Below are 218712 nucleotides of genomic sequence, written 5' to 3' on the forward strand. Positions count from 1 at the left end.
TTTAATGTATCTGTATAGTCTGATTCAACATCAGTAAAAGATACATTAGCAATTTTTTTATTTTTAACCGTTTGTTGTACTGTTTTACTATTGATAGCATTGGAGCCATTTCCAGTTAAATAGTTATAGCCTGATTGAGCTTCTACTGATTTCATTAAGTCTCTCGCAGTTACATTGTCTGTAACTTGGTTGATAAGGTTTAAGCTTTTTATATTCAAATTCCTTAAAAACATTACATTTTCTAAGTTTTTATTAATATTTGTTTTTCTATCATCTGAGAATTTCGATACTTGTAAACTTGCCGTAGAATAATCACTCCCTTTTAAAATTGGCTTAATAGCACTAAAAACTTCGCTAATATTATTCTTCCTGATGTGGTTATTTAATTCGACATTTCCTAAATATGTCATTCTTATATCACCTTGACCTTTATCCATAGCTTTAACGGGTTCAATTTTTTGTGATGTCATGACAAATACTAAAAGTACAATAGCTATAATTAAAATAATGCTAGTGTAAATTGTATTTCTTTTCTTATGCCGTTTAGTCCACTTGAGTATGCGTTCTTCTATTGAAAATCTTTTAGAATTCTTCATATATATGCTCCTTACTAGTTGATAAAGCTATAAAAGAATAAAATGACATAAGTGATACATGTTAAAAGCATACAAGTTGATAAAGTAATAATGACACCTTGCTTTTGAATCGTGTTTGCTATAATTCCTGGTATAACCACACCTATGCCCGACATTTCGACCATTTCAAATGGTGTCACTGGATATATTAAGTCAAAAATAAATTTCAAAACCATTCCGGTCAAGATCATGGCTGCAAACTTCCTTCGGCCATATAATATAACAATCCGACTTATACCATGATTTACGATAAAGTATGTAATACAGCTAATGATGAGTACAGATAATAGCATAATCGGTTGATCAAAAATTAAAGCTAAATATCCAGGTACTACTAATCCAGCTGGACTAATACCAAATTTTTCAGCGAAGATTAAACTTAATACAATGCCAACAAATAATGAAAAATATAATTCTGAACCTATCATATTATTTGATCCCTTCTATATACTGCGCTATTTGTTTACCTGGTCCATGGATATTACCCACACAAAATATCAATGAGTTTTGAGACTCTTGGTATAACGCTTGCTCTATTTCTTTTATATCTCTACCTTCAAAATTCAAATACTTTTTATCAGGTTGTCCTTTCATTACTTCAGTAACCATTTGCGTACTCTTACCAGTACAAATCAATGTGTCAAAATCAACTTCAGTAATAAAATCCTCAGCAAACTGCCTTGTTCTATCGACTCTATCAGAACGGCAATTTAAGATAATAACAATTCTCTTATATGGGTAGTTATAGCTTTCTACCTTATTTAAAATTGCCTTAGTTGATTTCGGTTCATTAGCAGCAAATGCATTGACATAAACATTGGTTGACTGATTAGCATCAAAGTATTTAACTTCAACGGCTCCAACATCTGGCGGTGCATTCAGCATACCTTTTAATGCGATTTCTCTATCAATACCAAGTGCTTCTGCAACACCCATTGCAATGGCTACATTATCAGGGAACACAATATAACCAAATTTCCTTAAATACGATTCTGGCACTTCTTCCTTATCTACAACGATAAGCTTAGTCTTACGCCTTTTGGCCACTTTAGCAAAAAAGTCTGTATAATCATCTTTCATAACAACAAGATGTCCTCTATAAGGAATAGTTGCTGTAAAAGCCTCCGCCACTTCATTTAACGTTGGTCCAAGAACATCCATATGATCCTCCATTACATTGACGATGACTCCTATATTAGCTTTAACAAGATCTTTCTGGAACGTAATTTGATAATCGGGATTCACAGCCATACATTCATTAACTAAAGCGTTGGCTTTTTGTTTAACAACTTTCCTGATAATATCGCGTTGTTCTCCAATATTAGCTCCTTGTGGTTTTCTATAAACTGGATATTCTCTAGGTGTAAACCAATACATCATACGCGCATCTGTACCTGTTGTTTTGCCAATAACGCGATAGTTATCCTCACGTAAAGTACTGTAAATCAATCTAGTTATAGTAGATTTACCTCTAATACCATTTATATTGATACGTATAGGAATCTTTTCTAATCTGTTAGAATGCCTTTTCTTTTCAACAATACCTAACCAAAGAATAACCCCGATACAAATTATGATTAGTAGCAAATTTTATCCCTCTTTTCAACAACCTATTTAATTTTATGTATTCAAAATAGCGTAGAATTTCAATATTATTAAATGACATGTCTAATCTACTGCTATCTTTTGATAATGACATGCTATCATGCAGTTATTGATTTAGTTTAAATAGTTTGAATTATCTATTAATAATTTGTAAATCTGAGTTTACAATTCATCTGCAAAAAAATTAAATACACTTATAAACCCTTATACAAAAGCTTTTGTTGATTTTTGCATATGTTTTATTTTTACATGAATAATTTTAATGTTTTTTATTCCTCTAAGAATTTATAACGAAAATAAATAAATATATTATTTACCTCAATTTTACATAGCCTTAAAATTTACATGTTATCTTATATGTGTAAGGGACAACTGATACAAATTTTAGGAGGTAGTTTATGAGTAAATCAGTCAAATTGGTGGTTTCAATATATCTTGCTATTGTAGCGATTATTTGTTGCGCTTATCTGGTTATGCTTTTAGTAGGAAGTTTTCAAGGTAATGATATGAGAGGCGCTGTATTAGATTCTGATAACACTAAAAATATTGAAAACGTAGACTATATCAACAACAGTTCCCAATCTTCTGAGTTAAAAACTACTGAATCTAGTGATATACCTCAAGGTTCACAATCTAGTAACGATTACAAATTAAATAAAATATCTTCATTGAAAGATGATCAGCATCATACATGGACTTTAGAACAAAGTTGATAAGCTCTATCATTTTATTAATATATGTTACAAAGTATTGTCCCCCAAAATTTTCTTTATGTTAAATTCAACCCTTTTAGTTACAATTATTCAATTTTATTAGCTATACTTAAATTGTCTGAATTTTATATTTATTGAAAAGGGGTTTTTAATTATGAGTAAATTTACAGATAGTGAAAAGGTTCAAATTTTAGAGGATTTAGTGACAATCAAATCCGTAAATGACCATGAAATCCAAGTTTGTAAATACTTAAAAGACTTATTATCACAACACGGTATCGAATCAAAAATAATTAAAATCAATGATACGAGAGCCAACTTAGTTGCAGAGATTGGAACCGAAGGGCCTGTTTTAGGTATTTCTGGTCATATGGATGTCGTATCTGAAGGCGATATTAATAAATGGACATTTGATCCATTTAAATTGACTGAAGTAGATGGCAAACTATATGGTCGTGGAGCAGCCGATATGAAATCTGGATTAGCTGCTTTAGTATTAAGCATGATTGATATCCATGACCAAAACTTATTAAAATATGGTCGTATCAGACTATTAGCCACTGCAGGAGAAGAAATTGTCGGTGAAGGGGCTAAAACTTTCCAACAAGAAGGTTACATGAAAGATGTAGAGGCACTAGTTATTGCAGAGCCTTCACAAGATAGAATCATCTATGCACATAAAGGTTCTATGGACATTCGCGTTATTTCAAGAGGAAAAGCTGCCCATAGCTCTATGCCACAATTAGGATTTAATGCAATCTCACCTTTAGTTAAATTTGTATATAAAGCGGATGAAGGATTCGCTAAATTTGATAAAAATAATGATTTATTAGGAAATCCAATTATGAACGCTACAATCTTCAATGGTGGCAATCAAGTAAACTCTATACCAGAACATGCTGAATCTGAGTTTAACATTCGCACTATTCCTGAACATGACAATGACCAATTCATAACTTATTTCAACGAAATTTTAAAACAAGTTGAAACCGATAATACAGATATAGAAATTGATACGTATATGTCTAGACCTCCAGTTTATACAACCGGTAAAAATAGCCTAGCAACGCTAGCTCACGATTTAGGGTTAAAATATTTAAATACAGATTTACCTTACGAAGCATCGCCAGGAGTTACAGATGCTTCCGATTTATTAGTTGATAAAGATGAAGATTTTTCATTTATCATGTATGGCCCTGGCTTAGTAAGTCAGGCCCATCAAGTAGACGAATATGTTGAGAAAGAGAGTTACTTCAAATTCATTGATTTATACACAGAATTTTTCCCTACTTACTTAAAAAATCTAAAATAAAAATTAATACACTATTAAATTGATGTTAACAACTATATGATTTATTCTAATAAATAATTAAAAAGAAGTGAGTTAACTGGTCTAAATTAAACATTAGACTGCTAACTCACTTCTTTATTATATTTTAGAAATTTAAGTTTTATCATTCCGTTATTGAACTACTTTACTTCATACTAAGACTAATATTTTTTAATGATCTGCTTTATCTTTGTTATTACTTGGGCTCTTTCAGGAATTGGAAATACGGGATAAATATGAAACAAGTTATACTCTGGTAAAAAATCATGACTTATATTCTTTTTATTCAACATATTCGAAAGTTTAAGTGCATCTGGATATAATGTTTCCTTTGTACCAATGATTAACGTAATATGCCCAAGCTCTTCTAAATCTCCAAACATCGGGGAAACACGCCAATCTGTTAATGGTAAATCTCCAGACCATAGTTCTAAAAAAAACTTACTTCCTTCTCTAGCTAACATCGGATCAATTTCTTCATAAACTGCTGACTCTGGATTAGATAATGTTGCATCTAGTACAGGAGAAATCAAAATAATATTACTTGGCTGAGGTAGTGATTGCATTTTAATATACTGAGCAAATGATAACGCGATTTGCCCACCAGCTGAATCTCCCATCACTATAATTTGATGTGGATCTTCTACCTCCCTTACAATACTTTCATATATTTCTTTTAATAATGAAAATGTCTCTTTATAAGTCGCATGTGGCACTTTTGGATAAATAGGTAAGACGATTTTCGCATTCAATTCACTTGCAAGTGTATCGATATAATCAAAGTGAATTTTCATTGGATTTTGGAACCAAGCACCACCGTGTATATATAATACGACTTGTTGTTGTCTATCAGATTGATTATTGATCGTATAAACAGTAGACTGTTGTACTGTTGTCGCTTGCGCCCTATGTTTAAAACGATATTCTGTACCATCGTATAGACCCTTTGTTTTTTCTTTCACAGCATCTAAACTTTTTTGCGCATTTTCAACATTTACAAATGAACTTTTCGTATTAGTGAATTTTAACATTAATTCATATAAAAAGCTTTTATAACTTCGTTTTTCTCTTACTTTTACGTATAGATATGAAGCGGCAATTGTCACACTTGATAATGTAGCTATTTTTTTTATCATAATTTTTCCTCCTTGCCTAGTACACTAATATTGCTATTACATATAGTTTATAACACACTCAACAATAATTTTAACAAAAGGAACTATCTCATTAACTAACTGTGACATTTTTGAAATTCATGAAGCCCCTACCATATATTTTCAGACTCAGTATTATAGAATTCATTCAACATCATAGACATATACAATTCATCAAAAAAATGACCATCCATATAAACAGACTTATGTTTAATCCCTTCAATCTTAAAGCCTATCTTTTCATAAAAATTTACAGCGGGTTTATTAGTAGTAATCACTGTTAATTCCAACCTTCTGAGGCCTTTGCGTTCAGCCCATTTAAAAGTTTCATCAAACATTTGCGTCGCTAAACCTTGTTGTTGCAAATCATTGATTAACCCAGTAACAATGTAACCAATATGCCTCACCTTTGTTAATGTACTAATATGTACTGATAAATAACCTAAGATTTGGTTATTTTCCGACTTGACACCAATATAAAAATTGCGCTTTATGTCATCTATAAAACGTTCTTTATCGAAATTTCTTTCATCTGGTAAATAGAGCATATATTGGGACTCTTCATCAATTTTTCTCATACAATCATAAAGCGCTTCCGCTTCATTTGGGCAAATTCTTTCAATTCGCATAAAAATCCCCCTTAGCACTATGAATTTTACTTGTCATACATTATTTAATATAATTATGACAGTTTTTATCAAATTTTCCACTTTTTTATGATGAGCAATTTAATTTCTGGAAAAGCATAAAAAAACTGAGACATAATTAATGTCCCAGCTCTTTCATAATATTTGCTTAATAGATTTCAAAAATATAATAAACCCTATAGAAATTCATATTATATTACAAGAATTTCATTATTTTATTAATATGAGTGACTATGGAAAAGTACTTATCAAATTTTAGTTATCTAAACTTTGATACATTAAGTTCAATTGATGTTCAAATTGTTGCATATCAATGAAACGACCCTGGCGATGCATTTCTTTTCCATCTAGATATATCAAATCTACTGGTACAGTAAAGATAGATAATTCACCTGCTATCTCTTCTAACTCGCTTTGATTAACAATACCTAACGGTACGTTAGGAAAGTCCTTTACTATGTCAGCTATCTGTGGCAATACTGCATGACACACACTACAATTGTCCCTCATAATGTGTATTACAGCCAATGGATGTCGAGCTATAAAGTCATGAAATGAATCTATCGTTGTCAATGTTTGTTGCACGATTGAACACCACCTTTATTTTAATAAATTGAATATCATTATGCCTTGTTTATCTATAATGTAGCAAACTTTTTGCTTACTTATAATACCATACATGAACTCATTCAAATTCCTAACTAAACTAACTATTATTCTCACAGTATACTTTGAAAAACTTCTGGTAATTTTGTCACCTTTTGCTTTTGTAGGTCAAAAAACGTACCATTTTGATGACCTAAACAATGTACTTTGTCCTCAGACACAATCTCAAACTCAAATTCCCAACGCAATTTGCTCGCTTTTACAATGTAGCAACGGCCTATAGGTTTATCATGTATAGTTATAGGAGTTTTATATTCTGCCTCTGTTTTCATTAATATTGGTGAAATATGTTGATTCATCATATCAGAATAAGGCATATATTGGTTTATAAAATCCGTACGCAAATCTTCAAACCACCTGATATATACTATGTTACTTACGATACCCATGGCATCTATATCGTAACCATTCACTTCTATCGCTTTTTCTGACACTAATTTTCTAATGGTCATGACTCATTACGCTCCTTATATAATTACGTAGAATGCTACAACTCAATATTATAAATATAGTAATACACAAATTCACCAATATAAACTTCATCTGTAATACATTACTTTAACGCAAACATAATAATAGTTTTTAGTTTATTACTATTTATCCTGTATAATTTCAGGAAGCAATTCTTGAATACGCGTTCTTGTTGCCTTTGTGTAACCTTGTAATCCACCTGTATGAATAAATAAAATATTATTTTGATTATCGTAGCTACCAGCTTTAATTTCTTCTACTAAACCTCTAAAGGCTTTTCCTGTGTAGGTTGGGTCTAAAATAATCCCTTCTTGTTGGGCAATATCAATATAAAATTGCAATTCTTCATCTGTAGCTTGTCCATAACCTAGACCAATATAATCATCATTGATAGATATCGTGTCAAATGACGCTATACTATCATCTAAATGAGTTAATATATCGATTATTTTGGTTTTAAATTCATGCGCACTTTGAGTGACTGCGAACCCTGTGATATTTTTATTTAAGCCATGGCTTATATTACCGTACCAAAGACCAGCATAAGTTCCTCCAGAACCGACGGCTAAATTAATTGAATCGAATTGGACGTCCATCTCTGTTTCTTGTTCAACAATCTCATTAAAAGCGTTGATATAACCGTGAGAGCCTATCCAATCAGAAGCGCCTGCTGGTATAGCAAATGTCCGTTCTCCTTGTTTTTCTAATTCGTTTTGTAATGCTTCCATTGCTTCTTCTCTTGAAGCTGATGGCTCAATGATATGAATATGTGCCCCCAACATCGCATCTAAAAATAGATTTCCTTCAAACTCTGCCAAGTTACCTCGAAGTATTAAATGACATGTTATGTTGAATTGTGCACATAATGCAGCGGTCGCTCTTGCGTGATTTGATGTTATTGCTCCTGTTGTGATTACTGTATCATAACCATTGTCTAAGACGTATTGTAAAGTATATTCTAATTTACGCACCTTGTTACCAGAAATCTCCGTTCCAGTATAGTCATCTCTTTTAATATAAATATTTTTACCTAAAGTCTCACTTAACTGTTCTAATTTATGAATAGGTGTTTTCAAATTAGCTACATTTAATTTGTTTTGTAACATTTTTCTTTCCTCCATTTAGTCATATTTGCTTATGGCTCTGGTATAAAAACAGTTGCTTCACTATTGTCCGGGTAATAAAAACCATTCGGTACTGTTTGTAACTCAATTAAACTCCCCCATGGTGTTTTAATATATACTGTTTGATTACCTGCCGTATCTTCATATCTTGTATTACCATGTGGCTCAGATACTGGTATACCTCCAGCTTGTTTAACTTGAGCTAGTGTGTTATCAAAGTCATCCACATAAAATGAAATATGTGTAAATCCTATATCCTGTAAAGATATCGGATTATTTTGTGTAGCATGTTTAAATTCAAACATCTCTATATTAGGGCCATTATTAAATACCATCATTCTTTTTTTTATAATTACTGCCCCTTCTTCAATATTTAACACATGTTCAACATGTGGCCCTCCTCGCGGCTGGTCTGCTTTAGTCTGGCTATCATACGCAATTTTACCGTTTAAAGCTTCTTTAAAAAACTGAGTAGCACTTTCAATGTCAGGAACTGTTAATCCTATATGGTTTATGCCTCTAGTAAGTTCCATATACTCCCTCCTAATAACAAATTATCTTTGTCGCTGCTCAAATTGCTTTTTAAGTAGGACATATCTATTCATGTCTCTATAATTTTCACCATCAAAGATGTCTTCTACATCTGTAGCTAGAAAAGTAAATCCTGTTTTTTCAGCTACTTTGTTACTGGCTATATTTCTAACATCAGCTTTAATTATAAGTTTGTTAAGAGATAACGTTTCAAACGCAAAGTGACATAAATGATTAACACAATTTGTTACTATGTTTTTACCCGTATATCCTTCAGCTATCCAATAACCTACTTCAGCTTTATTATTATTATCTATTTTATGTAAATCAACAGTACCTATAAGTGTTGTTTCATAGTAAATTAAAAACAATCTCGCTTTATTGTCCGCATGTTGCTGAATCATCATTTTTAAATATGCACGTTCATCTTCAATCGTCACATCGTCTGTTATAAAATCTAAAAATGGTGACAAGTGTTTAAAGTTATTTTTAATTGTTCTATATAGTGATTCCGCCATATTTAATTCTGGTGGGACTAATGATACTTTCGACATTACACTCATTGTTGGTTTATATTTCATTTTTATCACCCGTTACTTTCTCTTTTCTTAACTCTAATAATATTTACAATTTCAGAATATTTCAACATTTTTATTTTCGTGTGAATTCCTGACATGATAAAAAAGCTCGAGACATATCTTATTATGCCTCGAACTCTTTTAGTTTTAATTTTATAATTTATTATTTTTGACTAATTTTCATAATTACTTCATCAATAGATACATTTTTTGCATCGATTGTTTCAATTGTACGATCTTCTAAATTTGTTATGATTAAAGGTGTTACGATACTTGGTGCGTTAGACTTAATATAGTCTAAATCAACCTTCATAAGTGGTTGGCCTTTCTTAATCGTATCTCCAGTATTCACGAGACTTTCAAAACCTTCACCATTTAACTTAACTGTATCGATGCCGATATGAATCAATAATTCTATACCGTGTTCAGATTCTAAGCCAATAGCATGTTTTGTCGGAAAGATTGTTTTAATGGTTCCATCAAATGGCGCTACAATTTCTCCATCTTCTGGAATAAAGCCTACACCATCACCCATCATTTTTTGAGCAAATACTTGATCAGGCACTTCTGATAAAGGAATAAGTTGTCCTTTACCCGGAGCATAGACCTCTGTATCTGAGACTTTATTTAATTGAACAGTATTTTCCTCATCTTCTTCAGTAATTGTAGTCTCACTAGGTTTTGTGATTTCACCTTTCATAATTAAGGACATATCATGTTTGATTTGATCAGATTTAGGTCCAAAAATTGCTTGCATATTATTACCTACTTCAAGTACACCTGAAGCACCTAATGCTTTTAATTCCGCAGTATCCACTTTACTTTTATCTGCTACTTCAACACGCAATCTCGTAATACATGCATCTAGGTGTTTGATATTTTCTTCTCCACCCATTGCATTTAAAACATTAAACGGTAATTCGCTTGCAGATGAATTCGTAACTTGCGCTTGTTTATCTTCGCGACCTGGTGTTTTGTATTTAAATTTAAGGATAAAGAATCGGAATACAAAGTAGTAAATCACTGCGTAGACCAGTCCTACAGGAATGACTAACCACCATTGTGTTTTATTAGGTAAGACGCCTAACAAGACATAATCGATAAATCCACCTGAGAATGTATAACCTAAATGTACATCTAGTAAATATAAAGTTAAGAAAGATAGACCATCAAGAATTGCATGAATTAAAAATAGTAATGGCGCTACAAATAAGAATGAAAATTCTAAAGGTTCTGTAATACCTGTTAAGAAAGAAGTTAAAGCTGCTGACCCCATTAGGCCAGCTACTACTTTTTTATTTTCAGGTTTTGCTGTGTGATAGATTGCTAAAGCTGCTGCTGGAAGACCAAACATCATAACTGGAAATTCCCCTTGCATAAATTTACCAGCTGTTAAATTACTACCTTCTTTAATTTGTTCAATAAATATACGTTGGTCACCGTGAATTATTTCGCCAGCTGCATTTTTCCAGGCGCCAAATTCAAACCAAAACGGTGCATGGAAAATATGATGCAAACCAAATGGAATCAACAAACGTTTAATAAATCCAAATAAGAAAACTGCGACCCCTGTATTTGAATCTAATAAACCTTCACTAAATGCGTTTAAGCCAGATTGAATACTTGGCCATATTAATGCCATTGGGAACGCTAATACAAATGAAGTTGTTGCCATCATAATCGGTACAAAACGTTTACCGGCAAAGAAACCTAAATAGGACGGTAGCGAAATATTATAGAACTTGTTATAACACCACGCTGCTAACGCCCCAATAATAATACCGCCAAACACACCCGTTTGTAATGTAGGTATGCCTAAGACACTTGCATAACCACTTGCTGCGTCGTTAACGTTGTCTGGCGTCACATGTAAAAACGCCCCCATCGTTTTGTTCATAATAACATAGCCGACAAATGCTGCAATTGCTGCAACACCATCTCCACCAGCTAAACCTATCGCAACACCCAAAGCAAATATCATTGGTAAATTATCAAATATACTGCTTCCAGCGCCTGCCATCATTTCGGCTACACTTTGAACACCAGCATTTTGAATAAATGGTAGATAGTGTTGTAGTTCCTCCCCTTGTATAGCTGTGCCTATTGCCAATAATAGCCCGGCAGCAGGTAAAATAGCGACTGGTAACATTAAAGCTTTACCTATACGCTGAAGCTGTCCAAATAGCTTTTTAAACATCTAAAAACATCCCTTCCAAAATATAATTTGATCGCTATTAGTGCGCAAAAAAAGGCATGAGCAAACAGACTATTCCCTATAGTCTTTCTGTTTGCTCATGCCTGCTTAACCAGTAACACGCAAAATAACGATATGTTTTTTTACATTATATAACGCTTTTATAAAATATACAATATAAATTTTAAATTTTAATTTGTATAAGCTTATACAATTGCGCTAAATAACTCGTGCTAATAGCCAACTATAAGTGCAATGGACATACCAATACAACAGATAATAATCCAAGCTAAAATAATCTTCCAAGCAAACTTCAACCATTGCGTATAGGTTATTTTACCTACCGCTAAGGCTCCCATCAAAATAGCTGACGTTGGAAATAATACATTACTAATTGCGTCACCGTATTGGAATGCTAACACTGTAATTTGTCTATTAATATCTAACAAATCAGAAATAGGTACCATTAAAGGCATTGTAGTCAAGGCTTGACCAGATCCTGATGGTATAAAGAAATTGAGCATAAACTGTAATATAAACATAGCAATAATGACTAAAGAAGATGGTACCCCCGCAAGTAACGTTGTCATCCCATGCACAATACTATCAATAACTTGACCATTTTCTAGAATAACAATAATACCTTTTGCAAATCCAACTATCATAGCACCAAACAGTATATCTTTCATCCCATCAATCATTGCATCAAATGTACCATTTAACCCAAGGCCACCAATGAAACCAGCTAGTAAACCAGCTAGTATAAAGTTAGCGCTCATTTCATTAAATGACCAACCATACGTAAATATTCCGTATACATTTAATATGATTACTATGACTATTAACCCTAAACCAACGGCTTGTCGTTTTGTAAAGCGCGCTGCTTCGATTACACTATTTTTGTGACTTTCAACTTGTTCTAATTCGTATACTAAAGATTTAGACATATCACGTTTTACAGAACGTGCATATAACATAACTGAAGTAATTGCAGCAATTAGAATAAATATATAAATAATGGTACGTAGGCCCCACCCCGAAAACATCGGTAATTCTGCCACTGTTTGTGCTACTCCTACAGTAAAAGGGTTTAACATTCCACCTATAAAACCACTTGCCGCTCCCAAAATAACCATTGCTGCACCGGTCAACGCGTCATAACCTAGTGTGCGTGCGATAATAATACCAATAGGAACAAAGATAATCGTTTCTTCTGCTAACCCTATTGAGAAGCCTAATATCGAAAAAATAGTCATAGTTAAAGGAATCATCAGTACTTTGTATGAACCTAGTGTTTGCATTGCTTTATTTACACCATTTTCAAATGCACCAGTTTTATGTACAATACCAAACGCCCCACCTACTAGAAAAATATAAAATACAATTTCTCCACCACTAAGAAGCCCTTCGGGTATAGCTCTAAAAATATCAAAGAATGATACGCCTTGTTGCTGAACTTGTTCATATGAACCTGATATAACTAAAGTTTGTCCATCTTTTTTCTCTCTTGCATACTCACCAGCAGGAATTAAATACGTCAATACGCTAGAAAAGATAATAATAAAGAGTAACAGTGCATACGTATGCGGTGTTTTTAATTGATTACCTTTAAATATTTTTTTAATCATTTTTACATCCTCTCCAATTTAACTACACTATGCTATAAAATAATCACTGCACTATAACTCCAAAGCGTTATTGATATATAATGCATGCTTTTCTACTTTTGTCTGAAAATTTAGTTAACTCTATTATTCCATAGTCTGGATTTTTATCAATATCTTAATATATAAAAAAAGAGCGAGACACAAACCAAAAGTTACTTTGGTTTCGTGTTCTCGCCCTATAAAATCACTTATATCGTTTATCTTTGTTGACTATCTTTCAATAAATTATCTCATCAACTTTTATTATTAAGAAATATTTTAAAGATCTATCTATAGCGACTAACGCCTTATTGTTATTTTAGAAGAAACGTTTTACTGCTGTTGACATTGGTGGCAATTCATCCAAGTCTAATTTTTTATCTTCAGTAATAGATCTAAACGCCCATTTACCATAGTTAATTGCCTCTTCATTTACAATTTTCCCTGGTAAAGGTGCTGCATTTTCATCTACATAAACATTAACAATCGTTGGTTTATTTTCAGTCATAGCAGCTTCAACGACTTCATCAATTCTGTTTGGATCTTTAAGTGTATAACCAACTCCGCCACAACTTTCAGCAAATTTTTCTAAGTCAATATCAGTGAAGTTAATAGCATATTCTAACTCACCAGCAGCTTGTTGTTCATATTTAATAAATGAAAGTTGTTCATTATTTAATACAAATAATGTCATTGGCAAATCATACTGCACTGCAGTTGCAAAATCTTGCATGACCATATCAAACGCACCATCGCCGATAATACCAACTACTTGGCGATTTGGATACTCACGTTTGGCAGCTATTGCAGTAGGTAACGCACAACCCATAGTACCTAACCAGCTAGAAATAATAAATTTATTATTTACTGTTAAGTTTAAATAACGCGTAGACCAAACTGTTGCTGTACCGACATCTATAGAGAAGATGGCATCGTCTGTTCTAACTTTATTTATAGAATGCATTAAACGTTCCGGTCTAATAGGTTTACTGTTATTAGCCATATCTTCAGCCATCCAAGCATCCCATGTGGCTTTTCTTTCTAATGTTTTATTTAAGAAGTCGCGATCCGTAACGTGCTTAGCCATATCAGTTAATTGTAGCAATGCTAGTTTGCTATCGCCAAGAATGCCCACATTAACATCAAAACGGTGTCCAATGTTTTCTGGATTTGTATCAATTTGTATTGCTTTGATATTTTTCTTTGGTAAATAATCTACATAAGGATAATTAGTACCAACCATAATTAATAAATCCGCATCTTGCATCGTTTGGTATGCTGTTTTAGTACCTATTTTACCAAGGTTCCCTATGTTATAAGGGTGTGCATCAGGCAGAACTGTTTTTGCTGGTAATGTTACAATCGTTGGTATCTTAAATGCTTCTATAAATTCACGGACTTCATCTTTTGCATGCTGTGCACCAGTACCAAGTAATACTACTGGTTTTTTACTTTTATTAATGAGTTTAGCCGCTTTCTTTATAGTATTTGGTTTTGGTGCTACACGAGCTGGTGGCGCAGTATCTACTTTTTGGTTAGTAGTGTCTTTAACTTTGCGCGTCAATAAGTTGTTAGGCAAGATTAAAACAGATACACCTTTTTTCTCGTAAGCTGTACGTATTGCTTCGTTTACAATTCCAAAGATATCTTTATCATTTTCAGTTACTTGATGTTTATATACTGCTACATCATCGACCATTTTATTAACATCTGTTTCTTGGAAAGCTTTTGTTCCTAAAGCAGTACTGTCTGTTTGACCTGCTAAAATCAATTGTGGCACATTATCCATTTTCGCATCGTACATACCATTTAATAAATGGATAACTCCAGGGCCGCCGATACTTAATGCGACACCGATTTTACCAGTTAATTTTGTATAACCCGCAGCAGCTAAACTTGCAACTTCTTCATGACGAACATGGACAAATTCAATATTATCTCTTTCCGTTCTTAAGCTATCAACCACTGCATCAATAGAATCACCAGGAATACCATATAAGTGATCAATATCCCATGCTTGTAATGCTTTCACTAATGCTTCATTCGCTTTAATTTTTGCCATTATCAAAATAGCTCCTTTCAATATTCAAGTTGATTTCCAATATTTTTAATTAACTTCGCAATCTATTATCACTAAATAGTATTCATTTAGTATAAGAAAAGGATCAGAATAGGTAAGATGATTGAACTTAGAACTGCTGTTAGTATCATTCCAATAGAACTAAATGCACCAGATTCTAAATCTATTTCTAATGCTTGTGCAGTACCAAAAGCATGTGAAGCATTTCCGTAAGTCAAACCTTTCGCAATTGAGGTTTTAAATTTACCTAACCTTAATAAATAAGAACCTAAAATACTACCAATCAAACCAGTAGTTACAATAAACATAACTGTAATAGTATCGATACCACCAAGTTGATGTGACACTTCTATGCCTACCGCAGCAGTCATTGACCTTGGTAACATTGTCACGATTACTTCTTTTGAATATCCTAAGATTTTTAATACACTATATACGAATATGAAATTTAACATCACTGCTGTCAGCACACTACTAAAAATAATACTCGCATTTTGTAGTATTTTATGGCGATTTTGATAAAGTGGAAATGCTAAACAAACAACAGTGCAATTCAATAAATAATGAATCCATTTTCCACCAGTCATATAATCTTGATAATCTTCATTAAATAATAGAAGTACAATAATAATTCCTATAGACGATATTAATGCTGGGTTTAAAAATGGCGTTTTATATTTCACCTGTAATTTTTTAGCACCTATAAACATAGCTAGTGTTAAAACAATCATTAAAAAGCCTTTTAAAAATATCATCTAATTTTGTCCATTCCCGTATCGCGCAGTTTTAACCATTTTCTCAGCTATAAAACCAGAAATTAATGCGACACAACATGTTCCTAATATAATCATTGAAAAGAATAGTATAAAATTCAAGTTAATATCAGACACGACATCCATAACACCAACTACTGATGGTACAAAGAAAAACACCATCGTTGTAAGGAAAAAGTTAGAGCCTTCACTGACCCATTTTGACGGAATTATTTTAAACTGTAATAAAAGGAAAAATACAAGTAATCCTACAATGCTACCTGCAATTGGTATATGCAATACGCTCTGAATTACATTGCCTATATAAGTGATTCCCATAATTAATAATACTTGCAGTAAAACTTTTGATACCTTCTTTGATATTTGCAATATTCATCATCCTTTATTGCATTATTATTTTAAACTTTATTGATTACATCTCTTAGTATAAGACTCCTAATCATATAATAAAAATATTGATTTTTAATATCACTCATTACTTTTATGAATGGAAGCGATTTATTTAATTATATTTAGCTATAAGTATTCCATATTAATTAATATTAATTGGAATCATGGTTATGAGAAATTAAATTTCTATTTGATAGATTATATATTTATTTAGATAAAAAAAGAGAGACAACGAAAACACAATGTACAAAATTGTTTTCGTCGCCCCACCTGCTATGAACAATGTCTTTTTAAATGAAACTTTCTTAAAAGTAGTGTGGTACTTTACAAATTATTTTTTTATAAACGTTCTTTCATAAATTCAATCCATTTTCTTGTTGCGTGACTAAGATATTTATCTCGCTTCCAAATAACTCCCAATTCCCAACGCATACCAGGATCATCAATTGTAATATTTTTAAAGCTACCGTCTAATAAATTCACAATATTTTCTGGTAATATGCTTACGCCTAAGTGTGCACTTAATAAATTCTCTATAAAATTCCATTGCGAAATTTTAGATATTGTTTTTGGTACATAACCAGCGTTTTTTGCCGCTTCAATAATTTTATCATTTAGATAAAAGTCTTCATTAAATAAGATAAAATCTTCATCCTTTAACATAGCCATATTAATCTGTTCTCTATTCGCTAGTCTATGTTCTTTATTTACTACTAATTTTAAGTCTTCTTGATAAAGTGGTATAGAGTGAAAAATATCTTGGTCTACGGGTATCGTTGTAATACCAATATCAATTTCGTCATTGATTAATTGTGTCTCAATCATTTTGCCACCTTTTTCAACAAGATTGTAGGTCACATTTGGATATTCTTGATGAAACTCTCCTAAGATATGTATAAACTTATTCATGTTCATTACTGCCGATAATCCAATACTTATATGGCCTGTTTCTAATCCTAACAAGCTATTAATTTCTTTTGGTAAATCTTTATATAAAGTTAAAATTTCCTTACATTTTTTGTAAAATACTTTTCCAGCATCAGTTAATACGAGTTGTCTCTTACTACGATCGAAAAAAGTCATATTAAGTTCTTTTTCTAAATCTTTTATTGCTTTGCTAATCGTAGGCTGAGCAATATATAGTGATTTTGAAGCGTTAGTCATTCCTTTTTGATCTACGACTTCGACAAAATATTTCATATGTTTAATATCCATATATTTACACCTCTACTTGAAACATAATTAATACTGTACAGTATACGTATAATTTCTAATAATTCAATCACATACTTTATATAGTCATTCACAAACTTACAGTATAAAAATCAGAGCGGAACACCTATTATGTCCCGCTCCTTCATAAAATTTACAGCTATTACACTATTGTATTTATGCCTTATGCTAAATTTGTATCATTTGGTTGAGATTGTTCCGATTGTTCACTCTCTGTTTCCTCTAAACCGATAATTTTAAAACCGATATAACCAAATATAATCGAAATGATTGGTACAGTATAATTTAAAATAGCAAACGGCGCATATTCTACCACTGAAACGCCTAAAGTTGATGCAATAAAGACACCACATGTATTCCAAGGTACGAACACAGACGTCAATGTTCCACCATCTTCTAAAGCTCTAGATAGATTTTTCGGATGCAGTTTCTTATCTTTAAACGTATTTATATACATGCGCGATGGCACGATAATTGATATATATTGTTCAGAACAGGTAAAGTTTGTTCCAATACACGATACAATAACGGACGCGATCAATGATCCCGTAGATTTAGCCACTTTTAAAATAACAGCAATTAACGCTGTGAGCATACCAGAATATTCCAGGACACCTCCAAAGGTCATTGCAACAAGTGTCAGTGATATCGTATAGAACATTGATTCCAATCCACCGCGATTGAACAATTCATCTACTAATTTATTGCCTGAATCAATTGTATAACCAGTTTGCAGAGCTGTAAGTGCTTCTGTAATAGAGCCACCTTGTAAAAATATCTGTGCAAAGAACCCTAATATAATACCTACACAAATTGCTGGTATTGCAGGCACTTTTACTACAACGAGTGCAATTACAATAATTGGTATAAGTAATAGCCATGGTGTAATTAAAAAATTATCTTGCATCGTCGCAAGAATGTCTTTTATGTTTTTTGCGTCAAAATTTCTTCCACCAAAGCGTTGTCCTATAAAGAAAAAAGCAATTAATGAAATAACTAATGCTGGAATCGTCGTATAAAACATATGCTTTATATGTGCAAACAAGTCAACACCAGTTAATCCAGAAGCTAAGTTCGTAGTGTCCGATAGTGGGCTCATCTTATCACCAAAGTATGACCCGCAAATCACTGCACCAGCAACCATACCTGGTGATATACCCATACTAATGCCAATACCCATCGATGCGACCCCCACAGTCGCCATCGTCGACCAACTACTGCCTATAGCTAAAGCTACAATGCTACATAAGATAATAACAACTGATAAAAAGTATCTTGGGTCTATTAGTTGTAATCCATAGTAAATCATTGTAGCGACTACACCACTGCCTATCCACGATCCTATTACCAATCCTACAAGTATAATGATTACGATTGCTGGTAAAGCATGACGAATCCCCTTATACATCATTTCTTCAACTTCACTAAATTCATAACCGTGTAACATTGTAATTAATATCGCTACAGCTGTTCCTATTAATAAAGGAATATGCGGTTCCTTTTCTAATACTGCAACTGTAAAAAGCATTGCTGCAATCATCGTCACTAACGTAACGATTGCCGAAACAAAACCTAACGGCTTTTTCACCTTTTGCTTACTACTATTGTCTTTAGTGTTTCTACTAAAAATAATAGCCACCTCCTTTGTTAGTTAAATCATACTCAAGTTGAGAAACACTTTCAATACTCCCTTTATTATTTAAATTTATATTTAATTTTAATTTTTATATTCACTGAATTACATTAATTATAATTTGAAAATATCTGCTACAGTTTTTCTTCAAGTATTTGTTGAGGAAAATTATAGTTGTATGGAATATATTTCAAACATATTAAAGTTATTTGTAATAATAGTTTATCTTATTGTACTTTTTGCTCTAGCTACTTATGATAAATATATAATTTAAAAAATGTCTGGAGTAATGTATGAATATTAAAAAAACATAGTAAACACATTTATTGCGACTACGATACTTATGACTGGGACAATAACCTTCCAAACAACACATGAAAATCAAACTGCTAATGCAGCAGTTAATTATTATAGTAAAAATCAATGTACATGGTATATATTTAATAAAAGAGCGAGCGTGGGTAAACATGTACCCAATGGTTGGGGCAATGCTAAAAATTGGTATTACAAAGCAAAAAATAGTGGATATCGTATAGGTAGAGTACCCGCGAAGCGAGCAGTAATGCAATCAACTGTTGGCACATATGGACATGTTGCTTATGTAGAAACTGTTTATAAAAATGACAGTATTAAAGTATCCGAATATAATTACAATCGTCCTCTAGCTTATGGCACAAGAATATTAAGTAAATCAGCAGCTGCCAAATATAACTGTTTTCTTCTAAAAAAAACGTTGATTTGCAGCTTTTTGTTGCAAATCAACGTTTCTTTTTTATTTTATTGAAATTGATAGCTTTGGTATCCTTTAGCAAATCCTTTAACTGTATAAATCCAAGAACCACCATCATTTTCAATATCATTTGAACAAATAATCAACTGATCTGTTCCGGGTATAAACGCTGGGTGGGTCGATCTCAACATATGGCCCGAGTCACGACCAGGAATCAATATTTGACCTATTGGGTATCCTCTCTTATTAAATACTAGAACTCTTCCTTGACCATACATAGCAACGTATAAATTATCATCACTATCTATACAACATGAATCTGGACCTTCATGCCCTGTGAAATAATAAGGAATAGAAGCACCAAAGGGAGCAATCGTAATACCATCTTCTAATAACTCTATGCGATGTAATCGATTTGCATTCGTTTCAGTAACCCAAAGTATTTGTTCATCAGTGCTAAGTGCAACACCATTAGCAACTGCAAGATTTTGTATCACAGGAGTGATTGACTTAAAGTCAGGTGAGACATAATACACTCCACCTTTAGGTTTCGTCGAATAACCTCTAAAATCCGTAAAGTAAAATCCACCTTTACTATCAAATACTAAATCGTCTACACAATACTCTGTTTTAATATCTGATACAATTTCCTGAATTTTATTGCCGCTTCCATCAACAGCGTAAATACCACCTGAACTATCAAAATCACCTAAATAACATACAAATAAACGTCCGTCTTTATGTATTTTAACGGCTGCTGGATTTTCTTTATGTGATTTTAATAATTGTGTGATTTTTTTGTCAGGTAGGGCTACATGAAAAATAGTTCCCCCAAAGACTTCGCAAAGTACTAAGTCTCCATTTCTATCGAAGCAAAGCCCTTCAAGTTGTAATCCCCTATCAGAAACCTTTAGCCATGGTTCAGCCGTAATGGTTTGTATACCTTGTTCATGAGCAAGAATAGGCACATCACTTTTAGCATTTCCCGTATATGATAATCCAGGTAATTTTTTATTTTCCATTAATCAGTTCCCCTTTCTTCACTTTCTTTATATTTTAATTATATGAGAATCATTTTAAAAATCATTATCAAATTTATTTATATAAAAACCCCTAAATGAATTAAAGAATTTATTTAGGGGTTAGTTTATATTATTGTTTTTGTAATCTTAATTCTTCTAAGAGTTGTTGTGCAACTGCTGTATTGGCACGATCTTGTGTTTTCAAACGTTCTGCTACTTGAGCAATTTCTTCACCTTGAGCTCCTACAACAATTGCTAATGATTTATATTGTAAACTCATATGACCTTGTTGAATACCTTCAGAAACCAAGGCACGACATGCAGCAAAATTTTGAGCTAATCCTACAGCAGCAACAACGTGACCCAATTCTTGTGCAGAATCAACATTCATTAATTCTAATGATGCTTTTGCGATTGGTAAAACTTTTGTACCTCCGCCTACAGTAGCCAATGTCATAGGCACCTCAATTGCCCCTACAAGCACTTGTTTTTCTTCATTATAATGCCACGTAGCTAGACCACGATATTGACCGTCTTTACTTGCATATGCATGCGCTGTCGCTTCAGCACCACGAGTATCATTACCTGTTGCCAACACTACAGCGTGGATACCATTCATCACACCTTTGTTATGTGTTGCCGCACGGTGTATATCAACTTGAGCTAATACAGATGCGCGTTCCATTCTTTTGGCAACATCTTGACCATCACGACCACCTTTTGATAATGCATCAACTGTAATCTCTCCTTGTACTTTAACGACAGAAGCAGTGGCATGATTAGATAAAATACTCATCAATATATCAACATGCTCTATTTCATTTTTTAAATAGGCTGTTATACCTTCTAAGATGGTATTTAACATATTTGCACCCATTGCATCTTTAGTATCTACGTAAACTTTTAATGACAATAAGCCCTCATTAGGGAATGTATCTATTTCAATTTTACGAAAACCACCGCCACGCTCAATTATTGAAGGATACACTTCATCCGCAATACGTTTCATTTGCGGTTCAAGTTGTTGCAGACGTTGCTCTAAAACTGTTGTATCTGTCACACCGTCAAACACAATTTGACCAATCATTAAACGTTCACTAGAAATAACTTTAAAGCCTCCAGTTTGATTTACAAGCTTTGCCCCGTAACTAGCTGCAGCAACTACTGAAGGTTCTTCTACCATCATTGGTACAACATATGATTTATTGTCTACGTTTATCTCAGGTAATAAACCTACAGGTAATGTCCCTTGTCCAATGACATTTTCAATAAGACTATTCGCAATCTCTTCTGAAATTAAAGGATTATTGAGTAACACATTTTTATTTTCTTCTGATAACCAGCCTTTAATTACTAACTCCTCTAACTTTTCTGTTCTAGACAAATGACGAAATGTCTTACCTAATGATTCCATTAGTTATTCTCCTTTTCAATTTGGATTGCAATTCCTAAACCGCCGCCGATACAAGCAGTTGCTATGCCTGATTGTTTCTCTTCTTGAGCTAAAATATTAACTAAAGTTGTAACCAAGCGTGTGCCACTTGCTCCAATTGGGTGACCTAACGCAATCGCACCGCCATATAGATTCAACTTATCTTCAGATATACTTAAATTATCTCTCACAGGAATACTTTGTGACGCAAATGCTTCTGTCATTTCTATTACGTCAAAGTCATCGATGACTTTATCTGTCTTATCTAATAATTTCGTCACTGCATGATATGGTGCATAACCCATATATTCAGGATCACAACCAATTTCGGCATGTTCTCCTACTATAGCTAAAATTTCATAACCTTCTTGTTTCGCATATTCAGCATCCATTAAAATGATTGTAGAGGCACCGTCATTAATACTAGACGCATTCCCACCTGTTACAGTGCCATCTTCTTTAAATATTGTTTTTAATGTACTTAATTTCTCTACACTACTATTTCCACGAATACCTTCATCCGTAGTCATCATTTCTCCATTTACATCTTTTAATGGAATGATTTCATTATTAAATTTACCTACTTCTGTCGCTTGTTGTGCTTTTTGTTGAGATTCGTTAGCAAAATAATCCTGTGCTTCACGTGATACGTTGTACTTTTCCGCAATTTTTTCAGCTGTAATTCCCATAGGTACGTTTAAAAATGCGTCAGTAAGACCATCATGCATAAAGCTATCTATAGGTGCTTCATCATCATTAAACACTAACTTAGGTGCGTTTGTCATGCTTTCTACACCACCTACAGCTACTACTTTAGCTTCACCTAATTGGATTAATTGCTTTCCTAAAATAATAGACTTTAAGCCTGAGCCACACACTTCATTTATGGTCATAGCTGGTGTTGTATTTGGAACACCAGCATGGATCGCTATTTGGCGAGCAGGATTTTGACCACTGCCACTTTGTAATACATTACCATAGATAACTTGTTCTACTTTCTGTGGAGCTATGTTAATCGCTTTCATCGCAGCTTCTAATGTCTTTGTTCCCAGTTCAACTGCTGAATATTTACTTAACTTTCCTCTGAATCTTCCTATTGGTGTGCGTTTTGCACTTACGATTGCTACTTTATTCATTATTAGTCTCCTTTATAGCTCTTTTCAAATAATTGTATTTTATGCGTATGATTTGGTATGATACAGTTGCTTATTTATATATAGAAAGGTGTCGATACGCTTTATGACAGTCGGTATTGATCAAATTAATTTTTATGTTCCAAGATTTTATGTAGATATGGCTAAACTTGCCGAATCACGTCAAGTGGACCCAAACAAGTTCTTATTAGGCATCGGCCAAACTGAGATGTCAGTAAGTCCTATGAGTCAAGATATCGTTTCGATGGGTGCTAATGCTGCAAAAGCCATCGTGACAGAAGAAGATAAAAAACAAATCAGTATGGTTATTGTTGCAACTGAATCTGCAATAGATTCAGCAAAAGCTTCAGCAGTGCAAATACATAATTTGTTAGGTATTCAGCCATTTGCTCGTTGTATTGAAATGAAAGAAGCTTGTTATGCTGCAACACCAGCTATCCAATTAGCTAAAGATTATTTAGCGCAACGCCCAGATGAAAAAGTACTTGTCATTGCAAGTGATACTGCGCGTTATGGTTTAAATTCTGGTGGCGAACCTACACAAGGTGCTGGTGCAGTTGCTATGATGATATCACAAAACCCACGTATTCTTGAACTAAATGATGACGCAGTTGCTTTCACTGAAGACGTATATGATTTCTGGCGTCCAAGCGGACAACCTTATCCACTTGTAGATGGTGCGTTATCAAAAGATGCGTATATTCATTCATTCCAAGAAAGTTGGCAAGAATATGCACGTCGTTACAATAAATCACTAACTGATTTCAGCTCTTTATGCTTCCATGTACCATTTACTAAAATGGGCAAAAAAGCACTTGATTCAATTTTAACAGATGACATAGATGAAGAAACTAAATCGCGCCTAACTTCTGGTTATGATGCGGCTACTTATTATAATCGTTATGTAGGTAACATCTATACAGGTTCTCTATACTTGAGTTTAATCTCATTATTAGAAACGCATGATTTAGCTGCTAATGACACAATTGGTTTATTCAGTTATGGTTCTGGATCTGTTGGTGAATTCTTTAGTGGTAAAGTTGTTGAAGGTTACCAAGATGCACTTGATATTCAAGGACATAAAGATTTACTAAACAACCGGACAGAAATTTCAGTTGAAACATATGAAACTTTCTTCAACCGTTTTGATAATTTAGAATTTGATCACGAAACTGAATTAGAAAATGAAGAAAATGCAATTTTCTATCTTGAAAGCATTAACGATCATATCCGTAATTATAATACCTTAAATTAAGTTTTAAATCACTTATTCTTATCTCTTTATAAATTAATATGAGGCTGGGCAAAATTTTATTTGTCCCAACCTTAACCATTCGTTATATCTGTATAAAATGAATATATAGATATATCATAGAGTCGAATCCAACTTTTATCAAAGTAAGACACATTATTTTGCTCATGAACTTACATAATTCAAAGTATTGGAAGTGGATCTGCTTACGTGTTTACAAACGGTACAATAATAGAGTCGCCTATCTCTCAGGCGTCAATTTGACGTAGAGAGGATACTTATAAAGCTATGCTTATTTTCGTTCACATCATAGCGCCAGTCATCAGTGACTATGCCATTACGTATTTTACTTATTGGCTAAGTAAACGCAATAAAAAGTAGGCGACATTAAGCCACACCAACAAAAATCCCCTCACTACTCGCAATAGTGAGGGGATTGGTGTATAAGTGAATACTTATTTTCGTTACATACATTATAACATCATAGTTTAGGGTGATGCAAAAATGAAATTAAAAATAAAGGAATGATCGTTTTGAGTAAAAAACTTCCGCATTTATTACTTTAACTTGTTATGCTTTATCTAACATACATTCACAACTCAAGGACATTGGACCTGCTATACTTAACCTCAGAAGATAGATGGTCAACTTGCTCCTTTGCTATGAAAGGACGACGAAAAATTTTTAATTAAATCAGTTTTCTGTCCCTCTCCTAATTTTATTCTCAATAGCTAATTTAAAATACGTTACTATATGCTTAATTCATTTTAACTTTATGGTTTATTTTCAAATTTTCATTTATACATATTTTATTTTTTGAAAATGCAAAATAACAGTACCAAACTCACGGTTTGGTACTGTTTTTAGGTTTGTAAAACTGAGTCATATCTAATTGTTCTAATTTTAATAATTCAATTTTAGTGTCAATGCCACCACCATAACCTGTTAAACTTCCATCTTTGCCTACAACTCTATGACATGGAATGATAATAGAAATTGGATTACTTCCAACTGCCCCGCCTACAGCTTGAGAAGACATTTTCTCTTTACCTCTTTCTAGCGCTACTTTTCGGGCAATATCACTGTAAGTTACCGTTTCTCCATGTGGTATTTCTAACAATATTTTCCAAACTGTCTCTCTAAAAGGAGTCCCTATAACCTTCAAAGGAAAATCTATTTTAGGTTTATTTCCTGAGAAATAGTTATCTAACCAACGTGTAGCTTTTTCAAATACTGGTTTATTTTGTTTTACTAATTTATCATCATAATGTGATTCAATGTCTTGATGGTTTGGTAACCACAAACCTGTAATACTTTCTCCGTCAGAGGTTAAGGTGATTTGGCCAATCGGTGATTGATAAGTTGTTTTATAATACATAATATTCCGCTTCCCCCTTTTAATTTGCTATAATCATAAAACTTTATTTGTTTTATGTAAATACTTAAGGGTATGTACAACTCATATAGAATTTAACTCTAGGAGGTTCTAAGTGAGTCACTTCAAACACGACGACAAAAGTATAGAACTTAATTTTCATAAAAATCCAAAATCCGACCGTATTACATTAATTTATAAAGCGCTCTACCAATTAAATGATATTATCTTAGGTTTGGTATTCCTATGTGGTAGCTTTTTATTTTTCAACAGTTCAACTGTAACAACTGGTACTGTATTATTCATTATAGGCAGTATTCAAATGACTATAAGACCTTTGATTGCATTTACTCACGATTTACATTTAGCATTTAAGCATAAATTATAAATTAAGGTAAAGAGGATTAGAGAAAATAAGTCTTTGACTATCTATTTCTCTTCTCCTAATGGTTAACATCTTAACTTGAAGCTATTTACATGTTAATCATTGAATTCATAAGTATGTGCGTTATATATACCTATCACCCATACCATTTATGCATTGATTAAATAAATTAGCTTGTTTTCAATCTAGTTTTAATCTTCCTAGTTGGAATGATCAGCGCACTCGCTAACACACCACAAACAACTAAACATGTCCCTACGATAAAACCTATGCTTGCCGCTGCTTCTATGCTACGGCCACTTTGTATTACAGCTGTATAAATAGAGGTCATAATTGCGATGCCAAATGCGCCACCTAGTGTAGATCCCATTTTAAAAATACCTGATGCTACTCCTACTTTTTCAGCTGGTGTAGTTGATACAGCCGTACTTAGAGCTGGCGTTGCAAACAAGCCGGTTCCTCCTCCAAAACATACTGCCCCTATTAACGCTACAATTATATATATAGATTTATCAAAGAAAGTAAAACTAAACAGTAATATGCCTAAAGCTGTAAAAATCGGACCGATAACCATTGCACGTTTTGCTCCAAAACGTTTAATACTTTTTTCACCTAATCGAACAACAAGTAATAATGTAATTAAATAAGGTAAAGTGAGCATACCAGCCTGGAATGCACTCAGTTTCAATCCACCTTGTGCATACATGTTAAACAAAGCGATAACACCTACACCCGTATTCAATAAAAAGTTTGCTAACACTGCGCCAATATATGGTCTATTTTTAAATAATTCTAAATCAATAAAAGGTGTTTGTTTGGACTTTTCAAATTTATAAAATACAAAAATACACACGAAAAATAGTAAACTTAAGACTAATGTAGGTGTACTTAACCACCCAATTTTATAACCTTGTGTAATCACAAAACTAATACTTGCAATCATAATCACAAATATAATAAGCCCTATATAATCAAACTGATTAGACGTTGATTTAACTAATTTACTTTCAGGTAAATTGTTCAACAAGAATAACGCCAAAAGAGATAAAATAATAGATAATACAAAAATCGATTGCCACGATATAAATGTTGCCATTGCACCTGCGAAAAAAGAAGATAAACCAGTACCACCAAATGCACCTATCGACCAATAACTTAACGCTTTTTGTCTCTCATCACCTTCAAAAAAGTCATTTACTATTGAAATTGTGGCTGGCATTATAATAGCTGCTGAGAGTCCTTGTACTACTCTCCCCATGAGTAATAAAACAACATTTCCAGAAACGATTAACATAAGCGAACCTATAATACTAAGTATCAATGCGATTCTAGTCATTTTCACCTTACCAAGTTTATCTGAAAAATTACCCGCTACAACCATAAAAACGCCAGTAACAAATGAAGTTAAGCTAATTGAAATATTAACTATATCTGGACTAGTACTAAATGCTGATTGTATCTTTGGCCCTATATTTAAAAAAGACTGCGCAAAAAGCCAATAAGTTAATATAGATAATACAATGCCAGTCAATAACTTACTTCCCGAAAAATTTTTAGTGTTTTCTGTCATAAAAGCATCCCCTATATTTAAATATAAATTCAATCAATATTTATAAAAATTCAAAACATCAATCAACGCTATATCCGAAGCGTCATATTTCACTATTAGATACATGCTTCTCTCTTTTATAAATACTTACACTATAAATGTTATCACTTTTTTAATATAAAAGTGCTGAATTTAGTTTAATTTAAAGAATTTTCTGATAATATAGGCGAAAAACTTTTTCATTTAGTCAAAATAGTTTCTTAATTGCATGTTTGAAATATTTTTTAAAGTAATATTTACGATGTATTCCTTTTCTATTAGTTACATAGTAAAACATTGATTGTTCAGATATTAAGAGTTCGTTTAAAATATCGACGCCTTGTTCTGTTTGTGAAACCATACTTTGAGTTAAAAGTTTATTTTGCTTTCCTTCTAACTCTCCTACATACCAGTACACATGGCGTGGCTGTTTAAGTATTTCATGCTCTCTCATATATTTTAAAAACCCAGGATACCACATTGATGGAGATATTAATATATAGCTACCAAAAACATTCTTCTCCGTTAAAAGTCCATACAATGATACTAGCCCACCCAATGACGCACCTGCGATAGCTATATCTTTATGTTCCTTGGAAATACTGAAACATTTTTTCAAATACGGTAATAATTCATTAGCTATCCACTCTAAATAATCGTCTGCCTTACCATCATATTCAATTCCATTTACGTTTGTGTGCCAAGGTGTGTAGTCTTGCTTTCTGTCTTTAGGAACAACCCCTGCAAACACTACGTCTTCCTTTACATCTTTAAATAAATAATCGCCATCTTGTACTATAACTAGTGGATAAGACTTCCGTTCAGTCTTAAAATAGTTTTTTGGTAGTTTTATTCTTATCTCATGATCTTGAAAATAAATACTTAATATACTTAAATTCATTTCACATCACCTCACTTCAAGCATTAAAACTGAGAACAATCTATCTTAATTTATAAAAAGTTATACAATTCAATTTCATTGTCTTTTGCGTATTCTAAAGCAAGTAGTTCTAATATATTAATCATTGCTGGATTCTCTTTTACTTTAATATATTGGAATTTTAAATTATAAGTTTCTGCCTTAATATTTTGTTGTTCCATTTCATCTAAGTTTTGTTGCGCGCTAAACACTCTTCTAAATTTTGCTGTACCTGCGTCAGATTTGGAATTAAATTGACCTAATTTATCATTCAGATCTTTTTGTGTTAATTTGTACCCCGTCATAAATCCACCAGCTTGTCCCACAAATATAGGTTTTTTGTTACTAAATATGACAAAGACCCCCTTTTCATTTTCAACTTCATTTCTACTTTCTTTATCAAATGTTGAGGCTTTTGATTTATCATACTTAAAAAGTTTTTTTAATGGTTTTTTATAACTATCTAGTAATTCATTTATTTTTTTATCGCCATTCATCATAATCATCCTTCATCTTTTTATTGTCATTCTATATATACACTCAATAGTTAACTCATAAACTTTTATGACAATATTAAAGTATTGGATTTAAATAATAGTTTAATAATCATTTTTACAACATAATTTAAGACACCTTGATGTTATAAAGTGAATAGTCATCAAGGTGTCTTAAATATTTGTTTATTTTAAATAGTTTAATACAGTAATACCTACCGCTTCCGCAGAAACTCGCATTGCTTTTTCACTAATTGTGAATTTAGGATGATGATGAGGATGAATATCCCCATTTTCTGGAGCTGCACCTGCATATATAAATGTACTTGGTACCACTTTAGCATAATATGCAAAATCTTCAGATGGTGGTTGTGGTTCACATCTTTCTACTTTTTTAATTGCATCTGTTTCTGCATTTTCAATAGAATCCACTACAAAACGTGTGAATGCCTGATCATTGTATAACGCAGGGTAATCGTCATGATATTCTAACTCACAAGTCACACCAAACATTGATTCTAAACCTTCTGACAGGCGTGTAACTTCATTTTTAATGGTACGTTTTGTATCGTCTGTTAATGCTCGAACATCTCCCTCAATAACGATGCTATCTTTGATGACATTAAATTGACCTTTACCATCAAATGAACCAATCGTTACGACGCCCGTTTCAAACGGATTCAATCTTCTTGATACAATCGTTTGAGCAGCATTAACAAAATACGCACCAGCAACTATAGCATCGTTTGCTGTATGTGGTGATGAGCCATGACCACCTTGTCCTTTTACTGTAAGTTTAAAAAAGTCTCTACCAGTTTGTACGTTACCTTCACGATAAAAAATCGTTCCAGTAGGCATATGACTCATAACATGAACACCTAACACATGGTCCACGCCATCTAACACGCCATCTTTAATCATTGCTTGTGCGCCTCCTGGTGGTACCTCTTCTGCAGGTTGGTGAATAACTACTACTTTGCCATTAAATTGTTCTTTTAATTCTATTAATGTTTCTGCAAGTATTAACATGTAAGCTGTGTGAGCATCGTGACCACATGCATGCATCACACCTTTATTTTTTGAAGCAAATGATAAACCTGTATCTTCTTGAATTGGTAATGCATCAAAATCAGCACGAATAGCAATTGTTTTGCCTGGTTTCCCACTATCAATTGTCACTTTTAATCCGTTAGGTCCTATGTTTGTTTCTACATCACAATCTTTATTTCTATAAAACTCTTCAATATATTTTGGAGTTTGCTCTTCATGAAACGATAGTTCAGGATATTGATGTAGAAATCGACGAATTTCAATCATTCGTTCTTCTTTATCTTTCAATAATTCTATTAATTCTTTCACCATAATAGTTCCCCCTATAACGTTATAATTACATTATACACTTTTTGTTTTCAAAATATTTGTCAGCCCTATTGGGATTTTATTTTCTAATTTGTTTTGTTGTAGGCACCATAATCATAATAATGAATAAGGATAACAATGCCATAACAACGTTTAACCATAAGCCCGCTAACGCACCAATTTGTACATTAGTTAAATTTGTTACAATTCCATATAATGCGCCAGATAAAGCAATACCGAACGCACCGCCTAATGATGAAGCCATTTTGTAAATACCTGAGGCAACACCAACTTTATCTTCTGGTGAATTAGAAATAGCCATATCTGTCGAAGGTGTAGCATAAAATCCTAAGCCTAAGCCATAAAGTAAATAGCCAAAAATACAGACAACTACATAAATCATACTAGGTAAAAAAGTAAGCGAAATTAAAATGATACCAACCATATTAAAAGAAGTTCCTAAAACCATTGGTTTCTTAGCACCAACTTTTTGTAGTACTTTTTCTCCAACACGAATCATTAATAATACGGTTACTAAATATGTTATTGATAGCAATCCTGTTTGAAATGCACTAAATCCTAATCCTTGCTGTACAAATGTATTAGCAACTAGTAAAGCACCTGCCACACCATTCAATAAGAAATTAGATAATGTTGCGCCTGTATATGCCTTATTGTGAAATAGTTTAAAATCAATTAATGGATTACCTATTTTAATTTCAACTTTTAAGAAAATAATTGTCGAAAGTATAAAAATGATTATAAGTCCTAAAATAATTGGTGAGAATAATCCCAACGCACCACTTTGTGTAATAACAATATTGATACTTAACATCATAATTACAAATAAAATCAAACCAGCATAATCAAAGCGTTTATTATTAGTTATTGGTGACTTCGTTTCGGGAGTCCCTTTGATTAAATACATTGATAGTAAAGCAATAAGTATAGATAAAATAAAAATCCAACGCCAACCAATAAATGTTGAGACCATCCCGCCAAACAGTGATGCTAAACCTGAACCTCCCCATGACCCTATTGACCAATAACTCAATGCACGTTGTCTATCTTTACCATCAAAATATGCTTTCATAATTGCTAGGGTTGAGGGCATAATAGCTGCTGCTGACAATCCCTGAATAACCCTACCAATAATTAATAATATTGGTAAGTTACTAATGATAATTAATAATGATCCTATAATGCTTAACCATAAACCGATATAAGTAATCTTTACACGCCCCACTTTATCAGCTAGACTTCCAGCACCAACAACAAACATACCAGAGAACAGTGCGGTAATACTCACTGCGATACTGATTGTTCCAATATTACTATGAAACGATTGTTGCAACGTAGGTACAACATTTAATAAAGATTGTGCAAATAACCAAAAAGTCACAACACCTAACACGATACCTAAAATCAGTTTATTGTCACCTTTATATGTTTGCGCATTTCCCTTTTGAGTCATTTTATGTTCCTCCTATTTTTAAATTTACAAATGACAAACAGGGAAGATAAGCTCAATTGTGAGATGTTTATAAAACATCTTCCATCAATGATACTTGCTATCCTCTCTCAAAAAAGATTGTAGCGCGCTCATTTTCTTCTTAATATAGATTATTTGCTATTTTTATATTCTTTTTATAATAACTTTGTGTACCTTTTTAGTAATGACAAAAAAAGAACTCCATTTTTTGTCATTACTACTAAACTTTACAATAACTACAGTACTCGTAACCATTATTCACTCAAAAAAGCTAACCTAGGGCATTTGAAGTTCAATACCCCTAGGTTAGCTCCTAAGCTTCTTCATTATAATATTTTCTAAATTCAATAATATGTAGTGCATTAGTCAGTAATTTTAAATGATATGTAATTGTATTTTTGACTTTGATTTCACTAATATTTAATTTTGGATAATTAACTCGATTTACGTAATCAATCGTTTCTTTATCCATACCATAACGTGTATTATATTGTTGCCATACTTTATATAACGCACCATGATTCTTATCTAAAGTGTAATGTTTAATTTTATACATACCAGGTAAAGCATTTGTAATATTAAACTGATATTCATTATAGTTTATATCATTCGATGAATCATTCATCGTGAAATATGGATTATAATGTTCTGCATTCCATAAAACCACTTGAAAATGATTAAACTCACCTATAACCATACAGTTCTCATTTTATATAAAATGTGCTCAGAGAGTCTTGAAAACATTGTACTTGTAAAAAAGGCGGGTCTCTTACCTCCAAATTGATGATATAAATCGATACCATTCAACTGAGCAATAGTTTCTTTCTGACAGTGTTGTTGATGTATCTCAAAATTTAGCCAATACCCGATAGAACGAATGTCCTCATTCATTTCCACTAGTTGTTCAAAAATAATACCTGCTCGAAAATACGCACCATTTGTATAATTTGTGTTCCCTGTTAATGTATTCCACTTTAATAAAGTAAATGGGATGCAATAATCTTTCAAACCTAACCAATGCTTAATTTGCTTCAATTTTAATTTAATATGATTTTTAGTTTGGGTATATTGATTATCGTCGATTGATTTAAAATTAATCATATCATTTTGATTTGCACTAAAACTGATACTATCAATATTATTTCGATGACTATTTAAAATATACTTAGCTGCAGTTGCTTGTTTTTCTGAATCAATGCTCGTATTTATTACTATTTTGATATGAGGAAAATAATTTTTAAACAATTTCAAGAGAGACTTAAATAACTGTTCATCATTAGTACTAATATAAACTATTAAATCAAGTGATTTTCTCTCCATTAATGTGTTATACATGTGTTCTAATAAATACGTCATTTCTTGATAATATACTTTAAAGTTTACTCTTGTCTTAGGTGGATTTATTTCTATTCCTAAACCTATTTGATGTTCAATTAGAAAATCCAAGCATTCATCTAATTTCATATATGGATGAATATTGGGAATTTCTTCATCACTTTCAATCCATTTATGTTCTACAAATCCCTCTTTGATTGGATCTTTGATTAGCACATGATTTACGCCAATATTATTTTTAACTTCAAGCAATTGTCTTCTGAATTTTTTGATGAGTAATACTTCTAGGTTTCCTATTTGTATGACATGACCATACGGTAACAACCTTTGCTTTGTTTCTTTGAGTCTAATGTCTATTCTTTTTTGAGCCTCAGGTGACTGTAGTAACATCTCATCTGTTTGATAAATATATAATGATAAATAATATAAATATCTTTGATAAATAACTTCTTTTTGCTCTTTATTGATAGTTTCCACTAATTCTATATTTTTATATTTTTCTCTAAATTGAGAAGGCGTTAATTTCATATGTGCTTTAAAATGTTTTAATAAAGTGTTCGAATTACTGAACCCATGTTTCACAGCAATTTGTGTAATTGAGTTATCTCTCATAACTAAATCTTTCTTACAATGTTTCAGCCTTATATGTATGATATATTGACTGAATCCCATACCAACTTGTCGTGTGAATAATTTAGATAAATAAGTGCTACTGAGATGTACCATATTGGCTACTTCATTGAGCGAAATACTATTACTATAATTATTTTCTATATAATTGCATACAAATGCCACACGATTATCCTCTACACTTTTTCTATAAAACTCATTGCGTTTTGTAGGTAAAAACCGTGCAATAATAAACATTAATTCTATCAATTGTTGTTCTATGTATAAACGGTAAAACTCACCTTTTCTGATATAAACAATCCCGATTTTAGCTACAATATTTACAATTTGTTTATATATTGTATTTTGTATGTGTGCTTTATCCAATATATAAAATTTATCGCTAAAGTCAGTTAAGTACTGTTTCAAATAATTTTCTGTTAAATGAAGCACGATACATAACGTGTCTTCGTCTTTATTATACCTATAAGGCTCTTGATGGTTAATAATGAAAACATCACCTTCATTGAACTCATAAGATTCATTAAATTTCCAAACTGACATATCGTTATTTAATATTAAACCAATTCGCAATCCTTGATTAATTTGGCTACTATCATTAGTTACTTTCATCAAATCTATACTATAAAAAGTTTCCATAATTCACCTCTTTATAATTTATTATTTTAAAGAAATATCCCCAATAATCTATAAATTCTAGAATTTGTTCTTTTTTTGACAAAAAGATAGTAGAACAGAAAGCTCATTGATTCAAAACAATTTCGTCATGCCATACTATCAAAGATAAATAGTCGTGAAATATTTTTGATAGCAGCGCCTTTCAAACCTAATCATCCCTCTCTAAAACTATAAAAAATAGCCATGATGCAATCTATTGTCATAGATTTCTCATGGCTATTCTCAGTCTGTGTTCATTTACAAGTATTTACTTTTTATCTGATTTATCTATTTCATCTTTTAACCCATGTCCTTCTATATCGACACTAGGCAAGATTCTGTTTAACCAAGCAGGCATATACCATGACGCTTTACCGAATAATTTAGTTAATGCTGGTACTAATATTAAACGGACGATAACTGCATCAAAGAGTACACCAAATGCGAGTGCTAATCCCATCGATTTAATCATCACATCGTCTTGGAAGACAAAGGCAATAAAGACACTAAACATGATTAATGCAGCTGCAACAATCACTGGACCACTTTCTTTAATACCTACTTTTATAGCACGTTCATTATCATGTGTTACTGTATATTCTTCATGAATACGTGACATTAAGAATACTTCATAATCCATTGCCAAACCAAACAACAGTCCTATAGTGATAACGGGTAAGAATGCAAGCAATGGACCAGTAGTATCGACACCAAACAATCCAGACATTACACCTTCTTGCATAACTACTGTTGTAAATCCAAGTGCTGCCATTAAGGATAATACAAAACCAAGTACTGCTTTTAAAGGTATAATAATCGAACGGAACACGACCATTAATAATATAAAGGCTAGTGCCACAATTACGCCCGCAAACAATGGAATTGCCTCATTTAATTTTTGAGACATATCTATATTAATAACACTTTGACCTGAAACTTCTGTATTGAAGTCATATTCATCTTTAGCCTTATCATTGTAATCCCTTAAATCATGAACCAATGTATTTGTTGATTCTGCGTTCGGTCCTTTTTCAGGTATAACTGCGATCATCGCATAGTCTTTACTCTCACTTAGTTGTGGCGCTGTAACTACATCAACATTATCCATATCGTTAATGTCTTGGCGCATAGCTTTCAAGTCATTCTGTAAAGCTTGAGGGTTATCTTTTTGATCTTTAACATTTACTAACATTGCAATTTGACCATTAAATCCTTCGCCAAATTTATCCGAGATAATATCATATGCTTTTTTCTGCGTAGAATCTGCAGTCTTCATACCATCATCTGGGATACCTAAACGCATATCTTTTACCGGTATAGCAACCAATATTAAAATAATTAAACCAACCAATATAGCTAATAATGGTTTTCCTACAACAAATTTTGACCATCCCGTGTCGTTATCATTTTTAAATTCTGATTTCGTTCTTTTAGGTTTAATTTGTTTATGGAATATACTAATTAGCGCTGGTAATAGAGTAAGTGCACTTACCACTGCTACAAATACACTGATTGCTGAAGCAAATCCCATAACAGCTAGGAAATCTATTCCAACAAGAGATAGACCACATACTGCAATAATTACAGTGACACCAGCGAATATCACTGCACTGCCTGCAGTACCTACTGCTAGCCCAATTGCTTTAATATGGTTAGTTTCTGTCTTCATTATTTGTCTATATCTAAATAATATAAATAATGCATAATCTATTCCAACTGCTAAACCAATCATAACTGCTAAAGTCAAAGTAACATTAGGAATATCGAATGCATATGTAAGTAATGAAATCACACCTACACCTGTACCTAATCCAAGTAATGCACTGATTATTGGTAAACCTGCAGCAATAACTGAACCAAATGTGATTAATAGTACGACAAAGGCTACAATGACACCTATTATTTCAGAAGCGCCACCAATTTCTGTAGACTCCATACCTGTACCCATTAATTCAACCTGTACATTATGATCTTCTTTAATTTCATCTACTTTTTCTTTGATATTATCTTTAGAGCTTGATTTTAGCGATGTTGTCTTAACATCATAATTCACATCTGCAAACGCAGTTGTTTTATCTTTACTAATCTGTTTACTATCATATGGATCTGAAACATTTTTGACATCTTTATCGTCATCTTTTATATCTTTCAAAGCCTTTTTGATGTCTTTTGTCACATCAGGCTTAACGATACCTTCTTTTGCATCGCTTTTTAATACAACTCTTATTTGAGCTTTTTCACTATCTTGACCAAATTCATCTTCAATTTTCTTGTTAGTATCGAGTGATTGTAAGCCATTCATAGTAATGTCATTATCGAACTTCGGCGCACTTATTGTAAGGGGAATAATAATAGCCGCAAGCAAAACTATCCAAGCAACAACACTCCACCATTTATGCTTAGCCACAAACGATCCTATTCTATATAAAAACTTTGCCAAACTATTGCCTCCTAAATTAATCAACGTTATAGTTTAAATATATACTGTAGATTATTTCTATCCACATATTAAATGCTTTACCCTTTTATTAAAAGGATTAATTATTAGAATTTGTATATTTAAACTACAAATAAGGAGAAATGTATATTGAACACAAAAGATTTACGTGTTATTAAAACTAAACGCGCTCTCTCTCAAAGTTTCTATGAATTGCTTGAAAAACAAACTTTCTCAACTATTACAGTGAATCAAATATGCGAAAAAGCATTAGTACATCGTACAACATTTTATAAGCATTTTTATGATAAATACGACCTTTTGATTTATTTAATTAAGTTCGTAACAAAAGATTACTTTTCAATCGATTTAAAAGAACGTATCAATGCGCCCTTTTCAGTAATAGATAGAACTAGTGATGTGATTGAATTGCAACGTATCAAGGATAAACAAGAACATGACAAAGAGTTTGAACGAACGATATCAAATCATTTCATCAGTGTTTTACAGAATGATATTAAAGAAAATGAGCACCGTATCTCAGTAGATTCTGAAATTCCTGCCGAACTTATATTTTATGTTTATGGTGCGAGCCTGTTTGGATTTACAGAGTGGATTAGAGAACAATGTATCGAACTACCACCTGCTGAGCTAGACAAGTATTTCAGAAAATTAATTAATATCCAAGTCATAGATGAATAAAAAAAGAAGCGACGTACACAATCAATTTTGATTGCGTATGCGCGCTCCTTTTAATCATTTATTTTTAGAACATTTCTGAAACAACTTTTTGCTCTAAGAAGTTTAATAAGTAGTCAGGGCTACCTGTTTTAGCGTCTGTACCCGACATTTTGAAACCACCAAATGGATGATAGCCTACAACTGCTGCAGTACAACCACGATTAAGGTATAAGTTACCTACGTCATAAGACTCTACAGCTTCAATCCAGTTTTCACGATTATTTGTAATCACTGCACCAGTTAAACCGTAATCAGTATCATTAGCAATTTCTAATAATTCTTCAAAGTCTTTACCTTTAACAAATCCTACAACCGGACCAAAGATTTCTTCTTGCATAATTTGGTCGCTTGATTTAAGACCAGAAATAATTGTTGGTTCAATGAAGTAACCAGTAGAATCATCTGTGCCTCCACCTTGTTCTAACTTACCTTCTTTACTGCCAATTTCAATATAGTTCTTGATTTTATCAAATTGTTTTTGATTAATAACAGGTCCCATATATGTGTTATTTTCAGTGTTACCTAACGTTAAGTTCTTAGTTAAAGCTATTGCTTTTTCTAAAACTTCATCATATACATCTTTGTGTACGATAGCACGAGAACATGCAGAACATTTTTGTCCCGAGAAGCCAAATGCAGAAGTTACAATAGACTCTGCAGCTAAATCTGTATCGATGTTTTTATCAACAACAATCGCATCTTTACCGCCCATTTCAGCAATAACACGTTTTAAGAATTGTTGACCATCTTGTACTTTTGCAGCTCTTTCAAAGATTCTTGTACCTGTAGCACGAGAACCTGTAAATGTTACAAAGTGTGTGTGTACACTATCTACAAGATAATCACCGATTTCTTTTGGATCACCTGGAACAAAGTTAACAACGCCTTTAGGTAGTCCCGCTTCTTCTAAGATTTCCATTAATTTATAAGCAGTTAATGGCGTATCTTCAGCAGGTTTTAGAAGTACTGTGTTACCAGCAACTACTGGTGCTAATGTTGTTCCAGCCATGATTGCGAATGGGAAATTCCATGGTGGGATTGTTACACCTGTACCGATAGGTTTATAGAAATATTTATTATGTTCCCCTTCTCTATCTAATACTGGTTTACCATCTGCAAGCTCCATCATTGACCTTGCATAGTATTCAATGAAGTCAATACCTTCTGCAGCATCACCGACAGCCTCATCCCATGGTTTACCTGCTTCATAAACCATTACAGCTGAGATTTCTTCTTTACGACGTCTAATAATCGCTGCAACTCTAATTAAAAATTCTGCGCGGTCTTTGTGAGACCATCTCTTCCAAGATTTATATGCTTCATTAGCTGCATCAAATGCATCATCTACATCTTTTTGCGTTGCTTTTGAAACTTCAGCAATAACTTCAGAAGTATTAGCCGGATTGATAGACTGATACGTATCTTTTGTAAATTTCTCTTCCCCGTTAATAACTAAAGGAATTTTTTTATTCAATTCACCTTTAACTTTCTCTAAAGCTTTTTTGAATGACTCGACATTTTTACTATCTGTAAAATCAATGCCTGGTTCGTTGTGATAATTGACTACCATTTTTCTACCCCCATGTAAGTTTGTAAATAGAAAACTAAATGGAAATGTTTCCATTCTTATTGCCATTGTATAGTTATCAAACAATAATTGCAATCGCTTACAACATTTTTTATTAAAATAAATGGTATTGGACTTATTTCATCCATTACGTTGATATTTGAAATTTTATTCAATCACATTTATTATTGCCTCTATGAATATATAATACATAAATTTAATAATTTGTAATCTAAACTTTACATTTAGTCTAAATTCAATATGTTAGTATGATTATTCACAAAAAATAAGATTTATATTTATTTTAAAAATATAAAAAGAACAATCGAGAGGTAAGCTATAATGAAAACATATACGTCTGTGATATTTTGGATGCGTGCGATAGCTTGTTTAAGTATTGTTCTTATTCATTCGATTACAACAACTTTTAGCAAAATGGATTTTGTTGGTCATGGTACAACTATTAGAGTATTCCAATTGCTCCTTATGTTTAGCACACCATTATTCGTATTTATTTCAGAATTTTTATTAGCTAAAAATTATCACGTTATAACAAAACCAGGATTTTTGAAGAATAAATTAATCTATTTAGGTATTCCTTATATCTTGATTAACCTTGGTATTTCATATTTTTATTTCGAGCCAAAAACATTAGCTCAATATATGCATAATGTTGGAGATACTATGTTTCACGGTGGCGCTGTCACCTACTTCATTATCATTATCTTCCAATTCTACATATTGCATATTCTTTTTGCTAAGTATTTAATTAAATGGAAGCCAATTCCAATGGTTATCGGTTCGATAATATTCGCTACAATATACTGGGCATTCCGCCAGTATGTACCACAATCAGAAAATGATATTTTAGGCTTATTTTGGGAAAGAGAAGGTTGGATGTTATTTTTAGGATGGCTTAGTTATTTTTTACTTGGCTTTTATACAGGTATTTATTATGAAACATTCATGAAAAATATTAAACGTTACACTTGGCCCATTATTATAGGACTAATAATTGCATCATCTATTTTAATTGGTAATTATCTGCTAGGCATTAGTACCTGGGTGGAATCGAAACGTTTTGACATTCCATTTTATGTCACTATGGTTATATTAGCCTTTTTCTTATTCTCTTCTTATATAAAATATGTACCTAAATTTGTACTATTTATTAGTAACTATTCATTTTGTATTTACTTAACTCACTATTTCTTTGTACATGATTTAGGGTTATTAAGAGCTGATAGTTCGATACGTAATATCGCGTTTAACTTAATTATCACTTTAGTAGTTTCTATCTGCTTAGCTTATTTATTTAATCTATTTAAGTTCGGCAAATTTGTTGTTGGTGGTATTGGAAATATCAAATATGATAGTGTTTATGAAAGTTATAAACAGGGCAAAATGAATTGACTCTCTTTGCTTCATCAATTGTATATAAAAAAGGTGAGACAGTAACTTATAGCTTCTGTCTCACCTTTTTAATTTAACTCTTGCCAATTTTGTTTAAAAATCCCTTGAGTATACACAATACTCAACAGTACTATTTCTTATTTCTTTCCCTACGATTAAACTGCGTTGATTGCTTTCGCTCCGAATCATTATGTTTATTACGTGTTTGTCTAGTGTTATCTACCTTAGTTTTTTGTGTTCCATTATAGTTACTTTGGTTTCTATTATAATTATTGTATTCACTCGACCTATACAGGCTATCTGTATGTTTCTGTTTTCTCGCCAGCAACATAATCCCAGCAATTAACCATAGAACCGCTGTAAGCCAATTCAGCGTTAAGACCGTAGTAATGCCAAGGAGAATAAAGCATACACCTACAACTTTTGGAATTTTATTAATGAATAAAGCAAATATAATAGCCAAAACAGTGCATATAATCACTATAATTAAAGCTAGAAGAAATATTTGACTAACAATCTCTACTAAGCTAGATGCATCCATTTGTGCTGTGCCCTGATTATACATATCGCTATTATAAATAGCATCTGCTAATTCGTTTTTCACGCTTATATCATTTAAAAATGGTGTGACAATTGCCATTAAAAATATTAGTATAAACTGCAAGATAATACCAATCCATACAAGTACCTTTTCTCCAGTCCTCTTCATATGTATCCTCCCAAGAAATCATTATGATTCAATACATCTACTGATTTATTATAACGTTACTTTTAGTATTTTAAAACCGTATTACAAAGTAATTATAATATGCTCAACACTATATTTTTCTGAATTTTTGGTAAAATGGTATTATTACTTTTATAAGGGGATGATAGGTTTGGACTTACAAATACAACAACCAGCTACAATAAGAAAAATGATTAAACAAGGAGAACTGACCGGACATACAAGTGGTATGGCCAAAGGCTACATTCAGGCTAATGTTGTCATACTTCCTTCTGACTATGCTTATGACTTTTTGAAATTTTGCTTTAGGAACCCTAAAACTTGCCCGCTCTTAGATGTGTCAGAAAAAGGATCGAAGTCATTTCCTACCTTTGGTCAACAAGCTGACATCACTACCGAAGTTGCTGCCTACCGTGTTTATAAACAAGGTAAGCTCATAGAACAAAGAGCTAACATCGACACATTGTTTACAGAAGATATGGTCAGTTTTTTAATAGGCTGTAGCTTTACATTTGAACATGCATTACTGGAAGCTGGTATTCCTATACGCCATTTAGAAGAAGGACATAATGTACCAATGTATATGACTAATATTCCAGCTGCCGATAGCGGCCAATTTTCTGGTAACATCACCGTAAGCATGCGTCCTATGACTATGCAACAAGCGATTAAAGCAACCGAAATTACTTCTCGTTTTAAAAATGTACATGGCACACCTATGCATATAGGAACCCCTTCAGAAATTGGTATTTCTAATATAAATAAACCTGATTTTGGTGAACCCGTAGAAATTAAAAATAATGAAATTCCTGTCTTTTGGGGCTGTGGTGTAACGCCTCAATCTGTCGCTTTAGATGCTAAACCAGAAATTATGATTACACATGCTCCAGGCCATATGTTCATTACCGATATTCCTGATAGCCAATTAAGCGATTAAAAAAAACACTTTGACGTTTGTTTTAGATGCGTCAAAGTGTTTTTTAATTTTATCTTGCTTCAATATCTTCTTTGGAAACAATTGGGTGATTCTTAAAAATAATGGAACATACATAACCAACAATTAAACCAATAACACCTACAATAGCACCATAAATAAATATTTTCATTGGCTCGTTAAATCCAAACATTACCAAAAATCCAGCTAACGGTGTAGCAGTACCTGTAGCATCATTTATCATACCGGAAGAGGCGATAACCGCACCCGCAAGTGCACCTCCTATAAAGTTTGCTGTATATATCGGTATTGGATTCGCAGACACTACGTCAGCTTGAGATAGTGGTTCAATACATACTGCAATTCTAGATCTACGGTCACCTAATTTTAGTTTGCTAAACATGGTACCGTTGATAAATGAAGAAGCAAACGACACCATGGCGGCAATCGCCATTGGCATACCCGTAAGGCCTAATAATGCCGTTAAAGCCATAGAACTAAGTGGAGCTGTTCCAACAACTGTGATGACTCCACCCAAAATAATCCCCATAATAATTGGGCTTACTTCAGTTGAACTTTGAATAATATCCCCTATTTTTAATAGCGAGTTATTGACTAACGGCGTTACACCTGTTGCAACTAACCTTGCTAAAGGTGCAATGATGATAATACCTACTATTAAATCTATACCGTCCGGTACTTTACGTTCAGCATATTTCATTAAATAACCTATTACATAACCAGCTACAAAGCCTGGTATCAAATCTAAGCCGCCACATGATGCAGCGATTGCCAACGCATAAACCGGTGAAACACCAATAGCTAATGATACTAAGCCAGCTGCCGCAACGCCACCTAGACCTCCAGCAGCATCACCTAATTCTCCTAAAAACTTAATACCTAATAAATCTCCACCTACGTATTTATGAAAAGCTTCAACTAAAAATGTTGCAATTGCAGCATTTGCTAAAGCTCCCATCGCACGCATACCTTTAGGTGCTCTATATGTAAATATTGTAAATAAAGCTAACACTATAATTAAAAATAATGTACCAATTAAAATATCCATATTTAATATTCCTCTTTTCTTGTCTAGTGATCGTTAAGTTAGATATGGAAATAGTTATTTAAAAGTTGGCTTGTTCAAACAATCTGTAAAAACTTTATATTTCATAAATTTTGAATTCATGTTTATATAGTCACTATTATTACTCTTACCATTTCACTCACATTTCTATATTTTAACACAAATTCCAATTATATTCCGAACAATTTAATTATTTTCCATTTAAGCTCCGCGGAATATTTTTCAATATAATTTTAATTTGTTTTTTGATATTACACAACCAAATACAAATTTAATTCCACTCTCTACAATAGTTCAGTGAAAAATACACCCATTTTCTTTTATTCACCTAAAATAAACAGTCACTATACAAATTAAAACAAGAAAATTAGATAATATAAAATACCGCCAAAACAACAATTTTTTGACGGCACTTTCTTAAATATTAAGTGTATGTATATAATAAAAACAGATAAAGCATAATTATTGATTAATTGTACTAACAGTTTTCGCAGGTGTACCGAGTGCAAGCGCATTGGCAGGTATGTCTTTAGCAACCACACTACCCGCTCCTATAACAGCACCATCACCGATAGTTACACCAGGTAATACAACGACATTAGCTCCTATCCAAACATTGTTCCCAATATTTATAGGCAAAGCTTGTTCTATCCCTTCGTTTCTCGCTTGATACTCAAGAGGATGAATTGCTGTATAAAACCCACAATTAGGACCAATAAACACATCATCTCCAATAGCAATTTTATTGCAATCCATAAAATAACAATCGTGATTAATAAAGACACGCTGACCTAAATTGATATTATAGCCATAATCAGCTTGGAATGGACTTAGTAATTCTAATGATTGAGGCTCATAATTTAATAATTCCGTTATTATTTCTTGTCTCTGTGTTTGATTGCTAGGACGGACATGGTTTAAATCAAAACATAAATCTTTAGCTTTCATTCGCTCTGCCCCTAAATCTTTATCATTATTTGCATCGTACCATTCACCAGCTAACATCTTATTTTTTTCATTCATAATTATTGCTTCCTTTCTTATCATATGCATTTAGTTTAATTTACCTATATTTATAATTACGTATTACACTTCGATGTGGATTAGGAGATATGACTTAATAATTGATACATCAATGTACCAGCATAATTTCCTACTACGTACCCTAATGTTCCTACTATTAGAATAGGACCAACAAGTCCTGTCCATCCTTTTCCAATTGCTAATGCAGCTGCAGTTGTTGGTCCACCCGCTGTCGCATTGCTCGCTAATAATATTTCTTCAATTTTAAATTTAAATGCCTTGCCTAACAACAAACTTAATCCTAAATTAAAAACGAGTATAATAATAACAAAAACAAAGAGTAACGGTGCCGTTGTTACAATTGTAGCAAAAGAAGCAGGAATACCTATAACTACAAAGAAGATATAAATTAAAAAAGTACCTATTTCTGATGCACCAGCTAACTTTTCAAAGAAGTCACCCCATATCGCGACCACAATTAGTGTTAAAGTTGTTAACAAAAGATAGGAATCTCCAAAGAAAGAAGTAATAATTGTAAGCACAATATTACTTTTAGGTATCCATTGCTGAATCAAATCAGCACCTTTAAAACTAACTGCTACAAGTGTGATTGCACTCGCTATCGAAAATGCGATATCTAACAATTGAATTTTTTTAGGTTGCCAATACGATTGTTGTACTTTTGGAGATTGTTTTGTATTATAGTCTGTTTTAAAATACTTTTTAATTAATGGGAGTGAAGGGAGTGCAATCAATAGCATAAAATACAAAGCCATAACACTATTATCTGCTACTACTGTAGATGATACCATATCGCCTGGTGTTTCAAGTTTAGAGCTTAGCGCTGCAAAATTGACTCCGCCACCAATATAACTACCTGTCATCATAGCTCCTATCTTGTTCAAATAAGGTATCCATTGATTTAATACAATAAATGCAACCAACGTTCCAATCATAGTTCCCATCGAAGCAATGAAGAATATAATCAACAACCTTCTACTTTCTTTCCATATTTTCATAATATTAGAACTAAATAATAGTAATGGTATCGATAAAGGGACAATGTAATCCCATACCGTATCATATACGGGTGAGCTCGTTGGTATCACTTTAAAGTTAGATAATACCATCGCACCAACAAGTGCAATAATGGCCCCAGAAATTGTACTTGCCCATTGATACCTCTGTTCTAAAAATAAACTCACCGTTGCCCACACAATAATGATTGCCCATAAAATCCATGTATCCCCTTTGTCTATAAGTGCACCCACCATCATAAAATCATCCCTTTTCTTATATTTGTTTTAATATATCACCTATATTCTATCAGTCTTGGTTATATATTTTTATAATTTTCTGAAAAATTTAATTGTCTATATGTTAGGTTATTGATATTCTTACAGTTATAGCGTCATAAACAAGGGGGAAATAATTATGAAACAAAAAATAGGTTTAATTTTGGGACCTTTGCTTTTTCTTATTTTTTACTTTATTCCTGGAATAACAGGTTTAGATGACTCACCTAGAGCTGTACTTGCAGTTACACTATTTGTGGCAACCTGGTGGATTACAGAAGCTATTCCTATACCAGCAACATCCTTAATTCCACTAATTTTACTTCCATTAACAGGAGGTACTGATGAAGTTATCGCATCAAGTGCTTATGCTGATCCTATAGTTTTTATGTATATGGGTGGGTTTATTATTGCTTTAGCCATTGAAAAATGGAACTTACACAAGCGTATTGCAATGACCATCATTTCAATGATGGGAACAAATAGTAACCGTATCATTCTAGGTACTATGATTGCGACTGCCTTCATCTCTATGTGGATTTCAAATGCGGCTACTGCACTCATGATGTTACCTATTGCTTTAGCACTCATCAAAGAAATTAAAGAGGCACAATTTCTTAAGCCTGAGTCTGCTAGTAAATTTAGTAAATCACTCCTCCTAACTGTAGCTTATTCGGCATCTATAGGCGGACTAGCAACACTTATCGGTTCAGTACCAAACGCTGTTTTTGCGGCAATTGCATCTTCTAGCCTTGATAGAAAAGTATCCTTTGCTCAGTGGATGATTTTTGCCTTACCACTTACTGTCATATTATTAGCAATTCTTTATTTCTTACTAACGAAATGGTTATTTAGAATTGAAGATGCGGATCATATATCATCAGATTTTGCGAAGAAAGCATTACATGATTTAGGGCCTATGTCTAAGGAAGAGAAACTCACGGGAGTTGTTTTTCTATTTGTCAGTCTTTTATGGATATTTGGCGGATTACTCCCCGGCTCATTACATATAACAGATACTAATATTGCAATGTTTGGTGCAGTATTACTGTTTCTCATTCCCGCAAAATCTAAAAAAGGGGGGCTACTTATATGGGACGATATGATTAAACTCCCTTGGGGTATACTACTCTTATTCGGAGGCGGATTATCTTTAGCTGCAGCCTTTGAAGATTCAGGACTTACAAAATGGTTTGGTAGTATGATGGGAATTGTAAAACCACTACCATTAATATTAATTGTACTTGTATTAACAACAGCTATTCTATTTTTAACAGAGGTTATGTCAAACACAGCTGTTTCTAATATGTTGATGCCAATTAGTATTGGATTTGCAGCAGCGATTAGTCAAGATCCATTTATAATTATGGGCATCGTTGCAGTTTCATCTACATGTGCATTTATGCTGCCGATTTCAACACCACCTAATGCAGCTGTATTTAGCTCTGATGAAATAGAGATGAAAGACATGGTACAAGCTGGTTTTATTTTAAATATTTTCGCTATCATTGTAATTTCACTCTTCACTTATTTCTGGTTACCTATAGCATTCGGATTATAAAAAATAATTTAACACAATTATTTAATATACAACATACAACTCAGGTATGATACACTTTCTATACTATGGACGCATGTTTTACTAGAAAAAATACTGTAAAATAATGTTATAAACTTATAGAAGGAGTCAATAATTATGAAATTCTTATTTAAAGGAGCGATATCAATTGTCTTAATACTTGGTATAGTGAAAACATTCGAGGAACACGATATTGTTTCAGAAGCGACAAACTACTATAACCAATTTAAAAGCGGTGAAATTGTACAAACTATTGAAAACATTAATTTTGACGGCTTAAAAAATTTAGATTTCAATAATCTGAAACCTTCAGATTTCTTCTAACGTTTATACACTTTCTTCTAGATAAAATAACCTACAACTGACATAAATTGTCTAAACTAAAATTTCCAAGACAACCTTCAAACATAAAAGTAACGAGACAGCTAAAAAACTGTCTCGTTACTTTTTATTTATATTTTTTTAATTTTTATACTATGATGTTATATAATCTCCGCCGTTTACATGTATAACTTGACCAGTAATATAAGAACTATCTGCATATGATGCTAAGAAAACGTAAGAAGGTGCAAGTTCTGCTGGTTGCCCTCTTCTTCCCATTGGTGTATCTCCACCCTGATTTTCAACTTTATCTTCTGAAAAAGTAGCTGGAATTAGTGGTGTATAAATAGGCCCTGGTGCAACAGCATTTACTCGAACTCCTTGACCAATTAAAGATGACGCTAATGAACGTGTAAAGGCAACTATTGCACCTTTTGTAGCAGAATAATCAATCAGATGAGCTGATCCTCTATAAGCAGTTACACTAGTAGTATTAATAATTGCATCGCCATCTGTCAAATGTGGTGCTGCAGCTTGCGATAAGAACATCATGCCAAAAATATTCGTTTCAAACGTCTCTTTAATTTGTTCTGGTGAAACATCTTCAAAGCTATCTTGAGGGAATTGTACCCCTCCATTATTAACTAATATATTCAATCCACCAAAATCTTTAACGACCTTTTCAATTAAATTTTTTGATGCGTCGACACTTTTTAAGTCATGCGCATATGCTTTTGCATTGACATCTAGTGAAGTTAATTGCTCTACTACCGCTTCAGCATCTTCGTGTTCATCGTAATAACCAATCGCCACATCTGCCCCTTCTTTAGCATACAATACCGCCACAGACCGGCCAATCCCTGAATCTCCCCCAGTTACCAATGCAATTTTACCTTGGAGTTTACCACCACTTTTGTAATCTTCCATTTCAGTAATAGGCTGGGGATTCATATCTTTTTGTATGCCTGGCTGTCTATCTTGCGTATATCCTTTAATTTCTTTATGGAATTCAGTTAAATTCATATGCTACATACCTCCATTTTACCCTTTTACTGCCAGATACCACTTTAAATAGGATTCAAACATGTTAAATCAATATTCAATAGCAAACAACTTAATAATACTACAAAAAAACCTCTGAGAAATAAACAAATTTCTCAAAGGCTTATATGATATAAACAACATCCAATTAGTTAAGCAAACATCTTTGCTCATGACTTATATATACTTTGCACTAAATATATTTTTTATAGATTTACTTAACATAGAGAAGCTCACTTTCATCTATAACTGTTAATTTTCTATCTTATTTTAAATTACTGCTAGGACTTTCCTTTAAATCGAATGCTTAACAATTCTACTTGAATGTACAAATGCCATAATTGCAAATATACAATACACAACAGAATAAGTAGCCATAACAATATAAACTGGTAACATACTATTACCACCCATAAGTAATATAAATGCTTTTGCTGCAAAATAAGCATGCAATAAGGATACAATAAGAGGTAAGCCAAAGTTAAACGTCACTTTTAAAGCTAGACCTTTTAACATATCGTGATGTGTATAGCCAATCTTACGTAAAATAACAAAATTAGGTATTTCATCTTCAGTTTCATCCATCTGTTTAATGTAGATTATACAACCTGCTGCGACTAAAAAGGCTAACCCTAAAAACGATGTAACAAATAATAGAATACCTACAGAATCATCCATCGATTGACGTACTACTTTTTGCGATTCCGTGTTTGGCGACACTGATTTAGCAATTTTGTTTGCTTCCTTCCAATCACTTTGCTTTTTCAAATTATAACCAAATTGTTTACGTATTTCGGTAGAATTTTGTTTTAAATTATTATATTTATCATCACTAACTAATAACACTGGACCACCAAAACTTATCACACTCATAAAGTTAACGTCTTTTTCTGATCCAATGACTTTAAACGTTTCTTGGGAATGATTTTCTAACACAATCTCACCTTTTTCATTGTGCTGAACGAGCCCTCCAGTGGCTACCATATTAACTACTTTCGCACGATTACCAGTCACTTGCTTATCATTGAAAATTTTGTTACTAGTAATTAACATTGAATCAGGTTTAAACATATTTGGATTTCCAGTCTCTTTAAAAAATGTATCTTTCGACATTTTCACTTCAGAAACCTCTTTATACTTTTTATCAAAACCAATATGCGCTTCTTTCATTTTACTTTCAAATGACTTTGCTTGTTTATTATCAATAAAATTAAAATCTTGAGGTGATGTCATGGCAACATTATCTTCAATAGTTGATTTACTAATTGCACCAAAACAAAGAACAGTCACCGTTACTGCCGATATAGTTGCAATTATTGTTAACGACAAAGCATTTTTCTTCATTCTATGCATGATCGAAGATGTAAATACAACATCAGTTATAGACACTTTGCCACGTTTCGCATTTTTTATCATTTTAAAAATAACAGATACGGAGCTTCTGAAGAACAAATAAGCACCTACTACTGTTAAAAGCAATATAATAAAAGGTGTAAACATCATTCCATTCGAGAATTTCCCAAACATTTCTGTGGACATATAATAGCCAAATACAATCATCACAATTCCTAAGATGCCTGCACAAATCTCGACTATTGAGATAGTATTCTTTGATACTTCTGATTTTGTACTATCATTCATCATTGATAAAATACTACGTCTGCGCAAGAAAATATAACTTTGTATAATAATTAGCAGCATGGATATAAAGATTAATAAACTTGTTTGAAATACTGCAGCAAATTGGAAAGTTAAAGCTACACTTGTACTAATATGCAAAACTTTTAGTACAACCATGAGTAATAGCTTAGACCCAAACACTCCTACTATGACACCAATGATACCAGTTACTAAAAACATAGCAATTTGTTCAATTATAAGCATACGTAATATATTCGACTTAGTTAGTCCAATCAATTGAAACAAAGCAAATTCACGTGTACGCCTCTTTATAAACAATTGATTTGCATACATTAAAAATACAATGATGATAAAAAATAAAAAATATGATCCAACGTCTGAACCCTTTCTTATAATTGCCATTGAATTTTCATTATTAATACTCTCTGTATACTTTAAAGTTACGAAACTAAAATATAATACGATACTTACAATCAATGAAAAAATATACATCGCATAGTGACGTAAATTCTGTTTTAAATTCTTAAGCACAATTTGATTAAAACTCATGTGCGACACCGCCTAATGCCGTTTGCATATGAATAATATTTTTATAAAAGGCTTGATTTGAATCATCACCTTGGTACACTTCAGAGTGAATGTTACCATCTTTTAACATGATTACTCTATTTGAATAACTTGCTGCGACAGGATCATGTGTAACCATAACAATCGTTGCTTCTAAATTTTCATTTAAATCTTCTAAGCGATTCAACAAATCTTGGGCACTTTTAGAATCTAATGCACCGGTAGGTTCATCTGCAAATATAATAGCAGGTTTATGAACAGACGCACGCGCTGCAGCAGTACGTTGTTGTTGTCCTCCAGATATTTCATTAGGATATTTATGACCTAAATCTTGAATTCCTAAAGCCTTAGTGACTTCACTGTAATTTTTCTCTTTCTCTGTTTTAGACATTTTTTGAATAGAAAGTGGTAACATAATATTTTCTTTAACTGTAAGTGTATTTAACACACTATAATTTTGAAAAATAAAGCCCACTTCTTGTTTTCTAAAATCAGCTAATGCTTTATTACTCATTTTATTTATTTTATTGCCATTGATTTCTACTGTACCACTTGTAATATAATCAATTGAACTCAATACGTTTAGCAATGTTGTTTTTCCTGATCCAGATGGTCCCATTATCGTAACAAACTCGCCTTTTTCTATAGAAAAATCAAGGCCTTTAAGCACTTCTTGTTGTCTATGTCTGTTGCCATAGCTTTTAGTGAGCCCTTCTACTTTTAGTATAGACATGCCATTCACTCCTTAAATAATTTATATCCTTAGTTTAACTAAGTTGCAGTCTATTTTCGTTTGTTTCATCTAACAACCTTATGCTCTAAAATGACAAACTTGTCACACCTTTTGAAAATCATGACTTATTTATATTTTAGACTTTTCATTTTATAAATAATTTTATAACTTAGGATTAATAACTTTCACCATATGATATAATAGTCTAGTTCATTTTTAAATAAGGAGTAATATAGATGTTAAATAAAATCAAACGAGAATGGCTAACTGCTCCAGGAACCAATATATTGGCTGGTATTGTCGTTGCCTTAGCATTAATCCCAGAAGCCATTTCATTTTCAATTATAGCAGGAGTAGACCCTATGGTTGGTCTATATTCCTCTTTTATTATTGCAGTTGTCATTTCTTTCGTAGGTGGAAGACCAGCTATGATTTCTGCAGCAACAGGATCTGTAGCTTTAGTTATTGTACCTTTAGTACGTGATCACGGTGTCCAATATTTATTAGCAGCCACTATTTTAATGGGTGTTATTCAAATTATTTTCGGCATATTAAAAATTGGTCGTTTAATGAAGTTTATCCCCAACTCTGTCATGATTGGTTTCGTTAATGCCTTAGCAATCATGATTTTCCTAACACAAATCAAACATATTTTTGGTATATCTTTTGCTACTTATCTATTTGTGATTATTACCTTACTGATTATCTATCTTTTACCACGTATTTTTAACAAGATGCCCGCACCACTAATTGCAATTATATTATTAACGGCAACTTATTTAGTGACTGGTGCAAATGTAGAAACAGTTGGAGATTTGGGAGAAATTAAACGCTCGTTACCTCAATTTTTCATTCCAGATGTACCGTTCAACTTAGAGACGTTAAAAATCATTTTCCCATATGCATTATCTATGGCAATTGTTGGACTTGTAGAAAGTTTGCTTACAGCTCGAATTGTTGATCAAGCAACAGATACCTATAGTAGTAAAAACCAAGAATCTCGTGGCCAAGGAATTGCCAATGTCATCACAGGTTTCTTTGGTGCCATGGGTGGCTGTGCGATGATCGGTCAATCTGTAATCAATGTCCGTTCAGGTGCTACGACACGTCTATCTACCTTTACTGCTGGTGTATTCTTAATTATTTTAATCATCGTATTTGGCGATTGGGTCGTTGAAATTCCTATGCCGATTCTAGCAGCTATTATGGTTATGGTTTCTGTAGGAACTTTTAATTGGCGTTCATTTAAATTCATTAAAAAAGCACCCCGTACAGATGCACTTGTGATGATTCTCACCGTAACTATCGTATTAATTACAAGTAATTTAGCACTGGGGGTAATCATTGGTGTAATTGTAAGCGCTTTGTCCTTTGCTACCAAAATTTCAAATGTTTCCGTACAATATGAAGAAAGTAATCATGCCATTCATTATAATATCAAAGGACAAATCTTTTTTATTTCTATAGATTCATTAATGAACCAACTAAATTTGGAATTACGTGACAAAACCATCTATTTAAACTTTAAAGAAGCACATTTATGGGATGATTCGGCAGTTAATGCTATAGACACACTAATTGAAAATTATCATAAAAAGAATAACAAAATTTATGTCCAATATCTAAATAAAGATAGTCGTAAAATTGTTAACGAATTAAGTAAAGTAAATCAGCAACATCTTTTATAAAAACAAGTTAATTCGCACAGATTAACAAATAATAAATCAATTTTGCTGTCATATTTATTAAATTTCAACAAAACTAAACTATAGTATGAATAAAATGCAATATTCTTAAATTTAATTTATTTATTATTGATCATTCTTACAAACAAAATGTATAAATCTAAGAACCACCATCAATAAATTATTATCGGAATACCTTGAGGGACAAGAAATACAAAGTCAATTTGCAAATTTTGATTTTGTATTTCTTGTCCCTCTTTTTAAAACAATAACATTGACAACTATACCTGCTAGGGGTATATTTGTGGTGTAAAAGGTCTAATGTTATAGATATTTATTTACAAACTGAAAGGAGGCCACTTTAATGAGTAAACAGAAAAAAACTACTTTCAACATCACAGGTATGACATGTGCAGCTTGCGCCAACCGTATAGAGAAAAATTTAAATAAAATGGATGAAGTGGAAGCAAATGTTAACGTTACAACTGAAAAAGCCACAATAAGCTATAATCCTAGTTCAACTTCTACTACTGATCTTTACAATACAATAGAAAAAACAGGATATGGTGTATTAAATGAAAAAATTGACTTAGACGTTACAGGCATGACATGTGCAGCGTGTTCTAACCGTATTGAAAAGGTACTGAATCGTACTGATGGTGTAGAGGAAGCAAACGTTAACCTTACAACCGAAAATGCTACGATTGTATATAACTCTAATTCAACTTCAGTTGATACTTTAATTCAAAAAATTCAAAAATTAGGCTATGATGCACAACCCAAAAAAGAAGCTAATGAGAAACAATCACGCAAAGTAATAGAGTTAAAACATAAACTTACCAAATTAATTGTTTCGGCTATATTGGCTTTACCATTATTATTAACTATGTTTGTACATCTCTTTAATATGCATTTGCCTTCTATTTTAATGAATCCATGGTTTCAGTTTATCTTAGCAACTCCGATACAATTCATCATTGGTTGGCAATTTTATGTTGGAGCTTATAAAAATCTTCGTAATGGTTCAGCAAATATGGATGTACTAGTAGCATTAGGAACTAGCGCAGCTTATTTTTATAGCTTATATGAGATGATTAAATGGCTAAACGATACAAACATTACGCCTCATTTATATTTCGAAACAAGCGCTATACTCATTACACTTATTTTATTTGGTAAATATTTGGAAGCACGTGCAAAATCACAAACAACAAATGCCTTAAGCGAATTACTAAACTTGCAAGCTAAAGAAGCACGTGTACTACGTAACAAAGAGGAATATATGATACCTTTAAGTGAAGTCGTAGAAGGTGATTATTTAATTATTAAACCTGGAGAGAAAATACCTGTAGATGGTATAATTCTAAAAGGAAAAACTTCTGTAGATGAATCTATGTTAACTGGTGAATCTATACCCGTTGAAAAAGCACAAAACGATTATGTTATTGGTTCAACAATGAATCAAAATGGCGTTCTCACAATTGAAGCAACAAAAGTAGGCAAAGATACTGCGCTCTCTTCTATTATTAAAGTAGTTGAAGAAGCTCAAGGTTCTAAAGCACCTATCCAGAGACTTGCTGACATTATATCTGGTTATTTTGTGCCTATTGTAGTTGGGATCGCGATACTAACATTTATTATATGGATTACTTTAGTACACCAAGGTCAATTTGAACCAGCCTTAGTAGCAGCAATTGCCGTAATGGTTATTGCTTGTCCTTGTGCACTTGGGTTAGCTACTCCTACTTCTATTATGGTAGGTACTGGAAAAGCTGCCGAGAACGGTATTTTATTTAAAGGTGGAGAACATATTGAACGTGCGCATCAAATCGATACCGTTGTCTTAGACAAGACGGGAACAATCACACACGGAACACCTGTAGTCACTGACTTTGATGGCGATAATGAAGCATTACAATTATTAGCTAGCGCTGAAAAAGCTTCTGAACATTCACTCGCAGAAGCTATCGTAAATTATGCAAAAACAGAACAAGTTAATTTATTAGAAGTTCATGACTTCGAAGCGGTACCTGGACGCGGCATCAAAGCTACGATTGATGGAAAATCTTTATTAGTAGGTAATCGTAAATTCTTAGAAGATTATCAAGTAACCATTAGTAGTTCTGAACTACAATTATCCAAGTTTGAACAATCAGGTAAGACGGCTATGTTGATAGCGATTGATCAAAAATTACGTGGTACAATCGCAGTAGCCGATACTGTCAAAGATTCTACCAATAAAGCAATCCAACAGTTACATGATTTAAATATCGAAGTCGTCATGTTGACTGGGGATAACCAACGTACAGCAGAAGCCATTGCCTCACAAGTTGGTATAGATATAGTCATTGCACAAGTGTTACCAGAAGAAAAAGCGGCTAAAATAAAATCATTACAAGCTAATAATAAGACAGTAGCCATGGTTGGAGACGGCGTAAATGATGCACCAGCTTTAGTCCAAGCAGATATTGGTATTGCTATCGGTACAGGGACAGAAGTTGCCATAGAAGCTGCTGATATTACCATTCTTGGTGGCGATTTGTTACTAGTACCTAAAGCAATCACAGCTAGTAAATCGACTATACGTAATATACGTCAAAACTTATTTTGGGCATTTGGTTACAACGTTGCAGGTATTCCTATTGCTGCACTAGGGTTACTTGCACCATGGATTGCTGGTGCTGCAATGGCTTTAAGTTCTGTAAGTGTTGTCACTAATGCACTTAGATTAAAACGCATGAAATTATAATTAAAATTTGAGATGATTCATATGAATATCATTATTTTTAAGGAGGTGATTGATATGACAACTGAAACAATTAAAGTAGAAGGTATGAGTTGTGAGCACTGTAAACACGCAGTAGAAAGTGCATTAACAAATTTAGATGGTGTATCAACAGCTAATGTTAATCTTGAAGAAGGTAATGTTAAAGTTGATTTTGATGATAACAAAGTCACATCACCAAACATGTACGAAGCAATAGAAGATCAAGGTTATGACGTAAAATAATATATTAAAAACACGTCAAATATAAGCATCATCGATAACACGATTGAATTAAGATTTATAAGGTATGTTCTCAAAACAAAGTGGCTAGGACATATATAATGTCTCAATCTCCACTCAGTGTGATAGCAGTTGCTGATTAGAGTTGAAAAGCTTGGTCTAAAAGCTTTTCAACTCTAATTTGCTTTGCCAGGGGTAGGACAACGAAATTCTTTTTGAAAAATTAGGTTTCTGTCCCGCCCCTTTTTTATATTTAATATTTTACATCTTAAATATACATAATTGCTCCTTATTAATTTACGCGTAATTTAGTGTCACCAGTCTCAATAACATCAATTGTCGCATCTAAAGCATCGACAATGAGGTTTTCAACGGCAGCATCTGTATAAAAAGCAATATGAGGTGAAACAATAACATCTTGTCGTTCGATTAATTGCTTTAATACTTCATCCTTTAATTCTGAATGTCGTTGATCACTTGGAAACAATCCCTTTTCCCCTTCATATGTATCAAGTGCTACTCCTTTCAAAGTACCGTTATCCAGTGCGTGTATTAGCGCACTAGTTTTTACAATGGAGCCTCTTGCACAATTGATAAATACTGATCCTGGTTTAAATTCATTAAACAATGCATCATCAAATAAATAATCATTATCCTTACTTGCAGGAATATGAACCGTAACAATATCCGCTTCTTGCACAGCTTCATCAATACTATTAGCATACGTTAAAAATGGCTTATAGCGTTCATTAGGAGCAATATCATAAGCAATAACTTCAGCTTCAAAGCCTTGTGCAAATATCTTAGCAACAATTGAACCGATACGACCAGTTCCTATAACAGCAACTTTCAAATCTTTAATAGATCGTGATAAGATAGCTGGTTGCCATCTAAAATCATATGAAGCTGTTTTCTGTTGAATATCATTATAATTTCTGACCAAATTAAGTGCTTGTGATACCGTATATTCAGCAATAGAATGCGGGGAATAAGATGGCACATTAGAAATAATCAAATCATATTTTTGAGCTAAATCGAAATCATATATGTCAAAACCAGCACTTCGTTGCGCAATTTGCTTAATTCCAAATTCATGTAACTTGCGGTATACATCTTCACCAAAAGGAATTTGCTGTGATATCGAAACACCATCAAAGCCTTTTGTACGATCGACAGTTTCTGACGAAAGTAATGCTTCATCTAAATCGACAGTCACACTATGCTTTGTTGACCATGCTTTAATATAAGGTAAATCTTCTTCTCTTACTCCAAAAATTTTAATACTTGTCATAAGTTAATCACTCCAATAAGATTTATTCTATTCATAAAGGTGCTTAAGCGATTGTATTCTTTCCGCAGCCTCTAGTAACGATACATCATCTAAAGCTAAAGAAATACGCACATAATTTTTTCCATGTTCTCCAAATGGTATACCTGGTGCAACAAGAATTGACTGTTCTTGTAATAAATAATCAACAAAACTTTCTCCATCAAAGTCTGTCGGTGTACGCAACCATAAGAAAATACCACCTTTCATTGGTTCAAAAGGTATGTCCGCTTGTTGTAATTTAGCTTCAAATTCATTTCTACGACGTTTAAATGTTATATTTTGCTCTTCTAGAAAATCATCATAATTATTCAAAGCGTATGTTGCTGCGTCCTGCAATGCACCAAACATACCTGCATGTGTATGTGACTGATATTTTTTTAATGCTTGTATAATATCTTTATTTCCTACTGCAAATCCAACTCTAAAACCTGACATATTATATCCTTTAGATAATGAAAATACTTCTACTGCTAGGTCTTTTGCTCCATCTGCTTGCAATATACTAGGATTTTTAGCATCAAAGCCAAAGGCACTATACGCAAAATCATGAACGATCTTTGTTTTTGTTCCCTTAAAACGCTCAATCGCTTCCTCAAATACTGATTTTGTAGCAACTGAACCTGTCGGGTTATTTGGATAAGTCAAATAAACTAAACGTGTATTGAGTAATGTTTCTTTGCTTATTTTGTCCCACTGAGGCAAATAATAAGGCGGCTCTAAAACGAGCGGTTGTGGTTGTGCATCGGCAAGTAACACCCCTGCTTTATAATCCGTATATCCTGGATCTGGTAGTAATACATTTTCTCCTGGGTTAACGATACATGTAGGTAAACCTACAAGACCATTTTTAGTACCATATAGAATACACACTTCATCTTCTTTATCTAATTCAACTTGAAATTGTCTTTGATAAAAATCTACTATTGCTTGTTTAAATGAGTCTTTACCATGGAAAGCAACATACTTTTGATTATCAGGCTGACGTAGCGCATCAGCAAAACAGTCAATAATTCCTTTGGGAGTTTCACCATCAGGAATACCTACAGCCATATTAATTAAAGCTAAAGGACCATGTTCTACTTTCTGTCCCATTGTTTTTGCGAAATAACTATCTGGTATCTGTGCCAATCTATCCGAAATTGCCATAAAAGTCCTCCTATTAAAAAAACTATATGCCGACCTGTGTGGCATATAGTTACACATGTCACCTATCTTTCAAGCATTAACGCTTGCTGGAAGTAGCACAGTACTTTTATATAAAAGTCTGTTGCTGAAGCTTCATCAGGCCAAATCCCTCAGCTTCTCTGGATAAGTTTATTTTTAAATTACCATTAATTTTATCAGAATATTCACGCTTGTCAATCTACTTATAAAACAAAAAGTGACATCAAAATCTCATAGAATAATAAGACCTAGATGTCACTCACATAAAAGCATCAAATAAAATAATAAAACCCGGAACATAAACGTTCCGGGTTTTTCAACCTAAGATAACTAAACATTTCTATTTAGTTATTTAGATCTTACCACCATCCATTAGAAGCACGGAAAGCCATCGCTGCTTCCATTGAACCGTAACGGCTTTCACCGTAGTTAATCATACCTTTAGTTTGGCTAGCTACTGAACCAGTTCCCCATGATTCTTTAGTTTGACCTAAACCTCTGTAACCTGCTGGGTTAACAGCATTTGGGTTACCGCTTGATTCAGGCATTACAATTGAATTCCACATAGCTTCTGTACCACCTGAAGCTAAGAATTGAGCTTTAACTGATCCACCAGTTGATGCAGCTGATGTTTGAGCAGCTTTATAAGTTCTAGTTGCAGCACTTGTTTGTGCAGTTTGAACATTTGAGTTAGATGAAGCTTTAGGAGCTTCAACTGCTGCTACTGGATTATTACTTGATTGTTTTTGAGCACTTACTTCGCTAGCTGAAGTTTCATTAGTATTTGTAGTTGCTTGAGTAGTTACATCTTGTACTGAATTAGAAGTTGCACTTTGAGCACCTGCAGCTGTGTAATTCCATGACCAAGATTGACCATTTGAAGTGAATGTATATTCATTTCCACCTAAAACGAAGTTATAGTTGTACGCGCCAGCGTGTAATGGTTTTTGGTTTAATTCTTCAGGATTGTTTTGAGCTAAATCAGCTAAATGCGCTTTATCGATATTTTCTTCTGAAGCGTGAGCTTGATTGTGATCTGCTGTTGTTGCATATCCTGTTACACCTAATGCTACTGCTAATGATGATGCTAAAATTGTTTTCTTCATAATTAAAAAATCCTCCAAATTAAAATCTTTTTAAGTAAAATTATATTTTCGTTAAATTATTTATCGTATGTGCTAAAATCGATTAATTTTTATGCTTTATTTTTTCGCCACAAATAATATAACACATATTTCGCCTATTTATATTACACTTCCATAACAAAACGTTACAAAAGAAAAGACTCTTTGTAACATTGAAATACTATTGTTTTGTTTTGTAATGCATAATTCTTGCATTGTTTTCAAAATATATTGTGTATAGCACTGATATATTAAGCTTCGTCCCTTTATCAGCGAACGGTTTCACATTATCTGAATTATTACAACAAACCTTTTTGTTACACAATTGTAAAATAATAAAAGAATAAAAAATATATATTTTGGAGTAAAACTTGCAATTTTTTTTGTCTAAATTTTAAAAAGACCACTGCTTTGTGGCCTTTTTAATATACTTTATTATTTTATCCAATATCCAAAACATTACATTATATTACAAAAACAACTATACATTTTAAACATTATATATAATTTTACGCCAAGAATTTAAAAATTTCTCTATCATATAATTTCAACGTTTTCATATAAAATGTATTTATCAAATACCCCATTACAAATGGAACTACAAAAAACGCAATAAATACGTATATTAAATTTAATAATACTGAATCTTCCATAAATCTAAATGCACTTATTGGCCCAACAAGCCCAATAATTCCAAAACCTGCTGATTCTTTTGTTCCACCAATTCCTATGAGCGCACCAACAAAACCAGTGATTAGTGCATTTGAAAAGATTGGTAGTAAAATAATAGGATGCCTTACCATATTAGGTATCATCATTTTCACACCACCTAAAAAGATTGTCAGAGGTACGCCTGCTCTATTTACCTTTAACGTCCCTGCAACTAATGCACCTTCACATGCCACAATTCCAAGTGAAGCAGAACCAGCCGCTAGACCACTAATACCTATAGCTAATGCAGTAGCTACAGTTGATATAGGTGAAATAATTATAAAACTAAATACTAATGCAATAAGCATAGACATCAATACTGGTTGTAATTCTGTAAATGTATTGACTAAATTACCAATACCAGTTGTAATCATTTGGACATATGGCAATATAATTACGCCAATAAAGCTAGCTATGACACCGACAATGGTCGGCAGAATAATTAACGTTAAACTACCAAATCTTTCTCCAACGACTAATATTAAAAATACAGCAATTGCTGCAGTGATCATTGTGTTAATAAGATCTCCAACACCTACAAGCATCCAAGCACCATCTTTAAATTGCGCTGCGCCACTCCCCACAAAAGCAGAGCTCGCCACAACAGCCGTTGCTAAAGGTGATAAATTGAATCGCATTGCTATAAGTGCACCAACTAATAATGGTACAGTAAATTGAATACTTTCTACTACTTGTAATAATGTTTGAAAAACCTGGTACTTAGGAGCGAAAAGTTTAAATAGTTCTCCTAATATAGCATTAGGTATTAACCCTGCTACTATAGCAATTGCTACACCAGATAGTACATTATATAAAAATTGTTTTGGACTTACTTTAATCATAGAAGTTCCCCCTAAGCTGAAATAAATACTAATATATCACATTTTCTTAATTTTCAGAATATTGTTCCTGTATTTTCCTCAAATATTTTTATATCAAATTAACAACTAAAATTACACAACTATGATCAAAATATTACAGCATAAAAAAGTAGGTAGCCGAAATCTCAATTTTAAATTCACTTTCGGCTACCTACTTCTATATATAATTAACACGTTTTCATAATCAACAAATTTTAGTGTTTCATTAAATTTGTTGTTAGTACCAGCCCTTGAGATGCTGTTTCAAAAAATTCCAATTTTTGCAATTGGGTCTCCTTAGGTAAACTTTTTTCAAATTGTTCCCATATCCATATAGCAATATTTTCAGCAGTTGTATTCATTTCGGGTAATGTGTCATTTACCAACTGACCATCTAAATACGGTTCAATTTCTGTTTGGTATAATTTATCTACTTCATTGAAATCTAATGCCAATCCATATATATCTATATCTGATAAAATCTCAATATTAAATTGATATTGTTGATCTTCTAGGTCTTTATGCACTGTATTTGTAAAATAAATTCGATTATCACAAGTAAATTTATAATAATTCTTTATCAAAACTTGACCATTGCGATATTTAAACTGGCCAGGTGGTTGAATATGATCAAATTTAGTCATTACGATCACTCCTATAGTCATTTTTATTAATATACCCTTTTATATAACAAGTACATACTTATCCATAAATGTTTCTTATTCAATTTTTAAAGGTAATGATAAAACTAATTAGGTAAACATTGGAGGAGATTTATTACATGACGGTATACATTCAAAGAATTTATGAAGACAAACAGCAAGAAGGCTTACGGATACTCGTAGATCGCGTATGGCCAAGAGGTATAGCTAAGAACGATGCAAATTTAGATCATTGGATCAAAGAAGTAGCGCCAACTTCTGAATTAAGAAAATGGTTTAACCATGATCCCAAGTTATATGCTGCTTTTAAAGAAAAGTACGAGAAAGAACTTCGCGAAAATATTAGCCAAAAACAAGCATTTGAAGAATTGCAGAATAAAGTTTCTGAGACTTATAAAGATATCATTTTATTATTTGGCGCTAAAGATAAAAAGCATAATCAAGCTGTTGTGCTTCAAGCGTTATTACAGTAAACAACTATAATTAAAATAAATGAACGTAAAACTACCGCTTACCCTATCAGCACCTTAGGGTAAGCGGTAGTTTTTTTTATAATGATGTTACAATATACATTCTAGTCATTTTAGTTCATATAGACTTTTCTCACCATCTGGTAATTTTTCAACAAAATCTTTAGGATCTTCTGCATAGTCATTACCAATGCCACCATTCATTCTCTGAAAATGAAGGTGAGACCCAGTCGTTTGTTCTCCTGTATTACCAGAAAGTGCAATTACATCTCCCGCTTGTACATTGTCTCCTACTTTAACTTTAAATTGATTTAAATGCATATACCATTGGTGATACCGTCCGTTCGTTTCAGCTATTTGCACTACTTTGCCACCTAAGTCATTCTCAAATGTGCGAGTAACCTTGCCATCTGTTGCGGCTTTAACCGGCGTATCTTCAGGCAAATCATAATCTATCCCATAATGTTTCCCATCAAAACCGCTAAACTCATATTTACCAAAATTTTCTGTTTCTCTGCTCCGATCAAAAAAATCTGTATAAGATGTCGATCGCTCATTTTTATTATTTTGGTTACTGATTTCTGAAAAATTTTCATTTATACTTTTTTGTATATAATCCATATTCGCCATCAAGAAAATAAATGGAACGATTATAATGATTAATAGCACAATTGTTTTCAACGTATTTTTCACTAAATGAATCACCTTTTAAATAGTTATTATTAGTTCATAAGTATACTTTTTATAGTTCCAAAAAACTAATAATCCGCTTAAAAAGAACCTCATACTTTAGTTTGACATAAAAATTGGGAGGGAAATGCAATTTCTTATTTTCGCTGCCACAATTAACTCAAAACTACGCAATTATTATTTTACATGGTATTATAGCGCAACCAAACAGTGTGCATACAATACCCATTTAAGTTTTCATTATTTATATCTATACTTAAAAGTTATTGGTCATCACTATAACTTTTAAGTATGTCCTCCATTAATGTCCATACGCGTTCAACATTTACAGCAGTCGCAAAATAAGCATTTTTTTCCTTATTTGTAATATTATTTAAATCAACAGCCATCGTTCCATAGGTAAGCGCACTTTGGTGTTCGATATCAATATGTGTTTGTTGCATTGTAAATAAATCGGGCTCCAACAAATACAAAATTGTACAAGCATCATGTATAGGCCCACCATCCATATTAAAGTGTGTTTTGTATGTAGATTTAAAGAATTCTAAAAGTTCTACAACAAATTTTGCAATTTGATTGTCTATTGCTTTGAACCTGTTGATAATGGTATCGTTTGCCAATACTTGATGCGTTACATCTAAGCCAAACACGTTGATAGGCACACCACAATCAAATACACGTTTTGCCGCTTCAGCATCAACCCAAATATTAAATTCTGCAGTAGGTGTCCAATTTCCAAAGGTTCCTCCACCCATAATCGTTATAGAATCTATATATTGCGTAATACGCGGATCCTTAATTAAAGCCGTTGCAATATTCGTTAAAGGGCCTGTAGCCACTAGCGTTACAGGTTCTTCACTATGTTTTAGTGTTTCAATTATTACATCAGCGGCATGACTTTGCGTTGGTTTCAACGAAGGTACTTCTGGTAATTTTGGACCGTCTAATCCACTATTACCATGTATTTGTGATGCAAATGAAGCTGGCTTAATCAGTGGTCTTGTAGCACCGACAGATACACTAATATCTCCTCTTCCCATTACTTCCAATACGTTTAAAGCATTTTTGGTATTTTTTTCAACTGATTGATTACCAGCCACTGTTGTTACAGCCAATATATCTAACGTACTATTTTTAGCTCCTGCTAATATTAACGCAATCGCGTCATCATGACCTGGATCACAATCCATAATAATTTTTTTACTCATATTCTTCACTCCAATCATAAAAATACATGACGTGTATATTTCAAAGTTAAAAGTTATTAGACTGCATGTTTTTTGTACTGTCTATACATAATTGCAAGTACAACTAACCACAATGGCGCAAAGATCACACCTATTCGTGTTTCTGGATTTACAAATAATACACAAAAAATAAAAGCAAAAAATATGATGATACATAATGCCATTACTTTACCACCAGGCATTTTAAATTTACTTCCTTTATGCAAATCAGGTCGAGCTCGTGTATATCTATAATACGCAATCATAATCAATGTCCATAAAAATATGTTTAATACTGTTGAAACAGTACTAATATAAACGAATACAGTTGTCGCATTAGGTATAAAATAATTTAGTAGTACTGCAAAAAGCAATAATATACATGTCACTAAAATCGCTGTAACAGGTACACCTCTACGATTCGTTACTTGGAACTTAGGTGGTGCTTGTTTTCTATCTGCTAATCCAAACAATGTTCTACTATTTGCAAATATCCCACTATTACAAGCAGATGCCGCTGCAGTTAATACAACAAAATTAATAATCCCTGCAGCAAATGGGATACCGACTAACGCAAAAACTTTAACAAACGGACTGCTATCTGGATCTAATTGATTCCAAGGTATAATAGAAATAATGACTGCTAGAGCACCGATATAAAATATTAGAATTCTAAATGGTACATTATTAATAGCTTGTGGAATAGTTTTATGAGGATTTTTAGTTTCTCCTGCTGTAATTCCAATCATTTCAATACCAAGGAAAGAAAAAATCGCCATCTGGAATGACATTAAAAATCCAGATATACCGTTGGGAAAAATCCCTCCATTATTGTAAATATTAGAGACACTTGCATGTCCAAATGGCGTTTGATAAGCCATTACAATCATAACAATACCTATAATAATCAATGCGAGGATAGTAACAACTTTAATAATAGCAAACCAAAATTCTAATTCTCCAAACAATCTCGTACTTAGTAAATTGAATGACATTAGCAATAAGATACAAGCTAATGCCGATAACCAATTTGGAATTTCTGGATACCAAAATGATACATATTTAGCTACGGCTGTAACCTCTGCCATACCGGAAATAATCCATGTTAACCAATAAGTCCAACCAGTAATAAAACCAGCGAGCGGCCCAACATATTCATTTGTTATATCCGCAAATGAATTGAATTTTGTATCTGAAAGTAACATTTCCCCCATAGCCCTCATAAACATAAATAATGCAAATCCTACGATAATATATGTTAGTAAAATTGATGGACCTGCCAAACTAATAGACTGTCCAGCTCCTAAGAACAGACCTGTACCTATTGCGCCACCAATAGCAATTAATTGTATATGCCTATTACTTAACTCTCTCTTTAATCTGTCTGCCATAGTTCCTAACCCCTTAACCTTGAAATATGCGCACATTTCTATTTTACTACTTTTTCACTTGAACAAGAACGTTACACCAAATTCACATTAAAAGTGTATTAACATGCTTTTAGCAAATAATTTTTCCTATTATATTTACTATTAACTCAATAATAAAAAAGTCAAACCACTTTATGTATACGCTTACATAATATCACAATCATAAATCAACTATATTCATATTTCAACTTAAATTATTTTTTTAAAAGTTTTCTATACAATACTTATATCGCACCTATAAATATTCTACTCTTGCTTATATTATAAAAACTGTTAAATTAAAAATATTAACTTATACATATCTAAGGGGGGGTTTGATGCGCGCGATTTTTATAGGTATTCTCGGAGCATTATTTTTTTCAATCACTTTTATTCTAAATCATTCTATGGCAAGTAGTGGTGGCAATTGGTTATTTAGTGCTTCATTACGTTTTATATTTATGTTCCCATTTCTTTTTATTTTTGTTTATATTAAAAAAAGACATGGATACATACTTGAACATATTAAAAAGTACTTTTTACAATGGTTACTTTGGAGTACTCTTGGTTTCGTCTTTTTCTATATTCCCATTACATTTGTCTCCAATTACAGCCCAGGTTGGTTGATATCAGCAACATGGCAACTAACAATTATATGTGGTTTATTACTTGCACCTTTATTTTATGAATATATTCAGTTTGATAAACAATTAGTTAAAGTTAGGGAACGTATTTCTTGGCGCTCTGTTAGTACTTCTAGCGTTATGGTGTTTGGTGTCGTGTTAGTTCAAATACCTCAAATTACGTCCATAGAAATGCAAACCTTTATTCTCTCTGTTGTTCCACTTATCATTGGAGCTTTCAGTTATCCGTTGGGTAACCGTAAAATGATGGAACTTGTAGACAATGAATTAACAACAATTGAACGTATTTATGGTATGACCTTAGTTACGTTACCTATCTGGATTATTATCTTTGTAATCGGTGTTTTCAAAAGTGGATTCCCCTCTTCTAATCAAGTATTACAAACTTTTTTAGTCGCTGTATTTTCTGGTATCATCGCGACTACACTCTTTTTCTATGCTACGAATTTAGTAAAAAACAACCAAGCTAAATTAGCTGCTGTTGAAGCAACTCAAGCTACTGAAATAATCTTTACACTCATTGGTGAAATGTTATTTCTGGGGTTACCTTTACCAGATTCTATTAGTATTATTGGTATCATTATTATCACATTAGGTATTTTTGTTTATAGCTTTATGAATGCCAAAATTAGAGAAAACAATAGTGATATTCAAAAATTCAACTAATGTATCAAATAATATCAATGTATACTATTTGATACATTTTCAAAAATGACTAATAAAATATAATGAACACTATATCTACAATTTGAACTAAACAGTCACATTGACATTCTTATTTGAAAGCAAGATAATTTATATCAAATAGCATTGCTAGTGATATAAATTAAAGGAGGTTCAAGGTCAATGCCGACAACTCATGTTGACCCAAGAATTACCAGAACTAAAAAATTATTAATGGATGCCTTCCGAGCTATAGCAAAAGAAAAGAAACTTCAATCCATAACAGTAAAAGACATTACAGACCGTGCAACTGTTAATCGTGCAACGTTCTATGCTCATTTTTATGATAAATATGACATCATGGATTATACATTATCAGAAACTTTACTTAAAAACTTAAATTATTCATTAAATGTATCAACGGAACTCAATGAAGAAACACTATGTAAAAGTTTTATTACTATCACAAGCTATATTCAAGAAACTCATAACGAATGCAAATTAAATAGTGAAGCTTATGGTCAAGTTGTAGAAAAAAAAGTAAAAGAAGAATTAGAGGATATCTTTCTAACACTGCTAGTACAACAACATGTTAACGAAAATCGTGAAACGCTTGCTACAACTGCAAGATTCTTGTCTTGGGGGCTTTATGGAATAGCAAAGCATTGGTTCCATACGAGTCAATTACCAGCACAAACATATATTAAACAAGCACTTCCTTTCTTAATGAATCAAAATACTAATTAAATATATTTAAAGAGCGGAGCTATAAAATCAAATGGTATTTTTGATTTTATAGCTCCGCTTTATATTTTATACTGTAATTTAAATATCACTTTACATTTTCAAACATATCAAATGTATTTTTTTAATTCTTTATTCTCTATTTTCATTTATAAAATCTAACACTTTACCTGTTATCGCCACTGCGCTATTACTTTCACCCTCAATACCACCTTGATGCAATCCAATAACTTCATTATTTTCATTAAAGAGTGGTGAACCAGAATTACCACCATAAGTACTCGCATCATATGTAAGTATATTACTATTATTAGCTAAAATTTCTCCTTTACTTTCCCACATTGTTGCTAGTGACTTATCTCCAGGATACCCAGTAACCGTTATAGGTTCGCCTCCACTAACATTTGAAGCATCTTGTAACGTTGCTGGTTGAACAACATCACCTACTGATTGACCCTTTTTATTTTCATTAAAATGAACAACCACTAAATCTTCCTCACCAGGGTATGCTTTTATTTCTTTTTCAGTAAAAGTACCATTAGGAAATGTATTAGCATCTTTGGCAGCTGGTGCAAAGGTCATGTTGCCATCCGAAAGGTCTGCAACATGCTTATTCGTTAACACCGTATTCTTATCTATTACAACACCTGTCGCGATATTGTTTCCAATATTGATATAACCAATAGATTGATAATGTCCACTGTTTGTATTTTCAATTTGTGTTCTATCTTCGTTGGGTAATATAACTCTTGGCATTGCTTTGTTTTCAGCAGGACGTTCTGCTGTATTTTGCGTTGCTTCAGTACCTTGTGCTGTAGCATTAGTACTCTGAGCATCAACCTTACTATCACTATTAAACATTGCTAATGACAATACAGCGATAAAAGCACATGAGATACTATTAATTAATATTCTTTTCAACATAAATTAACCCTCCAATAAAATATAAATCTCTTCTTCAATTTAAAGAATTTTCTAAAAATAATCAAATTATATTATATTTTAAATTTCTTTATGAAAAATCATCTCATTATAAATAGAATACTTTATATTCATTAAATAAAGATTTTACGTATCTAAGCAACATTTATGATTATTTGTTGTTTACACGATATATGCATAAACATGTTGTTTGCTTTAATTAGAAACACGTTATACAATACATTTATACAACAGGTGTTAGTTAGACGATTCGTGTTGTAAATTAAAAGTTAGGAGGGATAGACGTGACAACAATCCAACACCATCATGGATTCCAACGAACTTTTCAAAAGGATCACTTGACCTTAGGGTTAGCATTTCCTTTCGACAATTCAGAAGACCGTGAATTATCATTTGAAAATCAAATTGAGTTAGCTCAATATGCTGAAGAACTCGGATTTACTAGCCTATTTGTGCGTGACAGTCCGCTTTATAGTCCCCATCTAGGAAATGTAACGACAAACTACGATCCGTTTGTATTTTTATCTTATCTCAGTGCCAAAACATCTAAAATCGCTCTCGGAACCTCTAGCATTGTTGCTACATTACGTCATCCAATTCATATAGCTAAGGCAGCTACTTCTCTTGACTTAATTTCAAATGAGCGCTTTTTGTTAGGTATGGCAACAGGAGACCGTAAATTTGAATTTCCTACATTTAAGATAAAAGAAGAACAGTTAACCGAAAAATTTCAAGATACTATTATGGCTATAAATGAGTTATGGCAAGTACATTCACCAGATATATCGAACTCAATATTTGAATTATACGAAGACTCAGGGCTACAAATGTTGCCAAAGCATAAACATATCCCAATGTTTGCCACAGGCTATTCAAAACAACAAATGTCTTGGTTAAAGTCCAATATGGACGGCTTAATGTTTTACCCACAACCATTTCAACAACAGAAAGCGCTACTTCAAGATTGGCACAACAATGATACTTTCAAACCATTTATGCATCCGCTTGTTGTAGATTTATCAAACCAACCGAACGAATTAGTGAAACCTATTAAAGGTGGTTATCGGTTAGGTATAAATACTTTAATAAAAATTCTAAAAGCCTATGAAAAAATCGGCACAAATCATATTATGTTACATTTAAAATCAAATAGCAGATCATATAAATCATTATTAACAGAAATTGGCGATTATGTAATACCACATTTCCCGCCACACTTATTACAGGAGGAACATAAAAATGACATTATTAGACAGAATTAATGAACTTGCAAATAAAGAAAAAGTAGAAGTATTGAGTGTTGAAGAAAAAAAAGAACAACACACATTAAGACAAGAATATTTACAAATGATTCGTGGACAAGTTATTAATACATTTTCAACAATGAAAGTAGTTGATCCATTAGGTGAAGATGTCACACCTGATAAAGTTTATAAATTACGTGAAGAAATGGGAACATTAGACCTTAATTAAAACACAAAAAAGGAGTGAGTCAGCAATCTAGTTAAAGATAGATTGCTTGCTCGCTCCTTTTTTATATCTTATTATGACAAGATTTGTTTCATAGAACGTTTAACACTTCCCGCATACATGCCACCAAATTTAACTAAATGAACCATCAATAAGTACAATCTATAGAATTCGAGACGCTTTTCTACATCTTCGTTTAGTGGATAATGTTCATTATATTTATTGTAAAATGCTTCTGTAAAACCACCAAAGACAGTAGTAATACCTAAATCAAATTCTCTATCACCATATAATGGCGCTGGGTCAAATAACGCTGGTGAACCATCTGTCAGAAACATATAATTTCCACCCCATAAATCGCCGTGCAATAAAGAGGGTTTACTTGGATGTTGTTTTAATGTATCTACAATTATTGAACGTACAGATTCATATTGTGTAACATCGTCGTCGCTCCACTCCCCTTGCTCTACTAAGGTATCTTTCAGATGATCTAAGCGTCGATCTACAAATAATGTTATCCAATTATCTGTCCAACTATTATCAAATGTTATATCTCCACCTTCATAAGGTAAATCAAAACCAAACTTGCCATTTGTTTGTTGCTGACTATGCATTTGGGCTACTAATTCTCCTAATGCTTCTTGACTTCCTGTACGACCTTCATCTAAATAAGTTAATAGTAAATAAGCGTCGCCCTCAATTTCACCACTACCTATTACTCGTGGTGCAGTAATTTCTGCTTCTTCAAAAAGTTCTAAACCTGAAATTTCTGCGGCAAAAAAAGATGCCTTTCGGTTTCGTTGAACTAATAGAAAATAGGCTCCCTCAGTTGTCTCAATTTTAAATGCTTCGTTTACATCTCCACCGCTAACAGGTGAAATAGACTTTATATTATTTAAAGGCAATTGTGTTTGCCATGACTGTTTCATGAGTTATACCTCCAATTATTATAATTAAAAATAAATACATCATTATTATTGCCTTTTTTAACTTATGTAATCACTCACATGTTCAAATGAATTATATGTGAAAGTTTTAATAATTCTTTTATTTACTCTAGGCATATAATACGTAAAATGCTAGTCTATTAAAGACATCTTTTTCAATTTTACTTTTTTAAATTGACTAAGCACTCATCACAATACATAGTTTTATTACAAATAATTTGATAAATGGAGCGATCATGATATGTATAAACTCATCAAACCTATTTTATTCCAAATAGATCCTGAAAAAGCGCACGGCATGACAATTAACGTGCTCAAATTCGTCCAAAAACATCCAAAACTTTTACCTGTTATTAACCAATTATTTCACTATGAAAATGAACGCTTATACCAAAATATCAAAGGCATCCATTTCGACAATCCGATTGGATTAGCAGCAGGTTTTGATAAATCTTGTGAGGTACCTAAAGCCTTAGAAAACGCTGGTTTTGGTGCACTTGAATTAGGGGGCATCACACCTATACCACAACCTGGTAATCCCAAACCACGGATGTATCGCTTAGTGGAAGATAATGCACTGATTAACAGAATGGGTTTTAATAATCTAGGCATGAACAAAGCTTTAAGTAATCTACGCAAATATAATTATCAAATTCCAATAGGCCTAAATGTTGGTGTTAACAAGACCACATCTTATGATACGCGTTATGAAGATTATATTAAAGTTATCGATACATTTAAAAATGACGTTACCTTTTTTACGGTTAACATCAGCTCTCCTAATACAAAAAACTTACAAAGTTTCCATGATAAAGATGAATTCTCCCAATTGTGTGAAGCTATTCAATCTTATAAAGAAAAGCAAAATCTAAACGTCCCTATTTTCATCAAACTTACATCTGATTTAACATTAGATGGTCTTGGTCAAATGTTAGAACCGATAACACAAACCTTTGACGGTATTATACTAGCCAATACAACTCAACAACGTGAGCACTTAAATTCAGACAATCGTCATGAAACAGGTGGATTGAGCGGAAGACCATTATTCAACCGTAATCTAGAATTAATTTCATATGCTTACAAACAAACAAATGGTGATTTCTTAATTATTGGTACAGGTGGTATTTTCAGTGATACTGATGTAATTAAAATGTTACGTAGTGGTGCTTCATTAGTACAAATATATAGTTCTTTAGTCTTTGAAGGACCTGGGTTAACTCAAAAATTAAATAAGCAACTCGCACATTATCTCAAATCTAATGGTTATAGTAATGTTAGCGAAATTATTGGGTTAGACTCCTAATATTTCTAGGTGATTGTCTGTGCTCATTCTTGCACTACCTCTTTTACTTTAATAATAATAGGGTATATGTATAATAAAAGGAGGTAGTGCCATTATGTATAAAAATATATTATTAGCTTATGATTTTGATAATTCGTTTAACAATGTACCTGAAGAGTTGCAAAATCTAACCGCTGGCGCAGATGAAGCTGAAATTACAGTATTCCACGTTATACCAGAAAGTGAGTTAGAAACTTCAGTACGGTATGATAATAAACACTTTGAAGATTTGGCACATGAAAAAAGCGAATTACTCGAACCTTTTGTTAACAAATTAGAAGACCTAGGTTTAAATGTAAATATTAGATTTAGTACAGGCTACATCAAAAACTCAATTTTGTCAGAAATTAACGAACATAGCTATGATATTATTGTAATGAGTAATACACGTACAAAATCAGATATTAAAAATATACTTGGTAATGTGACACACAAGATCGCAAGTAACGTAGATATACCTGTACTTATCGTAAATTAGCTTTCATACAAAAAACTCAATTCTTCTATCATAAATGAATAGAAGAATTGGGTTTTATTTTTTATTGCTGTTGCTTCAAATACTGTTCAATCACTTGTAAAACACCAGAGTCATCATTTGAAGGTGCTTTATGCTGGGCAACCGCTTCTACCTCAGGGCTACAATTAGCCATCGCATAGCTATGCGTAGTTAAGCCTAACATTTCTATATCATTATTGGCATCTCCAAATGCTAATAACTCGTCATGTTCAATCCCCCATTGTTTTAATATGTCTTGAATCGCAACACCTTTATTAACATTTGGTAAAATAAGATCCACACTGTCGTTGCCACTTGTTACTGCACGTAATTCTCCTCTAAATTTAGTTTCTAATGCATCCATAACTGCTTTAACCAAATCTTTATCTTTGATGCGCATAGCAACTTTCACAAAATTATCTTCTTTTATATATTCAAAAGACTCTACTTTTTCAATATCATAATAGTAGTTACTAATAAAATTCAAAAACTCATCGCTACATGTCTGTTTCACATAAGCTGATTTAATACCACTCAACACAATATCTACTAACCCAAAGTCTCTTGTAAGTGTCTCCACGACATCATAAATGAGTTGTTGATCAAAGTAATAAGATGTCATCAATTCATTATCATAATAAGTAACAGCACCATTTTCAGCAACATACGTGATATGTTGATCTTTTCCCGAAAAAAATGACTGTAATTGAGCATATTGATTACCACTTGCCACAATAAATTTAATATCTTGACGCTTCAACTCATTGAATATTTTCTCAAAACATACCTTATCGTATGTGTGATCCGATTTTAAAAAGGTCCCATCTTTATCTACAGCAATTGCTTTTATCATCATTGAAACTCCTTTCTGCTCTCGAAGATATAATTAAATTGTCATATACCTGCTTAAACTACATTACAATAATATTAAAAAGGTGACCATCAATATCTCTAAATAAACCACCATAATAACCTTCATGCATAGTACCACTTTGTAGAACCTCTCCACCTGATGCTTCAACTTGTTCTAATAAGCAATCCACCTCTCCCGGTTCAGCCATAGAAATAGAAACTAATGCACTATTACTTCCGACATTTGAAACTTGTGCAACTTTCTCAAATTGATTACGTTCAATAAGCATTATGATTTTATTATCTAAAGTTTCAATTCCTCTCATTTTATCTAAAACTGCTTCGTTTCTTTTGATTGTAAAACCTATTTTCCTAAAAAATGTTTCACTTGCTGATAAATCTTCTACCGGTAAATTAAGCCAAGATGATTGTATATTCATTTTAGTCCCCCCATTTTTTATCACCATACCATACTACACTTTTAAAGTGCTATAAAGAACCTATCTCATGCCTCTTCTTTCACTTTTATACGCCAAGTTTTTAATGAAATAACGATAATAAATCATTATTTATTTGACACATAATCTCTAAATAAGTTAAAGTTTTCAACATCTTATTTGCTTATTTTCAACACTTTAAAGCATCTGAAGATAGTTATAACCAAATTATGATGAAATTAATGTCTATTGATAATCGTCACTATTTTATGGCACTTGAATGATCAAATCCCACATATCTCTGATTATTCGTTTTACATTAGCCATATTGTTTTAACTAAAAGGAGTAAAATAAAATGACTAGTACAATCAATGTGCACGTCTTACACACTGGTTCAGTGATTGTAGATGAAGCATTACCATTCAACTATAAATATAATCCACCTTTAGCATGGACCGGATTATTTAGATCTAAAAAGAAACAACTGCGCTTACCTGTATCTGTTTATCTTATAGAACATCCAAAGGGTCTTGTTCTAATTGACACGGGTTGGCATGAAATCAATCGAACAAAGCCTATTAAAAATTTAGCTTTTCAATATCCAATAAACAAGGCAGTTTTACCTAAAGGTACTGCGGTACATGAACAAATTGAAGCATTAGGCTATCAACCATCGGATATAGATTATGTGATGTTGAGTCATTTACACTGTGATCATGCTGATGGCTTAGCACATGTAGCTGACGCAAAAAACATCTTAGTCAGTGAAGTGGAATGGAACGCTGCAAACAACGATAAAATACGTTATCTTCCACACCAATGGGACAATATTCCTATTCAAACCTATCCTTTAAAAGATAATGGCATTGGACCTACAGGTAAATCCTTTGATTTATTTGGAGATGGTACACTCGAGTTTATTCATACACCAGGGCATAGCACTGGGCTATGTACTACACGTGTTAAAGCGCATAAAGATGATGCGTCATACTTATTGTTGGCTTCAGACGTAGGTTATGCTGAAAAATCATGGAAAAACGGTATTTTACCTGGCCTCGTAGTAGATAAAGATGAGGCAATAAAATCATTAAATTGGGTAAAAGCACAAGCAATAGATAAAGATTGCGTCAAAGCGATTGCTAATCATGATGCCGAAGTCCAACCACAAGTCATTTCTTTATAGTCAAATACTAATTAAACCGTATTTCACTATAAAAGCAATAAAATCTAATATTTGATTTACAACTATTACACTCAAACAAACTATAATCAAAAATATAGTAATCTTTATATATAAATGAGATAAGCTTATAAGGGCGTGCATATATGAGTGATGGCTAAATTATCACTCACCTCGCCCTTTTTACATAATCTAAAAATTATAAATTACAAAATCTAGCATCACCAAAAGTGTAAATAATCACTTTGAACAACTAATGACACCAAAACAAGCTATAATACATTATTCTTCATATATGTTCTCTAAATTTTCGCTAAATTTTTCTGAATATTTAGAGATATTTATGCTATGATATAAATTATCATAATTTAGTTATAAAGTTTTACGATATAGTATTCATTGGGAGAGGTTTATTATGAAAGATTTTTTTAACAAAATTTTTAAAAAGGCAGAACCATCCGTTTATCAAGTGAAGGATGCTCATTTAAATAGAACATTGCGTGTTAAAGACTTTTTAGCTTTAGGTGTCGGTACCATAGTTTCTACTTCTATTTTCACACTACCTGGCGTTGTTGCAGCACAACACACAGGCCCTGCAGTTGCACTTTCATTCTTATTAGCAGCAGTAGTGGCTGGGCTTGTGTCTTTTGCATATGCTGAAATGTCGTCTGCAATGCCCTTTGCTGGTTCAGCCTATTCATGGATTAATGTAGTATTTGGTGAGGTGTTTGGCTGGGTGGCAGGTTGGGCTTTACTTGCTGAATATTTTATTGCTGTCGCCTTTGTTGCATCAGGTTTTTCCGCTAACTTACGCGGTTTAGTTTCGCCATTAGGTCTCGAATTACCAAAATCGCTTTCTAACACCTTAGGTAACGATGGTGGTGTCATTGATATTGTCGCAGCTATCGTGATTATTCTTACAACTTGCTTATTAGCATATGGCGTATCAGCAGCAGCACGCATCGAAAACATCCTTGTCGGCATTAAAGTATTAGCCGTATTATTATTTATTGTCGTAGGTTTAACAGTTATTGATTTCAGTAATTATGTGCCATTTATTCCTGAACATAAAGTTACTGAAAATGGATCGTTTGGAGGATGGCAAGGTATCTATGCTGGTGTGTCTATGATTTTCTTAGCATATATTGGCTTTGATTCAATTGCTGCTAATTCAGCCGAAGCAATTAACCCACAAAAAACGATGCCTAGAGGGATCTTAGGCTCACTACTCATTGCTGTAGTATTATTTGTTGCAGTTTCGCTTGTGCTTGTTGGCATGTTTACATACTCAGCATATGCTGGTAACGCAGAACCTGTTGGTTGGGCATTAAGACAAAGCGGATTTGGTATAGTAGCCGCAGTAGTACAAGCAATTTCTGTAATTGGCATGTTCACAGCGCTCATAGGAATGATGTTAGCAGGTTCACGTTTATTATATTCTTTTGGTCGAGATGGCCTCTTGCCTTCTTGGTTAGGAAAATTAAATAATAAAAACTTGCCTAATCGTGCTCTAATAATACTTACTATCATTGCTGTTATTATTGGGTCAATGTTCCCATTTGCATTCTTAGCTCAATTAATATCTGCTGGTACACTCGTCGCATTTATGTTTGTTTCTATAGGTATTTTTGGTTTACGTCCTAGAGAAGGTAAAGACATTCCAGTCCCAGCATTCAAAATGCCTTTTTATCCTATAATGCCGATTATCACATTCGTGAGTGTAGTCATTGTATTTTGGGGCCTAGGTTCAGAAGCAAAATTATATACACTTGCCTGGTTTATCATAGGGCTAATTATTTATCTCATCTATGGTGTGAGACATTCTAAAAAAGGAAAACCTTCTTAATAAAAAAACAGGGTCGGATACATTAGTGTTCCAAGCCCTGTTTTTTATGTTAGAAAAAGGATTATTCTTCATCCTCGTCTATTTGGGATAACTTACGAATATTAGAAAAATCTACTTTTTTAATTAATTTTTCATAGGTATTTAATGCCGATTCTGTGATTTTAAGTCCTTCTTCTGTCAAATAGATATACATAGCACGTTGATCTTCAACACATTCTTGTCTTACAACTAATGCTTTTTCTGGTTTTTCTATTCGTACAATCAATCTAGACATTGCACTTTGGCTTAAATCAACAATTTTTATCAAATCATTAATTTTATATTTTTTCCCTTTAGCTTTATAAATTTCATATAATACATAAAATTCTTTCAAGCTTAAATTGTAAGATTGCTTCATTTTTTTCTCAATTAATGTTTCTATATAATGAACGTATTTGGTTAATTGTACCCAATTATCGATTTTTTGTTGTTTTTCCATCATATCCTCCCAAAGATATATGTGTATGATTACTTATCATAGTTTATCTTTTACTCATAAAATTATTTATATTATAGTTAGCCAATGCCATATACATATATCATATATAAATCCCTAAGGCACAATTTATGAATTGTTATTAATATCTTACATCATCATAACGTATTTTGAAATATTTGCCTGTGACCTTTTAAATTAATACATAAATTCGATTAGTCTTACTAAAACATCTAAAATTTCTTAATATCACTTAATTATTAAATCTCGATTTGACCAAAAATAATATCTAAAAAGTTCTCACTAAAAAACATCAATCCATTAAATGAAATAGATTGATGTTTTATTTGAGCATGGTAATATAAATCGATTAATGTTGTAATAATTTTTCTTTTAAATCTTTACGTTCATAGTCTAATGAATACGGATCATTTAACCAGTAAATACCTTCATCTACTTTAAACGTTTGACCTTTTTTAACTGCATCTGTGTTCTTCCAAACATCTTTATTTTCGAATGATAAATCACTGTCTTTAGCAACTGGCGTTACCACGTAATCACCTGTCATTTCAGGAATTTGTTCTTCAGAGATATCTGCCAAGTCATTTTTTTGTGTTGCTTTTTCTACTTTCCCAGGCATTTTCAGTCCAAAGGAATCATATAGAATTTCACTGCCGTGGCCATATGTTTTTCCTAATGCGTAGATTTTTTTATCAAAGTCTTTAATGATTGATACTGTAGTATCTGTACCAATAGCGTCTTTAATTTCTTTTCCATCGTCCTTAGTTTTTTCTTTCCACTGCTTAACCCATGCATTTGCTTTATCTTCTTTACCTACAATTTTACCTAACTCTTTATGTTGTTCTTTATAGTCATGTTTCATGTAGTCAAAAGCTATTGTAGGTGCAACTTTATTTAATTTTTTGATATTTTTATCTGTATTATACGTAATTATCAAATCCGGCTTAAGTTTTGCTACACTTTCAACATTTTCAGCATCTACTTTTTCTACATCTTTAAATTTATCTTTTAAAACTTTACTATCATCTACAATATTAGCTACGCCAACGATATTAGCATCAAGTTGTTTCAATCCTCCAGCATATGTAGCCCCTAAGACTACAATACGTTTAGGTTTTTTCGGTATTTCAACTTTTTCTCCTGAGTCTTGTTTATATGTTGTCTTTTCACTATTTCCCTTTGACGACTTGTCATTTGAACCATTGCCACATGCTGCTAGCACAAGTATTAAAGCTAGCAATGGTAATAATATTTTTTTCATGCTTAAAATATCCCCTTTTCTCATATTGTATTTAATTATATATGAAGTTATATGATTCTCAATAAAATTACACACATTATTTTTAAAATCAAAACATATATTTTTTCTATAATTAAAAATTAAAAACAGCTACTTAATAGATTGCTAGTAGCTGTTTTGTATATTCATGGCGTTGTTTGTCGAATAAAAATTCAATATTAAAATCATCTACGATTTCACCATTTTTCATGACAATTAATCGTTTAACGATTTTATTTAAAAATGCTAAATCATGAGATATTAATAACATACCTTTATGTGTATCTGCGTAGTACTGTTTCAACACTTCAATCATACTTTGCTCAGCAATAACGTCTAAACTAGCTGTAATCTCATCGCAAATTAACATATCTGGTGCTAACATCAATGTACGAATCGTATTAAAACGTTGCAATTGGCCACCACTTAATTGATCAGGGAATCTATTCAACAAGTTTTTATCTAAATGCATTTGCTTCATTAAAATATACATTCGCCGATAAACTTCAGATGAGTTTGAATCACGATGATACTTTATCGCCTCTTCTAGAGATTTATTCATTTTAAATTTTGGATTAAAGCTATCATACGCATGTTGAAATATAGGTAATAATCGGAAATCATTATTTGTATATTGTTCTTGAGATACTGGCAATAGACCTAAAATAATTTGTGCTAATGTCGTTTTACCAGAACCACTCTCACCTACAATACCTACAATTTCATCTGGCTGTATGGTAAGATTTATATTTTTTAAAACAGGGGCCTGTCTATATTTAAAATTCATGTTATTTATGTTAATCATTATTGCTCCCCTCCTTTAATTGGCTACGGGAGTTAAATAATTTCAAGCTATATGGATCCACATCATGATTTTTAAAAGCTTGTACATGGTTTGAATCGACTAGTTTTCCTTTTTGAATAACATGTATCCAATCGCTAAAATTTAAAACATGTGATAAATTATGGGTAATTAATAAAAGAGTAACTTTATGAACTTCTGCCAAATGTTTGATTAGGTTCATAATATTAGCTCCTGTTATCACATCTAGTGATGCAGTGGGTTCATCAGCAATAATTAATTTCGGATTGAGCATCAATACGCTCGCTATTTGAACCCTAGCAAGTTGTCCACCTGACAGACTAAAGCGATAACTATTCATTGTTTTATCTGGTACTAGATCAACCCACTCAAGCGCTTGCGCCACAATTTTTTTGGCCTTAGTTTTATCTATCTTATAATGTTGTCTATAAATCGCAATCAATTGTATGCCTAATTTCGTATGCTCATTAAAGCTATGCGTATAATCTTGAGAAATAAAACCAATCTCTTTCCCTAAAAGTTCGTGCATATTCAACAACTTTTTATTTTCATAATTTAAACTGTCATAAGTCATTATTAAATTATCAGGTAATTGTTGTACTAACGCTTTAGCAGTTAAACTTTTTCCTGAACCACTTTCCCCTACCAAAACATTTACTTTACTTGCTTTTAAACTGAGATTTATGTGATCTATCAGTGTGGTACATCTTTCACCTTTAATTACTAAGTTGGTTATCTCAAGTAAATTAGTCATTGATATCACGCTTTCCTTTTAATAATTTATCTCTTAATGCATCGCCAGCTAAATTAAACAATAGAATAGTTATTGTGATTAAGCACGCTGGAACAATCAAAAGTAACGGATAAGAACTAATATAATCTCTGCCTGTATTCAACATTGCTCCCCATTCAGGTGAAGGTGGCTGTGCACCTAATCCGAGAAATGAAAGTGACGATATATATAATATTATTTTCCCAAAATCTACCGTCATCAGCACAATAATAGATGGTAAAACTTGTGGGAAGAAATGTTTAAAGATAATGACATGTGTTGGCACGTTAAATAATCGAGCCATTTGTATATAAGGTTTCGTGATTTCACTACTTACGACTGAACGGGTCAATCTAGTGTAAGTCATCCATTTAATAATCGTAATTGCTATGACCAAATTCCAAATACTAGGTTTGAAAAAGCTAGCAAATGCAATCATAAGGACAAATTCAGGAATACTTAACCCTATATCAATAACACGCATAATAATTGTATCAACGATGCCTCTTTTGTAACCAGCAATCAATCCTAATGGTACACCAATAATGATTGTAATCAACAATGTAATCAAACTAATAATCAATGTGTACCTTGCCCCAATAATAACTCTCGAAAGTAAATCTCTACCATAATCATCGGTGCCTAACCAATGGTTTAAGCTTGGCATTTCAAGACTGCTCCCTAGGTTTACCTCATAAGCATTTGTTGTCGACACAAAAAATTGTGCGATGATAAGAGCCAATAAATACAATGCAAACACATAAAATATAAGATGTTGTTTATTTAATTGATTCATTACATTTCACCATCCTGTCGTTGCGGTTTCTTGGGATGACGTGAACTATTATATCGGCGTTTTGGTTCTAACCATAGCAATAATAAATCACTCACTGTGTTAGCCAAAACAACAAAGAAACCAATCATAATTACCGCACCTTGTACTACAGGATAATCTCTTGCACGTATACTATCTACTAGGAAATGACCTATACCTGGTATTCCAAATAAATTTTCAATGACGACAGTGCCTCCTATAAGACTCCCCACAGACATGCCTAATACCGTTATAACTGGGATAATAGCTGGTTTAAATAAATCACTCCACAAAATATATCGTTCAGACATACCTCTGAGTCGTGAAGCCTCAACTTCTTTAGATTGATATAATTCGATTAAATTCGATCGCATCAACCTTACATAGTATGCACTCATACCCACGCTCAATGCTATCACTGGTAAAATGTAACCAGCTATCGTGTCTATACCAGAAGATGGCAAAACATTAAATTTCTGTGCAAAAATATAAATTAATATTGTACCTAAAAAGAATGAAGGAACACTCACTGTAAAAGACGTTACAGTCCTGATAAATGTATCAACCCATGTATGATAATATTTCGCTGCTAAAATTCCCATTGGAAGTGCTGTTAACAAGACAACCGTTATAGTTAGAAGAGCAATGCTTAATGTCGGCGGTGTGTAATAAATTAATTCTTTTATTACGGGTTCACCTGTTTGATAACTCGTACCGAAATTAAATTGAACAATTTGACCTAACCATTGAAAATATTGCATGACAACTGGTTGGTTTAAGCCTAATTTTTCTTTTGTTGCTTCAACTTGTTCTGAGGATACATTTGCTATATCTAAATGTAGAATTTTATCAACTGGATCGCCAGGTGTAAGTTTCATTAATATGAATGTAATACTAGAAAGGACAAACAATACAATGATCATTTGTCCAATTCTAGTTAGTATATTTTTAATTATCATTGTTTTTTATCGACCTTGTAATCGATTAGATAGATACCTTCGGGTGTTGCTTTTAAGTTCTTCACATCTTTATTCATACCGACGATATTATCCATATATGAGATATAGCTATTTGCAAAATCACTTTGTGTAATACTAATAATTTCATTTGTTAAACGATTACGTTCAGATTTATCTACTGTTTTATTAAACTCGTCAATTAATGCTGTTACTTTCTGATTGTTATAGTCGCCAGAATTAATTGCGCCTTTAGGCTTGTATGCCTGATTAAAGAAGTATCCTGTATCTCCTCTAGGTATTGTACCAAAGCTATATAAAGAGGCATCCCATTGCTTTTTATCACTTAAATAGCCTTCAATATCATCTACATTACGAATAGTAATATCGATATTGGCTTTTTTAGCATCTGATTGAATAACTTGTGCCATTTTAGGCAGTTCTGGTCTCCCATTATACGTAGATACGGTTAACTTTAATGGATTTGATTTAGAATACCCTTCTTCTTTTATAATTTGTTTAGCTTCTTCTAAATCTTGTTTTTGTATAGGTTGTTTATCTATAAAATCTAATTTTGTATTAAATGGCCCGGTAGCTGGTTGAGCATGATTCTTAGAGACATTACGTGCGATACTTTCACGATTAATAACTTTATCTAGCGCTTTACGTACAGGTTTAGTCATTTTGTCACTTGTATGATTGTACATAACCAATGATGTTCTAAATCCTGATACTGCAGATGTGGTTGTCTTATCTCCATCTTTCAACTCTTTTTCCTTTTCAACAGGCACATCTGTAATTACATCAGCTTTACCTGATGCTAAATCGCTTGTACGAGCATTACCATCTTCTTGATATGTAACATTTACATGATCTAGTTTAGGTTTACCTTGCCAATAATCATTAAAACGATCTAACTTGATATTTTGAGATTGCTTATAATTTTTAATTTGATATGGTCCGGTACCTACAGGCGTTTTATTAATGTCATCTGCCTCTGTATCGTAAATTGCAGAGAATGGACTTGCTAACTCTGACACTAATTCTGGATAAGCTTCTTTTGTAGTAATCGTAATGTTTTGCCCATCTACATTAATATCTTTAATTGGAAGCGAGCCTTTAACGAGATCACTTTTCTTAATACTCTCTTCCAAACTAGATTTTACCGCTTTACCTGTCACTTTTTTACCATTTTGAAATTTAATGTCTTTTTTTAACTTAATATCTAATTCTGTTGGTGTTTTTTGTTCATATGAGTCAACCAATACCTTTTCAACTTTGCCGTTTGCACCAGCTTTAAATAGAGCTTCAGCAGCACCTATCTTCACTGGTACGTCTGTCTCATATGGTGCAATAGAAGTTGTTTTTAATGGCAGTTCAACGTCTAAAGTTTTCCCTTTTGATTCACTTCCTGAACCACTACACCCAGCTAAGACAACAGCTGATATTGCAATTAATGAAACAATTTTTTTCATTTTCATTCCTTCTTCCCAATAAATTTATAATCAATTAGAAAATCGAGCTATTCTCAAACGATGCCTATATTATTATAAAATATGATTTAGGGTATTCATCCAATAAAGTCATGCTATTCAATTTGTTGAACCTTCATTCGGTTACCTGCAAACAACATAATCCACGTTGCTATGATAAAAGGGAGCGTAAACACTGGCAAACCGAATGGTGTTAATAAAGTTGTCATGCCCGCGTGCAATACAACTGTCAAAAGGATTCCTAAAACAATGCTAATATATCGTTGAATCCTAGTACGGAAAGCAACACCTAAAGCGAGCACTGTTAGTATGACATTATAGCCAAACAATCCATCATTAATTTGATCATGATTTGCACCAAGTACTAGTACAGCAGTAAAACCAATTAGATTGGCTACTATAGCAAATACACCAGCTTTACTTGAAGCAATAAAAATTCCTATAAGAATTAGCACCCCTGCCATAATGCTCTTCAACAAGAAAATTTCACTGAATCCTGATAAAAAAGCATTTATAAAATGGATACTATGTCCTGAAAAATGTATCTCTTGTACTTTATCAGGTAATATATTGACATCTGCATTCACAAACTTAAATTGAAATGACATTAGTAAAATCACCCAGCTAACAAATACATATGGCATGGTTAACATAGGCACGCCAAAAGGCTTAAAAAATTCTCTGAATGCTGAGCCTATTGGCATTGTAATTACAATTGCTATAAAAGCAATTAATATACTATACCATTCTGGCACTAAAAATAGTGTTAATGCAATTGCTGTTAGTACTGGATTGAAACCTGCTAATCCTGCGTTAATCTCTTCATTTGAGTAATTTGTCCGTTTCGCTAATAATAATGCAATAATACTCGCAGTTAAGGTCATAATACCAACCTTCCAATTTCCTACGAATAAACCTAACAAAATAAATAAGCCTGTCCATGCATTATTTAATAGCAGTACTTGTGCGATGTTCTTTAGTATAATTCGAACAGCATTCACATTGTCACCTAGTTTCTACGCTTATTCCAACATACAATATAATATATTATAACGGATAAAATTTAAAGCAATACATATTTAATTTCAACACGTTTTTTTCATCATCAATTTATTTCAGGTGGTTATTCTTGTAGTATGCTTCTAATCGTCTTATTATTAGGGTAGTCACCTATTTTCTATAAAACAAATTTGACGAAAGGTAGTGAGCATGTGCATTTTACACAACGTGAAGAAGATAAATTAATGCTAGTAATTGCTTCAGATTTAGCGAGAAGACGTCAACAGAGAGGCTTGAAACTAAATTATCCAGAAGCAGTTGCCATTATAAGTTTTGAGTTATTAGAAGGTGCAAGAGACGGAAAAACCGTTGCAGAACTTATGAGTTATGGCAAACAAATATTGAGTGAAGATGATGTAATGGAGGGTGTTGCTGATATGTTAACTGACTTAGAAATCGAAGCGACTTTCCCAGACGGTACAAAACTAGTTACTGTTCATCATCCAATAGTATAAGGGAGGACATACGATGAAACCAGGAGAAATTATTGTTAAACGTACAGAAATCGATGTTAACAAAGGGCTCCACGCCACAATCATTTCGGTTAAAAATACAGGGGACCGCCCTGTTCAAGTAGGTTCGCATTTTCACTTTTTCGAAGTAAATCCAGCGCTAGATTTTGATCGTGAACAAGCGTATGGGAAACGTTTAGACATACCAGCAGGAGCTGCAGTTCGTTTCGAGCCTGGAGATGAAAAAGAAGTTCAGTTAGTTGAATATAAAGGTAAACGCCATATCTTTGGCTTTCATGGAGAAGTAAATGGACCTATCGATGAAGATCGTATATTTAAACCAGAAGATGACACTAAAGAAACAGAAATTATCGATAAATCTGAATTATCAGATAAAAATGCAAATAAAGAAAGTGGGTATAATAGATGAGTTTTAAAATGACGCAATCTCAATATACAAGTCTTTATGGTCCAACAGTTGGTGATTCGGTTAGACTTGGTGACACAAATTTATTCGCAAGAGTCGAAAAAGATTATGCTACGTACGGTGATGAAGCTACCTTTGGTGGTGGTAAGTCCATTCGAGACGGTATGGCACAAAATCCTAACGTAACTAGAGATGACAAAAAAGTAGCAGATTTAGTTATTACAAACGCGTTAATCCTAGATTACGATAAAGTTATCAAAGCAGATATTGGTGTAAAAAATGGCTATATTATGAAAATAGGTAAAGCCGGTAACCCTGATATTATGGATAACGTTGATATCGTAATTGGTGCAACAACTGACGTTATTGCTGCAGAAGGTAAAATAATAACAGCTGGCGCGATTGATACACACGTTCACTTTGTTAATCCAGAACAATCACACGTAGCATTAGAAAGTGGTACAACTACTTTAATTGGTGGTGGTGCTGGTGCTTCCGAAGGTTCAAAAGCGACTACAGTTACTGCAGGCCCTTGGTACATTCACCGTATGTTAGAAGCTGCAGAACAAATTCCATTAAATGTTGGATTTACTGGTAAGGGTCAAGCTGTAAATCATACTGCTTTAGTAGAACAAATTCATGCTGGCGTTATTGGACTTAAGGTTCATGAAGACTGGGGAGCAACGCCATCTGCTTTAGATCATGCCTTACAAGTAGCAGATGACTATGATGTTCAAGTCGCTTTACACGCAGATACATTAAACGAAGCTGGATTTATGGAAGAGACGATGGAAGCTGTTAAAGATCGAGTATTACACATGTACCATACAGAAGGTGCTGGTGGCGGTCACGCGCCTGATTTAATCAAATCAGCCTCTTATTCAAATATTTTACCATCATCTACGAATCCAACATTACCATACACACACAATACAATTGATGAACATTTAGATATGGTTATGATTACCCATCACTTAAATGCAGCAATTCCTGAGGATATTGCATTTGCTGATTCTCGCATTCGTAAAGAAACGATTGCTGCGGAAGATGTGTTACAAGATATCGGCGTATTTAGTATGGTAAGTTCTGATTCTCAAGCCATGGGACGTGTTGGTGAAGTAATTACACGTACTTGGCAAGTAGCACACCGTATGAAAGAACAACGAGGTCCATTAGAAGGTGACAGTGAATATAATGACAACAACCGTATTAAACGTTATATCGCTAAATACACAATAAACCCTGCAATTACACACGGTATTTCAGAATATGTTGGTTCTATCGATGAAGGTAAACTTGCAGATATTATTATGTGGGAACCAGCGTTTTTCGGTGTTAAACCTGACGTAGTTGTTAAAGGCGGTATGATTAGTACGGCAATAAACGGTGATGCAAATGGTTCAATTCCAATTTCTGAACCGCTTAAATATCGTAATATGTATGCCCAATTAGGTGGCAATATGCAGAGTACATCAATTACTTTTGTTTCGTCCACAGCTTATGACAATGATATTGGTAGAACATTAGGTTTAAAACGTAAATTAAGACCAGTTAAAGATATCCGTAATTTAACTAAAGCCGATATGAAAAATAATAGTGCAACGCCAAAATTAGACGTAGATCCTCAAACCTACGAAGTATTTGTAGATGGCGAAAAAATCACTAGCGAACCAGCTACAGAATTACCATTAACACAACGTTATTTCTTATTCTAGGAGGTTAAAAATGATCATCGAAGAAATCGTAGGCAATATCGCTAACATTTCAGAAAGCGATAAAGGGAAACATATAGAAAAAGTATATTTAGAAAACTCTGATTTAGTTAAACGTATCCAACGTGTTAAAACAGATCACGGTAATGAAATTGGCATCCGTTTAAAACAGCCAATTGACTTACAGTATGGAGATATTTTGTATAAAGATGATACTAATATGATCGTCGTAGATGTAAATTCTGAAGATTTACTTGTAATTAAACCACGCTCTTTACAAGAAATGGGAGATATCGCTCATCAACTGGGTAATAGACACTTACCTGCGCAATTTACAGAAACTGAGATGCTCGTTCAATATGATTATCTAGTAGAATCACTATTAAAAGATTTAGAGATACCATATGAACATGAAGACCGTAAAGTTAATCAAGCATTTAGACATATAGGTCATTCACATGATTGATCACGCTCATCTACGCCTGTTTCAATTTTGTGATTCACAATTTCCAACAGGGGCATTCAGTCATTCATTTGGACTTGAAACTTATATCCAGCGCGATATCGTTCATGACGAACAAAGTTTCCAGCAATGGCTCATACTTTTTCTAAATGAACAATTAACTTATGCTGATGGCTTAACGATGCGTCTCGTTTACAATGCACTTGAACAAAATGATACACACGCTATTTTACGATTAGATCGTATCCTTTTTGTACAAAATTTACCAAAAGAAACACGCCAAGGTTCTAAACAGATGGGTACTCGCATGGTGAAACTTGCTTCTGAGCTTTATGACAGTGATTGGTTAAACTGGTATCATGCTCAAATGCGTGACAAAAAAGCAATGTTACATCCCGCTATTTGTTTTACTATGCTTGGCCATCATCTCGGGGTCGATATAGAAACGATTATTGATTACTATTTATACCAAAACGTGTCTAGCCTTACCCAAAATGCAGTACGTGCAATACCCTTAGGGCAAACTTCTGGGCAACGCATCGTTCATCAAATGATTCCCATCATGAAAGATACTAGAAATCATATTATGACTTTAGATGAATCACAACTTGGTATTACTGCACCAGGTTTAGAAATCAACCAGATGGAACATGAAAACGTAAACGTAAGAATTTTTATATCTTAGGAGGTCAAACTTTATGACAGATACAATTAAAATAGGTGTGGGCGGACCTGTTGGTGCAGGAAAAACTCAACTTATTGAAAAAATTGTAAAACGCTTAGCAAAAGACATGAGTATTGGTGTTATCACGAATGACATTTATACAAAAGAAGATGAAAAAATATTAGTTAATTCTGGTGTGTTACCTGAAGACAGAATTATCGGTGTAGAAACAGGTGGCTGCCCTCATACAGCTATACGTGAAGATGCTTCAATGAATTTTGCTGCAATTGATGAATTAAAAGAACGAAATGATGATATTGAACTTATTTTCATCGAATCTGGTGGCGATAATTTAGCGGCAACTTTCAGTCCAGAATTAGTAGATTTCTCAATCTATATTATCGATGTTGCTCAAGGGGAAAAAATTCCTCGAAAAGGTGGACAAGGTATGATTAAATCCGATTTCTTTGTTATAAACAAGACTGACTTAGCACCTTATGTTGGTGCGTCATTAGAACGCATGGCTGAAGATACAAAAGTATTCCGTGGCAACCGACCTTTCACTTTCACAAATCTCAAAACAGATGAAGGTTTAGATGAAGTTATTGAGTGGATAGAACAAGACGTATTTCTTAAAGGGTTAGCTTAATGTCTGATGGACAGAATCAATGGACTGGCCAATTAGATTTAACTGTCTTTAATAATGGCAAGAAATCGGTGGCGCGTAACATTTTTTTCGAAAAAGCCTTGAAAGTCATGCGACCAGTTTATTTAAATAACTCTGATATACCTACTTTTTATATTGTAAACGTAGGTGGTGGTTACTTAGATGGAGACCGTTACAAAATGGATTTTAATATCGAACCAAATGCAAAAGTTATTTTAACTTCACAAGGTGCTACAAAAATTTATAAAACACCTAATAACCATGTGGAACAATACCAAAACTTTAGTATCCAAGATGATGCTTATGCTGAGTATGTAGGCGATCCAATTATCGCTTTTGAAAATGCAAAATTCTATCAACATAATACATTTCATTTAAAACCTACAGCTGCATTATTTTATACAGATATATTAACCCCAGGTTATTCTAAAGATGATAAAAAATTTAGTTATACGTATATGCACCTGTTAAATGAAATCTATGTCGATGATGAATTAGTTGTTTTCGACAATACTTTGCTTGACCCATCCAAAAATAAAGTTGATGGCCTTGGTTATATGGAAGATTATACGCACTTAGGATCTTGTTATTTTATACATCCTACTGTAAATCAAAAATTAATCGATAGTGTTTATGAGCAAATCAAACACTACCAACAGCAATATGATTGTCGTTTCGGCATCACTAAGCTACCAACACATGGCTTTAGCATTCGAATTTTATCAAATAAAACACAAATAATTGAAAAAATATTGGCGACCCTACAAGAATTTGTAGTGAAAACAATATTTGATCGTGATGTGGATTTTTTAAGAAAATATTAAAACCTATAACATAAAGGAGAGCCCAAATTTTACTTATGGGCTCTCCTTTTCATGTTAATGTAACTAGTCAATCTAACTAACGACTAATCTTAAATAACACTTACTGTAAAACTCACACTATCATACATATTAAAAAGCTAAATTATATTCAAAAACCATATAAGACTAGATACCAATAATACAATCGTCGTAATATAAATTGTTAATTTTCGACTTTTTTTCAATTCATTTTCTTTTTTAGTAAATAAACTAAATAATGTTCCATCTTTTCCCATTAATAAAGTGATAGAATAAATAAGTAAAATTAAAGACAAAATAAATAATATTAATGCAACGAACACCATAAAAATCCTCCTACCATTTGAGTAACATTTACTAAAATAACTAATTGTCATACTATCTTAACTTAGTTTATAAATAAAAAATACTAAATGCTTTTTTATAATTAAAACAAATTGTTAACTCTGTACTTTTATTATTGCTACAATAGTACAGGTTAATAAATAATTTCTAATAGGAGTGATCTTGTGATAAAAGAATATATTTATAAAAACACTGTACAACCATCTTGGATAGACAATAATAATCATATGCATGATGCACAATATTATTCCGTATTCAGTGATGCAGTTGCTGGATTTTTGGAACATGTTGATTTTTCAAGCGATTATCGTCACAACCAAGATGTTACAATATTTAATGTTGAAGCGCATATTTCTTATTTAAAGGAATTATTACTTCACGATACTTTTCACATCAAGATACATATTTATAATTATGATGCTAAACGCATACATTTATTCTTAACTATGTACAACGCTAATAATGAACCTACTGCTACATATGAAGCGATGATGATGGGTGTTAGCAACCATACAAGAAGTAGCACAGAATTCCCAGTGCCTATTCAAGAAAAACTTAAAAATTATTTTGATCAGCAACAACACTTTGATGTGCCTAAACAATTAGGTCATGTTATTCAAATACCTCAAAGTAAATAACACAATTTGGCATACTTCGATTTTGACATCATTCCATTCCATTGATACTATGAGGTAGAATGACCATTCTATTTTGGGAAGTGTGAGATACTATGTCACAGAAAAAGCAAGATATACTGAGTGTTGCTGAGCGATTATTTTATGAATATGGCTTTCGTGGTGTTGGTTTAAAACAGATTATCCAAGAAGCAAATGTTGCGACCATGACACTTTATAACCATTTTGACTCTAAAGATAATTTAGTAGCACAAGTATTAAAGCAAAGAGAAGCTCGCTATTGGCGTTATCTTGACAGTTTCGTCGAAGGACATCCAGATAAACCATTTATTTCAGCAGTTCAAGCACATTGTCAATGGCTTAATGATTACTCTTACAAAGGCGATATGTTTATGCGCGCTATCGAAGATTATGCTGATACCGATAATGAAATTGAAAGCACCGCAAGAGGACATAAAGCGCGCCTATTACATTATTTAGAAAAACTCGCTAACAATGCAGGTATTGATAACGGCTATGATCTCGCTGTACAATACACCTTATTATTAGAAGGTACAACCTCAATGACTGCATTATTAGGATCTAAAGAAGCAACTGAACATGCCATTACTATGGCAAAGTTATTATTACATGAAGCGCACAATCAATAATTAGTAGACGAGTAGGTACTAGTATTCAAAAGAATCATCCTCCTACTCGTTATTTTATAATAAAAAATAGAATGAACATTCTATATAGATTTGGAGGTATTTTATGAAATTTTCAAGACTTGTATTACCAGGTATCGCTATGATTGCTACAACTTATGGGTTGGGCAGATTTAGTTTTGGTCTTTTTCTACCAGAAATTTCCAATGACTTAAGGTTAACCGCTTCACAAGCAGGTATGATTTCATCACTATTTTATTTGGCTTATTGTTTTACAATTATTTATTCCACATTAAAAACTGACAAAATCGGCCCTAAACGGATGATTATCTTTGCAGGTCTTTCTGTATTAATTGGCTTAATCCTAATTGGCATCTCATCAACTGCAATCATACTCTCCTTAGGTGTCATATTCGCTGGTGCTAGTACCGGATTAGTATCACCACCTTATGGTTATACAATTTCTTTATGGATTAAATTGCAAGATCAAGGCAAAGCAAATACATGGATTAATTCAGGTACAAGTTTAGGTTTAGTGTTCACTGGTATAACTGCTATGTTTATCTTTCTTGATTGGCGTGACACCTACCTAATCTATGCATTTATATCATTACTTGTATTAGCTTGGAATTATATTATAATTCCAAGTCTGCAACAGGATATTAAAATCGATACTGGTAGTTTGAATATCAGAGATATTTCTGCTAGTAAACGTATTGTAATGGCTTCTACTATACTCGGTGTTTCAACTGCACCATTTTGGACCTTTTCAAAGTCATTTGTTCAACTTACTGGTCATTACTCAGATATAGCTCTTTCTATATTTTGGATTTTAATTGGTATTTTCGGGGTGATTGGCGGTATATCTGGAGCTATTATCGATAAGAAAAGCCTTCATTTTGCATTTAATATCGGCGTAATTTCGTTAGCATGCGCCTCAATTTTACTACCATTCACACCAAATATATGGCTACTTCCATTTATTTCATCTTCAATATTTGGTATGAGCTATATATTCTTAACAGGTGTTTTACTTGTTTGGGGAATTAAATTATTTGTAAAAAATGCTTCTTTAGGCATAGGTATCCCCTTTTTACTATTAGCAGTAGGACAAGTCATTGGTTCTTCTTTCGCAGGTGTATTCATTGATATACTAAACTACCAATACACCTTTTTAATATACGGTGTAATTGGTTTAATACCTTTATTAATTTATCCTAAGATTGAAATTACGAAAAGCAAAGTACCTAAAGGAGAGTACAGTAAATTACAACAATCGAATGCTGATGTATTGAATTCAGAGCGTTCTTTTGAATTTGAGACACCAACGCAAACAGAATATAACAATCATTAAGATGTTCAATTTCATATAAAATTAAAATAACCCAGGTTTCTTCTCAAAATCATATACCTCTTAAAGAAGTTTTTGACATCTTACTTTAAGGGGTATATCAAATGAAGTATTTCCTGGGTTATCTTTCTCTTTATTTAATTTAAAGTATTTAATGCTGCTTTTAAATCTTCTACTAAGTCTTCTGTACCTTCAATACCAACAGACAAACGAATCAAGCCGTCTGCAATTCCTTCTTTTTCACGAATGTCTTTTGGTATAGAGGCGTGTGTCATTAAAGCAGGCACGGAAATTAAACTTTCTACTGCGCCTAAACTTTCAGCTAATGTAAAATATTTAGATGCTTTAATCACTTGTTTAGCACTTTCTATATCTGCAACTTCAAATGCAACCACACCTGTATGCCCTTCTGCTTGTCTTTGATGAATATCGTGATTTAAATGAGTGGCAATACTTGGATGGAACACTTGTCTAACAGCATTATGTTCTTGCAACATTGCTATAATTTCGAGTGTATTGCGTTGTACTTGTTCCATACGTATACCTAAGGTTTTAATACCTCGAATCAATAAATAACTATCTTGTGGTCCAAGTACGCCACCTGTTGAATTTTGAATAAATCCAATGCGTTCTGCTAACGCTTCGTCATTTGTAGCGACTAAGCCAGAAACAACATCACTATGACCGCCGAGATATTTTGTTGCAGAGTGTAATACAATATCGATACCAAATTTTAATGGGTTTTGGAAATAAGGTGTCATAAACGTATTATCTACGACAGAAATCAAATTATGACTTTTAGCTAGCTCGGCAGATTTTTTAATATCTGTTACACGTAATAACGGATTAGACGGTGTCTCAATGTATAACATTTTCGTTTCAGGCTTAATATATTGTTCAATTTCGTCAATTTGTGTTGTATCAATAAAATCAGCTTCTATACCAAAACGGGTAAACACTTTAGATAATGCTCTATATGTGCCACCATAAACATCTGAATTAATTAATAAATGATCACCTTTATCTAACAACATAATAACCGCTGAGATGGCTGCCATACCAGAACCAAAAGCATAACCGAATTGTCCTTCTTCTAAATCTGCAATTAGTCCTTCCAATGCAGTTCTTGTAGGGTTCGCAGAACGTGAATATTCGTAACCTTGTCTCATATCTCCAATATCATCTTGGATATAAGTACTCGTTTGATAAATTGGCGTAGTTACTGCGCCTGTATATGGGTCTGTTGTCACTCCGCCATGTATTAATTGTGTTTTTTTATTCATAATTATTCTCCTTATAATTTAAAATTTGCTTTGACATATATCGGTCACTTCCGTCAGGAAAAACTGTGACAATAACACCTTTATTTATATGTTTTTTTATGTCTAATGCTGCCTGTAGTGCTGCTCCCGATGAACTGCCAACCAAGAGTCCTTCTTGTTTAGCGATTAATTTCACATTTTTAAATGCATCATCATCGCTAACTTTTATAATATCCGCTACTAATGTTTCAGGTAAGAATAATGGCCATCGTTCGGAACCAATGCCTTCTATATCATGTGCATGTGCTTGACCACCACTTAAAGTAGATCCTTCTGGTTCAACTATGACACTTTCAATATTAAATTGAGCTAAATGTTCAGCAATACCAGCAAAGGTCCCACCAGATCCTACACCACCTACAAAATAATCAATATCGTTCAGTTTATCTGTAATTTCTTGTGCTATGGTATCTTTATATGCTTCAGGATTATGTTTCGATTCAAATTGATTTAAATAAAAAGCCCCCGTTTTTGATCCGAATTCCCGTGCTGCTATTTTTGCACCCTCCATACCAAGTCCTTGTTCTGTTCTTATTACTTTCGCTCCTAAAGCTTTTATAATTGACACTTTCTCTTCAGAAAAACCTATAGGCGCAAAAATCACACTATTTAATCCATAATGATTGGCTGCAAGAGCAACACCGATGCCCGTATTACCAGCTGATGCTTCAACAACTGTATCTCCTTCACGAATGGTGTTATCTTTTAAAGCTACCTCAATTAAATGCTTTCCTAATCTATCTTTTATGCTACCGCCAGGATTAAACTGTTCTAATTTTGCATAAATTTGAACGTCTTTATTACTAAATGATTTTAAAAGTACAAGCGGTGTATTTCCTATTAAGTCAAAACCAATCATTTTATTCCTCCATGAGTTTACCATTTCCATTCCTTTTACAATACCCTACTATAACGATAAGAATTATAAACAATTTCTTTTCTTTTTGCAACCTCTTCAAACTAAATACATTGCAAAAAACACAAATTAATTCTTACTTTTTTAGTAAGAAATGGTTGAAAAGGTCAAAAGGGTCTTGTATAGTGATAATTATCAGAAAATTCTAATTTTAGGAGGATTTATATTATGTCTCAAAACCCTTGGCATTTAGACACACTTTCCATTCACGGCGGTCAGGTAACAGATGACTTTTCAAAATCTCGTGCAGTTCCTATTTATCAGACTTCTAGTTATGTATTTGATAATACCGAACATGCAAGAAAGCTTTTTGCTTTAGAAGAACCTGGCAATATTTATACTAGAATAATGAACCCAACGCAAAATGTTTTTGAAGAACGTATTGCAGCACTTGAAGGTGGAATCGGAGCTCTAGCCACATCTTCAGGGCAAGCTGCAATTCATTTAGCACTCTTAAATATTGTAGAATCTGGAGATGAAATTGTCGCTTCTTCTAACTTGTATGGTGGAACTTACAATTTATTAAATGTTACCTTTAATAAATTAGGCATCAAAGTTCACTTTGTAGATCCAAGTGATCCTGAAAATTTTGTAAATGCTATTAACGATAAAACAAAAGCCGTCTATGCTGAAACTATAGGTAATCCCAAAATTGATGTGCTAGATATTGAAGCAGTCGCAAACGTTGCACATCAAAATAGCATACCTTTAATTGTGGATAATACTTTTCCAACTCCATATTTACTACGTCCTTTTGAATTTGGTGCTGACATTATTGTACATTCAGCAACTAAATTTATAGGTGGTCACGGTACTTCTATAGGTGGGGTTATTGTGGATAGTGGTAATTTCAATTGGGATAATGGTAAATTCCCAGGTCTTGTAGAACCTGATTCAAGTTATCATGGCATTTCATATGCTAAAGATGTTGGAGAAGCAGCCTATATTACAAAGGCGCGTGTACAATTATTACGTGATTTAGGTTCAGCAGTATCACCTTTCAATGTCCATGAATTTTTATTAGGATTAGAAACATTACACCTACGTTTAGAAAGACATTCTGAAAACGCCCTGCGTGTTGCACAATATTTAGAACAACATCCAAACGTAACTTGGGTGAATTATCCTGGGTTAGAAAATAATGAATATCAGCAACTTGCCCAAAAGTATCTGCCAAATGGACAAGGAGCCGTACTCACTTTTGGTGTAGATGGTTCTGTTGAAGATATTGCAAAATTTGTTGATGCATTAAGTCTATTCTCTCATTTAGCAAATGTTGGAGATTCTAAATCTTTAATTATCCATCCTGCTAGTACGACACATTTACAATTATCACCTGAAGAACAACAAGCTTCAGGCGTTGTGCCTGAACTTGTAAGATTATCAGTTGGTACTGAAAATATTGATGACATAATTAATGACCTTGAAAAAGGTTTTAAAGCATCACTTGAAAATTAACGAAGGAATTTTCTTAGTGATGCTTATGCAAAAGAATACTTTTGTGTTCCTCTGATCACTTGAAAATTAACGAAGGAATTTTCTTAGTGATGCTTATGCAAAAGAAAACTCAAAACTAGGTTAATAATAAAAAGGCTGAGGCAAATTAATTGTCTCAGCTTTAAGCATATAACAAATAAAAAAATGAATGGTGAAGTGTGATACATAGGCTCCTCCTATCCACTAATCAATAAACTCTTTTAGACTCCCTTGAACTATACCTTCACACAAACCTAAGCCTACCCTTTGCCTCCAATATGCCTTTGTTGACACTTTATATTCCATATTGAATTTATAAATTAATATTGGGTTAATAATCATATTAATCGTATAAGTTGGGGTGTTCATTTGAGTGAGAATAAAGACAAGTTAACCGTAAGTGTTATACTACTGGCTGGAAAGATACTACTTTCCTCTGGTGCTGAAGTATCAAGAGTAGAAGATACTATGCGTCGCATCGCAATTTGTATGGGCTATTATAATAGTCAAGGTTACGTAATCAACGTATTCATCAATTTTTCATTAAGCGAAGAACATGATACACGTATATTACGCATAAACAAAAATAGCACCAACTTATTAAAAATATTTCAAGTTAATTCAATTTCTAGAAAGCTTACCAGTAATCAATTATCTATTGATCAGGCTTATATCCTATTAAAAAGTGTCGATCACACTAATTTAAATATTCCATTATGGAAAAAGGTAACGGCTGCAGGAATAATTTCATTAAGTTTCCTATATTTACAAGGCGGCACCTGGTCAGATGCAATCACTACAATTATTGCCGGTTCAATTGGTTTTTTAATTGTTGAATATATGCAGAGTAAATCATTAACGATGTTTATACCTGAATTTGTAGGTTCTTTTGTGCTTGGTATGCTGGTTATATTGGGATCCGATTTATTTAATGTCAATAAAACGTTCGGTCCAGCAATGATTGCAGCTGTTATGCCAATAGTTCCAGGTGTACTAATAACAACAGCTATTCAAGATTTGTTCGGAAGACATATGTTAATGTTTACAGCCAAGTTCTTAGAAGCACTTGTAATTGCTTTTGCTATAGGGTCTGGGATTGCTATCGCTTATCTCATCTTTTAAAGGGGGAATCGTAATGACGATCCTATTTACATTTCTATGTAGTTTCAGTGCATCTTACTTTTTCAATGTGATTTATGATGCACCTAGAAAAATTTTCTTACCTGCTGGCTTGGCTGGTGCTATGGGTTATTCCATTTCTTTTATTTTAGAAAGAAATTTTCATATGGATAGTATATACACAAGTTTGCTAGGAAGTTTAACACTCGGTTTAATAGCACATATCTTAAGTCGTATTTATAAAGCGCCTGTTGTGTTATTTATGATTCCCGGTATTATACCTTTGGTTCCTGGTAGTATTGCCTTTAGAGCCACACAACAACTTGTGACGCTCAATTTTACAGATGCTACAAACACATTTATTCGTGCTATTTTGATTGCTGGCTCAATTGCTTTAGGTCTGCTATTATCTGATCAGTTATCGAAGACACTCAATATTCGTAAATTATTATTAGTCAAAAAATTTATAAAAAGGCTTAACAGTTCGTATGAGACAGAGACAGAGACAGAAACATAAATAATGTCTCTGTCTCAACTCATTATAATGGTAGTAGCTGGCTGATTCGAAAAGACCTTTAAATCATGTTTTTTCAACTCTAGTCGTCATTGCCAAGGATAGACAACGAAACCTTTTTCAGAAAAATTAAGTTTCAATCCCTCTCCAATAGACACTGAAAAACTTTCATTTATTTTTTATTCACATAATAAAGCCCTCTTAACACATTCGCATCTAAATCACTTATTCTGACTACTATCTCTTTATTTTGAATCAAGTGATGTTTTTGTGCATATGCTTCAATTCGCGCTTTATAAGGTAATGTACTTTGTGTTACACCACCTCCAAGTACGATATTATATACATTGAAGATACTATATAGGTTCATGCATAACTTTTGTGTTAAATCTATTACTTCTTCAATCATCTGTACGATTTTTTTATTTTCTCCTGCATTATACATTTCGATTGCCTCTCTAGTACTAACTTCTTTGTTAAGCATTACTCCTGCTTTCCTACTTATTGCTAATCCAGAAATTTCATTTTCAACGCAACCATATTGTTTGCAAACAGGGCATTGGTAGTCACTATTGTCTTTAATAATAGTATGACCAATCTCACCGAAATTACCATCGCTACCAGAAACTAGAGTGCCATTTCTCATGTATGCCATACCAACACCTGTACTTATAGTTAAATATATAAAATCCTCTGTCATCGATGGAACATAGCGTTGTTCTGCTAATATAGCAGCATCCGTATCATTTACAAAATATGGTTTAAATGAACTATGTTCAGTGATAAATTCACCTGCGTTAAAATTATTGTATTTTTGTAAATTAGGAGGATTTAAAAATACACCTTGAGTATAATCACACGGCCCAGGCATAGCAATATTTAGTACTGTATCATCTATATGTTCAACACTTTCTAAGTAATTCTTAGCTATATTGATTATTTCAGTAAACTGTTGTTTGGGGTTATCTACATAAGTTTCAAATTTATGACTCTCTATAATTTCTAAATCTTCGTTGATTAAACCTACAATTGTCTTTGTTCCACCTATATCTGTACAAATTTTCAACATTGTAATTACCTCCTATGATTGCATAAAAAGGCAGAGATAACTAAAGTTATCTCGCCTTTAATTTTTATACATAGCTAACTATAAATGTCATATCACCTTTAAATGTAATTTCTTCATCCTCAGTAGTCAGTATAAAATGTGTTCCTTTTTCTAAAGTAATAATTTCGTTATTTACTGTAACTTCGCCATTGCCCTCTACAATGGATACTAGACAATATGATTGTGGTTTTGTATAGGCTAAATGACCATTGATTATCCATCTTTCCACTGTAAAGAACGTATTAGATACAAATTGCGTATAATCCTGACCTTGAACCACTTCATGTTTAGCTGATTTATTCGGTGAGCTAGCAGAAAGGTCAATTACCTCTTTACTTTCTTCTAAATGAAGTTCTCTTTTATTTCCTTCTTTATCAGTTCTGTCATAATCATAAATGCGGTAAGTAGTATCAGAAGATTGTTGTGTCTCTAAGATTAAAATCCCTTCTCCTATTGCATGCACGGTACCTGCCGGCACATAGAAGAAGTCTCCTGCTTGAACTTTGACTGATTTGAATAGTGCATCGAATTGTTTGTTATCAATCATTTGATTTAACTCATTTTGACTCTGTGCATTTACGCCATAAATAATTTCTGCTCCTTCTTTTGCATCTAATATATACCAACATTCAGTCTTACCATATTCTCCTTCATACTTTTGCGCATACGTATCATCTGGATGTACTTGTACTGACAAATTATCATTTGCATCTAATATTTTAGTTAGCAACGGAAATTTATCTTCTTTAGGATTCCCAAATAATACTTTGTCTTCTGCCCAAACTTCATCTAATGTTTTACCTTTATGACGTCCATTTTCAATTATGTTTGGACCGTTCGGATGTGCTGATATCGCCCAACATTCACCAGTATGATTATTAGGTATATCATAGTTAAATGCTTTAAGTGCATTGCCTCCCCATATTCTTTCTTGAAAAACAGGTTTTAATAATAATGGCATTTATTCCTACCTCCCACTTATATTTCTTTAAGTAAATCGTAAATTTGTTGTGTTTGTGTTGCCTCAATTAACTGTTGGCGAATATTGTCGTCCATTAATGTTCTTGATAATCTTTGTAACAGTTTTAAATGTGTATCACTGCTGTCATTAGGTACTGCAATTAGAAATACAATATTAGGCAATGTGTCATCTAAACTGTCCCAGTCTATACCATGTTTATTATTCATTACAGCAACAACAGGTTGTTTCACTGCTGATGATTTTGCGTGAGGTATTGCAACATTCATTCCAATTGCTGTCGTTGCTTCTGCTTCACGTTTCAGTACAGCATCTTTCAATTCTTTTTTATCTGTAATGTAATCATTCTTATCTAGTTGATCTATGAGATCATCTATCGCTTCGTCTCTTGTATTTTTCTTATCGACTATTTTAATAACATCTTTATCAAATACATCAACTGTGTTATTTGTCTGTTCAGTTGTTTTTTCTTTATTTATATCCGTTGTAGTATTTGTTGTAGCATTGCCTTCTGACTGGTCATCTTGCTGTTCCGCTGTCATCCCAGTTGTAATACTATTAGTATCAACAGCTAATGATGGTGTATTTTTTCTTAAAAATAGCACTACACTCATCGTTACAAGGCTACCAACTATCACAGCAATAAAGAACCATAAAATCTGATCTATGCCACCTAAAACCGCTACAATCGGACCGCCATGAGCCACTCTATCGCCTACGCCACCTATTGCTGCAATAGCTGCTGCTACCATTGCCCCTATCATATTGGATGGAATAATTCTTAACGGATCTTGTGCAGCAAATGGAATAGCACCTTCTGTAATACCAAATAATCCCATAGTAAACGAAGCTTTTCCCATTTCTACTTCACCTTTATTAAATTTACGTTTATTAATAAACGTAGCTAAACCTAAACCAATAGGCGGCGTACAAACCGCTACTGCAACCATTCCCATTACAGCATAGTTACCTTCAGCGATTAGCGCTGAACCAAATAAGAAAGCAACTTTATTTACTGGTCCTCCCATATCGAATGCAATCATTGCCCCTATAATTAATGCTAAGATTACAATGTTAGTACCTTGCATGCCTTTCAACCAAGTTGTCAATGCTTCAAAGATACTCGCTATTGGTGCACCAATTAAGAATATAAATATTAATCCCACAATGAGTGATGAAATAATAGGAATTATTATAATCGGCATAATGGGTGCCATTACTTTTGGTGTTTTTACATTTTTAATCCATTTCGCAATGTAACCCGCTATAAAACCAGCAACAATACCGCCTAAAAAACCAGCTCCAGCATCACTACCGTAGAAGCTACCATCAGCAGCTATAGCGCCACCAATCATACCTGGTACAAGTCCAGGTTTGTCAGCAATACTCACTGCGATGTAGCCAGCCAATATTGGCACCATAAAACTGAAAGCTAAATTGCCTATATTTTCAACTGATTTCCAAAATGAATCATTTGGAATCTCCAAACCTTTTGAAGTTGCTTCTCCACCAATTGTCAGTGCAATCGCCATTAACAATCCACCTACAACGATGAAGGGAACCATAAACGATACACCATTCATTAAATGCTGATAAACCATCTGAATACCAGTTTTGGGTTTATCTTCTTGGCTAAGCTGACTAGCTCCATTAGTTTCATGATGGATATGAGCATCTTTATCAATAATACGTTGAATCAATACTTCCGGTTTATGAATACCTTCTCTAACACTTTCGTTAATTAATAACTTTCCATCAAATCTAGATAAATCTACTTGACGATCTGCTGCAATAATAATGCCATCTGCTTCTCTAATTTCTTTTGTTGTTAAGACATTTTCTGCACCTACGCCACCTTGTGTTTCCACCTTGATATGTACGTCCATATCTTTGGCAGCTTGCTCCAATTTTTCTTGGGCCATATACGTGTGTGCAATCCCATTTGGACACGACGTAATCGCTAAAATTTTCATATGGTTCATCCTCCTTAACTCAATTGTAAACGCATTCATTAGGTTGTAAAAAAGAATAATTGCCGTTACTAGTGGCAATTATTCTTTAATTAAATCAATAATTTTCTCTTTTAAACTTTGATCTTCAAGTACTAATAATTGGTCTACAGCATTCTCATCCAATTTAGCAATACTATGAATAATTTTCTTCATTATAGGAATGTCTTGCTCTGTAATTGCTAAGAAAAAAACAAGCTTAGCTTTATTTTGTTTCCAGATATAACCTTGCATATTTTTGAAAATAATTATATGTGATTTTAATACTTTTTCTGGGTCACCATGTGGTATACTCATCCCGTTACCAATATACGTAGAAGAAAATTTCTCTCTTTCCAATGCACTTTTCATGTAATCTTTCGTCACAGCATGAGTGTTATCCAGAATCATTTGAGCTTGTTCAAAAACATAACTTGCAACCACTTGTTCCTGTTTATCTGAGCAAACACTAAACTGAATTGAAGCTAATTCATTTTGGTGTAATACAGGATTTTGCTTATGGTGTAACGCTGAAGTAATTTTATTTTCATCCTCCTCTGAAAATAAAGGAGATACTTCTATGCAAGTTAAATCATTAGGCAGTTGTGTACCTTCAATAGAATGTGTAGAAACAAGAGCATCAATATTGCTAAAGTTATAATCATCAATATCTTCCATTTTCAATGTATCTACTATATGAATGCTGTCATCTATATTTTTAATTTTCGCTTCTAATAAACTAGAAATTCCTAACCCATAATAACAAGTGATAACAATATTAAACGAATCTTTTTTATGGCGATCTATGGAGGATTGAAAATGTAACGCCAAAAATGCAATTTCATCTTCAACTAAATTTATTTTTGCGTCTTTTGCAAGATGAGTTACTGTCTCATACAATGCATCAAACACAAAAGGATAATACTTTTTAATATCTTCTGTTAAAGGATTATTAATATAAACATTCTTTGCTATACGTAAGTAAGTTCTGCTGAAATGTGCATATAAATTGTCGCGTAGTTCTAGGTCTTCTGTAAAATCTACTCCTACATTTTTCTCCATCTGATGAATCATACGATCGATATAACTTTTAACAAAAATCCGTTCAAACCCTAAATCGTATTTATTAAAATAATAGCTAATGAAGAATGATAACAGTTGCGCAGTTTTATCTGAAAGTTGATAACCTAATTCCAAATTGATATCTGTAATACATTGTTGCGCGATTTTATAGGAGGATTTATCGACTACCCATGAATAACCGTCATCGTTATTACGTTTAAATATAATAATTAAGTGTATAAGTAATTGTTTTATTCGTATTTTAGAAGTTTGTATATGATGTGCATTTAAGTTACTTTCAATAATTTGACTAATGATATCAATATGCGCCTTAGGTATTTCATTTAGTATTACATCATCAACAGTTTTATTTTTTGAAGATAGTTGATTTAAATGTAGAATCGCATTTCTAATATTCATTTCGCTTCCGTTTACAGTGACGCCTTTTTTCTTAGTTAGATTAACAGTAATATCAAATGAATTGCACCACGACTGAACACGCGTTAAATAATCACTAACTTCTGATTTAGATAAATTAAAGTGATGTGCTAATACATCTAAAGTTGTGGGTTGTTGGTGCATTAGAATATGATAACCCAATTTTAGAAGTAATTCGTTTTCTTTGTTTGTAAAATCAGAAACGATTTCTTCTATATACTCTATACTATATAGGTCTTGGTTCACTTTGAAACCTCGACCTTTGACACTGGCAATTAACGACGACAATACTTCAACATTAATATATTTAATATCGTTTCTCACTGTTCTATTAGAGACATTTAAGTAATTTGCTATTTCATCTGCGCTTAAAAAACGATTACTGTTGTTGAGTAACAATCTAATAAGTTTGGCATGTCTTTCTAACATCACTGCACCGCGCTTTCCCTTATTTTCATTCTTTATCAAAAATGAATTAATATTTAAATTCATTGTAGCTATTACCTATTATTTAAGCAAGAAGTGGCTAATCGAAGTTCACATAATAAAAACACCAATTCAAAAGATATCATCTAATGAATTGATGTTTAAATTTATTTTACTTTTCTGATGTATGGATAGTTTCTCTAATATATTCGTAAGCTTCTTTAAGTTGTTGCATTTCTTGAACATCCAACATAATTGCAAATCTTTGAACAATACCAGAGCGATCAACTAACGTAGGTAAACTATATGCACCATCTGTTAAGTCATATTCTTTACTGATTGAAGTCAGCGGGATAATAGTACGTTGATCCAATGCAATAGTTTGTATCAAGGATGTCGTAACTTTAGAAATAGCAGCATTAGTCCAACCTTTTTGATAAAAGACGTCCATAGATACCTCATTAATGATAGATGTTATATGTGCTTTATCAATTTCTGGGCTATTACTTAGATCTTCATATTCTGTGAGCGACATACCATGAATACGCACTTTACTCCACACAGGTATTGCATGTTGTCCATGTTCTCCAATAACAAATGCCTCAACATTTTTGGGATCGATTTGATAATGATGAGCGATAATCGTCTTGAACCTTGAAGTTTCTAAAGATGTTCCCGTTCCAATAATTTTATTAGATGGATAGTTTACTTGGTTAGCAAAGTATACTATCGAATCTACAGGATTAGAAATCAAAATAATTATTGCTTCTTGTGTTACCTCGGCAACTTGGCTCATAACATTTTTTATAATGTCATGATTGCCTTGCGCTAATAAAGTACGATCACCATCATTTTTATCTGTTGGTACACTCGCAGCAATCACAATAAAATCAGCGTCTGCTAAATCTTGATAATCTCCAGCTTTAATATTGATATGCGCAGTGTTAAATAATCCTTGCGAATGATTATGATCAAGAGCTTCTCCACTTGCAATCTCATCTTTATCATCAACCAAAACAATCTCTGAAAATAAATTCAAATATTGTACATCTGTTAAAACTTGACTACCTACTCTTCCTAATCCAACAATGCCTAGTTTAGACATAAACTACACCCCTTTTTTATTACTGATATCTGTTCATAATAATTTATTTTTCATACGGAATTACATCTTTACCGTATTCTTTTTTAATGAATTTTTTCATGTCTTTAGATTGTAGAACTTTTATAAGTGCTTGATACTTTTTATCATCTTTATGTCCTTTTTTCACAGCAACGATATTCGCAAACGGTGATGACTCAGTTTCACTAATGATAGCATCTTTATGTGGCGTTAATCCATTATCTAACGCGTAGTTTGAATTCATAATAACTGCAGCGCCTTCCTTACTTTCATATGTCTTAGGTAAGAATTCTGCCCCTTGTTTATTATTAAACTTCAAATCTTTTTTATTTTCTACAATGTCTTCAAATTTTGCGTCTTCTATACTAACACCTTTTTTAATCTTTATTAATCCTTCATCTACAAAAAATGATAAGAATCTACCCTCTTCAGCTGGATTGTTAGAAACGTATATTGTTGAACCTTTAGGAATATCTTTAATATCTTTATATTTTTTACTATAAACACCCATAGGCGTAGTAAATACTTTTCCAACTTCTTCTATATCATAATTGTGGTCTTTCTTTTCTGCTTTTAAGTATGGCGTATGCTGGAAGAAATTGGCATCTACATCACCTTTATCTAATAATTTATTAGGTACTTTATAATCATTAACTGTTTTAACTTCTAAATCATATCCTTGTTTTTTCATTTCTTCTTTCGCATGTTTCAACACTTCACCGTGTGGTGCTGGTGAAGCTGCAATTGTTATTTTTTTGTCCCCATCTTTACCATTTGAATTGCCACATGCTGCAAGCACGCTCGTTAATATTAATAATGAGCCTAAAACAATTAATTTCCTCATACTTTATTTCACTCCTCATGAATTTTTTAATTTCAAACTAAATAAAAAATACTTTCTCTTAATTTTATAAGAGAAAGTATAAACCTTCTCTCATCTTTAAAAGTTCGATAACTTTTTGTGAATTAGCACCATTTCGTATAACGACGGTTGCTGGGTTTCATAGGGCACGTCCCTCCACCTCTCTTGATAAGAGTAAATCAATATGTAGTTGCAATGTTTTTATCCTAGCATTATACTCATGTTTAGTCAATTAGTTTTTAGAAAATTCTAAATAATACGTCTATTAATCCAATCCTGTTCCATGTGAAACAACAATCTCTTAAAGCTATTTACCTTTACAGAAGGACCATTGCTACATATGCAATAAAGTTATTTAATGCATGCAGTGCTATAGCAGTAGCTAAACTTCGTTGTGTTTTTAAATAGATGTATACAATACCTATAGCGATAACGAGATACATAACTATTTCTAATGGTGATTGCGCTTCTGTTACGTGTAGAGATGCAAAAACAATTACAGATAATACTGACATCACTATAAAATTCAATTTCTTTCCTAATTCACCAATTACCAAGTGTCGGAAGAGAAACTCTTCAGTAACCGGTGCAATAATTACAATAGAAAAGAACGCAAGCATCGTTGAAAATGGTGTACTAAACATTTGTTGAACCAATAAGTCATTTTGTGTTTCTTCAAATTTCCATTGTTCAGGTGCAAATGCATCAACTAATACTGGAAAAATTAATTTAAATATAAACATAACAATAAATGTAACAACAATGAGTTTCCAATATTTCTTGATATTATTGAACCCATTTTTCCACTCAGCTTTATAACTATTTTTATGTAACAACATCCATATAATCATGATAAATATAAAAACGCCAATCTCCATTAACAAAGCAGTAGAGCTCGACTCATCAATTCCATTATCTAAGTAACTACCACCAAAACTTATATTAACTGCCAACAATATGACCAAAATTATGATTGATAATATAAAATTGCTAGCTAAATAAATGATTGGCAGAAAAAAATCTTTACCGCTAATATCTTTCCATTGATATTTCTTTGCGTTTTTTAACGACATTGTAGCCCCTCCTAAAGTTTTATATACAATACACTTTTATATTGCACAATTTTTATTTTCTTTAAACATTTTACAATAATATAAATAGATAGTATAGCTAGACATTTAAACTAAATAATTTAATTTTCAATGTGTAGAAGGAAATGAAAAGTGGTATATAGAGATTAAATATACTATACATATTTTAAGGAGTTGTTGTCGATGCGTATATTGGTACTAGGTGCTGGCGGAATTGGTGGTTATTTTGGTGGTCGCTTAGCTGAGGCTGGCAAGCATGTTACATTTTTAGTACGGCCCAAACGCAAATCATATCTAGAACGAAATGGCTTATCCATTCATAGTGAAAAAGGCGATTATCATTTTAATCCACAACTCATCACAAAAGATGATCGTGTCGAACCTTTTGATATCGTGCTATTATCTTCAAAGTCTTATCATTTAGATCATGCTATTGAAGATTTAAAACCATTTATAGATCATAACACCTTAATTATTCCACTACTTAATGGCGTTGCACATGTCCCTAAATTACAAAACGCTTTTGGAAAAAATAAAATCATGGGTGGCTACTGCATTATAGAAACAACACTTGATAGTACTGGGGAGATTATTCAAACCAGTCAATTTGATAAACTCTTTTTTGGGGAATTAAACGGTACTGAAAGCAATCGTGCTAAATATGTTGAACAGGCATTTTCAGGCACAAAAGCTGAATTTATTCTACATACAAATGTCGAACAAGGCATGTGGCATAAATACTTAATGATTACTGTATTATCGGGCGTAACAACACTTATGCATGCACCTATTGGACCTATTCGTGATAGTGAAGGTGGTATAGAATTTATTAAATCCTTGTATAATGAGGCTGCTAATATTATGCGTAAACACAATGCACCTATCTCTGATCAAATTGTTTCTAAATACATGCAAGCGCTAAATCAATTATCTTATCATTTCAAAACTTCCATGCAACGCGATATGGAAAAGGGACTTAATATCGAAACTGATCATTTGCAAGGTTATTTATTAGAATTAGCAGCACATTACAATTTAGAAGCACCACTGCTTACTTGTGTTTATCAAAACCATAGCGTATATAAAGAAATGCTACAGTAAGCAACTACACATATAGGAGCGTGACAGAAACGAGTTTTTAACTTAACTTTCTGTGCACCTCCTAAATTTTTGATTATTTTTAATATCAACATTTTGTATGTGTTTTATTTAAACTTTTTGAATAACTTATATAAGAAAACAGGAGGCATTTGCCATGCAATCTAATCAACCACAACATCCATTTGATTTAGCAACTCAGCTCACACAACAGAAATCAGGCATGTATTCAGGACATACTTCCAGCGCCTATGCGAATATGGTCGGGCCATTCGGTGGTGTTATTGCATCCACATTATTACGTGCAGTTTTAGAACATGATGATATTCTAGGAGAGCCCATCTCTCTAACAATAAACTATGCTGCTCCTATACAAGAAGATAATTTTAGAATAATAGCCTATCCATCGAGAACTAATCGGTCAACACAACACTGGTATATAGAACTAAAACAAAATGATAAAACCGCTATTACTGGAACAGCAGTTACTGCTAAACGACGTGATACATGGTCGTCAACAGAACTAGCCTTTCCTGATGTTCCACCTGCAGACGAAGTAACACGTACATCATTAGAAAGCGCGCCACCATGGGCACAAAACTATGACATCAGAATGATTAAAGGTGCACCCCTAGCAATGAATCCTACTCAACAATCTGATTCCGTAACGTTACAATGGATAAAAGACACTCCTGATAGAGATTTAGATTTCTTATCTCTTACATCTATATGTGATGCATTCTTCCCACGTATCTATGTACGTCGTAAAGCATTCGTTCCCATTGGGACAGTATCACTCACTATATATTTCCATGCTAATTCCGAGACTTTAAAGAACAATGGGAGCCAACCGCTACTTGGACATACACGTGCCCTTAAATTTTTCAATGGTTTCTTCGATCAAACTGGAGAAATATGGAGTTATAACGGCAATTTATTTGCAACGACAAGTCAGTTTGTATATTACAAAGAATAAATTTTATACTTATTTGATTAACTATAATTTATATTATTAAAAATAAAGAGGTGTTTAAACTTGAAACATCCAAAAGAAATTACAATTAATACATTAAATTTTGATGATGATGGACAAATACCTAACAACCCATATTTACCTGTTTTAGTTTATCAAAACATATTTTTAGCGACTGATGATTTAAGACATATATTATCCACAAATCAATGGGGTAACACTTGGGAAGGTGGTGTTTTCTCTTATCATCATTATCACAGTAATTCACATGAAGTCTTATTGGTAATCAATGGAACCGCCCAATTAATACTAGGAGGCAAAAATGGTACTCTTATTAGTATTACTGAAGGTGATGCTTTAATATTACCGGCTGGTACTGGTCACAAACTGGTAAGTCAAAGTAATGACTTTACAGTTATGGGGGCCTATCCCCATAGTCAGTCATATGATATTTGTGTCGGCAAATTAAGCGAGCGTCCTCAAAATTTATATAATATTGAAAATGTATCCATACCTAATACAGACCCAATATTTGGTAGTCATGGTCCATTGAAGAAGCATTGGAACTAACTTTAAGTTCTTTGTTTCATTGATATTAACTATCAAACTTACACGGAGGTATTAATGTTGGTAAATAGAGATAACGTAGTAAATTATGTTACTCAAAATTACGAAGTTAAACCGGATTATCCATGGCAAAATTTTCCTCATTTTGCCACTTTAAGACATAATAAAAATTAAAAATGGTTTGGTTTAATTATGAATATTACAGAAGATAAATTAGGGCTTAAAAGTTTTGAAGAAGTTGATGTTTTGAATGTAAAAGTTGATAAAGCTTTTATTGGACCATTAACGGAAAAAAGGTATTTATAAGGCGTATCATATGAATAAAACCACTTGGATTACTATTAACTTGAGAGAAATAAGTAACCTCCATTATATAACTGATTTAATTGACGAAAGTTTTGAACTAACAGTTTAAAGTATGAGCTATACTATTATCAATAACATATGAAATAGGCCCGTGAAACTAAACTTTATATTCTTATAATGGATTAGCTCACTTATATTGTTTACCAATCATCTTCTTCCAAAAGAATAGTTAAGAGGCTGAGACAATTTATAAATAAACCGTCTCAGCCTCAATCATTATATTGCATAGCTAACTGGTAAGATGAAATCTTTTTAAATAAATTAGATTTTTGTTCCACTCATCCTAAAATATATACTATTTTATTATAATTTTTGCTACTATTCTTTTACTTCTTTTTCATTAGTACGTTTTTGTAAAATGATAGCTGAAGCTGCAACTACTAAAATTAAAATTATGACGCCAATTAGTCCAAGGAATTTCGCGATATTACCAAAGACAATACCTACAACTAAGAAGTCTGTATCTGAGAATGTCGTCGCTGCTCCCCCTAAATCTCCTAAGAAAGGTAAAAACAGTAATGGCAAGAACGTAATCAACAATCCATTTAAAGCAGATCCTGCAACTGCCCCTTTAATACCTCCTCTTGCATTACCAAAGACACCCGCAGTTGCACCTAAGAAGAAGTGTGCAACAACACCTGGAAGTATCACGACACCACCAAATAAGAATAAGATAAACATACCAATTACACCAACTATAAAGCTGACAAAGAATCCTATTAACACAGCGTTTTGTGCGTAAGGGAAGACAATCGGACAGTCTAAAGCTGGCTTTGTATTAGGTACCAATTTCTCTGAAATACCTTTAAACGCCGGTACTATTTCGGCTAAAATTAAGCGCACCCCTGTTAGTATAATAAATACACCTGCAGCAAATGTCACACCTTGTATTAGTGAAAATACAATAAAGTTTTGTCCATTGCTAATCTCACTATGTACATAAGTCGGTCCTGCAAATAATGCCGCAACAAAATACAATAATGTCATTGTTAAAGAAATACTAATCGTACTTTCTCTCAAAAAGCTTAAACCTTTCGGGAAATTAATTTCTTCTGTAGATTTTGATTTACCTTTAAATAGTTTCCCAACTTCTCCAGCTGCCCAATAACTAATCGTGCCAAAATGACCTAGAGCAACTTGGTTATTACCAGTAATTTTTTTCATTGTAGGATGCGCCAATGCGGGTAATATAGCCATTATCAATCCTAAAATAATAGCTCCAACAATTACCGTCAAAGTACCTGTAATATTGCCGACAGATAATAATATTGCTAAAAATGCTGCCATATAGAAGGTATGATGACCAGTTAAAAAAATATATTTTAAGTTAGTAATACGTGCAATAATAATATTTACAATCATACCAAATACCATTATTAGTGCTGCAGTTGTACCATACTGCTCTAACGCAATTGATATAATGGCCTCGTTATTCGGCACTACACCTTGTACACCAAATGCATGTTGAAATATTTTTCCAAATGGTTCGAGTGATTGTGTTACTACATTTGCACCTGCGCTTAACACTAAAAATCCGAGAATTGTTTTAATTGTTCCAGATGTAATATCTGTCGCCGATTTCTTCTGCATAATCAACCCGATAAATGCAATTAGTGCAACTAATATCGCTGGTTGACTCAATACATCAACAATAAAATCAAGTATTGGTTTCATTTTACTGCCCCCTTACATTTTATTTATAAGATATTCAGTTCGCTTAATTTATCATTTAATTTTTGTTGTAATTCTTCTTTATCTAAAATGTTATCTAATACAATTACATCACCTAAATTTTTAGTATTTTCCTCTAAGTCTCTACCACAAATAAATAAGTCTGCCATATCTGGACTAGCACTCATAACATCACTGTGTTCTACTTTAATATCAGATGGCGCATTTATATTTTTCAACGCTTCTTGTGCATTCATTTCCACCATAAAACTACTTCCTAAACCGTGACCACAAACTACTAAAATTTTCATTTTTCTCATTCTCCTTTAAATATATTTACTATTTCATTAATTTCTTGCGCTGCTAACAATTGATTTACTGTATCTTGATTACCTAATTTAGTTGCTAAGCTTCTTAAAATAGCCAAATGGCCATCGTTATCTACAGCACTAAGTACAAATATAAGTGATGCAAAGTGTCCCTCTTCTGAAAAATTAATATGCTCATTTAATTTTAATAAACTTAACCCAATATGTTTCACATCATCATTAGGCCTTGCGTGAGCAATTGCAATTTCAGGTGCAATAACGATATAAGGTCCTAATTCCTTCACACTGTCAATCATCGCTGTAACATAACTTGATTCAAAATAGTCTTGTATAAGTAAGGGGTTCGCAGCTATTGTTATTGCTTGTTCCCACGTTTCTACTTTATCTAGTATTTGTATCTTATCTGCAGACAGTATTTCCAAACTCATCTATATCCTCTCCTTACCGTTGGCTTACATGCTTAATGTATTGCATAATAGTTGTTATATCTCCTGAAAATATAGCTTCTCTTGCGGCTTCATCCATAATTAGTGTACTCAGTTGCCTTAACGCATTTAGATGTATTTGAGGTTGTGCTGTAGCTAAAGTAATGACAATGTATACTGGATCATATTGATCATGTGAAAAATGAACACCATTTTCATATTGGATCAAACTAAAACCCACTGATTGTTGTACATGATCATGCTTTGCATGAATCAATGCGATATGAGGGCTAATCACCATATAAGGCCCAAACGCATCTAATTGTTGGATGATATCAGTCGCATATGCTCTGTCCACTACACCATCTTTTTCTAGCATGGATACAGCTTGTTTAATCGCATCATCACGTGAAAGTACTGGCTGCTGTGTCAATATCCTCGATTGTGGTAACACCTGTTCTAGAGTTGGACCAATACCACGTAAATCATCAATGTATCGTTCTCTAGAGTGATTAATAATTTCATTTAATTGAACACGATCATTTTTATTTAAAAACGGCGAAACCCTAATCACAGGTACTGTTACTTGATTGAAAGGGACGGTAGAAATAATATAATCAACTCCCTCATGCTTTAACATACTTTCATCTATTTCATATATAGAATATGCATCAACGACTTCGAGCTCTGGATAAATATGAGCAATTCTGCTTTTTAATAACTGCGAAGTCCCTATCCCAGAACCACATAGCAATACAACTTTGATTTTATTTGTTGTCACAGTAGAAATACGCTCAATTGCTGAGGCAAAATGTAAGGTAATATAAGTTAGTTCATTATCATCAAACTCAATATTATAATTTTCTTCAATGCCCCATATATGCTTTTTTATACCTTCAATCAGTTGTTGATATTGCAGAATAATTTCTTTTTTCAAAGGATTATCATGTGTCATATCAAATTTCAACCTGTGAATTGCCGGTCTTAAATGAACAATCAAACCATTTAACAACTTACTATCTGACATTAAGTCTAACCCCAAGTCTCCGCTCATACGCTCAATCAGTTGTTCCGTTAAAATATCCAAATCGTCTATTTCACGATGATACCGATTTACTTCTGAAGTCTTTGCACCTAGCAGATGTAAAGTAATAAAGGCAGCTTCACTTTTTGGAAAATGAAGCTTAAAAATTTGTTCTAATTTCCCTTTAATTTGTAAGGCTATTTGAAATTGTTCTGTCTTTTGCAACTTCTTATATTCTTTGTCTGGAATCTCAAAAATAAAATCCTCATTCGCCCGATGAATTGCAATTAAAATGTGGTAAATTAATCCATCAATAGCACTCTGTACGAGTTGATAATTTGAATCAATCAATACCGAAGCGACACTTAAGCGAATTTGTTCTAATTCATGATTCGAAAACAAATGATGACCCATTTGATGCGTATGTGTTTGAAAATATTCACAAACCATTTCTGCATATGCTTTACGATATGCACTTTCATCACCCTTAATTAAGAACCCCTTATTCTTCTCATATTTCAACTGTAAATCGTGGTGATCTAGCCATTGCTGTACGCGTTTTAAATCTTCCACTATCGTACGTCTAGTCACCGAAACCATGTTTGCCAATACATGTGAAGCTGTAGGTGATGTAGATTCAAAGAGTTTCAAAGTAATATACAGTAATCGTTCGTCTTTAGAATAATGTATAGACGTTGACAAATATTGAGGTTCTACAGCCTTTAATTGTTCTGAAGATGTTGTGATTTTAATACCGTCATATTTGCTTCGTTGAATCGTTAAAGCTAATTTACTCGCCATATCTTCAATGTATTCAAGATCATATTGAATAGTTCTCTCTGAAACATTGAAATGTGTTGCTAAATTATTAATTTGCACAAAAGTCTCACGTTCAATAATGAACGTCAAAATATGATACTGCCTCTTGCTTAACATATTAGCAACCTCCTTACATTTATATTGTAATCGCTTTCTTTTGATTGTGGATGTGTAATCTTCTTCGCCTACTAATACGAAAAGTTGCACATCAAAAATTACATTCTGTTAACAAATTATATAATGATATTTGTATAGTCGATACATTTTTATAATAATTATTTTTAAAAATAAAAAAATGAGATTTCAGCTATTTAGCTTCCATCTCATTCAAGCATTACTTATTTTACGCTTCTCTAAGCATATTTAAAAAGCGTTGCAACTCTGTCGTTTGTGGGTAATTAAAAATTTGTTCTGGTGCTCCTGACTCACCAATAACACCATCATGGATAAACACAATTTTATTCGAAACTTCTTTAGCAAAACGCATCTCATGCGTAACTATAATCATGGTCATTCCTTCGTTTGCTAGGTCTTTAATTACACGTAATACATCGTTTACCAGCTCTGGATCTAATGCAGAGGTAGGTTCATCAAAGAGCATAACTTTTGGATTCATCGCCAAAGCTCTCGCAATCGCAACACGTTGCTGTTGTCCACCAGACAAGGCGTTAGGTCTTTGGTCTTTTACAGCTGTTAAGTCCACTTTCTCTAAAAGTGCTAGCGCTTGTTGTTGCGCCTCAGCTTTTTTCATTTTCTTAACAGTAATTAGCCCTTCCATGACATTTTCTAATGCCGTTTTATGAGGAAAGAGATTATAACTTTGAAAAACCATACCCGACTGTTTGCGTACTTTAATTTGTGATTTTTTATCTTTATTGCCATAAGTTTCACTATTGACGTAAACGGCGCCTTCTGTAGGTAATTCTAGTGCATTAATCATTCGTAACAAAGTAGTTTTACCAGAACCTGAACGTCCAATAAAGGTAACTACCTCTCCTTGATTTACCTTTAGATCAATACCTTTAATCACTTCTTTATCATTAAATGTTTTCTTTATATTTTGCAGTTCAATCATGAACGATACCCTCTTTCAAGATAAGATTCGTAAAAGTTCTGGACGATTGAAATAATAAAACATACAACCCAATACATCAGTGCAACGAGTAAATAAATTGTTAAATATTCGTAAGTCATCGATGCAACTTCTTGTGCTTTTCTAAACATTTCAGCAACAAGTATAAAACCGAGTAACGATGTGTCTTTAATTAAACTTAAGAACGTATTACCTAGTGCAGGAACTGAAACTCTTATTGCTTGTGGCAGTATAATACGTTGAATCGTTTGACGGTAATTCATACCAATTGAATACGCTGCTTCTGTCTGTCCTTTTGGAATAGACATGATGCCTCCACGAATAATTTCAGATGCATACGCCCCTACATTTAAAGACAAACCAATAATTGCTGCTATTACTGGAGCTAACGTCCATTGATTTTCTGAGTTGTTAGTTAATAATCTGCCGAGTTCAGGGATACCATAAAAGATAATGAATAATTGTACAATCATCGGTGTTCCTCTAATGATTGAAATATAAAAACGTGCAATCCCTCTAAGAATACGGCTTGTTGATATGCGCATTAATGCAGTTACTAGTGCTATAACCAATCCTAAAACAAAAGTCACTAATGTGATGGGAATTGAAAACTTCACCAATCCTTCAAGCATTGGCATAAAGGCTTGTCCAGCTGCATCTAATGCATGTTGTTGCTCTGAATTAAGGTTTAGAAACATCTTCACCAAACCATTTTTCGCTTATTTTTGCTAATTCACCATTATCTTTTAATTTTTTCATTGCTTTATTAACTTCTTTGATTGTTTCATCGTCTTCCTTCTTACTGAAAGTCAAAGCAGATTGACTCTTTTCAGCATTCCCTTCAATCACTTTTACTTTGGCATTAGGCTTTTGTTTTTTATAATCTAGGTAAGAAATATTATCGTTAAACGTACCCTCTACTCTGTTTGATTGTAATAAATCCATTGCTTGGTTGAATCCATCAACTTTTGTAAGTTCTGCACCTTTAGATTTTGCCAATTTACCATAGTTTGAAGTAAATGTTTGTGCTAATTTCTTACCTTTAACATCATCAAATGATTTGATATCTGTATTATCTTTATTTACTACTAATACACCTTTAGAATAAGTGTATGGTTCAGAGAATTTATACTTTTCTTTACGTTCATCGTTAATACCAACTTGGTTAGCTACAACATTAAATCTACCTGAATCTAATCCTGCAAACATTGAATCCCATTGAGTCTCTTTAAATTTAACTTTATAGTCCATTTCTTTAGCTACTGCTTTCACTACATCTATATCATAGCCAGTTAATTTATCATTCTTATCGTGGAACGAAAAAGGCGCATAAGTTCCTTCTGTTCCCACTACAAATGTTTTATTCTCACTAACTGATTTATTTTTACTTTCGCTATCTTTTTTACTTGAAGAGTCATTACCACATGCTGCCAGCGTCACTGCCAAAATTAAAGTAATTAACACCATTAATAATTTTTTCATTTCTCGCCCTCTATTCTTATTATTCTTATCGGATTAAAATTAGTTTATTCCTATCCCACTATTTAGTCAATAGATTTTTATCTATAAGATAATATTTTTTTAAATTTCATATAATTTAAATTTCTTGCAATTTTATCATTCTTTTTCTTTCTTAAATATTTCATTATAGAAAATACATTTCATCTTTATTTTTATTTTATAATTTCACACTCATAATAGACGTTGTTCACGTTTGAAAATAATTTTCAAAAATAAAATAACGATATTATTCTATAAAAACAATACCGATTAAAACCTTAATGTATCAATGGTTTCACTTATTTCAAATATGTGACAAAGGCCCCTTTTAATTGTCACAATTTTCGCAACTTTATTTTGTAAGCGTATACAAATGTAAAATTACATGCTAGACTTCGCTTAAATACAAACAAAAGTTTATTTTCAAACAATTGTTTAAATTTTATAAAAAGGAGGTCTCACCTATGAATAGTAATGAAAGAGAGGTTTTGAAACGCATACAAGACAATCCATTTATTTCTCAACAAGAATTAGCACTATCAATTGGTTTATCAAGACCTGCAGTAGCTAATATTATTTCAGGATTAATCCGCAAAGAATATGTCTTAGGTAAAGCCTATGTCTTAAACGAAAATTATCCTATTGTATGTATTGGTGCTGCTAACTTAGACAGAAAGTTTTACGTCCATCATACATTGCAACTAGAAACTTCCAATCCTGTAACTTCTACACGTTCTATAGGTGGTGTAGCTAGAAATATTGCAGAAAATCTTGGTCGAATGGGTGAAACCGTAGCATTTTTATCTACCAGTGGTAATGACAGTGAGTGGGACATGATACACAAATTATCAAGTCCTTTCATGAACCTAGATCATGTGCAACAAATAGAAAATGCAAACACTGGCTCTTACACTGCGCTCATAGACAATGATGGTAATATGCAATACGGCTTAGCTGATATGGAAGTTTACGACTATATCACACCCGAATTTTTAATTAAACGAACACATTTACTAGTTAAAGCCAAATGTATTATCGCAGATTTAAATTTAAGTAAACCTGCCATTGATTTTCTGTGCGCATATTCTGAGAAGCATAACATTAAACTAGTAATCATACCTGTATCATCACCAAAAATGAAACATATGCCTGATTCATTACACGCAATAGACTGGCTTATTATAAATCGAGATGAAACAGAAGCTTATTTTAATATAAAAATCCAAAACACAAATGATATGAAAAATGCTGCACAAAAATGGATAGATAATGGTGTCTCTAAAGTAATCATCACAAATGGAGTTCAAGAACTTATCTATAAAGATAAAAAAACAGAAATCATTAAACCCGTTCTCAGTTCAAATGAGGTTGTAGATGTGACAGGAGCAGGCGATTCATTTTCTAGTGCAGTGGTCTTCAGTTGGCTAAATGGTTTAGGTATAGATGACATACTAAACGCTGGCATGATAAATGCCAGAAAAACGATAGAAACAAATTACACCGTTCGTCAAAATTTAGATAAAAAACAATTATTTAGAGATTTGGAGGAGTATAAAGATGAAACAATACATTGAATTTTCACAAGAAGTACAACAAGGCATGGATAGTAATAAACCTATAGTTGCTTTAGAATCAACTATCATTTCACACGGCATGCCCTATCCACAAAATGTTGAGATGGCTAAAAATGTTGAACAAATTATTAGGAATAATGGTGCAATACCTGCAACCATCGCCTTAATTAATGGGAAAATTAAAATAGGTTTAGAACCTGAAGAACTGACATTACTAGCTAAACATGACGATGTTGCCAAAGTATCACGTCGAGATTTAGCAGAAATTATTGCTACTAAACGTATCGGTGCAACGACGGTTGCATCTACAATGATTTGCGCCGAATTAGCAGATATTCAATTCTTTGTTACTGGAGGAATTGGTGGCGTACATAGAGGTGTTGAGCAAACTATGGATATTTCAGCCGATTTAGAAGAATTAGGACAAACCAATGTCACTGTTATCTGTGCAGGAGCTAAATCGATCTTAGATTTACCAAAAACACTTGAATACCTTGAGACAAAAGGCGTACCTGTGATTGGTTATCAAACCGGGGAACTGCCTGCCTTTTTCACTCCTGAAAGCGGTATTAAATTAAACAGTTCAGCAGACTCACCTGAGACTATTGCTCAAATTTGTAAAGCTAAAAATGATTTAGATTTAAGTGGTGGTATCGTTGTTGCTAATCCTGTACCCAAAGCACATGCGTTATCTAAATCATATATTGATTGCATTATCACAGATGCTGTAAAAGAAGCGGAGGAAAAAGGAATTAGTGGAAAGGATTCCACACCATTTTTACTTGGGAAAATTGTCGAAAAATCTGAAGGTAAGAGTTTAGAAACAAATATAAAACTTGTTGAAAACAATGCAGTTCTAGGAGCTAAAATAGCTGTTGCTTTCACTCAATTGTAGGTGATTTAAATGTCCATTCTATTTTCTATTACTGGTATTCTATTCGCATTAATAATCTCTTTTATTTTTAGTTACGATAGAAAAGCCATTAAATTTAGAAAGCCTTTAACTATGTTAATCATTCAAGTAATTATTGTATTATTTATGATGAATACAACTATTGGTTTAACAACATTAACAACGCTAGGCTCATTTTTTGAATCTTTATTAGATATTAGTAAATCTGGTATCGATTTTGTATTCGGTGGTTTGCAAAATAAGGGGGCTTCTACATTTTTTATTACTGTATTACTTCCTTTAGTATTTATCTCAGTATTAATAGGTGTGTTGAATTATTTTAAAATTCTTCCTTTTATTATCAAATATATTGGCATCATCATCAATAAAGTAACTGGTATGGGGCGTTTAGAAAGTTATTTTGCTATTTCTACATCTATGTTAGGTCAGCCAGAAGTTTACTTAACTATTAAAGAAATGATTCCGAAACTATCTAAAGCTAAATTATATACAATAACTACTTCTGGTATGAGTGCAGTGAGTATGGCGATGTTAGGGTCTTATATGCAAATGCTCGAGCCTAAATTTGTTGTTACTGCTGTGATGCTTAATATTTTCAGTGCATTAATTATTGCTAGTGTAATTAATCCGTATAAATCCGATGACAAAGATGTTGAAATATCAAATTTAACGGCTAATAGCAACGTGCATGAGAACAATACTACAAAACCTAAAAAAGTACCTTTCTTTCAAATGATTGGTGATAGTGCTACAGATGGTTTTAAAATTGCTGTTAGTGTTGCTATTATGCTACTAGCATTCATTTCGCTCATGGAAGCTATCACTGTATTATTCAACTTAGTCGGGTTAGACTTTAGACAATTAATTGGTTTCATCTTTGCACCAATCGCTTTTATTATAGGAATACCTTGGCATGAAGCAGTTCAAGCTGGTTCAATTATGGCTACAAAATTGATTACTAATGAATTCGTTGCTATGCTAGATTTCCAAAAATTAGCCAATACTCTTTCACACCGTACCCAAGGTATTATCTCAGTCTATCTTGTTAGTTTCGCTAACTTTGGTACAGTTGGCATTATTGTTGGATCAATAAAAGGATTTAGTACCGAACAAGGGAATAAAGTCGCTTCATTTGCTATGCGTTTATTACTCGGTTCTACCTTAGCTTCTATCATTTCAGCATCTATGATTGGTTTAGTATTATAAAACTTATTATCGTCCAAATACTTTCATACATCATTGAAAATTAAAATATGACCATACGTCATACCCGCCAATTACCATAGTAATCAAAAAGGATTTCTCACCTAACTACTGTTACTTTACCATACGCTATGCGTATGGTTTTTTACATATAAATAATAGAAAAGCACATTTCCACTTCATTTATAGAAATGTGCTTTTTCTATTATTTATAAACTTTTCCTACAATTTTATATAAATCAATCATCTCTTGGGCAAGATCTTTAAAAGTAATAGCAGTCATCAAATGATCCTGACTGTGCACTGTCAATAATGTCATTGTTATATTTTCACCTTGCGCTTCTTTCGATAACATATTAGTTTGTATATGGTGAGCTTCAAGTATCGATGATTCAGCTTGCTCTAACTTTTGTTGTGCTTCCTTAAAATTGCCTTTCTTCGAAGCGAAAATCGCTTCCATTGCATGACTTTTCGCATCACCACTATAAGCTATAAGTGACATGGCAAATTCTAAATCTTGTTCTTGTTCAGTCATATATTCACCACCTCTAATTAGCCATTAACTGTTCTGCTATTTTTAACACATTGGCACCATTCATCGTGCCATAATCTCTCATTTCAATAACATCCACTGGTATGTTTTTATTACTACACTTTTTATTATATTCTTCTTTTTTAAAACGCACTTGAGGCCCAAGTAACAGCACATCGACAATGCCATCATCAATTTTTTGATCGGCCTCCGAAGTAGAAACCGCGAAAATATCTCTATCTAAGTTTTGACTTTCTGCTTCTTCTTGCATTTTTTGAACAAGCATACTTGTACTCATCCCTGCTGCACAAACAAGCATAATTGTTTTTTCAGCCATATAAATACCTCCTCTATTTTTATTTTTAACGCTGAATTGACCTTGCTATCATTGATACCGTATGTCTTTCTCCTCTAATAGCTTTACTTAACTCAAATATATTATTTACTGGAGCTAACCCTCCAAATCCTGCATCACCAATATGCTGTATATCTACACCACAAATTTTATTACGAATTGCAAAATCTCTAATTGTGCTTGGATCAGAACTTTCTTGACTTGTGCCAATTGCCGACATAACTAAACCACCATGTTGATGAACTGCTTTAACTATTTCTTTTAACTGAATTTCATCAAAACCTGGTACAGTACCAATTGATGGAGATAAAATAATATCTGCACCAGCATCTATAAATTTATTTACAAATTTTTTCGTAATTACGGGTTCATCGACACCTGAACTATGCATCTTGCCAGCTATAATTAATCCACTAAAATTTGCTCTTGTATCTGAAATAGCATTGACAATTCTTTCATTAGACACCCCAGTACCTGGATTTCCTGTCATGCAAATAAAATTTATGCCTAATTGCTCTAATGCTTTTACTGTTTTCGGGCTTGCCTGTCTACCTTCACTTATATTTAACTTCTCTTCTGTCATTGTTGCTTGAATATCTACTGGTTCTAAATTCACACCAATTGGTCTGGCTACAAGTCTTCTTAATTCTTTAATGACATGCTTATTCTTATCTATATTTACAATCTTGGGATCAAATGCATCTAGTCCATTTAATAAAATCAAGTCTGCTCCAAATGCTCTTGATAGCTCTGAATTCGTAATATCAGGAATAACAGGTGTGCGAGTTACGACATTTTCCGCTAGTACAACACGACCATCACTTGCCTTTATACTTTGTTTTAATTCATCAGATGTCATTTCTACTATTTCTGAAGCATTTGCACTTATTAATCTTTTCACCATATTATCTCCCCTTTATTTTTATTCTTCAGTTTTCTTCATATTCTCTGCTTCTTTTTGTTCTAACTGTAGGTTATATTTTTCCATTGACCGATAAAAAGGATAATAAAGTAAAATGTCTACTAGGATACATACCATTTGAATCACAGACCCACTGTAATGACCCGTTGCTAAAAATCCACTTATTATTGGTGGAATCGTCCAAGGCATCGCTGTACCATTTGTAAGATGTACCAATCCACTTGCCATAGCAAAATAAGTTATTGTTGCATTAATCATTGGAGCTAAAATAAACGGCACGATAAGTCTCACATTTAACACTACTGGTAAACCAAACAATGTAGGCTCATTAATATTAAATATACCCGGCATTAGTGTCAGTGGTGCCATTGTCTTCGTAATCTTACTAGAGCGTTTCTTAAATGCTAAAATTGCAATCACAATTACCAGACCAATGGTTGAACCACCGCCACCCATAAACACAAAATTATCTATAAATGGTTGTGTAATAATATGCGGTAATTCACCATGTGGATTAGCTTGATATGCTAGACGGTTTTCATCTATATTTTTCAACCATATCGGTTGCATAACAGCATTAACTACATTGGCACCATGGATACCTACAAACCAAAATGCGCTATTGAGACCAACTAAGATAATTGTTCCAATCAAAGTGCCCCCCATAAGACTCAATGGAACACCCAATGTATTGACAATAAGTTCATGAATATTACCGAAAGGTAAATTATCTAGCATTATATAGACAATTAGCCACATAATAATGATTACAGCTCCTGGTATTAATGCGCTGAAACTTTTAGAGACAGCTGGTGGGACCTGATCAGGCATTTTTATTCTTATATTTCTATTAATAAACCATTGAAATATTAAACCTGAAATAATACCAACAATTAAAGCAACGAATAGCCCCTGACTCCCCATATACATCTGCGGGATCGCTTCTTCTGGTGTCTTTCCGCCAGTCATTACTTTTGGTGTCACAACTAAAAAAGCAGACATAGAAATTATCCCAGCCGAAACACCATCTGTATTGTATTGCCGTGCAATACTATGTGCTACTCCAAAACTTGCTACCAATCCCATTAACCCGAACGTACCATTAACTGCTTTCATTAAATATGGTTGAATACCTTTTGATTCTAGCCATTCAATCCATCCCGGTACTGCAATGCCACTGATAACTAAAAATAATGAGCCAATGATAATTAAAGGCATTGCAACTATAATCCCATCCCTTAATGAAATTAAAATTTTATTAGACCCCAGTTTTGAAGCAGTAGGTAACAAATACTTTTCTAATGTGTCATTTAGCTTACTCACATTAACACCCCTTATAAACCCAAACTGAAAACATATTTAAAATTTCTATAAAAGTATAGATGAATTATCTTTAAGTGATTTTCACCACTAAGCGTGCCACTTCTCCTCGAGCTAAACGGTCAAAGCCTTCATTTAGTTCGTCTAATGATAAAGTATCTGTTAATAATTGATCTACAGGTAGACGCGATTGTTTATATAAATTTATAAACCTTGGTATATCTCGTTCAGGGACGCAACTCCCTACATATGAACCTTTAACTGTGCGTTCTTCTGCTGCAAGTGTGACTTGTGGAAAAGAAAAATTATGCTTTGGGTCAGGCAGACCAGTTGTAGTAGTCGTGCCACCACGTTTTGTTATTTGATAAGCAACTTCCATTGCTGGCACAACTCCAGCAGTTTCAAAAGCATAGTTAACACCCCCACTTGCATAGGCTTTAACATTTTCAACTACATTATCATCTCCTGAGTTAAATACTGCTGTTGCACCTAATGACTGTGCTAACTTAAATTTATCTTCATTTATATCTAATGCTATAATCTCACTTGCACCTGCAAGACGAGCACCTAAAATAGCATTAAGCCCAATACCACCTAATCCTACAACTGCTACTGTGCTCCCTGCACTAATGTTAGCTGTATTTATAACTGCACCAATTCCTGTTATCACTGCGCAACCAAATATGGCTACTTTTTCAAAGGGGATATCCTTATCTACCTTAACAATTGAATTGGTTGAAACAACTGCGTATTCCGCAAACCCCGAGATACCTAAATGATGATACATCGTTTGATCATCTTCTGACTGTAAACGAAAACCACCTGTTAACATTTCTCCTTTTTCGTTAGAAGCTGCACCATTTTCACATAGTGCTGGTCGTCCTTCTTTGCATGGGATACAGTGACCACAACTAGGAATAAATGTACATACGACATGATCCCCCTTTTCAAAATCTGTAACGTCAGGTCCTAATTGTATAACCTCTCCTGCCGCTTCATGACCTAATACCATTGGCATAGGTCTAGGACGACTACCGTTTATTACGGACAAATCTGAGTGGCATAATCCTGTAGCACCAATTTTTATCAACACTTCATTAGTTTTAGGTTCAGATAGTTCTAATGTTTCTATAGTTATAGGCTTGCTTTTAGCGTATGGCTCTATGCTTCCCATTTCATGTAATACTGCAGCTCTTATCTTCATTTAAAAGCCTCCTTGATTTATGTGTCTAAATAATTACAATAAATACTAATGTTAAAAGAATATTATTCATAGTATCCATCAGTAGATTTTCTTAATCCTTCAAATTGCTCTCTATCATGACCAAACCAAATTTGCGCACCTTTTTCATCGGCTAAACGTTTAATTTTTTCTACTGATTTAGTCCAACCAATTGAATCATATAAAATACCTGGAGGTTTTAACGTCTCTCCCATGCTCTCTTTCGTATAAATTGCATCGGAAGCTAATATTATAGTACCAAGCTCAGCACTTTCTATCTCTAAACCAACCATTCCCCATGCATGGCCACTACCATAATTTAAAATACGAACCCCCTCTACAAGCTTCAAATTATCTTCTTCTTTTTTAATCGTTCTCCATTTTAAGTTATTCTTAATCCATGCATCGATATCAGCCCAAATATAAGCACCTTCTTGTTGATTACGAGCATAAGTCTGCATCGTTCCATTCAATTCGTCATCATGAACGATAACGGTTGCATTGATAAAATATTCTAAGCAACCTGCATGATCTAAATGTAAGTGTGACGCCACCACAAAATCCACTTCCTTTGGATCCACATTGATTTGTTCCAAACGATTTGGTAAGTGACAGGATTCATCAGCAAAATAAGGAAATGCTTTTTGAGTAGCATTAATCCACCTACCATTCTCACCCATTGCATTGGGATTACATGCAGTATCAAACAATATTTTAGCTTCAGGATGATCTATAAACACTGTGTAAATTGGAAATTCGTGCATTTCATTTTTGGCTTCAGGGCTGTCTAAAGTAGCTTGATTTGAATTAGCAATCATCAAATTCTTATCCATTTTCATACGTCCATTATCTAAAACATACATTTTCATGCGTTCTTTATTCACATTCACCATCACGATACACCCCTTTTCAAATTGTATAATTACATTATAATTGTAAACGTTTACAAAAATCAATTTTTTATTTATTTTAAAATTCAATAATTGTTATTCTAAGAAACAATACGCTTAAAAATAAAAACGCAGTGCAGAAATCTAAAATAATTTCTTTAGACATCTGACTGCGCCATTAACTTCATTTCAATCACTAATATGATTATAATTTAGTTATATTTATTCAATTGGAATATTTCATCATCCACGATAACTTCTACATTAGCATGTTGTCGCAATATACTGGCAGGTAACGATTCGGATATATCACCTTCTAAGAGTTGTTTAATTGCATATTGTTTATGTTCACCTAATGCCAACAAAATAATCCTCTTCGCTCGCATAATAGATGAAAGGCCCATCGATATCGCTTGTTTAGGTACATTTTCAATTGTTTCAAAGTTTTTACTATTCGCCTTAATTGTTGAAGAGGTCAAATCCACTACGCTCGTCACGCTATCAAAAGATGTATACGGCTCATTAAAACCAATATGCCCATTTTCACCAATTCCTAAAATTTGAATATCTGCAGGACCTATATCACGTAAAAGTCGTTCGTAATTCCTAGATTCTTGTAAAACATCTTTTGCATTTCCCATTGGTAAATGTATATTATCCTTTTTCCATGAATCATTATGCTTAAATAAATGTTCATTCATATACACATGATAGCTCTGTTCATGATCTGGTGCTAAACCAACATACTCATCTAAATTAAACGTAACCGCACGTGATAAATCAACTAGATTAATATTTAATAATTCTGATAGATATTTATACACGCCTATCATTGTACTGCCTGTGGCCAAACCTAAAACTGTATTAGGTTTAGTCTTAAGTTGTTTTAACAGCTCAGTTGCTAAGTATTGACTAGCTATAGTTTGATTCTTCAAATTTGTAACATTCATCTTTTCACCATATCTTTATTCAATATTTGATATCCTTTCCTATCTTTTTACATGTTGTATTACAATTTTTCATTCTCTAAAAGCGTCTCAACTTCATTTTTTATCGTAGTAACATGAGGACCATATATAACTTGAACGCCATTCCCTTTTTGAATAACTCCTCTAGCTTGCGTGGCTGTTAGCAAAGATTTATCCACTTCTTCATCACTGTTTAACGTCACTCTTAAACGAGTAGCACAGCAATCAACTACATCTATATTTCCTTTACCACCAAGTGCTTGAACTATTGTCTTAGCACGATCCGTTGCTTCTACAGTTTCTGTCGTCGCTTCATCTTCACGGCCCGGCGTTTTGAAATTGAACTTCGTTATCAAGAATCTAAAAATAATGTAATATATCATAAACCAGATTATACCAACCGGGATTACCCACAAGAAATTTGTTTTAGAATTTCCTTGAAGCACACCAAATAATAAAAAGTCTATAAAACCTCCACTAAAAGTTTGGCCTACAGTTATATTAAAAATGTCTGCCATCATAAATGCTAGTCCGTCTAAAAATGCATGAATCACATATAATATAGGAGCAACAAATAAAAAACTAAATTCTAATGGTTCTGTAATACCTGTTAAAAACGATGTTAAAGCTGCAGAGAGCATCAATCCTCCTACAACTTTTTTACGTTCTGGTTTAGCTGTATGGTAAATTGCTAAAGCTGCCCCACAAAGCCCAAACATCATGGTAATAAATCTACCAGACATATATCGTGAAACACCTGAAAAGTATTTTGTAACGTCAGGATCCCCTAATTGTGCAAAGAAAATATTTTGTGTCCCTTGAACCATATGTCCTTTAACTTCTAACGATCCTCCCAAAGCTGTTTGCCAAAATGGTAAGTAGAAAATATGATGCAATCCAAAAGGGCCTAATAATCTCAAGATAAAGCCAAAGAAAAACGTACCAATTATCCCTGTTTTGTCTACTAATCCACCGACACCAAAGATCCATCCTTGTACTGTTGGCCAAACGAAAAACATAATGACACCCAATACAATCGAAGCAATTGCTGTAATAATCGGTACAAAACGCGATCCTCCAAAGAAGCCAAGGTAGTCAGGTAGCGATATTTTATGAAACTTATTGTGTAAAAGCGCTGTCATTATACCAGTGACGATTCCACCAAATACCCCTGTTTCTACAGTTTGAATACCTAGTACCATACTTTGTCCTACTTCAGTTAAATTGTCTTTTGCTAATGTTCCACTTATAGTTAACAAACCATTCATAGATGCATTCATGATTAAAAACCCAAGCATTGCTGCTAATCCAGCAGTTCCTTTATCACTCTTTGCCAACCCTATGGCTACACCTACCGCAAATATAACTGGTAAGTTTTGAAAAACAATATTCCCAGCAGATGACATTAAAATAAAAATATTCTGTAATAAACTAATATCTAATACTGGATAAGCTTTAATCGTATTCGGATTACTTAATGCACCACCGATGCCTAATAATAATCCTGCTGCCGGCAAAATTGCTATGGGTAACATAAATGATTTCCCAAATTGTTGTGCTCTTTCAAACAATTTACTCATAATAGCTAACCTCCTAATTAACCTAAATATACAATCACAGAAAATAATAATCAATATTTATTTTTATATTGAAAATTATTTTCATAAAACGATTTACTTCGCTTGCAATAACCATATAAATCCATACAAAAAAGAGGCCGACATTTATAAATGTCTTAGCCTCGGATAATATATTGGCAATGCCTAACAATATTGATATTGAAAGTCAGCTCTCATAATTTTTACAATAAAAGTTGCTATACTAGTACAAGGTGAACGGAAAAGTTAGTTTGAAAAATATTTTTGTCCTAATCTTTTGTAAGATAATTATTTAAAATATGCCACCTAATGTAACCGCCATAATTGCTTTAATGGAATGTAATCTATTTTCTGATTGATCAAAAATAACAGCATGCTTCCCTCTGAATATATCGTCTGCAATTTCCATTTCAGTCAGACCGTATGTTTCATATATTTTTTGACCTACTTCTGTGTTCACATCATGAAATGCTGGTAAACAATGTAACACTATAACATCTGGATTCATCGTATTCATTAGCATTGCTTCATTTACTTGGTAAGGCAATAATTGATTGATACGGGACTCTAACAATCCATCATCTTCGCCCATAGAGAACCAAACATCTGTATAAATTGCATCAGTTTGATATATCGCTTGTTGAATATCATCAGTAATCAAAATTTCACTTTGTGAATCAGCAGCATATTTTTGAGCCAATATTTGAATATCTTTATTCGGTTGTAAAGATTCTGGTGCAGCAATATGAACATTAACACCTAATATTGCGCCAGTAATTAATAAATCATGTGCTACATTATTTCTAGCATCGCCAACATAAGTTAATGTCTTTCCTTTTAAAGTGCCCCAGTTCTCTTTTAAAGTGAAGAAATCCGCAATCATTTGTGTTGGATGCCATTCGTTAGTTAAGCCATTCCACACTGGTACACCAGCGCTTGTTGCAAGTGATTCTACGTCTTTTTGGTGATGTCCTCTAAATTCAATACCATCATACATTCTACCTAATACTTTTGCAGTGTCTTCTGCAGACTCTTTAACTCCTAAGTGAATATCTCCTTGTCCAAAATATTCAGGGTAGGCACCTAAATCATAGGCAGCAACACTGAAAGCTGAACGAGTTCTTGTAGACGGTTTTTCAAATAGAAATGCTAAATTTTTACCTTTTAAATAAGGATGCGGGATATTACGCTTTTTCTTTTCTTTTAATTCACCAGTAAAATCAATTAAAGTGTTCAACTCATCAGCAGAAAAATCGCATGTTTTCAAAAAATGTTTACCTTTAAATGTCTGTAACTTGTTTAGTGCTGTTGTGTACGCCCCAATTACATCACTCCAATATTTTTATAAGATTTATATACATAATAACTGTAATATTAAATAAAATCAAGCATAAATATACCTTTTAATGTATATTATTGAATTATCTCATAATTATTTTATCTTAAGAAACTCTATTTTTGATTATTTCTACACATAAGCGTAATTTTATGTCACTTAAGTAATTAAAATATCTGACAATAAACACTTATGAAGTTAAAAGTTTTATTTATGCGTTGCAAAATATTCATTAGCTTTTTTATAGTATCTTTATGTTGTAATAAGTTAATCAATGGAGGTGAATTGTGATGTTTAAAGAAATCTTAGCTCTTATAAAACAAATCGCTGCTCATTTTGTTTCTGGCGGTTTTCAAGAAAAATAAACAAGTACATTATTGTTCCACTTCAAAAACCTCATAATTACATTAAATTTAAAAAATGAATATAGTAACCAGTCATTAAGCGTCGATTTATAAAAAGCCTATTAACTATCCCACCATAGCTTAATAGGCTTTTTATTGTGTACTTATTATCAAATTTTATAATTAGTTTTTGTATAATAATTTCATATTCATTCAAAAAGTGGATATGAAATTTTATTTTCAATTTATTACATACAAAACAGGAAGTATAATCAATAATTTTAGTAAAAATTGATTTCTGTCCTACTTCCTGCTTTAATCTAAGTTCTTTATTCAATTGGTTATAATGTCTTAAAAAGCTTCCTTATTTTCACTTATACCTCTCTCTTCTGGTGTTTTTAAGAAGCGCGTCATAATAGCACTAGCTACATATAACCCAAATATTAAGTACATCATACCTTTTACGCCAATACTATCGTAAAACAATGCAACTAACCCTGGTCCAGCAAAAACACATAATCCTGCTCCTAAATTCAATATTGCCATTGCTGGGCCTTTGTCACCATCATGAACAAGAGACGGTACAAGCGCCGATATTGGCACGAAACCTGCTAAACACATCCCCCATAAAAACCCAACAGTTCCTACGATAAATACATTCCCTGTAAAAATTTCAGGGATAAAATATAATCCTAAAGTGAATACAGCACAACCGACACCGCCGATATATGAAATGGTATTCTTCCATCCTATTTTGTCGCTCAAAGCCCCAAATATTATATTAAAAATAATATTGGCTATAAAAATAGTCCCCCAAATATTCAGCCATGTTGTTGTAGCTATACCTTTGGTTGATAAATATATTGGAAGAAACAATGGAAATGCGTATTGAGCTGCTTGGTTTATAATTCTTACAATACAGGCTACTGCTACACGAGGTTCTCTTTTTAATATTGTAATACCAGCACCCATTTCTTTCAGATGGGTTTTAAAACCACCTTCTTTATGTTCAAGTTCAAATTGATCACGATTTACAAATACTGCCAAAAATGTTCCGATAAGTACCCAAATAATAGCTGTCCATAAAGTAAAGAAATGCCCAAATAATTGAATTGTAATTGATGAATAAAATGAACCAAGGACACTTAATCCTCCTGTAAATACAAACCAAAACCACCCAACAGCTGCACCTAAACGTTTTTGTGGAGAACGATATGCAACCCAAACTAAAAATGAATAAGCAAATAAAGGATAACCAAAACCTCTAATTGCATATGACGGTATCATCATTTCATAGTTCATAGCTGGAATTGCTAGACCTACAAAAATAATATGTCCAATAATATATAACAATGTACCTAATAACATTACTTTTCGTGGCCCAATCACTTCTACTAAGACACCAGAAAACCATGACCCTATGGCAATAGTTACACCATAACAAGTGGTTAATAATGCTGTTTGGTGTACGGATAAACCTTGGTCATGTAAATATGGGCTAATCCACGCTAATTCTAGACCATCTCCCATCATAAATATAAGTACACCCATATAGCCCCATATTAATGTCGGTGGTATTCCCATTTTAGCTAATTTATCATTCATCTATAACACCCCTGTTTATAAAATATAATTTCTAATTATCCTTAATTTCAAGAATATTTTCCCCTAATGCTAAAGTTACTTTATCCATAAAGTGCTATTCATAAAATTGGAAAACGCTTTCAGATATTGTAGTTATTTTATTTCATTTTTTTATTTTATGCAAATTTATTTTCGTTTGTTTTCGTTATTTTAGGTTATTAGTAATGAAATGTTGAAATTCAAATTTTAAAAACGTCATGCTGACCCATTCTTTCTTGTTTGAAAAGTGTATTTTCTCAAAAATATAATAGATTTTTAATGGAATTTTTTATTTAACAATGATTGAATTTTTTTATGAATGCGATTACAATTAAGGATATTTAGTCATCATATGACTTGATGATATCTATTTTATGGGAGATGTGATTTTTATGATGCTTCTTGTTGCTTTTAGTGCAGTTATTGTTCCGTTTATTTTCTTAGTATTATTACGTATGTCTGCATTAAAAGGGATGGCGATAAGTGCAATTATTATAACGTTATTAGGAATTTTTGTTTGGGGAATGAATGGCGATGTTATTATTGCATCATTATTACAAGGTACGCACAAAACACTTACTATTCTTTATATTTTATTCGGCGCTCTCTTATTACTCAATACATTACGTCAAACTGGTGCAGTAACTCGTATTAATGAAGGGTTTAAAAAGATATCAGGTGATATGCGTGTCCAAGTTATCTTAGTCGCCTTTTTATTTGGTTCTTTAATTGAAGGTGCCTCTGGTTTTGGAACGCCTGCAATGGTAACTGCTCCACTAATGGTTGCGTTAGGGTTCCGTCCGATTATCGCAGTTGTAACTGCACTAGTTGCAGATAGCGTAGCCGTTTCATTTGGTGCTGTTGGTACACCTGTCCTTGTAGGACTTAGCACATTAAATGACGCAGATAGTTCTTTCTTTCAATCGACGGCAGAACGTATTACAACTTTAGATTTATTGAGTGGTATTTTCATACCTATTATTTTAATTACTGCAATGGTGATATTCTTCGGCAAAAATAATAAACTTAAATCGATCGTTGAAATGTTACCTTGGCTTGCTCTAATTGGTATTGTTTATGCAGGATCTGCTTTTGTGTATTCCTTTTTATTTGGCGCAGAATTTGTTGCTATTTTAGGTTCTTTAACTGGATTAATCGTTGCTGTTATTACCGCTAGAAAGGGCTGGTTATTACCAAAAGAAGAATGGACAGATGGCTTGAATCCTGATTATGAAGTTAGTACAAAAGAACAACCAATGCCATTGTTAACTGCTTGGGCCCCTTATTTAATGGTTGTTGTCTTATTGTTACTCACAAGAACTGTTCCAAGTATCAAACATTTTACAACGAATGTATTGGATATTTCTTGGAATAACATTTTAAATTTTGAGTCAATCACATCTGAATGGGAGATTTTATATTCACCAGGAACTATCCTTATACTTTCAGCGATTTTTGCTGTTTTTATACAGCGTAAACCATTAAAAGATATAGGTCATGCTAGTCTCGATTCATTAAATACCATCAAGACAACTGGAATTACACTCATTGCTACTCTTGCAATGGTACATGTATTTATTAACTCTGGCATTAATACACATGATTTAATCAGTATGCCAGAATATATAGCTAAAGATATGGCACACTACTTAGGACCTATTTGGTTATTTGTCGCTCCATTTTTAGGTGCGTTAGGTTCATTTATAACAGGAAGTGCAACTGTTTCTACATTGACATTCTCACCTATTCAATTAAATATTGCTCAAACAATTGGTGCCGAACCATTCACTGTATTAGCAGCTCAAATTATCGGAGCAGCAGCCGGAAATATGATATGTGTACACAATGTTGTAGCAGTTTGTGCTGTTGTTGATATGCCTGGCAAAGAAGGAAGTGTTATTAGAAAAACACTCGTACCTGCGTTACTATATTGCCTACTTGTAGGTATAAGCGGTTTCCTATTTACGTGGCTATTCTTTTAGCTAAAAAAACGTCTTGCCATTAAGCAATAGCAACATGTCTTAAAAATTAAATTTAGAATTGGACTTATCAATCAATAACTTAAAACTAAATTTCAGTTTAAGTGTAATTCATATGCTATAAAATACATTAAAGTCCCACTAGCTCAATCAAAAGAGAAGTGGGACTTTTTGTTATCTTAAATTATTTAATTGTCATCCTTTAAATACTTAATGCTAATAAAGTTTAACAGAGAAATTATAACGGTTCCTGGTAAAAGGACTCCCCCGAGATTAATTAAAAAATGATTAGGCTTACAAACCTTAAAGGTAAAGTATCATCAGCATAATTAGAGGATGATGATATTTTACTAGAAACTTTTTCTTCAAATGTTTAAAATTTTTAGTTTGTGTTGTTATAAATCTCGTTAAACCTTTTTATTTTCCAAACAATCATTTCTTTGTTCAAACTAAAACATGAGACTCTACTCTCTATTCTTAATAATAAACCTTTATAGTTTGATCATTACCTTAGATGATAATTTAGAATTTGCAGCTATTTCAAAAGCTTCTCTAAAGTTTTCGATATCATATGTTTGAGTAATCACATTAATTATCTTCTCATTTTTCGCTAACACTGTTAAAGCATCTTCAATTTCTCTATTAAAACGATAACATCCACGATAAGTAGCCTGTTTGATATTAATCGGACTTAAGTTAATTGGTGAAGCTTTATCCTGTAAATTACCAACTTGAATTATTGTACCACCTATATTTACAGCCTTAAATGCAGTCGTTACTGCTGGAGCAGCTCCAGAACACTCTAGTACTATATCGTATCTATCTTCAGGAATATTATTATCTGTAATATTTAATGTTTCGATATCACCTAAATTATGTGCACGCGCTAATGGTTCTTCTAACATATCACTTATCGTCACGCTTTCTGCTCCCAAGGTATAACCTGCACTTGCAGCTAGTAATCCAATTGGACCAGCTCCTGACACAAGTACTTTTTTACCTGTAACACCACCTGCTAAATTAATCGCATGCATGCCCACACTAAGTGGTTCAGCTAACGCTCCCATCTTTAAAGAAACTTTATCTGGTAGTGGTAATATTTGCGCTTTATCTACTAGCATTTTTTCTACCATACCACCTTGTTTATGTGGTAAATATCTAGCCGATCCTAAATATGAACCATTCGGCCATATCTCTGGATTATGTGGCGCATGTGGTAATTTATCCCCATAGGTAGCAGGGTGCACTGTAACTTTTGTCCCTTTTGGGAGTATCGTTCCTTTATAATCCATAGATTCAAGTAAAACTCCGCTTAATTCATGGCCCGGTATTAATGGTTCTCTAATCACTGCTGGACCACTGGCACCTTCTGCCAAATAGTGTAAATCCGAACCACATATACCCACATACTTAACTTCTATAAGCACTTTTTCAGGATTATTTTGTGCACTTATTTCTTCAACTTCTTTTAATTCAATATCTTCTTTTCCATTAATAAATACAGCTTTCATCGTATTCATTCTCCTTTCAAATTAAATAATCATATTTAAAATCAATACAAATACTAGGCCGCAAACTGATATCGCTGTCTCTAAAACGGACCACGTTAAAAAAGTTTCTTTTACAGTCAATCCAAAATATTCTTTAAAAATCCAAAATCCAGTATCATTCACATGTGAGAATATAATACTCCCTGCGCCAATGGCTAATGTTACTAATGCTAGATTAGCATCTGTGGCTTGTAATAAAGGCAATACTATACCTGTAGTAGATAAAGCGGCAACTGTTGCTGAGCCTTGTGCAACCCTCAGCAAAGAAGAAACAATCCAAGCTAATAAGATTGGGGACATACTAGAGCCGACAAACATGTGCTCAATTGTTTTTCCTACACCTCCATCAATCAAGATTTCCTTAAATGAACCGCCTGCGCCTAAAATAAGTAACATCATACCAATTGGAATAATGGCAGATGTAGCGCTGTCCATAATTTGATTCATTGTCCTCTTTCTACGAATCCCCATCGAATACATAGCAAAGAGTAATGAAATTAGCATTGCTATTGGTGCATTACCAATAAAATAAATAGCACTTTCAAATTGATTGGTTGCACCATCTTGATGACCAGTGATCATTTGTACAATTGTCGCAAATAACATCAATATAACTGGTAACAATGCAGTAAATACACTAAGTCCAAACCCTGGTTGATCTTTTTCTTCAATCGATACTTCAGAAACAATATTGGTCATATCAATTTCTTTACTATATGCACTCGGAGACAATTTAGGTAACATTTTGACTAATAAACCACCAACAATGACCACCGTTGGAATCGCTACCATGAGTCCATATAATAATACTTGTCCTAAATTGGCATTTAACTCTTTTGCAATGACTACTGGACCAGGATGTGGAGGTAAAAAACCATGCGTTACCGAAAGGGCAATAGCCATTGGTATACCAATCTTCATATGTGATACACCTAAGCGCTTTGCAATTGTAAACGCTAAAGGTATCAATAGTACTAATCCAACTTCAAAGAAAAGGGCAATACCAATAATGAATGACGCTAAAATCATTGCCCATTTAATATATTTCTCACCAAATTTATCTATAAATGTATCTGCAATTCTATTTGCGCCACCACCATCAGCAAGAAATTTACCTAAAATAGCTCCTAACCCAAATATTATTGCTACACTTCCTAAAGTACTCCCCATACCTTTTTCAACAGTTTCTACTATCTTGTCTAGTGGCATACCTAAAATCATACCAGTAAAAATTGATGTCACTATCAAAGATATAAAGGCATTAATCTTGCATTTAATAATTAAAAATAACAGTACAATAACACCTAATACAACACTAATTAATGGCCAGAACTCTCCAAACATTTCAACACTCTCCTTTTGTCTCATATGTAGCTGTCCATAGCTTTTATAATTTCTACACTTGTTCCACATTATGAAATGTTATATCATATAATAGAATACTTTATTAGTATAAAGCGAAAATGAAAACGTTGTCAATTTGAGGAGTGGAATTATGTCAAATGTTCAATCAATCGATCGTGCATTAAATTTATTAGAATTGATATCACATCATAGCCCGATATCATTAAATGAACTTGTAACAAAAACACAATTATCTAAAACGACTGTGCACCGTTTAGTTAAATCTTTAATCGATAATCATTATGTAAAACAAAATCCATTAACACACCAATATGAATTAACTTATAAATTATTTCAATTAGGCTATTCTAGCATCAAAAACATTGACTATTTGAATATCGCTAAAAGTTTTATTAGTCAACTTTCTTTCAAAGTCAATGAAACGTGTCATTTAGTCATTGAAGATAAAAATGAAATTCTTTATATTGAAAAATTTATTCCAAATGACGCGATTTATACAATGGCTTCTAAAATAGGTCTACGCGCACCTATGTATTGTACTGCCGTGGGAAAAGCAATATTATCTAAGTATGATGACTATACGATTCAAGCTGTTTGGGATAATTCTAAAATTATCCCCTACACAAAGCACACTATCACTAACTTTGATGATTTTATGGAGGAAATTGAAATGATTCGTAAACAAGGTTATGCAGAGGATAAAGAAGAAAATGAAGAAGGCATTTATTGTATTGGCACTTATTTCGTTAACTATCGTAATGAAGTACAGGGCGCGATTAGTTTGTCCTTTTCAACAACCCAATTGCAAAAAAAAGAATTTTATATTACTCAACTCCAAAATACAGCAAATAACATTTCAAAAAATTTAGGTTTTATAAATTCTTAATATTATCATCATCGTTATTATTTTGATAAAGTACAGTTAAATCATTTATTATATATGGGTACTACGTGGGGATGGGATATGCATATGAAATTTAAAAGTATAACGTTATTAACGTCAGAATTGGAAGAAACAAGACAGTTTTATGAGGAAACATTAGAGTGTACGGTTGAAATCATTGACCAAGAATCATTTATGGTTGAAATTGGTGAAACAGAATTGTATTTTAGACATGCACATGACATTAACCAACCTTATTATCATTTTGCTATTGATATTCCTTATAATCATTTTTTTGAAATGAAAAACCATTATCAAAACATTTTATTTCTATTAATGGAGGACAAACAACATACAACTTACTTTGAAACTTTTGCTGCACATTCTGTTTACTTCAATGATCCTTCTGGAAATATTGTCGAATTAATTGCTAGAGTCTCTAATATGGCGGAGGAACCTGAATTTTCAAGAATTAGCGAGATTGGTTTTGTATGCAATGATACAGAGTCTGTCTATCAAGCTTTAACACAATATCAGTTGGAAACGCATGAACAAAGACAATTTGTACCTGACGACTTGAATTTTCTAGGTGATAAACATGATGAAAGTTTTATTTTATTAACGCCTGAACATAGACGGTGGTTCTTTTCTGAAAAGACATCATTCGCCTTCCCAATAGAAATTAAAACGCAACAATTTGATTTAACTTATGACCACTTTCAACAATGGCATATAATGCCATCATAATTATGACATAATAAAAGCGATACACATTTCACATATAAAATCAGCAATTTTGATTTCACACGTATGCGCATCGCTTTTTCAAAATATTCAAGACTTTTCTGGTCTCGGCCATATAAAATAACTTAAAGCTATCAATAAATCTATCACTAATATTAAAGTCCATAGTTTAATTACATGAACCAGTGCTGTTAGATAACCGGAATATCCGACAATTCCAATGATTATCCATAGCAATCCAGTACCTATAATATAGGCAAACACATGTCTAATCCAACTTATTAAATATTTTTTTGCATGCTTAATTCCAGTAGCTTTGATAGGTCGTTCACCTGTTTTCAAAACGAAGTATTTAAATCTTTTATCTGCCCATCTAATCATTTGTTTACCAAATGCTATAGAAACACCTATATAAACTGCTGCTATACCATGTGGCATTGTAGCCGCTGCCCCGTTTAACAAATCTAAGCTCATAGTAATAACTAAAGTTAAATCAATAACAGGCGTAAGTACCAAGAAAAATAATCCTAACTTTTCTCTCCTCATCACATAGCGTGATATCAGTCCGAGTACAATAAACACCCAAAATAATATTTCTGCTGCTATAAGTAATATTACAATCCAATTCATATTTTCACTCCTTTAACCAAGAATTCACTTCATTTACTACTAACTGAATAATATCTTCATTTGCTATCATTTCTGAGTTTAATAATTTATGCAATGCTAACCCATCTAATAAAGCGTGTGCTTTTATAATTGACAAATTTTGATTCAACGAATTATCTAATAAATCGTGTTTGTCTAAATACGTTATTGATAACTCAATTAATGACTTAATTTCATCCCTCATGAATTCTTTGCCAATCTGATGTAATTCATAATGAAAAGCCATCCAAACTTCCATATCGGCATGTCGTTCTTTATCAAGTGGTATAACAGCCAACAGACCTTGTATTACTTTATCTACAATGGATAATTCTTCATTACTATATATGTCTTGGATTCTTTGCTTAACTTTTGCTATAACTTCCAAAAATACCATTTCAAGTAACTTGCTATGATTCGGATAATAATAGCGTATTTGTCCTGGTGTCATTTTTGCTAAATTTGCAATGTTCCTAACTGTCGCACCTTTAGCACCTTCATTTACTATGGATTGCCATGCAAACTGAACAATTTGCTTTTTTTTCTTTTCGTGATCTACAATTTTCGGCATCTTCGTCATCCTTTTTAATACAACTGTGTTAATTAAGCCCAAATAAAGGGAGTCAAATTATTCACTTCATCTTAACACTTTTTAATACAACTGTGTTAAAAAAGAGAAAATAAAGACACAAAACATAGATTGTGTCTTTATTATTTTTATTAATTTCAATTTATTCTGTCACTTGAGATTTATCACTGACAAACTTTTTTAACGTTTTGTTCAGCCCGTCTTTCGCTTCTTGATCATAGCCATATGTCCCATCTTCATTTGCAGTAATATGCTTATCTAAAATAAATCTACCTTTATGAATCGTATCTGCACCTAGCTCTTTAATCACTGGGTCTAAGCTATATTGAATCGCAAGTACATGCGCAAATGTGCCACCTAATGCTAAAGGTAATACAGTTTTCCCAGTAAATGCACCACGTGGTAATAAATCGAGATAAGTCTTAACTATACCTGAATATGCTGCTTTAAAGACTGGAGATACAATGATAATGCCATCTGCATTTTCAATTTTTTTGTGCGTTTCATTAATTGAATCATTTGAAAAATCTGCTGTAATTAATGCTTCTGCATCTAACTGATGCACATGAATGATGTCAGTATCAATACCTACATCATTCAAATATTGTTCAGCATAATCCACTACACCTGTTAAACGTGATTGTATTTTATTGCCACCTGCAATAATTGCTACACTTGCCATATTAATGAACCCCTTCCCTCAGCTTTATATAACATCACTCTAATAAACAACACAAAACATGCTGACTTCAAATGATAATTATTCTATGAGCCTACCGTATCATCAATGATTAATACTGTCATAGCATTCGTCTTAAAACTCAATTCTTTACTTATATCTCAATCAAATAATTATTGTGGAATCTGTTCGACTATAACAATTTCATTTTTTAAATTTACGTAAGCACATGTCCTAGTATCAATACTTATATGCCACTTGTAAATTCCTGATTGAGCCATTTCATCACAAAAGCTTGGAAAATCTGTTTCACCTATTTGATGTTGTTTCAATGATTCTTGTATTTGCTCTTTGTCTGTATGGTGTGATATAGGTACATTATTCTTCACAACTCTATCTATAATTTGTTCTCCACTTTGATGCGTATATACTGTAGTTCTATTTTGAATATCAACGGTATTAATTGTTATACCCATTGCTTTAAACGCTTAAAATAGTTTTGGAAAATCTACCCCAGTATATTGTTGATGTGCTTGTTGAATTGCAGACAATGAAAAAGTCATAATCTTTCTCCCTCGGTATTTTATTTTTTACCATCATACTTTAATAGTTTGACAAAACAAGGTTTCCTGCAATCAAATATATTGTAATAACTTTACACAAAATAAATAAAATTATTATAAGATTTTAAATAAAAGTCCTTTTGCTTATCAAATTAAATTGTCAGATGTATAATTGTGATAGTTTTTTAAAAGGAGTGGTATGTTATGAGTACATTTTCCAACGAAGAAAAAGTACAAATTTTATCTGATATTGTGGCAATGAACACAGTAAATGATAATGAAATTGAAGTGTGCGAATATATTCAAAAACTATTTGCACAACACGGTATTGATTCTATGATTGATAAAATTGATGACCGTAGAGCTAACTTAATTGCTGAAATTGGCGAAGGGCAACCTGTTATCGGTATTTCCGGTCACATGGATGTTGTTTCTGAAGGTGATCATAGCCAATGGACTTACGAGCCATTCACATTAACTGAAGACGATGGTTTCTTGTATGGTCGTGGCGCTGCAGATATGAAATCTGGTCTTGCCGCTTTAGCCATTGCATTAATTGAAATCAACAACACACAATCATTGAAACAAGGACGTATTAAATTCTTAGCTACAACTGGTGAAGAAATGGAGCAACTTGGTTCACAAAGTTTATACGAAAAAGGTTATATGGACGATGTTGAGGCACTTGTAATAGCTGAACCATGTCAAGATATGATGGTTTATGCACACAAAGGTTCAATGGACTATCGTATAAAATCTCACGGTACATCCGCACATAGCTCAATGCCAATCCTCGGCTTTAACGCAATTAAGCCCTTAATCGAATTTATTCAAGATATTGATGCTTCTTATAATAAAATTTCCAAAGAAGTAAAAGGCAATGCTTTAGATTTTACTCACTTTATAGATAGAATGAAACAATCCCTATCTGCAACATATGCTGCAGAAGAAATTGAAAATGCTCTACAAGGCCTTGTAATCACAAACACTTTAATTAAAGGCGGCGTTCAAGTCAACTCTGTACCAGAAGATGCAGATGCAGACTTCAATATTCGCACAATTCCAGAGTATAATAACGATCAAGTTAAAGCATTGTTTGACGATACACTTGAAAAACATAATACTAACGGTGCTAGATTAGAAAGTGATTTATATCTTGATTTAGACCCTGTTCTGACTACAGGTGAAAACAGCCTAATCGATACTGCTCAAACAATTGCTAAATCAGCGTTTGATAAAGATTTCATTGCAGCTCCAATCGGTGGCGTTACAGATGCTTCTAATTTATTACGTGGTAAAGATGAAAACTTCCCATTCTTAGTATTTGGCCCTGGTGAAAAACCACACCAAATTGACGAACGAGTTGAAAAATCAATGTACTTCAAATTTATTGACTTCTATACAGACTTATTAACTACTTACACAAACAACCATAAATAGAATGAATCATTAAATATGAAAAAGGGCTTAACTCTTATGTATTATAAGACTTAAGCCCTTTTTCATATTCTTTATGTTATTCCATATATTAATAATTTACATACAGTTACTATTGCCAAAAATATATCTATTGTTGTATGGTTGTTCCTATATTTTCGCCATCTTGTAATTTTTGAATAATATGTGATTCGCTTCCTGCTGCAATCACAACTTTCTGGCAGCCAAGTTCAATTGCTTGAATTGCATCTTGTACTTTTGGAATCATTCCTCCATATATCAATTCTTGATCGATAAAACACTGAATACGTTCTGCGTTCAACGTAGATTGCACTTCTTTATCGATTAATACGCCTGGTATATCACTTAAAAGATAGAGTGGCGCATTAAGTGCTTGTGCTATTTTATAAGCTAATGTATCCGCGTTAATATTATATAATTGTGACGTTGCTTGATTCATACCAATTGAAGCAATAACTGGAATAAATTGGTCCGTTACTTTATCAAATACAGATGTATTTATATCTTTGGGTTCACCTACGTATCCATATTTCTCGTCTAGTGGCGCTACATCAAAAAGTTTAGCATCTATACCATTCATACCAATACTTTGTATATTAGATTGATTAATTTTGCTTACTAGATCTGGATTTACAGTACCTATTAACGTTTGACTAGTTACTGACAATACTTCTTCTGTCGTAACTCTTAAACCATCTTCAAACAAAGGCGCCACACCTTGTTGCTCTAATGCCTTATTTATAAATGGCCCGCCACCATGAACTATGATTGGTTGATAGCCTTGTTGCTTTAATTTAGAGATATCCTCAATCGTCGAATCATGTAAATTAGTTAAAGTGCTACCGCCTATTTTTATAACAATATAACTCATCTGACACACTCCTTATGTTCTATACGATGCGTTAATGCGCACATATTCATATGATAAATCACAACCATATGCTGCCGCTTCACCATCACCGTTTCCAACTGAAGCTTCTATTACAATGTTATCTTCTGTTAGACGTTCTTTTAATAACTGTTCATCAAACGCTAAATAAATTCCTTGTTCTAGCACTGGTAACTGACAAAAAGAAACATTTGTCTCATTTGGTTCTACAAATTGTGATGCGTAACCTATTGCAGTTACAATTCTACCAAAGTTTGCATCTCCACCATGTATAGCAGTTTTCACCAAATTAGAAGACACGATACTTTTAGCAATTTTTTTAGCTTCTTTGACATTAGGCGCACCTGTCACCTTTGCAGTAACTAATTTCGTCGCACCTTCACCATCTTTAGCAATTGATTTCGCAAGGTATTGACTTACAAAATTAAAGGCATATACAAATTTATGCCATTCTGGATGTAAGGCGTCAATTTTACTATTGTTCGCTTGGCCATTAGCCATACATAGTACCATGTCATTTGTACTTGTATCACCATCAACTGTAATCATATTAAACGACTGATCTGTTGCTTGCTTCAGGCAATAGTCCAAAGTATCCGCATCAATATTAGCATCAGTTGTTATAAATCCAAGCATTGTAGCCATATTTGGATGTATCATACCAGAACCTTTAGCACTACCACCAATAGTTACTGTCTTACCATCAATCTCAACTTGTACTGATAAATGTTTAGTCGCAGTATCTGTTGTTAAAATGGCTTGATTGAAAAATTGACTATTATTATATTCTTCTTTCAAAACATGCTGTGTGCCATAATGAATTTTATCCATAGGTAAGAACGCACCAACAACGCCAGTGGATGCAACACCAACGTTTTGTTGATCAATATTCAAATGTTCTGCTACCCAAGATTGTGTATCTAGAGCATCTTGCATGCCTTTTTCACCTGTACATGAGTTCGCATTTGCTGAATTTACCACAATTGCTTGTAATGTTTTATTAGCATTAATGCTATCTTCAGTTATTTTTAAAGGAGCAGCCTTAAAACGGTTCAGTGTATATACACCTGTAGCTGTCGCTTCTGTAGTCGAATAAATCCAACCGAAGTCTTTTTTCTTTCTTCTTAATCCTGCATGAAAACCGCCTGCAATATAACCTAATGGTGAACTTACATCACCTTGTAAATCTATATTTAATTGGTTTAATGTATCAATCGTTTCAATATCTATCATCTTCTCTCCCCTTTCAAATTAACTTATGGATATACTGGTGTTTGAGTTAATCCTGTATTTTCTTTCCATCCATACATTAAGTTCAAGTTTTGTATCGCTTGGCCGCTTGCCCCTTTAACTAAGTTATCAATTACCGATACTATAATTGCATTTTGACTATCTTCATCGACATAAATCCCAATATCACAAAAATTACTGCCATAGACTTCTTTCGTTTTCGGATAAATACCAATATCTCTAATACGAACAAATGATTTATCATCATAATAATCTGTGAAAGTTGCATGTAAATCTTCGTTGGTCATATGTTTATTAAGTTTTACATAAATTGTTGATAATATACCTCTTGTCATCGGTACGAGATGTGGGGTAAATACTACTTTTACATTTTCATTTGCTAGCTTTGAAATATACTGCTCTATTTCAGGTTTATGTTTATGCTTACCTATCGCATAAGCGCTAAAGTTTTCATTCATCTCTGAATAATGGACATGTTGCGCTAGTGATCGACCCGCACCTGACACACCCGTTTTGGCATCAATTATAATAGAGTCATTGTTAATGATTTGTTGATCAACGAGTGGATGTAAAGCTAACAATGTAGCCGTAGGGAAACAACCGGGGTTGGCAACTAATTGCGTATTATTCGGTTCAATATTCGACCACTCAGCGATACTATAATTGGCTTTTTCTAATTGTTCTTGTGGTGCTGCTGTTTCACCATAGAATTGTTTATATACTGCCCTATCATCCAATCTGAAATCACCCGACAAATCAATAACCTTAATATTTCTTTCAATTAATGACGGTGCTAAATCTTTGCTTATATTAGAAGGTGTTGCAAAAAATACAACATCACAGTCAATACGCTCACTATTTAGCGCTTCATATTGATGTGTTAAGTGACTCAAGTGAGGAAATGTTTCTTTGATTGGTTCATCAATTTTTGAATGTGAGAATATATATTTAACATTTACATATGGATGATGTATTAATAACCTAATTAATTCAATAGCTCCATAACCACTACCTCCAACAATACCAACATCTGTCATGACATTCAGTCCTTTCTGAATATTCGGTCTTTTAAAACGCTATTATTTTTCTTTTTCTAATACTTCTGTAATTACGCTGATTACTTTACCTATCTCTTGTTCATTAATAACTAGTGGTGGCGCAATACGAATAATGTTGCCTTGTGTTTCTTTACATAACACACCTTTGTCAATCATTTCTAAGCAATATGGTTGCGCTGCTTCTGTTAATTCTAATCCGATAAATAATCCCCTACCTCTCACGTCAGAAATGATATTACTGTCTATAAGTTGTAATTCATTTAATAACTTTTGTCCAAGGTCTGCAGAATTCTTTATTAGCTGTTCTTCGATTAGTACATCTAATGCAGCCATTGAAACTGCACAAGCAAGTGGATTACCTCCAAATGTAGATCCATGCGTCCCTGGCGTTAATACGTCCATCACGTCGTGGTTAGCTAATACTGCTGATATTGGATAAAGGCCTCCGCCAAGTGACTTACCGAGTAAATAAATATCAGGTTCTACACCTTCCCATTCCATAGCAAACATTTTACCTGTACGTCCAAGGCCTACCTGTATTTCATCTGCAATAAATAACACATTATGTTTATCGCATAACTTACGTACTTCTTTTATAAAATTATCGGGTGGAATATTAACCCCGCCCTCACCTTGAATAGGTTCTAATATAATAGCTGTTGTATTTTTATTAATTAAATCTTTTAAATGACTTAAATCACCAAAGTCAGTGTAGTGAACGTTATCTAACAATGGTCCAAAACCTTGTTTATAACTTTCTTGAGAAGATAGCGATAAGGCACCTAGCGTACGACCATGGAAGTTGCCATTCATCGCTATGATTTCACCTTCACCATCGGCGATACCTTTAACATCTGCGCCCCATTTACGAGCGATTTTAATCGCTGTTTCAATAGCTTCAGTACCTGTGTTCATTGGAAGTACTTTTTCTTTATTAGCAAGTGAGCATATCTTTTCTTCCCATTTTCCTAGGTTGTCACTATATAGAGCTCGAGAAACCATTGTTATTTTTTCACTTTGTTGTTGAAATGCTTTTATAATTTTAGGATGACAATGTCCTTGATTGACGACTGAGAAACCCGAAACACAATCTATATAATTATTGTCTTCTACATCCCAAACTTGAGCGCCACGGCCTTTAGTCAATGCTAATTTCAGCGGGCTATAATTGTTCGAACTATACTGATCTGTTAGTGCAAATAAATCGTTCATCAAAAATCCTCATTCCTTTTTTATATTTATTCTAAAAATTGAATTAATATTCATATATAATACGCTTATTTTTACTATTAGTCAAAGGTTTTTTGAATTTTTACACTAAAAAATTATTCAAAACCTTTATTTATAGCAATCAAAAGGTAATTTATCTAAATTTTCAAAATAATTAGTATGGAGTTATACATTATTTTATATGCATTTATTCTGCATAATACATAGTATACTGTTAAATTGCACTCCAATAAAATAGGGTTAACTCATTATGTAAAACATAAAAGTAAATAAAAAAAGGCGAGCACACGAAATTACAAAATAATTTAATTCCGTATGCTTGCCCCACAAAGTTGACTTGTTTCTCTATAGTTTGAGACAAGTTTAAAGTTAGATGTTAGTTCATTATTATGTGCTATAACACATCGTTAAAACACTCTTCATACATATTTCTCTATTAAAATCATTCTACTCCTTGCCCTGCCTCATGTTTCTCTTTTAAATCTACACGCATATCATTATTTATCTTCTTAGCACGTTTAAAGTAAACACTCTCAAAATAAGTAGACGTACCAATTTTATAAAATATTAGTGCAATGATGATAATTACTACAAAATCATATGGATAGTGGATCCAGTTCATACCTTTAAATTCTTTACTTCCTATAAATGATAAGAAAGCAAGTACTATAAGATATAAAATAATCCATAAACTACCTCCGATTTGTTTTTTAGTATTTTTCCAATTCATTTTATATTCATAAAAGAAGTAGATTGGTAAACCTAAAATAATAATAAAGATTACTTGCGCAGTTGTCGGCCACATCGCCCAATAAATCGCTAGCGATGCCATCACAAATGAGAATGGCGCCATAAATTTCAGCAAGTTTGCACGAAACGGCCTATGCATATTCGGAGCCATTTTTCGTAATGAAATAACTGTTGTCGGTCCAGTTAAATAGGCAACTAGTGTTGCTGTTGATATAACACTTGCTAATGTCGCCCAATCACGGAACAATGACACCATTAACATGCTAATAATGGCATTAAAAATAATAGCCACACGTGGAATGTTATATTTTTCATTCATCTTACCTAAAAATTTAGGGATGTGACCATTTTTTTCCATTGCCCGTAGTACACGACCAGTTACTGCAACAAATGATACACCTGTGCCAAATGGCGAAACAACAGCTTCCATATATAATAAAATAGCTAACCAATTCAAACCTAAAAGAATGGCCATATCAGCAAATGGAGAGTTAAAATTAATACCACTCCAGCCATTTTCATGAAGCATGTCACTAGGCATTGATGTAATAAATGTACTTTGAAGCACTATGTATAACACCGCACTTAATGTTAGTGAAATAGCTATGCCTCGCGCGATATTTTTTTCGGGCTTTTGTATTTCTGAGCCCATATTAATAATCGTTTGGAATGCATTAAAAGAAAAGATAATACCTGAAGCGGTTGTCGCTGCAAATATAGGCGCTGAACCATAAGGCATAAATTGACCTACTGTATGTCCATAATTGCCTGTGTCAAAACCGGAAATCATTAACATAATAATCGTCAATAACGGTACACCTAATTTAAATACTGAAATTAAACTTGTAAATGAAGTTAACAGTTTAACTGACCAATAGTTCAATAACGAAAATATAATAATAATTACAAATACTGCCATTAATCCAGCGTTACTTATAGAACCATCTTTCATTAAACCTGTTGTGAATTTTGCCCATGACCATGGCCATGAACTCATATATTGTACTGCTGATACTGCTTCGATTGGGATAATAGTTACTAATGACACCCAGTTAGCCCAAGAGGCAATAAACCCTAACAATGAACCGTGAGTATATTGTGCATAGTTACTCATTCCACCTGATTGTGGAAACATCGTACCTATCTCTATGTAGTTATAAGCAATTGATCCAATGACTACAAAACCTATAATCCATGAAATAATTGCAGCTGGACCCGCTATAGATGAAGCTTCCCAGGCACCAAATAACCAACCAGAACCAATGAGCGACCCTAAACCTAACAATACCAACTGCGGTAAATTAATCTTATTACTTTCATCCTTTTGTTCCATAATTACTCCTATTTAAACATCTTTTATATTCATATCAAGAAAATGTAAAGTTTATACACTCTCTTGTATATTTCGTTATTATACTCTGATTACAATTCAAGTCAAATCAACAACCCAAGTGCCAATCTATGTATGTTTCAGTATTTTTATACATTATAGAGCTGGCTAATGTATGATAGTTTTGCACAATTTATACACTTTGACCTCGCGATACAAATAACGTGAAGGCTTATTTTTTAATGTTACTCATTTATTCATTTAAAGTATAAATACAAATAAATTCTAAAAAGTAGTAAATGTTGCTTGAAGCCTATAACACCAGTCTTTAACGCATTTTATAGTACATTAAAAAACAAATTTAATATCACATTTACTTTTAATGTGTATAAATACAAAATAAAGCAGTATTTACATTTATTTCTTAAAAAACCTTGTAAATACTGCTTTTTTATAATGTCACACAAATATAAAAACTAAATAAACCACTAAACAATTATATACAATCATCTAATTATAGACACTCTTCTGTAAAAAGAGCTGTTAGTTCTTTATTTCGAACTTACTTTTTATGTTTTTCTTCTTCTTCCCACCAAAGTGCATCGTTAGGATTTTTTACAACATCTTCATAATCTGCTTGAGTTTCGACGTTAGGATATGAACCTCTAAGCGACTTGTTGGATGTAGATTTAAACATCGTTATGAAAATAATGAGTCCAATCACATTAATAAACATTAGATAATAAGATGGTGCAATTTGTTGCCCTGTAGTTTCTACTAAAGTAGACAAGATAAATGGTGTTAAACCACCAAAAACTGCTGCCCCAATATTATATACAAGTGATAGCGTACGTAGTCTCACTTTTGTATGGAACATACTTGGTAAGACTGAAGGCATTACACCTTCAAATGTAGACATGAATAATGCAATAATAAACAAGCCTAATAATACGAATGGAATCATTGGTATACTCATTAACCAAAAAGCAAGTATTGAAAACAAACTAAACCCTGCTAATCCAAATATTATTGTCCGTTTATTACCAACTTTATCACTATACCAACCAAAGAAGAACACTGCAGGTATCATGATTAACATTGTTACAGTACTTAATATAGAACCCATCGTTCCACCCAAGTTAATGGTTGAGTTTAGGAAGGAAGGCATATAAGAGAGCACCATATAGTTTGCGACATTCAAAAATGCAACACCAGTGAAGCAAACGACAACATCTCTCCAATAATATTTAAATATATCTAAATAAGAATATTCTAATTCCTCTTTTTCTTCTAATGTAGATTCGTAGGCAGGACTTTCATCTAAGCTTGAACGTAAAATAATCCCCACAATACCTAAAGGTGCGGCGAGAATAAACGGAATTCTCCAACCCCAATCTTCCATTTGTTGATTACTTAATAATGAATACATCAAGCCCGCTAAAATCGCCGCCATTATACTACCAGAAAGTGTTCCAATTTCTAAACCGCTTCCCAATTTACCACGAGTCTTATCAGGCGCCGTTTCAGCAATATAAGTCATTGCACCTGCATATTCTCCACCTGTCGAGAATGATTGAATCATACGAACTACTAGTAATAGAATCGGAGCCCATATACCAATTTGTTCTTGTGTTGGTAATAAGCCAAGCATCAGTGTGGATGCTGCCATAAGTAGTATCGTTGTCGACAGTACAATTTTCCGTCCATATTTATCCCCTAAATGACTGAAGAATATACCACCGATAGGTCTAACAATAAATGCAAAAGCAAATACAGCAAACGTAGAGACTATTTGCATTTCTTGTGGTAAATTCCCAAAGAAATTTGCGCTTAGAATGACTGCTAACTGTGCATATAAGCCAAAGTCAAACCATTCAATGGCATTACCGATACTTGTAGCTACCACACCTTTTTTTGCTTGATCCGAATCTACTCTGTTAACTTTTTCTTTTTCAAACTTCACAGATAAAAACACCCCTTAATTTGTTTCTATCTAATATAACATAACCTATGTATTATTTTGTAAACACTTAAAATTCGTATAATAGTCGATTTAATTTCCAAAAATATTTTTCAATTAATATGTATAGCTCATTTTATGACGATTATATTTAACTAAAATATCCAACTTAAATTAACATTTGTAGTTACCAAAAAACTTATATTAATGCTAAGCAACTACTTTCAAACTCATAACTAATACTATTTAATTTTGTTATAATAAAAGCATCACAACTTATGGAGGCGTATTTAAAAATGAAACAAATTTATTTTAATCATGATGGTGGCGTAGATGATTTAATTTCCTTATTTCTTTTATTGCATATGGATGATATAAAGATTGTTGGTGTTAGTGCCATTGGCGCAGATAGTTATATCGAGCCTGCAGTAAGTGCCTCTCAAAAAATTGTCAATCGTTTCTCTGAACAACCAATTCACATAGCCGCTTCAAAAGAACGTGGTAAAAATCCATTTCCAAAAGATTGGCGTATGCACGCTTTCTTTATGGATGCGTTACCCATCTTAAACGAGCCTACAAATGGACATTCTAATATTCTAAAACATGAAGCTTATCGAGATATAATTGATAAAATTCATAATAGTCCTGAAAAAGTTACTTTACTCTTTACTGGACCACTTACTGATTTAGCTAAAGCAATCACTGTAGATGCTAGAATTGTTCAAAATATTGAACGCTTAGTATGGATGGGCGGAACATTTTTAGAGAAAGGTAATGTGGAAGAACCTGAACATGATGGCACTGCAGAATGGAATGCATTTTGGGATCCAGAAGCCGTAAAAACAGTTTTTGATACAGAGATTAAAATAGATATGGTTGCTTTAGAAAGTACCAATCAAGTACCTATGACTTGGGATGTTAGACAAGCGTGGGCCAATGAACGCCATTATCCTGGGGTAGATTTTTTAGGTGTAAGTTATGCAGCTGTTCCACCATTGACTCATTTCCAAACGAATTCAACTTATTTTCTTTGGGATGTCTTAACTACAGCTTATATTGGCATGCCTGATCTGATTCGTAAGCATGATTTAAATGTATCTGTATATACAGAGGGTCCTAGCCAAGGTAAAACTTATGTCGACGATCAATGCGGTAGACCCATTTCAGTAATCGACCATGTTGACCATGATAATTTCTTCAAGTATATTACTGATTTAGCTAAAAAAGTTACGAAGTAATAGGCAACCCCCCGAACTTTAATTCAACGGTTCAGGGGGTTACATAATTTTAATAACTGCTGTCATCTAAATATTGATTATCTATGACTTTTTTAGTAATAGATTCCATTTTATCTTTAGTCATTTCATTTTCTTCAGTTGTATTCAAAGCGTGTTGCTTAGCTTTATTATTACTATAATCAGCCAGTGGATACATTTTAAAATTTTGTCTTGTATTATTATCAAGTGGATTCGCAATTTCATAATGTGTTACTAATGACTTCCATTTTACATCTTTGATTGTTATGCCTTTAGGTTGTTTTTCAATATTAAACTGAAGGTTGCCCCCTAACGCATTGCTTTCATTGCCAGTAGATTGGCCATTGAGGAAATTTCCCAGGGAATAAGCAACCAATGTTCGATGATTATCGTTGCCGTTCACCCATTGGACTGGCTGAATCACGTGAGGATGTGTTCCTATTACTACATCGACGCCAGCATTAGCAAATACCTTGGCGTATTTTTTCTGTTTTGCATTAGGCTCATGTTTGCCTTCATTACCCCAATGTGCCGATACCATAACCATATCACTTTGTTCTTTAGCTTTCGCTACGTCTTTCTTGATTTGTTCCTCATTAAAGTAGTTAATTTGATATTTATTTTCCGGTTTAATATCGTTCGTGCCGTATGTATAACTTAGCATTGCAATTTTTATACCATTTTTGTTAAATGTCGGAATGGTATCTCTATCTTTTTGTGATTTAAATGTACCTGTATAAAATACACCCTTGAAATGCTCCCACACATTAATTTCATTTAATAATCCATCAGTACCTTGATCCAAAGCATGATTGTTGGCGCCATTCACTACATTAAATCCAGTATTGATAACATCTTTAGCAATATCATTAGGTGTATTGAACTGTTTAAAACCAGAAAGCCCTTTTTCATCTCCACCAATCGGTGATTCCTGATTTATATAGGCAATATCTGCTGCTTGTATTTCTTTCTTTAATGATTTATACATAGGCTCAAAATTATAACTACCCTTGCTTTGTAATGCATCATGATATACAACTGGATGTATTAAATTATCACCTACAGCATAAAAAGATGCTTTATGGGTTAAATGCTTTTGATCTGATAAACAAAATATACATAACGTTAAAAAAAGTGAAATCAATAAAGTTAAAAGTATACGATACCTCATCAAAGACGCCCTCTCATCAAGAATTATCTTTTAAATTTAATTATATTAATTTCAGTATAGTTTTTATCGTTCTGCGATTCAATTATATTGAGAAACTATTTTAATTTTAACAAAGTGAAAATTATTAATGGAACAGGAATCTATTTTATTTAAAAAATTTCGTTATCCTATACTATTGGTAAAGACAATTAGTATTGTAAGAATAAATAATTCACCTGAGCGATCGCTCAAGTAAAAGTTCTATATAATAATTAAGGCTGAGACAATTAATTTGCCCCAGCCTCAATCTATAGAATATTACAGAAGTGACAAATAGCTAAAAGTCTTGGAATAAGTACCTTTAAATATTAGTCACTTCATCAAGTTGTAAATACGCTTTGATGTTTTATTTTTTTTGATGATTTTATATTCAATTATATTCAAATAAATGATTTAGATACTCATTTTATTGTCAAATGAAAGACTAAACATATTTTGTAACAGTTTCAGTAGGTAATCTATATGAATCATGCGCTGGATTTTTTGCTTTCCCAACAGCAACGATTAATACAGGTACATAACGTTCTGCGTCAATATCAAATGCATCAGCTATTTGATCACTTTCAAATCCACCAATTGGATTTGTGTCATAGCCATGTGCTTTAGCAACTAACATAAATTGCATTGCAGCTAAACTACTATCAATTTTAACGATATCATTCATTTGCTCTTTAGGGGCACTATCATAAAGCGCTACAACTTTATCTAACATTTCATTTTTAACTTCTTCTGGCATAAAGCCATGTTTTACAGCATTGCCATAAATTTCTTCACCATAAGTTTGACTTTGCATATCACCAAAAATAACTACCATTGCTGATGATGTATCGTTTTGACGCGTGTTAAAACGAATTAGCGGACGTAATTTATCTTTACCTTCATCACTTTCCACTACTAAAAAACGCCAAGGTTGCATGTTAACAGATGATGGGGCCTTCGTTGCTTTTTGAATCATTTCGTCCATTTCTTCTCTAGGGATTTTAAATTGGTCGTCAAACACTTTCACTGATTTTCTATTGTTTAAAATATCTTCAAAATTTTTATTTATCATTCTTTTTCTACTCCTCAATTATTTTTAACAAAATCAAATTATACTCAATTTGACCACTTTTACAAATCATTTGTTTATAAATATTTTTCATAACATAACAAAACATTCTAAAACCTTATTCCAATCAATCTTTACATATATAAAAATTTTCCAAAAGAAATGGCATTCTATAAATAATTAGTTATTATCTGAACTCAATTTAAAGTAATTTTATTTAAAGCACATAAAATTTTGAATAATCATATTTAAATATCAATAGACATTGAAATAGTTCTTTCACGAAATCCTATTTTTTCATATAAATATTTCGCATCGTTCCCTGCATATACGTTGAGCCTTACTTCACTCACATTGTGTTTTTTATAGTAATCATTAACAAAGTGAATTAACTCTTTAGCTATGCCTTGATTTCTATAAGCTTCTAACACATATAATTCATAAATAAAACCATATTCTTTCTGTTCAATAGCGTCTATTTTCTTATCTACAAGTACAAACCCACGTATAACCTCATCTTTAGAATAAACAAAATACGATGCACCTTCTTCTTGTAATTGCTTAGACATCGTACGCATACACTCCGCACTCAAATTAAAATCTACAGTTACAGATGATGCAAACACATCTGGTACCATTTGATTTATCTCTACTAACTCTTGAGTATTCGCTTTTCTAATAGACATAATATATTCCACTCCTCCATTTTTCATTATGCACACGCACACAATCTATCTTTAATTAATACCTCAATTCCCTAAAACATCTATTTTTTTGCATACGAGATAAAGATTTAACTAAATGTAAGCGTTTAATATGTTTTAAATTTTAATTACACACTATATTAATTGTAAATTTATAGTAAAATATATTAGTAGCACTTTTACAAAAAATAAATTGGCAAAAAAGAACTAAAGCAAATTATAATTATTTTTGCATAAATATCTAAACCCGTTTATTTTCAATTACAGTTTTAAACCACGCTATAATATGTGCTTTAGATTTAATAATTCAATACTACCTATACCATAATTTCAGAGCGTATTTTACAAAATCAGTCTTTCTACCTATGTATTAATAGTTGATATTTGAGATTGATATTTGTTAATATTTTACCTTGTATAAAAATATAGAGAAAATTTAAAAAAAGAGGGAACATAATGATGTCCATTTCAGTCATAGTGACTTATTACAACTCAGAAGATTATATCGAAAGATGTTTGAGTAGTCTTAAAAACCAAAGATTCCAAGATTTTGAACTCATTTTAGTTAATGATGGTTCAACTGACAATTCTAAAAAAATAGCGATAGAAACTGCTAAAGATTGGGATATTCCCATTAAAGCAATAGATTTACCACATAATACTGGCCATGCACATGCCAGAAATATTGGTCTTAAAGAAGTTGAATCGCCTTACTTTATTTTTATTGATTCAGATGATTATCTAGCTTCTTATGCTTTATCATTTTACATGAAAAAATTGAATAGTTTCGATGCTTTAATTGCACCTATTCATTCTTTCACTTTAGATATTCCTCAGTACGTTGATCAAAATTTAGTACGTACAGAATATTTAAATACAAAAACAAAATCAAACCAATTTTTACGTAAACAAACGGTTTGTAATATTATTTTCAAAACGGCAATCGCACGTGGGCATAATCTACAATTTAACGAAGACTTAAATATCTTTGTTGATTGGTCATTTATATTAGAATTCATTAAATATGCTAACGACTTCGTGCGTATCAGCCGATTCCCTTTCTATATTAAAGGGGAAATCTATGATCCATTTTTAAAACCAGCATTATCTCAACAAGACTTCGGCATTATATTTAATGATTATGTCTATAGTTTCTCAGATTCTGTTAAACGCGCACCACTAAAAGAAAACAAAATATTCATTAAAAATAAAATGAAAAATTTATTCAAACGTTCTTTTGAACCATCACTGAGAAAACTACCTGAACGTTACGAAAACAATAGTGAATTACTTCCAAAAGTGACGCGCGAATTACTACCTACAATATTTAAAAATGAAAAACCATTATTTATGATTGAATCATTAATGCTTATGTTCAACAAACGCAATTTTGCTTTTAAAGTGAACCAATTTAGAAAGCAAGCACGTTTAGTTAAAAACATTGTTTTACGTAGAAAAAATAAACATCGTGCACTTTACCAATTAACTGATAGCGAAGATAAAGTGAAGAATAACAGAATCGTATTCGAAGCCTTTGGCGGTAAAAACTATAGTGATAGTCCTAAATATATTTATGAATATATGATGAAGCATCACCCAAATTATGAATTTATATGGGTCTTCAAGAATCCTTCGAAAGTTCAAATACCTGGATCGGCTAAAAAAGTTAAAAAAGGGTCTAAAGCATATTATGAGGCTTATTCAACAGCTAAATATTGGGTAACTAACGCAAGACTACCTTTATATTTAAATAAAAAGCCTAACCAAGTTTATATTCAAAATTGGCATGGTACACCTTTGAAACGTCTAGCAAATGATATGAAAGTGATTCGCATGCCTGGAACAACAACTGATAATTACAAACGTAATTTCAGAGAAGAAACAAGCCGTTGGGATTATCTTGTTTCACCTAATGCTTATTCATCTAAAATATTCGAAACTGCTTTTTGGATGAATCCAGAACAAATTCTTGAAATTGGATACCCAAGAAATGACGTGTTGGTAAATCACGCAAACGATAAGGCATATATTCAGCAAATTAAAGAAAACCTAAACTTACCTGCAGATAAGAAAGTTATTATGTACGCGCCAACATGGAGAGACGATGAATTCGTCAAAAAAGGTAAATATCTATTCAACCTACAAATTGACTTAGATAACTTACAAGCGCAATTAGGCGATGAATATGTCGTATTACTAAGAATGCATTACCTTATTTCTAACGCGTTGGATTTACGTGGTTATGAAGACTTTGCAATTGATGTATCAAACTATAGTGATATCTCTGAATTGTATTTAATTTCAGATTGTCTAATTACAGATTATTCATCTGTAATGTTTGATTACGGCGTGCTTAAAAGACCACAGTTCTTTTTTGCTTATGATTTAGATAAATATGGACAAGACTTACGTGGTTTCTATCTTGATTATCACAAAGATTTACCTGGTCCTATCCATCAAGATGCTTACCAGTTAACAGAAGATCTAAAAAACTTAGATCAAGTAGCTATTGATTATAAAGATAAAATTGATAATTTCTATAATGACTTCTGTTCATTAGAAAAAGGTAAAGGCTCTAAAGCAATTGCAGATTTAATTACAGGTAAAAAGTATAAATAATTTATTTTTACCCTATTGTATTATAACAACCTAAATTTAATTACAGTCATTTCATTGAGACTTAATTACTAACAAGGCTAATAATAAAATAAACAGAGCTATACTAGTGCTTGTGCATAAGTCGCCTCTGAATAAAGAAAGAGTCCGTGCATCACGGGCTCTTTTTTGTATTTCAATTTTTTATTTTACGATAAACTCTAAACATATAAAATCAGATTGTCTATCATTCAATAAAACAGTATGTAATTAAAGAAAAAACCTAATTTATATAAAATCAGGACATTATCTACTGCTAATATAAAGATTAAGGCTGAGACAATTAAAAGTTGTCTCAGCCTTAAGATTATCTATATTAAACTAAAAATCTAGTATTTACTTAACTATACCGGCGTCTTTATCATGTACACCATGACGATAGAAATCAATGTATTCTGGTTCTAATGGTTTCTTACCACGAATGATATCAGAAGCTTTTTCTGCCATCATTAGAACTGGAGAATGGATATTACCATTTGTTGTACGTGGCATTACCGAAGCATCCACCACTCGTAAATTCTCCATACCATGAACCTTGAATGTTTCTGGATCTACAACAGACATTTCATCTGAAGCAGGACCCATTCTACAACTACATGATGGATGTAGAGCAGTTTCGCCATCACGTTTTACCCACTCTATAATCTCTTCATCTGTTTGTACTTCAGGCCCTGGTGAAATTTCTCCACCATTGAAAGGATCTAATGCTTTTTGTTTCAAGATATTTCTAGCTACCTTAATAGCTTCAACCCACTCGCGTTTATCTTCTTCAGTAGATAAGTAGTTGAATACAAATTCAGGTTTTTCAAACGGGTCTTTTGATTTAATCTTCAAGTGACCACGAGAATTTGAGTACATAGGTCCAACGTGCACTTGGTATCCATGCGCAGCTGGCGCTTTCGTACCATCGTATCTTACTGCGATTGGCAAGAAGTGGAACATTAAGTTTGGATAATCTACTTCATCATTAGAGCGAACGAATCCACCACCTTCAAAGTGATTTGATGCTGCTGCACCTTTACGTCCTAAGATCCATTGTAAACCAATAAATGGCATCTTCAATTTATTTAAACTTGGTTGCATTGATACTGGCTGTTTACATGCATGTTGCACATAAACTTCTAAATGGTCTTCAAAGTTTTCACCAACGCCTGGTAAGTGAATACGGGGTTCAATGCCTAATGAACGTAAGTGTTCAGAATCACCTATTCCTGATAATTGTAATAATTGTGGTGAGTTAATTGCACCACCGGATAAGATAACTTCTTTCGCATTTACTGTATGCTCTTTACCATTTTTCTTGAATGTTACTCCTGTAACTTTATTACCTTCAAAGTTTAATTTAGTAACAAAGGCACGTGTTTGTACTTCTAAGTTTTTACGTTTCATCGCTGGATGTAAATACGCTCTGGAAGCCGATACACGACGTCCATTATGCACTTGGCTGTCAAATGGTCCAAAACCTTCTTGACGGAAACCATTTACATCTGGGGTTTTGTTATAACCTGCCTCTACGCCTGCCTCAAAAAATGCTTGGAATAATGGGTTATCAGCAGGACCACGTCTTAACTTGATTGGTCCATGATGTCCGCGGTAAGGATTATCTTTAGTAGAACCAAATGTTGTTTCTAGTCGTTTGAAATACGGTAAACAATGTGCGAAATCCCATGAATCCATACCTTCAGGTTTAGCCCATTTTTCATAATCCATCGGGTTACCTCTTTGGTAAATCATACCGTTAATTGAACTTGAACCTCCTAAAACTTTACCACGTGCATGACCAACTTTACGGCCACCCATATGTGGTTCTGGCGTCGTTTCATAAATCCAATCATATAATTTATTTCCAGCAGGATACATTAAAGCTGCTGGCATTTGTATTAATAAGTCCCATGGATAATCACTACGTCCCGCTTCTAATACAAGTACATTATTTGATACGTCTTCACTTAAACGGCCACCTAGTACTGAACCGGCGCTACCGCCCCCTATGATGATATAATCATATGATTCTTTCATTGTTATACTGCCTCCTGAATTTATTAAATGTTATTTAGCCTTCTTTATTTGTAATTTAGTTATGCTTTACCGAACCAATTGACTGGCTCTGGATTTGTATTACGTAAAATATGTTTTTCTTCTTGATATTCAGCTAATCCTGCTTTACCAAGCTCTCTACCAATACCTGATTGTTTATATCCACCCCATGGTGCTTGTGCAAAATATGGATGGAAATCGTTAATCCAAACGGTACCCATTTTCAATTTATTTGCTACACGTTCTGCTTTTCCAACATCATTTGTAAACACGCCACCTGCTAATCCGTAAATTGAATCGTTAGCAAGTTCGATTGCTTCTGCTTCAGTTGTGAAACTTTCAATCGTTACAACAGGTCCAAACACTTCTTCTTGTACAATACGCATTGACGTATCACAATCCGTAATAACTGTTGGTTCAAAGAAGAAACCGTCTTGTAAATCTTCACGTTCTGGGCGTTTACCGCCAATTGCAATCGTTGCATTCTCAGATTTAGCAACTTCCATATAGTTTTCAATTTTTTCACGGTGTTCTGCTGAGATGACTGGTCCCATTTCTGTATCTTCGTCAAAACCGTTACCTAATTTAATATTTTTTATTCTTTCTATAAGTGCTGCTTCAAATTTTTCTTTAATATCGTTATGCACAATAATCCTTGCTCCTGCAGAACAAACTTGACCTGCATGGAAAAATCCACCATTCAACGCTTGATCTACTGCTAAATCAAAATTAGCATCATCAAATATAATATTTGGATTTTTACCACCTAATTCTAAAGCAATATTTGTTACGTTATCTGCCGCATTTTTCATAATATGTTTACCTGTTTGAATACCACCAGTAAATGATACTAGGTCCACTTCTTTATGTGATGATAAGGGCTCACCTACTTCTGAACCTTTACCTAGTACAAGGTTAATCACACCTTGTGGGAAACCTACTTCTTCCATCAATTCAAATACACGAATAGTTGTTAACGGAGTAATTTCACTCGGCTTCATGACTAATGAACACCCTGAAGCTAATGCAGGTGCTATTTTCCAAGATGCTTGAAGTAAAGGATAATTCCACGGTGTGATTTGTGTAACAACACCAATTGGTTCTTTGATAACTTTACTCTCTGTATTTGGAATTGGTGAATCTATAATTTCACCACCATCTTTGTCTGCGAGTCCAGCAAAGAAATTAAATACATTAGCAATATCGTCCATGTCAGCATAAGATTCTTCTAACGTCTTACCAGTGTCTAATGTTTCAAGTTTAGCTAATTCTTCACGATGCTTAACGATTAAGTCAGAGATTGCTCTTACTTTCTTACCGCGAGTTTCACTTGTTTCGTTAGCCCATTCGCCATCTTCAAATGCGCGTCTAGCTGCCAATATTGCACGCTCGCTATCATCAGCTGTTCCTTCTGCAACTTCAAAAATCACTTCTTGATTAAATGGATTAATAATTTTTCTTGTTTCTTTATTTGAGCTTTCAACCCACTCACCATCAATAAATTGACGACGAGATAAATTTTTTACAAGTTCCATTAAAATTACCTCCGTTAAGTTTGTTAAATTTTTATTTAACGAATTTTATAGAGTTTATGTTAGCATAGTAATTGAAAGGGTGTCAAACGAGTTCAAATATTACACACTCATTTTCAATTATGGTCTGGTATCTATATTACTTAGATTAATTGTCCTTCCTTAGTTTGAACTTAAAAAATTTTAACCGGAGGTGTACAAATTGGTACATTCTAATAACCCTGAAAATCAATTAGATGAAGCCAAAGACATTGTTATCAATGCAATTGGTGAGACAATGGATTTATATGGTATCAATAGAAGTGTCGGAAATTTATTCGGTACTATGCTTTTCGAAGATAGTATGACGTTGGACGAAATGCGCGAACAATTACAAATGAGTAAGCCGAGTATGAGTGCTGGCGTTAAAAGACTCCAAGAATTTGATATAGTAAAACAACAATTCACACGTGGAAGTAGAAAACAGCATTTCATAGCCGAAAAAGATTTCTTTAACTTCTTCAGAAATTTCTTCACTCGAAAATGGAGGAGAGAAATTGTCATTAACGCTGAAGCTGTCCATGATTCAGTTGCAATTTTAGATAACATCATTAATGATAAAAACGTTGATGAGGCTACTAAGAGTGATGCACTTGAAACTAAACAGCAACTCGTTGATACATTGCCTTATTATGAATGGTTAGATCAATTAAGTGATGCGCTTGAAAGTGGGGAAATATTTAAATACTTCCCCATACCAAAAGAAACGCACAGAGAAGAATAAGTTTTCAAATTTATAAGAATAAAGGTCACATTACTTATTCTGTTAATGATTCGCCTTCATTTTTGTCCTATATACTTAATTTAATCTTGTTCGCTAATATGTGGAGTTTCATTTTCATTTAATTAATAAAGTGTATAAAAATAGCTGCCGACAGCATGTCGGCAGCTATTTTGCAATTTATAAATTGTCGTCTTCTTTTTTCTCTCTCACTTGTGTAATTCTTAATGAACGTCGTTCTACTTCTCTATATTTATCAGCACGATGCTCCAATTTGAGTCGATCTTCAGACAATGTCCTTAAGAATGAAATCATCATCATTACAAACACAACAAGTACTGGTACACTCGCTAATACAGAAGCTGTCTTCAATACATCTAATGCACGCTCACCACCTACTAACATTAATGCAAATGGTAACAAGCACAAAGCAAACGCCCAATATAAGCGATTTGCTTTTAATGGCTCACCAATCACTTTTTTCTGTGATGCTGCAGCTAAAATATAGGAACCAGAGTCAAATGTTGTTGCTAAGAATAAAATTGCTGAAACTAAGAATAATATAATAACTAAGTTAGGAAATGGCAAATGATGTAACACTTCAATAATTGTAGCTTCAGTAGTGTGCGTATTTAAGAATTCAATTACATTAAATTGACCACTTATTTGTAAATATACTGCATAGTTTCCAAAGATACCAAAGAATAACATACAGCCCAACGTACCATATACTAGTGTACCTAAAACAAGTTCTTTTAGTGTACGACCTTTTGATATACGTGCAATAAATAATCCAATAAATGGTGCATAAACTATCCACCATGCCCAATAAAATATCGTCCATTTTTGAGGGAACATTGTTTCTTTACGTCCCCCTATACCGCCAAATGGTTCGATCCATGTCGCCATTTGGAAAAAGTTTTTAAACATATTACCCATACTAGTAATTGTTGTTTCCATTATAAATACGGTCGGCCCTACAACTAATACAAATCCGAGTAATACAAATGACAATATTACATTTCCATCACTTAAAACTTTAATACCTTTTTTCAACCCTGAATATGAGCTATAAGCAAATATTGCTGTAATAACTAACAAAATAATGCTCTTCATGAGCATATTATCTCCATCTATTCCTGTAAGACGTTCTATTCCTGCTGTAATCATCGGCACACCTAATGCTAATGATGTAGCTGCTCCGCCCAACAAACCAAAAATAAAGACAATATCAACTACTTTTCCTACAATACCATCTGTTTGTCCTTTTAGTATAGGACGTAATGTTTGACTAATTTTATAGACTGGCTTGTTTTTCACAAATACAAGGTAACCAATACAAAGTGCCGGTAATACAAATGTTGCCCATGCAATTGGCCCCCAGTGGAACATGCCATACATAGTTGCATAATTAAGCGCACTATCCGTCATACCTTTACCGCCATGTGGAGGGTCTTGATAATAAAATGCCCATTCAATTATACCCCAGTATAAAATATCAGAAGCAATTCCTGCACAAAACAGCATTGCAGCCCAACTAAAATTATTGAACTCAGGTTTATCTGTTGCTTTACCTAGAGTTACGTTTCCATATTTACCAAAAGCTATGTATAATACAAAAATCAATGTTGCTAAGCCAATTAGTAAATATATAGCACCTATTGAACTAGAAACAGCATCGTTCATTTTAGTAATAATATCTTGACTTGCTTTTGGAAAGACCATCATAGGAATTACTGCAATAAGTAAAATTATCGATGATCCTATAAAGGTCGTCCAATCCATGACTTTATTCTTTTCCATTTTTGAACACCCCTGAATTTAGTTTTCTTAACTATGTATAAGTTGCTAAAATAAATAAATGTTAGCAAAACAAAATATTAATTCACAAACATGAGCCTAACGAACTTTAAATAATAATGCAAATTACATTCAAAAATCTCACTACCAAAATATGAATAATTATATAAAACGAACATTTATCCATCATATGAAAATTGCCACAATCACAGTGTTAAGTTTAAATTTAACATAATTAATGAATCTTACAATTTTACTAATTGGATATTTATGCTTAATTAATGCATAAATATTTGTTTCATTTTTTTCTTTGAATTCAAAAAATTAGAATTAATTATTATTAAAATTTTAAATTCTTAATACCTAAAAAGTATAAAATTAGAAATTTTTAATTAGATAAAATGCATGTCATTTTTGGCAATAAAATGTAAAACTTTAATGTTCTAATCGTCTTAACTCACTTTTTCCTTCAAATATTCTATAATAAAATAAAAAGCTTTTTAGGCGAATTAAATAAAGGAGTACTGTAAATGCAAAAATCACAAATTATTAATTACTGGGATAAACGAGCTGGCTCTTTTGGCGAAAATAAACAAGCAGAATTAGAGAGTAAACATGCACTAACCTGGATTGATGAAATCAACCAAATAGCCCCTATACATGAAGGTATGAAAATATTAGATATTGGTACTGGTGCTGGATTTTTAGCAATCTTATGCACTCAGCACGGAGGAACAGTTACTGGTATAGATCTTTCACCAGAAATGATAGAACATGCTAAAGTAAATGCACAACACTTCAAACAAAATCTAGACTTTAAAATTATGGATGCTGAAAATCTAGACTTTGAAGATGAAACATTTGATATCGTTATCTCAAGAAACGTAACTTGGCTCCTACCAAATACAAATGCTGCTTATAAAGAGTGGTTACGCGTATTAAAACCCCAGGGCAAGCTGATAAATATTGATGCTGATTATGGTAAAGATTCATTTGAAGCCTATAAATCGATTGGTTCAAATCATGCTCATGACACACTTGATAAAGACATGCTAGTAGAAAGCGAAGCTATTAAGCAAAGTATCCCAATTAATCATCAACTCCGACCACAATATGATATCCAAATACTTAAAGAATTAGGTTTTAATCATATACATCTTGATGAAGGAGTATATCATCGCATTTATAATGAAAAGGATGCTTTCTATAACCCAACGCCCATATTTTTAATATCCGTTACAAAATAGATACAGTTATTATTACGTATTTTTTATAATAGATATAATTTTTATTATATTTTGATATACAAGATGCCTACAACTTGCGTTTCAGACAGTTTTTTATCATACTAATAATTGAATAAAGTAAAAGGAGTGGTAAGAATGAATAAAGAACAATTTGACAAAGTAAAAAATGGTAAAGGATTCATTGCAGCATTAGACCAAAGTGGTGGTAGTACACCTAAAGCGCTAAGTGACTATGGTGTTACTGAAGATCAATACAATAGTGAAGACGAAATGTTCAAACTCGTTCATGACATGCGTACACGTATTGTTTCATCACCTTCATTTAGCTCTGATAAAATTGTTGGTGCAATCCTTTTCGAACAAACAATGGATCGTGAAGTAGAAGGTAAACATACTGGTGACTACCTTGCAGACAAAGGCATCGTACCATTTTTAAAAATAGATAAAGGTTTAGATGAACAAAAAGATGGTGTTCAATTGATGAAACCAATGCCTGAATTAGATGATTTATTAAGCCGTGCAAATGAACATAAAATTTTTGGAACTAAAATGCGTTCTAATATCTTAGAACTTAATAAAGATGGTATTGACTTAGTAGTTAAACAGCAATTTGAAGTAGCTAAACAAATCATTGCTGCAGGTTTAGTACCTATAATTGAACCTGAAGTTAATATTAACGCTGAAAACAAAGAAGAAATCGAAGCTTATTTAACTGATTCTATATTAGAAGAATTAAATAAATTAAATGATGATCAATTAGTAATGCTTAAAGTAACTATCCCTACTAAAGCAGATCAATATCAACCACTAATTAATCATCCAAACGTTGTTCGTGTCGTTGCGTTATCTGGTGGTTATAGCAGAGAACATGCAAATGAAGTACTTAAACAAAATAAAGACTTAATCGCAAGTTTCTCTCGTGCACTTATCAATGATTTAAATGTAAACCAATCAGATGAAGAGTTCGATAGAATTTTAGGCGAAACAGTTGAATCTATCTATGATGCTTCTGTTAATAAAAACTAAGTATTCATTCTTATAGTTTCATAATACGTTTCGCTATATAAATTAAATAATTAAACTTTCTGAGGCTGGGACATTATTTTTGTGTTCCAGCCTTAATTTTCATTGCAATAATACATACAATTTACTAAGTTAGCGTTAGTAACACCTATACTTCCCCCTAAAATCACATATGTGATAATACTATCTCTTATATTAGCTGTAACGACGCATATACATGTCTCCATTCACACTTAATATATAGTAATTTATTAGTAACTAGTACATAACAATAGTTGTAACAATTTCTAAATAAACTAGCCAACACTGAAAACTATCTATATACTAATATTAATTTATAAAATAACTTTATTTAAAAAACAGGGAGCATACTTAATGAAAAATCATTTACATAGATGGGTTATTGAAGCACTAAGTTTTATGGCACTTGGTTTATTTGGTTCACTAATAATTGGGCTGATTTTAGAAACATTAGGAAGTCAAACTTTGATATCTCAACTCAATTTATCTTTCTTATCTGAAATAGGCAAGGTAGCTATGTCCGTAACTGGAGCAGCAATTGGTGTTGCTATAGCTTATGGTCTAGGCGCAAAACCTCTAGTTATTTTTTCTTGTGTTATCGTTGGGACCCTTGGTTACGACACATTTGGTGGTGGCGCTGTTGGTGCATATATCGCAACACTTATTGTTGTTGAATTAAGTAGATTTTATGCGGGTAAGACAAAAATAGATATCATCATCACGCCTTTACTTACGATAGTAGTTGGTGGCACAATAGCAAAACTATTTGGTCCAGCCTTAAATCAATTCATGACTGGCTTAGGAAAAGTGATTATAGTCGGGACAGAGCAACAACCATTGATTATGGGCATAGTCGTATCCGTTATATTTGGCCTAGCTTTAACAGCCCCTATTTCTAGTGCAGCACTTGCTTTGATGCTTGATTTAAGTGGTTTAGCTGCTGGCGCAGCCACTATTGGTTGCGCTTCCCAAATGGTCGGATTTGCAGTCAATAGTTATAAAGATAATGGATGGAGTGGCTTACTATCGATTGGTATTGGAACTAGCATGTTACAAGTTCCTAATATTATTAAAAATCCAATGATTCTCTTACCTCCAACACTTGCAAGTGCGATTGTTGCGCCAATTATGACAACACTATTTCCTATGTCGAATAATCCTGCAGGTGCAGGTATGGGTACAAGTGGCTTTATAGGTCAAATTATGACGATTAATACTATGGGTGGTTCGGTTCAAACATGGTTACTGATAGCTATATTCCATATTTTGCTACCTTCATGTCTCAGCTTTATGTTATATAAATTCTTTTTAAATAAACAATGGATTAAACCAGGAGACCAACGTATCAATATAGCTAGTTAAAGATATGATATGTCAATCAGATTATGATTTTATATTGGTCATTAATCGCTAAATAACAATTTATTTACTATCGATACTTCATATATAAAAAAAAAAAGGTGACTAAATTTCTATTGCTGCTTAAACCAGCTTATAGAAATCGAGTCACCTATTTTTATTCAATGCTAATTAGATTGGTTCTCACCTTGTATTGGTACTTGTCCACCAGTTGTCACTCTTCTCTTTTGAGTAAAATAAAGGACAAACGCCACAAAGTACCACGCTAATACGATCAACCACTCTGCTGGCCAAGCGAGTGACGAAGGCATTCCAGGGAGATAAATAATTATAAATAAAATACTAAGTACCACTGCAATAATGCCTACAACTCTACCATTTCTAATACGGTATGGTCTTTCTAAATCAGGCTGTGTCTTACGCAATTTTAAAAATGAAATTGCTACTAATAGATATCCTAATACGACTCCAATACCTCCAGCATTAACAATCCATGAAAGTGCTGGTCTCCCTAATAATGGGGCTACAAATGCAAGTACACCTAAAAATAAAATACCATGTGTTGGTGTTTTGAATTTAGGATGAATATAAGCAAACCATTGCGGAATCATTTTGTTTTTAGCCATAGCATACAAAATTCTACTACCACCTATAATAAATGCATTCCAACTGGTAATAATGCCTGCGACGCCGCCCAGTACGAGTAAAACGCCAAATCCACTATGTCCAAAAAGATTTACCATTGCATCAGCTGTAGCTAGACTGCTTGTACCAAGTGCTTTTGGAGATAATCCTGTTGCGACACCAAAAACAATAAGTAGATAAAAAATCACAGATGCAATAATCGATAAGATTAAAATACCGCCTATTTTTTTAGAAGGCGCTTTTACCTCTTCAGCAATCTGTGGTATAACATCAAACCCAACAAATAGGAAAGGAATCATCATCAAGACAGACATTGTTCCACCTACACCATGTTCAAACGGCTTTAAGTTACTAAAATTACCATTAAAGCCAGCACCAAAAACAAGTAGCAAACCGACCGAAACTATAAAGATTGTAAAGACTGTCTGCATTATCGCTGCAGGTTTAACACCAAAGTAATTTAATGACGTTAAGACAATACTCCCCACAGAACCAATTAACACCCACGTTAAGTACACGTCCCATCCAGCAATATTCCACATGAATCCTTGATGTTGAAAAGGAATAACATAATCGATTACTGTAGGTAACGCAACCGCTTCAAACGTAATCACTGATACATAGCCAAATAATACTGACCAACCAGAAATAAAAGCAATACCAGGTGAAAATGCTTTTTTAACAAAGACAAATCCTCCGCCAGTTTCTGGAATTGCAGAAGCAAGTTCTGCGTATGTAAGACCAATTACAATTACTAAAAAGCCTCCTATTAAAAAGGCAACAATACTTCCTACAAAACCTGCTGTTGATACCCATTCACCTGATAACACGACCCATCCCCATCCAAGCATGGCACCGATTGCAAGAAATAAGACATCAAAAATATTCATTGATTTATCAAACTGTGATTTTTGTGATTTCATTGAACATACCCCATTACATTCTTCAAATTAAAATAATAATTTTACAAGGTCGGCACAGTAATATAACCTAATTACTGTGCTTACAACCTTGTCTTGACTTAATTATTATTCCTTAAATCTTCAACCCTTGTTTATATTTCAATTGAAAGTATTTTAATCATTCATTTCTAAAATTATTCTTGAATAGAAAGATATTTTGTTTCTAAATATGGTTCAATACCTTCTATGCCACCTTCTCTACCATAACCGCTTTCTTTCAAACCACCAAATGGTGCATGTGCAGCAGAAGGACCTCCATCGTTCCAACCAATAACGCCATACTCTAATTCATTAAAGAATTTTAGTCCAGTACGATAGTCATTAGTAAAGAAGTATGATGCTAGACCAAATTCTGTATCATTGGCTATTTGAATAACTTCATCTAAATCTTCATATGTCATAACTGGTGCAACTGGTCCAAATGTTTCTTCATGCATAGCTTTCATATCCAAATTTGCGTTAGAGATAACTACTGGTTTCAAGAAATTTCCACCTAACGATTGAATATCTTCAATGCTACGCGACAATTCTCCACCTTTCTCTTGCGCATCAGTTATATGAGATAATACTTTCTTAACAGCTTGTGCATCGATAAGTGGTCCTACTTTCACGTCACTTTCTAAACCATTACCTACAGTTAGTTCATGCACTTTTTCTATTAATTTCTCTGTATACGTCTCTGCGATATCTTGATGTACATAAATTCTATTGGCACATATACACGTTTGACCTGCATTTCTAAATTTAGAAGCAATTGTTCCATCAACAGCTGCATCAACATCCGCATCTTTATGCACAATTAACGGTGCGAGTCCACCTAGTTCCATTGTTACATTTTTAACCTGTTGTGCTGATTGTTCTATCAATGTTTTACCCACTGCAGTTGACCCAGTAAATGTCACTTTACTGATAAGTTCATGTTCAGTAAATAAATCACCTGCGTCTTTACCAGATGCAATAATATAAGAAATAGCATCTTTAGGGAATCCAGCTTCATGGGCAAGTTCTACTAATTTAATTGTAGTTAATGGCGTTTTTACTGCTGGTTTACAAATAATTGTACAACCGGCCGCTAAGGCTGGCGCCATTTTCCGCGTAATCATAGCTGCCGGGAAATTCCATGGTGTAATTGCACCAACAACGCCTACTGGGAATTTATCTATAATAATTTTTTTAGACGCAGCATTGGCTGGGATTGTGCGACCATAAACACGTTTTGCCTCTTCTGCATACCACTTCACATAAGAATTAGCATAAGTCACTTCACCTTTTGCTTCAGCAAGCGGTTTACCACCCTCTAATGTGATGAGTCGTGCTAATTCTTCTTGATGTTCATCTATAAGTTCTGCCCATTTCAATAATTTAGCAGAACGTTCGTGAGCGTCTACTTTTTTCCATTGTTGAAATGCTTTATGTGCTCGTTCCACTTGTGCTTGAATATCTTCGCTACTTGTATAATCTAAGCGTTCAATGACTTCATTGGTAGCTGGGTTAAACACTTCTAATTTTGTCATATTAAAATCTCCTTTTTATTAATCAATTATAAAATACTTACAATTATCCATACCCTATATCAAAAAGCATAAAGTGTAGTCGCTTATGCGATACCTTCTTTAGAAATTACAGTCTCAAACACATCAGTTAAAATACGTAATCCTTCATTTAACTCATCATCTGTAATAACTAAAGGTGGTAAGAATCGAATAACATTGCCTTTAATACCTGCAGATAACAACAATAAGCCTTTTTCGTTTGCTACTTGGACAAGTTTACCTGTTAATGCTTTATCAGGTTCACCAGTTTCAGGATCAACTACTTCAAAAGCAACCATTGCACCTAATCTACGTATACTTGAGATTTGATTATACGTTTCGCTCAATGATGTTAGATATGTTTCTATGTTATAACCTAGTTGTTCTGCTTTACCGTTTAAATCTTCTGTCTCTATAATTTCAATAACTTTAAGCGCAGCCTCACAAGCTAATGGATTTCCGGCATAAGTACCACCCAATTCCCCTGGTGCAGCACTATCAATGATTTCTGATTTACCAACTACACCACTTAACGGAAAGCCCGCAGCTAATGATTTAGAAACTGTGATTAAATCTGGTTCAATATCAAAATGTTCTATAGCAAAAGTCTTGCCAGTTCTGGCAAAACCACTTTGAATTTCGTCAGCTACAAAAACAATGCCATTATCTTCACAAATCTGTTTGACTGCTTTTACAAATTTAGAATCTGGGATAATGAACCCACCTTCACCTTGAACAGGTTCCATAACAATACAAGCCACATCACTTGGATCTACTGTTTCTATAAAGAAATCATGTAATTTATTGATAATTTGATCTATATAAGTTTCATCCGATAATTCTTCAGATTTTTCAGAAATATTAGGATAAGGTGCTTGATAAACTTCTGGTGCAAATGGGCCGAAACCAAATTTGTAGGGCTTCACTTTACTTGTCATTGACATAGTTAAATTTGTTCTACCATGAAATCCTCTTACAAATGAAACGACCGCTTGTCTACCAGTGTATTTTCTTGCAATCTTCACTGCATTTTCTACGGCTTCAGCTCCAGAATTCAACAATATTGATTTTTTCTCAAAATTACCTGGTGTAATCTCTGTTAACTTTTGTGCTAAGTTAAGATAACTTTCATACATAATGACATTAAATCCTGGATGTATAAATTTATCTAATTGTGTTTTTAAATGTTTCGTAATTTCAGGATGCGTATGGCCCACATTTAATGTTCCAATTGCACCGGCAAAATCAATAAATACATTGCCTTCAACATCTTTAATAGTTGCACTTTGCGCTTCATCAGCAACATGCAGATTTCCGTTTCCTACACCACGAGCTACATATTTTTCACGTTGTTCTTTATAATAATTAAATTTATCTGACATTATGAAACCTCCTATAACTTAATTACAAATGTTATTTCATTTATTGTCTAAAAATTTAAAATATTATTGGTGTTCTGTAAAGTACCAGTTTGACTTTTTATATGGTACCAGATGTAGCGTTGATTACTTTTTTTAAGCGCTGAACCGCTTCAGGTATTTGCTGTTGTTCGATTTTAGAGAAACCAATAATCAATGTCTTTCGCTCGCTATTATTTTGAAGCGCTTTCACATTAAAGCGATTTATTGTATAAAGCTCTAATTTATATTCCTTAGCTCGAGCCTCAATTTCTTCATAAGTATACGGTGAAGCAACCTCAATAATAAAATGTAAACCTGCTTGCGTATCTTTGATATCAATATTATTACCAAATGTCATTTGCAATTCCTCAATAAGATATGCCCTCTTTTTACCGTATAACTGGTGCATCCTTTTTAGATATTTTTCGTAGTGTCCTTCTTTAATAAATAAATTTAATGTTAAAGCATTTAATATTGAAAAATCTGGAATTGTACTTTGGTTTTGTACTTCAAATTTTTGAACTAATTTCGTTGGTAATATCATATAACTAATACGCAACGCTGGCATTAATGTTTTGGAAAATGTGCCTAGATATATTACACGTTCATTTTTATCAAAACTAAATAATGAGGGGATATTATCCGTTTCATATTTGAATTCACTATCATAATCATCTTCAATAATATAGCTATGTGTTTTACTCGCCCAGTTTAATAAGCTTATACGTCTAGATACAGGCATAATTGTACCCATAGGAAATTGATGCGAAGGTGTCACAATAATAGCATCTGGTTGAATTTTTTTTATTTCTTCTATAGAAATACCTTTATTATCTAATGAAACAGGAACCATTTGTGTTTGTGTTTGCTGCAATATAGTTCTGAACCTAGAATAACCTGGATTTTCAACAGTAATCTTCACATTTTCAGACATGAGTTGTATAAATTTCATTAATAATGTATTGGTACCTGAACCAATAATTATTTGTTCTGGATGACATTGAATACCTCTTTGATAAGATACTAATTTAGCTATAGATTGTCTTAGTTCTATAGGTCCTTTCACATTAGGGATTGATGATAGGTATTGATCATATTCTTGAAAAACACGTTTGGTTAACTTTGTCCATATATCTATTGGGAATTCAGATATGTCGGTACTCATATGAGAAAATGAATAATCATAATTTATTTCTGCAGCACTTTCATATGAAGTGCGCAAATTATGTGCATCTGGGTTAATTATTAATTTATCTAATGGTTCTACAAAATATCCTTTCCGTTCTTCAGTATAGATGTAACCTTCTGCTAATAATTGTTCATATGCAGCCTTAACACTATTCACGCTTACATTCATATGTTTTGCCATATTTCTTTTAGAAGGCAATTTTTCATGACTTTCATATTTAGAATCTAGCATACCCGACTTCAAATGATTATATAATTGTCTATAAATATATTGATTTGTATCACGCTGCATAGTTACACCTCTCTATTATTCAATAAATAAATTATTATTAACATTAGCTATAGTAATTCATGATTTTATAAATTATATCATATAAAAAGCAACAGTTATCCTTCTGACAACTGTTGCCTCAAATTCTATTTATCACCTTTTTTCGGGATACAATAATTCTTATTTATAATATAGGGGAAGCTAATTTTGCAATAGCTTGTTTAAATTTAATCCAATTAGAACGCTGATTATAGCGATCTTCTGTCAATTCTTGTGATACTTTCAAATCTTCAAAGAAAGCGTCTTTAAGTTCTTTAGTAATACGTTCATCATACATAAATGCGTTGATTTCAAAGTTTAATTCAAAACTTCGAATATCCATATTGGCAGAACCTACACTTGCAACTTCATCATCAATAATCATCATCTTAGAATGGATAAAGCCATTTTCATATGTGTAAACTTTAACACCATCTCGTATAAGCTGAGCCACGCTTGAAATTGTAGCCCAATATACAAATATATGATCTGGTTTGCAAGGTATAATCAAACGTACATCCACCCCTGACTTAGCAGCAATACGCAAAGCATTAATATAACCTTTATCTGGAATAAAGTACGGACTATGCATATAAATAGATTTCTCAGCTTTCATAATCATCTTCATGTAACCGAATTCAATTTGATGCCAATTATCACTTGGTGCACTGAGTGCTAATTGCATGGATACATCGCCGCCTTGATCCGCGTTTTCTGGAAAATATTTTTCATTATAATCTAATTGCTCACGTTTAGCTTGAGAGTTCCAATCATGAATAAAGCTTAGCTGTAATGCATCTACACCATCACCTCTAACTCTTAGATGTGTATCTCGCCAATAACCAAATTTTTCATTTAATCCTAAATATTCATCCCCAATATTAAAACCACCGACATAACCAGTCATACCATCAATGACAACAATTTTACGGTGATTTCTATTATTCACCCTAAAATTGATTAAAGGAATTTTGGCTTGAAAGAATGCTTCAACCTGGCCACCCGCTTCTTGGAATGACTTGAATTTTGATTTATGGACAGATTTTGAACCTACTGCATCGTATAATAATTTTACTTCTAATCCTTCATTTGCTTTTTCTTCTAAAATATTAACAATTTCAGTACCTAAGCCATCTAACTCTAAAACATAATATTCCATATGAATATAGGACTTAGCATTACGTAAGTCTTTTTTCATTTGAGTAAATAAATCATGACCATCCGTATAAATATCTACATTATTATCATCACTTAAAAATGAAGGTTCTTTTGTTAATAACGTTGTTGCAATATCTTTGTGCTTCCTTACAATTGGATTATCTGAATCGCTAATTTTATTTGTTGATTTCTTCAATTGAGATTCTACACGTTTCATACCATCTTCTATTTGATTATGTGCCAAGCCTCGCTCACGTTTCTTACGCACACCTCTACCAAAGAAGATATAAATAAAGAATCCTAAGATAGGCATAACAAAGAGTAAGAACAACCATGCCCAAGTTGCTGTCGCATCTCTTCTATCTCTATCTAAAAATACAATTAACAATGCTAATATAATATTCACTACGAAGAAAAATGCTAAAACACCTCGATAGATTGGACTAACACTTGGATCAAAAATTAACTGCATAAACTCACCTCATTGTGTTTGGTTTATCGAAAGATTTATAAAACTATCAAAATATTTACTAATTAAATTAAATATCAAACTTGTATATTACTAAAAATGCAACGCTTATTAAAGCCAATTATATTGTAAAATTCTTAATTTTACCATTCTCTTTAGCCTATTATTTATAAAATGGTTTATGCTATTTCTGAAGTGTTTCTTCAATAGTGCGATTACGACCAGCTTGAGAACCAAATAGCGTGATAATACAAGATGTTATTAATAAAATAGTTAATGAAGCCAACCATTCACCAGTAATGTCATGTAAAACACCAAATAGTAATGGACCAATCGCAGCAAATAAATAACCGATAGATTGAGCCATTCCTGACAATTTAGCAGCTGTTTGACTATGCTCTGTTCTCAAACTAAAGAAAGTGTTAACTAAACCAAATGCAATACCACCAGCTATACCAATAAGAATTGTTGATATAATTGCTAAATGAGGAATAAATATCATAATTACAACACCTACTATAAAACATAGACCAGTAACAAAGGTTAATAAAAATTGAGATTTCATTTTTGTAGCAAAAATAGGCGTAATAAATGTGAATGGAATAATTGAAATTTGAAGTACTGATAGATAAGCACCTGCTTCACTGATTGACATGCCACTTTGTGCAAGATATGCTGGCATCCAGTTTATAAGCGCGTAAAAGATAAGCGACTGTCCTCCCATTAATATAGTAATCTGCCATGATAACGGAGATTTCCAAACATTAATACTTTCTCGAGATATAGCAGTCGTCACCTCTTGTCTGCCTTTTAATTGGAATGACCATAAAATAATTGTCAAAAGTGTTACTATGCCAATCACACTTATTGCAATGTTATAGTTAAAGGCTTTTACTAATGGCGCTGTTCCATATGAAGATAGTCCACCAAAGACGTTCATAACAACGGTGTAATACCCAGTCATAATACCTATATGCAGTGGGAACTTCGCTTTAATGACTGCAGGTGCAAGTACATTACCAAAACCAATACCTATACCAATCAATACAGTGCCTATGTACAACCATGAAATACCCGTAACTGACCTGACAATAATACCTATAAATATTAAACATAAAGCTAAGAAAATCGTTTTCTCAAGTCCTAACCTATTACTTGTTCTAGCAGCAAATAATGAAATTACAGCAAAGGCTAATAAGGGTACTACTGTAACTACACTAACAGCACTATTAGATAATGCTAAATCTGCTTTTATATCTGGTAACGCCACACCTATAGAAGTTATAGGCGCTCGTAAATTTGCGCCAACTAATAAAATACCTATAAATAATAACCAATTAAATGGTTTTATTTTTCTATAATTTTCCATACTTTACCACCTTGATGGGATTATTTTAAAATCAACACACTATATGGTACGATATGTACGTTATATTGTAAATAGGAGCGATACATTTGTATAATATTCAGAATATAATAGCGAAAAACATTGCTGACCATCGTAGGAAGCATCAACTTAGCTTAGAGAAAGTTGCAAATGTTACTGGTGTCAGCAAAAACATGCTAAGTCAAATTGAAAAAGGAAATTCAAATCCTACCATTACAACACTTTGGAAAATTGCCAACGGATTTCATCTTTCTTTATCTCAATTAACATCATTAAATAACGATGAAGTAGATTTTATAGATGAATCTGATATCATTCCAATCATTGACGATAAAGTCTCTATTCACCCATATTTTCCGTATGATGATAATAAGAAATTTGAAATGTTTAAAATGGTAATAGAACCAGATGGAAAAATGAATTCAGCGCCTCACCATGTTGGTTCTGAAGAATATATCATTGTAAACGAGGGTGTCCTTGAAATAGAAGTTGATTCCACAATTTACACAATCAATCATCATCAAGCTTTTCGTTTTAACAGTGATGTGTCGCATAGTTATCATAATCATGGAAATGTCACTGTTGTTTTCACCTCAACTATGTATTATCAATAACTCATTTATAAAGACACTATGCTAGAGAACTACTTTATAAAACCATTTCTGAAAGTCCCACTGTCAATTAATTGATCAAGTGGGACTTTTCTATGTTTGTTACTTCATATGTTCCTCATATTTAACTACTGACTCTTACATCTGTTGTTCTACAACTTATATATTTCACTTAATAAGACACAACATAATGTCATTTTGATAATTAAATAAAAAATATGTAGCATTGGCTCTCTTGAAAAAGTCGTATATATTGTACATGTCACATATATTTGACACATAAGGTGGCGATATATTCACCATGAATAAAGTTAAGCATTATCGAAACGCTAAGCATATGTCTCAACTTACACTTTCAAGAACAGTTGAAGTATCAAGGCAAACAATCAATATGATTGAAAATAATAAATATAATCCATCATTGAATTTATGTATTAATATAGCGAAAGCTTTAGATGTTACACTCAATGATTTATTTTGGGAGGAGCATTCTTATGAATAGAAAGGATAAGTGGTTATATCAAAATTTCACCGGTTCAATGAGCAATCCAGATGAATACCAACAGTATGAAATCGATAAAACTCTAGCCAAACACAATATTATCGGATTATATGTACTTATCGCACTCGTTTATTTATCTATTTTCTACGATATTGAACGTGAGTTTTTATCTCCATTTACTGTCGGCGGGGGATTATTACTTATCGTTTTAGGTTGTAGAATGTCTATGAGTAAATTTAGTGCTGATCCATTAGAAATAGAGGCAAAAAATCGAGAAGTTTACCATAAATTGCTACGAGAAACTCGTAATAAAAGAGTCATTTTCTTAATCATTACAATAACCTACATGTTGTTGACTACAGTAGTAATTGCGCCAATCCTTGCAGGTAATAGTTTAAACTTTTCTATATTAACAAAGTTCAGCACCTATCTACCTTTAATTGTCATCATAATATTTACGATTACTAAGGATTCTCGGATAAAATTGCTAGATGAAAGGAGTAAACATGATGAATAATGACAAAATTCTACGTTTAATTCCTAATTTTAGATTTACAGACGAATATGAACGCCAACAATTATTATATGATTATGCTAGGTTCTCTCCATGGATTTTTTATGGTGGACTCATCTTCAGTGCGTCAGACTTTTTTATAACTAGCTATCTAAATCGTCTACCTATATTAGGTACATTAACTTTCATATTAATCTTAATCTATTCAATCATATTGATCGCTTCACTTCGCAAGAAAAAAGTGGATACTTTAGAGGTACATACTGAGGCACAATATAAGATGCAATTAAAAAAATTACATAAAAGTAGCATATTATTCGCAACTATAATGTTTGTAGTATTCAATCTAAATAATTATTGGATACCACTCATTTCAGGTTCTGATTTACCACAAAGTTCAGATATCTTGAAAAATCTATTTGTTAATTTAATCATTGCTATTATAACGGGTTTTGTCACTTATGGCTTTGCTAGAATAAAGCTCATTAGAACTTATAAAGAAAATGATTAGTAATATAAGATTTTTTACTTTATTTAAAATAAAACATAGGATAAATAAATAACACCCGTTACCGTTAACATACTGAAGAGTGTTGAAAAAAGAACGATTTGTGCATGAAGTTCTGGTTCCACCTGGTACTCCATGGCAATTGTAGATGTATTTCTAGATGTTGGAAATGAGCTCGCAATCAATAATGATTGTGCAATAACACCCTCAATGTTGAGTAAATAGATAACAACTAAAGAGATTATAGGGCCTACAAGTAATCTGCCTATTAATGAAATTGTTATAACGCGATGAAAAAATTTAATTTTAATTTTTGATAATTGAGCACCCAATAAAAGTAGCGCTATCGAACCAAAACCATCTGAAAGATGTCCAATTGGTATTAACATAAATTGTGGTAATTTAAGTGTGAATACTTGGCAAAAAATACCTAGTAAGAGTGCGTGAAAGACCGGCAGTTTAAGAAAAAAAGTAGTAATATCTTTAATAGAACTTGTGGCTGACAACAAATTATACATACCATATGAATAGGTGAGTAAATTTTGAAATACTAAAATCAAAATTTGCACAGAAACGCCCAATGGATTGTGGCTGAATATAAATTGGCTGACAGGTAACCCATAATTGCCAGAGTTCATTAAAGATATACTATTTTTTAATGCTGCTCCTTCACCATTTTCTAACTTCAATAACCTTGCTGTAATATGACTAAAACATATTAAACTTATACTATAAATTACTACATAATATATAATTTGCGAAAACACTTGAAATTCAATTTTAATATGGTAAATATTTATAAATACGGCAGCAGGCATTAGGCAATATGTAATTAACGTAGAAAAATTCTGTAATTTAAACTCAAATTTTCTTTGTAAAAATGCCCCAATAACTATTAATAGTAAAATGGGTAATATAACTTCTAAGATAATAAAAATAAACATAAGCAACCCTCACTATAGCGTATTTAGCAGTGCTCTGCCTCCCACCTAACTATAGCTTAAATTACCATAAATATAATTATAAGCATAAATTTAATTTATTATTTATATACATAAGTTTATCTTATAATCCAAACCAAAATAGTCTTTAATATATTTATTTGTCTCAAAAGATTTAATTATAATTAGTGGAATTTTGTAATTCATTCAAATAATTATACTGTCATAAAGTATTTAGACAATTATTTAGTGTAACAATCTCTTCTCTACTAAAGGAGTAATGAAGCGTTTGAATTTTTCTAATCCACTGGCTAAATTGTTTCGACAACTTCCTTTAAATATAAAAAATGACTAATCCAATATCATGTGGATTAGTCATTTTTTGAGAATGAAATTTATATCCCTGTCGCATTTTTAGTTTTTAGGTTTAACATTTTCTTTTACTATTCTCTAAAAAGTAATAACATCGAATCATAAAAACTTTTCTATATAAAACGCTGATTCTTCAATTGATTTGTATTCTGTATTAATGACTGTTGCATTTAACTTTTCAAAAATCTCTTCAGCATAGATCAATTCTTCTCTGATTCTCTCAATACTGTTATAGTTTGTTGGACCGTGTAGCCCCAATACTTTCACACGTTCATTACGTATGTTCAAAATGTAATTAGGGCTTGCAGTTAAACCAAATACTTTTAAATTCTTATGCCTAAAAACTTCATCAGGTATATCTACTTCTGGTACCAATGGTATATTTGCAATTTTGTAACCTTTATTCGCTAAATACATACTAAGTGGTGTCTTAGATGTTCTTGAAACACCAACAATAAGTGCATCCGCTTCCCCTATGTTAGTAAAATGTTTACCATCATCATATTTAACAGAGTATTCCATAGCTTCTATTCTTCTAAAATAATTTTCATCTAATTTACGTAAGGCTCCGCTTTCTAAAATAGGAGAACAATTTGTACGTTGCTGAATAATACCAATTAAGTCAGACATATAATCAACATATGGAATATCCGCTTCTTTTGCAAATTGCTGACCAACAATATTAAATTCAGGATTCACTAATGTTGTTATCACAACTGCTGCACGTGCTTTAGCACTTTTTAATATATTAATCAGTTCTTCTTCATTTTTTATAAAAGGAAACTTTTTTATTTCAATTTGTGATACATCAGGAAATTGAGTTAACGTTGCATGTACCATCCGTTGTGCTGTTTCTCCTATAGAATCTGAAATAACATATAATCTAAGTTGTGGCTCTATTGAATCATTAAACACGTAATCGACCACCTTTAACCTCACTTTGTGCAGTCGATAACAATGCACCAGGAACTCTAAATGGTGAACATGAAACATAGTCAATATCTATTTGATTAAAGTAATGGATAGATTTATCGTCTCCACCTAACTCGCCACAGACACCTATTTTAATAGACGGGTTAACAGATTTAGCTTGTTGTGTAGCCATTTTGACAAGTTGACCAACGCCATCCTGATCTAATGTTTGGAATGGGTCATTTTCTAAAACACCTTGTTCTGAATATGAACCAATAAATTTACCAGCATCATCTCTAGAGAACCCAAAAGTTAATTGTGTTAAATCATTAGTACCAAAGCTAAAGAAATCACATACTTTCGCTAATTCACCGGCGATTAGGCAAGCCCTTGGTGTTTCAATCATTGTTCCAATTAGGTATTGTATTGTTTCTCCAGCCTCTTGTTGCAATTGTTCTATCTTTTCAACGATTTTAGCTCTTAAAATTGTAAACTCAGCCACTGTAGAAACTAAAGGAATCATGATTTCTGGTTGACACTCAATACCTTGTGCTTTCAAGCGTAACGCACTTTTCACTATAGCTTCGGCTTGCATAACATATAATTCTGGATACGTAATAGCAAGACGACACCCCCTATGCCCCAACATTGGATTTACTTCATCTAAACTTTCAATGTATTGTTCCAATTCTCTTACAGGCACATTCAATTGTTGAGCTACATTGTTTTTTTCTTCCATAGAACTTGGTAAAAATTCATGAAGTGGTGGATCTAACAACCTAATAATCGTTGGTCTTTCACCTGATAGCTTTAATATTTCTTCAAAATCAGTCATTTGATATTGCTGAATTTTATTTAATGCATTAATACGTTTATCTTGCGTATCTGATAAGATAAAGCGGCGCATTTCAATTAAGCGTTCTGGGCCAAAGAACATGTGCTCTGTACGGACAAGTCCTATGCCTTTAGCATTAAACTGATAACCAGTCTGAATGTCTTGAGGCGTTTCCGCATTCATTCTAACCTGTAATCTCGCTACATCTTCTGACCATGACATAAACTGCTCAAACGCCTCACTGCGCTCTGCTTTCATAGTCGACACTTCTCCATAATACATATCGCCTTTTGCGCCATCTACGGAAATAATATCTCCTTCGTGCAACGTACCTCCTGAATAATTAACTACTTTATCTATGACATTAATTTCTATATCAGAACATCCTGTAACGCAACATTTACCCATACCGCGTGCTACAACGGCTGCATGCGAAGTCATACCACCATGCGTTGTGACGATTGCTTCACTTGCAATCATTCCTTCAATATCTTCCGGAGAAGTTTCTGGCCTCATTAAAATAACTTTATTGCCTTTTTCTGCTTGTTCTTTCGCGCTTTCTGCTGAAAAAACAATCTTCCCACTCGCTGCTCCTGGGCTTGCTGGCAAACCAATTTTAGAAATTGTAGTTGCTTGTTTAAGTGATTGCTCATCAAAGTTAGGATGCAATAACTGATCAATAGATTTTACTTCGACATTCATTACTGCTTCTTCTTTACTAATAACGCCCTCTTCAACTAAATCAACTGCAATGTGTATGGCAGCATTAGCAGTACGCTTACCATTTCTCGTTTGCAGTAAATATAACTGCCCATTTTCAATCGTAAACTCAATATCTTGCATGTCTTTATAATGAGTTTCGAGGCGTTTAGAAACATCTACAAATTGTTGATGTACTTGTGGCATTTGCTCTCTCAATGACTCGATATCTTTAGGTGTACGAATACCCGCCACAACATCTTCACCTTGAGCATTTAACAAATACTCTCCAAATAGCTTAGATTCTCCTGTAACTGGATTACGTGTAAATGCCACTCCCGTGCCACTATGTTCTCCACTGTTACCAAATACCATTTCTTGGATATTTACAGCAGTACCGATATCATGTGGTATTTCATTCAATTCACGATATATACGAGCACGGTCGTTGTCCCACGATTTAAACACTGCTTCAATAGCTTCAGTTAATTGATCAATAGGCGATTGTGGAAACGGTTTATAAACTTCTTCAATATACACTTCTTTAAAATGTTCGCAAATTACCTGTAGTCCTTCAGCTGGAATATCTGCATCATTTTGATAACCATGCTTTATTTTATATTGATTGAAATATGTATCAAATGATGCCATTGGAATACCATATACCACTTCGCCAAACATTTGTAATAGACGGCGATAACAATCATAAGCAAAACGAGCGTCTTCAGTCTTTTCAGCTAGTTTTTTAACATTGTCATCATTTAAACCTAAATTTAAAATTGTGTCCATCATTCCTGGCATAGATATTTTAGCGCCACTTCGTACTGAAACTAGCAATAAAGACGTTTCTGAAGAAAATGCTTTTTGCGTACGTTCACAAAAGGCAACTAATTGAGAATTTAATTGGTCCATGAGTGAATCAGAAAGCTTAGACCCTTGCTCTAAATATTTTATACAAGCTTCTGTTGTTAACGTAAAACCATCAGGTACCGGTAAACCTAAGCGCTTCATCTCTGCCAAATTAGCACCTTTACCTCCTAGTAGATCTTTCATCGATTTTTGTCCTTCATCAAATGCATAAATATATTTCGTCATACTTAATCACCTCAAATAGTTATTATGTTATACTAATTTCTATTGAGTATGTCATATTAAACGAAAAATGACAACTAATATATAAAAATTTGTTCATATTAATTTCTTTTTGCACCTTTATCTCTTGATATATCATAATTTTGTTTCATAAAAAAAGCCCAAGCAACATTGATTTGTTGCTTGGAACTTTTAACATCACCAGTTCATTGCCATTTTTATATAATATGATTAAATGACTTAATATATTGCTAAGTTTAATTTTCAAATAAGATCATTTAAGTCATTTAATTATAATTCTGTATAACTAAAGATAAAAGCAGATGCATTTACACTATCTTCTTTCTATTTCAAATTACTATTTGATTTAAACTGGCTCTTATATTTTTGCGGACTTTAAAAGTAGGTGAAATAGAGAAATCACATTTTCTAATTAAGATATACTAAATAACTTGGAGTACGAAAATTACTAAAAATGGCAGATTACAGCACAATCGTTGTATTGTGCTAAAGTAGGTGATTATTTAAAATATAATCATTTGTCAAAGTGACATACAGAGGATTTATCATACTAGCTTCTCATAGTTTCTAGCATGATAAGTTACAACAATATTTATTCATTGTTAAATTTACTTCGTTTTGACTATTTTCATGTAGTGTAATATATTTTCATCACATCATCACAATAATCCATTCAAAACTTCATAATTACTTTTTATACATTATGTCCACGTCCCTTCATTCCATGGTACATCAATAACAAGTTGATGTGAGTTATCACTTAATAACTCAATAATGGTACCATTACTATTTAAGAATTTCAGATTGAAAACAAAACGTTTTGTATACATAAAGATTTTATTATAAATTTTATAGAATTATTAAGTAATAACTTAAATTTATTATATTGTCGGTCGTGTAATTTGTAAAGTCTTTTTTGATACTTTCCTAAAAAACGTGCCTACTATAATTTATGATATTCATATTTTAATATTTCTACATTGTGATATTGCTACTTATTATCGATTTTCTAAATAAAAGAAATATACCAACTAAACTACGAATAGTTAACACCATAAAGCTATTTGTAGTTTAATTGCATCTGAATATTTCTTTGGATTCAATCCTGTACGTGTTTCGCATTTTTCTAATCGGTAAAGTAACGTATTACGATGAATATAGAGATATCTTGCAGTTTTAGCAATATTCAAATCATTTTTGAAGAAACTTTTTAAAGTTTCTATACTTTGTGAATCTAGATCACTTAAAATTCTTTGCTTATATCTTTCTCTTATTCCACTCTCTATTTGATAAAGTAATGTTTTCTCTTCTACATCTTCAAAGGACATCAATGTTTGAGTTTGTTCATTCAACATAAATACAAGGTCACACTCTTCATAAGCCTTTTTGAAATCATTCAAACTCGAAAAAAGTAAACTCGAAGCCATTGTTACTTCTAACTTCAATGATTTAAAAGCATGATAAATTCTCACTATTTTTTCTTCCAAAGCCTTTTTCGATGCATCAGAAGCCAGTATAACGATACGATTATGATTAGTAAAAGCTAATGTAAAAGTAGTTTGATCGATTTTACTAGTTAACGTACGAACAATGCTATTTCTTGAGAATATTTGCTTCTCTAAATTAATAATAATACATTTTCTATAAGCTAATAAATTTGTGTTAAGTTGCTTCGTTAAATATTGTATAAATGAATTAGAGGGATTACTTTTCAACAGTTCTTCAATGAATAATTCTTGGCTACGTATATGTCCTTCTAGTTCATACGTAAAATAATTTTGATATAACAATAATTCGGTCGACATTTTCACTAAATCTGCTACGTATAGCAATGCTTTGGGATCACCTGTAATACCAATTACACCGACAATTTCATTTTGAAATATAATGGGTAAATTAATACCCGGTTGTGTCCCTTTCAGTTTCTCACAATCTTCTTCAGTCAATATAACCATCTGCTCGCACGCTAATACTTTACAAGCGCCTTCGTGTATACTACCAATCCTACTTTTGTTAAATGATGCTATAATCTTACCGTTAAAATTCATTATATTAATATTACTTTTTGTTCTTTTTGCAGTTTCTTCCACAATAAGCGTTGCTACTTCCTCTGTTAATATCTCCATTATTTCACCACTTTATCACTTTTATACAAATTTAAAGGTATATTATTGTATAGTTTAACCCTATTTTCAATAAAATAAAATCTATATAATAGAATAATATATATTAGAAAGCGTTTACAAGGAGGTCGTTTAAATTGAAGATTATCTTAGCGCCTGATTCATTCAAGGGTAGTATGACGGCTACTGAGGTCACATTCTATATGTCTCAAAGCATTTCCGAAACTTACCCTCATGCCGAGGTTCATGCTTTACCTGTTGGTGACGGTGGCGAAGGAACCATGGAGGCACTAGTAAATGCAACCAACGGCAAATTTGAAACTGTTTCTGTTACTGGACCATTAGGTAATCAAGTTACTGCTCAATACGGCGTGTTAGATGATAATAGAACTTGTGTCATCGAAATGGCAGAAGCATCAGGATTGAAGCATGTACCAGAAGCAAAACTAAACCCAATGATTACAACAACATACGGCACTGGAGAGTTAATACAAGATGCACTAAATAAAGGTTATAAAGAATTCATTCTAGCAATAGGTGGTTCAGCAACAAATGATGCCGGCGCTGGTATGTTACAGGCGTTAGGTGCAAGATTAGTTAATAAAGACCTTAATGATATACCTTTTGGTGGTGCTGCACTAAAACATATCCATCACATCGACTTAAAAAACTTCGACGATCGAATTCAACATTGCAACTTTGTAATTGCAACAGACGTTCAAAATCCATTAATTGGACAAGATGGCGCATCACATGTCTTTGGAAAACAAAAAGGAGCATCATCTTCAGAAATAACATTACTAGAGCAAAACCTTACAAATTGGGCAAACATTGTCGAATCCACACAACATATACGTCTACATGAATTAGCAGGTGCTGGGGCTGCTGGTGGACTAGGAGGTGCTTTTAAAGCATTTTTCCCTAGTGAATTTGATGATGGAATTAAAGTCGTTATAAATCTTATACATCTCGAAAATTATTTACAGGATGCAGATTTAGTAATTACTGGCGAAGGTAAAATTGATTTCCAAACTTTTTATGGTAAAACGCCAATTGGTATTGCCAAATGCGCCCAAAAGTTCAATGTACCTGTCATCTTTATTGGAGGGACTGTCGATGTAGATGTTGATATGTTTAAAGATATTGGTGTAGTAAGTGCTTTTAGTTTAACCGATGGACCTATGTCACTTGCACATACGATTGCTAATTCGGAAAAATTAATAAAAAAAGCAACTAAGAATATCGTAAAAACATTTTTCCATAATTAATAACATATTCAAGGGGATGTTAGTTATGAGAATCAAAGATACGATTGAAAAAATACCAGGGGGATTGATGGTTGTGCCCTTACTTTTGGGTGCTGCAATTAATACGATTGACCAACTACATTTAAGTTTTATAATGAATATATTAAAACGACTCGGTGCACCAAAGACTGAGCAAGGGCATTATGAAATGCTTCAAATTGGTGGGTTCTCACAGGAACTATTTAAAGATAGTGCATTAGTATTAATTGCACTTTTCATATTTTGTGTTGGAAGCCAAATGAATTTGAAAATCGGTGGAAAGGCATTAAAGAAAGGTTTTTTATTAACATCTACTAAATATTTTTCAGGGTTAGCAGTTGGTTTACTACTCGGAGCTATTTTTGACCCGTGGACAGGACTATTTGGTTTATCTACAATTGCTATTATTGCTGCAATGACAAATAGTAATAGTGGTATGTATGCTGCATTAACAAGTGCCTATGGAAATCGTTCAGATATTGGTGGACTATCTATATTAGCAATTAATGATGGACCTTTACTCACCCTAATTTCATTAGGTTTTATTGGCACTACTTTTCCAGTCATATCCTTCATATCAGTACTTCTTCCGTTAGGTATCGGTATGCTATTAGGTAACTTAGATCCTAAAATTTCAGAATTTCTACGTCCAGGAGAAACAATACTAATTCCGTTCTTCGCTTTCTCATTAGGTGCTGGTATGAATTTAGCTGAATTCTTTAATTTCTCTGTATTATCAGGTGGGCTAACTTTAGCTTTACTAACATTTATATGTACCGCTATTACTGGTATAGCTACATTTAAATTATTTAAAGAAAAAAGTGTTATCGCTCCTATTTCTGAAGCTTCCACTGCTGGGAATGCTGTATCTACTCCAGCTGCAGTAGTTGCGGCTGCTTCTACCGCCCTAGCAAACGGTAATTTAACTCAAAGTGAGTATGTAATGATAGAAAAAATAGCGCCTGTGGCAACGGCGCAAATATCAATATCTGCTATTACTACAGCTATTTTATGTCCAATAGCAGTTATAATGGTTGATAAATACCAGAAAAATAAGGGTATATATGGAAGAAAAGAATATTTTAAACGCACAAACGAACCATTTTTCAAACTAAAACAAGTAAATAAACTACGCTTTTATGAAAGCGCTTTAAATAAAAAGGAGGAGTAATTTTTGAAAACTACTATTCTATATGGTAAATCCAATGTTGAAATTGATTTACCTGATCACAGCGTCTTAATTGAGCCTCAAGACTTAACTGGACTTGAAGATGATATCGGTGCAATTCAAAACGCTTTACGTCACCCTATTGGTACTAAACCTTTGAGTGAAATGGTTCAATCCAATCAAACTGTAGCTATTGTGATTAGTGATATAACAAGACCAACGCCTAACCATATATTGGTTCCTTTACTTATAAAAACATTGTCCCATGTACCATTGGAGAATTTTGTAATTATTAATGGTACTGGCACACATCGTGACCAAACTCACGAAGAACTTGTCCAAATGCTAGGTGAAGACATCGTTAATGACATCAAAATTGTTCATAATCATTGTAATGATAAAGCAACCTTGAGCAAAGTTGGACATAGTAAATATGGGTGTGATGTATACCTGAATAAATCATATGTTGAAGCTGATTTCAAAATTGTTACAGGCTTTATTGAACCACATTTCTTTGCTGGGTTTTCCGGTGGCCCTAAAGGGATTATGCCAGGGATTGCAGGTATCGAAACAATTATGACCTTCCATAATGCAAAAATGATTGGTGATATTCGCTCAACTTGGGGTAATATGACAGATAATCCTGTTCAAGATATGACTAGAGAAATTAATACCATGTGTAAGCCAGACTTTATGCTTAATGTAACATTAAACAAAGAGAAAGCCATTACTGAGGTTTTTGCTGGAGAATTATATGAAGCACATGATAAAGGGTGTGCTTACGCTAAGAAACATGCCATGTTCAAATGTGAGGAACCTTTTGATGTTGTAATAGCTTCTAACTCTGGATATCCTTTAGACCAAAACTTATATCAAACCGTTAAAGGGATGAGTGCCGCACACAAAGTTGTCAAAGAAGGTGGCAGTATTATCATGTTATCAGAGTGTAGTGACGGATATCCAAATCACGGTAACTATGCTGAAATTCTTAAAATGGCTGATACCCCACAAGCACTCGTCAACATGATTAACGACCCTGACTTTGCTATGTTAGATCAATGGCAAGTTCAAAAACAAGCTGTTATCCAAACATTTGCTGATGTTTATTTATATTCGAAACTCACTGACCAGCAGACTAAAGACGCTATGCTACATCCAGTTACTGAAATTAATGACACACTAAAAATGCTTGAAGACAAATATGGAAAAGATATGACGATTGGCGTAATGCCGTTAGGACCACTTACGATTCCCTACGTTGAATCATAAATTAGGAGGAATAATAATGTTAACTGAAACTTTAAATAAAGAACTAAAATTAGAAAATATTCTTAAAGATATGAACAAAGTAGTTATTGCTTTTTCTGGTGGTGTAGATAGCAGTCTGGTCTTAAAGAAAGCCGTTGATGTATTAGGTAATGCAAATGTTAAAGCAGTTATAGTCAAATCGGAATTATTTAGACATGAAGAATTCAATCAAGCTATTCAATTAGCAAATCAACTTAACGCGTCAATAATAGAGGCTGAAATTGAAGAACTGAAAGACCCTCATATTATTGAAAATACACCTGATAGTTGGTATTACAGCAAGCGTTTATTATACTCAAAATTAGAAGAATTAAGAAAGAAATACAACTTTAATTATGTGCTTGACGGCATGATCATGGACGACTTAGATGATTTCAGACCGGGCTTAAAAGCAAGAACAGAATTTTACGTGAGAAGTATATTGCAAGAAGCTGATTTATACAAATCCGAAGTAAGGGAAATTAGTAAGGCTAATGGTTTACCAGTTTGGAATAAACCAGCATTATGTAGTCTTGCCTCACGTATTCCTTATGGAGAAACATTGAATTTTGCAAAAGTAAATAAAGTCAACGAAGCGGAAAAATATATTTTAAGTTTAGATATTAATAATGTTAGAGTACGTTATCACCATAATATCGCTAGAGTAGAAGTTAACGATATCGACATTCCAACCGTAGTAAAGTATCGAAAACAAATAACACTACGCCTTAAAGAACTAGGCTTTGACTATGTAACGATTGATTTAGAAGGCTATCGTACAGGAAGTATGAACGAAGTCATCAATTCATTAGATGCATATTAAATTTATAAAGGTGGCATAACTATGACTGACAAGCAAGATTCCCTAGACTCATTGCTTCAAGCTGTTCAATCGAATCAACTTTCTGTATCAGAAGCCAAGACTCAATTAAGTCATTATGACGAATTAGGTTTTGCTAAAATTGATTTGCATAGGAGACAACGCCAAGGCTTTCCAGAAGTTATTTTTGGTGAAGGAAAAACAACTTCTCAAATCATAGATATCATTAACACAATACTTGCACACGATGAGATTGTTCTAGTTACAAGGGTCAACCATGACAAAGCACAAGATATTATCGCTAAGTATAGTCATCTTGAATATCACGAAGCAGCTCGTATTATTTGTACTCCTATAAGCAGTATTTCAAAATCTAATTATTACACATCTGTGATTTGTGCCGGAACTTCTGATCTACCAGTTGCAGAAGAAGCTGCCATTACTGCTGAAGTAATGGGCATACATGTAAAACGTTTTTATGACGTAGGTGTGTCTGGCATCCATCGTTTATTTTCACATATAGAAGCAATTAGACAAAGTAAGGTTTCAATCGTTGTTGCCGGTATGGAAGGCGCCCTTTCAAGTGTAGTATCAGGCTTAGTAGATCATCCAGTCTACTCTGTTCCTACTAGTATAGGTTATGGTGCGAATTTAGAAGGCGTAACAACACTATTATCAATGGTTAATTCCTGTGCACCAGGAACAAGCGTCCTCAATATAGATAATGGCTTTGGTGGGGGCTATAACGCCGCGATGATTATAAAAATGATTGAAGCTCATTAGAAATGGAGTGAAACAATATGCCTAATGCAATTTATTTAGATTGTCATGCAGGTATTGCAGGCGATATGTTGCTATCTGCACTTGTTGACTTAGGTGCAGATATAAATTATATTGAAAAGCATTTAAACGACTTACCCTTAAACAAATTTAATTTAAACTTTTCTTCACAAAATAAACAAGGTATCCAAGCAACATCACTATCAATCGATTTTGAACCAGCACATCACCATAGAAAAGCTCAGGATATTTTCTTAATGATAAATGAAAGCACCCTGCCTGATAGAGTAAAAGAACGAAGTATTCACATATTTGACGTTATTGCACATGCAGAAGCAAAAATTCATGGCATGTTAGTTGAAAACGTACATTTTCATGAAGTAGGTGCAATGGATTCAATCATTGATATTATCGGGAGTTGTTTAGCATTAGAAAACTTAGACATTGATACTCTACTTTCTTCACCGATTCCTACGGGACATGGAAAAATCAATATCGCACATGGCATTTACCCTGTCCCCGCACCTGCAACCGCTGAAATACTCAAAGGTATTCCGCTTGCTGCTTTTGATGTAGCAAGTGAATTAACGACCCCTACAGGAGCGGGTTTTATTAAAGCATTAGTATCAGAAATCGGTCCACTACCAAGTGTCACAATATCGAATATTGGTTATGGTTGTGGTTCAAAAGATTTTGATTTTCCAAATATACTACGTGCAATTCAATTTTCTAAAAAAGAAGCGACTCCTTCTCAAGTTCAAGTATTAGAATGCCAACTTGATGACATGACACCAGAAATGCTTGGATTTTTTATGGAACAAGTAATAGACGACGGTGCTTTGGACGCTTATTACACGCCTATCACAATGAAAAAAAGTCGTCCAGCTACACAACTAACAGTTATTTGTAGTCTGTCCCAAGCACAGTATTTCGAAAACTATATTCTCAAATATACGACATCGCTAGGTGTACGTAGCTTTACAGTAAACCGAAAAATCTTACATCGTCAATTTCAAACCGTGCACACAGATTACGGAGCAATATTAGTGAAATTAGGTATGTTGGGTGACAAAGTTATAAAAGCCAAACCTGAATTTGAAGATGTTCGTAATGCTGCGATTCAATCAGGAACGCCTTTTGCTACCGTTTATAACGATATTCAAACGACTGCACAAAAACACATTAATATTGAAAATGATTAATCCAACGGTAGCATAAATAAAACTTAATCACAGCTTCATCATATTAGAATTATGAAGCATAATAGATATCATAATCGTTATACATTTCTTTAGTCTGAATTATATATCTAATCAAAAGTAAGGCGCACCTCAATTCATTAGTCAAATTGAGGTGCGTTATTTTAACTTAATTGTGCTATTTTAGATTCTCTTAAGAACTTATCTAAGTTCAATCACTTATTATTAACAGAAGGCCCTAATTCAATATGTGCACTATCTAGTGCAAGTTCTAATACTTCACTTACTTGAATACTGTGTTCTAATTTTTGCCTTGCTATGTCAAAGTTTTTCTCTTTAATAATTTCTGCAATTTTCACAAATTCTTCGTACATACGGTGTTCATGCTGATTAACTTGATACGATTGCGTTCCACCATCATTATATTTTAGTTCCAAGGCTTTTAATTCATTTGTGGGACCTTTAATATTTATTGTTGCTTTTTCGCCTTGAATATAAGATTGATTATCTGAACTAGAGTCTTTCGCACCTATACATACAACTTTTATACCGTCATAATCTAATTGTAAAATGCCTGACGTATCAATATTATTTTCTATATTTGCAAAGTAAGCTACTCCATTAGGTTTACCAAATAATGCAATTGCCAAATGGATATTGTAAACATTGATATCCATTAAAGCACCGCCACCTTTAGCTGGGTCAAATGCAGGTTGAATAATACCTTTTTTAAAATCATCATACCTTGATGAATACTGCGAATAATTAAATTGCGCAATCTTACCATCTCCTATTTCAAGTAAAGATTGTTTTAATACATCGAAATTACTCAAATATAGGTTAGTAATGGCTTCTATAATAATAACTTGATGAGCTTCAGCTAGAGTCTTTAATTCTAATAATTCTGCTTTCGTTAACGTAAATGGTTTTTCGCATATAACATGTTTACGTTGTTTAATTGCCTTACGCGCATAATCAAAATGTAAATGATTCGGTACGGCTAGATAGATAGTATCAATCGTCTCATCTGCTAAAAATGCATCATAATTATCAAAAATATGCTTAATATTAAATTGCTTTTGTAAATTCTCTACATTTTCTGGATTTCTCCCTGAAGAAACAAGGCTCTGAAAAGTATACGCTGGTATTTGCTCCATGACAGGTAGCGCTTCTTTAACAATCTTGCCCGCCCCGACAATTCCAAGATTCATAAGTCATTCCCCTTTGTTAATTATTTGTATTCTCTATTTATTTTAATAATTAATTACATAAGTATAGTGTACTTTATAGATACATTTAATTCAAAATCAATAAAACAAAATTATGAGTTTTGTTTTTAAAATTAATTCGGTGGTATACATTTAATATAAAGGTATAAAATTGCATTTGTATTTTTTATGCATAAGGAGGGCTATAAGATGTCCATATTTTATTTTATAATATTTCTGATAATAGTCGTGGCTTTCTTCCTACTCATCAAGAAACTATATAGGAATGAAGCTTCCGTGAATAAAAGAAAACGTAAACGTGAAAAAAGAGTTGAAAATTATATCAATGAAGCGTTCAAAATAGAAAACTTACAAGCTATCAAAGAAACACCACAACATATCACTTTAGTTTATCCTAAAGAAACATTGAACATTAAGCATAATAATGTCTCTCAAGTTCAAGATGAGAACGAAGAAAAGATAGACACTCATTTTGAATTGCCTACCGACATCCAAAGAGAAGAAGTATATGATTATGCTCTTCAACACACACATTTTTATATTAAGCATGAACGTTACGATAGACTTAAAGAGCAAAATAACAAATAAGGAAAATAAATTAAGTTTGTTCTATATCAAGGGGGTTTATAAATGACACCAATTATAAAAGTATATTCAAATGATGAAGAAATCGAAGTAAATATTAATACACTAAAAGATCAAAAAATAAATGCAAAAGATGTCTTTGTATTATCTCATGACCCTGACCGCACTGAACGCATTGTAAATCATACCGAAGTATCCGGTATTAATTACAACCGTTCTAACGTGGGTGATGAAGTTGCTAAGCAAGGAAGCCAACTGCGTGAAAAACTACAGCTGCTTGGCATTTCCGAAGAAGATTCCCAAGAATATGAAGAACTCATGGACCAAGGAAAAGTTTTATTAATCGTTACTGATTCTCGCGCAAGAGATGTCTTATAACACTAATAATATCGAAATAAAGAGACAACGACCTTCTATCCAATTTAATATTTGTGGAAGGTCGTTTTATATACTTTAACTCTTTTTATTAATACTAAAGTTGATCAAAGTTATTTACTTGTACATCAGTTATTTTATCGATTTCTACTTGTTGCTCTTTCGGCTTAGTAACATACAAATATTGTGAATCATTATTGTCCTCTATTGCTTTAACAGTTATTCGCTCATGTTCAACAGTTTCTATAATAATCTCTGAGTTTTAGATAAAGCTTCTTTAATATGATTTTTATCCATTCGATATCTTCCTTACGTATCTATCAAGCATTTGTAATTGCTACACCCGACATTCACTTTTCAAAACGATATGGATATTGACCTACTTCAGACACACACTTATGAGTAGTTTAAAAACATTTTTGTAAAATAAATACGAATCAAAATTATATGTTTTTATTCCAGGCTATGGTATACGTCTTACTTCTATATTTTTAATTAACTTAAAATAACGTCCGCTAATTCTTCAGCAGATGTTTTCCCAAAATAGTACGTAACATCTAACTTATTTAATGCTGCTATAATATCATCTTTTACTACGCGTACACCTTGAAGTTGATTTTCAACATCACTAATGTCGCCTTGTCCGAAGAAATCACCATAAATACGACATGCTGAAATACGGCCATGTTCAACTGCTAAAGAGATATCAATCGTGCCTGCTACTAACCGCGCATCTCGATTATATTCATAACGTGGTGAGCGTCCATAATTCCACTCCCAGTTATTGTATTTTTTCTCAAGCATGTCATCAATGACTTCCCAATCTTTATTTGTTAAGACATAGCGTTTGGCATCACTTAAATCATCAACACCTAACACTTGTTTAACCATTAAATCTTTAAATGTTTCTATTGTTATATTTTGATATTCTGATGCTAAGTATGGTCTAATACTACCTACACGAGAACGTACCGATTTAATACCTTTAGATTCAATTTTTTTACGATTCGGTTTTAGTACTTTTACCATAGGCTCATAATCTACATCTAATAATAAAGAGTAACCGCCATAAATTCTACCTTTTATTAGTGTCATAGCTGCTCCAGATACCTTTTTACCATTAATCGATAAATCATTACGTCCACTTTGTTCTACTTCAGTGGCCCCAAGATGATGTAACGCTTGAATACCGGGTTCATAGAACTTTTTGAAATTACCATAGATTGTGTCATCTTTTTCTAGGATACAACACATATTCACTGCACCACGGTCTACATAAACCGCTCCGCCTCCTGTGTCTCGACGTACAACTTTAATATCCTTTTGTTCTAAATAATCTTGGTTGATTTCTACGGCAGTATTTTGAAAACGACCTATCTCTACTTTAGGATCACAGTAATATGGGAAAAGTATATCTTCATTTAAAAATATATTTTCACTTACATATACTTGCATAGCCAATGCTACAGCACCATCAGTTACATATTCACCATTTCTAATCGGTTCAATTAAATACATAGCTATCTCCTATTTAGTTAATTTTTTATTTACTTCTAAAATCAATGCTGAAATATCATCAGTTAAATGTATCGTTCTCTCACGGATACCTTCTGGAATACGATAAGCTTTTTTATTCAATGTCATGTATAATGCGTTTGGATTTTGTTTTGTCATACGTTGAAAAGGATGTTTCACAAATTGTGGCGTCGTGTAGCCTATGCCTATTTCTAGATACAGTACTTTATCTTCTTTATGTTCATTAAGGAATTGATTATAACGCAACAATTGTGCCTCAAAATCCGCATCTTCTACCATTCCAACTTGCGCTTTACGTTTATTTATTTCCATAGGTGCATCACATTTTGGACAATGCGGCACTAATGCTCTAGGTATCTTCATATTTTCTTGTTGCGCTACCATTTGACGTATCGCATTATCATCACGATATGTTTGCGCATGACAATGTTGACTACATTGCCACAAAATATACTCTCCTTGAATATGAAAGACTTTCTCTAAATCATAATCTGCCACTGCAAAAGCATTATCAGCATTTGTCGTAATAATATGATAATCTTTAGCCTCTAAAATTTGTTTTAATGCTACATAAGATGCCCCGACAGGTTGATCTAAATAATTTAATGCAACAAAACGACTTTCAAATGCCCAATACTCTTGCCAACTTTCAAAAGGATGTAAACTTGCTTGCAACATATCAAAAAAACCATATTTAGCTATAAAATCTGGAAAGTGCTGCGTGAACCTTTCTCCAATATATGTAAACCCATCTGCCGCAGACATACCTGCACCAATACCTACTACGACAGCATTTGCTTCTTGCAATGCAGCTGCTAATTGGTCAGCTTGTTGGTCATATACTGTCGTTAAGGCATTCCACGTTGACTCAGTCATTCTGTTTCAATCCTTCCTTGTACAACTTTGAATCTGTATCAGTAAACACATTGAATACCACTTTGATATCTGATTGATGAGTTCGTTTATAATTTAATACTGTATCTATAGCGATACGAGAAGCTTCTGCTTGAGGAAAACCAAAAACCCCTGTAGAGATGCAACAAAAAGCAATACTCGTTAATTGATGAGCATCTGCTATTTCTAAACAGCTTTGATAGCATCGTGCAAGTAAATCACTATTCATTCGTGACACTGGTGTCTTGCGTACTTGTGGTCCTACTGTATGAATTACATAATTTGCTGGTAAATTATAAGCATCTGTAATTTTTGCCTTACCCACACCTTCACGTTTCCCCTGTCTTTCTATTAGTTCTGCACATGCTAAACGCAACTGTACACCTGCTCTTGTATGAATGATATTATCTATACAATTATGATTTGGTTCAAAACAACCTACAAACTGACTATTAGCCGCATTAACAATTGCATCTAATTGTAATTGTGTAATGTCACCTTGCCATAAATAAATATCGTTGCCTAAATATGGTGTTAATGACGTTATATCAGTCACTTGCTGGTTATTATATTGAATTAACAATGCATCTTGTACATCAAGAAAATCTTTAGATATATCTTTTGCTGGTCTTACATTTATTAAACTTCTAAACATGTGCCAACGTGCTTGTTCCGTATCAGGTAAGTCTAATATTTCATCACGGTTTGCCTCATCCCATAAATATTCAATCAAATACGCTAAGCGTTCTGCCTGTTGCATATATTATGCCTCTGGAAGTGCGTTAAAGGCTGTTTCATCAACTTTTTCTAATTTTACTAACCAGTTTTCTTCTGGTTTTTCAGAATTTAAAAGTGTCGGTTCATCTTCTGCCTTTGTATTACGCGCCACAATTTTACCTGCTAATGGTGATTGCACGTCCAAAACTGTTTTTGAAGCTTCAATACTTACAATTTCATCGTCAACTTTCACATCATCTTCACCCATAAATGCAACATAACCAACAGTTCCAACATCATCTTGTAGTTCTGGTGTCATTCTATAAACATATTGTTCTCCAATTTTTTCTATCCATAAGTAATTCGCTAATTTTTTCATTTGTATCTTCCTTTCTTTGATTATAAATTCATTTGTGCAATCAATTCTATTGTGCGAATCCGATTTTCGATACCGGGTATTAAAGGAACAATCATAAGTTCGTCTGCATCAAACGTCTCTATTATTTGCTTTAGTTGGGTTTGAACAGTTGCTTTTGTTCCCACGACCATACGTGCACGATTTTGTTTAATTAGTTGCTTATCTCGTTCTGATTTTTGATAATTTTGAGCTGTTGTTATTGATGGCATCCGTTTAAATTCTGCAAATTGTTTTTTGCCTAAAAGCCAAACATCTAACGATTGCGCTAACGATTGTGCGTGCACTTCACTATCAGCAACTACGGTAAATACCGTGACCATAACTGTAGGAGCCATATTCAACTTAGTATGTTTAAAAGACTTTCTATAAGTTTGAACACTTGCTTTGGCATTTTGAATAGCCTGTGCATTGGGTAATAAGAACGTACCCAATGTATAACCCATGCCTACTTCACCAGCCATTTCCGCAGATGTAATACTTGTACTTAACAACCACATTTCAGGAACTGTCGTAATACTTGGTTGGGCTATAATACTGTCTAATCGCTGTTCGGTATTATTTTCAATTAAATAGTCTTTCACATCTGATATAGACTGCGCGTAGTCTAAAAAATAATCCTTCGTTTCATTAAGTGCTTTTTTCACGCTAGATGTCCCCGGATTGTTACCAATGCCTAAATCCACTCTCTCCGGGTAAAATGCTTCCAATAATCGAAAGTTTTCTGCCACTTTAAAAGGACTATAGTGTGGTAACATCACACCACCCGATCCCAAGCGTATACGTCGTGTCTTTGCTAATAATTGCATCATCAACAACTCTGGACTTGCACAGGCAAACGCCGGTACATTATGGTGCTCGGTGACCCAAAAACGTTTGTAAGCTAATTCATCTGCTAATTGCGCTAACTTTACAGTACCTTGCAAAGCATCTTGTGCCGTTTGACCTTCATCAATGACAGCATAATCTAATATATTCAACTGCACCACGTTTACATTCACTCCCGTTATACCACATATATGCGTTTGCATCTCTATTTTTATTACATATGGCAATGTAATATTATTTTATATTCAGTCAAAGTATCACATTCAATACATATTACTCTCACTTTATAGAATAACGGATATAGAAAATTTTTGTTATATTTTGCTTATAAAATGCTGAAATTTCTTATTTAATTGACCATTTTGCCACATTAGTGTTAATTTAAAATTACATATTACAACAAAGAATGAGGTCAAAGCTATGATAAATAATTTTGATTCACTTTTCAAAACACTTATATTGCCTAACGGTATTAAATTAAATAATCGTTTTGTACTTTCACCTATGACGACCAATTCCTCCACACAAAATGGGCATATTACCGAAGAAGACTTGCGTTATGCTCAAAGACGTTCTCATGCAGCACCTCTTCAAGTAACTGGTGCAGCTTATATAGAACCATATGGTCAACTATTTGAATACGGCTTTAGTATTACAGATGACAGCTGTATACCAGGTTTAAAAAAATTAGCTACTGCCATGAAACAAGATGGCAATAAAGCTATTTTGCAACTTACACATGCAGGTAGGTTTTCAAACCAAGCTATTTTAAATTTTAGCCAAGTATATGGCCCTAGCCCTATGTCATTACATTCACCTATCGAACATGAAGTCTTAGCAATGTCACAAACAAAGATTGACACTGTAATCGAACAATACGCAGATGCAACTTCACGTGCCATTCAAGCTGGATTTGATGGCGTTGAAATCTCTGCAGCACAACGTCTACTCATTCAAACATTTTTCTCTACATTCTCTAATCAACGTACGGATCAATATGGCCCACAAAACCTTAAAAATCGAGCACGCATTGGCTTAGAGATATTAAATGCTGTGCAATCTGTTATTGATAAGGAAGCGCCCCCTAACTTTATACTAGGTTATCGTGCCACACCAGAAGAAACACGTGGGAACGATGTTGGTTATACAATTGACGAATTCAACCAACATCTAGACTGGGTTTTAGAGGTAGCAGATATACAATATTTAGCGATTGCTAGTTGGGGGCGTCAAATTTACCAAAACAAGGTTCGCTCAGATGGTATCTATAAGGGGCAATTTGTAAATGCTGTTGTTCATGACTATCTAAGAGGCAGAGTGCCTATGATTGCAAGTGGTGGAATTAATTCTCCTGAAAGTGCGTTGGACGCATTGAAACATGCTGATATGGTTGGTATGTCTTCACCTTTTGTAACAGAGCCGGATTTCGTAACGAAATTAGCAAATGGCACTCCAGAAAAAATCAATTTACATGTCACGTTAGAAGATATAGATGAATTAGCTATCCCATATGCAGCATTTAAAGATATCGTTAAGATGATGGATTACGGTGAGGGCTTAAATAAAGAAACACGAGATGAACTCCGTAAGCTTGAAAAAAATTATGAACAAGTAGAATATACTGCAGTTGAAAAAAGAGCGGAAACATAAGACCATTTAATCTTATGTTTCCGCTTCTTTTAAGTTGAGATACTGGAGCATCTGCCTTTATATTTTATAAATGTAAGGATGTTCTTTTAAAAAATAGTATTTCAATAATACATCAATTTTTAAAGAATTCTCCTAATTTTTTAGCTGCATCCTTTGAAAACATTAATTCCAAATTGTCTTGAGAAGCTTGAGCACTTGTTGATGAAATCTGATACATTTCTTGTTCATATGCGTTAAGTGCCACATCAATTTTTTCATAGTCTTCCAATGCTCTAGCAAGTATAAATGCATCATACAATGCCATATTAACACCTTCACCAGCAAAGGGACTCATCAAGTGCGCCGCATCTCCTATTAATGTAATAGCTTGTTTATGTTGCCATTTAAAACCAATTGGCAATTTATATATTCTTCTAAAAAGTACATCGTCACTCATATTCATAATATATTTCTGTAGCTGAATATCCCAACTACTAAAATCTAATAATAATTGTTCTTTTAACTCTGACAATGTCATAAATTTATAAGTATCTAGTTTATCCATATCCATTCTATAAGAAACATATGCTTTAATTCGACCATCACCATTCAATTGAGCTAATAGTGCTTGATCTCCACCTAATGCCATCATCTTTCCATTCTTATTATACTTATATAATGCTGGATGTTGATTTTTAACATCATCAATATTAATTTCTATCATTGAAATACCACTATATTCAATCTTCACATCAGAAAGATTTGTACGCAATTTTGAAAATGAACCATCGGACCCAACAACTAAATCAAAATGTTCTGACTCACCATTTGTAAAAATAATCTCAATATCTTGAGTACTATGTTGAATAAGTGACTCAAATTCATAACCATATTTTAAATGGTGTGAATCAATTTGTTTCATAATTATGTCACACAATTCACCTCTATCTATTTCAGGACGTTCTCCATCACCTTCTGAATCTTCTTCGTAGTATATGGTTCCGTCTGCACCTATTACACGTGTATCCTCTCCTTCAAATCGAGCATACGACATAAATTCATTATATATTCCAGCTTTTTTAATAGGTAATTGACCAGTATCAGAGTGGATATCCAAAGACCCTCCGCGTTGATGATTGTCATGCGGATTTCCTTTTTCAAATATTGTATAGTTATAACCTAGTCTTTGTATTAGTAATCCAAGCATCAATCCTCCTGGACCACCACCAATAATTGCTATATTTTTTAAATTTTTCACAGCCATAGTTTACCTTCTCTTTATTTAAATAAGTTATTCAAATCATTCATTGTTTTTTCAATAAAATTATCAAATTCTTGTTTTTTTCCTTTATCGCTTAATGCTTCTTTATTTTTATTTATCAGTTCTTTAAATAAAATTTGTAATTGTACACGCGCTTCTTTCATAGATTCAAAGTCCATATTTTTTACTTGATCGAAATGTTGTAGCACTTCATCATTTATATTCTCTTTCAAGAATGCAATACCTTCATCTGTAATTGTATATACCTTCTTCTTACCTTCTTTAGAAATAGAAACAAACTCTCTATCTTCAAGCATTTGTAAAATTGGATATACCGACCCCGGGCTAGGAGAATAAAAACCTTTGAATTGTTCTTCTAAATCTTTAATAATTTGATAACCATGTTTTGATTCCTCTTTGAGCATTTTTAGTATGACAAACTGTAAATCTCCTTTTTTAAAGAATCTTTCTCTACCACGAAAGTCGCCAAAATCTCCTCTTCCAAACCCAAAATCTTCTCTGTCTTGCTTTATATTTCCAAATTGTGCGTGTCCTTTGTGAAATTGTCTTCTGAACATAGATCTCACCTTCCCTTATTTCGATATATCGAAACTATAAACGATATATCGAAATAAGTCAACGATATATCGTTATTTTATAATAAATTTTCAAACAATCTTTCTTAATAAAAGTAATAATTTAAATTTTATTAATCATTATTAAAAAAGAGCGGAAACATAAGACCATTTAATCTTATGTTTCCGCTTCTTTTAAGTTGAGATACTAGCTATAAATCTAGCATACATATATAAATTCCAAAGTATTTTTCCTTATTAACCGTTCTGATTAGCAAATGCCTGACCTATCGCATTTAACTTACGAGGTGCATCATGCACATCCATTTTCACTTCTATAAAATGCATTTTGTCAGGTTGCGCTTCGACTTGAAGCAATACCTTTTGGAATTCTTCACTCGTGTTGACATCATATGTGCACACTTCTTCTTTACCACCAAAGACAGTTGGTAATAATTTATAATCCCACATTTTAATATCGTTATACATTGCATTTTCGCCGTGAATTTTACGTTCCACTGTATATCCGTCATTATTGATAACAAATATAACTGGTTTAATTTCTTCTCTTATCATCGTAGATATAGCTTGCACAGTTAATTGTAACGAACCGTCACCAATTAATAATAAGTTTCTACGATTAGGGTCAGCCAATTGTGCACCTAAAGTCGCAGGTAAAGTATAACCAATAGATCCCCACAATGGTTGACCTATAAATTTATTATGTTGATTTAATGCTAAATCATACGCTCCAAAGAATGAAGTTCCCTGTTCAGCTATAATTACGTCTTCTTCTTTAATAAAATCTTGCATCATTTTGAAGTAAGTCTCTTGTGTTAAAGGGTCATCATTCAAATCATAATCATGCGCACTTGGACGCTGACATTTCGGAAAATCCATATGATTTACATAATTAAGTTTATCTAATCCAGCTAGCAAATCTACTAACGATACATCCGTATCTTTCGTTTCATTCATTTTAAAATTATGATGATTGATCATTACTACATCATCAATATCAAATTGATATGAATAACCGGCTGTGGCTGAATCTGTCAATTTTGCACCAATATTTAAAATTGCATCACTTTGGTCTACATAGTCTCTAATAGCTTTATCTGCTAATGCACCATCATAAATCCCCATATAATATGGACTTTGCTCATTAAATGCGCCTTTACCTAATGATAATTGTGCAACTGGGATATGTGTCTGTGTTACGAATTTTTCTAAATCTTCATGTAACCCAAAACTGTTAATTTCGTGACCAGTGATGATAACCGGTTGCTCTGCACTTTGTAATTTTTCCATTATCATTTGCATATATTTAGAAACATCCATGTGTTGATGTTCTGCTAGTTCAAAAGATGATGTCACTTCTATTTCAGTATTTGCTACATCAATTGGTAAATGAATATGGACCGGTCTCTTTTCAAATAGTGCAGCGTTTATCACCCTTGGAATTTCTGATTGGGCATTTTCAGGTGTGATATAAGCTTGTGTTGTTGTAATTGAAGCATACATATTTCTATAGTCATCAAAACGTCCCTCACCTAAAGAATGATGTACATATTTACCAGCCTGTTCAACGGCACGTGTCGGTGCGCCAGTAATTTGTATAACTGGTACACGTTCTGCATATGATCCTGCAATACCGTTTACGGCACTTAGCTCTCCTACACCAAATGTCGTTACCATAGCAGCAATGCCCTTCAACCTTGCATAACCATCTGCAGCATAACTTGCATTTAGTTCATTCGTATTGCCAACCCATTCTAAGTCATCACGACTAATAATGTCATCTAGAAAAGTAAGGTTGAAATCTCCTGGTACACCAAACACTTTATCTACACCAATATTGCTCAAACAGTCCATTAGATATTGTCCTACACGTTTTTTCATTTTCATTTCCCCTTTTTATCTATATCTAATACACTTCAAATTTAACTTATAACACATTAAAGGTCAACAATATTGACTTTTAATATTATATGAATCTTTCTGAGATCACTCACTTACATATCAACACGATTAAATGTTAACGACTTATTGACGCACATAAAGAGATTATAGAGCCCTATGATTACAATTAAATTTCGCCAACCCCTAAAAATTGTATAATTTAAAACACAACTAATTGAAATATTAATTGTGTTTTTTCTAAATTATAATTAAAAATTCCGAGACATCTAATGATGTCCCGGAATACTATTTATATAGTGCAATTTAGTTTTTTCAGACTCATGAAGCATTGTATGAATACAATGCTTCATTTTAAAAAGCGTTGAACCTAATAACGTTAACTGGATATTGCACTAACTTTTTAATCTTTCACTTCGTCTTTCAAATATTTTACCTCTTGAAATCCTGTGCGATACGAAGCAAATTCTTCCATAATTGCATACCAATCATTTCCGACTTTTTTTTGGATGTCTCTAAATAAATCATTCTGTGCTTTGTTTAATTCACGAACTAATTTTGTACCTTTTTCAGTAGGATAAAGGGCTTTAACTCTTTTATCGGCTTCAGTCTGTTTTTCAATAATAAATGCTTCATCTTTAAGTTTTTTCAAAGTTGCGTGACTACCTTGCTTAGAAATTTCCATGCCTTTTAAGAGATCTTTGATTGTAATACCTGGGACTTTCTCTATAAAAAACAGAAATCTGTGATGTTGTCTATTCAAACCATAATCTTCAATTATTTCATCTGCGGTATTTATAAATGTTTTATACGCAAAGTAAAATAACAAATTCTCATAATCATTATTATTTCCTTCCATTTATACTCACATTCCTTATCTATATTGATCACTTTTGTTATAATCGCTTTACCTTTTTTCTAGGAAATATATATATAATATAATCATAGCACTTTTATGATTATAACAGACTTACTACTGGATTAATTCATTATAAAACATTTAGGCTTATACCACAGTTGACTCTGAACAGCTAAATAAAACGATAATAATGATATATCAATAAAACTTCAACCCTTTCTATTGTATATAATATATTATTTTTGTATTCAACTCATAATTAAAAAAGGACCATTGCCCCAAAATTGGTAGCAATAGTCCTTTTGCTAATTAAACAAAAACTAGTTCTGTTTTTAATTATTTCTCATTTTCTGAATCAATTTTATTAGAAAATTTTTCAAGTTGTTTCTCGGCAAATGACTTACCACCAATACCAAACGCAATTGCAAATGCTACAGCTACAGCACCTAAAATTAATAAGAATGCTACGTTAACAATACTTTGCGCAAAGTTTAGCTGATCTAAAGTCATGAATACGGAAACAATGATGACTAAGTATTTTACAATTTCAGCCAACATACCGTTTCCAGTTGATTTGTTGATTAATTTTGCAACTAAGTTACCACCGATTAATCCTAGTGCTAAAATGATTGCAGCAGAAATAACAAGCGGTAAGTAACTGATAATCGCTTCACCAATTTGATTTAATACAGATAAATTCACCGTGCTAAGTGCCTGAACCGTAAAGAATAAGCCAATTAGCGTAGTGATTACCCATCCAGCTGCTACTGGAATATCTATGCTATCTTTATTTTTTCCAAAATTAACATATTGATTAAACTTGCTTACATTTAAGCTTGATAATATGTTTTTTACTAATGTACCTAAAACTTTTGCAATGAATAAGCCAATTACTAATATAACTACTGCAACAATAATTTTAGGTGCAAAGTTAAGTATGCTACTCATCATACCTTTAATAGGTTTAGATACTGATTGCATGTTTAATGAATCAAAAACTGATGGTAAGAATAGTAAGAATACTAAGAAGTAGGCTAACTTACCAAAGGTTTGTATCAAACCTGCTGACTCAGACTTTCCGCTTTCTGCATCTACTAAACCTTTTTCTTGTAACCAGGATTCAAAACCTAATGCGCCTAGCCCTTTGACTATGATATTCTTAACAATTACTGCAATAATCCAAGCAATAATTAAGAATATTAATGCACCTATAATATTTGGGATGAAACTTATAACACTATCAAGCGCTCCCATTAAAGAATCTAAAATTTTACTCATGTAAATTGCCCCCTTTTTTGGACAAATACCCTAGAAAAATAAAGATAATCATATTTATATAAATTTTTTTAAAATATTTTTGTAAATTAAGATAATTATACACGCTATTTATTTGTAAAACACTAAATGAACAGATTGCCAAATAATTAAATACAAATGAAGTGAACCATCTATTAAATTAATCTTCTAATTATTTTTTATTTATAATTATTAATCTTCTATAATGTCTAGACCTTCACTTCTCAATTGTTCAATTCCTGCTATCATCTGATTGATTTCTTCTTCAGTATGACTTTCCCACGAACCTAATTCTGCAACAATTTTCAATGGCTCAGTAGAACGATATGAGCGCGTTGGATTGCCAGAAAATTTCTTGTCTGTAACATTGGGATCATCTTCAAACTTTCCTAGTGGCTCTATGATATAAATGTGTGCAGCTACTTCTTCATTAGCTAAAGCTACAGCCAATTCAGCGCCCCATTTTGCTGCTTCTAATGTTCCTGTAAAATAAATATGATTCATTATGCGATCTTGATAATTAGATTTTTGCAAAGGCTCCAATAAATCACCTATCTGCAACTGAGCTTTTGTGCCATGTAAATATAAATCTTGTTCAAATGCTTGCTTTTGATTTTCCATAAAATAATCCCCCCACATTTCGCTAAAGTGTCTTACTATTATATGTGTCAATTAATAAAAGAAGTAGTCTATAATATTTATTTTTCATATAGTATAATAAACACAAAGAGAATATTTAATTGTAATTATTAAACACTTCCAACAATATCATACATAATTTTATATAAAATAATGAGGATACAAAATCAGATTACCGTTTTGTATCCTCATACTATTATACGTAAATGAATTAGCTATTTAAATGAACTAATTCATCAGCTTTATCTGTGAACACCCCGTCCACTCCCCAATTAGCCAATTGGTTTGCTCTCATTTTATTATTTACTGTCCATACATTTAATTCATAGCCAGCATCTTTTATTGCGCGAACACGATTTTTTGTAAGCTTTGCATCTTCAATATTAACAATTGTTGATCTACAAAAATCTAAAAGTGTTCTCCAGTCTCCTTGAAACGCAGCTGCTTTGAAGATAACTGCTCGTTTGTATGCTGGCATATGTACTTCTGCTAATTTTACTAAATAAATATTAAAACTAGATATCAATACATTTATGCTTTTATCTAAGTCTTTTAATTTTTCAGCTACTTGCTGAACCATGCTTAAAGATAAATCACTACCCTTACTTCCACTAACACCCTTTAACTCAATGTTTAAATTCATTTGATATTTATTAGCAAATGCTATTATTTCATCAAAAGTTGGTAATTTTTCATTCTTAAATTTTGATCCAAACCAATCCCCTGCAGAAGCATGCTTGATTTCTTCATACTCTAATTGTGTAATTTCACCAACCACATCTGTGGTTCTATCTAAAAAGTCATCGTGAATAATAACGAGTTGTTCATCCTTTGTAATTGCAACATCTAGTTCCACCCACTTTAATCCAGTCACTTTTGCTGCCGCTTCAAATGCTGCTATAGTATTTTCAGGTGCTTTACTTGATAATCCTCTATGTCCATATATAGTAAACATCTCATCTTCCTTTTCAAATAGATTTTAGTGTAATTATGATATGTCATTTAAGATATTACAAATAATCTAAACCCTTTATTAGAGTTATTCACTAGGTCTATAAAAATATGACTTAACAAAAAATCGCCTTTGACACCTTTTTAAAGGCATTCAAAGACGACTAATTAATTATTTATTATGCTTTTGAATTTACGTATGATGTAGGATCAACTGAATATTGGTTACCTACGCCCCCTTGCATACGTTGGAAGTGCAAGTGAGGAGCAGTAGAGTTACCCGTACTACCTGACGCACCAATTTGTTGTCCTTCTTTAACTTGTTGTCCTTTTTGAACATTTAAAGAATTCATATGCATATACCATTGATAGTTATTACTATTTTTTTCTTGGATAGTAACTTGGTTACCACCACCATAATTACTCCAACCACTTTGAATTACTGTCCCATCAGTTAATGAATAAACTGGTGTATTTTCAGGCATAGCGTAATCGACACCATAGTGGGCACCGCCACCATGATATTGACCGTATGGTTGTAATTGACGATTTTTAGTTAACCAATTTGATGAATTCGAATTGGTAGTTGAATTTGAATCTGATGTATTATTTGAAGTACTTTGACTTGTTGAACTTTGTGTTGATGCATTAGTTGTGTCATTTGATGTCGCATTCTGTTGTACATTTTGTTCACCATTACCGTCATTACGTGTATAACCACTATTGTAATCTACGTTTGATGTTACTAGTGATTTTTCTTGGTATTTTCTTTGTGATGTTGCTTTTTCTGATGAAGTTTGAGCAGAAACTTCGTCTGAACTATTTATATTTTGTGTATTATTTTGATTTACATCATAACCATCGTTTTGAACTTCTTCATGGCTTTGGTTAGCAGAATAATTGGTATCATTATTTACTGTTGCATTTGTATCTCCACTTTGATCACTCATAGGGAAATAAAAGTAATGATATTTTCCTTCACCATCAATTAAATAGAAATAATATTGTTGTTGATCAAACATAGATTGGTCCCAATTACCATCTAGCGTGTGATGATAATTACCGCTAGCATCTTGATCAATATAACCATAGTTAAAAATACTATTAGAAGACTGGTTACTCGAATATTGTGAATTAGATTGATCATTTTCTGATGCTTGTGCCTCTCCTTGTGCTATGCCAATTGCTCCCAATGACAATGTAGCAATCGTTGCTGTAACAAACTTTTTCATAATTAATAAATCCTCCCAAATTTTTTCTTAAGCTAATATATCAGATGGAGTGATTTAATAGAATAGTAGACATCGTTTTTTAATTTACTGGTAATTGTTTTGAGATAGCTGTAATTATTTTGAATATTCCTAATTGCTTATCGTTTTAAAATAGTTGGCTAAACTTTCTTTTGCTTTATTTATAATTGGTACTACATCATTTTTATTTTTATAACATAATCCAATTACCCTTTTCGCATCATGGTTTTTTATTGGGATTTGTCTTAAATTTGGAATCTTTACATTTCTTAAATGAGGTAAAATAGAAATTCCCAATCCTGAGCTGATAAAAGTTGCAATTGTAATAACTTCATCACCTTCAAAACTAATTTTTGGTGTAAATTGATATGATTTTAAAATTTCATCTATTTGACGACGTAATAATAAATTTGTTTTCAGAAGTATAAACTTTTCATCTATCAGTTCGTCAATTGCTATTTCATTACGTTCTCCTAATCTATGGTTTTCATTTACTGTTACATATAATTGCTCTACGATCAGTGGTTCGAAATGTGTGTGTTTATTCATTTCTTCAACGGTTGTAATAATGATATCTACTTCTCCTTTATCTAGCATCACAATTAAATTTTTAGCATCATTTTGCACTAATTTTAATTCTACATTAGGATATTTTAAATTGAATGTTTTTAAAAATTCTGAAATATATGTCACGCCAACCGAATGTAGAAAGCCAATTTTCAATTTACCATTGTAAACGTTGGTAGTATCTATAATATTAGTTTTATAAATATCCATTTCTTCAACAATATTATTTGTTGTTTTCAAAAATTCTGCTCCATATTTATTCAGTTTAATTATCCGACCAATTCTATTGAAAAGAGGTACGCCAAGCTCTGCCTCTAAATTTTTTATCGCTCTACTTAGTGTTGACTGACTTATATTTAACACACGCGCACATTCAGACATATTTTCAATTTGTGCTAAATATTTAAAGTATTCTAAATGATGCCATTCCATAAACAACAACTCCTATGCAAATAATGCATTATTAATATGAAAATAATGCATTTTTTATATTATTAATTACATGCTACCATAAATACATCAATCATTAAGTGAGGACATGACATTGAATAATTTAAAAAACAACTATGTAGCAAAAGGTTCAAAAGATTATATCAAAATTATTGTTGCACTCTTTATTTCTGGTTTTACTATCTTTTCAATCTTATATAGTGTTCAACCATTGATTCCACATTTTACTAAATCCTTTAATATTAGTGAAACTGTTGCGAGTTTAGCTTTATCAGCAGCAACTATCACTTTAGCTATTGCTATGTTGTTTTTTGGTGCTATATCAGAAGTATTAGGACGTAAACCTATTATGATTTTTTCAGTGATATCAGTAACACTATTAGCATTAGTTCAACCTTTTGTAACAGACTTTAATACCTTCCTTATTATAAGACTAATACAAGGTATTTGTTTAGCAGGATTACCCTCTATAGCTATGGCCTATATTGGCGAAGAAATTTCACCACATAATTTGCCTGAAGCCATGGGAATTTATATAAGTGGAAATGCCTTTGGAGGGGCTTTTGGGCGTATATTTACAGGATTCATTTCAAGTATTTATGGATATCAAATTGGACTTTTATCTATCGCCATAATTAGTGTCATTGCCACTATACTGTTTGTAGTTTTAATACCTAAGTCTAAGCATTTTGAAAAACAGACTTTTTCTGTAAAAACGTTATTAATTAGTTATTATAATCATTTAACAAATATCCGATTACTCAAACCCTTTATGATAGGCTTTTTACTACTTGGTTGTAACATAGCTGCATTTAATTATATTGGTTTTGAATTAGCAGATAAGCCGTACAATTTGCATGATAGTATCATTAGCTTTGTTTATTTATTATTTTTAATAGGCATGCTTTCCTCGATTTTAAATGCAAAATTACGTACTAAATTAGGTACTTTAAACGCGTTAAAATTTAGCGTTTTATTACTAATTATCGGTATAAATATTACTTTATTATCACCTCTATATTTTAAAATTATTGGTTTAGCCTTTAGTGTCTATGCATTTTTTAGTGGGCATGCAATCTCAAGTGCAGTAGTTACCAGTCGCGCAGAAGACCATAAAGCACAAGCTTCTAGCCTATATTTATTATTCTATTATATGGGATCTTCTGTTGGCGGTACTTTAGCCGGTGTTTTTTATAACTATATTCAATGGCCTGGCGTAGTTTTAATGATTACAATTTTTATGATTATTGCCTTTGCTATTTCTCTTACTATTAAACAAAAATAGACTTGGAAATCTAAGTTTTAAGATTTCCAAGTCTATTTTGTTATTTACATTTAAACTTTATCATTCTATTGTCGCTTCTATTTGTGCTTCAAATTCATCAAGTAACTCACGGGCCTCATCTGTTGTATTTGTGCTCATTAACTGGTGTCTTAATTCACTAGCACCTCTAATACCACGTACGTATATTTTAAAGAATCTACGTAAAGGTTTAAATAAACGTGATTCATTTTTTGAATATTTATCGAACAAATCAAGGTGTAACCTTAATAACCCTAAAAGTTCTTCACTTGTATGTTCTCGTGGTTCTTTTTCAAATGCATAGGGGTTATGGAAAATACCACGCCCGATCATTACGCCGTCAATTCCATACTTTTCAGCAAGCTCAAGCCCGGTTTTTCTATCTGGAATATCTCCATTAATAGTTAATAATGTATGTGGTGCAATCTCATCACGGAGTTTTTTAATTTCTCCAATCAATTCCCAATGTGCATCTACTTTACTCATCTCTCTACGTGTACGAAGATGAATAGATAGGTTGGCAATATCCTGTTCAAATACATGTTTCAACCAATCTCTCCACTCATCTATTTCAGAATAACCGAGTCTTGTTTTCACACTTACTGGCAGACCGCCTGCTTTTGCTGCTTGAATGATTTCAGCTGCAATTTCAGGTCGTTGTATTAAGCCTGAACCTTTACCCTTCGTTGCAACATTTGCTACTGGGCACCCCATATTCAAATCGATACCTTTAAAGCCCATCTCAGCCATACCAATACTCATTTCACGAAAATGCTCAGGTTTATCTCCCCAAATGTGAGCGACCATTGGCTGCTCATCTTCAGTAAATGTTAAGCGACCACGTACGCTGTGTATCCCCTCAGGATGACAAAAACTTTCTGTATTCGTAAATTCAGTAAAAAATACATCAGGTCTTCCAGCCTCACTAACAACATGACGAAAGACAACATCTGTAACATCTTCCATAGGTGCTAAAACAAAAAATGGACGTGGTAATTCACGCCAAAAATTTTCTTTCATATATATTTAAACCTTCTTATCTATTATTATATCGAATTTTTATCCATGACGATATTACCACAAAAAGTCAACTTACACAAAAGGAAGTTATCCAATGAAAAACCTATTCAAATAAAGCTCGCTATCAATATATTACAAAGAAGATAAAAGGCGCAGATTTCCTTAATAATTTAAATTTGATATCAAATAACGTTCTATATAGGTGAAATTGCAACAGAATATTACGTCATCCTAACATTTTTAGTAAATCACTTGAAAACAACAAAATGATTTAAGTTATATATTTATATTCATCAAATTATCAAAGTATATAAATCATATTAATCCCCTTTTAATTTTGAAATATTAAGTATACAATGGATTTTATCCGAATTCGTAATTTTCTGAATATTTTAATTAGGAGGTATTGATATGAAACAACAAAATATTCTTTGGAAAGATTGGAGACTACATGGCGTTGTATTAATTATTATGATTATTTCTGAGGTAATTGGCACACATAAAATACCTTTAGGGATAACTTCAATCCTTTTATTACCAGTTGTTTATGCAGTTTTACTCGGATTAGGAGTTTATTTCACGCCCATCATCAGTAAAATTCAAGCTAAAAATTCCGAACCAATGGTATTTATTTCAGTAGCACTACTAATAGCAAAATTTGGTGTAGAAGCAGGACCTGCTTTACCTAAAATCATTGCAGCTGGACCTGCTTTAATATTACAGGAAGCTGGCAATTTAGCTACGATTGTCATTTCATTACCATTAGCTATATTATTAGGGTTACGACGAGAGTCTATAGGGATGACACATTCAATAGGTAGAGAACCCAATTTAGCACTAATTACCGAAAAATACGGCATCTCTTCTCCAGAATGGCGAGGCGTAATGTCTATGTACATTTTTGGAACCATTTTTGGAGCAATATTTTTTAGTATTTTTTCTGGTATTTTAATTTCCATTTTACCATTTAGTCCAATTGCTTTTGCCATGGCTACAGGAGTAGGAAGTGGTGTAATGACTGCAGCTGCTCTGGGACCTTTAGTCGAAATGTATCCTAACCAAGCTAGCACAATCACCGCATTTTCTGGCGTAAGTAATCTTCTGACGTCAGTGACAGGACTTTATATTGGTATGTTAATTGCTCTACCTTTAACCCGAAAATACTATAGTTTGATTATGCACGTTAAATCAAAAATCACTAAAGACAAGGAGTGACTGTGATGTCTTCAAAAGTTACAAATTGGGTTCTCACCTTATGTATAGTAGGAATTATTTCACTTTTTAGTAATTGGATTGGTTATAATGTCATGCCTACTGATGCAATTCCGGGCATCATTGCTTTAATGGGTATTGCCTTATTAGGTTTGATTTTACGTGATATTGTGCCTTTAAACATACCAAGCATTGCTTATATTGGCATAATAGGTTTAATCATTACTATCCCTGGAGTTCCTGGATCCTCACATATCGTCGATTGGACTGAAAAAGTAGATCTACTATCATTAGCCACGCCAGTTGTAGCATATGCAGGCGTTTCAATAGGAAATTCTTGGGCTGATTTTGCCAAGTTAGGGTGGAAAACCATTGTTGTGGGCATTGTTATTTTGCTCAGTACATATATTGGTTCTGCGCTCGTAGCAGAAATTATATTAAAAATTCAAGGTCTAGCTTAAGCAACTACAAATAACCCCCAGCTTGAAATGAGTTACTGGGGGTCTTTAACATGAAAAATAATATATCTAAATATAATAGATAAACACACCAAAATTTAATAAAAATAGCACAATTGCTGGCATAGCTTTCGTAACTGGATCTTTTCCTAAAAGAATATGTGACAAAGCACCAACCAACATAGTTAAACCTATTAATACACTAGCAAATAGTGCCAATGAACTATAGAAAACACCGATTAACATTGCTATAGCTCCAATAAACTCAAATGCTCCAGTGATTTTATTAAAAATAGGTGGGTACCCAAACCGTGCAAATTCTTGTTTCATCTCTCCAGAAAATATTTTAAATCCTGTTATGATAAAGAATAAACCTAGGATTACTTGCAATATTAAAATAATAATTCCCATACAACCATTCCTCCTTTAATCGTTTTCTATCAATTTACTAAATCGAAATAATGTATGATTAAAAAAGAAAAGGAACAAGCAAAATCCAAGATTCAATTTGAGTGTTCCTCTTTTATATCATTGAACATTCTATTTTAATATGAATTAATTACTTTTTTATAGGTAATATGCTTTATAGAAAGAAACTACACATTCAAATACTCATCATAATCAAATGTTTCAATATTATTGGTAACAACAACACTTGTATCAAGCTTAAATTTAAGATATCTACTCACTTCACAAACAGCGTTAACTTGAAGATTTTCTATTTCATTCATCTCGAGTAATATAAAATGAAGTGATTCTGAATGATAATTGGATTGAGCAAGTAGTTTCTCAATACTCTCTAATAATAATGCCTTATAATTATCTCCAGAAATAGCAACTACTCTAGAATTAATTGGTTCTTTATTTTTATTTCTTAAATAGAATAATGTATTGCCCCTACTATACTGAATAATAATAAACATAATAAGTTCCCCAATTCTAACATTATATTATTTATTATTATACTGTACACATTTAGCACAATTTATAAACGAAATAAATTGAATTTACAACAATTTTTTAAAATAATCCTGTTGGTTTCGTATCGTAACTAACCAATAAATTTTTTGTTTGTTGGTAGTGTTCCAACATCATTAAATGATTTTCTCGACCTATACCACTCATTTTATAACCGCCAAAAGCAGCATGTGCGGGATAAGTATGGTAATTATTAACCCATACTCTACCAGCTTGAATACCTCTACCAGCACGATATGCTATATTCTGATTTCTTGTCCAAATACCAGCGCCTAAGCCATAAATTGTATCATTTGCCATGGCTAATGCCTCATCGTTATCTTTGAAGGTTGCTACTGACAATACTGGTCCAAAAATCTCTTCTTGGAACACACGCATATTTTGATTACCTTTGAAAATAGTAGGTTCAATATAAAAACCATTTTTTAAATTCTCATTTTCTTTCCTTACATTACCACCAACAAGTATTTCTGCACCTTCATCTTTACCTATATCTAAGTATTTCTTAATTTTTTCTTGTTGTTCATTGGAGGTCTGTGCACCTACCATTGTTGTATCATCCAACGGATTCCCTAGTTTTATTTTATTAACTTTATCAATACATAATTTTATAAATTCATCATAAATATCTTCATGAATCAATGCTCTAGAAGGACATGTACAAACTTCACCTTGATTTAAGGCAAACATAACTAATCCTTCTACTGCTTTATCTAAAAATTCATCATCTTCATCCATAATATCTTTATAAAATATATTTGGTGATTTGCCACCTAATTCCAGAGTTACTGGTATGACATTGTCACTGGCATTCTTCATAATAATCTTACCTGTTGTTGTTTCACCGGTAAAAGCGACTTTATTAATCTCTTTATGCGTAGCAAGTGCTTCACCAGTTTCATTGCCAAATCCATTTATGACATTTATTAATCCTTTTGGTAAAATGTCTTCAATTATTTCAATGAAATGTAGAATAGACACAGGTGTTTGTTCTGCTGGTTTAAGGACGACAGCATTTCCAGTCACTATAGCAGGAGCAATTTTCCAAGTTGCCATAAGTAACGGGAAATTCCACGGAATAATTTGACCAATGACTCCTAATGGTTCTTTATAATGATAAGCTACTGTATCATTATCTATTTGTGAAATACCACCCTCTTCTGCGCGTATCACACCTGCAAAATATCTGAAATGATCTACAACTAACGGTAAATCTGCAGCAAGTGTCTCTCTAACAGGTTTACCATTATCAAAAGTTTCGATAACTGCTAAGTATTCTAAATTCTCTTCTACACGATCCGCAATATCTAATAAAAGTTGTGACCTTTCAGCTAATGACTTTTTCCCCCACTCAACTTGTGCTTTTTTTGCAGCTTTTACTGCTAAATCTACATCTTTTTGTGAAGACCTAGGTACTTTTGCATAATTATCGCCAGTAATTGGGGAAATATTATCAAAATATTCATCTTCTTGTGGCTCTGTCCAACTTCCATCAATAAAGTTACTATAATGCTCTTTAACTTTGTATTTTGCATTACTTTCATTTGGATTTGTATAAATCATATAAATACCTCCTTTATATGGTCATATACCCTTCAAACATTTGTGTAAGCGCTTAAATTAACAACCGTAAAAAAGAAATATTTATGCTTTGCAACAAGGATTAAACGTTTATTTAATATTCTTTGATACTTTCTTATATAAAAAATAGAAGCTAGGACATAACTTCGACCTAGCCTCTATAAGTAATGACTTTCTATAACACTTTATTTGAAACGTCTATTTTTCATCTTCTTTTTTTCTACGACGTTTAGCAAATAGTAATAATGCACCTAATCCTGCAAACAATGAACCGAATAATGTACCATTGCGCATTTCTTCCTCACCTGTTTCAGGTAATTCTGATTGTTTATTTGCTTTATTATCTTTTGATTTGTTGTTTTCCACAACGTTAGAACTATTATTTGAATTTCCTACTTGTGATTCATTAGAATCGCTATTATCTGTGTTGTGGCTAGTATTTGGTGAATTTGAACCTGTACCTGGATTTTCTCCTGTACTTGGATTTTCTCCTGTACTTGGTTTTTCTCCTGTACCTGGATTTTCTCCTGTACCTGGATTTTCTCCTGTACCTGGATTTTCTCCTGTACCTGGATTTTCTCCTGTACTTGGTTTTTCTCCTGTACCTGGATTTTCTCCTGTACCTGGATTTTCTCCTGTACCTGGATTTTCTCCTGTACCT

General features: G+C 32.9%; 198 protein-coding genes, 3 pseudogenes and 2 riboswitches (1 of these 203 only partly in view). Of the genes and pseudogenes, 68 read left to right on the plus strand and 133 right to left on the minus strand.

Going from position 1 to position 218712, the window contains the following annotated elements; all coding sequences use genetic code 11:
- The 3 genes in view from ACSUE0_RS06325 to pgsB are tightly spaced (at most 14 nt apart) and all read right to left on the minus strand, a layout consistent with a single transcriptional unit that may run on beyond the window.
- Positions 1-596 carry the 5' portion of a CapA family protein gene (locus ACSUE0_RS06325; RefSeq protein ID WP_119613284.1) on the minus strand. It extends 475 nt beyond the left edge of the window, so the window shows 596 of its 1071 coding nt (coding positions 1-596); its start codon is at positions 594-596; its stop codon lies off the left edge, out of view.
- Between the two features lie 14 nt (positions 597-610).
- On the minus strand, positions 611-1063 hold the full coding sequence (gene pgsC / locus ACSUE0_RS06330) for a poly-gamma-glutamate biosynthesis protein PgsC (RefSeq protein ID WP_107531013.1): 453 nt from the start codon (positions 1061-1063) through the stop codon (positions 611-613).
- Between the two features lies 1 nt (position 1064).
- The gene (pgsB, locus tag ACSUE0_RS06335) at positions 1065-2222 is read right to left on the minus strand and encodes a poly-gamma-glutamate synthase PgsB (protein WP_119613283.1); all 1158 of its coding nucleotides are present in this window, start codon (positions 2220-2222) and stop codon (positions 1065-1067) included.
- A gap of 416 nt (positions 2223-2638) precedes the next feature.
- On the opposite strand from pgsB, the gene ACSUE0_RS06340 reads away from it, so the two are divergent.
- Both ACSUE0_RS06340 and ACSUE0_RS06345 read left to right on the plus strand, forming a co-directional pair.
- Positions 2639-2953, plus strand: coding sequence for a hypothetical protein (locus ACSUE0_RS06340; RefSeq protein WP_119613282.1), 315 nt, complete (start codon positions 2639-2641; stop codon positions 2951-2953).
- Positions 2954-3107: 154 nt separating this feature from the next.
- On the plus strand, positions 3108-4265 hold the full coding sequence (locus tag ACSUE0_RS06345; RefSeq protein WP_119613281.1) for an ArgE/DapE family deacylase: 1158 nt from the start codon (positions 3108-3110) through the stop codon (positions 4263-4265).
- A 179-nt stretch (positions 4266-4444) separates the two neighbouring features.
- Here ACSUE0_RS06345 and ACSUE0_RS06350 read toward each other — a convergent pair whose 3' ends face one another.
- From ACSUE0_RS06350 to nhaC, 14 genes are all read right to left on the minus strand, one after another.
- Positions 4445-5419 (minus strand): alpha/beta hydrolase fold domain-containing protein, encoded by a 975-nt coding sequence (locus tag ACSUE0_RS06350; RefSeq protein ID WP_119613280.1) that lies wholly within the window; start codon positions 5417-5419, stop codon positions 4445-4447.
- 128 nt (positions 5420-5547) lie between these two features.
- Positions 5548-6066, minus strand: a complete 519-nt coding sequence (locus ACSUE0_RS06355) for a GNAT family N-acetyltransferase (RefSeq protein ID WP_119613279.1) — start codon at positions 6064-6066, stop codon at positions 5548-5550.
- A 273-nt stretch (positions 6067-6339) separates the two neighbouring features.
- Complete coding sequence (locus ACSUE0_RS06360) at positions 6340-6669, minus strand: thioredoxin family protein (protein ID WP_042362004.1); 330 nt, start codon at positions 6667-6669, stop codon at positions 6340-6342.
- 134 nt (positions 6670-6803) lie between these two features.
- The gene (locus ACSUE0_RS06365) at positions 6804-7202 is read right to left on the minus strand and encodes an acyl-CoA thioesterase (RefSeq protein WP_119614407.1); all 399 of its coding nucleotides are present in this window, start codon (positions 7200-7202) and stop codon (positions 6804-6806) included.
- Between the two features lie 141 nt (positions 7203-7343).
- Positions 7344-8327 (minus strand): D-cysteine desulfhydrase family protein, encoded by a 984-nt coding sequence (locus ACSUE0_RS06370; protein ID WP_119614408.1) that lies wholly within the window; start codon positions 8325-8327, stop codon positions 7344-7346.
- A 29-nt stretch (positions 8328-8356) separates the two neighbouring features.
- Positions 8357-8878: a VOC family protein gene (locus ACSUE0_RS06375; RefSeq protein ID WP_119614409.1), complete on the minus strand. Its 522-nt coding sequence runs from the start codon at positions 8876-8878 to the stop codon at positions 8357-8359.
- Between the two features lie 21 nt (positions 8879-8899).
- Positions 8900-9457 (minus strand): GNAT family N-acetyltransferase, encoded by a 558-nt coding sequence (locus ACSUE0_RS06380; protein WP_119614410.1) that lies wholly within the window; start codon positions 9455-9457, stop codon positions 8900-8902.
- A 160-nt stretch (positions 9458-9617) separates the two neighbouring features.
- A complete protein-coding gene (gene ptsG, locus ACSUE0_RS06385; RefSeq protein WP_119614411.1) occupies positions 9618-11651 on the minus strand; it encodes a glucose-specific PTS transporter subunit IIBC in 2034 nt (677 codons plus the stop codon).
- A 230-nt stretch (positions 11652-11881) separates the two neighbouring features.
- Positions 11882-13276 carry a YfcC family protein gene (locus ACSUE0_RS06390; protein WP_436956592.1) on the minus strand — a complete coding sequence of 465 codons (1395 nt, stop codon included), beginning with the start codon at positions 13274-13276 and terminating at the stop codon, positions 11882-11884.
- 337 nt (positions 13277-13613) lie between these two features.
- Positions 13614-15356, minus strand: coding sequence for a pyruvate oxidase (locus ACSUE0_RS06395; RefSeq protein WP_119614413.1), 1743 nt, complete (start codon positions 15354-15356; stop codon positions 13614-13616).
- 86 nt (positions 15357-15442) lie between these two features.
- Entirely contained in the window at positions 15443-16129 is a 687-nt protein-coding gene (locus ACSUE0_RS06400) for an LrgB family protein (RefSeq protein ID WP_119614414.1), read from the minus strand.
- Positions 16130-16516: a CidA/LrgA family protein gene (locus tag ACSUE0_RS06405; RefSeq protein WP_017723760.1), complete on the minus strand. Its 387-nt coding sequence runs from the start codon at positions 16514-16516 to the stop codon at positions 16130-16132.
- 360 nt (positions 16517-16876) lie between these two features.
- Positions 16877-17752 (minus strand): cidABC operon transcriptional activator CidR, encoded by an 876-nt coding sequence (gene cidR, locus ACSUE0_RS06410; RefSeq protein ID WP_017723761.1) that lies wholly within the window; start codon positions 17750-17752, stop codon positions 16877-16879.
- A gap of 181 nt (positions 17753-17933) precedes the next feature.
- Positions 17934-19409: a Na+/H+ antiporter NhaC gene (nhaC, locus tag ACSUE0_RS06415; RefSeq protein WP_436956595.1), complete on the minus strand. Its 1476-nt coding sequence runs from the start codon at positions 19407-19409 to the stop codon at positions 17934-17936.
- Positions 19410-19746: 337 nt separating this feature from the next.
- Here nhaC and ACSUE0_RS06420 point away from each other — a divergent pair.
- Positions 19747-20115, plus strand: a pseudogene (locus ACSUE0_RS06420) (CHAP domain-containing protein); the annotation flags it as partial.
- Positions 20116-20180: 65 nt separating this feature from the next.
- Here the strand turns inward: ACSUE0_RS06420 and ACSUE0_RS06425 are convergent.
- The 3 genes from ACSUE0_RS06425 to ACSUE0_RS06435 form a co-directional block, all read right to left on the minus strand.
- On the minus strand, positions 20181-21155 hold the full coding sequence (locus ACSUE0_RS06425) for an SMP-30/gluconolactonase/LRE family protein (protein WP_119614417.1): 975 nt from the start codon (positions 21153-21155) through the stop codon (positions 20181-20183).
- 130 nt (positions 21156-21285) lie between these two features.
- Positions 21286-22569, minus strand: a complete 1284-nt coding sequence (locus tag ACSUE0_RS06430) for a hydroxymethylglutaryl-CoA reductase, degradative (protein ID WP_119614418.1) — start codon at positions 22567-22569, stop codon at positions 21286-21288.
- On the minus strand, positions 22569-23723 hold the full coding sequence (locus ACSUE0_RS06435; RefSeq protein WP_119614419.1) for a thiolase family protein: 1155 nt from the start codon (positions 23721-23723) through the stop codon (positions 22569-22571). Before ACSUE0_RS06435 ends, ACSUE0_RS06430 begins: the two co-directional genes overlap by 1 nt.
- 103 nt (positions 23724-23826) lie before the next feature.
- Between ACSUE0_RS06435 and ACSUE0_RS06440 the strand changes: the two genes are divergently transcribed.
- Entirely contained in the window at positions 23827-24996 is a 1170-nt protein-coding gene (locus ACSUE0_RS06440) for a hydroxymethylglutaryl-CoA synthase (protein WP_436956597.1), read from the plus strand.
- Between the two features lie 285 nt (positions 24997-25281).
- Positions 25282-25374 (plus strand): type I toxin-antitoxin system Fst family toxin, encoded by a 93-nt coding sequence (locus ACSUE0_RS06445; RefSeq protein WP_119614636.1) that lies wholly within the window; start codon positions 25282-25284, stop codon positions 25372-25374.
- A 463-nt stretch (positions 25375-25837) separates the two neighbouring features.
- Here ACSUE0_RS06445 and ACSUE0_RS06450 read toward each other — a convergent pair whose 3' ends face one another.
- Complete coding sequence (locus ACSUE0_RS06450) at positions 25838-26371, minus strand: methylated-DNA--[protein]-cysteine S-methyltransferase (protein WP_119614635.1); 534 nt, start codon at positions 26369-26371, stop codon at positions 25838-25840.
- A gap of 112 nt (positions 26372-26483) precedes the next feature.
- Between ACSUE0_RS06450 and ACSUE0_RS06455 the strand changes: the two genes are divergently transcribed.
- Entirely contained in the window at positions 26484-26756 is a 273-nt protein-coding gene (locus tag ACSUE0_RS06455; RefSeq protein ID WP_436956599.1) for a YrhK family protein, read from the plus strand.
- Between the two features lie 166 nt (positions 26757-26922).
- Here ACSUE0_RS06455 and ACSUE0_RS06460 read toward each other — a convergent pair whose 3' ends face one another.
- The 8 genes and pseudogenes from ACSUE0_RS06460 to ACSUE0_RS06495 all read right to left on the minus strand — a co-directional run.
- Entirely contained in the window at positions 26923-28323 is a 1401-nt protein-coding gene (locus ACSUE0_RS06460) for an MFS transporter (RefSeq protein ID WP_119614633.1), read from the minus strand.
- A gap of 226 nt (positions 28324-28549) precedes the next feature.
- A complete protein-coding gene (locus ACSUE0_RS06465) occupies positions 28550-29242 on the minus strand; it encodes an alpha/beta hydrolase (RefSeq protein ID WP_436956601.1) in 693 nt (230 codons plus the stop codon).
- Positions 29243-29292: 50 nt separating this feature from the next.
- Positions 29293-29757, minus strand: coding sequence for a hypothetical protein (locus ACSUE0_RS06470; RefSeq protein WP_119614631.1), 465 nt, complete (start codon positions 29755-29757; stop codon positions 29293-29295).
- A 183-nt stretch (positions 29758-29940) separates the two neighbouring features.
- Positions 29941-31116 carry a M20 family metallopeptidase gene (locus ACSUE0_RS06475; RefSeq protein ID WP_119614630.1) on the minus strand — a complete coding sequence of 392 codons (1176 nt, stop codon included), beginning with the start codon at positions 31114-31116 and terminating at the stop codon, positions 29941-29943.
- Positions 31117-31192: 76 nt separating this feature from the next.
- On the minus strand, positions 31193-32587 hold the full coding sequence (locus ACSUE0_RS06480) for an MFS transporter (RefSeq protein WP_119614629.1): 1395 nt from the start codon (positions 32585-32587) through the stop codon (positions 31193-31195).
- A 331-nt stretch (positions 32588-32918) separates the two neighbouring features.
- Positions 32919-33302, minus strand: a complete 384-nt coding sequence (locus tag ACSUE0_RS06485; protein WP_436956604.1) for a hypothetical protein — start codon at positions 33300-33302, stop codon at positions 32919-32921.
- Positions 33293-35209 carry a transcriptional regulator AryK gene (gene aryK, locus ACSUE0_RS06490; RefSeq protein WP_436956606.1) on the minus strand — a complete coding sequence of 639 codons (1917 nt, stop codon included), beginning with the start codon at positions 35207-35209 and terminating at the stop codon, positions 33293-33295. Before aryK ends, ACSUE0_RS06485 begins: the two co-directional genes overlap by 10 nt.
- 316 nt (positions 35210-35525) lie before the next feature.
- Positions 35526-37667: pseudogene (locus ACSUE0_RS06495) on the minus strand (MMPL family transporter); the annotation flags it as partial.
- A 147-nt stretch (positions 37668-37814) separates the two neighbouring features.
- Here ACSUE0_RS06495 and ACSUE0_RS06500 point away from each other — a divergent pair.
- Positions 37815-38366: a TetR/AcrR family transcriptional regulator gene (locus ACSUE0_RS06500; protein ID WP_119614626.1), complete on the plus strand. Its 552-nt coding sequence runs from the start codon at positions 37815-37817 to the stop codon at positions 38364-38366.
- A gap of 64 nt (positions 38367-38430) precedes the next feature.
- On the opposite strand, the gene pruA is transcribed toward ACSUE0_RS06500, so the two are convergent.
- Complete coding sequence (gene pruA / locus ACSUE0_RS06505) at positions 38431-39975, minus strand: L-glutamate gamma-semialdehyde dehydrogenase (protein ID WP_436956608.1); 1545 nt, start codon at positions 39973-39975, stop codon at positions 38431-38433.
- A gap of 339 nt (positions 39976-40314) precedes the next feature.
- Between pruA and ACSUE0_RS06510 the strand changes: the two genes are divergently transcribed.
- A complete protein-coding gene (locus tag ACSUE0_RS06510; RefSeq protein ID WP_119615165.1) occupies positions 40315-41385 on the plus strand; it encodes an acyltransferase family protein in 1071 nt (356 codons plus the stop codon).
- Between the two features lie 130 nt (positions 41386-41515).
- On the opposite strand, the gene ACSUE0_RS06515 is transcribed toward ACSUE0_RS06510, so the two are convergent.
- Positions 41516-42094 (minus strand): DUF4064 domain-containing protein, encoded by a 579-nt coding sequence (locus tag ACSUE0_RS06515; protein WP_436956610.1) that lies wholly within the window; start codon positions 42092-42094, stop codon positions 41516-41518.
- Between the two features lie 160 nt (positions 42095-42254).
- Between ACSUE0_RS06515 and ACSUE0_RS06520 the strand changes: the two genes are divergently transcribed.
- Entirely contained in the window at positions 42255-43049 is a 795-nt protein-coding gene (locus ACSUE0_RS06520; RefSeq protein WP_119615161.1) for a putative hydro-lyase, read from the plus strand.
- A 49-nt stretch (positions 43050-43098) separates the two neighbouring features.
- Here the strand turns inward: ACSUE0_RS06520 and ACSUE0_RS06525 are convergent, their stop codons facing one another.
- The 3 genes from ACSUE0_RS06525 to ACSUE0_RS06535 form a co-directional block, all read right to left on the minus strand.
- A complete protein-coding gene (locus ACSUE0_RS06525; protein WP_119615159.1) occupies positions 43099-44115 on the minus strand; it encodes a PTS sugar transporter subunit IIC in 1017 nt (338 codons plus the stop codon).
- Positions 44116-44595: 480 nt separating this feature from the next.
- Complete coding sequence (locus tag ACSUE0_RS06530) at positions 44596-45156, minus strand: sugar O-acetyltransferase (protein ID WP_436956612.1); 561 nt, start codon at positions 45154-45156, stop codon at positions 44596-44598.
- A gap of 80 nt (positions 45157-45236) precedes the next feature.
- Positions 45237-46433: a DUF819 family protein gene (locus ACSUE0_RS06535; RefSeq protein WP_436956614.1), complete on the minus strand. Its 1197-nt coding sequence runs from the start codon at positions 46431-46433 to the stop codon at positions 45237-45239.
- A gap of 157 nt (positions 46434-46590) precedes the next feature.
- On the opposite strand from ACSUE0_RS06535, the gene ACSUE0_RS06540 reads away from it, so the two are divergent.
- The gene (locus ACSUE0_RS06540) at positions 46591-48012 is read left to right on the plus strand and encodes an SLC13 family permease (protein ID WP_436956616.1); all 1422 of its coding nucleotides are present in this window, start codon (positions 46591-46593) and stop codon (positions 48010-48012) included.
- A gap of 135 nt (positions 48013-48147) precedes the next feature.
- Positions 48148-48354, plus strand: a complete 207-nt coding sequence (locus tag ACSUE0_RS06545; RefSeq protein ID WP_436956618.1) for a hypothetical protein — start codon at positions 48148-48150, stop codon at positions 48352-48354.
- A gap of 150 nt (positions 48355-48504) precedes the next feature.
- Here the strand turns inward: ACSUE0_RS06545 and ACSUE0_RS06550 are convergent, their stop codons facing one another.
- The 3 genes from ACSUE0_RS06550 to ACSUE0_RS06560 all read right to left on the minus strand — a co-directional run bounded on the left by ACSUE0_RS06550 (position 48505) and on the right by ACSUE0_RS06560 (position 52333).
- A complete protein-coding gene (locus tag ACSUE0_RS06550; protein ID WP_119614555.1) occupies positions 48505-49374 on the minus strand; it encodes an SDR family oxidoreductase in 870 nt (289 codons plus the stop codon).
- A gap of 312 nt (positions 49375-49686) precedes the next feature.
- Positions 49687-51582, minus strand: coding sequence for an FtsX-like permease family protein (locus ACSUE0_RS06555; RefSeq protein ID WP_119614554.1), 1896 nt, complete (start codon positions 51580-51582; stop codon positions 49687-49689).
- Entirely contained in the window at positions 51572-52333 is a 762-nt protein-coding gene (locus tag ACSUE0_RS06560) for an ABC transporter ATP-binding protein (protein ID WP_119614553.1), read from the minus strand. Before ACSUE0_RS06560 ends, ACSUE0_RS06555 begins: the two co-directional genes overlap by 11 nt.
- A gap of 236 nt (positions 52334-52569) precedes the next feature.
- Here ACSUE0_RS06560 and ACSUE0_RS06565 point away from each other — a divergent pair, with 236 nt between their 5' ends.
- From ACSUE0_RS06565 to copZ, 3 genes are all read left to right on the plus strand, one after another.
- On the plus strand, positions 52570-54021 hold the full coding sequence (locus ACSUE0_RS06565) for a SulP family inorganic anion transporter (RefSeq protein ID WP_436956621.1): 1452 nt from the start codon (positions 52570-52572) through the stop codon (positions 54019-54021).
- Between the two features lie 361 nt (positions 54022-54382).
- Positions 54383-56767 carry a heavy metal translocating P-type ATPase gene (locus ACSUE0_RS06570; protein WP_119614551.1) on the plus strand — a complete coding sequence of 795 codons (2385 nt, stop codon included), beginning with the start codon at positions 54383-54385 and terminating at the stop codon, positions 56765-56767.
- A gap of 54 nt (positions 56768-56821) precedes the next feature.
- A complete protein-coding gene (gene copZ / locus ACSUE0_RS06575; protein ID WP_119614550.1) occupies positions 56822-57028 on the plus strand; it encodes a copper chaperone CopZ in 207 nt (68 codons plus the stop codon).
- Between the two features lie 289 nt (positions 57029-57317).
- On the opposite strand, the gene ACSUE0_RS06580 is transcribed toward copZ, so the two are convergent.
- From ACSUE0_RS06580 to ACSUE0_RS06600, 5 genes are all read right to left on the minus strand, one after another.
- Positions 57318-58316 carry a D-lactate dehydrogenase gene (locus tag ACSUE0_RS06580; RefSeq protein WP_119614549.1) on the minus strand — a complete coding sequence of 333 codons (999 nt, stop codon included), beginning with the start codon at positions 58314-58316 and terminating at the stop codon, positions 57318-57320.
- Between the two features lie 27 nt (positions 58317-58343).
- Positions 58344-59501, minus strand: coding sequence for an aminotransferase class I/II-fold pyridoxal phosphate-dependent enzyme (locus ACSUE0_RS06585; RefSeq protein WP_119614548.1), 1158 nt, complete (start codon positions 59499-59501; stop codon positions 58344-58346).
- A gap of 59 nt (positions 59502-59560) precedes the next feature.
- Positions 59561-59670: riboswitch (SAM riboswitch) on the minus strand.
- Positions 59671-59878: 208 nt separating this feature from the next.
- Positions 59879-60625, minus strand: coding sequence for a transglycosylase (locus ACSUE0_RS06590; RefSeq protein ID WP_436956627.1), 747 nt, complete (start codon positions 60623-60625; stop codon positions 59879-59881).
- Between the two features lie 527 nt (positions 60626-61152).
- Entirely contained in the window at positions 61153-62196 is a 1044-nt protein-coding gene (locus ACSUE0_RS06595) for a PTS transporter subunit IIC (protein WP_436956628.1), read from the minus strand.
- Positions 62197-62429: 233 nt separating this feature from the next.
- A complete protein-coding gene (locus tag ACSUE0_RS06600) occupies positions 62430-62858 on the minus strand; it encodes a 6-pyruvoyl trahydropterin synthase family protein (protein WP_436956630.1) in 429 nt (142 codons plus the stop codon).
- A gap of 137 nt (positions 62859-62995) precedes the next feature.
- Between ACSUE0_RS06600 and ACSUE0_RS06605 the strand changes: the two genes are divergently transcribed.
- On the plus strand, positions 62996-63349 hold the full coding sequence (locus ACSUE0_RS06605) for a DUF488 domain-containing protein (protein WP_436956632.1): 354 nt from the start codon (positions 62996-62998) through the stop codon (positions 63347-63349).
- A 105-nt stretch (positions 63350-63454) separates the two neighbouring features.
- Here ACSUE0_RS06605 and ACSUE0_RS06610 read toward each other — a convergent pair whose 3' ends face one another.
- The 3 genes from ACSUE0_RS06610 to ACSUE0_RS06620 all read right to left on the minus strand — a co-directional run bounded on the left by ACSUE0_RS06610 (position 63455) and on the right by ACSUE0_RS06620 (position 66653).
- On the minus strand, positions 63455-63976 hold the full coding sequence (locus ACSUE0_RS06610; protein WP_430459424.1) for a M23 family metallopeptidase: 522 nt from the start codon (positions 63974-63976) through the stop codon (positions 63455-63457).
- Between the two features lie 323 nt (positions 63977-64299).
- On the minus strand, positions 64300-65244 hold the full coding sequence (locus tag ACSUE0_RS06615) for a nucleoside hydrolase (protein WP_119614830.1): 945 nt from the start codon (positions 65242-65244) through the stop codon (positions 64300-64302).
- A 56-nt stretch (positions 65245-65300) separates the two neighbouring features.
- Positions 65301-66653, minus strand: a complete 1353-nt coding sequence (locus ACSUE0_RS06620; protein WP_119614829.1) for an amino acid permease — start codon at positions 66651-66653, stop codon at positions 65301-65303.
- A 356-nt stretch (positions 66654-67009) separates the two neighbouring features.
- On the opposite strand from ACSUE0_RS06620, the gene ACSUE0_RS06625 reads away from it, so the two are divergent.
- Together ACSUE0_RS06625 and ACSUE0_RS06630 are read left to right on the plus strand one after the other, a co-directional pair.
- On the plus strand, positions 67010-67981 hold the full coding sequence (locus ACSUE0_RS06625; RefSeq protein ID WP_436956634.1) for a DMT family transporter: 972 nt from the start codon (positions 67010-67012) through the stop codon (positions 67979-67981).
- Positions 67982-68161: 180 nt separating this feature from the next.
- The gene (locus tag ACSUE0_RS06630; RefSeq protein WP_119614827.1) at positions 68162-68725 is read left to right on the plus strand and encodes a TetR/AcrR family transcriptional regulator; all 564 of its coding nucleotides are present in this window, start codon (positions 68162-68164) and stop codon (positions 68723-68725) included.
- A 129-nt stretch (positions 68726-68854) separates the two neighbouring features.
- Here ACSUE0_RS06630 and ACSUE0_RS06635 read toward each other — a convergent pair whose 3' ends face one another.
- The gene (locus ACSUE0_RS06635; RefSeq protein ID WP_119614826.1) at positions 68855-69646 is read right to left on the minus strand and encodes a trypsin-like serine peptidase; all 792 of its coding nucleotides are present in this window, start codon (positions 69644-69646) and stop codon (positions 68855-68857) included.
- A 302-nt stretch (positions 69647-69948) separates the two neighbouring features.
- On the opposite strand from ACSUE0_RS06635, the gene ACSUE0_RS06640 reads away from it, so the two are divergent.
- Positions 69949-70926, plus strand: coding sequence for an LLM class oxidoreductase (locus ACSUE0_RS06640; protein ID WP_119614825.1), 978 nt, complete (start codon positions 69949-69951; stop codon positions 70924-70926).
- Positions 70904-71137 (plus strand): DUF896 domain-containing protein, encoded by a 234-nt coding sequence (locus ACSUE0_RS06645; RefSeq protein WP_119614824.1) that lies wholly within the window; start codon positions 70904-70906, stop codon positions 71135-71137. Before ACSUE0_RS06640 ends, ACSUE0_RS06645 begins: the two co-directional genes overlap by 23 nt.
- Positions 71138-71208: 71 nt before the next feature.
- On the opposite strand, the gene ACSUE0_RS06650 is transcribed toward ACSUE0_RS06645, so the two are convergent.
- Complete coding sequence (locus ACSUE0_RS06650; RefSeq protein WP_119614823.1) at positions 71209-72063, minus strand: fructosamine kinase family protein; 855 nt, start codon at positions 72061-72063, stop codon at positions 71209-71211.
- Positions 72064-72322: 259 nt separating this feature from the next.
- Here ACSUE0_RS06650 and ACSUE0_RS06655 point away from each other — a divergent pair, with 259 nt between their 5' ends.
- Together ACSUE0_RS06655 and ACSUE0_RS06660 are read left to right on the plus strand one after the other, a co-directional pair.
- Positions 72323-73387 carry a quinone-dependent dihydroorotate dehydrogenase gene (locus ACSUE0_RS06655; RefSeq protein ID WP_436956637.1) on the plus strand — a complete coding sequence of 355 codons (1065 nt, stop codon included), beginning with the start codon at positions 72323-72325 and terminating at the stop codon, positions 73385-73387.
- A gap of 94 nt (positions 73388-73481) precedes the next feature.
- Positions 73482-73904, plus strand: a complete 423-nt coding sequence (locus tag ACSUE0_RS06660) for a universal stress protein (protein WP_119615225.1) — start codon at positions 73482-73484, stop codon at positions 73902-73904.
- A 61-nt stretch (positions 73905-73965) separates the two neighbouring features.
- Here the strand turns inward: ACSUE0_RS06660 and ACSUE0_RS06665 are convergent, their stop codons facing one another.
- Together ACSUE0_RS06665 and ACSUE0_RS06670 are read right to left on the minus strand one after the other, a co-directional pair.
- Positions 73966-74775 (minus strand): Cof-type HAD-IIB family hydrolase, encoded by an 810-nt coding sequence (locus tag ACSUE0_RS06665; RefSeq protein ID WP_436956639.1) that lies wholly within the window; start codon positions 74773-74775, stop codon positions 73966-73968.
- Between the two features lie 58 nt (positions 74776-74833).
- The gene (locus ACSUE0_RS06670; protein ID WP_436956641.1) at positions 74834-75214 is read right to left on the minus strand and encodes a VOC family protein; all 381 of its coding nucleotides are present in this window, start codon (positions 75212-75214) and stop codon (positions 74834-74836) included.
- Positions 75215-75567: 353 nt separating this feature from the next.
- Between ACSUE0_RS06670 and ACSUE0_RS06675 the strand changes: the two genes are divergently transcribed.
- A complete protein-coding gene (locus ACSUE0_RS06675) occupies positions 75568-76395 on the plus strand; it encodes an N-acyl homoserine lactonase family protein (RefSeq protein WP_119614870.1) in 828 nt (275 codons plus the stop codon).
- A gap of 412 nt (positions 76396-76807) precedes the next feature.
- On the plus strand, positions 76808-78238 hold the full coding sequence (locus ACSUE0_RS06680) for an APC family permease (protein ID WP_436956643.1): 1431 nt from the start codon (positions 76808-76810) through the stop codon (positions 78236-78238).
- A gap of 61 nt (positions 78239-78299) precedes the next feature.
- On the opposite strand, the gene ACSUE0_RS06685 is transcribed toward ACSUE0_RS06680, so the two are convergent.
- The 8 genes from ACSUE0_RS06685 to yut form a co-directional block, all read right to left on the minus strand.
- On the minus strand, positions 78300-78716 hold the full coding sequence (locus ACSUE0_RS06685) for a MarR family winged helix-turn-helix transcriptional regulator (RefSeq protein ID WP_017723815.1): 417 nt from the start codon (positions 78714-78716) through the stop codon (positions 78300-78302).
- 367 nt (positions 78717-79083) lie between these two features.
- Positions 79084-79995: an ABC transporter substrate-binding protein gene (locus tag ACSUE0_RS06690; RefSeq protein WP_119614872.1), complete on the minus strand. Its 912-nt coding sequence runs from the start codon at positions 79993-79995 to the stop codon at positions 79084-79086.
- A 133-nt stretch (positions 79996-80128) separates the two neighbouring features.
- Positions 80129-80818: an ABC transporter ATP-binding protein gene (locus ACSUE0_RS06695; RefSeq protein WP_436956645.1), complete on the minus strand. Its 690-nt coding sequence runs from the start codon at positions 80816-80818 to the stop codon at positions 80129-80131.
- Positions 80811-81590, minus strand: coding sequence for an ATP-binding cassette domain-containing protein (locus ACSUE0_RS06700; protein ID WP_119614874.1), 780 nt, complete (start codon positions 81588-81590; stop codon positions 80811-80813). The genes ACSUE0_RS06695 and ACSUE0_RS06700 overlap by 8 nt, the downstream gene beginning before the upstream one ends.
- A complete protein-coding gene (gene nikC, locus ACSUE0_RS06705; RefSeq protein WP_119614875.1) occupies positions 81583-82404 on the minus strand; it encodes a nickel transporter permease in 822 nt (273 codons plus the stop codon). The genes ACSUE0_RS06700 and nikC overlap by 8 nt, the downstream gene beginning before the upstream one ends.
- Entirely contained in the window at positions 82404-83381 is a 978-nt protein-coding gene (gene nikB, locus ACSUE0_RS06710; protein WP_436956648.1) for a nickel ABC transporter permease, read from the minus strand. The genes nikC and nikB overlap by 1 nt, the downstream gene beginning before the upstream one ends.
- A complete protein-coding gene (nikA, locus tag ACSUE0_RS06715) occupies positions 83378-84853 on the minus strand; it encodes a nickel ABC transporter substrate-binding protein (protein WP_119614878.1) in 1476 nt (491 codons plus the stop codon). The genes nikB and nikA overlap by 4 nt, the downstream gene beginning before the upstream one ends.
- A gap of 113 nt (positions 84854-84966) precedes the next feature.
- The gene (gene yut / locus ACSUE0_RS06720) at positions 84967-85872 is read right to left on the minus strand and encodes an urea transporter (protein ID WP_436956650.1); all 906 of its coding nucleotides are present in this window, start codon (positions 85870-85872) and stop codon (positions 84967-84969) included.
- 210 nt (positions 85873-86082) lie between these two features.
- Between yut and ACSUE0_RS06725 the strand changes: the two genes are divergently transcribed.
- From ACSUE0_RS06725 to ACSUE0_RS06755, 7 genes are read left to right on the plus strand one after another with little or no spacing between them, the layout of a single operon-like run.
- On the plus strand, positions 86083-86385 hold the full coding sequence (locus tag ACSUE0_RS06725) for an urease subunit gamma (protein ID WP_436956766.1): 303 nt from the start codon (positions 86083-86085) through the stop codon (positions 86383-86385).
- 13 nt (positions 86386-86398) lie between these two features.
- Complete coding sequence (locus tag ACSUE0_RS06730; RefSeq protein WP_119614251.1) at positions 86399-86812, plus strand: urease subunit beta; 414 nt, start codon at positions 86399-86401, stop codon at positions 86810-86812.
- Positions 86809-88524 (plus strand): urease subunit alpha, encoded by a 1716-nt coding sequence (ureC, locus tag ACSUE0_RS06735; RefSeq protein ID WP_436956652.1) that lies wholly within the window; start codon positions 86809-86811, stop codon positions 88522-88524. The genes ACSUE0_RS06730 and ureC overlap by 4 nt, the downstream gene beginning before the upstream one ends.
- Positions 88525-88534: 10 nt before the next feature.
- Entirely contained in the window at positions 88535-88987 is a 453-nt protein-coding gene (ureE, locus tag ACSUE0_RS06740; protein ID WP_119614253.1) for an urease accessory protein UreE, read from the plus strand.
- Positions 88980-89669, plus strand: a complete 690-nt coding sequence (locus ACSUE0_RS06745) for an urease accessory protein UreF (protein WP_436956655.1) — start codon at positions 88980-88982, stop codon at positions 89667-89669. Before ureE ends, ACSUE0_RS06745 begins: the two co-directional genes overlap by 8 nt.
- 13 nt (positions 89670-89682) lie before the next feature.
- Entirely contained in the window at positions 89683-90297 is a 615-nt protein-coding gene (gene ureG, locus ACSUE0_RS06750) for an urease accessory protein UreG (RefSeq protein ID WP_017723828.1), read from the plus strand.
- Positions 90297-91139, plus strand: coding sequence for an urease accessory protein UreD (locus tag ACSUE0_RS06755; RefSeq protein WP_119614254.1), 843 nt, complete (start codon positions 90297-90299; stop codon positions 91137-91139). The genes ureG and ACSUE0_RS06755 overlap by 1 nt, the downstream gene beginning before the upstream one ends.
- Positions 91140-91276: 137 nt before the next feature.
- On the opposite strand, the gene ACSUE0_RS06760 is transcribed toward ACSUE0_RS06755, so the two are convergent.
- Positions 91277-91483 (minus strand): hypothetical protein, encoded by a 207-nt coding sequence (locus tag ACSUE0_RS06760; protein ID WP_119614255.1) that lies wholly within the window; start codon positions 91481-91483, stop codon positions 91277-91279.
- A 183-nt stretch (positions 91484-91666) separates the two neighbouring features.
- Between ACSUE0_RS06760 and ACSUE0_RS06765 the strand changes: the two genes are divergently transcribed.
- The 3 genes from ACSUE0_RS06765 (at position 91667) to ACSUE0_RS06775 (ending at position 94138) form a co-directional block, all read left to right on the plus strand.
- A complete protein-coding gene (locus ACSUE0_RS06765; RefSeq protein WP_436956657.1) occupies positions 91667-92140 on the plus strand; it encodes a thioesterase family protein in 474 nt (157 codons plus the stop codon).
- 92 nt (positions 92141-92232) lie between these two features.
- Positions 92233-92787, plus strand: a complete 555-nt coding sequence (locus tag ACSUE0_RS06770; RefSeq protein ID WP_436956659.1) for a TetR/AcrR family transcriptional regulator — start codon at positions 92233-92235, stop codon at positions 92785-92787.
- Between the two features lie 103 nt (positions 92788-92890).
- Entirely contained in the window at positions 92891-94138 is a 1248-nt protein-coding gene (locus tag ACSUE0_RS06775) for an MFS transporter (RefSeq protein WP_436956661.1), read from the plus strand.
- Positions 94139-94272: 134 nt separating this feature from the next.
- Here ACSUE0_RS06775 and ACSUE0_RS06780 read toward each other — a convergent pair whose 3' ends face one another.
- A complete protein-coding gene (locus tag ACSUE0_RS06780; RefSeq protein WP_318832589.1) occupies positions 94273-95418 on the minus strand; it encodes a bifunctional cystathionine gamma-lyase/homocysteine desulfhydrase in 1146 nt (381 codons plus the stop codon).
- Positions 95411-96316, minus strand: a complete 906-nt coding sequence (locus ACSUE0_RS06785) for a PLP-dependent cysteine synthase family protein (protein ID WP_119614260.1) — start codon at positions 96314-96316, stop codon at positions 95411-95413. The genes ACSUE0_RS06780 and ACSUE0_RS06785 overlap by 8 nt, the downstream gene beginning before the upstream one ends.
- A gap of 225 nt (positions 96317-96541) precedes the next feature.
- On the opposite strand from ACSUE0_RS06785, the gene ACSUE0_RS06790 reads away from it, so the two are divergent.
- From ACSUE0_RS06790 to ACSUE0_RS06800, 3 genes are all read left to right on the plus strand, one after another.
- Positions 96542-97831 (plus strand): homocysteine synthase, encoded by a 1290-nt coding sequence (locus tag ACSUE0_RS06790; RefSeq protein ID WP_119614261.1) that lies wholly within the window; start codon positions 96542-96544, stop codon positions 97829-97831.
- Positions 97832-98218: 387 nt separating this feature from the next.
- The gene (locus tag ACSUE0_RS06795; protein ID WP_119614262.1) at positions 98219-98971 is read left to right on the plus strand and encodes a threonine/serine exporter family protein; all 753 of its coding nucleotides are present in this window, start codon (positions 98219-98221) and stop codon (positions 98969-98971) included.
- Positions 98972-98984: 13 nt separating this feature from the next.
- Positions 98985-99485, plus strand: coding sequence for a threonine/serine exporter family protein (locus ACSUE0_RS06800; protein WP_436956664.1), 501 nt, complete (start codon positions 98985-98987; stop codon positions 99483-99485).
- A gap of 169 nt (positions 99486-99654) precedes the next feature.
- On the opposite strand, the gene ACSUE0_RS06805 is transcribed toward ACSUE0_RS06800, so the two are convergent.
- The 7 genes from ACSUE0_RS06805 to ACSUE0_RS06835 form a co-directional block, all read right to left on the minus strand.
- Positions 99655-100551 carry an ROK family protein gene (locus tag ACSUE0_RS06805; RefSeq protein ID WP_436956666.1) on the minus strand — a complete coding sequence of 299 codons (897 nt, stop codon included), beginning with the start codon at positions 100549-100551 and terminating at the stop codon, positions 99655-99657.
- Positions 100552-100615: 64 nt separating this feature from the next.
- The gene (gene manA / locus ACSUE0_RS06810; RefSeq protein WP_436956668.1) at positions 100616-101551 is read right to left on the minus strand and encodes a mannose-6-phosphate isomerase, class I; all 936 of its coding nucleotides are present in this window, start codon (positions 101549-101551) and stop codon (positions 100616-100618) included.
- A gap of 17 nt (positions 101552-101568) precedes the next feature.
- A complete protein-coding gene (locus ACSUE0_RS06815) occupies positions 101569-103542 on the minus strand; it encodes a fructose-specific PTS transporter subunit EIIC (RefSeq protein WP_436956670.1) in 1974 nt (657 codons plus the stop codon).
- Positions 103543-103620: 78 nt separating this feature from the next.
- Positions 103621-105525, minus strand: a complete 1905-nt coding sequence (locus ACSUE0_RS06820) for a BglG family transcription antiterminator (RefSeq protein ID WP_436956672.1) — start codon at positions 105523-105525, stop codon at positions 103621-103623.
- Positions 105526-105655: 130 nt separating this feature from the next.
- Positions 105656-106588 carry a lactate/malate family dehydrogenase gene (locus ACSUE0_RS06825; protein WP_436956674.1) on the minus strand — a complete coding sequence of 311 codons (933 nt, stop codon included), beginning with the start codon at positions 106586-106588 and terminating at the stop codon, positions 105656-105658.
- 43 nt (positions 106589-106631) lie between these two features.
- Entirely contained in the window at positions 106632-107450 is an 819-nt protein-coding gene (locus tag ACSUE0_RS06830; RefSeq protein WP_436956676.1) for a MetQ/NlpA family ABC transporter substrate-binding protein, read from the minus strand.
- Positions 107451-107537: 87 nt separating this feature from the next.
- A riboswitch (SAM riboswitch) is annotated at positions 107538-107643 on the minus strand.
- Between the two features lie 142 nt (positions 107644-107785).
- Positions 107786-108541 carry a CPBP family intramembrane glutamic endopeptidase gene (locus ACSUE0_RS06835; protein WP_436956678.1) on the minus strand — a complete coding sequence of 252 codons (756 nt, stop codon included), beginning with the start codon at positions 108539-108541 and terminating at the stop codon, positions 107786-107788.
- A 201-nt stretch (positions 108542-108742) separates the two neighbouring features.
- On the opposite strand from ACSUE0_RS06835, the gene panE reads away from it, so the two are divergent.
- From panE to ACSUE0_RS06850, 3 genes are all read left to right on the plus strand, one after another.
- Positions 108743-109660: a 2-dehydropantoate 2-reductase gene (panE, locus tag ACSUE0_RS06840; protein WP_436956680.1), complete on the plus strand. Its 918-nt coding sequence runs from the start codon at positions 108743-108745 to the stop codon at positions 109658-109660.
- 154 nt (positions 109661-109814) lie between these two features.
- Positions 109815-110633: a thioesterase family protein gene (locus ACSUE0_RS06845; protein ID WP_119614173.1), complete on the plus strand. Its 819-nt coding sequence runs from the start codon at positions 109815-109817 to the stop codon at positions 110631-110633.
- Positions 110634-110693: 60 nt separating this feature from the next.
- Positions 110694-111200: a cupin domain-containing protein gene (locus ACSUE0_RS06850; protein WP_436956682.1), complete on the plus strand. Its 507-nt coding sequence runs from the start codon at positions 110694-110696 to the stop codon at positions 111198-111200.
- A 681-nt stretch (positions 111201-111881) separates the two neighbouring features.
- Here the strand turns inward: ACSUE0_RS06850 and ACSUE0_RS06855 are convergent.
- The 7 genes from ACSUE0_RS06855 to ACSUE0_RS06885 form a co-directional block, all read right to left on the minus strand.
- Complete coding sequence (locus ACSUE0_RS06855; protein WP_436956684.1) at positions 111882-113237, minus strand: PTS ascorbate transporter subunit IIC; 1356 nt, start codon at positions 113235-113237, stop codon at positions 111882-111884.
- Positions 113238-113260: 23 nt separating this feature from the next.
- A complete protein-coding gene (locus ACSUE0_RS06860) occupies positions 113261-113545 on the minus strand; it encodes a PTS sugar transporter subunit IIB (protein WP_017723851.1) in 285 nt (94 codons plus the stop codon).
- A 5-nt stretch (positions 113546-113550) separates the two neighbouring features.
- Positions 113551-113991: a PTS sugar transporter subunit IIA gene (locus ACSUE0_RS06865; RefSeq protein ID WP_119614170.1), complete on the minus strand. Its 441-nt coding sequence runs from the start codon at positions 113989-113991 to the stop codon at positions 113551-113553.
- A gap of 13 nt (positions 113992-114004) precedes the next feature.
- Complete coding sequence (locus ACSUE0_RS06870; protein WP_119614169.1) at positions 114005-115948, minus strand: BglG family transcription antiterminator; 1944 nt, start codon at positions 115946-115948, stop codon at positions 114005-114007.
- Between the two features lie 226 nt (positions 115949-116174).
- Complete coding sequence (locus ACSUE0_RS06875) at positions 116175-116906, minus strand: amino acid ABC transporter ATP-binding protein (protein ID WP_119614168.1); 732 nt, start codon at positions 116904-116906, stop codon at positions 116175-116177.
- On the minus strand, positions 116903-117622 hold the full coding sequence (locus tag ACSUE0_RS06880) for an amino acid ABC transporter permease (RefSeq protein WP_436956687.1): 720 nt from the start codon (positions 117620-117622) through the stop codon (positions 116903-116905). Before ACSUE0_RS06880 ends, ACSUE0_RS06875 begins: the two co-directional genes overlap by 4 nt.
- Positions 117606-118406, minus strand: coding sequence for an amino acid ABC transporter substrate-binding protein (locus ACSUE0_RS06885; protein WP_119614166.1), 801 nt, complete (start codon positions 118404-118406; stop codon positions 117606-117608). The genes ACSUE0_RS06880 and ACSUE0_RS06885 overlap by 17 nt, the downstream gene beginning before the upstream one ends.
- A 482-nt stretch (positions 118407-118888) precedes the next feature.
- Between ACSUE0_RS06885 and ACSUE0_RS06890 the strand changes: the two genes are divergently transcribed.
- Genes ACSUE0_RS06890 through ACSUE0_RS06900 form a run of 3 tightly spaced genes read left to right on the plus strand, consistent with a single transcriptional unit; the run spans position 118889 to position 122117 of the window.
- Positions 118889-119998, plus strand: coding sequence for a carbohydrate kinase (locus ACSUE0_RS06890; RefSeq protein ID WP_119614165.1), 1110 nt, complete (start codon positions 118889-118891; stop codon positions 119996-119998).
- Positions 119982-120893 (plus strand): pseudouridine-5'-phosphate glycosidase, encoded by a 912-nt coding sequence (locus tag ACSUE0_RS06895; RefSeq protein WP_436956689.1) that lies wholly within the window; start codon positions 119982-119984, stop codon positions 120891-120893. Before ACSUE0_RS06890 ends, ACSUE0_RS06895 begins: the two co-directional genes overlap by 17 nt.
- A 9-nt stretch (positions 120894-120902) precedes the next feature.
- Positions 120903-122117: a NupC/NupG family nucleoside CNT transporter gene (locus ACSUE0_RS06900; protein WP_436956691.1), complete on the plus strand. Its 1215-nt coding sequence runs from the start codon at positions 120903-120905 to the stop codon at positions 122115-122117.
- A 202-nt stretch (positions 122118-122319) separates the two neighbouring features.
- Here ACSUE0_RS06900 and ACSUE0_RS06905 read toward each other — a convergent pair whose 3' ends face one another.
- The 10 genes from ACSUE0_RS06905 to ACSUE0_RS06950 all read right to left on the minus strand — a co-directional run bounded on the left by ACSUE0_RS06905 (position 122320) and on the right by ACSUE0_RS06950 (position 133206).
- Positions 122320-122649: a PTS lactose/cellobiose transporter subunit IIA gene (locus ACSUE0_RS06905; RefSeq protein WP_436956693.1), complete on the minus strand. Its 330-nt coding sequence runs from the start codon at positions 122647-122649 to the stop codon at positions 122320-122322.
- Between the two features lie 13 nt (positions 122650-122662).
- Positions 122663-122983 (minus strand): PTS sugar transporter subunit IIB, encoded by a 321-nt coding sequence (locus tag ACSUE0_RS06910; protein WP_119614161.1) that lies wholly within the window; start codon positions 122981-122983, stop codon positions 122663-122665.
- 25 nt (positions 122984-123008) lie between these two features.
- Entirely contained in the window at positions 123009-123905 is an 897-nt protein-coding gene (locus ACSUE0_RS06915; protein ID WP_436956695.1) for a DUF7916 family protein, read from the minus strand.
- Positions 123906-123923: 18 nt separating this feature from the next.
- Positions 123924-125246 (minus strand): PTS sugar transporter subunit IIC, encoded by a 1323-nt coding sequence (locus tag ACSUE0_RS06920; protein ID WP_436956697.1) that lies wholly within the window; start codon positions 125244-125246, stop codon positions 123924-123926.
- Positions 125247-125316: 70 nt separating this feature from the next.
- A complete protein-coding gene (locus tag ACSUE0_RS06925; protein WP_436956699.1) occupies positions 125317-126447 on the minus strand; it encodes a zinc-dependent alcohol dehydrogenase family protein in 1131 nt (376 codons plus the stop codon).
- Positions 126448-126509: 62 nt separating this feature from the next.
- The gene (ahlS, locus tag ACSUE0_RS06930; protein ID WP_436956700.1) at positions 126510-127358 is read right to left on the minus strand and encodes an AhlS family quorum-quenching N-acyl homoserine lactonase; all 849 of its coding nucleotides are present in this window, start codon (positions 127356-127358) and stop codon (positions 126510-126512) included.
- Between the two features lie 209 nt (positions 127359-127567).
- The gene (gene nagB, locus ACSUE0_RS06935) at positions 127568-128305 is read right to left on the minus strand and encodes a glucosamine-6-phosphate deaminase (RefSeq protein ID WP_436956702.1); all 738 of its coding nucleotides are present in this window, start codon (positions 128303-128305) and stop codon (positions 127568-127570) included.
- Positions 128306-128364: 59 nt separating this feature from the next.
- A complete protein-coding gene (gene ptsG / locus ACSUE0_RS06940; protein ID WP_436956704.1) occupies positions 128365-129903 on the minus strand; it encodes a glucose-specific PTS transporter subunit IIBC in 1539 nt (512 codons plus the stop codon).
- Between the two features lie 310 nt (positions 129904-130213).
- Positions 130214-131245, minus strand: coding sequence for an ornithine carbamoyltransferase (argF, locus tag ACSUE0_RS06945; protein ID WP_436956768.1), 1032 nt, complete (start codon positions 131243-131245; stop codon positions 130214-130216).
- Positions 131246-131952: 707 nt separating this feature from the next.
- Entirely contained in the window at positions 131953-133206 is a 1254-nt protein-coding gene (locus tag ACSUE0_RS06950; RefSeq protein WP_119614360.1) for an MFS transporter, read from the minus strand.
- A gap of 410 nt (positions 133207-133616) precedes the next feature.
- On the opposite strand from ACSUE0_RS06950, the gene ACSUE0_RS06955 reads away from it, so the two are divergent.
- Positions 133617-135206 (plus strand): L-lactate permease, encoded by a 1590-nt coding sequence (locus tag ACSUE0_RS06955; RefSeq protein ID WP_119614361.1) that lies wholly within the window; start codon positions 133617-133619, stop codon positions 135204-135206.
- Between the two features lie 488 nt (positions 135207-135694).
- Here the strand turns inward: ACSUE0_RS06955 and ACSUE0_RS06960 are convergent, their stop codons facing one another.
- Positions 135695-136714 (minus strand): alcohol dehydrogenase catalytic domain-containing protein, encoded by a 1020-nt coding sequence (locus ACSUE0_RS06960; RefSeq protein WP_119614362.1) that lies wholly within the window; start codon positions 136712-136714, stop codon positions 135695-135697.
- 21 nt (positions 136715-136735) lie between these two features.
- Positions 136736-138097 carry a gluconate:H+ symporter gene (locus ACSUE0_RS06965; protein ID WP_119614363.1) on the minus strand — a complete coding sequence of 454 codons (1362 nt, stop codon included), beginning with the start codon at positions 138095-138097 and terminating at the stop codon, positions 136736-136738.
- A 151-nt stretch (positions 138098-138248) separates the two neighbouring features.
- Here ACSUE0_RS06965 and ACSUE0_RS06970 point away from each other — a divergent pair, with 151 nt between their 5' ends.
- Both ACSUE0_RS06970 and ACSUE0_RS06975 read left to right on the plus strand, forming a co-directional pair.
- Positions 138249-139004, plus strand: a complete 756-nt coding sequence (locus tag ACSUE0_RS06970; protein ID WP_436956706.1) for an IclR family transcriptional regulator — start codon at positions 138249-138251, stop codon at positions 139002-139004.
- 84 nt (positions 139005-139088) lie between these two features.
- A complete protein-coding gene (locus tag ACSUE0_RS06975) occupies positions 139089-139748 on the plus strand; it encodes a hypothetical protein (protein ID WP_119614374.1) in 660 nt (219 codons plus the stop codon).
- Positions 139749-139835: 87 nt separating this feature from the next.
- Here ACSUE0_RS06975 and ACSUE0_RS06980 read toward each other — a convergent pair whose 3' ends face one another.
- The 4 genes and pseudogenes from ACSUE0_RS06980 to ACSUE0_RS06995 form a co-directional block, all read right to left on the minus strand.
- Positions 139836-140375: a hypothetical protein gene (locus tag ACSUE0_RS06980; RefSeq protein WP_119614364.1), complete on the minus strand. Its 540-nt coding sequence runs from the start codon at positions 140373-140375 to the stop codon at positions 139836-139838.
- Between the two features lie 4 nt (positions 140376-140379).
- On the minus strand, positions 140380-140964 hold the full coding sequence (locus ACSUE0_RS06985; protein ID WP_119614365.1) for a TetR/AcrR family transcriptional regulator: 585 nt from the start codon (positions 140962-140964) through the stop codon (positions 140380-140382).
- 160 nt (positions 140965-141124) lie between these two features.
- A complete protein-coding gene (gene ssuE / locus ACSUE0_RS06990; RefSeq protein WP_119614366.1) occupies positions 141125-141664 on the minus strand; it encodes an NADPH-dependent FMN reductase in 540 nt (179 codons plus the stop codon).
- A gap of 170 nt (positions 141665-141834) precedes the next feature.
- A pseudogene (locus ACSUE0_RS06995) lies at positions 141835-142224 on the minus strand (DUF1398 family protein).
- A 204-nt stretch (positions 142225-142428) separates the two neighbouring features.
- Here ACSUE0_RS06995 and ACSUE0_RS07000 point away from each other — a divergent pair.
- The gene (locus tag ACSUE0_RS07000) at positions 142429-143664 is read left to right on the plus strand and encodes an ArgE/DapE family deacylase (RefSeq protein ID WP_119614367.1); all 1236 of its coding nucleotides are present in this window, start codon (positions 142429-142431) and stop codon (positions 143662-143664) included.
- Between the two features lie 127 nt (positions 143665-143791).
- On the opposite strand, the gene argB is transcribed toward ACSUE0_RS07000, so the two are convergent.
- The 6 genes from argB to ACSUE0_RS07030 all read right to left on the minus strand — a co-directional run bounded on the left by argB (position 143792) and on the right by ACSUE0_RS07030 (position 152153).
- Entirely contained in the window at positions 143792-144553 is a 762-nt protein-coding gene (gene argB, locus ACSUE0_RS07005) for an acetylglutamate kinase (RefSeq protein ID WP_119614368.1), read from the minus strand.
- Between the two features lie 12 nt (positions 144554-144565).
- Entirely contained in the window at positions 144566-145804 is a 1239-nt protein-coding gene (gene argJ / locus ACSUE0_RS07010) for a bifunctional glutamate N-acetyltransferase/amino-acid acetyltransferase ArgJ (RefSeq protein ID WP_119614369.1), read from the minus strand.
- 23 nt (positions 145805-145827) lie between these two features.
- A complete protein-coding gene (gene argC, locus ACSUE0_RS07015; protein ID WP_436956710.1) occupies positions 145828-146859 on the minus strand; it encodes an N-acetyl-gamma-glutamyl-phosphate reductase in 1032 nt (343 codons plus the stop codon).
- A 42-nt stretch (positions 146860-146901) separates the two neighbouring features.
- Positions 146902-148092, minus strand: coding sequence for an ornithine--oxo-acid transaminase (rocD, locus tag ACSUE0_RS07020; protein ID WP_119614371.1), 1191 nt, complete (start codon positions 148090-148092; stop codon positions 146902-146904).
- 460 nt (positions 148093-148552) lie between these two features.
- Entirely contained in the window at positions 148553-150193 is a 1641-nt protein-coding gene (locus tag ACSUE0_RS07025) for an APC family permease (protein WP_119614372.1), read from the minus strand.
- Positions 150194-150752: 559 nt separating this feature from the next.
- Complete coding sequence (locus ACSUE0_RS07030) at positions 150753-152153, minus strand: MFS transporter (protein ID WP_119615090.1); 1401 nt, start codon at positions 152151-152153, stop codon at positions 150753-150755.
- 293 nt (positions 152154-152446) lie between these two features.
- On the opposite strand from ACSUE0_RS07030, the gene ACSUE0_RS07035 reads away from it, so the two are divergent.
- Positions 152447-153388 carry a nucleoside hydrolase gene (locus tag ACSUE0_RS07035; protein WP_119615092.1) on the plus strand — a complete coding sequence of 314 codons (942 nt, stop codon included), beginning with the start codon at positions 152447-152449 and terminating at the stop codon, positions 153386-153388.
- A 49-nt stretch (positions 153389-153437) separates the two neighbouring features.
- On the opposite strand, the gene ACSUE0_RS07040 is transcribed toward ACSUE0_RS07035, so the two are convergent.
- The 3 genes from ACSUE0_RS07040 to ACSUE0_RS07050 all read right to left on the minus strand — a co-directional run bounded on the left by ACSUE0_RS07040 (position 153438) and on the right by ACSUE0_RS07050 (position 156350).
- On the minus strand, positions 153438-154577 hold the full coding sequence (locus ACSUE0_RS07040; RefSeq protein ID WP_119615094.1) for a CapA family protein: 1140 nt from the start codon (positions 154575-154577) through the stop codon (positions 153438-153440).
- Positions 154578-155040: 463 nt separating this feature from the next.
- Entirely contained in the window at positions 155041-155667 is a 627-nt protein-coding gene (locus ACSUE0_RS07045) for a nitroreductase family protein (protein WP_119615096.1), read from the minus strand.
- A 245-nt stretch (positions 155668-155912) separates the two neighbouring features.
- Positions 155913-156350, minus strand: coding sequence for a GNAT family N-acetyltransferase (locus ACSUE0_RS07050; RefSeq protein WP_119613497.1), 438 nt, complete (start codon positions 156348-156350; stop codon positions 155913-155915).
- 474 nt (positions 156351-156824) lie between these two features.
- Between ACSUE0_RS07050 and ACSUE0_RS07055 the strand changes: the two genes are divergently transcribed.
- Positions 156825-158987, plus strand: a complete 2163-nt coding sequence (locus ACSUE0_RS07055; RefSeq protein WP_119613498.1) for a bifunctional glycosyltransferase/CDP-glycerol:glycerophosphate glycerophosphotransferase — start codon at positions 156825-156827, stop codon at positions 158985-158987.
- A 372-nt stretch (positions 158988-159359) separates the two neighbouring features.
- Here ACSUE0_RS07055 and betA read toward each other — a convergent pair whose 3' ends face one another.
- Together betA and betB are read right to left on the minus strand one after the other, a co-directional pair.
- On the minus strand, positions 159360-161042 hold the full coding sequence (gene betA / locus ACSUE0_RS07060) for a choline dehydrogenase (protein ID WP_119613499.1): 1683 nt from the start codon (positions 161040-161042) through the stop codon (positions 159360-159362).
- A 59-nt stretch (positions 161043-161101) separates the two neighbouring features.
- The gene (gene betB, locus ACSUE0_RS07065) at positions 161102-162595 is read right to left on the minus strand and encodes a betaine-aldehyde dehydrogenase (RefSeq protein ID WP_119613500.1); all 1494 of its coding nucleotides are present in this window, start codon (positions 162593-162595) and stop codon (positions 161102-161104) included.
- Between the two features lie 199 nt (positions 162596-162794).
- On the opposite strand from betB, the gene cudC reads away from it, so the two are divergent.
- Positions 162795-163355, plus strand: coding sequence for a choline uptake/conversion transcriptional regulator CudC (cudC, locus tag ACSUE0_RS07070; protein ID WP_107552188.1), 561 nt, complete (start codon positions 162795-162797; stop codon positions 163353-163355).
- Between the two features lie 177 nt (positions 163356-163532).
- On the opposite strand, the gene ACSUE0_RS07075 is transcribed toward cudC, so the two are convergent.
- On the minus strand, positions 163533-165155 hold the full coding sequence (locus ACSUE0_RS07075) for a BCCT family transporter (RefSeq protein ID WP_119613501.1): 1623 nt from the start codon (positions 165153-165155) through the stop codon (positions 163533-163535).
- 527 nt (positions 165156-165682) lie between these two features.
- On the opposite strand from ACSUE0_RS07075, the gene ACSUE0_RS07080 reads away from it, so the two are divergent.
- The 3 genes from ACSUE0_RS07080 (at position 165683) to ACSUE0_RS07090 (ending at position 168805) form a co-directional block, all read left to right on the plus strand.
- Positions 165683-166399: a class I SAM-dependent methyltransferase gene (locus ACSUE0_RS07080; protein ID WP_119613502.1), complete on the plus strand. Its 717-nt coding sequence runs from the start codon at positions 165683-165685 to the stop codon at positions 166397-166399.
- Between the two features lie 135 nt (positions 166400-166534).
- Positions 166535-167425: a fructose bisphosphate aldolase gene (locus tag ACSUE0_RS07085; protein WP_119613503.1), complete on the plus strand. Its 891-nt coding sequence runs from the start codon at positions 166535-166537 to the stop codon at positions 167423-167425.
- A gap of 372 nt (positions 167426-167797) precedes the next feature.
- A complete protein-coding gene (locus tag ACSUE0_RS07090) occupies positions 167798-168805 on the plus strand; it encodes a PTS transporter subunit IIC (RefSeq protein WP_436956717.1) in 1008 nt (335 codons plus the stop codon).
- A 164-nt stretch (positions 168806-168969) separates the two neighbouring features.
- Here the strand turns inward: ACSUE0_RS07090 and ACSUE0_RS07095 are convergent, their stop codons facing one another.
- The 6 genes from ACSUE0_RS07095 to ACSUE0_RS07120 all read right to left on the minus strand — a co-directional run bounded on the left by ACSUE0_RS07095 (position 168970) and on the right by ACSUE0_RS07120 (position 177835).
- The gene (locus tag ACSUE0_RS07095; protein WP_436956719.1) at positions 168970-170370 is read right to left on the minus strand and encodes an APC family permease; all 1401 of its coding nucleotides are present in this window, start codon (positions 170368-170370) and stop codon (positions 168970-168972) included.
- 173 nt (positions 170371-170543) lie between these two features.
- Positions 170544-171923 carry an NAD-dependent succinate-semialdehyde dehydrogenase gene (locus ACSUE0_RS07100; RefSeq protein ID WP_119613506.1) on the minus strand — a complete coding sequence of 460 codons (1380 nt, stop codon included), beginning with the start codon at positions 171921-171923 and terminating at the stop codon, positions 170544-170546.
- Positions 171924-172006: 83 nt separating this feature from the next.
- Positions 172007-173323: a 4-aminobutyrate--2-oxoglutarate transaminase gene (gene gabT, locus ACSUE0_RS07105; protein WP_119613507.1), complete on the minus strand. Its 1317-nt coding sequence runs from the start codon at positions 173321-173323 to the stop codon at positions 172007-172009.
- A 97-nt stretch (positions 173324-173420) separates the two neighbouring features.
- The gene (locus tag ACSUE0_RS07110; protein ID WP_436956721.1) at positions 173421-174821 is read right to left on the minus strand and encodes a PLP-dependent aminotransferase family protein; all 1401 of its coding nucleotides are present in this window, start codon (positions 174819-174821) and stop codon (positions 173421-173423) included.
- 163 nt (positions 174822-174984) lie between these two features.
- A complete protein-coding gene (gene cls, locus ACSUE0_RS07115; RefSeq protein WP_436956723.1) occupies positions 174985-176469 on the minus strand; it encodes a cardiolipin synthase in 1485 nt (494 codons plus the stop codon).
- Between the two features lie 181 nt (positions 176470-176650).
- On the minus strand, positions 176651-177835 hold the full coding sequence (locus ACSUE0_RS07120) for a CynX/NimT family MFS transporter (RefSeq protein ID WP_119613510.1): 1185 nt from the start codon (positions 177833-177835) through the stop codon (positions 176651-176653).
- An 86-nt stretch (positions 177836-177921) separates the two neighbouring features.
- Between ACSUE0_RS07120 and ACSUE0_RS07125 the strand changes: the two genes are divergently transcribed.
- The 4 genes from ACSUE0_RS07125 to ACSUE0_RS07140 all read left to right on the plus strand — a co-directional run bounded on the left by ACSUE0_RS07125 (position 177922) and on the right by ACSUE0_RS07140 (position 179991).
- Positions 177922-178467 carry a helix-turn-helix domain-containing protein gene (locus tag ACSUE0_RS07125; protein ID WP_436956725.1) on the plus strand — a complete coding sequence of 182 codons (546 nt, stop codon included), beginning with the start codon at positions 177922-177924 and terminating at the stop codon, positions 178465-178467.
- A gap of 298 nt (positions 178468-178765) precedes the next feature.
- Positions 178766-178966, plus strand: coding sequence for a helix-turn-helix transcriptional regulator (locus tag ACSUE0_RS07130; protein ID WP_107529893.1), 201 nt, complete (start codon positions 178766-178768; stop codon positions 178964-178966).
- On the plus strand, positions 178959-179483 hold the full coding sequence (locus ACSUE0_RS07135) for a hypothetical protein (protein WP_119613512.1): 525 nt from the start codon (positions 178959-178961) through the stop codon (positions 179481-179483). Before ACSUE0_RS07130 ends, ACSUE0_RS07135 begins: the two co-directional genes overlap by 8 nt.
- A complete protein-coding gene (locus ACSUE0_RS07140) occupies positions 179476-179991 on the plus strand; it encodes a hypothetical protein (RefSeq protein ID WP_119613513.1) in 516 nt (171 codons plus the stop codon). The genes ACSUE0_RS07135 and ACSUE0_RS07140 overlap by 8 nt, the downstream gene beginning before the upstream one ends.
- Before the next feature lie 23 nt (positions 179992-180014).
- Here the strand turns inward: ACSUE0_RS07140 and ACSUE0_RS07145 are convergent, their stop codons facing one another.
- From ACSUE0_RS07145 to ACSUE0_RS07165, 5 genes are all read right to left on the minus strand, one after another.
- Complete coding sequence (locus tag ACSUE0_RS07145; protein WP_119613514.1) at positions 180015-180932, minus strand: AEC family transporter; 918 nt, start codon at positions 180930-180932, stop codon at positions 180015-180017.
- A 468-nt stretch (positions 180933-181400) separates the two neighbouring features.
- Entirely contained in the window at positions 181401-182216 is an 816-nt protein-coding gene (locus ACSUE0_RS07150) for a pyruvate, water dikinase regulatory protein (protein WP_017723901.1), read from the minus strand.
- Entirely contained in the window at positions 182209-184842 is a 2634-nt protein-coding gene (ppdK, locus tag ACSUE0_RS07155) for a pyruvate, phosphate dikinase (RefSeq protein ID WP_119613515.1), read from the minus strand. Before ppdK ends, ACSUE0_RS07150 begins: the two co-directional genes overlap by 8 nt.
- Positions 184843-185561: 719 nt before the next feature.
- Positions 185562-185690, minus strand: coding sequence for a hypothetical protein (locus ACSUE0_RS07160; RefSeq protein WP_259338024.1), 129 nt, complete (start codon positions 185688-185690; stop codon positions 185562-185564).
- 216 nt (positions 185691-185906) lie between these two features.
- The gene (locus ACSUE0_RS07165; protein WP_436956729.1) at positions 185907-186986 is read right to left on the minus strand and encodes a CdaR family transcriptional regulator; all 1080 of its coding nucleotides are present in this window, start codon (positions 186984-186986) and stop codon (positions 185907-185909) included.
- A 134-nt stretch (positions 186987-187120) separates the two neighbouring features.
- Between ACSUE0_RS07165 and ACSUE0_RS07170 the strand changes: the two genes are divergently transcribed.
- The 6 genes from ACSUE0_RS07170 to larC are packed head-to-tail and all read left to right on the plus strand — an operon-like array spanning position 187121 to position 193526.
- Complete coding sequence (locus ACSUE0_RS07170) at positions 187121-188251, plus strand: glycerate kinase (protein ID WP_436956731.1); 1131 nt, start codon at positions 187121-187123, stop codon at positions 188249-188251.
- A gap of 25 nt (positions 188252-188276) precedes the next feature.
- The gene (locus tag ACSUE0_RS07175) at positions 188277-189440 is read left to right on the plus strand and encodes a 2-keto-3-deoxygluconate permease (RefSeq protein WP_119613518.1); all 1164 of its coding nucleotides are present in this window, start codon (positions 188277-188279) and stop codon (positions 189438-189440) included.
- A gap of 3 nt (positions 189441-189443) precedes the next feature.
- The gene (gene larA / locus ACSUE0_RS07180) at positions 189444-190706 is read left to right on the plus strand and encodes a nickel-dependent lactate racemase (RefSeq protein ID WP_436956733.1); all 1263 of its coding nucleotides are present in this window, start codon (positions 189444-189446) and stop codon (positions 190704-190706) included.
- 16 nt (positions 190707-190722) lie between these two features.
- Positions 190723-191547, plus strand: a complete 825-nt coding sequence (gene larE / locus ACSUE0_RS07185) for an ATP-dependent sacrificial sulfur transferase LarE (RefSeq protein ID WP_119613520.1) — start codon at positions 190723-190725, stop codon at positions 191545-191547.
- A gap of 21 nt (positions 191548-191568) precedes the next feature.
- A complete protein-coding gene (larB, locus tag ACSUE0_RS07190) occupies positions 191569-192327 on the plus strand; it encodes a nickel pincer cofactor biosynthesis protein LarB (protein ID WP_119613521.1) in 759 nt (252 codons plus the stop codon).
- 17 nt (positions 192328-192344) lie between these two features.
- Positions 192345-193526, plus strand: a complete 1182-nt coding sequence (gene larC / locus ACSUE0_RS07195) for a nickel pincer cofactor biosynthesis protein LarC (RefSeq protein WP_119613522.1) — start codon at positions 192345-192347, stop codon at positions 193524-193526.
- Between the two features lie 212 nt (positions 193527-193738).
- Here the strand turns inward: larC and ACSUE0_RS07200 are convergent, their stop codons facing one another.
- Complete coding sequence (locus tag ACSUE0_RS07200; RefSeq protein WP_119613523.1) at positions 193739-194734, minus strand: Gfo/Idh/MocA family protein; 996 nt, start codon at positions 194732-194734, stop codon at positions 193739-193741.
- A 294-nt stretch (positions 194735-195028) separates the two neighbouring features.
- On the opposite strand from ACSUE0_RS07200, the gene ACSUE0_RS07205 reads away from it, so the two are divergent.
- Both ACSUE0_RS07205 and ACSUE0_RS07210 read left to right on the plus strand, forming a co-directional pair.
- Positions 195029-195340, plus strand: a complete 312-nt coding sequence (locus ACSUE0_RS07205) for a hypothetical protein (protein ID WP_259338025.1) — start codon at positions 195029-195031, stop codon at positions 195338-195340.
- A gap of 42 nt (positions 195341-195382) precedes the next feature.
- Positions 195383-195715, plus strand: a complete 333-nt coding sequence (locus tag ACSUE0_RS07210; protein WP_436956737.1) for a general stress protein — start codon at positions 195383-195385, stop codon at positions 195713-195715.
- Positions 195716-196207: 492 nt separating this feature from the next.
- Here the strand turns inward: ACSUE0_RS07210 and ACSUE0_RS07215 are convergent, their stop codons facing one another.
- The 5 genes from ACSUE0_RS07215 to ACSUE0_RS07235 are packed head-to-tail and all read right to left on the minus strand — an operon-like array spanning position 196208 to position 200263.
- Positions 196208-197230, minus strand: coding sequence for a lipoate--protein ligase (locus tag ACSUE0_RS07215; protein ID WP_436956739.1), 1023 nt, complete (start codon positions 197228-197230; stop codon positions 196208-196210).
- 9 nt (positions 197231-197239) lie between these two features.
- Complete coding sequence (locus tag ACSUE0_RS07220) at positions 197240-198124, minus strand: SIR2 family NAD-dependent protein deacylase (RefSeq protein WP_119613526.1); 885 nt, start codon at positions 198122-198124, stop codon at positions 197240-197242.
- The gene (locus ACSUE0_RS07225) at positions 198117-198902 is read right to left on the minus strand and encodes a protein-ADP-ribose hydrolase (protein WP_436956741.1); all 786 of its coding nucleotides are present in this window, start codon (positions 198900-198902) and stop codon (positions 198117-198119) included. Before ACSUE0_RS07225 ends, ACSUE0_RS07220 begins: the two co-directional genes overlap by 8 nt.
- A 3-nt stretch (positions 198903-198905) precedes the next feature.
- Positions 198906-199238, minus strand: coding sequence for a glycine cleavage system protein H (locus ACSUE0_RS07230; RefSeq protein WP_017723917.1), 333 nt, complete (start codon positions 199236-199238; stop codon positions 198906-198908).
- 20 nt (positions 199239-199258) lie between these two features.
- Positions 199259-200263, minus strand: coding sequence for an LLM class flavin-dependent oxidoreductase (locus tag ACSUE0_RS07235; RefSeq protein ID WP_436956743.1), 1005 nt, complete (start codon positions 200261-200263; stop codon positions 199259-199261).
- A gap of 259 nt (positions 200264-200522) precedes the next feature.
- Here ACSUE0_RS07235 and ACSUE0_RS07240 point away from each other — a divergent pair, with 259 nt between their 5' ends.
- A complete protein-coding gene (locus ACSUE0_RS07240) occupies positions 200523-201752 on the plus strand; it encodes an NADH-dependent flavin oxidoreductase (RefSeq protein WP_436956745.1) in 1230 nt (409 codons plus the stop codon).
- A 112-nt stretch (positions 201753-201864) separates the two neighbouring features.
- Here ACSUE0_RS07240 and ACSUE0_RS07245 read toward each other — a convergent pair whose 3' ends face one another.
- The 9 genes from ACSUE0_RS07245 to ACSUE0_RS07285 all read right to left on the minus strand — a co-directional run bounded on the left by ACSUE0_RS07245 (position 201865) and on the right by ACSUE0_RS07285 (position 211481).
- Positions 201865-202995: an FAD-dependent oxidoreductase gene (locus tag ACSUE0_RS07245; RefSeq protein WP_119615209.1), complete on the minus strand. Its 1131-nt coding sequence runs from the start codon at positions 202993-202995 to the stop codon at positions 201865-201867.
- Positions 202996-203009: 14 nt separating this feature from the next.
- On the minus strand, positions 203010-203570 hold the full coding sequence (locus tag ACSUE0_RS07250; RefSeq protein ID WP_119615208.1) for a PadR family transcriptional regulator: 561 nt from the start codon (positions 203568-203570) through the stop codon (positions 203010-203012).
- A 255-nt stretch (positions 203571-203825) separates the two neighbouring features.
- A complete protein-coding gene (locus ACSUE0_RS07255; RefSeq protein ID WP_436956748.1) occupies positions 203826-205469 on the minus strand; it encodes an alpha-keto acid decarboxylase family protein in 1644 nt (547 codons plus the stop codon).
- 421 nt (positions 205470-205890) lie between these two features.
- Positions 205891-206346 (minus strand): MarR family winged helix-turn-helix transcriptional regulator, encoded by a 456-nt coding sequence (locus tag ACSUE0_RS07260; protein WP_017723923.1) that lies wholly within the window; start codon positions 206344-206346, stop codon positions 205891-205893.
- Positions 206347-206682: 336 nt separating this feature from the next.
- The gene (locus ACSUE0_RS07265; protein ID WP_436956750.1) at positions 206683-207624 is read right to left on the minus strand and encodes a mechanosensitive ion channel; all 942 of its coding nucleotides are present in this window, start codon (positions 207622-207624) and stop codon (positions 206683-206685) included.
- Between the two features lie 210 nt (positions 207625-207834).
- Positions 207835-208281, minus strand: a complete 447-nt coding sequence (gene arr, locus ACSUE0_RS07270) for an NAD(+)--rifampin ADP-ribosyltransferase (RefSeq protein ID WP_436956770.1) — start codon at positions 208279-208281, stop codon at positions 207835-207837.
- A gap of 211 nt (positions 208282-208492) precedes the next feature.
- Positions 208493-209236 (minus strand): glycerophosphodiester phosphodiesterase family protein, encoded by a 744-nt coding sequence (locus tag ACSUE0_RS07275; protein WP_436956752.1) that lies wholly within the window; start codon positions 209234-209236, stop codon positions 208493-208495.
- Between the two features lie 175 nt (positions 209237-209411).
- Positions 209412-210464: a M23 family metallopeptidase gene (locus ACSUE0_RS07280; protein ID WP_436956754.1), complete on the minus strand. Its 1053-nt coding sequence runs from the start codon at positions 210462-210464 to the stop codon at positions 209412-209414.
- Between the two features lie 129 nt (positions 210465-210593).
- Positions 210594-211481 carry a LysR family transcriptional regulator gene (locus ACSUE0_RS07285; protein ID WP_119614564.1) on the minus strand — a complete coding sequence of 296 codons (888 nt, stop codon included), beginning with the start codon at positions 211479-211481 and terminating at the stop codon, positions 210594-210596.
- A 112-nt stretch (positions 211482-211593) separates the two neighbouring features.
- Between ACSUE0_RS07285 and ACSUE0_RS07290 the strand changes: the two genes are divergently transcribed.
- The gene (locus ACSUE0_RS07290; RefSeq protein ID WP_119614565.1) at positions 211594-212784 is read left to right on the plus strand and encodes an MFS transporter; all 1191 of its coding nucleotides are present in this window, start codon (positions 211594-211596) and stop codon (positions 212782-212784) included.
- A gap of 60 nt (positions 212785-212844) precedes the next feature.
- Here the strand turns inward: ACSUE0_RS07290 and ACSUE0_RS07295 are convergent, their stop codons facing one another.
- Positions 212845-213822, minus strand: coding sequence for a tRNA dihydrouridine synthase (locus ACSUE0_RS07295; RefSeq protein ID WP_119614566.1), 978 nt, complete (start codon positions 213820-213822; stop codon positions 212845-212847).
- A gap of 411 nt (positions 213823-214233) precedes the next feature.
- Between ACSUE0_RS07295 and ACSUE0_RS07300 the strand changes: the two genes are divergently transcribed.
- A complete protein-coding gene (locus tag ACSUE0_RS07300; protein ID WP_119614567.1) occupies positions 214234-215037 on the plus strand; it encodes a DUF3100 domain-containing protein in 804 nt (267 codons plus the stop codon).
- 5 nt (positions 215038-215042) lie between these two features.
- A complete protein-coding gene (locus ACSUE0_RS07305; RefSeq protein WP_119614568.1) occupies positions 215043-215495 on the plus strand; it encodes a hypothetical protein in 453 nt (150 codons plus the stop codon).
- Positions 215496-215561: 66 nt separating this feature from the next.
- Here ACSUE0_RS07305 and ACSUE0_RS07310 read toward each other — a convergent pair whose 3' ends face one another.
- From ACSUE0_RS07310 to ACSUE0_RS07325, 4 genes are all read right to left on the minus strand, one after another.
- Positions 215562-215903 (minus strand): DoxX family protein, encoded by a 342-nt coding sequence (locus ACSUE0_RS07310; protein WP_119614569.1) that lies wholly within the window; start codon positions 215901-215903, stop codon positions 215562-215564.
- Between the two features lie 185 nt (positions 215904-216088).
- Complete coding sequence (locus ACSUE0_RS07315) at positions 216089-216415, minus strand: hypothetical protein (protein WP_119614570.1); 327 nt, start codon at positions 216413-216415, stop codon at positions 216089-216091.
- A gap of 97 nt (positions 216416-216512) precedes the next feature.
- Positions 216513-218033 carry an aldehyde dehydrogenase family protein gene (locus ACSUE0_RS07320; protein WP_436956758.1) on the minus strand — a complete coding sequence of 507 codons (1521 nt, stop codon included), beginning with the start codon at positions 218031-218033 and terminating at the stop codon, positions 216513-216515.
- A gap of 216 nt (positions 218034-218249) precedes the next feature.
- A partial coding sequence (locus ACSUE0_RS07325) for an LPXTG cell wall anchor domain-containing protein (RefSeq protein ID WP_436956760.1) occupies positions 218250-218712 on the minus strand: 463 nt, incomplete at its 5' end.

The sequence above is a fragment of the Staphylococcus sp. AS1337 genome (assembly GCF_051408735.1).
Taxonomy (GTDB): Bacteria; Bacillota; Bacilli; order Staphylococcales; family Staphylococcaceae; genus Staphylococcus; species Staphylococcus xylosus_B.

Excerpts from the sequence above, each read along its gene's own strand:
- ACSUE0_RS07315 (WP_119614570.1), bottom strand. The coding sequence starts at position 216,415 with ATGTTTATTATTATTCAGTATAGTAGGGGCAATACATTATTCTATTTA.
- ACSUE0_RS06545 (WP_436956618.1), top strand. The coding sequence starts at position 48,148 with ATGAAATTCTTATTTAAAGGAGCGATATCAATTGTCTTAATACTTGGT.
- ACSUE0_RS06510 (WP_119615165.1), top strand. The coding sequence starts at position 40,315 with ATGAAAACATATACGTCTGTGATATTTTGGATGCGTGCGATAGCTTGT.
- ACSUE0_RS06885 (WP_119614166.1), bottom strand. The coding sequence starts at position 118,406 with ATGAAAAAATTATTAATGGTGTTAATTACTTTAATTTTGGCAGTGACG.
- argC (WP_436956710.1), bottom strand. The coding sequence starts at position 146,859 with ATGACAGATGTTGGTATTGTTGGAGGTAGTGGTTATGGAGCTATTGAA.
- ptsG (WP_436956704.1), bottom strand. The coding sequence starts at position 129,903 with ATGAGTAAATTGTTTGAAAGAGCACAACAATTTGGGAAATCATTTATG.
- arr (WP_436956770.1), bottom strand. The coding sequence starts at position 208,281 with ATGTGGGGGGATTATTTTATGGAAAATCAAAAGCAAGCATTTGAACAA.
- ACSUE0_RS07090 (WP_436956717.1), top strand. The coding sequence starts at position 167,798 with ATGAAAAATCATTTACATAGATGGGTTATTGAAGCACTAAGTTTTATG.
- ACSUE0_RS06800 (WP_436956664.1), top strand. The coding sequence starts at position 98,985 with ATGACGATCCTATTTACATTTCTATGTAGTTTCAGTGCATCTTACTTT.
- ACSUE0_RS06690 (WP_119614872.1), bottom strand. The coding sequence starts at position 79,995 with ATGAAAAAAATATTATTACCATTGCTAGCTTTAATACTTGTGCTAGCA.
- ACSUE0_RS06890 (WP_119614165.1), top strand. The coding sequence starts at position 118,889 with ATGAATAGTAATGAAAGAGAGGTTTTGAAACGCATACAAGACAATCCA.
- copZ (WP_119614550.1), top strand. The coding sequence starts at position 56,822 with ATGACAACTGAAACAATTAAAGTAGAAGGTATGAGTTGTGAGCACTGT.
- ACSUE0_RS07250 (WP_119615208.1), bottom strand. The coding sequence starts at position 203,570 with ATGTTCAGAAGACAATTTCACAAAGGACACGCACAATTTGGAAATATA.
- ACSUE0_RS07140 (WP_119613513.1), top strand. The coding sequence starts at position 179,476 with ATGAATAATGACAAAATTCTACGTTTAATTCCTAATTTTAGATTTACA.
- ACSUE0_RS06400 (WP_119614414.1), bottom strand. The coding sequence starts at position 16,129 with ATGATATTTTTAAAAGGCTTTTTAATGATTGTTTTAACACTAGCTATG.
- ACSUE0_RS06620 (WP_119614829.1), bottom strand. The coding sequence starts at position 66,653 with ATGGCAGACAGATTAAAGAGAGAGTTAAGTAATAGGCATATACAATTA.
- cls (WP_436956723.1), bottom strand. The coding sequence starts at position 176,469 with ATGCAGTTAATTTTTGATCCAAGTGTTAGTCCAATCTATCGAGGTGTT.
- ACSUE0_RS07295 (WP_119614566.1), bottom strand. The coding sequence starts at position 213,822 with ATGAAAGAAAATTTTTGGCGTGAATTACCACGTCCATTTTTTGTTTTA.
- ACSUE0_RS06595 (WP_436956628.1), bottom strand. The coding sequence starts at position 62,196 with ATGATTAAAGTAAGTCCAAAACAATTTTTATATAATGTACTATCTGGT.
- ACSUE0_RS06580 (WP_119614549.1), bottom strand. The coding sequence starts at position 58,316 with ATGACAAGTATTAAAATTTTTGGAGTAAGAGAAGAAGATTTACCTTAT.
- ACSUE0_RS07285 (WP_119614564.1), bottom strand. The coding sequence starts at position 211,481 with ATGGAATGGCATCATTTAGAATACTTTAAATATTTAGCACAAATTGAA.
- ACSUE0_RS06655 (WP_436956637.1), top strand. The coding sequence starts at position 72,323 with ATGTATAAACTCATCAAACCTATTTTATTCCAAATAGATCCTGAAAAA.
- ureE (WP_119614253.1), top strand. The coding sequence starts at position 88,535 with ATGATCATCGAAGAAATCGTAGGCAATATCGCTAACATTTCAGAAAGC.
- ACSUE0_RS06430 (WP_119614418.1), bottom strand. The coding sequence starts at position 22,569 with ATGGAATCATTAGGTAAGACATTTCGTCATTTGTCTAGAACAGAAAAG.
- ACSUE0_RS06905 (WP_436956693.1), bottom strand. The coding sequence starts at position 122,649 with ATGACTGAACAAGAACAAGATTTAGAATTTGCCATGTCACTTATAGCT.
- ACSUE0_RS06480 (WP_119614629.1), bottom strand. The coding sequence starts at position 32,587 with ATGACTCAAAAGGGAAATGCGCAAACATATAAAGGTGACAATAAACTG.
- ACSUE0_RS06825 (WP_436956674.1), bottom strand. The coding sequence starts at position 106,588 with ATGTCTAAACTAGGCATTGTTGGATTAGGAAGAGTAGGTAGTCAAGTT.
- ACSUE0_RS07310 (WP_119614569.1), bottom strand. The coding sequence starts at position 215,903 with ATGGGAATTATTATTTTAATATTGCAAGTAATCCTAGGTTTATTCTTT.
- nikB (WP_436956648.1), bottom strand. The coding sequence starts at position 83,381 with ATGATAATTAAAAATATACTAACTAGAATTGGACAAATGATCATTGTA.
- ACSUE0_RS07255 (WP_436956748.1), bottom strand. The coding sequence starts at position 205,469 with ATGAAAAAACGTGTAGGACAATATCTAATGGACTGTTTGAGCAATATT.
- ACSUE0_RS06815 (WP_436956670.1), bottom strand. The coding sequence starts at position 103,542 with ATGAAAATTTTAGCGATTACGTCGTGTCCAAATGGGATTGCACACACG.
- ACSUE0_RS06730 (WP_119614251.1), top strand. The coding sequence starts at position 86,399 with ATGAAACCAGGAGAAATTATTGTTAAACGTACAGAAATCGATGTTAAC.
- ACSUE0_RS06375 (WP_119614409.1), bottom strand. The coding sequence starts at position 8,878 with ATGGAACTTACTAGAGGCATAAACCATATAGGATTAACAGTTCCTGAC.
- ACSUE0_RS06610 (WP_430459424.1), bottom strand. The coding sequence starts at position 63,976 with ATGGCGAATATGGATTATATACAAAAAAGTATAAATGAAAATTTTTCA.
- ACSUE0_RS07000 (WP_119614367.1), top strand. The coding sequence starts at position 142,429 with ATGAGTACATTTTCCAACGAAGAAAAAGTACAAATTTTATCTGATATT.
- nagB (WP_436956702.1), bottom strand. The coding sequence starts at position 128,305 with ATGAATGTTACAAATTTGAAGAATCAAACTATAGCTAGTCAATACTTA.
- ACSUE0_RS06340 (WP_119613282.1), top strand. The coding sequence starts at position 2,639 with ATGAGTAAATCAGTCAAATTGGTGGTTTCAATATATCTTGCTATTGTA.
- ACSUE0_RS06370 (WP_119614408.1), bottom strand. The coding sequence starts at position 8,327 with ATGTTACAAAACAAATTAAATGTAGCTAATTTGAAAACACCTATTCAT.
- ACSUE0_RS06485 (WP_436956604.1), bottom strand. The coding sequence starts at position 33,302 with ATGGTTATAGGTGAGTTTAATCATTTTCAAGTGGTTTTATGGAATGCA.
- betA (WP_119613499.1), bottom strand. The coding sequence starts at position 161,042 with ATGAAAGAATCATATGATTATATCATCATAGGGGGCGGTAGCGCCGGT.
- ACSUE0_RS06650 (WP_119614823.1), bottom strand. The coding sequence starts at position 72,063 with ATGAAACAGTCATGGCAAACACAATTGCCTTTAAATAATATAAAGTCT.
- ACSUE0_RS06760 (WP_119614255.1), bottom strand. The coding sequence starts at position 91,483 with ATGGTGTTCGTTGCATTAATATTATTTATTTTGTCTTTAATTTTACTT.
- ACSUE0_RS06585 (WP_119614548.1), bottom strand. The coding sequence starts at position 59,501 with ATGGCAATTTCGGATAGATTGGCACAGATACCAGATAGTTATTTCGCA.
- ACSUE0_RS06925 (WP_436956699.1), bottom strand. The coding sequence starts at position 126,447 with ATGAAGATAAGAGCTGCAGTATTACATGAAATGGGAAGCATAGAGCCA.
- ACSUE0_RS07025 (WP_119614372.1), bottom strand. The coding sequence starts at position 150,193 with ATGGAACAAAAGGATGAAAGTAATAAGATTAATTTACCGCAGTTGGTA.
- ACSUE0_RS07085 (WP_119613503.1), top strand. The coding sequence starts at position 166,535 with ATGAATAAAGAACAATTTGACAAAGTAAAAAATGGTAAAGGATTCATT.
- ACSUE0_RS06780 (WP_318832589.1), bottom strand. The coding sequence starts at position 95,418 with ATGAATAAAAAAACACAATTAATACATGGCGGAGTGACAACAGACCCA.
- ACSUE0_RS07045 (WP_119615096.1), bottom strand. The coding sequence starts at position 155,667 with ATGATAAATAAAAATTTTGAAGATATTTTAAACAATAGAAAATCAGTG.
- ACSUE0_RS06900 (WP_436956691.1), top strand. The coding sequence starts at position 120,903 with ATGTCCATTCTATTTTCTATTACTGGTATTCTATTCGCATTAATAATC.
- ACSUE0_RS07240 (WP_436956745.1), top strand. The coding sequence starts at position 200,523 with ATGATAAATAATTTTGATTCACTTTTCAAAACACTTATATTGCCTAAC.
- ACSUE0_RS07050 (WP_119613497.1), bottom strand. The coding sequence starts at position 156,350 with ATGTCTATTAGAAAAGCGAATACTCAAGAGTTAGTAGAGATAAATCAA.
- ACSUE0_RS07230 (WP_017723917.1), bottom strand. The coding sequence starts at position 199,238 with ATGAAAAAATTAGCGAATTACTTATGGATAGAAAAAATTGGAGAACAA.
- ACSUE0_RS06425 (WP_119614417.1), bottom strand. The coding sequence starts at position 21,155 with ATGGAAAATAAAAAATTACCTGGATTATCATATACGGGAAATGCTAAA.
- ACSUE0_RS07320 (WP_436956758.1), bottom strand. The coding sequence starts at position 218,033 with ATGATTTATACAAATCCAAATGAAAGTAATGCAAAATACAAAGTTAAA.
- ACSUE0_RS06550 (WP_119614555.1), bottom strand. The coding sequence starts at position 49,374 with ATGAATTTAACTGAATTCCATAAAGAAATTAAAGGATATACGCAAGAT.
- ACSUE0_RS07040 (WP_119615094.1), bottom strand. The coding sequence starts at position 154,577 with ATGAGGTATCGTATACTTTTAACTTTATTGATTTCACTTTTTTTAACG.
- ACSUE0_RS07165 (WP_436956729.1), bottom strand. The coding sequence starts at position 186,986 with ATGGAGATATTAACAGAGGAAGTAGCAACGCTTATTGTGGAAGAAACT.
- ACSUE0_RS07280 (WP_436956754.1), bottom strand. The coding sequence starts at position 210,464 with ATGAAAAAGTTTGTTACAGCAACGATTGCTACATTGTCATTGGGAGCA.
- ACSUE0_RS06975 (WP_119614374.1), top strand. The coding sequence starts at position 139,089 with ATGAAATTTAAAAGTATAACGTTATTAACGTCAGAATTGGAAGAAACA.
- ACSUE0_RS06380 (WP_119614410.1), bottom strand. The coding sequence starts at position 9,457 with ATGAAATATAAACCAACAATGAGTGTAATGTCGAAAGTATCATTAGTC.
- ACSUE0_RS06700 (WP_119614874.1), bottom strand. The coding sequence starts at position 81,590 with ATGACTAATTTACTTGAGATAACCAACTTAGTAATTAAAGGTGAAAGA.
- ACSUE0_RS06955 (WP_119614361.1), top strand. The coding sequence starts at position 133,617 with ATGATGCTTCTTGTTGCTTTTAGTGCAGTTATTGTTCCGTTTATTTTC.
- ACSUE0_RS06790 (WP_119614261.1), top strand. The coding sequence starts at position 96,542 with ATGTCTCAAAACCCTTGGCATTTAGACACACTTTCCATTCACGGCGGT.
- panE (WP_436956680.1), top strand. The coding sequence starts at position 108,743 with ATGCGTATATTGGTACTAGGTGCTGGCGGAATTGGTGGTTATTTTGGT.
- ACSUE0_RS06870 (WP_119614169.1), bottom strand. The coding sequence starts at position 115,948 with ATGTTAAGCAAGAGGCAGTATCATATTTTGACGTTCATTATTGAACGT.
- ACSUE0_RS06390 (WP_436956592.1), bottom strand. The coding sequence starts at position 13,276 with ATGATTAAAAAAATATTTAAAGGTAATCAATTAAAAACACCGCATACG.
- ACSUE0_RS06675 (WP_119614870.1), top strand. The coding sequence starts at position 75,568 with ATGACTAGTACAATCAATGTGCACGTCTTACACACTGGTTCAGTGATT.
- ACSUE0_RS06525 (WP_119615159.1), bottom strand. The coding sequence starts at position 44,115 with ATGGATATTTTAATTGGTACATTATTTTTAATTATAGTGTTAGCTTTA.
- manA (WP_436956668.1), bottom strand. The coding sequence starts at position 101,551 with ATGCCATTATTATTAAAACCTGTTTTTCAAGAAAGAATATGGGGAGGC.
- ACSUE0_RS07135 (WP_119613512.1), top strand. The coding sequence starts at position 178,959 with ATGAATAGAAAGGATAAGTGGTTATATCAAAATTTCACCGGTTCAATG.
- larC (WP_119613522.1), top strand. The coding sequence starts at position 192,345 with ATGCCTAATGCAATTTATTTAGATTGTCATGCAGGTATTGCAGGCGAT.
- ACSUE0_RS06960 (WP_119614362.1), bottom strand. The coding sequence starts at position 136,714 with ATGAAAGCTGTATTTATTAATGGAAAAGAAGATATTGAATTAAAAGAA.
- ACSUE0_RS06630 (WP_119614827.1), top strand. The coding sequence starts at position 68,162 with ATGCCGACAACTCATGTTGACCCAAGAATTACCAGAACTAAAAAATTA.
- ACSUE0_RS06365 (WP_119614407.1), bottom strand. The coding sequence starts at position 7,202 with ATGACCATTAGAAAATTAGTGTCAGAAAAAGCGATAGAAGTGAATGGT.
- ppdK (WP_119613515.1), bottom strand. The coding sequence starts at position 184,842 with ATGACGAAATATATTTATGCATTTGATGAAGGACAAAAATCGATGAAA.
- larE (WP_119613520.1), top strand. The coding sequence starts at position 190,723 with ATGTTAACTGAAACTTTAAATAAAGAACTAAAATTAGAAAATATTCTT.
- ACSUE0_RS07035 (WP_119615092.1), top strand. The coding sequence starts at position 152,447 with ATGAAACAAATTTATTTTAATCATGATGGTGGCGTAGATGATTTAATT.
- ahlS (WP_436956700.1), bottom strand. The coding sequence starts at position 127,358 with ATGGTGAATGTGAATAAAGAACGCATGAAAATGTATGTTTTAGATAAT.
- ACSUE0_RS06775 (WP_436956661.1), top strand. The coding sequence starts at position 92,891 with ATGAAATTTTCAAGACTTGTATTACCAGGTATCGCTATGATTGCTACA.
- ACSUE0_RS06440 (WP_436956597.1), top strand. The coding sequence starts at position 23,827 with ATGACAGTCGGTATTGATCAAATTAATTTTTATGTTCCAAGATTTTAT.
- betB (WP_119613500.1), bottom strand. The coding sequence starts at position 162,595 with ATGGAACTTGTAAAAAATTTATCTCGTCGTCAATTTATTGATGGTGAG.
- ureC (WP_436956652.1), top strand. The coding sequence starts at position 86,809 with ATGAGTTTTAAAATGACGCAATCTCAATATACAAGTCTTTATGGTCCA.
- ACSUE0_RS06450 (WP_119614635.1), bottom strand. The coding sequence starts at position 26,371 with ATGTATTATAAAACAACTTATCAATCACCGATTGGCCAAATCACCTTA.
- ACSUE0_RS06555 (WP_119614554.1), bottom strand. The coding sequence starts at position 51,582 with ATGAGTTTTAATCAAATTGTGCTTAAGAATTTAAAACAGAATTTACGT.
- gabT (WP_119613507.1), bottom strand. The coding sequence starts at position 173,323 with ATGTCAGATAAATTTAATTATTATAAAGAACAACGTGAAAAATATGTA.
- nikA (WP_119614878.1), bottom strand. The coding sequence starts at position 84,853 with ATGAAAAAAATTGTTTCATTAATTGCAATATCAGCTGTTGTCTTAGCT.
- ACSUE0_RS06855 (WP_436956684.1), bottom strand. The coding sequence starts at position 113,237 with ATGAAACCAATACTTGATTTTATTGTTGATGTATTGAGTCAACCAGCG.
- ACSUE0_RS06470 (WP_119614631.1), bottom strand. The coding sequence starts at position 29,757 with ATGAATGGCGATAAAAAAATAAATGAATTACTAGATAGTTATAAAAAA.
- ACSUE0_RS07210 (WP_436956737.1), top strand. The coding sequence starts at position 195,383 with ATGACACCAATTATAAAAGTATATTCAAATGATGAAGAAATCGAAGTA.
- ACSUE0_RS07265 (WP_436956750.1), bottom strand. The coding sequence starts at position 207,624 with ATGAGTAAAATTTTAGATTCTTTAATGGGAGCGCTTGATAGTGTTATA.
- ACSUE0_RS06520 (WP_119615161.1), top strand. The coding sequence starts at position 42,255 with ATGATAGGTTTGGACTTACAAATACAACAACCAGCTACAATAAGAAAA.
- ACSUE0_RS06685 (WP_017723815.1), bottom strand. The coding sequence starts at position 78,716 with ATGGAAAAACAACAAAAAATCGATAATTGGGTACAATTAACCAAATAC.
- ACSUE0_RS06465 (WP_436956601.1), bottom strand. The coding sequence starts at position 29,242 with ATGAATTTAAGTATATTAAGTATTTATTTTCAAGATCATGAGATAAGA.
- ACSUE0_RS06805 (WP_436956666.1), bottom strand. The coding sequence starts at position 100,551 with ATGTTGAAAATTTGTACAGATATAGGTGGAACAAAGACAATTGTAGGT.
- argJ (WP_119614369.1), bottom strand. The coding sequence starts at position 145,804 with ATGATAGATATTGAAACGATTGATACATTAAACCAATTAAATATAGAT.
- ACSUE0_RS06755 (WP_119614254.1), top strand. The coding sequence starts at position 90,297 with ATGTCTGATGGACAGAATCAATGGACTGGCCAATTAGATTTAACTGTC.
- ssuE (WP_119614366.1), bottom strand. The coding sequence starts at position 141,664 with ATGGCAAGTGTAGCAATTATTGCAGGTGGCAATAAAATACAATCACGT.
- ACSUE0_RS06950 (WP_119614360.1), bottom strand. The coding sequence starts at position 133,206 with ATGAATGATAAATTAGCTAAAATGGGAATACCACCGACATTAATATGG.
- ACSUE0_RS06355 (WP_119613279.1), bottom strand. The coding sequence starts at position 6,066 with ATGCGAATTGAAAGAATTTGCCCAAATGAAGCGGAAGCGCTTTATGAT.
- ACSUE0_RS07220 (WP_119613526.1), bottom strand. The coding sequence starts at position 198,124 with ATGACTGAGTCAACGTGGAATGCCTTAACGACAGTATATGACCAACAA.
- ACSUE0_RS06460 (WP_119614633.1), bottom strand. The coding sequence starts at position 28,323 with ATGACAGAAAACACTAAAAATTTTTCGGGAAGTAAGTTATTGACTGGC.
- ACSUE0_RS06435 (WP_119614419.1), bottom strand. The coding sequence starts at position 23,723 with ATGAATAAAGTAGCAATCGTAAGTGCAAAACGCACACCAATAGGAAGA.
- ACSUE0_RS07055 (WP_119613498.1), top strand. The coding sequence starts at position 156,825 with ATGATGTCCATTTCAGTCATAGTGACTTATTACAACTCAGAAGATTAT.
- ACSUE0_RS06680 (WP_436956643.1), top strand. The coding sequence starts at position 76,808 with ATGAAAGATTTTTTTAACAAAATTTTTAAAAAGGCAGAACCATCCGTT.
- ACSUE0_RS06670 (WP_436956641.1), bottom strand. The coding sequence starts at position 75,214 with ATGAATATACAATCATCTTGGCTTAATTTACCGGTAGAAGATTTATCA.
- ACSUE0_RS06785 (WP_119614260.1), bottom strand. The coding sequence starts at position 96,316 with ATGATTGGTTTTGACTTAATAGGAAATACACCGCTTGTACTTTTAAAA.
- ACSUE0_RS06530 (WP_436956612.1), bottom strand. The coding sequence starts at position 45,156 with ATGAATGAAAAAAATAAGATGTTAGCTGGTGAATGGTACGATGCAAAT.
- ACSUE0_RS07215 (WP_436956739.1), bottom strand. The coding sequence starts at position 197,230 with ATGTATTTAATTGAACCGATTAGAAATGGTGAATATGTAACTGATGGT.
- ACSUE0_RS07175 (WP_119613518.1), top strand. The coding sequence starts at position 188,277 with ATGAGAATCAAAGATACGATTGAAAAAATACCAGGGGGATTGATGGTT.
- ACSUE0_RS07260 (WP_017723923.1), bottom strand. The coding sequence starts at position 206,346 with ATGGAAGGAAATAATAATGATTATGAGAATTTGTTATTTTACTTTGCG.
- nikC (WP_119614875.1), bottom strand. The coding sequence starts at position 82,404 with ATGAATCAATTAAATAAACAACATCTTATATTTTATGTGTTTGCATTG.
- ACSUE0_RS06645 (WP_119614824.1), top strand. The coding sequence starts at position 70,904 with ATGACATTATTAGACAGAATTAATGAACTTGCAAATAAAGAAAAAGTA.
- ACSUE0_RS07120 (WP_119613510.1), bottom strand. The coding sequence starts at position 177,835 with ATGGAAAATTATAGAAAAATAAAACCATTTAATTGGTTATTATTTATA.
- ACSUE0_RS07200 (WP_119613523.1), bottom strand. The coding sequence starts at position 194,734 with ATGAATCTTGGAATTGTCGGGGCGGGCAAGATTGTTAAAGAAGCGCTA.
- ACSUE0_RS06635 (WP_119614826.1), bottom strand. The coding sequence starts at position 69,646 with ATGTTGAAAAGAATATTAATTAATAGTATCTCATGTGCTTTTATCGCT.
- ACSUE0_RS06590 (WP_436956627.1), bottom strand. The coding sequence starts at position 60,625 with ATGAAGAAAACAATTTTAGCATCATCATTAGCAGTAGCATTAGGTGTA.
- ACSUE0_RS07095 (WP_436956719.1), bottom strand. The coding sequence starts at position 170,370 with ATGAAATCACAAAAATCACAGTTTGATAAATCAATGAATATTTTTGAT.
- ACSUE0_RS06665 (WP_436956639.1), bottom strand. The coding sequence starts at position 74,775 with ATGATAAAAGCAATTGCTGTAGATAAAGATGGGACCTTTTTAAAATCG.
- ACSUE0_RS06865 (WP_119614170.1), bottom strand. The coding sequence starts at position 113,991 with ATGAGTTTGGAAATACTGTCTGCAGATAAGATACAAATACTAGATAAA.
- ACSUE0_RS06965 (WP_119614363.1), bottom strand. The coding sequence starts at position 138,097 with ATGTTTGGAGAGTTCTGGCCATTAATTAGTGTTGTATTAGGTGTTATT.
- ACSUE0_RS07305 (WP_119614568.1), top strand. The coding sequence starts at position 215,043 with ATGTCTTCAAAAGTTACAAATTGGGTTCTCACCTTATGTATAGTAGGA.
- ACSUE0_RS06980 (WP_119614364.1), bottom strand. The coding sequence starts at position 140,375 with ATGAATTGGATTGTAATATTACTTATAGCAGCAGAAATATTATTTTGG.
- cidR (WP_017723761.1), bottom strand. The coding sequence starts at position 17,752 with ATGGATATTAAACATATGAAATATTTTGTCGAAGTCGTAGATCAAAAA.
- ACSUE0_RS06345 (WP_119613281.1), top strand. The coding sequence starts at position 3,108 with ATGAGTAAATTTACAGATAGTGAAAAGGTTCAAATTTTAGAGGATTTA.
- ACSUE0_RS07110 (WP_436956721.1), bottom strand. The coding sequence starts at position 174,821 with ATGCAGCGTGATACAAATCAATATATTTATAGACAATTATATAATCAT.
- ACSUE0_RS06605 (WP_436956632.1), top strand. The coding sequence starts at position 62,996 with ATGACGGTATACATTCAAAGAATTTATGAAGACAAACAGCAAGAAGGC.
- ACSUE0_RS06915 (WP_436956695.1), bottom strand. The coding sequence starts at position 123,905 with ATGGTGAAAAGATTAATAAGTGCAAATGCTTCAGAAATAGTAGAAATG.
- ACSUE0_RS06625 (WP_436956634.1), top strand. The coding sequence starts at position 67,010 with ATGCGCGCGATTTTTATAGGTATTCTCGGAGCATTATTTTTTTCAATC.
- ACSUE0_RS06615 (WP_119614830.1), bottom strand. The coding sequence starts at position 65,244 with ATGAGTAAAAAAATTATTATGGATTGTGATCCAGGTCATGATGACGCG.
- ACSUE0_RS06695 (WP_436956645.1), bottom strand. The coding sequence starts at position 80,818 with ATGATTAACATAAATAACATGAATTTTAAATATAGACAGGCCCCTGTT.
- ACSUE0_RS06560 (WP_119614553.1), bottom strand. The coding sequence starts at position 52,333 with ATGTCTATACTAAAAGTAGAAGGGCTCACTAAAAGCTATGGCAACAGA.
- ACSUE0_RS06875 (WP_119614168.1), bottom strand. The coding sequence starts at position 116,906 with ATGATTGAACTGCAAAATATAAAGAAAACATTTAATGATAAAGAAGTG.
- ACSUE0_RS06910 (WP_119614161.1), bottom strand. The coding sequence starts at position 122,983 with ATGGCTGAAAAAACAATTATGCTTGTTTGTGCAGCAGGGATGAGTACA.
- aryK (WP_436956606.1), bottom strand. The coding sequence starts at position 35,209 with ATGGAAACTTTTTATAGTATAGATTTGATGAAAGTAACTAATGATAGT.
- larB (WP_119613521.1), top strand. The coding sequence starts at position 191,569 with ATGACTGACAAGCAAGATTCCCTAGACTCATTGCTTCAAGCTGTTCAA.
- ACSUE0_RS06830 (WP_436956676.1), bottom strand. The coding sequence starts at position 107,450 with ATGAGGAAATTAATTGTTTTAGGCTCATTATTAATATTAACGAGCGTG.
- ACSUE0_RS06350 (WP_119613280.1), bottom strand. The coding sequence starts at position 5,419 with ATGATAAAAAAAATAGCTACATTATCAAGTGTGACAATTGCCGCTTCA.
- ptsG (WP_119614411.1), bottom strand. The coding sequence starts at position 11,651 with ATGTTTAAAAAGCTATTTGGACAGCTTCAGCGTATAGGTAAAGCTTTA.
- ACSUE0_RS06880 (WP_436956687.1), bottom strand. The coding sequence starts at position 117,622 with ATGTTTCTAAACCTTAATTCAGAGCAACAACATGCATTAGATGCAGCT.
- ACSUE0_RS06565 (WP_436956621.1), top strand. The coding sequence starts at position 52,570 with ATGTTAAATAAAATCAAACGAGAATGGCTAACTGCTCCAGGAACCAAT.
- ACSUE0_RS07130 (WP_107529893.1), top strand. The coding sequence starts at position 178,766 with ATGAATAAAGTTAAGCATTATCGAAACGCTAAGCATATGTCTCAACTT.
- ACSUE0_RS07145 (WP_119613514.1), bottom strand. The coding sequence starts at position 180,932 with ATGTTTATTTTTATTATCTTAGAAGTTATATTACCCATTTTACTATTA.
- ACSUE0_RS07075 (WP_119613501.1), bottom strand. The coding sequence starts at position 165,155 with ATGGAAAAGAATAAAGTCATGGATTGGACGACCTTTATAGGATCATCG.
- ACSUE0_RS07225 (WP_436956741.1), bottom strand. The coding sequence starts at position 198,902 with ATGCAACAGGCAGAACGCTTAGCGTATTTGATTGAATATTTATGGGAT.
- ACSUE0_RS06515 (WP_436956610.1), bottom strand. The coding sequence starts at position 42,094 with ATGAAGAGGACTGGAGAAAAGGTACTTGTATGGATTGGTATTATCTTG.
- ACSUE0_RS07100 (WP_119613506.1), bottom strand. The coding sequence starts at position 171,923 with ATGACAAAATTAGAAGTGTTTAACCCAGCTACCAATGAAGTCATTGAA.
- ACSUE0_RS07300 (WP_119614567.1), top strand. The coding sequence starts at position 214,234 with ATGAAACAACAAAATATTCTTTGGAAAGATTGGAGACTACATGGCGTT.
- rocD (WP_119614371.1), bottom strand. The coding sequence starts at position 148,092 with ATGAACGATTTATTTGCACTAACAGATCAGTATAGTTCGAACAATTAT.
- ACSUE0_RS06745 (WP_436956655.1), top strand. The coding sequence starts at position 88,980 with ATGATTGATCACGCTCATCTACGCCTGTTTCAATTTTGTGATTCACAA.
- ureG (WP_017723828.1), top strand. The coding sequence starts at position 89,683 with ATGACAGATACAATTAAAATAGGTGTGGGCGGACCTGTTGGTGCAGGA.
- ACSUE0_RS06860 (WP_017723851.1), bottom strand. The coding sequence starts at position 113,545 with ATGAAAATTTTAGTAGTTTGTGGTCACGGTTTAGGAAGTAGTTTTATG.
- ACSUE0_RS06570 (WP_119614551.1), top strand. The coding sequence starts at position 54,383 with ATGAGTAAACAGAAAAAAACTACTTTCAACATCACAGGTATGACATGT.
- ACSUE0_RS07245 (WP_119615209.1), bottom strand. The coding sequence starts at position 202,995 with ATGGCTGTGAAAAATTTAAAAAATATAGCAATTATTGGTGGTGGTCCA.
- argB (WP_119614368.1), bottom strand. The coding sequence starts at position 144,553 with ATGAGTTATATTGTTATAAAAATAGGCGGTAGCACTTTAACTAATTTA.
- ACSUE0_RS06985 (WP_119614365.1), bottom strand. The coding sequence starts at position 140,964 with ATGCCGAAAATTGTAGATCACGAAAAGAAAAAAAAGCAAATTGTTCAG.
- ACSUE0_RS06535 (WP_436956614.1), bottom strand. The coding sequence starts at position 46,433 with ATGATGGTGGGTGCACTTATAGACAAAGGGGATACATGGATTTTATGG.
- ACSUE0_RS07080 (WP_119613502.1), top strand. The coding sequence starts at position 165,683 with ATGCAAAAATCACAAATTATTAATTACTGGGATAAACGAGCTGGCTCT.
- ACSUE0_RS07160 (WP_259338024.1), bottom strand. The coding sequence starts at position 185,690 with ATGTATACAAAACGTTTTGTTTTCAATCTGAAATTCTTAAATAGTAAT.
- ACSUE0_RS06395 (WP_119614413.1), bottom strand. The coding sequence starts at position 15,356 with ATGGCAAAAATTAAAGCGAATGAAGCATTAGTGAAAGCATTACAAGCA.
- ACSUE0_RS06835 (WP_436956678.1), bottom strand. The coding sequence starts at position 108,541 with ATGTCGTTAAAAAACGCAAAGAAATATCAATGGAAAGATATTAGCGGT.
- pgsC (WP_107531013.1), bottom strand. The coding sequence starts at position 1,063 with ATGATAGGTTCAGAATTATATTTTTCATTATTTGTTGGCATTGTATTA.
- ACSUE0_RS06770 (WP_436956659.1), top strand. The coding sequence starts at position 92,233 with ATGTCACAGAAAAAGCAAGATATACTGAGTGTTGCTGAGCGATTATTT.
- ACSUE0_RS06540 (WP_436956616.1), top strand. The coding sequence starts at position 46,591 with ATGAAACAAAAAATAGGTTTAATTTTGGGACCTTTGCTTTTTCTTATT.
- ACSUE0_RS06970 (WP_436956706.1), top strand. The coding sequence starts at position 138,249 with ATGTCAAATGTTCAATCAATCGATCGTGCATTAAATTTATTAGAATTG.
- ACSUE0_RS06845 (WP_119614173.1), top strand. The coding sequence starts at position 109,815 with ATGCAATCTAATCAACCACAACATCCATTTGATTTAGCAACTCAGCTC.
- ACSUE0_RS06600 (WP_436956630.1), bottom strand. The coding sequence starts at position 62,858 with ATGACTAAATTTGATCATATTCAACCACCTGGCCAGTTTAAATATCGC.
- pruA (WP_436956608.1), bottom strand. The coding sequence starts at position 39,975 with ATGGTAGTCAATTATCACAACGAACCAGGCATTGATTTTACAGATAGT.
- ACSUE0_RS07275 (WP_436956752.1), bottom strand. The coding sequence starts at position 209,236 with ATGTTTACTATATATGGACATAGAGGATTATCAAGTAAAGCACCTGAA.
- ACSUE0_RS06660 (WP_119615225.1), top strand. The coding sequence starts at position 73,482 with ATGTATAAAAATATATTATTAGCTTATGATTTTGATAATTCGTTTAAC.
- ACSUE0_RS06445 (WP_119614636.1), top strand. The coding sequence starts at position 25,282 with ATGCTTATTTTCGTTCACATCATAGCGCCAGTCATCAGTGACTATGCC.
- ACSUE0_RS06895 (WP_436956689.1), top strand. The coding sequence starts at position 119,982 with ATGAAACAATACATTGAATTTTCACAAGAAGTACAACAAGGCATGGAT.
- ACSUE0_RS06475 (WP_119614630.1), bottom strand. The coding sequence starts at position 31,116 with ATGGTGAAAGAATTAATAGAATTATTGAAAGATAAAGAAGAACGAATG.